Origin of the sequence: Agromyces sp. NPDC127015 (genome assembly GCF_042725165.1) — a bacterium.
Taxonomy (GTDB): domain Bacteria; phylum Actinomycetota; class Actinomycetes; order Actinomycetales; family Microbacteriaceae; genus Agromyces; species Agromyces chromiiresistens.
Genome location: NZ_JBHXDI010000003.1, coordinates 134097 through 359529, shown reverse-complemented (window position 1 = coordinate 359529; position 225433 = coordinate 134097). Strand labels below are relative to the sequence as shown.

At 71.7% G+C, this 225433-nt stretch carries 203 protein-coding genes and 4 tRNA genes (2 of these 207 only partly in view); 90 read left to right on the top strand and 117 right to left on the bottom strand.

The window, feature by feature from the left end:
• Window positions 1-89: the 3' end of an ATP-binding protein gene (locus ACFWGP_RS11060; RefSeq protein ID WP_376930919.1), read on the top strand. Its footprint begins 1297 nt before the window's first position; 89 of the gene's 1386 nt are visible here — the last part of the coding sequence; the start codon falls outside the window, past its left edge; its stop codon occupies window positions 87-89.
• A gap of 142 nt (window positions 90-231) precedes the next feature.
• Here ACFWGP_RS11060 and aceB read toward each other — a convergent pair whose 3' ends face one another.
• Together aceB and aceA are read right to left on the bottom strand one after the other, a co-directional pair.
• Window positions 232-1899 carry a malate synthase A gene (aceB, locus tag ACFWGP_RS11055; protein WP_231432096.1) on the bottom strand — a complete coding sequence of 556 codons (1668 nt, stop codon included), beginning with the start codon at window positions 1897-1899 and terminating at the stop codon, window positions 232-234.
• A 106-nt stretch (window positions 1900-2005) separates the two neighbouring features.
• The gene (aceA, locus tag ACFWGP_RS11050) at window positions 2006-3340 is read right to left on the bottom strand and encodes an isocitrate lyase (protein ID WP_231432097.1); all 1335 of its coding nucleotides are present in this window, start codon (window positions 3338-3340) and stop codon (window positions 2006-2008) included.
• A 244-nt stretch (window positions 3341-3584) separates the two neighbouring features.
• On the opposite strand from aceA, the gene ACFWGP_RS11045 reads away from it, so the two are divergent.
• The gene (locus ACFWGP_RS11045; RefSeq protein WP_231432098.1) at window positions 3585-3947 is read left to right on the top strand and encodes a PadR family transcriptional regulator; all 363 of its coding nucleotides are present in this window, start codon (window positions 3585-3587) and stop codon (window positions 3945-3947) included.
• A 1-nt stretch (window position 3948) separates the two neighbouring features.
• Complete coding sequence (locus ACFWGP_RS11040; protein WP_376930918.1) at window positions 3949-5388, top strand: permease prefix domain 1-containing protein; 1440 nt, start codon at window positions 3949-3951, stop codon at window positions 5386-5388.
• Between the two features lies 1 nt (window position 5389).
• Here the strand turns inward: ACFWGP_RS11040 and ACFWGP_RS11035 are convergent, their stop codons facing one another.
• Window positions 5390-6061: a response regulator transcription factor gene (locus tag ACFWGP_RS11035; protein ID WP_231432100.1), complete on the bottom strand. Its 672-nt coding sequence runs from the start codon at window positions 6059-6061 to the stop codon at window positions 5390-5392.
• Window positions 6058-7272 carry a sensor histidine kinase gene (locus tag ACFWGP_RS11030; protein WP_231432101.1) on the bottom strand — a complete coding sequence of 405 codons (1215 nt, stop codon included), beginning with the start codon at window positions 7270-7272 and terminating at the stop codon, window positions 6058-6060. Before ACFWGP_RS11030 ends, ACFWGP_RS11035 begins: the two co-directional genes overlap by 4 nt.
• A gap of 198 nt (window positions 7273-7470) precedes the next feature.
• On the opposite strand from ACFWGP_RS11030, the gene ACFWGP_RS11025 reads away from it, so the two are divergent.
• From ACFWGP_RS11025 to ACFWGP_RS11000, 6 genes are all read left to right on the top strand, one after another.
• The gene (locus ACFWGP_RS11025; protein WP_376930917.1) at window positions 7471-8142 is read left to right on the top strand and encodes a hypothetical protein; all 672 of its coding nucleotides are present in this window, start codon (window positions 7471-7473) and stop codon (window positions 8140-8142) included.
• 226 nt (window positions 8143-8368) lie between these two features.
• Window positions 8369-9535, top strand: coding sequence for an ABC transporter ATP-binding protein (locus ACFWGP_RS11020; protein ID WP_275506261.1), 1167 nt, complete (start codon window positions 8369-8371; stop codon window positions 9533-9535).
• Window positions 9536-9635: 100 nt separating this feature from the next.
• Entirely contained in the window at window positions 9636-10817 is a 1182-nt protein-coding gene (locus ACFWGP_RS11015) for a spermidine/putrescine ABC transporter substrate-binding protein (protein WP_231432104.1), read from the top strand.
• Window positions 10810-11781 carry an ABC transporter permease gene (locus ACFWGP_RS11010; protein WP_376930916.1) on the top strand — a complete coding sequence of 324 codons (972 nt, stop codon included), beginning with the start codon at window positions 10810-10812 and terminating at the stop codon, window positions 11779-11781. Before ACFWGP_RS11015 ends, ACFWGP_RS11010 begins: the two co-directional genes overlap by 8 nt.
• A complete protein-coding gene (locus tag ACFWGP_RS11005) occupies window positions 11778-12713 on the top strand; it encodes an ABC transporter permease (protein WP_376930915.1) in 936 nt (311 codons plus the stop codon). The genes ACFWGP_RS11010 and ACFWGP_RS11005 overlap by 4 nt, the downstream gene beginning before the upstream one ends.
• Window positions 12714-12820: 107 nt before the next feature.
• Window positions 12821-14476, top strand: a complete 1656-nt coding sequence (locus tag ACFWGP_RS11000; RefSeq protein ID WP_231432107.1) for an amidohydrolase — start codon at window positions 12821-12823, stop codon at window positions 14474-14476.
• 130 nt (window positions 14477-14606) lie between these two features.
• Here the strand turns inward: ACFWGP_RS11000 and ACFWGP_RS10995 are convergent, their stop codons facing one another.
• Together ACFWGP_RS10995 and ACFWGP_RS10990 are read right to left on the bottom strand one after the other, a co-directional pair.
• A complete protein-coding gene (locus tag ACFWGP_RS10995) occupies window positions 14607-15068 on the bottom strand; it encodes a hypothetical protein (RefSeq protein WP_231432108.1) in 462 nt (153 codons plus the stop codon).
• The gene (locus ACFWGP_RS10990) at window positions 15065-16198 is read right to left on the bottom strand and encodes a helix-turn-helix transcriptional regulator (RefSeq protein ID WP_376930914.1); all 1134 of its coding nucleotides are present in this window, start codon (window positions 16196-16198) and stop codon (window positions 15065-15067) included. The genes ACFWGP_RS10995 and ACFWGP_RS10990 overlap by 4 nt, the downstream gene beginning before the upstream one ends.
• 102 nt (window positions 16199-16300) lie before the next feature.
• Here ACFWGP_RS10990 and ACFWGP_RS10985 point away from each other — a divergent pair, with 102 nt between their 5' ends.
• Complete coding sequence (locus ACFWGP_RS10985; RefSeq protein ID WP_231432110.1) at window positions 16301-16735, top strand: VOC family protein; 435 nt, start codon at window positions 16301-16303, stop codon at window positions 16733-16735.
• A gap of 62 nt (window positions 16736-16797) precedes the next feature.
• Here ACFWGP_RS10985 and ACFWGP_RS10980 read toward each other — a convergent pair whose 3' ends face one another.
• Window positions 16798-17670, bottom strand: a complete 873-nt coding sequence (locus tag ACFWGP_RS10980) for an NAD-dependent epimerase/dehydratase family protein (RefSeq protein ID WP_231432111.1) — start codon at window positions 17668-17670, stop codon at window positions 16798-16800.
• Window positions 17671-17748: 78 nt separating this feature from the next.
• On the opposite strand from ACFWGP_RS10980, the gene ACFWGP_RS10975 reads away from it, so the two are divergent.
• The 3 genes from ACFWGP_RS10975 (at window position 17749) to ACFWGP_RS10965 (ending at window position 20414) form a co-directional block, all read left to right on the top strand.
• On the top strand, window positions 17749-18129 hold the full coding sequence (locus ACFWGP_RS10975) for a helix-turn-helix domain-containing protein (RefSeq protein WP_231432112.1): 381 nt from the start codon (window positions 17749-17751) through the stop codon (window positions 18127-18129).
• A gap of 65 nt (window positions 18130-18194) precedes the next feature.
• A complete protein-coding gene (locus tag ACFWGP_RS10970) occupies window positions 18195-18779 on the top strand; it encodes a cysteine hydrolase family protein (RefSeq protein WP_231432113.1) in 585 nt (194 codons plus the stop codon).
• 126 nt (window positions 18780-18905) lie between these two features.
• Complete coding sequence (locus ACFWGP_RS10965; RefSeq protein ID WP_231432114.1) at window positions 18906-20414, top strand: XRE family transcriptional regulator; 1509 nt, start codon at window positions 18906-18908, stop codon at window positions 20412-20414.
• Window positions 20415-20490: 76 nt separating this feature from the next.
• Here ACFWGP_RS10965 and ACFWGP_RS10960 read toward each other — a convergent pair whose 3' ends face one another.
• From ACFWGP_RS10960 to ACFWGP_RS10940, 5 genes are all read right to left on the bottom strand, one after another.
• On the bottom strand, window positions 20491-20895 hold the full coding sequence (locus ACFWGP_RS10960) for a hypothetical protein (protein WP_231432115.1): 405 nt from the start codon (window positions 20893-20895) through the stop codon (window positions 20491-20493).
• Window positions 20896-21037: 142 nt separating this feature from the next.
• The gene (locus ACFWGP_RS10955; RefSeq protein ID WP_231432116.1) at window positions 21038-21715 is read right to left on the bottom strand and encodes a GAP family protein; all 678 of its coding nucleotides are present in this window, start codon (window positions 21713-21715) and stop codon (window positions 21038-21040) included.
• A gap of 47 nt (window positions 21716-21762) precedes the next feature.
• Window positions 21763-24117 (bottom strand): arylsulfatase, encoded by a 2355-nt coding sequence (locus tag ACFWGP_RS10950; protein WP_231432117.1) that lies wholly within the window; start codon window positions 24115-24117, stop codon window positions 21763-21765.
• Window positions 24118-24141: 24 nt separating this feature from the next.
• Window positions 24142-24438, bottom strand: coding sequence for an SHOCT domain-containing protein (locus ACFWGP_RS10945; RefSeq protein ID WP_231432118.1), 297 nt, complete (start codon window positions 24436-24438; stop codon window positions 24142-24144).
• Window positions 24439-24496: 58 nt separating this feature from the next.
• Entirely contained in the window at window positions 24497-24919 is a 423-nt protein-coding gene (locus tag ACFWGP_RS10940; RefSeq protein ID WP_231432119.1) for a DUF6325 family protein, read from the bottom strand.
• Between the two features lie 211 nt (window positions 24920-25130).
• On the opposite strand from ACFWGP_RS10940, the gene ACFWGP_RS10935 reads away from it, so the two are divergent.
• The gene (locus ACFWGP_RS10935) at window positions 25131-25460 is read left to right on the top strand and encodes a hypothetical protein (protein ID WP_231432120.1); all 330 of its coding nucleotides are present in this window, start codon (window positions 25131-25133) and stop codon (window positions 25458-25460) included.
• Between the two features lie 22 nt (window positions 25461-25482).
• Here the strand turns inward: ACFWGP_RS10935 and ACFWGP_RS10930 are convergent, their stop codons facing one another.
• Complete coding sequence (locus ACFWGP_RS10930; protein WP_275506257.1) at window positions 25483-27624, bottom strand: AAA family ATPase; 2142 nt, start codon at window positions 27622-27624, stop codon at window positions 25483-25485.
• Window positions 27625-27987: 363 nt separating this feature from the next.
• Between ACFWGP_RS10930 and ACFWGP_RS10925 the strand changes: the two genes are divergently transcribed.
• From ACFWGP_RS10925 to ACFWGP_RS10915, 3 genes are read left to right on the top strand one after another with little or no spacing between them, the layout of a single operon-like run.
• Window positions 27988-29439: an FAD-binding oxidoreductase gene (locus tag ACFWGP_RS10925; protein ID WP_275506256.1), complete on the top strand. Its 1452-nt coding sequence runs from the start codon at window positions 27988-27990 to the stop codon at window positions 29437-29439.
• A complete protein-coding gene (locus ACFWGP_RS10920) occupies window positions 29436-29825 on the top strand; it encodes a cupin domain-containing protein (RefSeq protein ID WP_376930913.1) in 390 nt (129 codons plus the stop codon). Before ACFWGP_RS10925 ends, ACFWGP_RS10920 begins: the two co-directional genes overlap by 4 nt.
• Window positions 29826-29869: 44 nt before the next feature.
• The gene (locus ACFWGP_RS10915) at window positions 29870-31246 is read left to right on the top strand and encodes an NAD-dependent succinate-semialdehyde dehydrogenase (RefSeq protein WP_376930912.1); all 1377 of its coding nucleotides are present in this window, start codon (window positions 29870-29872) and stop codon (window positions 31244-31246) included.
• Between the two features lie 33 nt (window positions 31247-31279).
• Here the strand turns inward: ACFWGP_RS10915 and ACFWGP_RS10910 are convergent, their stop codons facing one another.
• The 5 genes from ACFWGP_RS10910 to ACFWGP_RS10890 form a co-directional block, all read right to left on the bottom strand.
• Complete coding sequence (locus ACFWGP_RS10910) at window positions 31280-32128, bottom strand: hypothetical protein (RefSeq protein ID WP_231432125.1); 849 nt, start codon at window positions 32126-32128, stop codon at window positions 31280-31282.
• 11 nt (window positions 32129-32139) lie between these two features.
• Window positions 32140-32796, bottom strand: coding sequence for a hypothetical protein (locus tag ACFWGP_RS10905; RefSeq protein WP_231432126.1), 657 nt, complete (start codon window positions 32794-32796; stop codon window positions 32140-32142).
• Window positions 32797-32898: 102 nt separating this feature from the next.
• Window positions 32899-33633 (bottom strand): helix-turn-helix domain-containing protein, encoded by a 735-nt coding sequence (locus tag ACFWGP_RS10900; protein ID WP_231432127.1) that lies wholly within the window; start codon window positions 33631-33633, stop codon window positions 32899-32901.
• Window positions 33634-33643: 10 nt separating this feature from the next.
• Window positions 33644-34105, bottom strand: a complete 462-nt coding sequence (locus ACFWGP_RS10895; RefSeq protein ID WP_231432128.1) for a VOC family protein — start codon at window positions 34103-34105, stop codon at window positions 33644-33646.
• Window positions 34106-34208: 103 nt separating this feature from the next.
• Entirely contained in the window at window positions 34209-35789 is a 1581-nt protein-coding gene (locus ACFWGP_RS10890) for a PucR family transcriptional regulator (RefSeq protein WP_376930911.1), read from the bottom strand.
• A gap of 166 nt (window positions 35790-35955) precedes the next feature.
• Between ACFWGP_RS10890 and ACFWGP_RS10885 the strand changes: the two genes are divergently transcribed.
• From ACFWGP_RS10885 to ACFWGP_RS10875, 3 genes are all read left to right on the top strand, one after another.
• Window positions 35956-37506 carry a CoA-acylating methylmalonate-semialdehyde dehydrogenase gene (locus tag ACFWGP_RS10885; RefSeq protein WP_231432130.1) on the top strand — a complete coding sequence of 517 codons (1551 nt, stop codon included), beginning with the start codon at window positions 35956-35958 and terminating at the stop codon, window positions 37504-37506.
• A gap of 32 nt (window positions 37507-37538) precedes the next feature.
• Entirely contained in the window at window positions 37539-38948 is a 1410-nt protein-coding gene (locus ACFWGP_RS10880; protein ID WP_376930910.1) for an aspartate aminotransferase family protein, read from the top strand.
• Window positions 38949-39193: 245 nt separating this feature from the next.
• Window positions 39194-40768 carry an FAD-dependent oxidoreductase gene (locus tag ACFWGP_RS10875; RefSeq protein ID WP_376930909.1) on the top strand — a complete coding sequence of 525 codons (1575 nt, stop codon included), beginning with the start codon at window positions 39194-39196 and terminating at the stop codon, window positions 40766-40768.
• Here the strand turns inward: ACFWGP_RS10875 and ACFWGP_RS10870 are convergent.
• From ACFWGP_RS10870 to ACFWGP_RS10840, 7 genes are all read right to left on the bottom strand, one after another.
• Entirely contained in the window at window positions 40650-41414 is a 765-nt protein-coding gene (locus tag ACFWGP_RS10870) for a Pr6Pr family membrane protein (protein WP_376930908.1), read from the bottom strand. The two genes, ACFWGP_RS10875 and ACFWGP_RS10870, sit on opposite strands and share 119 nt — an antisense overlap.
• 43 nt (window positions 41415-41457) lie before the next feature.
• Window positions 41458-42258, bottom strand: coding sequence for an amino acid ABC transporter ATP-binding protein (locus tag ACFWGP_RS10865; RefSeq protein WP_275506252.1), 801 nt, complete (start codon window positions 42256-42258; stop codon window positions 41458-41460).
• Window positions 42245-42907, bottom strand: coding sequence for an amino acid ABC transporter permease (locus ACFWGP_RS10860; RefSeq protein WP_231432133.1), 663 nt, complete (start codon window positions 42905-42907; stop codon window positions 42245-42247). Before ACFWGP_RS10860 ends, ACFWGP_RS10865 begins: the two co-directional genes overlap by 14 nt.
• Window positions 42908-43009: 102 nt before the next feature.
• Window positions 43010-43831 (bottom strand): amino acid ABC transporter substrate-binding protein, encoded by an 822-nt coding sequence (locus tag ACFWGP_RS10855; RefSeq protein ID WP_376930907.1) that lies wholly within the window; start codon window positions 43829-43831, stop codon window positions 43010-43012.
• 224 nt (window positions 43832-44055) lie between these two features.
• Window positions 44056-45594 carry an aldehyde dehydrogenase (NADP(+)) gene (locus ACFWGP_RS10850; protein ID WP_376930906.1) on the bottom strand — a complete coding sequence of 513 codons (1539 nt, stop codon included), beginning with the start codon at window positions 45592-45594 and terminating at the stop codon, window positions 44056-44058.
• Between the two features lie 9 nt (window positions 45595-45603).
• Window positions 45604-46800: an acyl-CoA dehydrogenase family protein gene (locus ACFWGP_RS10845; RefSeq protein ID WP_231432136.1), complete on the bottom strand. Its 1197-nt coding sequence runs from the start codon at window positions 46798-46800 to the stop codon at window positions 45604-45606.
• A gap of 52 nt (window positions 46801-46852) precedes the next feature.
• Entirely contained in the window at window positions 46853-48019 is a 1167-nt protein-coding gene (locus tag ACFWGP_RS10840; RefSeq protein ID WP_376930905.1) for a CaiB/BaiF CoA transferase family protein, read from the bottom strand.
• 117 nt (window positions 48020-48136) lie between these two features.
• On the opposite strand from ACFWGP_RS10840, the gene ACFWGP_RS10835 reads away from it, so the two are divergent.
• Window positions 48137-48898, top strand: coding sequence for a FadR/GntR family transcriptional regulator (locus tag ACFWGP_RS10835; protein WP_231432138.1), 762 nt, complete (start codon window positions 48137-48139; stop codon window positions 48896-48898).
• The gene (locus tag ACFWGP_RS10830; protein WP_376930904.1) at window positions 48888-49718 is read left to right on the top strand and encodes a cache domain-containing protein; all 831 of its coding nucleotides are present in this window, start codon (window positions 48888-48890) and stop codon (window positions 49716-49718) included. Before ACFWGP_RS10835 ends, ACFWGP_RS10830 begins: the two co-directional genes overlap by 11 nt.
• Window positions 49719-49723: 5 nt before the next feature.
• Here ACFWGP_RS10830 and ACFWGP_RS10825 read toward each other — a convergent pair whose 3' ends face one another.
• Both ACFWGP_RS10825 and ACFWGP_RS10820 read right to left on the bottom strand, forming a co-directional pair.
• The gene (locus ACFWGP_RS10825) at window positions 49724-50836 is read right to left on the bottom strand and encodes a sensor histidine kinase (protein WP_376930903.1); all 1113 of its coding nucleotides are present in this window, start codon (window positions 50834-50836) and stop codon (window positions 49724-49726) included.
• A complete protein-coding gene (locus ACFWGP_RS10820; protein WP_231432141.1) occupies window positions 50833-51543 on the bottom strand; it encodes a response regulator transcription factor in 711 nt (236 codons plus the stop codon). Before ACFWGP_RS10820 ends, ACFWGP_RS10825 begins: the two co-directional genes overlap by 4 nt.
• 86 nt (window positions 51544-51629) lie before the next feature.
• Between ACFWGP_RS10820 and ACFWGP_RS10815 the strand changes: the two genes are divergently transcribed.
• From ACFWGP_RS10815 to ACFWGP_RS10805, 3 genes are all read left to right on the top strand, one after another.
• On the top strand, window positions 51630-52277 hold the full coding sequence (locus ACFWGP_RS10815; protein ID WP_376930902.1) for a M15 family metallopeptidase: 648 nt from the start codon (window positions 51630-51632) through the stop codon (window positions 52275-52277).
• Between the two features lie 165 nt (window positions 52278-52442).
• On the top strand, window positions 52443-53807 hold the full coding sequence (locus ACFWGP_RS10810; protein ID WP_231432143.1) for an NAD-dependent succinate-semialdehyde dehydrogenase: 1365 nt from the start codon (window positions 52443-52445) through the stop codon (window positions 53805-53807).
• A gap of 139 nt (window positions 53808-53946) precedes the next feature.
• Window positions 53947-54738: a tyrosine-protein phosphatase gene (locus ACFWGP_RS10805; RefSeq protein WP_376930901.1), complete on the top strand. Its 792-nt coding sequence runs from the start codon at window positions 53947-53949 to the stop codon at window positions 54736-54738.
• Between the two features lie 97 nt (window positions 54739-54835).
• Here the strand turns inward: ACFWGP_RS10805 and ACFWGP_RS10800 are convergent, their stop codons facing one another.
• Window positions 54836-55207, bottom strand: coding sequence for an iron chaperone (locus tag ACFWGP_RS10800; RefSeq protein ID WP_231432145.1), 372 nt, complete (start codon window positions 55205-55207; stop codon window positions 54836-54838).
• Between the two features lie 148 nt (window positions 55208-55355).
• On the opposite strand from ACFWGP_RS10800, the gene ACFWGP_RS10795 reads away from it, so the two are divergent.
• From ACFWGP_RS10795 to ACFWGP_RS10785, 3 genes are all read left to right on the top strand, one after another.
• Window positions 55356-56885 carry an APC family permease gene (locus ACFWGP_RS10795; protein WP_376930900.1) on the top strand — a complete coding sequence of 510 codons (1530 nt, stop codon included), beginning with the start codon at window positions 55356-55358 and terminating at the stop codon, window positions 56883-56885.
• A 120-nt stretch (window positions 56886-57005) separates the two neighbouring features.
• Window positions 57006-57278, top strand: a complete 273-nt coding sequence (locus tag ACFWGP_RS10790; protein ID WP_376930899.1) for an acylphosphatase — start codon at window positions 57006-57008, stop codon at window positions 57276-57278.
• A 198-nt stretch (window positions 57279-57476) separates the two neighbouring features.
• On the top strand, window positions 57477-57836 hold the full coding sequence (locus ACFWGP_RS10785) for an SPW repeat protein (RefSeq protein WP_231432149.1): 360 nt from the start codon (window positions 57477-57479) through the stop codon (window positions 57834-57836).
• 102 nt (window positions 57837-57938) lie between these two features.
• Here ACFWGP_RS10785 and rplA read toward each other — a convergent pair whose 3' ends face one another.
• The 5 genes from rplA to ACFWGP_RS10760 all read right to left on the bottom strand — a co-directional run bounded on the left by rplA (window position 57939) and on the right by ACFWGP_RS10760 (window position 60733).
• On the bottom strand, window positions 57939-58628 hold the full coding sequence (rplA, locus tag ACFWGP_RS10780) for a 50S ribosomal protein L1 (protein WP_231432150.1): 690 nt from the start codon (window positions 58626-58628) through the stop codon (window positions 57939-57941).
• 147 nt (window positions 58629-58775) lie between these two features.
• On the bottom strand, window positions 58776-59204 hold the full coding sequence (rplK, locus tag ACFWGP_RS10775; RefSeq protein ID WP_149160049.1) for a 50S ribosomal protein L11: 429 nt from the start codon (window positions 59202-59204) through the stop codon (window positions 58776-58778).
• 152 nt (window positions 59205-59356) lie between these two features.
• Entirely contained in the window at window positions 59357-60283 is a 927-nt protein-coding gene (gene nusG / locus ACFWGP_RS10770) for a transcription termination/antitermination protein NusG (RefSeq protein ID WP_231432152.1), read from the bottom strand.
• Between the two features lie 61 nt (window positions 60284-60344).
• The gene (gene secE / locus ACFWGP_RS10765) at window positions 60345-60620 is read right to left on the bottom strand and encodes a preprotein translocase subunit SecE (RefSeq protein WP_231432154.1); all 276 of its coding nucleotides are present in this window, start codon (window positions 60618-60620) and stop codon (window positions 60345-60347) included.
• Window positions 60621-60660: 40 nt separating this feature from the next.
• Window positions 60661-60733: transfer RNA gene (locus ACFWGP_RS10760), tRNA-Trp, on the bottom strand.
• 182 nt (window positions 60734-60915) lie between these two features.
• Between ACFWGP_RS10760 and dgt the strand changes: the two genes are divergently transcribed.
• The 4 genes from dgt to ACFWGP_RS10740 all read left to right on the top strand — a co-directional run bounded on the left by dgt (window position 60916) and on the right by ACFWGP_RS10740 (window position 66970).
• Window positions 60916-62433 (top strand): dGTP triphosphohydrolase, encoded by a 1518-nt coding sequence (gene dgt, locus ACFWGP_RS10755; RefSeq protein WP_231432155.1) that lies wholly within the window; start codon window positions 60916-60918, stop codon window positions 62431-62433.
• A 146-nt stretch (window positions 62434-62579) separates the two neighbouring features.
• Window positions 62580-64835 (top strand): esterase-like activity of phytase family protein, encoded by a 2256-nt coding sequence (locus ACFWGP_RS10750; RefSeq protein WP_376930898.1) that lies wholly within the window; start codon window positions 62580-62582, stop codon window positions 64833-64835.
• A gap of 141 nt (window positions 64836-64976) precedes the next feature.
• Window positions 64977-66203: a pyridoxal phosphate-dependent aminotransferase gene (locus ACFWGP_RS10745; protein ID WP_376930897.1), complete on the top strand. Its 1227-nt coding sequence runs from the start codon at window positions 64977-64979 to the stop codon at window positions 66201-66203.
• 5 nt (window positions 66204-66208) lie between these two features.
• On the top strand, window positions 66209-66970 hold the full coding sequence (locus tag ACFWGP_RS10740) for a hypothetical protein (protein ID WP_376930896.1): 762 nt from the start codon (window positions 66209-66211) through the stop codon (window positions 66968-66970).
• Here ACFWGP_RS10740 and ACFWGP_RS10735 read toward each other — a convergent pair.
• Window positions 66931-67161 (bottom strand): hypothetical protein, encoded by a 231-nt coding sequence (locus tag ACFWGP_RS10735; RefSeq protein WP_275506245.1) that lies wholly within the window; start codon window positions 67159-67161, stop codon window positions 66931-66933. The genes ACFWGP_RS10740 and ACFWGP_RS10735 overlap by 40 nt on opposite strands.
• Before the next feature lie 90 nt (window positions 67162-67251).
• Window positions 67252-68190, bottom strand: coding sequence for a LysR family transcriptional regulator ArgP (locus tag ACFWGP_RS10730; RefSeq protein WP_376930895.1), 939 nt, complete (start codon window positions 68188-68190; stop codon window positions 67252-67254).
• A 74-nt stretch (window positions 68191-68264) separates the two neighbouring features.
• On the opposite strand from ACFWGP_RS10730, the gene lysE reads away from it, so the two are divergent.
• The 9 genes from lysE (at window position 68265) to ACFWGP_RS10685 (ending at window position 78100) form a co-directional block, all read left to right on the top strand.
• A complete protein-coding gene (lysE, locus tag ACFWGP_RS10725) occupies window positions 68265-68984 on the top strand; it encodes an L-lysine exporter (protein WP_376931051.1) in 720 nt (239 codons plus the stop codon).
• Window positions 68985-69285: 301 nt separating this feature from the next.
• Window positions 69286-70290 carry an isopenicillin N synthase family dioxygenase gene (locus tag ACFWGP_RS10720; protein ID WP_376930894.1) on the top strand — a complete coding sequence of 335 codons (1005 nt, stop codon included), beginning with the start codon at window positions 69286-69288 and terminating at the stop codon, window positions 70288-70290.
• Window positions 70291-70398: 108 nt separating this feature from the next.
• Window positions 70399-71226 carry a YciI family protein gene (locus ACFWGP_RS10715; RefSeq protein ID WP_376930893.1) on the top strand — a complete coding sequence of 276 codons (828 nt, stop codon included), beginning with the start codon at window positions 70399-70401 and terminating at the stop codon, window positions 71224-71226.
• Window positions 71223-72605 (top strand): RNA polymerase sigma factor, encoded by a 1383-nt coding sequence (locus tag ACFWGP_RS10710; RefSeq protein WP_376931050.1) that lies wholly within the window; start codon window positions 71223-71225, stop codon window positions 72603-72605. The genes ACFWGP_RS10715 and ACFWGP_RS10710 overlap by 4 nt, the downstream gene beginning before the upstream one ends.
• 183 nt (window positions 72606-72788) lie before the next feature.
• Window positions 72789-73736 (top strand): ABC transporter ATP-binding protein, encoded by a 948-nt coding sequence (locus ACFWGP_RS10705; protein WP_376930892.1) that lies wholly within the window; start codon window positions 72789-72791, stop codon window positions 73734-73736.
• Window positions 73733-74560, top strand: a complete 828-nt coding sequence (locus ACFWGP_RS10700) for an ABC transporter permease (protein WP_231432166.1) — start codon at window positions 73733-73735, stop codon at window positions 74558-74560. Before ACFWGP_RS10705 ends, ACFWGP_RS10700 begins: the two co-directional genes overlap by 4 nt.
• A gap of 49 nt (window positions 74561-74609) precedes the next feature.
• Complete coding sequence (locus ACFWGP_RS10695; protein ID WP_376930891.1) at window positions 74610-75794, top strand: sensor histidine kinase; 1185 nt, start codon at window positions 74610-74612, stop codon at window positions 75792-75794.
• Window positions 75791-76435, top strand: coding sequence for a response regulator transcription factor (locus ACFWGP_RS10690; protein ID WP_231432168.1), 645 nt, complete (start codon window positions 75791-75793; stop codon window positions 76433-76435). The genes ACFWGP_RS10695 and ACFWGP_RS10690 overlap by 4 nt, the downstream gene beginning before the upstream one ends.
• Before the next feature lie 66 nt (window positions 76436-76501).
• Complete coding sequence (locus ACFWGP_RS10685) at window positions 76502-78100, top strand: phosphatase PAP2 family protein (protein ID WP_376930890.1); 1599 nt, start codon at window positions 76502-76504, stop codon at window positions 78098-78100.
• A gap of 28 nt (window positions 78101-78128) precedes the next feature.
• Here the strand turns inward: ACFWGP_RS10685 and ACFWGP_RS10680 are convergent, their stop codons facing one another.
• Both ACFWGP_RS10680 and ACFWGP_RS10675 read right to left on the bottom strand, forming a co-directional pair.
• The gene (locus ACFWGP_RS10680) at window positions 78129-78797 is read right to left on the bottom strand and encodes a response regulator transcription factor (protein ID WP_231432171.1); all 669 of its coding nucleotides are present in this window, start codon (window positions 78795-78797) and stop codon (window positions 78129-78131) included.
• The gene (locus ACFWGP_RS10675) at window positions 78790-79989 is read right to left on the bottom strand and encodes a PspC domain-containing protein (protein ID WP_376930889.1); all 1200 of its coding nucleotides are present in this window, start codon (window positions 79987-79989) and stop codon (window positions 78790-78792) included. The genes ACFWGP_RS10680 and ACFWGP_RS10675 overlap by 8 nt, the downstream gene beginning before the upstream one ends.
• Window positions 79990-80192: 203 nt before the next feature.
• Between ACFWGP_RS10675 and ACFWGP_RS10670 the strand changes: the two genes are divergently transcribed.
• Together ACFWGP_RS10670 and ACFWGP_RS10665 are read left to right on the top strand one after the other, a co-directional pair.
• Window positions 80193-81872: a PspC domain-containing protein gene (locus ACFWGP_RS10670; RefSeq protein ID WP_376930888.1), complete on the top strand. Its 1680-nt coding sequence runs from the start codon at window positions 80193-80195 to the stop codon at window positions 81870-81872.
• Entirely contained in the window at window positions 81869-82345 is a 477-nt protein-coding gene (locus tag ACFWGP_RS10665) for a hypothetical protein (RefSeq protein ID WP_231432174.1), read from the top strand. Before ACFWGP_RS10670 ends, ACFWGP_RS10665 begins: the two co-directional genes overlap by 4 nt.
• 30 nt (window positions 82346-82375) lie before the next feature.
• Here the strand turns inward: ACFWGP_RS10665 and ACFWGP_RS10660 are convergent, their stop codons facing one another.
• The 5 genes from ACFWGP_RS10660 to ACFWGP_RS10640 all read right to left on the bottom strand — a co-directional run bounded on the left by ACFWGP_RS10660 (window position 82376) and on the right by ACFWGP_RS10640 (window position 85730).
• On the bottom strand, window positions 82376-82744 hold the full coding sequence (locus tag ACFWGP_RS10660) for a hypothetical protein (RefSeq protein ID WP_231432175.1): 369 nt from the start codon (window positions 82742-82744) through the stop codon (window positions 82376-82378).
• A 209-nt stretch (window positions 82745-82953) separates the two neighbouring features.
• Window positions 82954-84201, bottom strand: a complete 1248-nt coding sequence (locus tag ACFWGP_RS10655) for a UDP-N-acetylmuramate dehydrogenase (RefSeq protein ID WP_376930887.1) — start codon at window positions 84199-84201, stop codon at window positions 82954-82956.
• A gap of 1 nt (window position 84202) precedes the next feature.
• A complete protein-coding gene (locus tag ACFWGP_RS10650) occupies window positions 84203-84628 on the bottom strand; it encodes a MaoC family dehydratase (protein ID WP_376930886.1) in 426 nt (141 codons plus the stop codon).
• The gene (locus tag ACFWGP_RS10645; RefSeq protein WP_231432178.1) at window positions 84628-85074 is read right to left on the bottom strand and encodes a MaoC family dehydratase N-terminal domain-containing protein; all 447 of its coding nucleotides are present in this window, start codon (window positions 85072-85074) and stop codon (window positions 84628-84630) included. The genes ACFWGP_RS10650 and ACFWGP_RS10645 overlap by 1 nt, the downstream gene beginning before the upstream one ends.
• Window positions 85075-85115: 41 nt before the next feature.
• Window positions 85116-85730, bottom strand: a complete 615-nt coding sequence (locus tag ACFWGP_RS10640; protein ID WP_231432179.1) for a TetR/AcrR family transcriptional regulator — start codon at window positions 85728-85730, stop codon at window positions 85116-85118.
• A 195-nt stretch (window positions 85731-85925) separates the two neighbouring features.
• Here ACFWGP_RS10640 and ACFWGP_RS10635 point away from each other — a divergent pair, with 195 nt between their 5' ends.
• Both ACFWGP_RS10635 and ACFWGP_RS10630 read left to right on the top strand, forming a co-directional pair.
• On the top strand, window positions 85926-87221 hold the full coding sequence (locus tag ACFWGP_RS10635) for an MFS transporter (RefSeq protein WP_376930885.1): 1296 nt from the start codon (window positions 85926-85928) through the stop codon (window positions 87219-87221).
• Complete coding sequence (locus ACFWGP_RS10630) at window positions 87218-88855, top strand: amidohydrolase (protein ID WP_376930884.1); 1638 nt, start codon at window positions 87218-87220, stop codon at window positions 88853-88855. The genes ACFWGP_RS10635 and ACFWGP_RS10630 overlap by 4 nt, the downstream gene beginning before the upstream one ends.
• An 85-nt stretch (window positions 88856-88940) precedes the next feature.
• On the opposite strand, the gene ACFWGP_RS10625 is transcribed toward ACFWGP_RS10630, so the two are convergent.
• From ACFWGP_RS10625 to ACFWGP_RS10570, 12 genes are all read right to left on the bottom strand, one after another.
• On the bottom strand, window positions 88941-90461 hold the full coding sequence (locus ACFWGP_RS10625; RefSeq protein ID WP_275506783.1) for an APC family permease: 1521 nt from the start codon (window positions 90459-90461) through the stop codon (window positions 88941-88943).
• A gap of 127 nt (window positions 90462-90588) precedes the next feature.
• Complete coding sequence (locus ACFWGP_RS10620; protein ID WP_231428667.1) at window positions 90589-91464, bottom strand: universal stress protein; 876 nt, start codon at window positions 91462-91464, stop codon at window positions 90589-90591.
• 69 nt (window positions 91465-91533) lie between these two features.
• Window positions 91534-92895: an NAD(P)/FAD-dependent oxidoreductase gene (locus tag ACFWGP_RS10615; protein WP_231428668.1), complete on the bottom strand. Its 1362-nt coding sequence runs from the start codon at window positions 92893-92895 to the stop codon at window positions 91534-91536.
• 188 nt (window positions 92896-93083) lie between these two features.
• The gene (locus tag ACFWGP_RS10610; RefSeq protein WP_231428669.1) at window positions 93084-94553 is read right to left on the bottom strand and encodes an NAD-dependent succinate-semialdehyde dehydrogenase; all 1470 of its coding nucleotides are present in this window, start codon (window positions 94551-94553) and stop codon (window positions 93084-93086) included.
• A gap of 47 nt (window positions 94554-94600) precedes the next feature.
• A complete protein-coding gene (locus ACFWGP_RS10605) occupies window positions 94601-95902 on the bottom strand; it encodes a Glu/Leu/Phe/Val dehydrogenase (protein ID WP_275506231.1) in 1302 nt (433 codons plus the stop codon).
• Window positions 95899-97257 carry a 4-aminobutyrate--2-oxoglutarate transaminase gene (gene gabT, locus ACFWGP_RS10600; protein WP_231428671.1) on the bottom strand — a complete coding sequence of 453 codons (1359 nt, stop codon included), beginning with the start codon at window positions 97255-97257 and terminating at the stop codon, window positions 95899-95901. Before gabT ends, ACFWGP_RS10605 begins: the two co-directional genes overlap by 4 nt.
• Window positions 97258-97570: 313 nt before the next feature.
• Complete coding sequence (locus ACFWGP_RS10595) at window positions 97571-99469, bottom strand: ABC transporter permease (protein WP_376930883.1); 1899 nt, start codon at window positions 99467-99469, stop codon at window positions 97571-97573.
• Between the two features lie 4 nt (window positions 99470-99473).
• Window positions 99474-100640: a hypothetical protein gene (locus ACFWGP_RS10590; protein ID WP_376930882.1), complete on the bottom strand. Its 1167-nt coding sequence runs from the start codon at window positions 100638-100640 to the stop codon at window positions 99474-99476.
• A 58-nt stretch (window positions 100641-100698) separates the two neighbouring features.
• Window positions 100699-101841, bottom strand: coding sequence for an ABC transporter ATP-binding protein (locus ACFWGP_RS10585; protein WP_231428674.1), 1143 nt, complete (start codon window positions 101839-101841; stop codon window positions 100699-100701).
• A 76-nt stretch (window positions 101842-101917) separates the two neighbouring features.
• A complete protein-coding gene (locus tag ACFWGP_RS10580; RefSeq protein WP_376930881.1) occupies window positions 101918-103465 on the bottom strand; it encodes a DHA2 family efflux MFS transporter permease subunit in 1548 nt (515 codons plus the stop codon).
• Between the two features lie 50 nt (window positions 103466-103515).
• Window positions 103516-105141, bottom strand: a complete 1626-nt coding sequence (locus ACFWGP_RS10575) for an LVIVD repeat-containing protein (protein WP_231428676.1) — start codon at window positions 105139-105141, stop codon at window positions 103516-103518.
• 140 nt (window positions 105142-105281) lie between these two features.
• A complete protein-coding gene (locus ACFWGP_RS10570; RefSeq protein ID WP_275506225.1) occupies window positions 105282-106232 on the bottom strand; it encodes a LysR substrate-binding domain-containing protein in 951 nt (316 codons plus the stop codon).
• Window positions 106233-106315: 83 nt separating this feature from the next.
• Here ACFWGP_RS10570 and ACFWGP_RS10565 point away from each other — a divergent pair, with 83 nt between their 5' ends.
• The 11 genes from ACFWGP_RS10565 (at window position 106316) to ACFWGP_RS10515 (ending at window position 121289) form a co-directional block, all read left to right on the top strand.
• Window positions 106316-107824, top strand: coding sequence for a 2-hydroxymuconic semialdehyde dehydrogenase (locus ACFWGP_RS10565; protein WP_376930880.1), 1509 nt, complete (start codon window positions 106316-106318; stop codon window positions 107822-107824).
• Entirely contained in the window at window positions 107821-108711 is an 891-nt protein-coding gene (locus ACFWGP_RS10560) for a 2-keto-4-pentenoate hydratase (protein WP_376930879.1), read from the top strand. Before ACFWGP_RS10565 ends, ACFWGP_RS10560 begins: the two co-directional genes overlap by 4 nt.
• Complete coding sequence (locus ACFWGP_RS10555) at window positions 108708-109664, top strand: acetaldehyde dehydrogenase (acetylating) (protein WP_376930878.1); 957 nt, start codon at window positions 108708-108710, stop codon at window positions 109662-109664. Before ACFWGP_RS10560 ends, ACFWGP_RS10555 begins: the two co-directional genes overlap by 4 nt.
• Window positions 109661-110728 carry a 4-hydroxy-2-oxovalerate aldolase gene (dmpG, locus tag ACFWGP_RS10550; RefSeq protein ID WP_376930877.1) on the top strand — a complete coding sequence of 356 codons (1068 nt, stop codon included), beginning with the start codon at window positions 109661-109663 and terminating at the stop codon, window positions 110726-110728. Before ACFWGP_RS10555 ends, dmpG begins: the two co-directional genes overlap by 4 nt.
• A complete protein-coding gene (locus tag ACFWGP_RS10545) occupies window positions 110725-111516 on the top strand; it encodes a 2-keto-4-pentenoate hydratase (RefSeq protein WP_376930876.1) in 792 nt (263 codons plus the stop codon). The genes dmpG and ACFWGP_RS10545 overlap by 4 nt, the downstream gene beginning before the upstream one ends.
• The gene (locus tag ACFWGP_RS10540) at window positions 111513-111977 is read left to right on the top strand and encodes a RidA family protein (protein WP_376930875.1); all 465 of its coding nucleotides are present in this window, start codon (window positions 111513-111515) and stop codon (window positions 111975-111977) included. Before ACFWGP_RS10545 ends, ACFWGP_RS10540 begins: the two co-directional genes overlap by 4 nt.
• Window positions 111974-112498 (top strand): 3-hydroxyanthranilate 3,4-dioxygenase, encoded by a 525-nt coding sequence (locus ACFWGP_RS10535; RefSeq protein WP_231428683.1) that lies wholly within the window; start codon window positions 111974-111976, stop codon window positions 112496-112498. Before ACFWGP_RS10540 ends, ACFWGP_RS10535 begins: the two co-directional genes overlap by 4 nt.
• Window positions 112499-112503: 5 nt before the next feature.
• Window positions 112504-113496 (top strand): amidohydrolase family protein, encoded by a 993-nt coding sequence (locus tag ACFWGP_RS10530; RefSeq protein WP_376930874.1) that lies wholly within the window; start codon window positions 112504-112506, stop codon window positions 113494-113496.
• A 55-nt stretch (window positions 113497-113551) separates the two neighbouring features.
• Window positions 113552-114865: a kynureninase gene (gene kynU / locus ACFWGP_RS10525; protein ID WP_376930873.1), complete on the top strand. Its 1314-nt coding sequence runs from the start codon at window positions 113552-113554 to the stop codon at window positions 114863-114865.
• 233 nt (window positions 114866-115098) lie between these two features.
• The gene (locus ACFWGP_RS10520) at window positions 115099-116658 is read left to right on the top strand and encodes a PucR family transcriptional regulator ligand-binding domain-containing protein (RefSeq protein ID WP_231428686.1); all 1560 of its coding nucleotides are present in this window, start codon (window positions 115099-115101) and stop codon (window positions 116656-116658) included.
• A 290-nt stretch (window positions 116659-116948) separates the two neighbouring features.
• Window positions 116949-121289 (top strand): alpha-L-fucosidase, encoded by a 4341-nt coding sequence (locus ACFWGP_RS10515; RefSeq protein WP_376930872.1) that lies wholly within the window; start codon window positions 116949-116951, stop codon window positions 121287-121289.
• A gap of 60 nt (window positions 121290-121349) precedes the next feature.
• Here the strand turns inward: ACFWGP_RS10515 and ACFWGP_RS10510 are convergent, their stop codons facing one another.
• Entirely contained in the window at window positions 121350-122759 is a 1410-nt protein-coding gene (locus tag ACFWGP_RS10510) for a GH1 family beta-glucosidase (RefSeq protein ID WP_376930871.1), read from the bottom strand.
• Window positions 122760-122904: 145 nt separating this feature from the next.
• Here ACFWGP_RS10510 and ACFWGP_RS10505 point away from each other — a divergent pair, with 145 nt between their 5' ends.
• The gene (locus tag ACFWGP_RS10505; RefSeq protein ID WP_231428691.1) at window positions 122905-123093 is read left to right on the top strand and encodes a DUF1918 domain-containing protein; all 189 of its coding nucleotides are present in this window, start codon (window positions 122905-122907) and stop codon (window positions 123091-123093) included.
• An 81-nt stretch (window positions 123094-123174) separates the two neighbouring features.
• Window positions 123175-123936: an SGNH/GDSL hydrolase family protein gene (locus tag ACFWGP_RS10500; RefSeq protein ID WP_376930870.1), complete on the top strand. Its 762-nt coding sequence runs from the start codon at window positions 123175-123177 to the stop codon at window positions 123934-123936.
• 52 nt (window positions 123937-123988) lie between these two features.
• On the opposite strand, the gene ACFWGP_RS10495 is transcribed toward ACFWGP_RS10500, so the two are convergent.
• Window positions 123989-124180, bottom strand: coding sequence for a DUF2795 domain-containing protein (locus ACFWGP_RS10495; RefSeq protein ID WP_231428693.1), 192 nt, complete (start codon window positions 124178-124180; stop codon window positions 123989-123991).
• A gap of 82 nt (window positions 124181-124262) precedes the next feature.
• The gene (locus ACFWGP_RS10490; RefSeq protein ID WP_231428694.1) at window positions 124263-124691 is read right to left on the bottom strand and encodes an Hsp20/alpha crystallin family protein; all 429 of its coding nucleotides are present in this window, start codon (window positions 124689-124691) and stop codon (window positions 124263-124265) included.
• Between the two features lie 154 nt (window positions 124692-124845).
• Here ACFWGP_RS10490 and ACFWGP_RS10485 point away from each other — a divergent pair, with 154 nt between their 5' ends.
• Entirely contained in the window at window positions 124846-125034 is a 189-nt protein-coding gene (locus ACFWGP_RS10485; protein WP_231428695.1) for a hypothetical protein, read from the top strand.
• Window positions 125035-125112: 78 nt separating this feature from the next.
• Entirely contained in the window at window positions 125113-125400 is a 288-nt protein-coding gene (locus ACFWGP_RS10480) for a MerR family transcriptional regulator (protein WP_231428696.1), read from the top strand.
• A gap of 112 nt (window positions 125401-125512) precedes the next feature.
• On the opposite strand, the gene ACFWGP_RS10475 is transcribed toward ACFWGP_RS10480, so the two are convergent.
• The 18 genes from ACFWGP_RS10475 to ACFWGP_RS10390 all read right to left on the bottom strand — a co-directional run bounded on the left by ACFWGP_RS10475 (window position 125513) and on the right by ACFWGP_RS10390 (window position 144039).
• Entirely contained in the window at window positions 125513-126007 is a 495-nt protein-coding gene (locus ACFWGP_RS10475; protein WP_376930869.1) for an FBP domain-containing protein, read from the bottom strand.
• Window positions 126008-126050: 43 nt separating this feature from the next.
• Window positions 126051-126860, bottom strand: a complete 810-nt coding sequence (locus tag ACFWGP_RS10470; RefSeq protein ID WP_376930868.1) for a hypothetical protein — start codon at window positions 126858-126860, stop codon at window positions 126051-126053.
• Between the two features lie 67 nt (window positions 126861-126927).
• Entirely contained in the window at window positions 126928-128295 is a 1368-nt protein-coding gene (locus ACFWGP_RS10465) for an aminotransferase class V-fold PLP-dependent enzyme (protein WP_376930867.1), read from the bottom strand.
• A gap of 107 nt (window positions 128296-128402) precedes the next feature.
• On the bottom strand, window positions 128403-129038 hold the full coding sequence (locus ACFWGP_RS10460) for an alkylhydroperoxidase domain protein (RefSeq protein WP_376930866.1): 636 nt from the start codon (window positions 129036-129038) through the stop codon (window positions 128403-128405).
• Window positions 129035-129634 (bottom strand): CMD domain protein, encoded by a 600-nt coding sequence (locus ACFWGP_RS10455; RefSeq protein ID WP_231428701.1) that lies wholly within the window; start codon window positions 129632-129634, stop codon window positions 129035-129037. The genes ACFWGP_RS10460 and ACFWGP_RS10455 overlap by 4 nt, the downstream gene beginning before the upstream one ends.
• 192 nt (window positions 129635-129826) lie before the next feature.
• Window positions 129827-130840 (bottom strand): putative FMN-dependent luciferase-like monooxygenase, encoded by a 1014-nt coding sequence (locus ACFWGP_RS10450; protein WP_376930865.1) that lies wholly within the window; start codon window positions 130838-130840, stop codon window positions 129827-129829.
• Complete coding sequence (locus tag ACFWGP_RS10445) at window positions 130837-132549, bottom strand: dipeptide ABC transporter ATP-binding protein (RefSeq protein ID WP_376930864.1); 1713 nt, start codon at window positions 132547-132549, stop codon at window positions 130837-130839. The genes ACFWGP_RS10450 and ACFWGP_RS10445 overlap by 4 nt, the downstream gene beginning before the upstream one ends.
• Window positions 132546-133523 (bottom strand): ABC transporter permease, encoded by a 978-nt coding sequence (locus ACFWGP_RS10440; protein ID WP_376931049.1) that lies wholly within the window; start codon window positions 133521-133523, stop codon window positions 132546-132548. Before ACFWGP_RS10440 ends, ACFWGP_RS10445 begins: the two co-directional genes overlap by 4 nt.
• An 8-nt stretch (window positions 133524-133531) precedes the next feature.
• Window positions 133532-134470 (bottom strand): ABC transporter permease, encoded by a 939-nt coding sequence (locus ACFWGP_RS10435; protein ID WP_231428705.1) that lies wholly within the window; start codon window positions 134468-134470, stop codon window positions 133532-133534.
• 136 nt (window positions 134471-134606) lie between these two features.
• Window positions 134607-136241: a TIGR04028 family ABC transporter substrate-binding protein gene (locus ACFWGP_RS10430; protein WP_376930863.1), complete on the bottom strand. Its 1635-nt coding sequence runs from the start codon at window positions 136239-136241 to the stop codon at window positions 134607-134609.
• Between the two features lie 69 nt (window positions 136242-136310).
• Window positions 136311-137765, bottom strand: a complete 1455-nt coding sequence (locus ACFWGP_RS10425; protein ID WP_231428707.1) for an NtaA/DmoA family FMN-dependent monooxygenase — start codon at window positions 137763-137765, stop codon at window positions 136311-136313.
• Window positions 137766-137941: 176 nt separating this feature from the next.
• Entirely contained in the window at window positions 137942-139030 is a 1089-nt protein-coding gene (locus ACFWGP_RS10420; RefSeq protein ID WP_231428708.1) for an acyl-CoA desaturase, read from the bottom strand.
• Between the two features lie 47 nt (window positions 139031-139077).
• A complete protein-coding gene (locus ACFWGP_RS10415) occupies window positions 139078-139536 on the bottom strand; it encodes a hypothetical protein (RefSeq protein WP_231428709.1) in 459 nt (152 codons plus the stop codon).
• A complete protein-coding gene (locus ACFWGP_RS10410) occupies window positions 139533-139721 on the bottom strand; it encodes a hypothetical protein (protein ID WP_231428710.1) in 189 nt (62 codons plus the stop codon). The genes ACFWGP_RS10415 and ACFWGP_RS10410 overlap by 4 nt, the downstream gene beginning before the upstream one ends.
• Before the next feature lie 53 nt (window positions 139722-139774).
• Window positions 139775-140368, bottom strand: coding sequence for an FMN reductase (gene msuE / locus ACFWGP_RS10405; protein ID WP_275506211.1), 594 nt, complete (start codon window positions 140366-140368; stop codon window positions 139775-139777).
• 270 nt (window positions 140369-140638) lie between these two features.
• Window positions 140639-142564, bottom strand: coding sequence for a DEAD/DEAH box helicase (locus ACFWGP_RS10400; RefSeq protein WP_376930862.1), 1926 nt, complete (start codon window positions 142562-142564; stop codon window positions 140639-140641).
• 125 nt (window positions 142565-142689) lie between these two features.
• Complete coding sequence (locus tag ACFWGP_RS10395; protein WP_376930861.1) at window positions 142690-143373, bottom strand: hypothetical protein; 684 nt, start codon at window positions 143371-143373, stop codon at window positions 142690-142692.
• Between the two features lie 264 nt (window positions 143374-143637).
• Window positions 143638-144039 (bottom strand): hypothetical protein, encoded by a 402-nt coding sequence (locus ACFWGP_RS10390; protein ID WP_231428714.1) that lies wholly within the window; start codon window positions 144037-144039, stop codon window positions 143638-143640.
• Window positions 144040-144141: 102 nt separating this feature from the next.
• Here ACFWGP_RS10390 and ACFWGP_RS10385 point away from each other — a divergent pair, with 102 nt between their 5' ends.
• From ACFWGP_RS10385 to ACFWGP_RS10370, 4 genes are all read left to right on the top strand, one after another.
• Window positions 144142-145503, top strand: coding sequence for an MFS transporter (locus ACFWGP_RS10385; protein WP_376930860.1), 1362 nt, complete (start codon window positions 144142-144144; stop codon window positions 145501-145503).
• Window positions 145500-147398, top strand: a complete 1899-nt coding sequence (locus ACFWGP_RS10380; protein ID WP_376930859.1) for a glycoside hydrolase family 2 protein — start codon at window positions 145500-145502, stop codon at window positions 147396-147398. Before ACFWGP_RS10385 ends, ACFWGP_RS10380 begins: the two co-directional genes overlap by 4 nt.
• 124 nt (window positions 147399-147522) lie before the next feature.
• Complete coding sequence (locus ACFWGP_RS10375) at window positions 147523-148557, top strand: DUF2804 domain-containing protein (RefSeq protein ID WP_376930858.1); 1035 nt, start codon at window positions 147523-147525, stop codon at window positions 148555-148557.
• Complete coding sequence (locus ACFWGP_RS10370; RefSeq protein WP_231428718.1) at window positions 148554-149639, top strand: LacI family DNA-binding transcriptional regulator; 1086 nt, start codon at window positions 148554-148556, stop codon at window positions 149637-149639. The genes ACFWGP_RS10375 and ACFWGP_RS10370 overlap by 4 nt, the downstream gene beginning before the upstream one ends.
• 88 nt (window positions 149640-149727) lie before the next feature.
• Here the strand turns inward: ACFWGP_RS10370 and ACFWGP_RS10365 are convergent, their stop codons facing one another.
• Window positions 149728-150735 carry a LacI family DNA-binding transcriptional regulator gene (locus ACFWGP_RS10365; RefSeq protein WP_231428719.1) on the bottom strand — a complete coding sequence of 336 codons (1008 nt, stop codon included), beginning with the start codon at window positions 150733-150735 and terminating at the stop codon, window positions 149728-149730.
• A gap of 252 nt (window positions 150736-150987) precedes the next feature.
• Here ACFWGP_RS10365 and ACFWGP_RS10360 point away from each other — a divergent pair, with 252 nt between their 5' ends.
• From ACFWGP_RS10360 to ACFWGP_RS10325, 8 genes are all read left to right on the top strand, one after another.
• Window positions 150988-152517, top strand: a complete 1530-nt coding sequence (locus ACFWGP_RS10360; protein ID WP_231432183.1) for a sugar ABC transporter ATP-binding protein — start codon at window positions 150988-150990, stop codon at window positions 152515-152517.
• Window positions 152514-153536: an ABC transporter permease gene (locus ACFWGP_RS10355; RefSeq protein ID WP_231428720.1), complete on the top strand. Its 1023-nt coding sequence runs from the start codon at window positions 152514-152516 to the stop codon at window positions 153534-153536. Before ACFWGP_RS10360 ends, ACFWGP_RS10355 begins: the two co-directional genes overlap by 4 nt.
• Complete coding sequence (locus ACFWGP_RS10350; RefSeq protein ID WP_231428721.1) at window positions 153533-154591, top strand: ABC transporter permease; 1059 nt, start codon at window positions 153533-153535, stop codon at window positions 154589-154591. Before ACFWGP_RS10355 ends, ACFWGP_RS10350 begins: the two co-directional genes overlap by 4 nt.
• 64 nt (window positions 154592-154655) lie before the next feature.
• A complete protein-coding gene (gene rhaS, locus ACFWGP_RS10345) occupies window positions 154656-155696 on the top strand; it encodes a rhamnose ABC transporter substrate-binding protein (protein ID WP_376930857.1) in 1041 nt (346 codons plus the stop codon).
• Between the two features lie 102 nt (window positions 155697-155798).
• The gene (locus tag ACFWGP_RS10340) at window positions 155799-156197 is read left to right on the top strand and encodes an L-rhamnose mutarotase (protein ID WP_231428723.1); all 399 of its coding nucleotides are present in this window, start codon (window positions 155799-155801) and stop codon (window positions 156195-156197) included.
• 40 nt (window positions 156198-156237) lie between these two features.
• Entirely contained in the window at window positions 156238-157404 is a 1167-nt protein-coding gene (rhaI, locus tag ACFWGP_RS10335) for an L-rhamnose isomerase (protein WP_376930856.1), read from the top strand.
• A gap of 99 nt (window positions 157405-157503) precedes the next feature.
• Window positions 157504-159540, top strand: coding sequence for a bifunctional aldolase/short-chain dehydrogenase (locus tag ACFWGP_RS10330; RefSeq protein ID WP_376930855.1), 2037 nt, complete (start codon window positions 157504-157506; stop codon window positions 159538-159540).
• A 16-nt stretch (window positions 159541-159556) separates the two neighbouring features.
• Window positions 159557-161002 (top strand): rhamnulokinase family protein, encoded by a 1446-nt coding sequence (locus ACFWGP_RS10325; RefSeq protein WP_376930854.1) that lies wholly within the window; start codon window positions 159557-159559, stop codon window positions 161000-161002.
• Between the two features lie 39 nt (window positions 161003-161041).
• Here ACFWGP_RS10325 and ACFWGP_RS10320 read toward each other — a convergent pair whose 3' ends face one another.
• From ACFWGP_RS10320 to ACFWGP_RS10310, 3 genes are read right to left on the bottom strand one after another with little or no spacing between them, the layout of a single operon-like run.
• A complete protein-coding gene (locus tag ACFWGP_RS10320; RefSeq protein ID WP_376930853.1) occupies window positions 161042-162187 on the bottom strand; it encodes a P1 family peptidase in 1146 nt (381 codons plus the stop codon).
• A complete protein-coding gene (locus tag ACFWGP_RS10315; RefSeq protein ID WP_231428728.1) occupies window positions 162184-162864 on the bottom strand; it encodes a TetR/AcrR family transcriptional regulator in 681 nt (226 codons plus the stop codon). The genes ACFWGP_RS10320 and ACFWGP_RS10315 overlap by 4 nt, the downstream gene beginning before the upstream one ends.
• Complete coding sequence (locus ACFWGP_RS10310; protein WP_231428729.1) at window positions 162864-164366, bottom strand: APC family permease; 1503 nt, start codon at window positions 164364-164366, stop codon at window positions 162864-162866. The genes ACFWGP_RS10315 and ACFWGP_RS10310 overlap by 1 nt, the downstream gene beginning before the upstream one ends.
• A 281-nt stretch (window positions 164367-164647) precedes the next feature.
• On the opposite strand from ACFWGP_RS10310, the gene ACFWGP_RS10305 reads away from it, so the two are divergent.
• Complete coding sequence (locus ACFWGP_RS10305) at window positions 164648-166159, top strand: APC family permease (protein ID WP_275506200.1); 1512 nt, start codon at window positions 164648-164650, stop codon at window positions 166157-166159.
• The gene (locus ACFWGP_RS10300; protein ID WP_374201053.1) at window positions 166156-168159 is read left to right on the top strand and encodes a primary-amine oxidase; all 2004 of its coding nucleotides are present in this window, start codon (window positions 166156-166158) and stop codon (window positions 168157-168159) included. The genes ACFWGP_RS10305 and ACFWGP_RS10300 overlap by 4 nt, the downstream gene beginning before the upstream one ends.
• Window positions 168160-168613: 454 nt before the next feature.
• On the opposite strand, the gene ACFWGP_RS10295 is transcribed toward ACFWGP_RS10300, so the two are convergent.
• Entirely contained in the window at window positions 168614-169537 is a 924-nt protein-coding gene (locus tag ACFWGP_RS10295; protein WP_376930852.1) for a LysR substrate-binding domain-containing protein, read from the bottom strand.
• Between the two features lie 118 nt (window positions 169538-169655).
• On the opposite strand from ACFWGP_RS10295, the gene ACFWGP_RS10290 reads away from it, so the two are divergent.
• From ACFWGP_RS10290 to ACFWGP_RS10260, 7 genes are read left to right on the top strand one after another with little or no spacing between them, the layout of a single operon-like run.
• Window positions 169656-170984: a flavin-containing monooxygenase gene (locus tag ACFWGP_RS10290; protein WP_376930851.1), complete on the top strand. Its 1329-nt coding sequence runs from the start codon at window positions 169656-169658 to the stop codon at window positions 170982-170984.
• On the top strand, window positions 170981-171415 hold the full coding sequence (locus ACFWGP_RS10285) for a RidA family protein (RefSeq protein ID WP_376930850.1): 435 nt from the start codon (window positions 170981-170983) through the stop codon (window positions 171413-171415). Before ACFWGP_RS10290 ends, ACFWGP_RS10285 begins: the two co-directional genes overlap by 4 nt.
• Window positions 171412-172095 (top strand): DUF1028 domain-containing protein, encoded by a 684-nt coding sequence (locus tag ACFWGP_RS10280; RefSeq protein ID WP_231428735.1) that lies wholly within the window; start codon window positions 171412-171414, stop codon window positions 172093-172095. Before ACFWGP_RS10285 ends, ACFWGP_RS10280 begins: the two co-directional genes overlap by 4 nt.
• Window positions 172088-173299: a M20 family metallopeptidase gene (locus ACFWGP_RS10275; protein ID WP_376930849.1), complete on the top strand. Its 1212-nt coding sequence runs from the start codon at window positions 172088-172090 to the stop codon at window positions 173297-173299. The genes ACFWGP_RS10280 and ACFWGP_RS10275 overlap by 8 nt, the downstream gene beginning before the upstream one ends.
• On the top strand, window positions 173296-174777 hold the full coding sequence (locus ACFWGP_RS10270; protein ID WP_376930848.1) for an aldehyde dehydrogenase family protein: 1482 nt from the start codon (window positions 173296-173298) through the stop codon (window positions 174775-174777). The genes ACFWGP_RS10275 and ACFWGP_RS10270 overlap by 4 nt, the downstream gene beginning before the upstream one ends.
• Window positions 174777-174908: a hypothetical protein gene (locus ACFWGP_RS10265; RefSeq protein ID WP_376930847.1), complete on the top strand. Its 132-nt coding sequence runs from the start codon at window positions 174777-174779 to the stop codon at window positions 174906-174908. The genes ACFWGP_RS10270 and ACFWGP_RS10265 overlap by 1 nt, the downstream gene beginning before the upstream one ends.
• Window positions 174909-174915: 7 nt before the next feature.
• Window positions 174916-175464: a hypothetical protein gene (locus ACFWGP_RS10260; RefSeq protein ID WP_376930846.1), complete on the top strand. Its 549-nt coding sequence runs from the start codon at window positions 174916-174918 to the stop codon at window positions 175462-175464.
• Between the two features lie 95 nt (window positions 175465-175559).
• On the opposite strand, the gene ACFWGP_RS10255 is transcribed toward ACFWGP_RS10260, so the two are convergent.
• The 5 genes from ACFWGP_RS10255 to ACFWGP_RS10235 all read right to left on the bottom strand — a co-directional run bounded on the left by ACFWGP_RS10255 (window position 175560) and on the right by ACFWGP_RS10235 (window position 180137).
• On the bottom strand, window positions 175560-176603 hold the full coding sequence (locus ACFWGP_RS10255) for an aldo/keto reductase (protein ID WP_376930845.1): 1044 nt from the start codon (window positions 176601-176603) through the stop codon (window positions 175560-175562).
• A 55-nt stretch (window positions 176604-176658) separates the two neighbouring features.
• Window positions 176659-177027: a putative quinol monooxygenase gene (locus ACFWGP_RS10250; protein WP_376930844.1), complete on the bottom strand. Its 369-nt coding sequence runs from the start codon at window positions 177025-177027 to the stop codon at window positions 176659-176661.
• On the bottom strand, window positions 177024-177818 hold the full coding sequence (locus tag ACFWGP_RS10245; protein WP_231428740.1) for an ATP-binding cassette domain-containing protein: 795 nt from the start codon (window positions 177816-177818) through the stop codon (window positions 177024-177026). The genes ACFWGP_RS10250 and ACFWGP_RS10245 overlap by 4 nt, the downstream gene beginning before the upstream one ends.
• Complete coding sequence (locus ACFWGP_RS10240) at window positions 177815-178891, bottom strand: ABC transporter permease (RefSeq protein WP_231428741.1); 1077 nt, start codon at window positions 178889-178891, stop codon at window positions 177815-177817. The genes ACFWGP_RS10245 and ACFWGP_RS10240 overlap by 4 nt, the downstream gene beginning before the upstream one ends.
• A 151-nt stretch (window positions 178892-179042) precedes the next feature.
• Window positions 179043-180137 carry a substrate-binding domain-containing protein gene (locus ACFWGP_RS10235; RefSeq protein WP_231428742.1) on the bottom strand — a complete coding sequence of 365 codons (1095 nt, stop codon included), beginning with the start codon at window positions 180135-180137 and terminating at the stop codon, window positions 179043-179045.
• A gap of 174 nt (window positions 180138-180311) precedes the next feature.
• Here ACFWGP_RS10235 and ACFWGP_RS10230 point away from each other — a divergent pair, with 174 nt between their 5' ends.
• The 4 genes from ACFWGP_RS10230 (at window position 180312) to ACFWGP_RS10215 (ending at window position 186024) form a co-directional block, all read left to right on the top strand.
• A complete protein-coding gene (locus tag ACFWGP_RS10230; protein ID WP_376930843.1) occupies window positions 180312-181316 on the top strand; it encodes a LacI family DNA-binding transcriptional regulator in 1005 nt (334 codons plus the stop codon).
• Complete coding sequence (locus ACFWGP_RS10225; RefSeq protein WP_231428744.1) at window positions 181313-182293, top strand: PfkB family carbohydrate kinase; 981 nt, start codon at window positions 181313-181315, stop codon at window positions 182291-182293. Before ACFWGP_RS10230 ends, ACFWGP_RS10225 begins: the two co-directional genes overlap by 4 nt.
• A gap of 238 nt (window positions 182294-182531) precedes the next feature.
• Entirely contained in the window at window positions 182532-185399 is a 2868-nt protein-coding gene (locus tag ACFWGP_RS10220; RefSeq protein ID WP_376931048.1) for a GH32 C-terminal domain-containing protein, read from the top strand.
• Window positions 185400-185592: 193 nt separating this feature from the next.
• Window positions 185593-186024, top strand: coding sequence for a DUF1761 domain-containing protein (locus ACFWGP_RS10215; protein WP_231428745.1), 432 nt, complete (start codon window positions 185593-185595; stop codon window positions 186022-186024).
• An 83-nt stretch (window positions 186025-186107) separates the two neighbouring features.
• Here the strand turns inward: ACFWGP_RS10215 and ACFWGP_RS10210 are convergent, their stop codons facing one another.
• The 10 genes from ACFWGP_RS10210 to ACFWGP_RS10165 form a co-directional block, all read right to left on the bottom strand.
• Window positions 186108-186341, bottom strand: coding sequence for a hypothetical protein (locus ACFWGP_RS10210; protein WP_275506191.1), 234 nt, complete (start codon window positions 186339-186341; stop codon window positions 186108-186110).
• 551 nt (window positions 186342-186892) lie between these two features.
• Complete coding sequence (locus tag ACFWGP_RS10205; protein WP_376930842.1) at window positions 186893-187522, bottom strand: HAD-IA family hydrolase; 630 nt, start codon at window positions 187520-187522, stop codon at window positions 186893-186895.
• Window positions 187519-188664: a glycerate kinase gene (locus ACFWGP_RS10200; protein WP_376930841.1), complete on the bottom strand. Its 1146-nt coding sequence runs from the start codon at window positions 188662-188664 to the stop codon at window positions 187519-187521. The genes ACFWGP_RS10205 and ACFWGP_RS10200 overlap by 4 nt, the downstream gene beginning before the upstream one ends.
• A gap of 63 nt (window positions 188665-188727) precedes the next feature.
• Window positions 188728-189810 (bottom strand): tartrate dehydrogenase, encoded by a 1083-nt coding sequence (locus ACFWGP_RS10195; protein WP_275506188.1) that lies wholly within the window; start codon window positions 189808-189810, stop codon window positions 188728-188730.
• 54 nt (window positions 189811-189864) lie between these two features.
• Window positions 189865-190851 (bottom strand): ABC transporter ATP-binding protein, encoded by a 987-nt coding sequence (locus ACFWGP_RS10190; protein ID WP_275506187.1) that lies wholly within the window; start codon window positions 190849-190851, stop codon window positions 189865-189867.
• Window positions 190848-191846, bottom strand: a complete 999-nt coding sequence (locus ACFWGP_RS10185; protein ID WP_275506186.1) for an ABC transporter ATP-binding protein — start codon at window positions 191844-191846, stop codon at window positions 190848-190850. Before ACFWGP_RS10185 ends, ACFWGP_RS10190 begins: the two co-directional genes overlap by 4 nt.
• Window positions 191843-192745, bottom strand: a complete 903-nt coding sequence (locus ACFWGP_RS10180; RefSeq protein WP_275506185.1) for an ABC transporter permease — start codon at window positions 192743-192745, stop codon at window positions 191843-191845. Before ACFWGP_RS10180 ends, ACFWGP_RS10185 begins: the two co-directional genes overlap by 4 nt.
• Complete coding sequence (locus ACFWGP_RS10175) at window positions 192742-193710, bottom strand: ABC transporter permease (RefSeq protein ID WP_275506184.1); 969 nt, start codon at window positions 193708-193710, stop codon at window positions 192742-192744. The genes ACFWGP_RS10180 and ACFWGP_RS10175 overlap by 4 nt, the downstream gene beginning before the upstream one ends.
• Before the next feature lie 33 nt (window positions 193711-193743).
• Window positions 193744-195444: an ABC transporter substrate-binding protein gene (locus tag ACFWGP_RS10170; protein WP_376930840.1), complete on the bottom strand. Its 1701-nt coding sequence runs from the start codon at window positions 195442-195444 to the stop codon at window positions 193744-193746.
• Between the two features lie 126 nt (window positions 195445-195570).
• Entirely contained in the window at window positions 195571-197439 is a 1869-nt protein-coding gene (locus ACFWGP_RS10165) for a prolyl oligopeptidase family serine peptidase (protein ID WP_376930839.1), read from the bottom strand.
• Between the two features lie 274 nt (window positions 197440-197713).
• Here ACFWGP_RS10165 and ACFWGP_RS10160 point away from each other — a divergent pair, with 274 nt between their 5' ends.
• The gene (locus ACFWGP_RS10160) at window positions 197714-198349 is read left to right on the top strand and encodes a TetR/AcrR family transcriptional regulator (RefSeq protein WP_275506181.1); all 636 of its coding nucleotides are present in this window, start codon (window positions 197714-197716) and stop codon (window positions 198347-198349) included.
• Here the strand turns inward: ACFWGP_RS10160 and ACFWGP_RS10155 are convergent.
• The 9 genes from ACFWGP_RS10155 to ACFWGP_RS10115 form a co-directional block, all read right to left on the bottom strand.
• Window positions 198337-199317 (bottom strand): M20 family metallopeptidase, encoded by a 981-nt coding sequence (locus ACFWGP_RS10155; RefSeq protein ID WP_376930838.1) that lies wholly within the window; start codon window positions 199315-199317, stop codon window positions 198337-198339. The two genes, ACFWGP_RS10160 and ACFWGP_RS10155, sit on opposite strands and share 13 nt — an antisense overlap.
• Window positions 199318-199436: 119 nt before the next feature.
• Complete coding sequence (locus tag ACFWGP_RS10150; protein WP_376930837.1) at window positions 199437-200318, bottom strand: alpha/beta fold hydrolase; 882 nt, start codon at window positions 200316-200318, stop codon at window positions 199437-199439.
• 132 nt (window positions 200319-200450) lie between these two features.
• Window positions 200451-200903: an HAD hydrolase family protein gene (locus tag ACFWGP_RS10145; RefSeq protein ID WP_376930836.1), complete on the bottom strand. Its 453-nt coding sequence runs from the start codon at window positions 200901-200903 to the stop codon at window positions 200451-200453.
• An 87-nt stretch (window positions 200904-200990) separates the two neighbouring features.
• Window positions 200991-201067: transfer RNA gene (locus tag ACFWGP_RS10140), tRNA-Met, on the bottom strand.
• 44 nt (window positions 201068-201111) lie between these two features.
• Window positions 201112-201183 (bottom strand) — tRNA-Thr (locus tag ACFWGP_RS10135).
• Between the two features lie 129 nt (window positions 201184-201312).
• Window positions 201313-203220 (bottom strand): alpha-amylase family glycosyl hydrolase, encoded by a 1908-nt coding sequence (locus ACFWGP_RS10130; protein WP_376930835.1) that lies wholly within the window; start codon window positions 203218-203220, stop codon window positions 201313-201315.
• 160 nt (window positions 203221-203380) lie between these two features.
• Entirely contained in the window at window positions 203381-204313 is a 933-nt protein-coding gene (locus tag ACFWGP_RS10125; RefSeq protein ID WP_374201154.1) for a sugar ABC transporter permease, read from the bottom strand.
• 92 nt (window positions 204314-204405) lie between these two features.
• A complete protein-coding gene (locus ACFWGP_RS10120; protein ID WP_376930834.1) occupies window positions 204406-206025 on the bottom strand; it encodes an ABC transporter permease subunit in 1620 nt (539 codons plus the stop codon).
• Window positions 206026-206167: 142 nt separating this feature from the next.
• Window positions 206168-207403, bottom strand: coding sequence for a maltose ABC transporter substrate-binding protein (locus ACFWGP_RS10115; protein ID WP_231428774.1), 1236 nt, complete (start codon window positions 207401-207403; stop codon window positions 206168-206170).
• 240 nt (window positions 207404-207643) lie between these two features.
• On the opposite strand from ACFWGP_RS10115, the gene ACFWGP_RS10110 reads away from it, so the two are divergent.
• The gene (locus tag ACFWGP_RS10110) at window positions 207644-209449 is read left to right on the top strand and encodes a glycoside hydrolase family 13 protein (RefSeq protein WP_376930833.1); all 1806 of its coding nucleotides are present in this window, start codon (window positions 207644-207646) and stop codon (window positions 209447-209449) included.
• Window positions 209450-209671: 222 nt separating this feature from the next.
• Here the strand turns inward: ACFWGP_RS10110 and ACFWGP_RS10105 are convergent, their stop codons facing one another.
• From ACFWGP_RS10105 to ACFWGP_RS10090, 4 genes are all read right to left on the bottom strand, one after another.
• Complete coding sequence (locus ACFWGP_RS10105) at window positions 209672-210535, bottom strand: endonuclease domain-containing protein (RefSeq protein WP_376930832.1); 864 nt, start codon at window positions 210533-210535, stop codon at window positions 209672-209674.
• Between the two features lie 430 nt (window positions 210536-210965).
• Complete coding sequence (locus ACFWGP_RS10100) at window positions 210966-212099, bottom strand: M23 family metallopeptidase (RefSeq protein ID WP_376930831.1); 1134 nt, start codon at window positions 212097-212099, stop codon at window positions 210966-210968.
• 831 nt (window positions 212100-212930) lie between these two features.
• On the bottom strand, window positions 212931-213767 hold the full coding sequence (locus tag ACFWGP_RS10095) for an inositol monophosphatase family protein (RefSeq protein ID WP_376930830.1): 837 nt from the start codon (window positions 213765-213767) through the stop codon (window positions 212931-212933).
• 88 nt (window positions 213768-213855) lie between these two features.
• The gene (locus tag ACFWGP_RS10090; RefSeq protein ID WP_376930829.1) at window positions 213856-214329 is read right to left on the bottom strand and encodes a GNAT family N-acetyltransferase; all 474 of its coding nucleotides are present in this window, start codon (window positions 214327-214329) and stop codon (window positions 213856-213858) included.
• 35 nt (window positions 214330-214364) lie between these two features.
• Between ACFWGP_RS10090 and ACFWGP_RS10085 the strand changes: the two genes are divergently transcribed.
• A complete protein-coding gene (locus ACFWGP_RS10085; protein WP_376930828.1) occupies window positions 214365-214802 on the top strand; it encodes a VOC family protein in 438 nt (145 codons plus the stop codon).
• A 69-nt stretch (window positions 214803-214871) separates the two neighbouring features.
• Here ACFWGP_RS10085 and ACFWGP_RS10080 read toward each other — a convergent pair.
• The 4 genes from ACFWGP_RS10080 to ACFWGP_RS10065 form a co-directional block, all read right to left on the bottom strand.
• Window positions 214872-214956, bottom strand: a tRNA-Tyr gene (locus ACFWGP_RS10080).
• Window positions 214957-215100: 144 nt separating this feature from the next.
• Window positions 215101-216441: a hypothetical protein gene (locus ACFWGP_RS10075; RefSeq protein ID WP_376930827.1), complete on the bottom strand. Its 1341-nt coding sequence runs from the start codon at window positions 216439-216441 to the stop codon at window positions 215101-215103.
• Window positions 216442-216555: 114 nt separating this feature from the next.
• The gene (locus tag ACFWGP_RS10070) at window positions 216556-217332 is read right to left on the bottom strand and encodes a PH domain-containing protein (RefSeq protein WP_231428781.1); all 777 of its coding nucleotides are present in this window, start codon (window positions 217330-217332) and stop codon (window positions 216556-216558) included.
• A 12-nt stretch (window positions 217333-217344) separates the two neighbouring features.
• Window positions 217345-217509 (bottom strand): hypothetical protein, encoded by a 165-nt coding sequence (locus ACFWGP_RS10065; protein WP_231428782.1) that lies wholly within the window; start codon window positions 217507-217509, stop codon window positions 217345-217347.
• A 204-nt stretch (window positions 217510-217713) separates the two neighbouring features.
• Between ACFWGP_RS10065 and ACFWGP_RS10060 the strand changes: the two genes are divergently transcribed.
• Window positions 217714-218733 carry a LacI family DNA-binding transcriptional regulator gene (locus ACFWGP_RS10060; protein ID WP_231428783.1) on the top strand — a complete coding sequence of 340 codons (1020 nt, stop codon included), beginning with the start codon at window positions 217714-217716 and terminating at the stop codon, window positions 218731-218733.
• A 41-nt stretch (window positions 218734-218774) separates the two neighbouring features.
• On the opposite strand, the gene ACFWGP_RS10055 is transcribed toward ACFWGP_RS10060, so the two are convergent.
• Together ACFWGP_RS10055 and ACFWGP_RS10050 are read right to left on the bottom strand one after the other, a co-directional pair.
• Window positions 218775-220820, bottom strand: a complete 2046-nt coding sequence (locus ACFWGP_RS10055; RefSeq protein WP_275506163.1) for a glycoside hydrolase family protein — start codon at window positions 220818-220820, stop codon at window positions 218775-218777.
• Between the two features lie 20 nt (window positions 220821-220840).
• Window positions 220841-222472, bottom strand: coding sequence for a hypothetical protein (locus ACFWGP_RS10050; RefSeq protein ID WP_376930826.1), 1632 nt, complete (start codon window positions 222470-222472; stop codon window positions 220841-220843).
• On the opposite strand from ACFWGP_RS10050, the gene ACFWGP_RS10045 reads away from it, so the two are divergent.
• Window positions 222471-223016 (top strand): hypothetical protein, encoded by a 546-nt coding sequence (locus ACFWGP_RS10045; RefSeq protein WP_376930825.1) that lies wholly within the window; start codon window positions 222471-222473, stop codon window positions 223014-223016. The two genes, ACFWGP_RS10050 and ACFWGP_RS10045, sit on opposite strands and share 2 nt — an antisense overlap.
• A 61-nt stretch (window positions 223017-223077) precedes the next feature.
• Here the strand turns inward: ACFWGP_RS10045 and ACFWGP_RS10040 are convergent, their stop codons facing one another.
• The 3 genes in view from ACFWGP_RS10040 to ACFWGP_RS10030 are tightly spaced (each overlapping or abutting the next) and all read right to left on the bottom strand, a layout consistent with a single transcriptional unit that may run on beyond the window.
• Window positions 223078-223809 carry a hypothetical protein gene (locus tag ACFWGP_RS10040; protein ID WP_231428787.1) on the bottom strand — a complete coding sequence of 244 codons (732 nt, stop codon included), beginning with the start codon at window positions 223807-223809 and terminating at the stop codon, window positions 223078-223080.
• Window positions 223802-224062, bottom strand: a complete 261-nt coding sequence (locus ACFWGP_RS10035; RefSeq protein WP_231428788.1) for a hypothetical protein — start codon at window positions 224060-224062, stop codon at window positions 223802-223804. The genes ACFWGP_RS10040 and ACFWGP_RS10035 overlap by 8 nt, the downstream gene beginning before the upstream one ends.
• A protein-coding gene (locus tag ACFWGP_RS10030; RefSeq protein ID WP_376930824.1) for a hypothetical protein crosses the window boundary here: on the bottom strand, window positions 224062-225433 show its 3' portion. 1100 nt of this gene lie beyond the right edge of the window; only the last 1372 of its 2472 coding nucleotides appear in the window; its start codon lies off the right edge, out of view; it ends in the stop codon at window positions 224062-224064. The genes ACFWGP_RS10035 and ACFWGP_RS10030 overlap by 1 nt, the downstream gene beginning before the upstream one ends.

Below are 225433 nucleotides of genomic sequence, written 5' to 3'. Positions count from 1 at the left end.
GCGGTTTCGCCCCCGCGCCGACCCTGCTCGCGATGAACCGGCGTCTCACGCCCGAGGGCGGAAGCGACGTGGGCGTGCCCCTGCGCTGACCGCGGTCGCTCGGTGATCGGCGTCGGTCGGTCGAGCGGTCGAGCGGTCGAGCGGTCGAGTGCGGCGTCTCGAGACCACCGCGGCACAGCAGGATGCCTCGGCGGGATCGTGTCCCGCCGAGGCATCCCCTCGATCAGCCCGTCACAGGAACCGGGCGTAGGCCCCCAGCGTGAGGAACGTGGGGAACTCGGGCTCGAGCGCGACCGAGCGGAACACCTGGATGGCGTCGTCGAAGCGGTCGCCCTCGAATCGGGGCAGGCTGCGCACCGCCTCGCCCATCGCCCCGACGATGTACGTCTGGTCGATGCGGGTGCCCTCTGCGGTGACGGTGTTGTCGTGCAGCCACTGCCAGATCTGCGACCGCGAGATCTCGGCCGTCGCCGCGTCCTCCATGAGGTTCTCGATCGCCGCGGCGCCGATGCCGCGCAGCCACGACTCGATGTAGCGGATCGCGATCTGGATGTTGTCGATCACTCCCGCCTCGGTGACGGCGCCGCCCACCGACGGGATGTCGAGCAGCTGGGCACCGGTCACCTCGACGTCCTCGCGCAGGCGGTCGAGCTGGTTCGGCCGCTCGCCGAGCACCGCGTCGAACTCGGCCCGTGCCGTCGGGATGAGGTCGGGGTGCGCCACCCAGGTGCCGTCGAACCCGTCGCCGGCCTCTCGGCGCTTGTCGGCCGACACCGCGGCGAGCGCACGCTCGGTCACCTCGGGGTCTCGGCGGTTCGGGATGAACGCGCTCATGCCGCCGATGGCATACGCACCGCGCTGGTGCGCCGTCGAGACGAGCAGCTCGGTGTAGGCCCGCATGAACGGCACCGTCATCGTGATCTGCGTGCGGTCGGGGAACACCCAGCGGCGGCCCCGGCTGCGGAACGTCTTCACGATCGAGAAGATGTAGTCCCAGCGACCGGCGTTGAGGCCCGCGCAGTGGTCGCGCAGCTCGAAGAGGATCTCCTCCATCTGGAAGGCGGCCTGGATGGTCTCGATGAGCACCGTCGCCCGGACGGTGCCCTGCGGGATGCCGACGTAGTCCTGCGCGAACACGAAGATGTCGTTCCAGAGCTTCGCCTCGCGGTGCGACTCGAGCTTCGGCAGGTAGAAGTACGGACCCCGGCCGAGCTCGATGAGCCGGCGTGCGTTGTGGAAGAAGTAGAGCCCGAAGTCGACGAGCGAGCCCGAGGCGTGCATGGCGCGGCCCGAGCGGTCGTGGAACTTCAGGTGCTTCTCGGTGAGGTGCCAGCCGCGCGGGCGGAACACGATCGTCGGGGTCTCCGTGATCGGGCGCTCGAGACGGTACTGCCGGCCCTCGGGGCTCGTGAACTCGAGCCGGTCGCGCAGGGCGTCGAACAGGCTCAGCTGGCCCTCGACGACGTTGCGCCAGGTGGGGCTCGTCGCGTCCTCCTGGTCGGCGAGCCAGACCTTCGCGTCGCTGTTGAGCGCGTTGATCGCCATCTTGCGGTCGGTCGGGCCGGTGATCTCGACGCGGCGGTCCTCGAGGCCGGGGCCGGCGCCGGCGACGCGCCAGCTGCGGTCCTCGCGGATGCGGGCGGTCTCGGGCAGGAACTTCGGGTCGCGCCCGTTCGCGGCGTCGACCCGGGTCTGCAGCCGGGCGGCGAGCAGCTCGTGCCGGGTGTGCGCGAACCGGTCGTGCAGCTCGGCGATGAACTCGAGCGCCTCGGGCGTGAGGATCTCGTCGTACCGCTCGCCGAGCTGGGCGGTGATCTCGATGCGCGGGTCGACGACGGCGAAGCTGCCCGTCGCGGTGCGCGGTTCGGTCTCGGCGCGTTCGAGGGTGATGGTGCTCATGGTTTCGTCTCCTTGCGACGTGCCGGTCGAGGAGCGCGGAGCGGGTGTCGAGACCGGTGTGGTGGTCTCGATACGGCGCTTCGCGCCTCCTCGACCGACGGATGCGTCAGTGGTTGAACTGGTCTTCCTCGGTCGATCCGACGAGGGCGAGCGTGGCGCTCTGCGGGTTCAGCGCGGTGGCGATCTGGTCGAAGTAGCCGGTGCCGACCTCGCGCTGGTGGCGCGTGGCGGTGTAGCCGGCGGCCTCCGAGGCGAATTCCGCCTCCTGGAGCTCGACGTAGGCCGACATGTGACGCTCGTTGTAGTCCTTGGCGAGCGTGAACATGGAGTGGTTGAGGGCGTGGAAGCCCGCGAGGGTGATGAACTGGAACGCGTAGCCCATCGACGCGAGCTCCCGCTGGAACTTGGCGATCTGGTCGTCGTCGAGGTGGCGCTTCCAGTTGAACGACGGCGAGCAGTTGTACGAGAGGCGCTTGCCGGGGAACTTCGCGTGCACGGCCTCGGCGAACCGGCGGGCGAGCTCGAGGTCGGGCTCGGCCGACTCGACCCAGAGCAGGTCGGCGTACTCGGCGTAGGCGAGGCCGCGGGCGATGACCGGCTCGATGCCGTTCTGCACCTCGTAGAAGCCCTCGGCGGTGCGCTCGCCCGTCACGAACGGGCGGTCGCGCTCGTCGTGGTCGCTCGTCAGCAGCGTCGCGGCGAGCGCGTCGGTACGGGCGATGATGATCGACGGCACGCCCGCGACGTCGGCCGCGAGGCGGGCCGCGTTGATCGTGCGGATGTGCTGCGAGGTGGGGATGAGCACCTTGCCGCCCATGTGCCCGCACTTCTTCTCGCTCGCGAGCTGGTCCTCCCAGTGCACGCCCGCGGCTCCGGCCTCGATCATCTGGTGCATGAGCTCGTAGGCGTTGAGCGGTCCGCCGAAGCCCGCCTCGGCGTCGGCGACGATCGGCGCCATCCAGTCGGCGATGCCCGTGGCCGAGGCATCCGTCTCGATCTGGCCGGCCCGGAGGAGCGCGTTGTTGATGCGGCGCACGACGGCCGGCACCGAGTTCGCGGGGTAGAGCGACTGGTCGGGGTAGGTCTGGCCCGAGAGGTTCGCGTCGGCGGCGACCTGCCAGCCGCTCAGGTAGATCGCCTTGAGGCCCGCGCGAACCTGCTGCACGGCCTGGTTGCCGGTGAGGGCGCCGAGCGCGGCCGACCACTCGGGGTCCTCCATGCGCTCGAACGCGTTCCCGGTGTTCTTCTGGATGTTCTCCCAGAGCTTCTCGGCGCCGCGCTTGGCGAGCGTGCGCTCCTCCCGCACGGGGCCGCGGAGCGCGATGACGTCTTCGGCGGTGTAGTCGCGCTTGACGCCCTCCCAGCGCGGGTCGGCGTCCCACTCGAGCTGCAGCTCGGCAGCGGTCTGGGTCTGGTCGCCGGGGCGGGTGGGGGTGCTCATCGTCGTGCTCCTTCGGTCGTGCGAGGTCGTGATGCGGGATGCCTCGTGGCGGGGCGTCCGCTCGTCGTGAAACCCATGCTGCGCCCGCCGGGACGGGCCGCATCGACGATCCGGGGGGTGAACTTCTGCGGTATTTCTGCGGCACGGAAGAAGCGCCACCGGTTGGCCGCCGCTCGCCTCCACCGGCGCCGTCGTGGTACCTTGCAGTTCTAGGTATCTAGCAGCTCAAGGTATGGAGACGGTCATGCGCATCGGCAAAGACCTGGTCGCGGCGGCCGCGACGCCCGTCGTGCTCGGCATCCTCGCCGAGGGAGAGTCGTACGGGTACGCGATCCTGCAGCGGATCACCGCCCTGTCGGGCGGTGAGCTCGAGTGGAGCGACGGCATGCTCTACCCTCTCCTGCACCGGCTCGAGCGACTCGGGCACGTGCACTCCGAGTGGCGTCAGAGCGACTCGGGCCGGCCGCGCAAGCACTACCGCCTGAGCGAGCAGGGTGAGGCGGTGCTCGCCGAGCAGCGCCGGCAGTGGTCGGTCGTCGGCGACGTGCTGAGCAAGGTGTGGCCCGACGACCGCCCCCGGCTGCGCCTCGCGCTCGGGGAGGTCTGACGTGCCGATCGACGCGCCCCACGACCTGCCGACCGACCTCGACGCGCTCGTCGCCTCGTGGCGGCGATGGATGCAGCGGCACGATGCGATGAGCGCGACCGACCTCGCCGAGCTCGAGAGCCACCTCTACGACACCGTCGACCACTTCGTCGCCGCCGGGCTCACCCCCGACGAGGCGTTCCTGGTCGCGGTGAAGCGCCTCGGCGCGACCGACGATCTCTCCCGCGAGTACGCACGAGAGCACTCCGAGCGGCTCTGGAAGCAGCTCGTGCTGACGGGCGACGGCGGCACCGACGCCGTCGATGAGGAGGACGCCGCCCGTCCCCTCCCGTTCCACCGCCGGGCGAACGGGCTCGCCGTCGCGCTGGCACTCGGCGCCGGCGCCGGCCTCGCCGTGAAGGCCGTGGACCTCGCGACCGACGACCCCGCCCAGGTCGTGCTGAACAGTGCCGTGATCGTGCTGCCGTTCCTCGCGCTCTGGTTCGCGTGGCGCCGCCGGCCCTCCCTCGGGGTGCTCGCGACCGTGGGCGCCGTCTTCCTCGTCACCGGGCTCGCGCTCAACCTCTACCCGTTCACGGTTCCCGACACGGCCACCGCCGGATCCGAGGTCGCCGGGATCACCGCGGCGACGGAGATCATCGCGATGATCGGCTCGTTCGTCGTGCTCTGGCTCGCGGTCGGCATCGCCTACGCCGGCAGCGGCTGGCGCGACGAGCGCACCCGCATGGACGTCGTGCGCTTCAGCGGCGAGTGGTTCGTCTACTACCTGCTCATCGCCCTCGGCGGTGGCGCGCTCTCGGCGCTGACGGTCGCGGTGTTCGCCTCGATCGGCGTCGACGTGATGCAATTCGTGGGCGAGTGGGTGCTGCCGCTCGGCGCGGCGGGAGCGGTGCTCGTCGCGGCGTGGCTCGTCGGGGCGAAGCAGCGCGTGATCGAGAACATCGCCCCCGTGCTCACGAAGGTCTTCACACCCCTGTTCACCCTCTTGCTGCTCGCGCTCGTCGTCGCGGCGCTCGTGCAGTGGAACCTCGTCGACGCGAGCCGCGACCTGCTCATCGCCTTCGACGCCGTGCTCGTCGTGGTGGTCGGCCTCCTCGTCTACTCGATCTCGGCGCGCGACCCGCTGCTGCCGCCCGGGTGGTTCGACCGACTGCAGGCCCTGATGCTCGCGAGCGCCCTCGTGCTCGACGTGGTCGTCCTCATCGCGATGCTCGGGCGCACCGGCGAGTTCGGCTTCAGCGCGAACAAGACCGCGTCGCTCGGCCTCAACCTCATCCTGCTCGTCAACCTCGCCTGGGCGATGCGCCTGCAGGTCGGCTTCCTGCGGCGTCGCACGGGCTTCGGCGCGCTCGAGCGCTGGCAGACCGCGATGCTCCCGGTGTACTTCGCGTGGGCCGCGATCCTCGTCGTGGTCTTCCCGCCGCTGTTCGGCTTCGCCTGAGCTATCCGCCTGCCGCGTGTTCGCCGGGTCGCACGAGCCCCGACTCGTAGGCGGCGACGACGGCCTGCACCCGGTCGCGCACACCGAGCTTCACGAACAGGCGGGTGATGTGCGCCTTGACCGTGGCCTCGCTGAGGAAGAGCTCAGCGCCGATCTCGTGGTTCGAGAGCCCGCGCGCGATGAGCGACCACACCTCGCGCTCGCGTGGGGTGAGGTCGACGGATGCCGTCGCGCGCGCGTCGGGCGGCGGCGCCGCGAGGTAGCGCTCGATCAGCCGCCGGGTGAGCGAGGGCGCCAGCAGCGACTCGCCCCCGGCGATCGTGCGCACGGCGTCGACGAGCCGGTCGGGCGGTGCGTCCTTCAGCAGGAATCCCGAGGCGCCGGCCTGCAGTGCGCGGTACACGTACTCGTCGAGGTCGAAGGTCGTGAGCACGAGCACCCGCGGCGCTCCCGGCGCCCCGGCGATCCGACGCGTGGCCTCGATGCCGTCGAGGCCGGGCATGCGGATGTCCATGAGCACGACGTCGGGGCGGAGCCGGCGCACGAGCTCCACGGCCTCGATGCCGTCGCCCGCCTCGCCGACCACCTCGAGATCGGCCGCCTCGAGCAGACCGACGATGCCCGAGCGTACGAGCGCGTGGTCGTCGACGACGAGGAGCCGGGGGCCGCTCACGCGTGCGATCCGATCGGCAGGGGGCCGAGCGGAAGGCTCGCGGCGACGCGCCAGCCCGCCCCGGATGGGCCCGCCTCCAGCGACCCGCCGTACACCCGCACGCGCTCGCCCATGCCCGGCAGTCCACGCCCGCTGCCGGGGGCACCGGGGCGGACGACCGTCGGCGCCCCGTTCACGACCGCCACCACGACCGCCCGCTCGTCGCGCGAGACCCGCACCTCGACGGGCGCTCCAGCGGCGTGGGTGCGGACGTTGGTGAGCGACTCCTGGACGATGCGGTGCACCGCGAGGGCGTGGCCGTCGGGGATGTCGCGCGCCGGCTCGTCGACCTGGAGGCGGCACTCGTGCCCGGCGGCCTCGGTCTCCGCGATGAGCTCGGGCAGGCCCGAGAGACCCGGCTGCGGCGCGTAGACCGCCCCGTCCTCGCGGAGCACGCCGAGGAGGTGCCGCATCTCGTCGAGGGCCGACTGCGCGGTGCCTCGCGTGAGGGTGAGATGGCGTCGCGCACGGTCGAGGTCCTTGTCGAGGAACTGCTCGGCGGCCCCGGCCTGCAACGCGACGATCGAGAGCGCGTGCGCGACGATGTCGTGGAGCTCTCGTGCGATGCGCACGCGCTCGGCGGCGACCGCGTCGGCGGCCAGGCGATCGGAGCTGTCGCGCGTGCGTTGCAGGGTGAGCGCGCGATGGCGGACCACGCGACCCGCCGTCCAGGTCGCGCCGACGAAGAACACCAGGAAGACGGTGCCGGCCGTCTCGATGCCGGGCGAGCCGAAGTAGCCGAGGACGTGGGCGCCGAGCATCGCCGCGATCGGCACGAGGCCGAGCAGCGCGGCCCGCCACCACGCCGCGATGCGCTCGGCGACCGTGAAGGTGGCGACGAGCAGGCTCGGGAACGGGTTGAAGGTCGCGTCCGGCCCGCTCGTCGCGGCGTGCAGCAGCAGCGCGCAGGCGACCGCGAGCATCACGAGCGCCGGAAACCGGCGCCGCACCACGAGCGGCAGCGAGACGGCGAGCGCGAAGCCGAGCTGGGCGACGACGTTCGCCGAGGGAACGAGCAGCGCCTCCAGCACCGCCCAGAGCGCGATACCGCCCGCGAGCGCGAGGTCGAACGGCGTGGTCCACGCGCGCCAGCCGCGGGCGCCGGGCGCGATCGGGCGGAGCACCTCGTGCTCGTCTCGCGCGCGCTCGCTCGTGGGGTGCCGGCTCGTCACGCTCCGATGCTAGGCCGAGGAACGGCACCCACGACAGCGACGAAGGTCGGCATTCGGCCCCGATCCGAGTCGTATCCGGGGCCGCCCGCGAGTCGAGCCGCCCGTCGACCCTCGGACGATGCCGGCGCCTGCTGGCCGTCCGTAGCGTCGCATCGCCGGCCGATCGTGCCGGCCTCGAACTCGAACGGAAGGCCGACCATGGCATCCCTCACCGAATCCGGATCAGCGCCCGACCGGGAGCTCCGCCCATCGCCGCGTCCCACGGCCGGCACGCGGCCCGCCGGCGCCGCCTACCCCCGGCCCGGCCGCGTCGGCCACCGCCTCGCGGGCGCCGCGGCCCTCACCGCCGGAGCCCTGTCGATCGTGATCGGCACGTTGCAGATCCTCTTCCCGCAGGACGAGGATCCGACGATCGATCCGCGGACCCGGGTCATCCTCGCGATGTTCACGGTCAGCCTCTGGGCGCTCGCGGTGCTCTTCCTCGGACTGGCCCGGTACGCCGGATCGAGCTGGGGCGCGATCGTCGCCGCCGTCGGCACGGTCCTGCTCACCGTCGGCACCATCACGAGCGCCGTGAACGGCGTCGACCTCGAGTTCTTCCCGATCGTGGCGATGGCGGCCAATGCGCTGTGGCTCATCGGCTCGATCGCACTGTGCGTCTCGCTCGTACGCGCACGCCGGGTCGGCCTCTGGCTCGCGATCGCCCTGCCCTTCGTCCAGGTGCCGCTGCTCTTCCTCTCGCAGCTCGGCGGCGGCACGGTCGCGGGCGCCTACCTCGTGGCGGTGGGCTGCGTGCTCCTCGCGGGCCGCGTCCAGCAGCGTGCGCGCCGGCGCGAGCTCGAGGAACGCAGCGCGACGCCCGGCGCCTGAACCGACGGCCCGGGCGGCACGGTGCGCGGATCACCGCGAGCACCGACGCCGCCCGGGCATTCCGCACCACAGACCGTCCGGGCGCCGACCGGACGGTCTGTCCGATGCCGGTCGCGGGTTCGTCTGGTTCGTCCAGTTCGGGCGTCGCGCGTTTGCGTCCGGTCGGGTGCGCGGATTGAATGGCGACGAACGCGACGAGGCGTCCGAGTGAAAGAGGTGCCGCACCGTGACCAGCGCAGCCACGATCGAGTCCAAGCCGACCACTTCCACGACCGGCGAGGCGCCCGGCACGGTCGTCGTCGATGCCGTCACGAAGCGCTACGGCAACGCGACCGCGGTCGACGGCATGTCGCTCACGATCGAACCGGGCGAGTTCATCTCGCTGCTCGGCCCCTCGGGCTGCGGCAAGACCACGACGCTGCGCATGATCGCCGGGTTCGAGCAGCCCGACGCCGGCGACATCCGCGTCTCGGGCCGTTCGGTGCTCGGCGTGCCGCCCTACCGCCGCGACGTGAACACGGTGTTCCAGGCCTACGCGCTCTTCCCGCACATGTCGGTCGCGGAGAACGTCGCCTACGGCCTGCAGCAGCGCCGCACGCCGAGGTCGGAGGTGCGCGACCGCGTGGTCGAGGCGCTCGACCTCGTGCAGATGCGCCGATTCGCCGACCGCAAGCCGACCCAGCTCTCGGGCGGACAGCAGCAGCGCATCGCGCTCGCGCGCGCACTCGTGAACCGTCCGTCGGTGCTGCTCCTCGACGAGCCGCTCGGTGCGCTCGACCGTCAGCTGCGCGAAGAGATGCAGCTCGAACTGAAGCTCCTGCAGTCGCGCCTCGGCATCACGTTCGTGTTCGTCACCCACGACCAGGGCGAGGCCCTCTCGATGAGCGACCGCATCGCGATCATGCGCGACGGCCGCATCGAGCAGCTCGCCGACGCCGACACCGTCTACGCGCGGCCCGCTTCGGCCTACGTCGCGGCGTTCGTCGGCCAGCAGAACTTCTTCCGCGGCGAGGTCGCCGAGGGCGGCGCGGCCGTCGCATCGACCCACGCGCTCGTGCGCGGTACGGCGTCCGAGCTCGCGGGGCTCGCGAACGGCCAGGCCGCGGTGCGGCCCGAGTTCGTCGAGATCGCCGCGGCCCGGTCGGATGCCTCGGCCGAGGTCAACCTCGCGCGCGGCACGCTGCTCGGGGTCTCGCACCTCGGCGAGACCATGCAGTACCTCGTGCGGCTCGGCGACGACCAGAGCCTCATCGTGCGCCGCCCCACCCCCGAGGCGCCGAACCTCACCGTCGGCGACCCCGTCGAGTGCTCGTGGCGCGCCGAGAGCGTGCTGCTGTTCCCCGCCGACGATGCGGCGAGCGCGGGCGGCTACGTCGCCCCGCCGACGGCCTGAGCCGGCCCGCAGCGCCGGCCACGGGGCATCCCGTCGCCGTGCGCACGTCTGCGACCTCCACCCCTGAACCGCGATCCCTTCCCATCACCAGGAGACTCCGATGACCGATTCCCTCCCCACCGTCCGCATCCTCGCTCACGAGAGCGCCGCGAAGGTCATCGGCCGCGAGCTCAACCGCCGCCGGTTCCTGAGCTTCGCCGCGGCCGCCGGCGCGACCGGCTTCCTCGCCGCGTGCTCGACGGGCGGCACCCAGGCCGCCCCCGTCGCGACCGGCGGCCCGCTCGAGTCGAAGCTCTCGATGTACACGTGGGGCGACTACGACGCGCCCGACGTGCTCGAGGCGTTCACCTCGGAGCTCGGACCGAAGATCACGCTGAGCTCGTTCAACTCGAACGAGGAGATGATCTCGAAGCTCGTCGCCGCGAAGGGCACGAGCGGCTTCGACATCGTCGTGCCGACCGGCACGTTCATCCCGCAGATGGTCGAGAACGGCCTGCTGCAGAAGCTCAACCACGACCTCATCCCGAACCTCGAGCACATGGACGCCGCCTTCGTCGGCCGCGCATGGGACCCCGAGAACGACTACTCGATCTGCAAGGCGTGGGGCACGACCGGCTTCGTCTACGACAAGACCGTCATCACGCGCGAGCTCAAGGACTGGAACGACTTCCTCGACGCCGCGCAGAACGAGGCGAGCGGCAAGACGTCGCTCCTCGACGACCCCGCCGAGCTCACCGGCCTCTACTTCTGGGCGAACGGCGTCGACTGGAACACGACCGACCCCGCCGAGCTCGACGCCGCCGAGGACTACCTCGTCAACACCCTCGCCCCGCACGTGTCGGCCTTCGACTCCTACCCGGGCGGTGCGGCCATCCCGCAGGCGACGCACGCACTGCTGCAGGCGTGGAACGGCGACGCCCGCATCGGCATCCTCGAGTCGGGCGACCCCGACCGCTGGCAGTGGGTGCTCGGTTCGCCCGACACCGAGATCTGGATGGACAACTGGGCGATCCCGACCGGTGCGCCGAACCCCGAGGCCGCGCACGCGTTCATCAACTACGTGCTCGACCCCGAGAACTCGCTCGCCGAGCTCGACTACATCGGCTACCACACGGGCGTCGCCGGCATCGAGGAGGCGGCGCAGGCCGCTGAGCTGCCGATGCTCGACCTCGTGTTCTTCACGCCCGAACAGATCGAGACCATGAACGAGGGCGCGGTCACCGAGGCGCAGGCCCGCATCGTCGAGATCTGGAACGCGACGAAGGCGGCGGCGGGTGAGTAAGAGGTCCGGCGCCGCCCTCGCGATCCCCGCGTGGGCGTGGCTGCTGATCTTCTTCGTCGCGCCCGTCGCGATGGTGATCTGGTTCAGCTTCGGCTACAAGCCGGGCATCTTCGGCACGCACGCGAACGACGTGCTGTCGTTCGACCGCTACGCCGAGGCGATGTCGCCGACCTTCTTCGCGACGTTCCAGAACACACTGTGGGTCGGCATCGGGGGCACGCTGCTGTGCCTCGTGGTCGGCCTGCCGGTCGCGTACTGGATGGCGGTCAAGGCGTCGCCCGCCCGGCGGGGCCTCCTCGTCGCGCTCGTGATGGTGCCGTTCTGGACCAACTTCCTCGTGCGCACGATCGGCTGGCAGGTCATCCTCGCACCCGAGGGGTGGCTGTCGACGACGCTGCAGCAGGTCGGGCTCATCGGCGGCCCGCTCGACATCCTGTACACCCGCGGGGCCGTGCTGCTCGGCGTGGTCTACAACTACCTGCCGCTCATGATCCTGCCGCTGTTCGTCGCGTTCGACCGGGTCGGCCCACCGCTGCGCGAGGCCTCGAAGGACCTCGGCGCCGGCAAGTGGACGACGTTCTTCCGCGTGACCCTGCCGCTCGCCCGGCCGGGCGTCGTCGCGGGCGTGCTGCTCGTGTTCATCCCGCTCATGGGCGACTACATCACCGCGACCGTGCTCGGCGGTGCGAAGGGCAACATGGTGGGCCAGCTCGTGGCGAGCCAGTTCCAGACCGCGCAGAACTGGGCGCTCGGCTCGGCGATGGCGGTGCTCCTGATCATCGTGATCATGCTGACCGTCGCCGTCGGCGCGCTCGTCGTGTGGCTCGTGACGCTGCCGTTCCGCTCGCGCAACCGGCTCGTGATCGGCGACGCGGCGCACGCCGCACCGGCTCGCCCGGTGACGACGGCGATCGCGGCGATCCGCTCCCGGCCCGCGCCGGCCGACGAGGAGGTCTCCGCATGACCGTCCAGCAGTCCCAGCCGCAGCAGCAGGCCCCGGCGCCGGAGCAGTCGAAAGGCCCGGGCATGACCCCGGCCGCGGTGCGGCAGCACCGGCGACGCCGCCCGTGGTCCGACATCGTCCTCAACGTGTGGGGCGTCGCGGTCTTCGCGTTCCTGTTCGCGCCGATCGTCGTCATCATCCTGTCGTCGTTCAACGTCGGCCGCCTCCTCGTGTCATGGCAGGCCTTCGGCTTCGACTCCTTCCTCGCGATCGCCTCGAAGCCCGCGATCCGCGACGCCGTCTGGATCTCGGTGCAGACGGGCTTCATCGCGGCGATCGTGGCGACGCTGCTCGGCACGCTCGCCGGCATCGCGATGGCGAGGCATCCCGGCAAGTGGGTCTGGTGGTTCCTCGGGTTGCTGCTGCTCGTCTCGGTGACCCCCGAGATCGTCGACGCCGTCGCCCTGCTGCCGTGGATGGTGTTCCTCGGCCAGGATCTCGGCCTCGCGATCTTCAACGACGGCATCGTGCGCCTCGTGGTCGGCCATTCGCTGTTCTCGGTCGCGGTCGTGTCGTACCTCGTCCGGGCCCGCCTCGTCGGCCAGGACGCGCAGCTCGAGGAGGCCTCCGCCGACCTCTACGCGAAGCCGTTCAACACGTTCCGCCGCGTGACGCTGCCCCTCGCCATGCCCGCCGTGCTGGCCGGCTTCCTGCTGTCGTTCACGTTGAGCCTCGACAACACGGTCATCGCCGCGTTCGTGCAGGTGTCGGGCACGACGCCGTGGCCCGTCTACGTGCTGAGCGCGCTGCGCAGCGGCCTGCGGCCCGAGATCGCCGCGGTGTCGACGATCATGCTCGTGCTCACGCTCATCGCGCTCGGTCTCGTGGCGTACGTGCTGCGCCGGGCCGGCGACTCGGCCGCCGACATCGCACGCACCATGAGCGGCGGCTGATCCGCCGCACCGCACCGACGAGGGAGCGCGACGAGACCATCGCGGCTCGTCGCGCTCCCTCGTCGTCCGCCCCGATCACCCCACCGCCGCCACGAAAGGACTCGCCCATGCCCCACGCCGACCTCGTCTTCACCGGCGGCCCCGTCTTCACCGCGAACACGGTGCGTTCGCGCGCCACGGCCGTCGCCGTGCGGGCCGGCCGCATCGTCGCCGTCGGCACCGATCACGACGTGCGCGACCTCGTCGGCCCGGGCACCGAGGTCGTCGACCTCGGCGGGCGCCTGCTCGTGCCCGGCTTCCAGGACGCGCACGTGCACCCCGTGTGGGGCGGCCTCGACATGCTGCGCTGCGACCTGCGCGACGGCGAGAGCGAGGCCGACTACCTCGAGACGATCGCGGCGTACGCCGCGTCGCACCCGGATGCCTCGTGGGTGCAGGGCGGCGGATGGTCGATGTCGGCCTTCCCGGGCGGGACGCCGACCGCCGCGGCCCTCGACCGGGTGCTGCCCGACCGTCCGGCGTTCCTGCCCAACCGCGACGGCCACGGCGCCTGGGTGAACTCGGCGGCCCTGCGTCTAGCCGGCATCGACCGGGGCACGCCCGACCCCGCCGACGGCCGCATCGAGCGCGACGCCGCCGGCGAGCCGACCGGGACGCTGCACGAGGGCGCGATGGACCTCGTTCGCCGCCACCTCCCCGAGACCACGCCGGCCGAGCTCGTCGACGCCGTGCTCGAGGGGCAGCGCTACCTGCACTCGTTCGGCGTCACGGCCTGGCAGGACGCGATCGTCGGCGACTACGGGGTCGGCGACGACCCCGGGCTCGCCTACCTCGCCGCGGCCGCCGCGGGCACCCTCACCGGCCGCGTCGTCGGCGCCCTCTGGTGGGACCGCACGCGCGGCCTCGAGCAGATCGACTCGCTCGTCGAGCGCCGCGAGCGCTACCGGGGCGGGCGCTTCGCCGCGACGAGCATCAAGGTCATGCAGGACGGCGTCGCCGAGAACTTCACGGCCTCGATGCTCGAGCCGTACTGCGACGGCCACGGCCACGCGACCGACAACTCGGGCATCTCGTTCGTGCCGCCCGAGATCCTGAACGAGGCGGCCCCGCGGCTCGACGCCCTCGGCTTCCAGCTGCACTTCCACGCGATCGGCGACCGCGCGGTGCGCGAGTGCCTCGACGCCGTCGAGCACGCGATCGCGCGCAACGGCCGCAGCGACCACCGCCACCACATCGCGCACCTGCAGGTCGTGCACCCCGACGACGTGTCGCGATTCCGCGAGCTCGGCGTGGTCGCGAACATGCAGTCGCTGTGGGCGGCGCTCGAGCCGCAGATGGTCGATCTGACGCTGCCGTTCCTCGGCTCGCCGCGCGACGCGTGGCAGTACCCGTTCGGCGACCTGCTGCGCGCGGGCGCCGTGCTCGCGGCAGGCAGCGACTGGTCGGTCTCGACGCCGAACCCGCTCGCCGCGATCCACGTCGCGGTGAACCGGGTGTCGGCGCCGGGCGAGGAGGAGGGCGAGTACCCGCCGTTCCTCCCCGAGCAGGCGATCGACCTCGCGACCTCGCTCACCGCGTACACGGCGGGGTCGGCGTACGTGAACCACCTCGACGAGACCGGCACGATCGAGGTCGGCAAGCTCGCCGACCTCGCCCTGCTCGACCGAGACCCCTTCGCCGGGCCCGCCGACGCGATCGGCGCGACGCGCGTGCTGCAGACCTTCGTCGAGGGCGAGCGCGTCTACGCGGCAGGCGACGCCTGATCGGGATGCCGCGGGCGTGCGCTTCGTCGTCGTGGCATCGCCCGACGACAGGGGCCCGGCACGAGGCATCCCTGAGATGCGGGAAGCGGGGGCGCACCCGAAGGTGCGCCCCCGCTCCGCAATCCGTGCGTTACGCGCAGATCGTGGTGAGCTCCGTGATGCTCGTGGTGAGCGACTCGAGGTGGTCGCTCATCGCCGAGATGTCGGCGTTCGCCGGGTCGGCGAGCATGCCGTCGACGTACTCGACGTACTCGTTCATGGCGGTCGCGGCACCGTCGAGCGCGGGCTTGACGTCGGCGTTCGAGACCTGGTCGGCCGCGTCACCCACCTTGGCCTGGGCACCCTTGAACGCCTCGAGCGCGGCGGTCGGGTCGCTCGCGTCGACCGACGAGAGCGACTGCAGGTCGGTGAGGGTGCCCTCGACGATCTCGCACGCCTCCTCCTTGCTCTGGTCAGCGGCGGGTGCAGCCTCGGCGCTGTCGGCCTTCGAGTCGGACTTCGCGTCGTCGGCGGAGCCGGTGGCGGCACAACCCGTGAAGAGCAGCGCGAGCAGCGCGAACGAGGCGGCGGCGAGCGGACGTGATGCAGTCATCTGTGTGATTCCCCTGGATTTTCGGTACCGAGTCGTTCCCGGTCCCCCGCTCCATCCAAGCAGGAGGCACCGACAGCGCGAAATGGGGACCCGTCCCCATCGCCGGCCGACCGCCGTCGAGCGCCGCCGGGTCGGGGGTACCGCGCGGTGAGGGCGACGCCGACCTGGGCGAGTCGTCCACGGAGTCCGACGGGTGCGACGACCTCGATCTCCGCAGCCCAGCCCGCGAGTCGTCGAACGAGGACCGTCTCGCTCTGGGCGACGACGCGCACCCGCACCCGCCCGTCGCGCACGTCGCCGGGGCCGTCGACGTCGTCGTGGACCTCCTCGTCGACGAGGCCCCCGACCCAGCCGCGGAACTCGTCGGCCGCGGCCGGGTCGACGAGCACGACGGCCTCGACGCGGCGGCGAGCGCGCTGCGCGGCGGCGCGCAGGTCGGCCCAGGCGACATCGAGGTCGAAGTCCGCGGGCGGCTCGAACCGCTCGGCGAGCGCCTCGACGTCGGCCATGCGATCGACGCGGTAGCTCCGTTGATCGGCGACGTCGGGCGCCACGTCCGCCGAGTCGTGCGGCACCCGGTCGGCGATCAGGTACCACGTGCCGCGCGTGTCGATGAGACCGAGCGGGCGCACGGTGCGCGACGCCGGCTCGCCGCCCCAGCGCGTGTAGGTGAAGCGCACGACACGTCGCTCGACCACCGCCGCCTGCAGCACCTCGACCCGGTGCGACGGCCGGGTCGCCGGCGCGTCCCACCCGCCGGAGTCGACGACGATCGACTCGGCGGCGGCCTCGGCCTCGGCGCGGAACGTCGCGGGCAGGGCCCGCAGCACCTTGCGCAGGGCCGAGCGCGCCTCCTCGCTCTCACCGGCGCGAGGTCCGAACAGGAGGAACAGCGCTCGCGCCTCGGCCGCCGTGAAGCCGCTGAGGTCGGTGCGGCCCTCGCCGAGGAGCTGCCAGCCGCCGCCCCGGCCCGGCTGCGGGTAGACGGGGATCCCGGCCGCCGACAGCGCCTCGAGGTCGCGGCGGGCCGTGGCGACCGAGATCTCGAGCTCCTCGGCGAGCTGCCTCGCGGTGACCCTGCCTCGCGCCTGCATGACGAGGAGGGTCGCGACGAGTCGGTCTGCACGCATGTTCCGATTCTCGTCGCAAAAGTAGTCAAGAGGTGAGCACTTCTGCGTTCGATCATGGATTCATCAGGGCGACGACCGGTCGCCGAGGACGAGGAGAATCCCATGCTGCGAGGCATCGCCACCATCAACTGCTACGTCGACGACCCCGCCGCGGCCGCGGCCTGGTACACCGAGGTGCTCGGCATCGAGCCGTACTTCAGCCGTCCCGGCCCCGACGGGAGCCCGGCCTACGTCGAGTTCCGCATCGGCGACCACCAGCAGGAACTCGGGTTCATCGACCGGCGGTTCGCGCCGGCGGGGCTCGGCGCCGGCACCGGCGGCGCGCTCGTGCACTGGCACGTCGACGACCTGGAGCGGGCGGTCGCGCGGCTCGTCGAGCTCGGCGCGACGCCCCTCATGCCGATCACGGAGCACGGCCCCGGTTTCGTCACGGCCTCGGTCGTCGACCCGTTCGGCAACGTCCTCGGCGTGATGACCAACGTGCACTACCTCGACATGCTCGGCGGGCCGGCGCCCGTGCTCGCGCGCGAGGGCTGAGCCGGCCGGAGCCGCAGGCGGGTGATCGGCCGCCCGGGTCCCCGACCCGGGCGGCCCGTCCGTCAGGCGACGGATGCCTCGTCGGCGACGATCTCGTCGATCACGCTCGTGCGCTCCGGAACCCAGCCGAGTGCGCGGGCCTTCGCGCCGAATGCACGCTGGTCGAGGAGCAGCGCATCGGCGAACGCCTCGCCGAGCCGCGAGCGCGAGCGCCCGGCGCCCTCAGCGACGACGCCCGTGGCACCGCCCCGACCGACGACCGCCTCGGCGACCTCGCGCACGGTCGTCGGCGATCCGTCGCTGCCGACGACCCGGCCGAGCCCTGACTCGTGCTCGACCGCGAGCCGGTACAGGCGCGCGAGGTCGTCGACGTGCACCCACGTCCAGTGCTGGTCCCCGTCGCCGATGAGCTCGAGGCGGCCGGCGGCGTCGCGCGGCGCCTCCACGACCAGCCCGGAGAGCCCGCGACCGCGCCCGTAGACGACGCCCGGTGCGATGACCGTCACCGCATCGGATGCCGCGAGCAGCCGCTCCTCGATCGGCACCCGCCACGCGACCAGTTCCGGCGGGTTGGGCACGGCGTCGTCGTCGAGGTCGTCGCCCGCGCCGTACGCCCAGATGCCGCCGGTGTGCACGTACCGGCGGCCGGTGCCCGCGAAGGCGTCGAGCACCGCCTCCGCGATCGCCCTGTCGAACGCGGCCGCATCGGCGGCGGGCGCCGCGGTGTGGATCGCCGCGTCGACGCCGTCGAGCCGACGCGCGAGCCACGAGGCATCCGTCAGTTCGCCGATCGCCGCGGTCGCACCGCGCACGGTGACGTCGTCGGCCGCGCGCTCGCTGCGCACGGCCGCGACGACGTCGTGTCCCGCGCCGACGAGTTCGTCGAGCACGGCCGATCCGATGTATCCGGTCGCCCCGGTCAGTAGAATCCTCATGCCCGAGACGCTACGGACGCGTCGCCGGTTACTTCAACGGAAGTTCCCTCGGGGGAACCGCACCTGCACGGGGGTCCGATGTCCGAGCCGAACGCCATCACCGCAGAGCCGTGGAGCGTGCTCGCGCCCGACTGCCCGAGCCGGGTCATCTTCGGGCGCATCGGCGAGCGCTGGACCATGTTCGTCATCCTCGCGCTCTCGCGCGCCGGCACCCTGCGATTCACCGAGCTGCGCGCCCGCGTCGGCGAGGTCACGCCGAAGGTGCTCACCGAGACGCTCCGGGCGCTCGAGGGCGACGGGCTCGTCGAGCGCCGCGCCTTCGCCGACTCGCCGCCCCGCGTCGAGTACTCGCTCACCCCGCTCGGCGAGTCGCTGCTCGAGCCGATCGGCGCGTTGCGCGACTGGGCCGAGCGGCACGTGCCCGAGGTGCTCGCGTCGCGCGAGCGCGCGCTCGGCTGACGCACGCCGCGCACACGCGAGCACCGCGTGTCGAGAGCACCCACCCGTCGCGCTACGGTGGGCGGGTGACCCGCGTGCTGCTCATCATCGACATCCAGCAGGACTACTTCCCGGGCGGGCGGCACCCGCTCGTCGACCCCGATGCCGCGGCCGCCGCAGCGGCGCGCCTGCTCGCCGCGTGGCGCGAGCGCGGCGAGCCGGTCGTGCACGTGCAGCACGTCTGGGACGCGCCCGACGCCGCGTTCTTCCAGCCGGGCACGCCGGGCGTCGAGATCCATCCGGTCGTCGCACCGCGCGCGGACGAAGCCCTCGTCACGAAGTCGAATCCGAACGCCTTCCTCGAGACCGACCTCGCCGAGCGCCTCGACGAGCTGGCCCGCAGCGCCGCGACGCCGGGCGACCCGATCAGCCCGGTCGACCTCGTCGTCGCGGGCATGATGTCGAGCATGTGCGTCGACGCGACCGTGCGCGCCGCCGCCGACCGCGGTCATGCCGTCGCCGTCGCGCACGACGCGTGCGCCGCACCCGACCTCGAGTTCGACGGCGTCGTCGTCCCGGGTGCCCAGGTGCACGCGGCGTTCATGGCGGCGCTCGCCGACGGCTACGCCGCGGTCGACCTCGCCGACGAGATCATCGCGCGCATAGCGTAGTTTCGAGGTTATTCCGGCGCGCGACATCCAAATTGAGCCCGAAGCGGGGCTGAAGTCCCGAATCTCGCAGAACTTCGCAATTTCTTCCGTTTGCGGGAACGCCGCGCGCGTGTGACCATCGATGGCATGATCACCGCCGATCGCGCGCACCTCGCCCCCGTCGAACCGGCGGGCGCGCCCGCCGCCGCGCCCGAAGGGGCCGGTGAGCTCGACGCCCTCACGCTCGGCCGCCGCATCCGTGAGCGCCGGGTCGCACGAGGGATGACGCTCGGCGAACTGGCCCGCGCGATCGACCGGGCGCCCAGCCAGGTGTCGGCGATCGAGAACGGCAAGCGCGAGCCGCGACTGTCGATGCTGCGCACGATCGCCCTCGCGCTCGGCACGAGCGTCGACGAGCTGCTGCGCACCGATGCGCCGAGCGAGCGGGCCGCCCTCGAGATCGCCGTCGAACGCGCCCAGCGGGGCCCGGTCTTCTCGGCGCTCGGACTCGACCCGTTCCGCGTGGCGAAGTCGATGAGCGACCAGACCCTGCAGACGATCCTCGCGCTGCACAACGAGATCGACCGCCTGCACCGCGAGCGCGCCGCGACCCCCGAGGAGGCGCGCCGGGCGAACGCCGAGCTGCGCGCCGAGATGCGCGCCCGCGACAACTTCTACCCCGAGCTCGAGCAGAAGGCGGCCGAGCTGCTCGAGGCCGTCGGCCACACCGGGGGCCCGGTCTCGCACCAGCTCGTCGCCGACATGGCGACCCACCTCGGCTACTCGCTGCACTACGTCGGCGACCTGCCGCACTCCACCCGCTCGGTGACCGACAAGCGCAACGGCCGCATCTACCTGCCGACCCAGCAGTCGCCGTCGCGCGACTCCCGCTCCCCCATCCTGCAGGCGCTCGCGAGCCACCTGCTGGGTCACGAGGAGCCTGCGAGCTACGGCGACTTCCTGCGCCAGCGCATCGAGACCAACTACCTGACCGCAGCGATCCTGCTGCCCGAGCAGGCCGCGGTGCGCTACCTCACCGAGGCGAAGAACCTGCGGCGCATCTCGATGGAGGAGCTGCGCGACCACTTCGCGGTCTCGTACGAGACGGCGTCGCACCGGTTCACGAACCTCGCGACGGCCCGCCTCGACATCCCCGTGCACTTCATGAAGGTGCACGAGTCGGGCACGATCATCAAGGCGTACGAGAACGACCGGGTGCGGTTCCCCTCCGACGCGCTCGGCGCCGTCGAGGGCACCACCGTCTGCCGCAACTGGACCGCTCGCACGGTCTTCGACGTCGACGACCGCTTCAGCCCCTGGTACCAGTACACCGACACGCCGTCGGGCACGTTCTGGTGCACGTCGCGCATCGAGAAGGCCAAGGAGGGCGAGTACTCGGTCTCGGTCGGCGTGCCGTTCGAGCACGTCAAGTGGTTCCGCGGCCGGGAGACACCGCATCGTGCGGTTTCTCGCTGCCCCGATCCGTCGTGCTGCCAGGCTCCCGCGGGCCTCGCCGAGAAGTGGGCGGATGCCTCGTGGCCGGCCGCGCGCACTCCGACATCGCTGCTCGCGGCGCTGCCGACGGGCACGTTCCCCGGCGTCGACCAGACCGAGGTGTACGAGTTCCTCGAGCAGCACGCACCGGCGCTCGGCTGACGGCCGAACGACGAAGGAGCGCACCGGGGCCCTCACGGGGTCCCGATGCGCTCCTCCGGCCGGCGCCGGCGTCGACTCAGCGCGCGGCGGCCTTCAGCTCGCGTCCGTGCACCGTCAGCGCGTAGATCACGAGGATGTCGAGCACGATCAGGATGATCGACAGCCAGGGCTGCGCGGGAATCAGGAAGAGCTGCCCGATCGCGTTGACGATCGCGAGGATGATCGCGATGACCCGTGCCCAGGTGGCGCCTCCGAAGAGCGCGAGCGACGTGATGATCAGGAAGGCGCCGATGATCAGGTGCCACCAGCCCCACCCGGCGACGTTCATCATGAACAGGTTCTCGCTCGTGAGGAAGTAGGCGCTGTCGGGGCCGATGATGGCCATGAGTCCGTAGATCGCGTCGAAGATACCCGCGATCAGCAGCACGATCGCAGCGAAGTATCCCCAGCCGACCCAGCCGGTGGTTTCGGTGTCGCTCATTTCGGTTCCTCCCTGTGGGGTTGGACGGGCGCCCGGGAGTGAACCCGCGCGTCGCCTCGGTTGCCGTCACGGTACCGAGCCGCGACCCGCACAGGCATCACTCAGGTTGCGTGATTCGCAGCCCCGGCGAGGTCTCGCGGGGTCAGAGCCGCCCGATGCCCGAGACGATGACGAACACGCCGATCACGACGAGGATCAGGCCCGTGATCGACCGGCTGTTCCGCGACATCCAGTCGCGCATGCTCGTGAGGCGGGGGGCGGTGCGCCGGGGCGCGACCTTCGCCGAGACGATGGGCACGGCGACGGTCGAGGCCCCGATGACGACGAAGCACGCGATCACCACGACCGACTCCACGGCCGTGAGCCCGGCGCCGCGGATGGAGAGCGCCGCCGCGACGACGAGCAGCAGGCTCTTCGGCCGGATGTTGAGCACCGCGCCGAGCGTGAACGCCTCGCCCGGGCCGAGCCGGCTGATGCGCCCGAGCCACTTCGGCGGCTGGTCGGCGGGCGTGCGCGGAGCGCGCAATCGTCCCACGATGGCGACGACGATGATGAGCGCGCCGACGATGATCTCGGCGATGCCGACGGCCTGCTCGGGCTCGCGCTGCGACCCCTGGCGCGGCAGCACCTGCGCGAGCGCCGTGCACCCGATGACGAGCGCGGTCATGCCGACGAGCCATCCCGCGAGGAACGGCCCGGCGACCCGGTCGCCGTTCGGCGACAGCAGGATGGAGAGCGTGACGAGGATCGGCACGGAGCTCGCCGCGACCGCGACCGCGATCGGCACGACATGCGCGAATGCCTGAAGCGTTCCGCTCATGCCGCGCCGATCGCGGACTCGTCAGTTCTCTGCGTGTTCAGTGGGACTCAAGCCTTCGCCGGCAGGTGGTACGCGACATGGACGCTGTCGATCGTACCGTCGAAGGCGAAGGGCATCTTGTCGAAGTACGCCCGCGAGACGGGTCCGCCGTACGCGCGGCCGATGTCGAGGCAGTCGTTCGCCGAGAACAGCAGCGGCGCGCTGACGGGCACCGTGCCCGAGCCGACCTCGGCGCCGTTCACCTTCAGCGAGACCGAGAGCGGTCCGCCGGGCCGGGGCTCGAGGTAGTCGGTCACGATCTCGATCGTCGCCTCGCCCGCCGCGAGCGGCTCGGCCGAGGCGATGATCGTGCGCTGCACCAGGAACAGGTTGTACTCGTAGTGCAGCACGCCGTCGACGAGGTAGGCCGTGAGCCCGCCGCCGGCGCCGCCGAGCTTGTAGAGCACGCCGTTCGCCTGCTCGGGCAGGTCGACCTGCATCGAGACCGTGTTCGGCTTGTTGCCGAGCGCCGGCGCGCAGAACTCGGGGATGCGGACGGTATCGCCCGACAGCTCCCACTCGGTGTAGGCCGGGCCGAGCCGGAACTCGGGGTGGTAGACCGGCACCCAGAGCCCGCCGCCGACCGGCAGCACCTCGTTCTTGGCCGCCTCGATCGCGAACAGCTCCTTCAACTGCGCGAGCTTCTCGGGATGCTCCGCGGCGAGGTCGCGCGCCTGGCTCCAGTCCTCGTCGAGGTGGTAGAGCTCCCACTTGTCGGCGTCGGGAGTCCAGGTCGCGATGCCGGGAGGCGCCCCGGGCACCCACGGCAGGCGCGGCCCCGTCGCAGACGCGATCCACCCGTCTGAGTAGATCGATCGGCTCGCCATGATCTCGAAGTACTGCACCCGGTGCCGTCCGTCGGCCGACGGGTCGTCGATCGCGTACGCGAAGCTCGTGCCGTCGATCGGGTCCTGCGGGATGCCGTTCACCATGTCGGGGTGCGAGATGCCGAGGATCTCGTAGATCGTCGGCACGACGTCGATGACGTGGTGGAACTGGGTGCGCGGCTCGGGGTCGTGCGCGATCCGGCCGGGCCACTGCACGAACATCGGGTTGCGGGTGCCGCCGAGGTGCGAGGCCATGAGCTTCATGCCCTGGTACGGCGTCGACCCCGCCCACGCCCACGCCGCGTGGTACTGGTTGTCGGTCGCAGGGGTGCCGAGCGCGTCGAGCCCGCCGAGCTCCTCGAGCGCGGCGATGTGCTGGTCGATCGTCGTGGGGATCATGTTCTGCGCCAGCAGCTCGCTGATCGTGCCGTTCTGGCCCTCGCCCGACGACCCGTTGTCGCCCCAGATGTAGACGATGATCGTGTTGTCGAGGTAGCCGAGGCGCTCGATCTCGTCGATGAGGCGGCCGGCCTGCACGTCGGCGTGCTCGCCGAAGCCGGCGCACACCTCCATCAGGCGCGCCTGGAACGGCTTCTGGTGATCGGGGATGTCGTCCCAGCCCTGCAGGCTCTCGGGTCGCGGGGTGAGCTCGGCCGAGTCGGGGATCCAGCCGGACTCCTTGGCCCCGGCGAACGCCGTCTCGCGGTAGGCGTCCCAGCCGTCGTCGAACTTGCCCTTGTACTTGTCGGCCCACTCCTTCATGATGTGGTGCGGCCCGTGGATGGCGCCCGTCGCCCAGTACATGTAGAAGGGCTTGTCGGGCGCGTTCGCCTTGTGGTCGCGCAGCCAGTGCATCGCGTCGTCGGCGAGGTCCTCACTCAGGTGGTAGCCCTCTTCGGGCGACTTGGGCGGCAGCACGCCGGTCGTGTTGCGCACGAGGTTCGGTTCGTACTGGGATGCCTCCCCCGCGAGGAACCCGTAGAAGTACTCGAACCCGTAGCCGGTGGGCCAGCGGTCGTACGGACCGGCCGACGTGGTCTCTTCAGCCGGCGTGTTGTGCCACTTGCCCCAAGCGCCGGTCGAGTACCCGTAGTTGCGGAGGACCTCCGCCATCGTCGCACTCGACTTCGGGATGTGGCCCGAGTAGCCGTCCCAGTCGTTCGCGAGCTCGGCGATCTGACCGCTGCCGACCCGGTGGTGGTTGCGGCCCGTGAGCAACGACGCACGGGTGGGCGAGCACATCGCCGTCGTGTGGAACCGGTTGAACCCGATGCCGCCGGAGCGGATGCGGTCGAGGGTCGGCGTCTCGACGACGCCGCCGAGCGGCTTGGGCAGCGCGGGCCCCGCGTCGTCGATGAGCACGACGAGGACGTTGGGCGCCTGCTCGCCGAGATGGCGCTCGGCGGGCAGCGGCGCGTACGTCGATTCGCCGAGCGTGCGTCCGGCGATGCTGCCGGACGCCTTCGGGGCGAAGGGCAGCGTGCGAGCCGGTGGGAGCTGTGCCCCGATCACGGAACGAGATGCGGTATCGGTCATTTCAGCTTTCCTGTCTCTTCGTTCTCAGCCGAGCAGCTTGGCCTTGGCGGCCTCGAACTCGGCGTCGCTCAGCACGCCCTGCTCCTTGAGCGTCGCGAGCTGCTGCAGTTCGGCGACGACGTCGGTGCCGCCGGCCGCCGGTGCCGCGGCAGGTGCCGGGGCGGGCGGAGGCGGAGGCGGCGCCTGGTACATCGCGGCCTGCTGCTGCATCTCGTACTGCTGGGCCTCGTACTTCTCGTCGGCCTTGCGCTGCTGGTGCCGCATGACCCCGCCGCTCACGGCGGTCGCCGTTCCGGCGACGACCGCGGTGCGCGCGGCCATTCCGATCAGACCCGGTCGACCGAACCTTCTCAACAGTGGCATCGTCGTTTCTCCCCCTCTAGAGCGCGTCGCGCGCTTCCGCGACCACGGCATTGACCACCGGTGCGGGGATCCGCACCGAATCGACGACGACACCACCGGCCGCGAGCAACCTGCTCGCGAGGTGCCTCGCCCAGACCAGTTCGACGACGAGCAGGAGCGCCGATGCGCCGACCGGAAGGCGGCCGCCGAGCTCGTTCACGTCGTCTTCGCCGACGAGGCCCTCGCCGGCCAGTTCGATCTCGCCGAACTCGATGCCCGTCTCGTCGAGCTCGAGGAACTCGATGCCGTCGGCCGTGCGCGCGACGTGCACGAGGTCGAGGAGCCGCACGGTACCGGCCTCGACGAGGTCGAGCACCGCCTCCACGACGCCCGCATCCGGCGCATCGCCGTCATATGCGGCGAGCACCAGCTCGACCGGTCCGAATTCGAGATCTTCCATGGATCGCGCCCCCTCGGCAGTTCGGCTCGGAGCGCTTCGCTCCGGCGGTCGGGCACGCGGAACCGCACCCGCTCCCATCGTGCTGACGCCACCCATCACCTGCATCACGCAGATCGTGTGATGACCACCCGCCGACGCGATCGCGTGATCTGCGTGATGCGGGCGGAGCCGAATCGCGGTGTGATCGAAGGCATCGATTGGAGCACCCGCCATGGACCACATCGAAGCGCTGCGCCGACTCGCCATCGCCGACGAGCGGCTCTCGAGCGAGGTCTTCGGCGAGCCCGACACCAGCTCGCTCACGGCGAAGTCGCTCGCGCTCTCGCGCCTCGGTGCCCTGGCGGGCGTGGGGGGCACCGACGCCTCGTTCGCCGCAGTGGCCGACGCGGCCGTCCGGGCGGGAGCTTCGACGGCCGAGCTCGTGCACGTGGTCGTCGGCGTGGTCCCGATCGTCGGGGCGCCGCGAGCGGTCGCCGCCGCGCAGCACCTGGCGGTCGCGCTCGGGCTCGACCTCGAGACGTTCATCACGGGTGACGCGTGATCGTCGACCGCCGTCCCAACGCTCAACCGAGGAGGCCGAGTTCGCCGGCACGCTCGACGGCGGCGCCGCGCGTGGTGACCTGCAGCTTGCGGTAGATCGAGCCGACCTGCGAGCTCACCGTGTTGCGCGAGACGAACAGCCGCTCGCCGATCTCGGCGATCGTGAGGTGCGTCTGCAGGTAGGGCAGCAGTCGCAGCTCGGCCGGCGTGAGCGGCGAGCTGCCGAGCACCTCGCGCGAATGCTCGAGCGAGGAGCGGAGCTCGTCGACGGCGTCGACCAGGGTGCCGAGGTCGGGTCTCGCGCGCAGCAGTTCGTCGATCTCGTGCAGCAGGTGGGCGGCCGTCGGGTTCCGGCCCAGGGCGGCGAATGACCGGGCGAGCTCGAGCCGCACCTTGACGGCGAACACCGGCATGACATGCGTGCAGAGCCCGCGATCTCGCATTGCGCTCACGAGCAGGCGCTCGGCGGTCGCGAGGTCGCGCCGGCGGATCGCGATGCGGGCGCTGACCGCGAGCGCGAGCATCGTCGTCGCGTAGCCGTGCATGTTGCTGGACTCGATGACGTTCATCGCCCGGTCGGCATGGCCTGCGGCCTCATCGATCGCACCCCGATCGAACGCCATGACGGCGAGCTCGGCTTCGCTCAGCAGGATCGTGTCGGCGTTGCCGAACAGTTCCGCCTGAGCCGTCGCCTGCTCGAAGGCGCGCTTCGCCCCGCCGTCATCGCCGGCGAGCTGCTTCGTCCAGCCGAACAGGTGCAGCGCCTGGTCGCGCCACAGGCTCGACGGCGACTCGGCGCCGAGCGCGTAGGCGGCGTCGTCGGTGGCCGAGGCGAGTCCCTCGCGCCACATGATGACCCGCACCATCGCCCGCGCCGAGTGGTATTGCGGAAGCCCGAACTCGGGCGGAGCGTCGTACTCGATCGCGTCGAACATGCGCGCCCATCGATCGGCCTCGGCCGCCTGCCCCGCGAGGATGGCTCGGAGCCCTGCGTGCACGACGAGGGGAGGGAACGAGGCGATCGCCTCGTCGCCGAGCTCCTGCATCCAGCGCGTCAGGGCGGCGAGCTCGCCGGCCTGGTAGGCCGTGAGCCCGCGCTCGGCGACGAGCCGCACCGACTGCGCGCGGTCACCGGCAGCGAGCAGGTGCTCGATGGCGAGGTGCACGTGATCGTGCTCCTCGCACCAGCGCGCGGCCCGACGATGCAGCTCGGTGTCGGCGCCGGGCTCGACTCGGTCGAGTTCCGCGAGCAGGAACTCCCGGAAGAGCTGGTGATAGCGGTACTCGCCGCGGCGGCGGTCGATCGGCACGAGGAAGAGTCCGCGTCGTTCGAGATCCCGTAGTCGCGCACGCGAGTCGTGGCGTTCGAGCACCGCGTCGCAGCATCCGGCCGAGAGGTGCTCGAGCAGGGCGGTGCGCCGCAGGAAGGACTGGTCGTCTGGCTCGAGCCCGGCGTAGCAGGCGCGGTACAGGTAGTCGGCGACGAAACGGTCGTCGCCGCCGACGTCGACCGGGTCGCCGCCGTCGCGGGCGACCAGCGCGGCGAGCGTGATGCCCGTCGGCCAGCCCTCGGTGTGCTCGACGAGCCGTCGGAGCTCGGCGTCGTCGGTGCCGGCGTCGAGCAGCTCGAAGACCTGGCGGGCGTCGTCGACGTCGAGCCGCAGGTGGTCGGCGCCGATCTCGACGATGTCACCGCCGAGCCGGAGCCGCGAGAGGAACGGCGGAACGCGCCGGCTCGCCATCACGACCTGGGACCCCTCGGGCACGCGCGCGAGCGCGACCTCGAGCACGTCCTGGCAGTCCGGCGAGTCGGCCTCGTGCACGTCGTCCAGCACGAGGACGAACGGAACGCCGAGCCGCTCGATCGCCGAGGCGAGGAGCGGGGCCGCCCGGCCCAGCACTCCGGGACCGGTCATCGGCAGGGCGGCGACGCCCGCGATCCGCTCGTCGCCCGGCAGCGCATGGTCGAACGCCTCCGCCAGCACGTTGACGAGTGCCGCCGGGTCGTCGTCGAAACGGTCGAGCGAGACCCAGACGAGCAGGCGCTCGTCGAGCTCGGCCCACTCGCGCAACATCGTCGACTTCCCGTACCCCGCCGGGGCCACGAGGCTCACGAGCGCGGCCCGCGAGGTTCGCGCGCGCTCGATCAGTCGTCGACGGCTCACGGTGGCGCCGCGCGCTCTGGGCGGCGCGAACTTCCGCTCGTGCCCGTCTGGCACGGACAGCCCGTCGATCGTCGTGATCGGGTCTGCACCCGATCCCGACGACGCGTCCCCCCGCACGGCCGTCATACCGTCCATATGGTGGAGTTTATTCACGGATGAGGGATCCTCCGGCACGACATCTCGCACCAATCCGGGCCATGCCCCACGAACGGGGGGTACGTTCCAGGAGTGCGTTGCGACAGCGGCTGCAGCCGATCGGACAAGTCGTTCGGTCGCGAGCCCAGATCGCGACACCCGCCGCTGGCGACCTCGACCCGCCGCCGTCAGGATGGATGGCAACCAATCGCATCGGAGTGATACCCCGTGGGCACCACCGTCTTCGAACGACGCACCCCCCGTCCATCCGTCATCGAGCACTCGCTCGCCACCACCGATCACGCGGTGTTCTGGCGCGACGACCTGCCCGCAACCCTCACGCCGAACCGGCCGAAGCTCGCCGGCACGAAGGTCGCCGAGCTCGTCGTCGTCGGCGGCGGGTACACCGGCCTCTGGACGGCGCTGCTCGCGAAGGAGCGCAACCCCGACGCGCGCGTCGTGCTCGTCGAGGCGAAGCGCATCGGCTGGGCGGCCTCCGGCCGCAACGGCGGCTTCTGCGAGGCGAGCCTCACGCACGGCGACGAGAACGGCAAGGCCCGCTGGCCGAAGGAGATGGACCTGCTCCACCGCCTCGGCATGGAGAACCTCGACGCCATCGAGGCGAGCGAGGCGAAGTACGGCATGGACTTCCAGTTCGAGCGCACCGGGCAGCTCGCCCCCGCGATCGAGGAGCACCAGGTCGAGTGGCTGCGCGAGTGGGCCGACGAGGCGGCGTCGAACGGCGAGGCCGACGACGTCGTGTTCCTCGACGAGGCCGCGGTCCGGGCATCCGTGGATTCGCCGACCTTTCTCGCCGGGGTCTGGGAGAAGCGCACCAACGCCATGGTGCACCCGGCGCGCCTCGCGGCCGAGCTCGCCCGTGCGGCCGAGGAACGCGGCGTCGAGATCTTCGAGGGCTCGCCCGTGCGCAGGCTCGAGACTCCCGGGTCGACGGGCGCGGTGAGCATCGTCACCGATGGCGGCCGCGTCGACGCGAAGCACGCGGTGCTCGCCACGAACGTCTTCCCGTCGCTCCTGAAGCGCAACCGGCTCATGACGGTGCCGGTGTACGACTACGTGCTCATGACCGAGCCGCTGTCGGCCGAGCAGCTCGCCTCGATCGGCTGGAACGACCGCCAGGGCATCGGCGACATGGCGAACCAGTTCCACTACTACCGCCTCTCGAAGGACAACCGGATCCTGTTCGGCGGCTACGACGCGATCTACCACTACGGCCGCAAGGTGCGCGAGCAGTACGAGAACCGCCCCGAGACCTGGCAGAAGCTCGCGAGCCACTTCTTCACGACGTTCCCGCAGCTCGAGGGGCTGCGGTTCAGCCACCAGTGGGCCGGTGCGATCGACACCTCGACGCAGTTCACGGCGTTCTTCGGCACGGCGCGCGACGGCCGCGTCGCCTACGCGCAGGGCTTCACGGGCCTCGGCGTCGGATCGACGCGGTTCGCCGGCGAGGTCATGCTCGACCTGCTCGAGGGGCGCGAGAACGAGCGCACCTCGCTCGAGATGGTGCGCAAGCGCCCCCTGCCCTTCCCGCCCGAGCCCGCGGCGGCGATGGGCATCAATGCCACGCGCTGGTCGCTCGACCGAGCCGACCACAACCGCGGCAAGCGCAACGTGCTGCTGAAGACGCTCGATGCGCTCGGCCTGGGGTTCGACTCGTGACCGCCGACGGGCAGGGCGACGTGCTGCGGCTTCTCGCCGGTGCGGTGACGGATGCCGCGGGGCTGGCGCTCGAGCACGAGGCGGTGCCGGCCGACCAGGTCGTCGCGGGCAGCCCGACGACGGCGTACCTCGCCCTCGACGAGTCGGAGGCCGGCGAGATCGGCGTCTGGGAGATGTCGGTCGGCGCGATGCGCGACGTCGAGGTCGACGAGGTGTTCGTCGTGCTCGCGGGCGCCGCGACGGTCGAGTTCGAGCACGTGCCGTCGACGGGCCGCCCCGGCGACCCGATCGTGCTGGCGCCGGGAGCCGTCGTGCGACTCGAGGCCGGCATGAAGACCATCTGGACGGTCCGCGAACCGCTCCGCAAGGTGTTCATCTCGCGCTGAGGCGCGTTCTACGTTTCAGGATTCAGGTTTCAGGAGGAGCAGACATGGCCAAGTACCGGGTGCAGAACCCCGCGACGGGGGAGATCGTCGAGACGTTCGAGTCGGCGACCGACGCCGAGATCGAGCAGACGCTCGCGGCGGCCGAGGCCGCCTACCGCGAGTGGCGCGAACGCAGCGTGCAGGAGCGCGCCGCCGTGGTCAAGCGCGTCGCCGAACTCTTCGACGAGCGTCGAGACGAGCTCGCCCGCCTCATCGCCGTCGAGATGGGCAAGTCGATCGCGGAGTCGCTCGACGAGGTCGAGTTCGCCCGCTCGATCATCGAGTACTACGCGGTGTACGGCCCGAGCCTCATCACCGACCACGAGATCCCGTCGACCATCCCCGGCAAGGCCGTCATCGAGCAGCTGCCCGTCGGCGCCCTGCTCGGCGTCATGCCGTGGAACTTCCCCTATTACCAGGTCGCCCGCTTCGCGGCGCCGAACCTCGTGCTCGGCAACACGATCATCCTGAAGCACGCCGACATCTGCGCGCGCTCGGCCCTGACCGTCCAGGAGATCATGGAGGAGGCCGGCGTTCCGGTCGGCGGCTACCAGAACGTGTTCGCCTCGCACGACCAGATCGCGACCATGATCGCCGACCCGCGCGTGCAGGGCGTCTCGCTCACGGGCTCCGAGCGCGCCGGCGCCATCATCGGCGAGCAGGCGGGCCGCCACCTCAAGAAGGCCGTGCTCGAGCTCGGCGGCATCGACCCGATGGTCGTGCTCGACGCCGACGACGTGGCCTCCGTGGCGAAGGCGGCTTGGGACTTCCGCGTCTACAACGGCGGCCAGGTCTGCAACTCGAACAAGCGCATGATCGTCATGGACGACATCTACGACGAGTTCGTCGCCGAGCTGACGAAGCTCGCGACGGGCCTCGAGCCGGGCGACCAGCTCGACCTCGGCGAGGGCCAGTACGCCCCGCTGTCGACGCGCACCGCCGCCGAGACGGTGCACGCGCAGGTGCAGAAGGCGATCGCCGAGGGTGCGAAGCTCCAGGCGGGCGGCGTCCTCGCCGACGGCCCCGGGGCGTATTACTCCCCCGCCGTGCTCACCGACGTTCCGCGCGACTCGGAGTCGTACCGCGAGGAGATCTTCGGACCGGTCGCGACGGTCTACCGGGTGCACAGCGACGAGGAGGCCCTCGAACTCGCCAACGACTGCGCGCTCGGCCTCGGCGGCTCGGTCTTCTCGACCGACGAGGCACGTGCCGCCCGCGTCGCCTCGCGTCTCGAGGTCGGCATGACGCACGTCAACACGATCGCCGCCGAGGCCGCCGAGCTGCCGTTCGGCGGGGTCAAGCGATCGGGCTTCGGCCGCGAGATGGGCCCCATCGGCATCGGCGAGTTCTCGAACAAGCGGCTCTCGTTCGTCGCGAAGTAGCCCGCCCGAGCGGGCCGGGTCCGGCGATGTCGTCTAGCCCCAGAGCGGCACGTCGCCGGGCCCGGCCCGCTCGATCTCGACCTCGATGCCGGATGCGGCTGCGAGCTGCTCGGCGAGCGCCGTCGCCGAGTCGAGGTCTGTGACCGTCACGAGGAGGCTGACCTCTCCCTCCCTGATCCGGCCCGCCTCGACCGGATACGAGGCCCGCACCTCGTCGAAGACGTCGAACTCGGCCTCGAGGGAGACGCCGGGGTCGGCGACGGCCTCGAACCGCGTCGGCATCCCGTATCGCCCCTGCATCAGGACCTGGTCATAGCCGTCGGCCGGTTCACCCTCGACGGGCACGAACGCGCCGACCTCCGCAGTTGAACGGACCTCGAGCGAGTCATGGGCCGCGAGCGCCTGGGAACGGCGTGCCGCCGGCTCGAGCCCGTCGGCGTCGACGGCCGACATCAACACCTCCGACGCGCTCAGCACGCCTTCGACGCCGCTCTCCCACATCGGACCCGCGATGGCGAGCCGCGTGTCGTTCAGGGCGCGATCGTCGGTGATCTCCACCGTGAAGCTCTCGTACTCGATCGCACCCTTCCACGACACGGCGCCGCCGCCGTCGTGCGCCATGAACGCACCGAGCTCGTGACCGAGCTCGACGGCGCGCTCGGGCGACGCTGCGTCGTCGACGCGGAGCACGACGTTCGCGGACCCCATGAACGGCAGGTTGTTCGAACCGCTGACTGCGACCTCGTCGACGTCGGCGACGCCGCTGAAGCGCTCGGACGCCCGCGAGGTCGCGGCGCCGCCCGCGTTGATCGCGCAGCCCGAGCAGGCGGCGAGCACGGCAGCGACCGCGAGCGCCGCGAGGACTCCTCTGGCTCGGCTCATGGTCGGCACGTTCAACCGCAGAACTCCTTCGGAATGCCGGCGCGGTCCTGGACCCCGATCATCACGACGACATCGTTCTCGACGAGGAAGTTGAGGTACCCGCTCGCCTCGTCGCCGGCGGCGTAACCGTACGACTCGGCACCCGTCTGGTTCGACGGCGCGAGGTCGGGGTAGGCGGCTGCGAGCTCGTCCATGGTCGACCCGAGCGCTACACCGGTCTCGGTCTTCGGCGACGCGGGCACCACTCCCTCGGCGTCGGCGCGGCCGTTGGCCCACACCCCGCCGATCGCGTCAGCGCCCTCGGGGTGGGTCAACAGCATCGAGGCCGAACCCTCCGTCGAGAGCTGCACGATCCCGGGGCAGTACTCCTCTGACTCGAAGGCCGTGAGCTCGGCGATGGCCGCCTCGGCCGAGGCTCCTCGCTGGATCGGCCCGATGCCGCTCGTCGTGATCGTCCAGGTCGACACATCAGCCGGATCGACGGCGACCGGCGCGACCGTCGGTGTGGCCGTCGGTGTCTCGACGGGTGTCGGCGCGGCCGTGACCGCGGCCGTCGGCTCGGGCTCGGTCGCGTCGCCCGACGTCGCGCACCCGACGAGCACGAGCGCTGTGCCCGCTGCGAGAACCGCTCCGGCCCACGATCCGACGAAAGATACGTTGCGAGGCATGGATCTCCTTCATGCACGTGGCCCCCGGCCGTGTCCGATCAACTACCGGCCCGCTCCCGTCCGCAGGAAGGAGTTCTCCGTATCGCTTGGATAACGCCCGCCTCACGCGACCGCCGCGTCGGCCGCCCCCTGCGGCGGCCCCGCCGGCTCGATGCGGAACGTCTCGCTGAACCGCGCGAGCAGCTCGGCGTCACCTGCGAACGACTTCGACACGGATGCCTCGCCCGCCAGCAGTGCTCGCAGCCGGCCTGGTGCGAGCTCGAGTTCGAGCACGGCCTGCGGCACGGGCTCGAACGCCGATCGCCGGGGTTGCGGCAGGGCGCCGGGGCCGACGGGCGCGACGTCGAGCGTGCTGCCCACGACGATCGCCGACACCGAGACGACCACCGCGTCGGGAGCACTCTCGTCGGCCAGGTGCAGCACGTATTCCGTGGGCGGCATCGACGCCGCGGCATCCGGCCGGAATGCCGATCGCAGCGCGAAGGCGACGGAGTCGGCGCTCACCGTCTCGCCGTCTCCGGGGTCGCCGAGCACCGCCCAGCCCCAGCGTTCGAGCGCGGCGACGACGGGCGCGAGCTCACGCCCGAGGGGCGTGAGCTCGTAGCCGCCGCGCACCATCGGAACGCGCCGGATCACCCCCGACTCCCCGAGCTCGCGCAGCCGGTCGCTCAGGATGTTCGTCGGGATGCGCGGCAGCGACGCCTTGAGGTCGCTGTACCGCCGCGCGCCCCCGAGCAGGTCGCGGACGATGAGCAGCGCCCACCGTTCGCCGACCCGCTCGAGGGCCCGTGCCACGCCGCTGTACTGGCCGTAGCCGCGCGCGGCGCGCGTCGCCATGCGGGACGCCTCAGGCCGAGGCCGCGCCGCCGGCCGACGCCTGCTGCGCCAGGTACGCGTCGGGGCCCTGCTCGACGGCCGCCTGCTCCATGAAGAGGAACCCGAGGATGTTGCCGTCGGGGTCTTCGAGGTCGCGCGAGTACATGAACCCGTAGTCCTGCGCCTCGCGCGGCTCCGACCCGCCCGCTGCGAGGCCCTTGGCGAGCACCGCGTCGACTTCGTCGCGCGAGTCGCGGGTGAACGAGATGCTCGTCTGCGCCTGCGTCTTCGGGTCGATGATCTGCTTGTCGGTGAAGGTGCCGAGGTACTCGCGGGTGAGCACCATGAAGTAGATGTTCTCGTCGAGCACGACGCACGCGGCGTTCTCGTCGGTGAAGAGCGGGTTGATGCTGAAGCCGAGGGCCTCGTAGAACGCCTTCGAGCGGTCGAGGTCGGTCGTCGGCAGGTTCACGAAGATGCTGGTCGTGGTCATGATCTCCTCCATCGGGATCGTCGTTCGTTCGTGGGTTGCGAGACTCAGCTTGCTCTTAACAAGTTCACTTGTCAATAGCAAGTGAACACCGGTTCGCCGGTGCTCAGCGCGTCCCGCTGCGGCGCACGAGCAGGGCGAGATGCAGGGCCGTCAGCGTCTCGCCGTCGTCGAGGTCGACGTCGAGCAGGTCGCCGATGAGCGCGAGCCGCTGGTAGAAGACCGACCGCGACAGGTGCGAGGCCGACGCCGCCGCCGTGCGGTTGCCCGGGTGCGCGAGCGTCGCGCCCAGCACGTCGAGCAGGTCGCCGCCGCGGGCGAGGTCGTACTCGATGAGCGGGGCGAGCATCTGCTCGCTGTGCCGCTGCAACCGATGGTCGTCGCGCAGCGACGTCACGAGCCGCACGAGCGGACGGTTCTCGGCACGCCGCAGCACCGGCCCGCGACTCGGCCGGGCGCCCGGCGCCCGCGCCAGGTCGAGCGCCTCCTGCACCGAGCCCAGCAGGCCGTCGAGCCCGGTCGAGCGCGATCCGATGGCGATCACCATGCGTTCTGCGGATGCCTCGGAGCCGACGATCGCGCGCGCGAACCCGCGTGCCGCCTCGTCGTCGAGCACCGCCCGCTGGGGCAGGGAGACGAGCACGATCGTCGCGGGTGCAGCGCCGGTGGCCGTGCCGGCGAGCGCCCGCCCGCCGAGTTCGCGCGCCGCGGCGTCGACCGCGCGCGCCTCGATCGGGGCGCCGGTCGCGACGAGCCCGTAGAGTGCCGCCTGCTCGACGGGGAAGCCCGCCGCGACGAGCCGGCCGGCCGCGGCCGGCAATCCGGCGAACCGGCCGTCGAGCAGCGCGTCGATGAGCCGTTGACGCCCCGCTCGCACCCACTCGTCGACCTCGATGCCGTCGGCGAGGCGACCGAGCGCGAGCGCGATCGCCCCCTGCTCGAGCACGCCCGTACGGCCGGCCGGATGCGGCGGGCCCGGCAGCGCGATGAGCCGCCCCCACCTGATGCCGCGCGCCTCGACCGGCACGATGAGCAGGGCGTCGTCGTCGTGGGCGTGCCGCGAACGGGTCTCCCAGTTCGCGAAGAGCTCGGCTTCGTCGCCGCCCGGCACCTCGGCGGCCACGACCTCGTGCGCAAGGTTCTCGAGCACGACGGGGGCGCCGAGGGTCTGCGCGAGCTGCTGCACGATGTAGTCGGCGGGCGAACCGCGAAGGCTCAGCGCCGTGAATCGCTCGCGCACCTCGTCGCGCGCGCGGAGTGCGGCGGTCTGCTCGGAGATGATGCGGCTGTGCACCGCCTCGGTGAGGGCGACGAACTTGACTTCGCGATGCAGCGCGACGAGCGCGAGGCCGTGCTCCTGCGCCGTCTCGACGACGACGGCCGGCACGTACCGGTAGTGCGCGCCCAGCTCGAGCACGAGGCCCGAGAGTCCCGCGTCGACGAGCCCGCGCACGAAGGCCGAGAGCTCGTCGGGCTCGGTGGGCCACCCGGAGCCCGTCGACAGGAGCAGCTCGCCGCCGTCGAGGAGTCGCGCCACTCCGGCGCTGTCGGAGACGTGCGCCCAGCGCACGGGGGCCTCGAGGGCCTCGCCGCCGACCAGCACCTCGGGCACCCCGTCGGCGAACGCCTGGAGCCCGACGATCTCGCGAACGGTCGGCATCGCCGCCCCGTCGCCGACCGCCGGCATCACCGGGTTCTGACCCGTCGGACGATCCGTTCGGATCGCCTCATCTTCGCGACGAACTGCCATCGCTCCGCTCACTTCGCCTCTGCAACACTTGGAAACAGAAGCTTAGCCGAGCATCGGGCATTCTGTCCGACCCGGCCCCGCACGACCAGCTGAAGGAGCTGCGATGAGCATCACGGAGACGGCCTCGTCACCCACCACGACCCCCGAATCGCGCGTGATCGGACACTGGATCGACGGCGCGCTGCGCACCTCGACCTCGGGCCGCACCGCACCGGTGTACAACCCCGCCACGGGTGCCGTGCAGGCCGAGGTCGCCCTCGCCGACCAGGCCGAGATCGACGCGGCGATCGCGTCGGCCGTCGCCGGCTTCAAGGTCTGGTCGGAGTACTCGATCGCGAAGCGCCAGGCGGTGCTGTTCTCGTTCCGCGAGCTGCTCAACTCGCGCAAGGGCGAACTGGCCGCCATCATCACCGCCGAGCACGGCAAGGTCCTCTCCGACGCCGCGGGCGAGATCGCCCGTGGGCAGGAGGTGGTCGAGCTCGCGACCGGCTTCCCGAACCTCATCAAGGGCGCGTTCAGCGAGAACGCCTCGACCGGCATCGACGTGTACTCGATCAAGCAGCCGCTCGGCGTGGTCGGCATCATCAGCCCCTTCAACTTCCCGGCCATGGTGCCGATGTGGTTCTTCCCCATCGCGATCGCCGCGGGCAACGCCGTCGTGCTGAAGCCCTCCGAGAAGGACCCGTCGGCTGCGCTCTGGCTCGCCGAGCTGTGGAAGGAGGCCGGCCTGCCCGACGGCGTGTTCACCGTGCTGCAGGGCGACAAGGAGGCCGTCGACGGCCTGCTCACCTCCCCCGACGTGCAGTCGATCTCGTTCGTCGGGTCGACGCCGATCGCGCAGTACATCTACGAGACGGCCTCGAAGCACGGCAAGCGCGTGCAGGCGCTCGGCGGGGCGAAGAACCACATGCTCGTGCTGCCCGACGCCGACCTCGACCTCGCCGCCGACATGGCGATCAACGCGGGCTACGGCGCCGCGGGCGAGCGCTGCATGGCGATCTCGGTCGTGCTGGCCGTCGAGCCGGTCGCCGACGAGCTCATCGAGAAGATCACCGAGCGCATCGGCAAGCTGAAGATCGGCAACGGCGCGGGCGTCGACGGCGTCGAGCCCGACATGGGCCCGCTCATCACCGACGTGCACCGCGACAAGGTGTCGTCGTACGTCGACATCGCCGAGGCCGACGGTGCCGCGGTCGTCGTCGACGGCCGCGGATTCACCGTCGACGGCCACGAGGACGGCTTCTTCTTCGGCCCCACCCTGCTCGACCGCGTGCCGACCACGTCGCGCGCCTACACCGAGGAGATCTTCGGCCCGGTCCTGTCGATCGTGCGCGTCGAGACCTTCCAGGAGGGCGTCGACCTCATCAACTCGGGCCAGTTCGGCAACGGCACCGCGATCTTCACCAACGACGGCGGTGCGGCCCGTCGCTTCCAGAACGAGATCGAGGTCGGCATGATCGGCATCAACGTGCCGATCCCCGTGCCCGTCGCCTACCACTCGTTCGGCGGCTGGAAGCAGTCGCTCTTCGGCGACTCGAAGGCGTACGGCGCGCACGGCTTCGACTTCTTCACCCGCGAGAAGGCCATCACGAGCCGCTGGCTCGACCCGGCCACCCACGGCGGCATCAACCTGGGCTTCCCCCAGAACCACTGAGTCCCGGCGAACGACTGAACGAGGCATCCGAAATGACCGACACCCTCACCGACGGGCCCGCCTACACCGACCGCCAGGGGTCCGTGCACCAGCTCCCCGACCCCGCCGCCGACGCGCAGGTGCGCGCCGACGACCGGGCCCACGTGTTCCACTCGTGGAGCGCGCAGGCCCTCATCGACCCGCTGCCCGTCGCGGGCGGCGCCGGCGCCACCTTCTGGGACTATCAGGGCGACGAGTACCTCGACTTCTCGTCGCAGCTCGTGAACCTGAACCTCGGCCACCAGCACCCCGACCTCGTGACGGCGATCCAGCAGCAGGCGGCCCGCCTCGCGACGATCCAGCCGTCGATGGCGTCCGACGTGCGCGGCGAACTCGCGCGCCGCATCGCCGAGGTCGCCCCCGGCGACCTCGACAAGGTGTTCTTCACGAACGGCGGCGCCGACGCGAACGAGTACGCGGTGCGTCTCGCACGCGGCGTCACCGGTCGTCGCAAGGTGCTGTCGATGTACCGCAGCTACCACGGCGGCACCGCGACCGCGATCTCGCTCACGGGCGACCCGCGCCGCTGGGCGAACGAGCCGAGCGACGGCAGCGTCGCGCACTTCTTCGGCCCGTACGAGTACCGCTCGTCGTGGGGCGCGACGACCCCCGCCGAAGAGGCGCAGCGTGCGCTCGCGCACCTCGAGCAGGTCATCGTGCTCGAGGGCGCGTCGACGATCGCCGCGATCATCATGGAGACGATCGTCGGCACCAACGGCGTGCTCGTGCCGCCGCCCGGCTACCTCGAGGGCGTGCGCGCACTGTGCGACAAGTACGGCATCGTGTACATCGCCGACGAGGTCATGGTCGGCTTCGGCCGCGTCGGCGAGTGGTTCGCCGTGAACCACTTCGGCGTCACTCCCGACCTCATCACCTTCGCGAAGGGCGTGAACTCGGGCTACGTGCCGCTCGGCGGCGTCGTGATCTCGCAGAAGATCGCCGCGCACTTCGACACGGTCGCGTTCCAGGGCGGGCTCACGTACTCGGGCCACCCGCTCGCGTGCGCCCCGGGCGTCGCGACGTTCGAGGTGTTCGAGCGCGACGGCATCCTCGAGCGCGTGCGCGACCTCGGCGAGCGCGTCGTCGGCCCGCGCCTGCGCGAGATCGCCGCGAAGCACCCGTCGGTCGGCGAGGTGCGCGGCCTGGGCCTCTTCTGGGCGATCGAGCTCGTGAAGGATGCCTCGACCCGCGAACCGCTCGTGCCGTTCAACGCGGCCGGGGCCGACGCGGCGCCCATGGGCGCCGTCGCAGCCGCGTGCAAGCAGGCCGGACTGTGGCCGTTCATCCACTTCAACCGCATGCACGTCGCACCGCCGCTCGTGATCAGCGAGGAGGAGCTGGTGCGCGGCCTCGACATCATCGACGAGGCGCTCACCGTCGCCGACGGCTACGTCACCGCGTGACCGAACCCGGTCGGTCGAGGAGCGAAGCGCATCGAGACCACCGCCCCGGATCGCCCGCATCTGCATGGATGCGGGCGATCCGTCGTTCTGCGGAAAGTTGCAGGACCATTCGGCCGGCACCGCCCACGAGCGGGGTGGTCGTCTCCTGATCCTGTGATCCTGCAGCTTTCGGCGAGCACGTCTCCGCACGCGTCCTCCTTCGTCGGGCGCTCCTCGATGAGCCGACACCCGGATAGCCTGAGAGCATGCGTGAGCGAGGCGGCGGGGGCGGCGTGAGCCGGCGCGGGTTCCTCGCCGCGGCGCTTTCCGGCACCGCCGCCGTCGTGCTCGCGAGCTGCACCGGGCCCGAGCCGAAGCCCTCCCCCACTCCCACTCCCACTCCGACGCCGACGACGCCCGCCCCGACCGCGACGCCCGGCGGCGTGCCGCTGCCGACGGCGATGCGCCGCTCGCGCTGGGCGGCCGACCCGTTCGCCCGCGGAGCATTCGGCTTCCGCGCCGTCGACACCACGCCCGAACTGCGCGAGGCGCTCGCCGAACCCGTCGGCGACCGGCTCTGGTTCGCCGGTGAGGCCTGTTCGCCCGATGCCCCCGGCACCCTGCACGGCGCACTGCGCTCGGGCGTGGATGCGGCAGCCTCCCTCATGGCCGTGTCCGAGCCCGGCGAACGCGTCGCCGTGATCGGCGCCGGCCTCGCCGGTCTCGCCGCCGCCCGCGAACTCGATCGCGGCGGTTTCGAGGTCATCGTGGTCGAGGCGCGCACGCGGATCGGCGGACGCATCGAGACCGTCGGCGACGACGCCTTCGGGCGGCCGGTCGAGCTCGGCCCGCTCTTCGTCGGCGACAACGCCGCGCTCGCGCGGCTCCTCGACGAGGCATCCGTCACGACCGTGCCGTTCACCGCACGCACCGAGACGCGCTCGCTCGACGGGCGCACCGTCGCGGTGCCCGCGACCGGCCCCGACGCGGTGGCCGCCGCGCACGCGTGGGCGGCTGAGCAGCCCGACGACGTCTCGCTCGCCGCCGCGCTCATGGGCGCCGGCGAACTCCCGCCGAAGGACGGCGACACCGACGGCGTCGACGCCGGCGAGTGGCTCAGCCACACGGTGCGCACCGGCGTCGAACCCTTCACCGGGGCCGGCTCGACGGTGGTCTCCGCGAACACCGATTTCGCCGCGCTCGCCGAGACCCCGCGCAGGCTCATCACCGGGCGGCTCTCCGACGTCGCCGACCTGCTCGCCGAGGGCCTCGACATCGCCGTCGGCAGCGCGGTCACCCGCCTCGCCGCGACCGATCGCCGCGTCTCGCTGCGGCTCGACTCGGGCGAGTCGGTGTCGGCCGACCGGGCCGTCGTCGCCGTGCCGCTCGGCGTGCTGCAGTCCGACGCGTTCGCGTTCGACCCGCCGCTGCCCGCGGGGCACCGCCGCGCGCTCGACGAGCTCCGCACGGGCGCGGTCGACCTCGTCTGGCTGCGCTTCGACGAGGCGTTCTGGCGACCCGAGCAGCCCGGATCGGGCGAGACGACGGGCGACGCCTCCGCCTCGGCGCCCGACCTCTACACCGTCGTCGGCGTCGGCACCCAGGTCTCCGCCTGGATCGACCTCGGTGCCGCGAACGGCTATCCGAAGCCCGACCCTGCCGAGGTCGACGGCGGCGAGGCGACCAGCCTCTTCGGCGGCGGCCCGCCCGTGCTCGTCGGCATCATCGCTGCGGCGCAGGCTCGCCTGCTCGACGACCTCGACGACCAGGCGTTCCAGTCCGCGGTGCTCGACGACCTCGCTCCCTTCGCGACCGCCCCGCCCGCTGCAGCCACCGGTTGACCGCGACGAGCCCCGCCGTGAGCGTCACGAAGATCACGAGCACGAGGGCGCAGTAGAGCGCGACCCCGACCGGTCCGCCGACCTGCGCCTCATCGAGGAAGAAGTACGGGTACCAGCCGACGTCGGCGCCGCGGGCGAGCGCGTAGACGAGCCACGCCGACGGATACACCAGCACCCACCCCACCGTCGACCACGGCACGGGCGGGTTGACCGCGATGATGCTGTCGGCCGTCCAAGCGATCACGGCGAGGGCGGGCACGACGAAGTGCAGCAGCGTGTCGGACCAGGGCACGTCGACCCGGTAGTCGTGCGTCGACGCCTGCGTCACGATGAGCGCGAACACGATGCCCGAGACGAGCACGTACACCGTCACCATCGTGCGGACGATGCCGAGCCACGGCGGGTCGCGCGGCGCGAGCAGGGCGAACGCCCCGGCCACGCCGAGCGTCGCGACCGCCGCGAACGCCGACTGCACGGTGAAGTAGCTGAAGAAGTTCGCCGTCGCGAAGAAGCGGAAGCCCAGCACGTACTGGAAGTTGCCGATGAGCGCGATCACCTCGAGCGCCGCGATGAGCAGCCGGAAGACGCCGAGCGCGCGACGCGCGCGCACCACCCCCGGTCCGTTCGGGGCGGGCGAGCCGGGCATGCCTCCACGCTAGCCCGCCGTCGCCCGACCGGCCGACGCCGGCTCAGTCGAGCGGCCGCAGGATGCGCTCGAGGAACCGCTTGGTGCGCGGCTCGCGCGGGTTCGAGAACAGCTCCTTCGGGGCGCCGCGCTCGACGACGACGCCGCCGTCCATGAACATGACCTCGTCGGCGGCATGCCGGGCGAAGCCGAGCTCGTGCGTGACGACGACCATCGTCCAGCCCTCGTCGGCGAGCTCCTTGATGACCTGCAGCACCTCGCCCACGAGTTCGGGGTCGAGCGCGCTCGTCGGCTCGTCGAAGAGCAGCAGCTGCGGCTTCAGCGCGAGCGCGCGCACGATGCCGACCCGCTGCTGCTGCCCGCCCGACAGCTCGAACGGGTAGGCGTCGCGCTTCTCGGCGAGGCCGACGCGTTCGAGCAGTGCGGATGCCTCGGCCACCGCCTGCTCGCGCGGCACCTTCTGCACGCGCAGGGGCCCCTCGATGACGTTCTGCAGCACCGTCATGTGCGGGAACAGGTTGTGCTGCTGGAACACCATGGCCGAGCGGTCGCGCAGCGCGTACCGCTCGGACTTCGAGATCGGCTTCGAGAAGTCGAGCGAGGGTCCGCCGGCGATCGACACGGTACCGCCGTCGGGCGTCTCGAGGCCGTTGAGCGAGCGCAGCACGGTCGTCTTGCCCGAGCCGCTCGGGCCGATGAGCACCACGACCTCGCCGCGGCGCACCTCGAGGTCGATCGAGCGCAGCACCTCGTTGTCGCCGAACGACTTGCGGATGCCTCGGGCCTCGAGCAGCACGCTGTCGTCGGGCGTCTCGACGGGGGCGAGCGGGTCAGTGGGCGACATAGCGGTCCAGCCTCTTCTCGACGAGGTTCTGCGCGCCCGAGAGCACGAAGCAGAAGATCCAGTAGATGAGCGCCGCCTCCATGTAGATGAGGAGGAACTTCTGGCTGAACGCCGCGATCTCCTGGGCGACCCGGAACATCTCGGTCACGAGGATGGTCGAGGCGAGCGACGTGTCCTTCACGAGCGAGATGAAGGTGTTCGAGAGCGGCGGCACCGAGACGCGCGCCGCCTGCGGCAGGATGAGCCGCCGGAGCGTCGTGCCGGGCGACATGCCGATCGTGTACCCGGCCTCCCACTGCCCCTTCGGCACCGAGAGGATCGCCGCCCGGATCACCTCGGCAGCGTACCCGCCGACGTTGAGCGAGAACGCGATGATCGCGCTCGGCCACGGGTCGATCGTGATGCCGACCGACGGCATGCCGTAGAAGATCACGAAGAGCTGCACGAGCAGCGGAGTGCCGCGGATCGCCGAGATGTAGAACCGTGCGATGCCGTTCAGCACCCGGTTCTTCGAGATGCGCATGAGCGCCATGCCGAGCGCGATCACGAGACCGAGCGCGAACGACGCCAGCGCGAGTGGGATGGTGCCGGTCAGCCCTCCGAGCAGGAGTGGCCAGAACGAGTCGAGTACGAGCTGCCAGTCGGGCATCGCTTCACCGCCTTCGAAGTACGGCGGATGCCGCGTCACCCCATGATTCCACTCGGGAACCGGGGGCGGAACGCGACATCCGCCGGATCGTGCAGAGCGTCGTTACTGCGAGACGTCCTCGCCGAAGTACTTCTCGCCGAGCTCGGCGAGCACGCCCTCCTCGCGGAGCTCCGCGAGGGCGCCGTCGACGGCCTTCACGAGGGCGGTCTTGTCCTTGGTGAACGCCAGCGCGCTCTCGCTCGGGTCGGTCTCGGCCGCGACGGCGAGCTTCGCGTCGGGGGTCTGCTTGACGTAGTCGAGGTAGGTGAGCTTGTCGTTCACGGTCGCGTCGACGCGGCCCTGCTGGAGGAGGGCGACGGCCTGCGCCCAGCCCTCGACGGCCTCGACGTTCGCGCCCGCGTCGACCGCGAGCTGGTAGAAGTTGCTCGTGAGCGACTGGGCGGTCGTCTTGCCCTTCAGGTCGTCGAAGCTCGTGATCGACGTGTCGCCCTCGTTCACGACGACGACGCTCGGCGAGACGGTGTACGGCGTCGAGAAGAGGTAGCTCTCCTCGCGCTCGGGGTTGATCGAGACCTGGTTCGCGATCACGTCGAAGCGGCCCGCGTCGAGGCCCGCGAAGATCGCGTCCCACTGGGTCTCCTGGAACTCGACCTTCAGGCCGAGCTTGTCGGCGACGGCCTCGGCCACCTCGACGTCGTAGCCGACGAGGTCGCCGGCACCGCCCTCGTGGTAGGTGAACGGCTTGTACGTGCCCTCGGTCGCGACCGTGAGCGTGCCCGGGGTCACGAGCCCGTACTCGTCGCCCTTGCCCGAGGCGTCGTCGCTCGACGCCGGGGCACCGCTCGAGCACGCTGCGAGCGCGACGACGGCGAGGGATGCGGCCGCGAGGCCGAGCAGGGTGCGGGCGCGAGGGGCGCGTGACATGTGGTGCTCCGTTCGTGGGGAGGGGTGCGACCGCGAGTCTGCGGCGTCGATGCGGTCGAGTCCATCACGACACCGACCGCAAGGTGAAACGGCGTTACCCCACGTTGCATTCCCACCCGGCGTCGGGCGAGCAGCGTGGGACGAAGGCGGGCGCCACTCGGGACCACGCGCCCGGTGGTCTCCATGCGATCCTTCGTCGCTGGGTTCGATCGGGCGCTGCGCGCCTACTCGACCCGGCGCTCGACCGACGAGCTCGGAACGACGAGCGCACCGTCCTCGCGGCGCGGCACGCCGAGCGGGTTGCCGTCGACGAGCTCGGGCGGCAGCACCGATGCCGGGGCGTCCTGCCAGGTCGCGGGCGTCAGCCAGCGGCGGATCGCGGTCGCCCCGACCGACGTGTGCACCGACGCGGTCGTCGCGGGCCAGCCGCCGCCGTGGTGCTGACCCCACGCGATCGCGACGCCAGTCGGCCAGCCGTTGAAGACGAGCCGGCCTGCGACGCGCACGAGGCGGTCGGCGAGCGCGGCGACGTCTTCGCCGGGCGCGTGCTGGATCGACGCGGTGAGCGAGCCCTCGAGCACGTCGATCGCCGCGGCGAGCTGCTCGTCGGACGCGTAGCGCACGAGCACCGTGAGCGGCCCGAAGCACTCCTCGAGGAACGTCTCGTGCGCGGCGACGAACGCACCCGCCGTGGTCGCGACGACGACCGGCGCCGCGACATCGGCGGCACGCTCCCCCGCGAAGACGAGCTCGGCGTCGTCGCGCTCCGCGAGCGCGCCCGAGCCCCGGTCGAACGCGGCGGCGATGCCGTCGGTGAGCAGGCGCTGCGGAGCGGCCGCGCCGAGCGCGTCGACGAGCGCCGCCTCGAACCCGGCGCCCTCGGGCACGAACACGAGGCCGGGCTTGGTGCAGTACTGCCCGCCGTCTCGCGTGAACGAACCCGCGAGGCCCGCCGCGACGCCCGCGACCTCGGCAGGCGTCGCAACCGCGGCGCGCGTCACGACGACGGGGTTGATCGAGCCGAGCTCGCCGTAGAACGGGATGGGCGCGGGCCGACCGTTCGCGAGATCGAACAGCGCCCGACCGCCGCGCGTCGAGCCGGTGAAGCCGACCGCGGTCACCCGCGGGTGGGCGACGAGCTCGGTGCCCTGCTCCATGCCCTCGACGAGCTGCAGCGCGCCGACGGGCCCGCCCGCCGACGAGAGCGCCGAACGCGCGATCTCGGTGATCCGGCGCGAGAGCCGCGGGTGCCCGGGGTGCGCCTTCACGACGACGGGGCAGCCGGCCGCGAGCGCCGAGGCGGTGTCGCCGCCGAGCACCGAGAACGCGAACGGGAAGTTCGACGCCGCGAACACGGCGACGACGCCGAGCGGCCGCAGCATGCGCCGAAGCTCGGGCCGCGGCGGCACGAGCGACGGGTCGGGCGAATCGATCGTCGCCTCGAGGTACGACCCCTCGTCGACGACGTCGGCGAAGAAGCGCAGCTGCGTCGCCGTGCGGGTGACCTCGCCGTTCAGGCGCGCCGCCGAGAGGTGGGTCTCCTCCGCGGCGAGCGCGACGAGCTCGTCGCGGTGCGCCTCGACGCCGTCGGCGACCGCGCGCAGCCAGCGGCCTCGATCGGCGCGGGTCGCGACATCCAGCCCGGATGACGCGGCGAGCGTCACCGCCAGCTCGACCTCGTTCGCCGCCGTCAGTCCGACCCGGTCGTCGCCGAGCGCCCGCTCGCCGCGCGGCGCGATGCCCGACGCATCCGTGTTCGTCATCGCCGGCCCCTAGAACGCGTTGAGGCCCGTGAGGGCGCGACCGAGGATCAGCTGGTGGATCTCGTCGGTGCCCTCGTAGGTGCGCACGGACTCGAGGTTGGCCGCGTGCCGCATGACCGGGAACGCGTTCGTGATGCCGTCGCCGCCGAGGATCGTGCGCGCCTGATGGGCGATCTCGAGCGCCTCGCGCACGCTGTTGAGCTTGCCGACCGAGATCTGCGCCGGCGTCAGCGTGCCGGCCTCCTTGAGGCGGCCGAGGTGCAGGGCGAGCAGCGTGCCCTTCTCGACCTCGAGGAACATGTCGGCGAGCTTCGCCTGCGTGAGCTGGTTGGCGCCGATCGGCTTGCCGAACACCTCGCGCGTGATCGACCGGTCGAGGGCGACCTCGAGACACGAGCGCGCGGCGCCCATCGCACCCCAGACGATGCCGTAGCGGGCCTCGTTGAGGCAGCCGAACGGGCCCGACAGCCCGGCCGCGCCCGGCAGGATCGCGTCGGCCGGCAGGCGTACGCCGTCGAGATCGATGTCGCACTGCACGCTCGCACGCATCGACAGCTTGCCGTCGATCGCAGTGGCGGTGAAGCCGGCGGTCGAGGTCGGCACGATGAACCCGCGAACCGCGCGCGCGCCCTCGCCGTACTCGCCCGACGGGTCCTCGACGCGCGCCCACACGACGGCGACGTCGGCGAGCGCGGCGAGGCCGATCCAGCGCTTGGCGCCGTCGATGACCCACTCGTCGCCCTCGCGGCGGGCGACCGTCGACATCGCGGCGGGGTCGCTGCCGCCCTGCGGCTCGGTGAGCGCGAAGCATCCCACGAGCTCGCCGGCGGCCATGCCGGGCAGCCACTGCTGCTTCTGCTCCTCCGAGCCGTACTTGTAGATGGCGCTCATCGCGAGCGAGCCCTGCACCGACACGAAGGTGCGCCAGCCCGAGTCGGCGGCCTCGAGCTCGAGGCAGACCAGGCCGTACGCGACGGCGCCGGCCCCGGCGCATCCGTAGCCCTTCAGGTGCATGCCGAGGAAGCCGGCCGCGCCGAGCTCGGGGATGAGCTCCTTGCGGAAGTGCTTGTTCTCGAAGTCCTCCTCGATGATCGGCAGGATGCGCTCCTGCGCGAACCCGCGGGCCTTCTGCTGCCAGCCGCGCTCCTCTTCCGTGAGCAGCGCGTCGAAGTCGAAGACCTGGTCGATGCGGGGTGCGGTCGTCATGGGGGTTCCTCTCGGTGGGTCGCGGTGGTCGGGCAGCGCTCGCGCGCTGGGGCTATTCGGCGGGCCCGCGCCAGTCGGCACCGGAGTGCTCGTCGAGCGCGGGCGGCGGGGTCAGGTAGCGGGGGGATGACTCGGCGAGCCCGATCGGGTTCGCCACGGTGCGGCTGTGCCCGAGCTCGACGACGGGGTCGAGGCCGAGCGCGTCGGCGAAGGCGATCGCCTCGGCGACGTCGTTGACGAGCCCGGCGGGCACTCCGGCGGCGCTGAACGCCTCGACCCAGTGCGCGGCCGGCGCGGTCGCGAGGGCCGCCTCGAGCTCGGCGCGCAGGTGGTCGCGGTGGGCGACGCGCGCCTCGTTGGTCGCGTACCGCACGTCGGCGGCGAGCGACGCCGCCTGCGGGGATGCCTCGGCGAGCAGCCGTACGAGCGCGCCGAACTGCTTGTCGTTGCCGACGGCGATGACGAGGTCGCGATCGGCCGCCGGGAAGACGGCGTACGGCGCGATCGACGGATGCGCGTTGCCGAGCCGGCGCGGTGCCCGCCCGGTCGCGAGCGTCGAGCCCGCCTGGTTCGTGAGCGCGGACAGCAGGCTCTGCAGCAGGTTCACCTCGACGAGCTGGCCTCGGCCGGTGCGGTCGCGCTCGCGCAGCGCGAGCAGGATGCCGGCGAGCGCGTTCTGCGCGCACAGCACGTCGACGAGCGCGACACCGGCCTTCGCGGGCTCGCCGTCGGGCTCCCCCGTGATCGACATGAGGCCGCCGACTGCCTGCACGAGCAGGTCGTAGCCGGCGAGCGCCGCCCCCTCGCCCGCGCCGAAGCCGGTGATCGAGCAATAGACGACGCGGGGGTTCAGGGCGCGCACCTCGTCGTAGGAGAGCCCGAACCGCGCCATCACGCCGGGCCGGAAGTTCTCGATCACCACGTCGGCCGATGCCGCGAGCCGGCGCGCCTCCGAGGCATCCGCCTCATTCGTGAGGTCGAGCGCGACCGAGCGCTTGTTGCGATTGACGCTGCCGAAGTACGTGGCCATGCCGCTCGCGTCGACGGGCGGCCTCCAGTGCCGGGTGTCGTCGCCGGCCGGCGGTTCGATCTTCACGACGTCGGCGCCGAAGTCGGCGAGCATCATGGTCGCGTACGGGCCGGCGAGCACGCGGGAGAAGTCCGCGACGCGCAGCCCGTCGAGCACGCCTCGGGTCGTCGCCTCGGGTCGCTCGCTCATGATCCATCCGCCTTCGCATGTGCCCGGCCGGTCGGCCGCACGTTCATTCATCCTATAGTGAATCTTTTTTGCGCGCGCCGCCACTCGGCCGCCGCACCCTCGACTATCGTGAACCCCATGGAATCGAGGGTGGGCCCGGGCGCACGCGAAGCCGTGTTCGCCCAGCTCGCCGATGCGGGTCGTGCCGAGCAGGTCGCGCAGCGCCTCACCGACGGCATCGTGCTCGGAGTGCTCGACCCCGGTGAGCGCCTGCCGAGCGAGCCCGAGCTCGCCCGCCGCTTCGGCGTCGCCCTCATCACCGTGCGCGAGGGCCTCGGCATCCTCCGCGAGGCCGGGCTCGTCGAGACCCGCCGCGGCCGCGACGGCGGCAGCTTCGTCGTGCACGACGACGCCGAGCACCGCACGATCATCACCGCACGCCTGCGCGCGCTCGCGCAGGTCGAGCTCAGCGACATGACCGTGTACTTCGGCGCGATCCTCGCGGGCGTCGCCGAGCGGGCGGCCGAACGCGCCTCCGACGCCGACGCCGAGCGCCTCGCCGGCTGGCTCGACGCGGCCGACTTCGGGGCGGCCGCGTCGGCCCGCACCAATCAGGGCGGGTTCTTCCTCGAGCTCGCCGTGCTCAGCCAGTCGGCGCGGCTCGTGCGCGAGCAGATCCGCCTGCAGGCAGAGTTCGGCCCCCTGCTGCTGCTCGGTCTCGACGACGACCGGGAGCGCGTGGACGCCTCGGCGGCGAACCGCCGCATCGTCCGCGCGGTCGCCGCCCACCGGCCCGCGAAGGCGCGCGAGGCGGCCGGCGCCCTGGTCGGCTCGCTCGCGACCCACCTGCTGCAGGCGAAGGCCCGCGTCGAACGAGGAGGTGCCCTCGATGAGCGCTGACCACGACCGCTCGCCGAGCCCGTCGAGGCGCGGCGCCCGCGAGGCCGCCGACGCCGTCGCCCGGCTCTTCGACGGCGCCTTCACCCTGCTCGCCGAGTGGCGCTCGCCCATCGAGCAGGCGATCGCGCCCGGCATCCGCGCCGTCGCCGACCGCACCGCGCTGGAAGCCGAGCGCGCCGGCCGGCCGGGCGAGCGGCCCGCCGCCGACGCCGCCGTCGGCGAGGTGCGCCCCGCCGAGCTCGACCAGGTCGTGGCCGGACTCGTGCTGCCGCGCCTGACCGAGCCCGAGGCCCTCCTCGTCGGCGCCGGGTTCATCGCCGACGGCGAGATCGTGCGCGGGCGCGACGTGCACTTCGCGTGGTGGCTCGGGCCGCTCGACGACAACCCAGTGCTCGGCTCGACCGACGCCCCCACCCGCCTCGACCTGTCGACGCGCGGGTACACCGAGTACCTCCGCGACTTCCGCGCGCTCGAGTGGTACCGCATCCCGGCGACGACGCGGCACGCGCACGTGACCGGCCCCTACGTCGACCACCTGTGCACGTGCGACTACATCCTCACGCTCACGATGCCCGTGCACGCCCCCGACGGCGAGCGCATGGTCGGCGTCGTCGGCGCCGACATCTCGGTCCGCCGCCTCGAGCAGGAGCTGCTCCCCCGCTTCCTCGCGGTCGACGCCCCGCTCGCCCTCGTGAACGCCGACGGTCGCGTCGTGCTGTCGACCGACCCCGCACTGCAGGTCGGTCAGCTCGCGGATGCCTCCGCCGCGGCATCCCTCGAATGCCCGGGCACCCCGTTCCGGGTGCTCGTCGGCGACTAGCCCCGTCAGGCGCCCGATCGCGAGCCGTCGCCGACGGCGCCGTCGGGCGCGGCCGGCAGGCGCACGACGACCCGCAGGCCTCCGCCGGGTCGCGCCTCGATCGCGAGCGCTCCGTCGTGCGCCTGCACGATGCTCTTGACGATCGCGAGCCCCAGCCCGACGCCGGCGTGGTCGTCGCGGATGCGCTCGGTGCCGCGCTGGAACGGCTCGGTGAGGGTCGCCACCGACTGCGGGCTCAGGTGCGGGCCGGTGTTCTCGACCGTGAGCGCGACCGAGTCGGTCGCGGCGGCCGTGTCGATCCGCACGGTGCCGCCCTCGGGGACGTTGTGGACGATCCCGTTGTGCACGAGGTTCGTCGTCAGCTGCAAGAGGAGCGCCGGCGACCCGAGCGTCGGTGCGACGTCGCCCGCGGCCTCGATGCCGACGCCGCGCGCCTCGGCGATCGGGAGGAGCGTCTCGACGGCCTCCTCGGCGAGCAGCGACAGGTCGACCCGCTCGCGGCTGAACGAGCGGCGGTCGGCGCGGGTGAGCAGCAGCAGCGCCTCGGTGAGGTCGATCGCGCGGGCGTTCACGATGCGGAGGCGTTCGAGCAGCACGTCTCGGTCGGCCGCCGGATCGTCGGCGACGTCGAGCAGGGTCTGCGTGATCGCGAGCGGCGTGCGCAGCTCGTGCGAGGCGTTCGCGGCGAAGCGCTGCTGCTCGGCGACGTGCGCCTCGAGCCGGGCGAGCATGTCGTCGAAGCTGTCGGCGAGCTCGCGGAACTCGTCGCGGCGGCCCTCCATCTCGATGCGGTGGCCGAGCGCCCCGGTCGCGGTCTTGCGGGTCGCCCTCGTGATGCGCGTCAGCGGCGCGAGCATGCGGCCGGCGAGCACCCAGCCGCCGAGCAGCCCGAACACGAGCAGGAAGAGCAGTGCCCAGCTGACCGCGGGTGCGAACGCGCGCACGAGGTCGTCGCGACCCGGCATGAACCCCTCGCGCGTCGCGACCGCGTCGGCGGGCACGTACCGCAGCAGGTAGGCCCACACCACCGCGAGCAGCAGGGCACCGGCGACCATGAGGAAGCCCGCGTAGCTGAGGGCGAGCTTGAGCCGGACGCTCATGCCCGGTGCGCGCGTCACGATCGCCGCTCCCCCGCCCCGGTCCCGCCGGTATCGTCCGCACCGCCGCCGACGTCGATGCGGTAGCCGACGCCCGGCACCGTCGCGATGACCCACGGTTCGCCGAGCCGCTTGCGCAGCGCCGAGACGGTGATGCGCACGGCGTTCGTGAAGGGGTCGGCGTTCTCGTCCCACGCCCGCTCGAGCAGCGCCTCGGCACTGACGACGCCGCCCTCCGCGGCGACGAGCACCTCGAGCACCGCGAACTGCTTCCTCGTGAGTGCCACGTACCGTCCGTCGCGGTAGACCTCCCGGCGGAAGGGGTCGACGCGCAGGCCGGCGATCTCGCGCACCGGCGGCCTGGCGTGCGCGCGCCGCCGGTCGAGCGCCCGCAGCCTGAGCACGAGCTCCTTCAGCTCGAAGGGCTTCGTGAGGTAGTCGTCGGCGCCGAGCTCGAAGCCGGTGGCCTTGTCGTCGATGCGGTCGGCCGCGGTGAGCATCAGGATCGGCATGCCGCTGCCCGAGGCGACGATGCTCCGGGCGATCTCATCGCCCGAGGGCCCGGGAACGTCGCGGTCGAGCACGGCGATGTCGTAGGCGTTGACGCTCAGCAGCTCGAGCGCGGTGTCGCCGTCGCCCGCGAGGTCGGCGGCGATCGCCTCGCGGCGGAGCCCGTCGCGGATGGCCTCGGCCATGAAGGGCTCATCTTCGACGACCAGTACCCGCATGCCCCCATGCTAGGAGCGAGCGCATATCGCCGGCGTATCGGATTCCGCAGACGCTCTCGCAACACCGCGCCGCCTTGACTGGCCGCATGCACTCCCAGCGATCAGCTTCAGCGCGTCGGCGCCGCGTCCGGCGGGCCCGACGTGCCTTCGCGGCGCTCGTCGTCGCCCTCGCAGTCGTCGCCGCCGCAATGGCCGGCAGCCTCGTCATGCAGTCGATCTCCTCATCGGCCCAGCCCGTCGGCGGCGGGCACGACGCGGCATCCACGGGCGACGGCGGCGACGCGACGGGCGAAGCCGCCGGCGACCTCCCCGACGGCGCCACGCCCTTCGACGAGTACCCGGCGATCACCCGCCTCGACCCGGCGCTCCTCGACGCCCTGCGCCGGGCCGCGACGGATGCCGCGGCCGAGGGCATCGAGTTCCGCGTCAACAGCGGCTGGCGCTCACCGGCGCATCAGGACCGCCTGCTCGACGAGGCCGTCGCCGAGTACGGCTCGGAGACGGAGGCGGCGCGCTGGGTCGCGCCGCCCGAGAAGTCCGCCCACGTGTCGGGCGACGCCGTCGACCTCGGCGACTACGACGCCGTCGACTGGCTCGCCGAGCGCGGGGAGGCCTACGGACTGTGCCAGGTGTACGACAACGAGGCCTGGCATTTCGAGCTGTTCGCCGATGCGCCGGACGTCGGCTGCCCCGCCAAGTACTTCGACCCGACCGAGGATCCGCGCATGCAGTGAGCGCGAGGCTGGGCATCCCCTGCGACCGGGTCGAGAAGAATCATCCGTTGTTATATCTTTGACGACGAGCGTCTGCACCGCGGCATGCGCCCAGCCTTCGACAGGCCAGGACCCTCCGACAAGCTCAGGGAACATCCCGCGGTGCACCCGAGAAGGAGAAACCCCATGCCCTATGCCGTGACCAATCCCGCCACCGGCGAGGTCGTCAAGAGCTTCGACACCATCACCGACGACGGTCTGCAGGCCGCGATCGCCTCGGCCGCCGAGGCGCACCGCACCTGGTCGAAGAACTCGACGGTCGCCGAGCGCGCCGCCCTCATCCGCCGCGTCGCCGAACTGCACAACGAGCGCGCGCAGGAGCTCGCCGAGATCATCGTCCGCGAGATGGGCAAGCCCATCGAGCAGGCCGTCGGCGAGGTCGAGTTCGCCGCCGCGATCTACGAGTACTACGCCGACAACGCCGAGTCGCTGCTCGCCGACGAGAAGATCGACCTGCTCGCGGGCGAGGGCTCGGCCCTCATCCGCCGCTCGTCGCTCGGCGTGCTGCTCGGCATCATGCCGTGGAACTTCCCGTACTACCAGGTCGCCCGGTTCGCCGGCCCGAACCTCATCATCGGCAACACGATCCTGCTGAAGCACGCCGAGCAGTGCCCCGAGTCGGCCGCCGCGATGGAGCAGATCTTCCTCGACGCCGGCTTCCCCGAGGGCGCCTACGTCAACATCTACGCGTCGCACGCGCAGATCGAGACCGTCATCGCCGACCCGCGCGTGCAGGGCGTCTCGCTCACCGGCTCCGAGCGCGCCGGTGCGATCGTCGCCGAGATCGCCGGTCGCCACCTCAAGAAGGTCGTGCTCGAGCTCGGTGGTTCCGACCCCTTCATCCTGCTCTCGACCGACGACCTCGACGCGACCGTCGACGCCGCCGTGCTCGCCCGCGTCGACAACAACGGCCAGGCCTGCAACGCGGCCAAGCGCTTCATCGTCGTGGAGGACCTCTACGAGCCGTTCCTCGAGAAGTTCACCGCCAAGATGAACGAGGTCGAGGAGGGCGACCCCTCGAAGGAGGGCACCGCCCTCGGCCCGCTCTCGTCGGCCAAGGCCGCCGAGGGGCTCGCCGAGCAGGTCTCGCGCGCCGTCGCTCAGGGTGCGACCCTGCACTCGGGCGGCACCAAGAACGGCAACTACTACTCGGCGACGATCCTCACCGACGTCAAGCCGGGCTCCGACGCCTTCCACGAGGAGTTCTTCGGCCCGGTCGCGCAGGTCTTCAAGGTCGCCGACGAGAACGCCGCCGTCGAGCTCGCGAACAACACCCCGTTCGGCCTCGGCTCGTACGTGTTCACGACCGACCAGGACCAGGCGCTCCGCGTCGCCGACAAGATCGAAGCCGGCATGGTCTTCGTCAACCTCGTCGCGGCCGACGGCGCCGAGCTCCCCTTCGGCGGCGTGAAGCGCTCGGGTTCGGGCCGCGAGCTCGGCCGCTTCGGCGCCGACGAGTTCGTCAACAAGAAGATGATCCGCATCGGCTGATCACCCGATTCGCATGAAATCCGGATGCCTCGGGGCCACGTGCCCCGAGGCATCCGTCGTCTCCCGCCCGGGTGTCGCTAGGATGCCGAACGGCGGTCGCCTTTCGCGTCGCCGCAACGCTGCACGAACTGGGGGAACTGTGAGCATCGACGGCCTGGTCAACTTCCGCGACACGGGCGGCATGCCGCTGCAGGGCGGCGGCACGACGCGAAGCGGCGTGCTCTTCCGCTCCGCCGCACTCTCCGCGCTGAGCGCGCAGGGGCTCGACGAGCTCGCGGCGACGCAAGTCGGCGTGATCGTCGACTTCCGCACGCCCGCCGAGCGCGAGTCCGCACCCGACCTCGTGCCCGACTCGCGCCCGTTCTCGGTCGTCGACCTCTCGATCCTCGAGGGCGCCGTCGCCGATTCGATGCAGCAGCTCATGAAGGGCGGGGCCCCGTCGGCCGCCGAGACGACGGCCGCCATTCCGTCGCTCGGCGACCTGTACATCGGCATGCTGCAGCACGGCGGCGCGGCGTTCGCGCGCGTCGCCCGGCTCATCGCGGCGTCGAACGACGCCGCACCCACGGGCGTGCTCGTGCACTGCACCGCCGGCAAGGACCGCACCGGCGTCGCGACGGCGCTCATGCTCGACGCCGTCGGGGTGGAGCGCGACGCGGTCGTCGCCGACTACGCGGCATCGCAGGCCAACCTGTCGGGCGCGTGGGCCGACGGCATGCTGCACATGGTGGCCTCGTTCGGCATTCCGCTGACCCCCGAGCTCGAGACGCTCGTCACCGGCACCCCGCCCGAGGCCATCGAGGCCACCCTCGGCTGGATCGACCGCGAGCACGGCGGCGCAGCCGGATATCTCGGCGCCGCGGGCCTCGCCGACGACGAACTCGGCGCGCTGCGCGCCCGCCTCACCGCGGAGGTCGCCGAGGCCGCGTAGACGAGGTCGACCGACCCCGCGGAGACGGGGTCGACCGACCCCGCAGAGACGGGGTCGACCGACGGATGCCCGGGCGAGCGCCCGGGCATCCGTCGTCTCAGCGCCGCTTCTTGTCGAGCTGCGCGTCGATCTGCGCGATGCGCTCGCCCAGGATCCGGCGCAGCAGGTCGTCGGGCACGGGATGCTGCGCCGTGAACTGGAGCGCACCCGGCGACCAGTTCAGTCCGGCGGCGTCGAGTTCGGTCGCGAGGCCCGGCAGGATCTGCCCGCTGAACGGGTAGAGGCCCAGGTGCTTCTTGGCCTCGAGCGCCGCGACGAGCGCCTTGCCGCGGTGCAGCAGGGCCGGCATGCCGTAGCTCTCACCCTCGGTCGCGTCGGGCGAGAGCCCACGCGCGACGGCGATCACGTGCTCGAGCGCAACGCGGTTCTCACCGTCGATCGCGGCCAGGTAGTCGGTGACGGTTCCCATGTCGGCATCCTGCCACGGCGCCCCGCCGGAGGCATCCCGATTAATCATCTAGTGCTATAGCTTTACTGCCGCAGGTATGGCTAAGCTGTCCCGGTACCGTGCGCCCGAGGGGGGCGGGCGCGAGATCAGCGTCGATCGAAAGGGCGACATGTCGCAAGAAACCACCCCGCCGAACCACCTCGGCGACGACGAGCACCTCGGGGTCCTCGGCTACGAGGGCTCCTTCAACCGCTCGATGAGCCTCTGGGCGAACTTCGCGCTCGGCTTCACCTATCTCTCTCCCCTCGTGGGCGTGTACTCGCTGTTCGCGCTCGCCCTCTCGGTCGGCGGTCCGCCCTCGATCTGGTGGATCGTCATCGTCGGCGCCGGGCAGCTGCTCGTGTCGCTCGTGTTCGGCGAGGTCGTCTCGCAGTACCCGATCCACGGCGGCATCTACCCGTGGGCCCGGCGGCTCTGGGGTCGTCGCTACGCCTGGATGGCCGCATGGGTCTACATCTGGGCCATGATCGTCACGATCACCGCGGTGTCGGAGTACGGCTCGGGCTTCCTCGCGAGCCTGCTCGGCATCGAGATCACGCCGATGTCGACGCTGCTGCTCACGCTCGGCCTGCTCGTGCTCGCCCTGGTCTTCAACTTCTCGGGCACGAAGACCCTCGCCCGGGTCGCGCAGATCGGCCTCGCCGCCGAGCTCGTCGGCGTCATCGGCGTGGGCCTGTACCTCCTGATCTTCCAGCGCAAGCAGGAGTTCAGCGTGTTCTTCGACACGATGGGCGTCGAGGGCGACGGCAGCTACGCGGCGGCGTTCCTCGGCGCCGCGCTCGCGGGCCTCTTCCTCTTCTACGGATTCGAGGCCTGCGGCGATGTCGCCGAAGAGGTCGCGAACCCGGCCCGCCGCATCCCCAAGGCGATGATCATGACGATCCTCGTCGGCGGCGTCTCGGCGCTCTTCTCCTTCGGCGGTTACGTGCTCGCCGCGCCCGACCTCGCGTCGATCGTCGCGGGCGACGACATGGACCCGATCCCGGGCATCCTCGAGGCGACCCTCGGCCCCGTCGGTGCGAAGGTCTTCCTCGTGGTCGCGGTCACTGCGTTCATCAGCTGCGTGCTGAGCCTGCAGGCCGCCGCGAGCCGTCTGCTCTACTCGTTCGCCCGTGACGGCATGATCCCGGGCCACCGCTGGCTCTCGAAGGTCTCGCCCCGCAGCAAGGTGCCGACGAACGCCCTCATCGTCGCGTGCACGATCCCGGTCATCCTCGCGGTGCTCATCTACTTCGAGGCGACACTGCTCACCGCCGTGACCTCGTTCGCGGTGCTCGGCATCTACGTCGCGTTCCAGATGGTCGTGCTCGCGGCCCTGCGCCAGCGACTCAAGGGGTGGAAGCCGGCCGGCCCGTTCTCGCTCGGCGGACTCGGCCTGATCGTGAACATCGTCGCCCTCGCCTACGGTGTCTTCGCGATGATCCTGCTCGCGACGCCGGGAACGAGCGGCACGTTCTTCACCGACTGGATCCTGCTCATCGGCCTCGGCGTCGTCGTCGTGAGCGGCCTGCTGTATCTCTTCATCGCCCGCCCCGACCGCAAGTCCGACGCCCCGGCGGGCGATGCGATCGCGGTCGCCGACGAGATCCGCGCCCGCACCGGCGCCGTCGCCGCGGTGAACGCCCCGACGGCGGGCTGACCTCCGCCCGCTCCTCCACTCCGGGGGTGCATCTCCGCCGTGCCCAGGCCGTTCGAGGGCTCGAATCAGCGGGAAGCACCCCCGGAGTGCGTTCGCTCACCGCGCGTGTATGGTGAGCGGGTGATCCGTCGGCACGTCATCGTGAGCGGCGCCGTGCAGGGCGTCGGCTACCGCTACCTCGCACGCAAGCACGCCGAGCGCCTCGCGATCACCGGCTGGGTCCGCAACCTGCCCGACGGCACCGTCGAGGCCGAGGTGCAGGGGCCGTCGCGCGCGGTCCGCGAGATGATCCGGCGGCTCGAGCAGGGCCCGCCCGGCTCGCAGGTGACCGGCGTCGCGGTCGACGAACTCGAGCCCCGCGACGACGACGAGGGCTTCCTCATCGTGCGGTGACCCACGATCGAGCGGGCCGAGCCCGCTCGTCGAGGGCCCGACGCCGAGCCGGGGTGTCCTGCTCGCGGCCGGCGCCGCGCACGAGGAATCCCGGGGCGTCTCGACTCCGCTCGAGACATATTGACCGGACGATCGGTCGGGAATACCGTTGAATCGACCCCCTGATCGGGAGCCACCACCTTGAGGAGGCTGGTTTCTATGAAGAAGTGGACTCGCTGGGAGGACTGGGTCGCGATCGCCGCGGGTGCAGCCGCGATGATCTCGACGCTGTTCGTTCCCCCGATGGGCGCCTCGGTCGCCCTGATGCTCGTGCTGGGCGCCCTGCTGGTCGTCTCCGGAGTCGTGAACCTCGCCGCACCCGGCCTCGTCGCGATGGAGTACATCCAGGCGGCACTCGGCGCGCTGCTCCTCATCTCGCCGTGGATGGGCGGCTACGCCGACCCCATGACGTTCGGGGCCGCCTGGATGTCGTGGATCTGCGGTGCGGTCGCGCTCGTCGCCGCCGTGCTCGCCATCCGGCCCAGCATGCAGGCGCACCACGACGCGCTCCCGCACTGACCCGACCGCTCCCGAGAGGGAACGACGAAGGCCCCGCCGGCGAACCGGCGGGGCCTTCGTGGATCTCGAGACGCGCCGTGCGCTCCTCGATCACCGAGTGGGTCAGATGGCGTTGACGTCCAGCGGGATGCCGGGGCCGAACGTGGTCGACACGGCGCCCTTCTGGATGTAGCGGCCCTTCGAGCTCGACGGCTTGAGACGCATGACCTCTTCGAGGGCGGCCTTGAGGTTGTCGTCGAGCTGCTCGGCCGAGAACGACGACTTGCCGACGACGAAGTGCACGTTGGCGTGCTTGTCGACGCGGAACTCGATCTTGCCGCCCTTGATGTCGGAGACGGCCTGGCCGACGTTCGGGGTGACCGTGCCGGTCTTCGGGTTCGGCATCAGGCCGCGCGGGCCGAGCACCTTGCCGAGACGGCCGACCTGGCCCATGAGCTCGGGGGTCGAGACGGCCGAGTCGAACGCGGTGTAGCCCGCGGCGACCTTCTCGATGAGCTCGGCGCCGCCGACCTCGTCGGCGCCGGCCGCGATGGCGGCCTCGGCCGCGGGGCCCGTCGCGAAGACGATGACGCGGGCGGTCTTACCGGTGCCGTGCGGGAGGATGACGGTGCCGCGCACCATCTGGTCGGCCTTGCGGGGGTCGACGCCGAGCTTCAGCGCGACCTCGACGGTCGAGTCGAACTTCGCCGAGCCGGTCTGCTTCGCGAGCGCAACCGCGTCGGTCGGGGTGTAGTACTTGCCGGCCTCGATCTTCTCGGCCGCGGCCCGGTAGGCCTTGGACTTCTGTGCCATGTTGGTTCTCCTTGCGAGAGTGTGGTCATCGCGCCTGGCGGGCGCTGCCACGAATGAGAGTTCTGAAGACGGATGCCTCGGCCGAGGCATCCTGCCCCGGTGGTCGAGTCGCGCGAAGCGCGGAACGAGACCCCGGGACGACCGGCCTTATTCGACCGTGATGCCCATCGAGCGAGCGGTGCCCGCGATGATCTTCGACGCGGCGTCGAGGTCGTTCGCGTTGAGGTCGACCATCTTCTGCTCGGCGATCGCGCGGACCTGGTCCTGCGTGAGCTTGCCGACCTTGGTCGTGTGCGGGACGCCCGAGCCCTTGGCGACGCCGGCGGCCTTCTTGATGAGCTCGGCGGCGGGCGGGGTCTTCAGGACGAAGGTGAAGGAGCGGTCCTCGTAGACCGTGATCTCGACGGGGATCACGTTGCCGCGCTGCGACTCGGTCGCCGCGTTGTAGGCCTTGCAGAACTCCATGATGTTCACGCCGTGCTGACCCAGCGCCGGACCGATGGGCGGTGCGGGGTTGGCGGCGCCGGCGTTGATCTGAAGCTTGATCAGACCAGTGACCTTCTTCTTCGGTGCCATGATTTCTCTCTTTCTGTTCGAACGCCCTGGCGGGCACTCTCCCGTCGCTCCGGCGGTTCCGGAGGGCGGTGGTTCGTGCGGGTTCGGCGGGGCCGAACGCAGCACAACCCTCCGAGTATACCGGAGGGTCGGCTGTGGAGCTTCTGGGGATCTTAGAGCTTGGTGACCTGGTCGAAGCTGAGCTCGACGGGGGTCTCGCGCTCGAAGAGCGAGACGAGCACGGTGAGCTTGCCGCTCTCGGGCTTGATCTCGCTGATCGTGCCGGGCAGGCCCGCGAACGAGCCGTCCTTGATGGTGATCGTCTCGCCGATCTCGAAGTCGACCTCGGCGGGGATCTGACGGGCTGCGCCGGACGCGGCACCGGCCTTCGCACCCTTGGCGGGCGCGACGTCCTTGGGCTCGACGAGGCTCTTCAGCATGCCGAAGGCCTCTTCGAAGCGCAGCGGGGTCGGGTTGTGCGCGTTGCCCACGAAGCCCGTGACGCCCGGAGTGTGGCGGATGACCGACCAGCTCTCCTCGTTCAGCTCCATGCGGACGAGCACGTAGCTCGGGATGCGCACGCGGGTGACCATCTTGCGCTGGCCGTTCTTGATCTCGACCACGTCTTCCATCGGCACTTCGACCTGGTAGATGTAGTCGGCCATCGCCATCGACTCGCGGCGCTGCTCGATGTTCGCCTTCACGCGGCGCTCGAAGCCCGCGTACGAGTGGATGACGTACCACTTGCCCGGGAGGAAGCGCAGCTCGTTGCGGAACTCCTCGTACGGGTCGAACTCGCTGTCGGCCTCTTCTTCGACCGCCTCGAGTGCGGCCTCGGCCTCTTCGGGCGAGTCGATGTCGAGGGCGTCGTCGACGACGGCGTCGGCCTCGGGGTCGCCCGCCTCGGCGATCGCGTCGAGGACCGCCTCGAGGTCGATGTCGTTGCCCTCGTCGTCGACGAGGTGCACGGCACGGTGCTCGGCCGGCTCCGAGGACTGCTCCTCGTGCTCGTTGACGCTGCCCGTCTGCGCCTCGTCGTCTTCAGCCGACTGCTCGGCAGCCGTAGCCCAGTCGACGTCGTCGCGCTCAGTCCTTGACACTTCTCGATCCTTCTCTTCGTGCGCCCCCGGCGCCCAGCGGGTCGTGCGGCCGAAGGCCCGATCAGACCCCGGTCGTTCCGAAGACGTACAGCACCAGCCATCCGAACAGCTGGTCGAGGCCCCAGACGAGCGCCATCATGATGATGACGAACACGAGCACCACGACCGTGAAGCTGACAAGCTCCCTCCGCGTGGGGGTGACGACCTTCTTCAGCTCAGCGATGACCTGCCGGATGAACAGGGCGATGCGCGAAAAGGGGTTCCGACGCGCTGCGCGATCGCGCTTCGCGTTGGCGACGACGTCCTCACTGGGTTCGTCGATAACTTTTCGTGCCACCTCGTACACCTTTCGTGGGCCGGCAATCACTGCCGGCTCGCAGGGCGGACAGGACTCGAACCTGCAACCTGCGGTTTTGGAGACCGCTGCTCTACCAATTGAGCCACCGCCCTAGGGCCCCGCTTGCACGGGACGCCTCGGAATCGCCAGCCCGGCTCCGCTTCACACGACCGCAACGAAACTCGATTCGATCGAGTCGCGATTTCGGGCGCAGTGAATCTTTGCCGAGGCGAGCAACCTCCATCAGTGTAGGCGACGCGAGCGCCTCGCGCGAACCGACGCCTACATTGGGACCATGAGCCCCGACCGCGCCGCCCGCCGCACCCCCGAGCCGAGCTCGAGCGTCGAGGTCGTCGGCGAGCACTCGCAGTTCCGTCTCGACCTCGAGCGCATCCGGTTCTCCCCCTACTTCTCGCGGCTGTCGGCGGTCACGCAGGTCATCGCGCAACCGGGCGCCGGCCCCCTCATCCACAACCGGCTCACCCACTCCATCAAGGTCACCGCGGTCGCACGCGCGATCGCGGTCGGCTTCGCGGACGCCTCGTCGCCGGCGCACGCGCTCGCGACGGAGCACGGCTGCGACGCTGTCGTCGTCCAGGCGGCGGCGAGCGCGCACGACCTCGGGCACCCGCCGTTCGGGCACCTCGGCGAGCGCGTGCTCGACCGCCTCGCCCGCGAGACGCTCGACCTCCCCGACGGATTCGAGGGCAACGCGCAGAGCTACCGCATCATCGCCACCCTCGACGTGTGCGCGGCCGCGCCGCACGGCCTCAACCTCACGTCGGCGGTGCGGGCGGCCGTCGCGAAGTACCCGTGGACCCGGTTCGCCTCGCCGGCGCCGTTCGCCGACGGCGGGCTGCCGCGCGGTTGGCGCCGGAGCGGGGAGAGCGTCGAGGCGGCGAAGTTCTCGGCGTACGACCTCGACGCGGCCGACCTCGCCGAGGCGCGCAGGGGCCTCGCGCCGATGGTGCAGTCGCTCGAGTGCTCGATCATGGACACCGCCGACGACATCGCCTACTCGATCCACGACGTCGACGACTTCTACCGCGCCGGCCTGCTCAGCCAGGGCGCGGTCGCCCGCGAGTTCCGCGGGTGGATGGAGGACTCGAGCGCCCTGCGCGAGCTCGACGACGAGGCCCTCCTGCAGCGCAGCGCGCCGGCGGGCGCCGCCCTCGAGGCGCTGCGGCGCAAGCTGCGTCGCTCCGACGCGTGGATCGCCGACGACGACGCGTTCGCGGCCGCGGTCGACGTCGTCGCCGACGACCTCGTCGACGGCCTGCTCGCGACGCCCTTCGACGGCTCGATCGCCTCGGAACGCGCGCTGTCGTCGTTCACGAACCGCTGGATCGGTCACCTCCAGACCTCGGTCGTGCCCGCACCCGACGGCGTCGCCCGCACGGGCCTCGTGACGCTCGACCGGGGCGCCTGGCACGAGGTCGAGATCCTGAAGTTCGTGCACCGGCACTTCATCCTCGACCGCGCCGACATCGCCATGTACCAGCGGGGCCTCAGCCGCGTGCTCACGCGTGCCGTGAAGGGGCTGACCGCCTGGGCGACCGACGAGTACGACCGGCACCGGGTGCCCCAGCGGCTGCGCGAGCTCATCGAGATCGCGACCGACGGCTACGCGCAACTGCGCCGCACGCGCCCCGAGGGAGTGCCGGTGCCCGAGTCGGCCGACCTGCTGCGGCTCGGCGTCGGCCGCGGTGTCGTCGACTACGTCGCGTCGCTCTCCGACGACCAGGCGCTCGCCGTCTCCGAGGCGATCGACGGGCGACCCGACCGGCTCTGGGACATCGGCCAGAACCTCTAGCCCGAGATCTCCGCCACCGCCCGAGCCACGGACGCGAGGCCGCGGCACGGGGCATCCATTCACACGAGGCATCCGTTCACCGGGTCGTCGCCGAACGGTCGCCTGGCCGACACGGGGTCGCAGACCGGGGCCGGTTGGCTCGCGGCATGAGCCGAAACCTCACGCGACGCGCCCTGCCGCGCGCCATCGCCGTCACCGCCGCGACCGCCACGGCGGCCGCCCTGCTGCTCGCCGCACCGGCCGCCCAGGCCGTCGGCAACGGGCAGACCACCCCGACCTCGCCCATGCAGTCGTTCGAGCCCACGCTCGTCGCCCGGGCCACCCTGTCGGCCGACTTCCTCGCCGAAGGTCCTGCCTCGGGCGCGCTCGCCTCCGCCGCGAACGGCCGTCAGGGCCCGTGGGACGGCCAGGTCATCCCCGGATTCTCCGCCGTGATCGAGAACGGCGACGGCACGTTCTGGGCCCAGCCCGACAACGGGTTCGGCTCGAAGGGCAACTCCGCCGACTTCCTGCTGCGCAACTACCTCGTGCGACCGGCCTGGCAGACCGCCGAGGGCGGCGACGGCGCGCTCGAGGTGGAGCGCTTCATCTCGTACAACGACCGCAACGGCGTGCTCGACTTCCCGATCGTCAACGGCGACACCGACGAGCGGCTGCTCACGGGGGCCGACTTCGACATCGAGTCGGTCGTGCGCGCGAAGGACGGCAGCTTCTGGGTCGGCGAGGAGTTCGGGCCCTTCCTGCTGCACTTCGACGCCGAGGGCACCCTCCTCGAGAAGCCCTTCTCGCTCGACGGCGCGAAGTCGCCGCAGAACCCGTACCTCGCCGCAGGAGAGACGCCGCGGGTGCGCGCGAGCCGCGGCTTCGAGGCGCTCGCGGGCTCGGTGAACGGGCGCTACCTCTACCCGATCGTCGAGGGCTCGTACGCCGACGACGCCGACCTGCGCCGGCGCGAGGTGCACGAGTTCGACACCAAGCGCGGCGCCTACACCGGGCGCACGTGGAACTACCAGACCGACCAGGAGGCGAACGTCGTCGGCGACGCGTTCACGGTCAAGAACGGCGTGCTGCTCGTCGTCGAGCGCGACGACTTCGAGGGCGAGCAGTCGGTCACGAAGCGCGTCTACCAGGTCGACCTGAAGCGCGCCGACGCCGAGGGCCACCTCGAGAAGACGCTCGTGCTCGACGCCCTCCGCATCGCGAACCCCGACGGCATCGGCGCCGGCGACGGCTACGGCACGGGCGAGGTGTTCTCGCTGCCCGTGCAGTCGTTCGAGACGATCGTGCAGCTGAAGGACGGACGCCTGCTCATCGGCAACGACAACAACTACCCCGGCAACGACGCCCGCGTGCCGGGCACGCCCGACGACACCGAGTTCGCCGTGATCGACCTCGGCCGCACGAAGATCGAGCCCGAGCAGGTGACCGTCATCGGCCACCGGGGCGCGAGCGGCTACCGCCCCGAGCACACGCTCGCCTCGTACGAGCAGGCGATCGTGCAGTGCGCCGACTACATCGAGCCCGACGTGGTCTCGACGAAGGACGGCGTGCTCGTCGCCCGCCACGAGAACGAGATCAGCGGCACCACGAACGTCGCCGCCCGCCCGGAGTTCGCGGGCCGGAAGGCCACGAAGACCATCGACGGCGCGAAGGTCACCGGCTGGTTCACCGAGGACTTCACGCTCGGGGAGCTTCGCACCCTGCGGGCGAAGGAGCGGCTGCCGCAGACCCGCCCCGCCAACACCGCGTTCGACGGGCTGTACCAGGTGCCGACCCTCGACGAGGTCATCGACCTCGCCCGCCACTCGATCAGCTGCGACGGCCGGCAGGTCGGCGTCTACCCCGAGACGAAGCACCCGACCTACTTCGACTCGATCGGCCTCTCGCTCGAGGAGCCCCTCGTCGCCGCCCTGCAGGCGAACGGCGTCGACGACGCCGACGCACCCGTGATCGTGCAGAGCTTCGAGGTCTCGAACCTGCAGGAGCTCGACGGCATGACCGAGGTTGCCCTCGCCCAGCTCGTGAGCGCCTCGGGCCGCCCGTACGACTTCACGGCCGCGGGCGACCCGCGCACGTACGCCGACCTCGTCACGCCCGCCGGGCTCGTGGAGATCGCCGGCTACGCCGACGGCGTCGGCCTCGAGAAGTCGGTCATGATCCCGCGCACGGCGGCGGGCACGCTCGGTGCGCCGAAGCCGGTCATCGCCGATGCCCACGCGGCCGGGCTCGCGGTGCACGGCTGGACCTTCCGCCTCGAGAACCAGTTCCTCCCGGCGGAGTTCCGCTCGTCGGCCGACCCGATCGCGCCGGGCGACCTCGCGGGCGAGATCGCGGTGTTCGTCGGTGCCGGCATGGACGGCATCTTCAGCGACCAGCCCGACATCGCCGCCACCGTCGGCTGACGTCGAGGAGCACGGGCGGATGCCTCGGCGCGGCGCCGAGGCATCCGCTCGCCCGTGCCCGGGCAGACCGTCCGGAGGGCCGGACGACACCGATCGAAACGCCCCTCACGGCCTCGCGGCCACGCGATTAGACTCACCCCTGTGACCGAGAAGCCGCGCCTGTCCGCCCGTATCGCCGCCATCGCCGAGTCCGCGACCCTGAAGGTCGATGCGAAGGCGAAGGCGCTCCAGGCCGAGGGCCGCCCGGTCATCTCGTACGCCGCCGGCGAGCCCGACTTCGCGACCCCCGAGCACATCGTCGAGGCCGCCCTCGCGGCCACGCGCGACCCCAAGAACTACCGCTACACGCCTGCCGCGGGACTGCCCGACCTGCGCGAGGCGATCGCGGCGAAGACCGCGCGCGACTCGGGCCTCGAGGCATCCGCATCGCAGGTGGTCGTGACCAACGGCGGCAAGCAGGCCGTCTACCAGGCCTTCCAGGTGCTGCTCGACGAGGGCGACGAGGTGCTCGTGCCCACCCCGTACTGGACCACCTACCCCGAGGCGATCAAGCTCGCGGGCGGCCGCCAGGTCGACGTGTTCGCGGGCAGCGACCAGGGCTACCTCGTCACGGTCGAGCAGCTCGAGGCCGCGCGCACCGAGCGTACGAAGGTGCTGCTGTTCGTCTCGCCGTCGAACCCGACCGGCGCGGTGTACGCGCCCGAGCAGGTGAAGGCGATCGGCGAGTGGGCGCTCGAGCACGGCATCTGGGTCATCGCCGACGAGATCTACCAGAACCTGACCTACGGCTCGCTCGACTCCGAGGTCGGCAGCCCCGCCCCGCGCGCCGTCTCGATCGTCGAGGCCGTGCCGGGGCTCGCGAACCAGGCGATCCTCGTCAACGGCGTCGCCAAGACCTACGCCATGACGGGGTGGCGCCTCGGCTGGATGGTCGGCCCCGCCGACGTGATCAAGGGCGCCGCGAACCTCCAGTCGCACCTCTCGTCGAACGTCTCGAACATCTCGCAGCGCGCCGCGATCGCTGCCCTCACCGGCCCGCAGGAGCCGGTGGAGGAGATGCGCCGCGCCTTCGACCGCCGACGCCGCCTGATCGTCGCCGAGCTCTCGAAGATCGACGGCATGACGGTGCCGGTGCCCGAGGGCGCGTTCTACGTCTACCCCGACGTGACCGGCCTCCTCGGCCGCGAGTGGGGCGGCGTCACGCCGACCTCGTCGCTGGAGCTCGCCGACCTCATCCTCGACCAGGCCGAGGTCGCCGCCGTTCCCGGCGAGGCGTTCGGGCCGTCCGGGTTCCTCCGCTTCAGCTACGCGCTCGGTGACGAGCCGCTGCTCGAGGGCGTGCAGCGCCTGCAGCGACTGTTCGGCTAGGCGGGATGCCTCGCGGCGACGCCCGGCTCGCACGCCTCGCAGCACGCAACAACGCGGAGTGGTGCCGAGCGGTCGCCGCGAGCCACGGGATCGCATCGGGCTTCGCCCTCGGCGGCGCCCTGTGGGTGGCTGAGGCGCCGACGCCGCTCGGCTATCCCGAGGCGGTGACCGTCGAACCCGGGCTCGACACGGCGACCGTGCTCGCGATGCTCGCGCCCGACGCGACGAGCCTGAAGGACTCGTTCGCCGACCTCGATCCGGGCGCCGCCGGCTGGGCGCCGCTGTTCGACGCGACCTGGATCGTCGCCGACGCGCACGACTCGTCGTCGAACGGCACCGATCCCGGCGACCCCGCACTCGTCACGGTGACGACGGCCGCCGGGCTGGCGCGGTGGGCGGGCGCCCACGGCCTCCCCGACGCGTTCGCCGAGCCGTTGCTCGGGGCAGCCGAGGTGGTGGTGCTCGGGTCGGCCGGGCCCGGGTCGAGTCGGGCGTCGGTGCAGGCCGCGGTCACCGCGGGCGGCGTGCTCAACCGCACGGGCGAGGTCGTCGGGCTCTCGAACGCCTTCGGCGGTGGCCAGGGACTGTACCGTGCGTTCCGACGCGAGGCCGGAGGACGGTGGCCGGGGCTGCCGGTCGTCGGCTACGAGTCGGATGGCGCCCTCGACGATGCGCTCGATGCGGGCTTCCGGCGCGTCGGCCCGCTGCGCGTCTGGGCGCGCCCGGCTCAACCCGGCCCGAGCACGACGTCGACGTTGCGCAGGTAGATGGCCCGCTCGAGGCCCACGACTCCCGCGGGGCCGGCGACACCGGCATGCAGGCCCGGCGGCTCCCGCCCGATCGGAGCCGCACCCGACGCTCCGGCCTGCACGCCGGCGAGCATGCCGACGCCGTAGGCGGCTGCGATCGCGGCGAGGGTCGCCGCTGCCACCAGGGCGGCGACCTCCCAGGTCTTCATGGGCCCCTCCCAGCCCCCGGTCGCACGCGACGCTAGCGGAGCCGCCGCCCCGGCCGCATGCGTGCCAGCACTGGAGAACGCCCGGGCGGCTCAGCCGAGCGCACGCCGCGCCTCGACGGCGAGCGCGTCGGCGACGGCGTCGAGCAGGGGCGAACTGAGGTTCCACTGCTGCCAGTGCAGCGGCACGTCGACGGGCGCCCCGCCGAGTCGCACGAGCTCGCCGCGGTCGAGTTCGGCGGCCGACTGGAACTCGGGCAGCATGCCCCAGCCGAGCCCGAGCTTCACGGCGTTCGCGAAGTCGTTCGAGGCCGGAACGTAGTGGCGCGGGGCGCGCTCGGGGTCGAGGCCGGCCGCGCGCAGCGCGTCGTGCTGCAGGTGGTCGCGCCGGTCGAAGTCGACGAGTGGCGCACGGGCGATCCAGTCGGGCAGGGCGGATGCCTCGTGGCGGGCTCGGTCGCTCCAGCGGCCGACGAACCCCGGCGTGGCCACGGCCTCGTATCGCATGACGCCGAGCGGGCGCACGAGGCATCCCGCCACCGGGGTGGCCTGCGAGGTCACCGCCCCCATGACGGTGCCGGACTCGAGCAGCCCGGCGGTGAAGTCCTGGTCGTCGCGGTGCAGGTCGAAGACCACGGGATGCGTCTCGGCGACGCGCGCGAGCGCGGGCAGGAACCACGTGGCGAGCGAGTCGGCGTTGACCGCGAGCGGGATCGGAACGGGACGGAACGCCGTCGCGCCCGTCTCCCCGTCGGCCGTGGCGACGTCATCGGCGTCGAGCCCGAACTCGGCGAGCGCGTCGTGCTCGAGCAGGGCGAGCTGGCGCGCGAGCCGCACGACGGCCGCCCCGGCATCGGTCGCACGGGCCGGCTTCGAGCGCACGACGAGCACGCGACCGAGCTGCTGCTCGAGCGTCTTCACGCGCTGCGACACGGCCGAGGGCGTGAGCCGCAGCCGACGGGCGGCCGCGTCGAAGGTGCCCTCGTCGATCACGGCGGCGAGGGTGCGGGCGAGGTCGAGTGGAATGTGCATCTGAAGCGATGCTAATGGTTCTGAAGGATCTTGAGCTGGAATACAGCCTGACGCCGACGTACCGTCGAACGGTGATCGCCTCCTCAGTGCTCGCGGGCCTCGGCCTCGGCCTCTCGCTCATCGTCGCCATCGGCGCGCAGAACGTGTTCGTGCTGCGCCAGGGCATCCGGCGCGAGCACGTGTTCGCCGTCGCCGCGATCTGCGCCGTGAGCGACCTCGTGCTCATCGTCGTCGGGGTCTCCGGCATCGGCCTCGTCATCGGCCAGGTGCCGTGGCTCATCGACGTGGTCCGGTGGGCGGGCGCGGCATTCCTCGTCGGCTACGGCGTGCTCGCCGCCCGCCGCGCGCTGCGCCCGACGGGCGAGGTGCTCGTCACGGGCGACGGCGGCGACTCGGCGGCGGACGTGCCGGGGCCGTCGGCGGACGGTGTGGGGACGCCCTCCGCCGACGGCCGCGGTGCGCCCGTCGCCGTCGAAGCACGACCGGCGATCGCCACGCGCGCCACCCTCGCGAGCGCCGTGCTCACGTGCCTGGCCCTCACCTGGCTCAATCCGCACGTGTACCTCGACACCGTCTTCCTGCTGGGATCGGTGGCGAACAGCCACGGCCCCGAGGGCCGCTGGTGGTTCGCGCTGGGCGCCGGCGCGGCATCCCTCATCTGGTTCTTCGCCCTCGCCTACGGGGCGCGCCTGCTGGGCCGCGTGCTCTCGACCCCGCGCGCCTGGCGGGTGCTCGACGGCGTCATCGCCGTCGTCATGCTCGCCATCGCGGCCTCGCTCGTGCTGCCCCACTGATGGGGAATAGCCGGTCGCCGGCGACCGTGCTACCGTTTCGGACATCGTGAGCACCTTCACCTGTCGCTGCTGTCGCCGCTAGGCGGTCGTCTCCCCGACGACCCCAGGGCGCGATTCCCCGCGCCGCCGACCGCAGCCCCGTGCTCACGCCGCATCCGACGCGTCCGCGTCAGCTCCGCGGCATCCGCCTCGAACCGATCTCGAATCGATCTCGAACACCGGATGCCACGCAGCCGACGTCAACGGATGCCGGGGCCGCCGCGTCGTCGGCGCACCACCCGGCACTCGAAAGGACCATCCCATGTCCGGCATCCCCGTTCTCGACCTCTCACTGCTCAACGGCACGACCGAGCAGCAGGCGCAGTTCCGCGACGACCTCCGCTGCGCGACGCACGAGGTCGGCTTCTTCTCGCTCATCGGCCACGGCGTGCCGACCGAGCTCGTCGATCGCGCGTATGCGGCGGCGCGGGCGTTCTTCGCCCTGCCCGAGTCGCACAAGCTCGCGATCGAGAACGTCACGAGCCCGCACTTCCGCGGGTACACCCGCATGGGCGGCGAGCGCACGCTCGGTCGCGTCGACATCCGCGAGCAGATCGACCTCGGCGCCGAGCGCCCGGCCGTGACCATGACGGCCGACACCCCGGACTACTGGATCCTCGAGGGGCCGAACCTGTGGCCCGAGGCGCTGCCCGAGTTCCGCGCGGTCGCCGAGGAGTGGATCGCCCGGCTCGACGAGGTCGGCACACGCCTCCTTCGCAGCTGGGCCGAGGCGCTCGGGGCCGCGCCCGACACCTTCGACGCCGCCTTCGAGCGCCCGTCGCCGTACCTCAAGGTCGTGCGCTACCCCGGCGTCTCGGCCGAGCAGCCCGCGCAGGGCGTCGGCGCCCACAAGGACCTGGGCGTGCTCACCCTGCTCTCGGTCGAGGACGGCAAGGCCGGCCTGCAGGTCGAGAAGGACGGCGAGTGGATCGACGTCGTCGCCCCGTCGGGCGCGTTCATCGTGAACATCGGCGAACTGCTCGAGATCGCGACCGACGGCTACCTCAAGGCGACGAAGCACCGAGTGGTCTCCCCCGCACCCGGCACCGAGCGCATCTCGATCCCGTACTTCCACGGGCCGGCACTCGACGCCGTGATCCCGACGATCGAGCTCGCACCCGAGCTCGCCGCCGAGGCGCCCGGCATCACCAGGGACCCCGCGAACCCGCTGCACGCCGTGTTCGGCGAGAACTGGCTGAAGAGCCGGCTCCGCGCCCACCCGAACGTGGTCGAGGCGCAGTACCCGAGGCTGCTCGTCGGCGCCTGACCGAGGGGCGGGTGCGCATCGAGCACGCCCGAGTCGGCGTGACCTGTCGAAAACGGTTGTCGCCGTTCGTCGTACCTGCGTAGCGTGACCGAGAGAGAGGATTCCGCCATGGAATACGCGCTGTTCTACGCCGCGGGCGCCGATGCGCTGCCCTACGTCGCCGCCGACGACAACATCGGCGAGTGGGTCGACGACGTCGTCGCACGCGGCATCGCCGAGTTCGGCATGCGGCTGCGGCCCGATGTGGATGCCACGACCGTGCGCGTCCGGAAGGGCGAGCTGCTCGTGAGCGACGGGCCGTTCACCGAGTCGAAGGAGTCGGTGGGCGGCTTCGACATCATCGACGCCCGCGACCTCGACGAGGCGATCGAGGTCGCGTCGCGGCATCCGGTCGCCGCGTTCGGCCGGGTCGAGGTGCGGCCCTTCAGGCACTGGTCCGACGCCGAGCCGGGCGGGCGGATCGTGCCGGCGGGCCTCCACGAGCGCGCCGCCGAAGCTCGGCAGTACGTGCTCTTCGTGATCGCCGACCCCGACGGCGAGCGGCTCGACGACGGCGCCGACCCCGCGGCGTGGGTCTCGGAGATGGACGGCCGCGGCGTGCGGCTCTTCGGCGAGGCGCTGCGCGGACCCGAGGACGCGACCTTCGTGCGCCGCCGCGACGGCGAGGTGCTCGTCGCCGACGGGCCCTTCGCCGAGGCGAAGGAGTGGCTCGCGGGCTTCGACCTGCTCGAGGTGCGGGATCTCGCCGAGGCGATCGAGGTCGCCTCGAAGCACCCGATGGCTCGCGGCGGCACGCTCGAGCTCCGCCCGATCTGGCCGTTCGACCCGCACGAGGACCACGCCGCCCGCGACGAGCGGGAGGCGGCCGAGTTCGGGGTGCGGCTCGAGCCGCACGCCGCCGACGTCGTCGGCGCGATCGCGGGGGCGAGGACCTGACGGAGCCCGGCACCGCGCGCGAGGCGGCTGCGCCCGACCACGGCGGGGCCGCCTCGGGTGGCGCGCCGGGCGACGGCCCGGACGAGGTCGGCCGCGCCCTGCGCGAGGCGTTCGAGGCCGAGTGGGCCCGCGTCGTCGCGACGCTCATCAGGGTGACCGGCGACTGGGACGTCGCCGAGGAGGCCGCAGCCGCGGCGTTCGAACGGGCGACCACGACGTGGCCGCGCGACGGGGTGCCGCGGAATCCCGGCGCGTGGCTCACGACGCCCGCCCGCCGCCTCGCACTCGACCGGCTGCGCCGGCGGGGCGTCGAGACCGAGAAGGTGAGGGAGTGGCTCATGGACGCCGACGCCGACGGCCGCACCGCCGGACCCACCGATCCGGCCGAGCTCGTCGCGCAGGGCGAGGACCCGGCGTGGGACGACCGGCTCCGACTCGTCTTCACGTGCGCGCACCCCGCGCTGCCCCTCGAGGCGCGCGTCGCGCTCACGCTGCGCACCGTGGGCGGGCTCGAGACGCGCGAGATCGCACGGGCGTTCCTCGTGCCCGAGTCGACGATGTCGCAGCGCATCGTTCGGGCGAAGCAGAAGATCCGCAACGCGGGCATCCCGTACCGGGTGCCGCCGGCCGACGCGCTGCCCGAGCGACTCGGCGGGGTGCTCGCCGTGATCTACCTCATCGCGAACGAGGGCTACCTCGCGTCGTCGGGCGAACGGCTGCAACGGCTCGACCTCGCGGCCGAGGCGATCAGGCTCGCGCGGCTCGTCGTGTCGCTCATGCCTCGAGCCGACGAGGCGCGCGCGCTCCTCGCGCTGCTCCTCCTGCAGCACGCGCGGGCGGCGACGCGCGTCGACGCGGCGGGCGACCTCGTACCGCTCGCCGAGCAGGACCGGTCGCGGTGGGACGCGCGGGAGATCGCCGAGGGGCTCGCGCTGCTGGGCGTGCCGGGCGCGCCCGGGGCGACCGTCGGCCGTCGCGCGGCCGATGCCCCGCGCGCGCCTGCCGGCGCCTATCGCCTCCAGGCCGAGATCCAGGCCGTGCACGCCGGGGCGACGACCGCCGACGCCACCGACTGGCGCGCGATCGTCGCCCGCTACGACGCGCTCGCGGCGCTCACCGACTCGCCCTTCGTGCGGCTCAACCGGGCGATCGCACTCGGCGAGGCGATCGGTCCCGACGCCGGACTCGCCGAGCTCGCCGGCCTCGAGGCCGAGGGACGCCTCTCGGGCTACCACCTGCTGCCCGGCGCGCAGGCCGAGTTCCTGCGCCGCGAGGGGCGCGCGGCCGAGGCATCCGGCCGCTATCGCGCGGCGATCGCCCTCGCGCCGACGGCCCCCGAGGTGCGGTTCCTCGAGCGCCGTCTCGCCGAGCTCGCCTGAGCGCGGGCGGCGCCGCACCCGATCCGGCGGAACCGGGTTCGACCACGCGAACCACGAGCGGATCTGGTGCTGGCGGCGCAACCTGGTTCGGGCGTCGCCGCGCCGGCATCAACCGATCGGTGGATGCCGCAATCGAACGGCCGGACGCTGCCGCCCGCTCCCGATCCGGGCCACGCTCGAAGCATGGTGAACACACGAACGGATGCCTCGAGCGGAGGCACCCCGGACATCGCGGTACGGGTGCGCGGCCTGCGGAAGCAGTACGGCGACCGGGCCGCCGTCGACGGCATCGACCTCGACATCGGCCACGGCGAGACCTTCGCACTGCTCGGCCCGAACGGGGCGGGCAAGTCGACCACGGTCGAGATCCTCGAGGGGTACCGCTCGCGCACGGCGGGCGAGGTGTCGGTGCTCGGCGTCGATCCGGCCCGCGGCGGCCTCGACTGGAAGGCGCGGCTCGGCATCGTGCTGCAGTCGAGCGGCGAGACCGGCCAGTACACCGTGCGCGAACAGCTGCGTCAGTTCGCCGGGTACTACCCGAACCCGCGCGACGTCGACGAGGTGATCGCGGCGGTCGGGCTCGAGGCCCAGGCCGGCACGCGCCTGCAGAAGCTCTCGGGCGGCCAGCGCAGGCGGGTCGACGTGGCGCTCGGCATCGTCGGCCGCCCCGAGCTGCTCTTCCTCGACGAACCGACGACGGGCTTCGATCCGGCGGCGAGGCGCGAGTTCTGGGGGCTCGTCCGCGGGCTCAAGGCCGAGGGCACGACGATCGTGCTCACGACGCACTACCTCGACGAGGCGGCGCAGCTCGGCGACCGGGCCGGGGTCATCATCGGCGGCCGGCTCGTCGACGTCGCCCCCATCGACGTGCTCGGCGGCGAGGCCGCCCGGGTGCCGATCGTGCGGTGGCGCGACGCCCGGGGGCTCGTCCGGGAGACGCGCACCGACGCGCCGGCCCGGCTCGTGGCCTCCCTCGTCGCAGAACTCGGCGGCGAGCCCAGGGAGCTCGAGGTCATCCGCCCGAGCCTGGAGGACATCTACCTCGACCTCGTCGGCGACGCCGACGCGGCCGACGCCGACGGCGCGGCCGGCCCGGCGACCGAGACCGCGCCCGAGGAGGCACTGGCATGACCACCGTCACCACCCGCCCGATCGGCATCGCCCGCGTCGGCGGCTCGCGCGTCGCGTACGAGACGCGGGGCTACTTCCGCTCGCTCGACACGGTGTTCTTCACGTTCCTGTTCCCGCTCATCATGCTCGGCATCTTCACGACGGCGTTCAGCGCGTCGGGCGACGTCGGGCCCGTGGGCTCGCAGATCAGCGTCGGCGCGTTCTACCTGCCCGGCATGCTCGCCGCGGGCCTGCTGCTGTCGGGCCTGCAGAACCTCGCCGTCGACATCGCGACCGAGAAGGGCGACGGCACGCTCAAGCGGCTGGGCGGCACCCCGCTGTCGCCCGTCTCGTACTTCCTCGGCAAGATCGGGCAGGTGTTCGTCACGGGCGCGCTGCAGGCCGGGCTCATGCTCGTCGCCGCGGCGACCGTGTTCGGCATCGCCCTGCCGACCGACCCCGCGCAGTGGTTCACGTTCGCGTGGGTGTTCGTGCTCGGCCTCACGGCCTCGGCGCTGCTCGGCATCGCCCTGTCGTCGGTGCCGCGCAGCGGCCGGTCGGCGACGGCCGTCGTCATCCCGATCGTGCTCGTGCTGCAGTTCATCTCGGGCGTCTACCTCTCGTTCAACCAGCTGCCCGAGTGGATGCAGAACGTCGCGAGCCTCTTCCCGCTGAAGTGGATGGCGCAGGGCATGCGCGCCGCGTTCCTGCCCGAGGAGTTCGCCGCGCTCGAGCAGCACGGCGCCTGGGACCTCGGCTGGGTCGCGGTGGCGCTCGGCATCTGGCTCGTGGTCGGGCTCGTGCTCAGCCGGCTGACGTTCCGCTGGATCCGCCGCGATGCGTGACGTCGCAGCGTACGCGTCGCCCACGACCGGTGCGTGAGAGCATGGCGGCATGCTGAACCGCCGGTGGTGGGATGCCGCGGCGATCGCGGTCGCGGTCGTCACCGTGCTGTTCGGCCTGACCGATCCGCCGTACGGCCCGCCCGACTACGGGGCGTGGGCGGTCGCGGGGGTCTTCCTCGTCGTCTACTTCGCCTACCTGCGCGGCCGCCTCGACCACGAGGATCCGACGCAGCACGTCGTCATCACGATCGTGCTCTCGGCCGTCGTCGGCGTCGGCGTCGCGTTCGACCCGGGCGCCTCGATCCTGCAGGCCTTCGCGTACCCGTTCCTCTGGGTCACCGCACCGTCGACCCGGCGCGCGATCGTCGCCAACGTCGGGCTCGCCATCGCACTGCTCGTCGGCTACGTCGTGCACTTCGGGTGGGGCGGGGTCGTCGCGGGCGTCGCAGTCGCCGGGCTCTCGCTCGGGTTCAGCCTCGCGCTCGGGCTCTGGATCACCCACATCGCCGCGATCGGCGAGGAGCGGGCCCGGCTGCTCGTGGAGCTGCAGTCGGCGCAGGGCCAGCTCGCCGCGCTGCACCGCGACGCCGGCGTCAACGACGAACGCGCCCGGCTCGCCCGCGAGATCCACGACACGATCGCGCAGAGCCTCACCGGGCTCGTCATGGTCGCGCAGCGCGCGGGCAACCGGCTCGACGGGTCGGACGACGCATCGCAGGGCACCGCCGCCGCCCGCGCCGACATCGAGCTCATCGAGCAGATGGCGCGCGAGGCCCTCACCGAGGCGCGAGGGCTCGTCGCGACGCTCGCACCGGTCTCGGCCGACGGCGGCCTCACCGCCGCCCTCGGCCGGCTCGGCGCCGCGTTCGAACGCGAGACGGGCGTGCGGGTCGCCGTCGACGCGGATGCCTCAGGGCTCGACCGCGAACTCGAGGTCGTGCTGCTGCGGAGCGCCCAGGAGGGGCTCGCCAACGTGCGCAAGCACGCCGGTGCGAGCCGGGTGGCGATCACGGTCGCCGACCGCGGAGCGCACGAGGTCGTGCTGACCGTGCGCGACGACGGGGCGGGACCGTCGCCCGCCGCCCCGGGCGCGTCGTCGCCGGCCCCGGCCGGCTTCGGGCTCGCGGGCCTGCGCGACCGGGCGGCGCTCGTCGGCGGCACCCTGGAGTTCGGCCCCGCGAACGGCGGCGGCTCGCTGCTGCGCGTCACGGTGCCCAGGAAGGAGACCGCATGAACCCGATCCGCGTCGTCGTCGCCGACGACCACCCCATCGTGCGCGCCGGCATCGTCGGGCTCCTCGACACGGCGGCGGGCATCGAAGTCGTCGGCGAGGCGGCGAACGGCGCCGAGGCGATCGAGCTGGCCCGGTCGCGGCATCCCGATCTCGTGCTCATGGACCTGCGCATGCCGGGCATCGACGGCGCGGCCGCGACGGCCGAGATCGTCGCGACGGTGCCGGGCACGCGCGTGCTCGTGCTGACGACGTACGAGACCGACGAGCACATCCTCGCCGCGATCGAGGCGGGCGCCGGCGGTTACCTGCTGAAGGCTGCGCCGCAGGACGAGATCGTGGCCGGCATCACGGCGGTCGCAGGCGGCGAGACCGTGCTCGCCCCGTCGATCGCTGCGAAGCTCGTGTCGCGGGTGCGGGCCGAGGCCGCGGCGTCGGCCGCCCCGCCGTCGCCCGCGCCGTCGCCGCGCGAACTGGAGGTGCTGCGGCTCGTCGCGGCGGGCCGGTCGAATCCCGAGATCGCCGCAGAGCTCTTCATCGGCGAGGCGACCGTGAAGACCCACCTGCTGCACGTGTTCGAGAAGCTCGAGGTCAACGACCGCACGCGCGCGGTCACGCGCGCGATGGAGCTCGGGCTGCTGTAGCGAACCCGCCCGCACGACGATTCGCAACCGGTCGACGGTACGGCCGCCCGCGCCTACGATGACGGCGTGGGAGTTCGCGACGTGCGGGTCGCCGTGCAGCGCACGAGGATTCTGCCCGCCTGGGTGCGGCGAGCGGATGCTTCGGCGACGCGTCGCGTGAACGCCCGCCGCACTCACCCGCTCGTCGACCGCTTCTGGTCGCGCGTCTCCGGCTTCGCCGACCGCGGCGTGCTGTGGTGGACGATCGCCGGCGTGCTGGCCGTGACCGGGCGACGGCGGATCGCCGCGCGCGGGCTCGGATCACTGCTCGTCGCGAGCGCGCTCACGAACGTGATCGCGAAACGCGTGTTCGGCGGCGACCGGCCGCTGCTCGCGGACGTGCCGATCGCCCGGCGACTGCCGAAGCCGCCGATCACCCCCTCGTTCCCGTCGGGGCATTCGGCGAGCGCCGCGGCGTTCGTCACCGGCGTCGCGATCGAGTCGCCCCGACTCGGCGCCGCGCTGGCTCCGGCCGCCCTCGGCGTCGGCTACTCGCGTCTCCACACCGGGGCGCACTGGCTCTCCGACGTCGTCGGCGGGCTCGCCCTCGGTGCCGCCGTCGGCGGGCTCGGCGCGGTCGTCGTGCACCCGCATCGCCGGGCGGCAGGCGAGTCGACCGCCGCGAGCGGCACCGACCGCCGTCTTCCCGCGTCTCCCGACGGCGAGGGCGTCTTCATCGTGGTCAACCGGTCGTCGGGGACGAGCGTGCTCCGGAGCGATCCCGTGCGCGTGCTCGAGCGCCGGCTGCCGCGCGCCGAGCTGCACGTGCTCGAGGACGCCGCCGGCGACGATCCCGGCGCCGCCGCCCGCAGGGCACTCGCCCGCGCCGAGCCGCCGCGAATCCTCGGCGTCTGCGGCGGCGACGGCTCGGTCGCGGCGGTGGCCCACGAGGCGCGGGCCGCGGGCGTGCCGCTCCTCGTCGTGCCGGGCGGCACCTTCAACCACTTCGCGCGGGCCGCCGGCGCCGCCACGGTCGACCTCGCCGTCGACGGCCTGCAGCGCGGCGAAGGGGTGCGCGCCGATGTCGCCGAGCTCAGCTTCGCGGGCGGCCCGCCGATCACGGTGCTGAACACCGCGTCGGTCGGGCTCTACCCGGACTTCGTCGCCGAGCGCGAGCGCCGCGAGCACCGGTTCGGCAAGTGGCTCGCCGCGGTCATCGCGGCGAACCGGGTGCTGCGCCGTTCCGCCCCCGTGAACGTCGTCGTCGGCGCCCGTCGCGCCCGCGTCTGGAGCCTCTACATCGGCGTCGGGCCGAACGACCCGGGCATACCCGCGCCGATGCGCCGGAGCAGGCTCGACGGCGGCGTGCTCGACGTGCGCGTCCTGCACGCGGGCTCGCGGTTCCGTGCAGCGGGCACGCTCGCCTTCGGCCGGCGCACGAGCGCGGTGCTCCGGCGAATGCGGCTGCTGCCGAAGCGCTTCGAGTCGTACACGACCGAGTCGATCGACGTGCTCGTGCGGCCCCGCCACGGACAGCCGCCGGGCTTCGCGCACGACGGGGAGGTCGCGATCGAGGCGACTGCCGACGCATCCGCCCGCACCGCCGCGCCAGGCTACCGCACGACGGTACGGATCGTCCCGGAGGCGCTCGACGTCTACCGCCCCGGCCGCGCGCACGAGAGCTGACGCCGGCTGCTCGGCGCAGGCGGCGGCCTCAGAGCAGGCGGCGGGCGTTCGCCCAGGCGGTGAGCTCGTGCCGGCTCGAGAGCTGCAGCTTGCGCAGCACGGCCGAGACGTGGGTCTCGACGGTCTTCGTCGAGATGTAGAGCTCGGCCGCCACCTCCTTGTAGGCGTAGCCGCGGGCGATGAGGCGCATGACCTCCTGCTCGCGCGCCGACAGCCGGTCGAGCTCGTCGCTCGCCTGCGCCGTCTCGCCGACGGCTGCGCCGAAGGCGTCGAGCACGAACCCCGCGAGCTTCGGCGAGAACACGGCATCGCCGCTCGCGACGGCGTGCACGGCACGGCTCACGTCGGCGCCCGACGAGCCCTTCGTGATGTAGCCCCGCGCGCCCGCGCGGATCACGCCGACCACGTCCTCGGCCTTGTCGGAGACCGAGAGCGCGAGGAACCGCGTGCCCGGCACCGCGGGCGCCGACCGCCGGATCACCTCGGCACCGCCGGTGGACCCCGCCGGCACGGCGGTTCCGGGTAGGTGAACGTCGAGGAGCACCACCTCGGGCGCGGCATCCGTGACGATCGCGACGGCGCTCTCGACGTCGTGGGCCTCGCCCACGACCTCGACGCTGTCGTCGAGGTCGGCCTTCAGGCCCGACCTGAAGATCGAGTGGTCGTCGACCACGACGACCCGCACCCGTTCAGCCATGCAGCGCCTCCGCTCCGTTGCGCTCGCCCGGGAAGCCGCGTTCGCCGGGGAACCGCAGTCGCACCTCGGTGCCGACGCCGCCCGCACCCGGGACGACCGTCGCCGAGCCGCCCGCCCGGCGCATGCGCCCGATGATCGACTGCCGCACGCCGAGCCGGTCGTCCGGCACCTCGGCGAGCGCGAACCCCGGTCCGCGGTCGCGAACGAACACCTCGACGGCCGCGGGCGTCGACTCGACGTAGACCGAGATCTCGCCGCCGGCGTGCCGGGCAGCGTTGAGCATCGCCTCGCGCGCGGCCGCGGCGAGCTCGCCGCTCGCCCGCTCGCGCTGCTCGCCGACCACCACGACGTCGACGGTCACGGGGAAGTCGATCTCGAGGTCGGCGGCGAACCCGCGCAGGTCGGTGCCGAGGTCGCTGTCGGCCGGCGCGTCGCCGGCGAACAGCCAGTCGCGCAGCTCCCGCTCCTGCGCACGGGCGATTCGGGCGACCTCGCTCGTCGCGCCGGCCCGGTTCTGGATGAGTGCGAGGGTCTGCAGCACCGAGTCGTGGAGGTGCGCGGCGATCTCGCTGCGCTGCTCCTCGCGGATGCGCTTGGTGCGCTCGTCGGTGAGCTCGCGCCACTTGGCGATGAGCGTCGGCACGTAGACGAGCAGGATGCCGAGCACGGCGGCGAGCGCCGCGACGAAGACGGCGACGGTGCTCATGCGTCCGTTCGCCTCGGGGTTCACCACGAAGACCAGCTCGAGCGCGGTCGCGGCGAGCACGACCGTGGCGATGCTGCGGATGACGAGTTCGTGGCGGGGGCCGCGTGCCGGGTCGGGACGATCGATGAGGGTTGCCCACGCCGACGCCGCGACCGCGAGCCCGATGCCGACGTAGGTGGCGGCGTACCACTGCCACCAGCTCGCCGCCGCGGTGAAGTACCACTGGCCGCTCTGCGTCCAGACCGCGACGAGCACCACCGTCGACGCGACCACGAGCAGCCATGCGACGGGCGCGCGGCGGGTCGGCCGGGCGTCGCCCTCGTCCCACGGGGTCAGCGCCCACAGCCAGAGGTAGAGCAGCAGCCCCGCGCCCCATGCGAAGCTCGTCACGACGAACGCGGCGCGCACGAGGGCCACGGGCCAGCCGAGGTGCGCCGCGAGCCCCGCCGCGACCCCGGTCGCCGCGCAGGCGCGCGGGCGGGTCATCCGGGGCGTCTCCATGCCAGCCATCAAACCAGACGAGGATGCCTCGGCCACGGGCCGAGGGACCGGCTCAGGGTCGAATCAGGGATCCACCCCATGGCGGGCGCCCCCGGCCGACTGCCAGCATCGAAGCCATGGAGACGAATCAGACCGCCCCTGAGGCGGACTCGGAGACATCCGGGTCCGGCCCAGTGCCGGAGGACGCGATGGGCCCGGAGAACGCTGCGGGGGCGGCGGACTCGACGGGTCGGAGCGCGGCCGCCGGCCCGCACGCCGACGGGGCGGTCGGTTCGGCTCCTGACCCTTCGAGAGATGCGCACGGCGGCGACCCCGCCGATCGGGCTGCGGGGCCGGGCTTCTACGCCTGGCTCCGCCGGCTCGGCGTGCCGCGTCGGGCCGGATGGCTCGGCGGCGTGTGCGCCGGCGTCGGCGCGAGGCTCGGCATCGACCCGATCGTCGTTCGCGGCATCGTGGTCGTGATCGCCGTGCTCGGCGCCCCGTTCGTGCTCGTCTACGCCGTCGCGTGGCTGCTGCTGCCCGACACCGAGGGCGAGATCCACTTCGAGCGGCTCACCCGCGGAATCGTCGACCCCGCCGTCGTGGGCATCGCGGTGATGGGCGTCATCGGCTTCATCCCGCTCGTGCAGGGCGGATGGCTCGGCTGGCGCTGGTGGCCCGAGTGGCCGGCGTACTCGTGGGCCGGCATCGACCTCGGCGGAGTGTTCCGCACGATCTGGGGCCTCATGATCGCAGCTGCGATCGTCGTCCTCGTCATCTGGCTCGTTCGCCGGGCCTCCCAGAACGCCCCGGCCGGCGGCGCGTCGCGCGAGGCTTCCGCGCCCGTCGCCGGCCCGGGGTATCCATCACCCGAACCGGACGGCGCGGCGAGTGCCGCGGGGTCCGCCGGCGCGACCGGCGCGACCGGCGCCGCCGCGTTCACCGCCCTGGCTTCGACCCCGGTGTCCCCGGCTCCGGCTTCCGCCACGGCATCCCCGGCGCCCGCCGGTGAACCGCCGGTGCCCGCCGAGGGCGCCGACGCGGCGACGATCGCCGAGTGGCGCGCCCAGCATGAGGCGTGGCGCGAGTCGCACGCCGAATGGAAGGCCGGCCAGGCGGAGGCCCAGCGCGCCGCGCGCCAGCAGGCCGCCGAGGAGACGCGGGCGCGGGCGCTCGAGTTCCAGGCCGCCGCGGCGGCGGCACGTGAGGCACGGCGTGCGGCGCGCCCGCGGGCGAGCGCGGCGTTCGTGTTCACGATGCTCGGCCTCGCGCTCGTCGCCGGCGCGGGCGCCGCGATCTGGGCGCTCGGCGTTCCAGATGCGGCGCAGTACGCCGTCGCGATCGCCTTCGCCACGGCGACCCTCGTGCTCTCGGCGGCCATGATCGTGGCCGCCCTCTGGCGGCGACGCAGCGGCGCGCTCGCGACGCTCGCCTCGGTGAGCGTCGTCGCGATGCTGATCGCCACCAGCTCATCGGCGATGGCCCCGTTCGGCACGCTGCTCGCCCCCAGCGCGAGCGTGTCGCTCGGATACCCGCAGCAGCTCGTGCAGCCGGTCGGCGACGCGTGGATCTCGATCGGTGCGTACGACGGCTATCCGGACGAGGCCCAGACCGTCACCTTGACCCAGGTCCTCGGGAACGCCTATGTGACGATCGACCCGCACACGTCGATCGTGCTCGACGCGACCGACGCCGGCGACGTCACCGTCTTCACCTACGATGCCGACGGCTACGGGAGCGCCGAGGAGCTCACCGACTCCGACTCGCGGGTCTACACGATCACCTCCGAGGGGATCACCCGATCGGAGAGCGATGACGCCGATGCGCGCCTCGTGCTGCGGCAGACCTCCGGCTACGTGGAGGTCAACGTCTGGGAGGGACAGGAATGACCGGGAACGACGAGAACGTCGGCGCGCTGCCCGAGCGTGCCGGTGCGCCCGCCATCGACACCGAGGTCGTCGAGGCCGAGCTGCTCGACACCGAGGTGGCCCGGAGGGAGCCGGCCACCGGCCTCGAGCCGCCCGCACCCACCGAGGTGCTCACCCCGATCGCCGGGCCGGGCGACGACGACCGGCCCGCCGCCGCTCCGACGGCGCCGGCGGCCGCCGCGACCGCACCGCGTCCGACCATCCGCTGGGGCGCACTCGTCTGGGCGTTGATCTTCGGCTCCGTCGCCGGGCTCACCCTCTGGGTGCTCTCGAATCTGCAGCACCGCGACGACGCGCTCGCCTGGCTCGAGTCGATCCCGCTCGGGCTGCTGCCGCTCTACGGCCTGCTCGTGGTCGGCGTCATCGTCGCGCTCTTCGGAGGGGTCGGGCTCATCCGGCGCGGCGAGCGCAGGCGCCGAGCCGCCCGCGGGTGACGCGCCGAGGCATCCGCCCGTTCCGCCCCCTCACCAGGCGGGCAGCTCGCGATCGCCGAGCGGCGTGAGCTCGGGCGGCATCGGCCACCCGAGCTCGAACCGCATGAGCGGCACGTCGATCGCGCCGAAGTCGTCCTTCTTCACGACGATGCGGTCGGCGCTCACCTCGGTGATGCGCACCCGCAGCTCGGTGCCGTCGCCGAGCAGCAGCACGTACGGGTCGGCGAGATAGGCCAGACCGCGCGCTTCGAGCTGCTCCTCGCCCGTGAGCCAGTCGACCGAGTCGCCGAGCTCGCGGCCGAGCAGGTCGACCGGCACGAAGCCCTCGCCCTCGGGGCGCAGCCAGCCGACGAGCTCGCCGTCGGGGCGGCGGTGTTCGATGAGGTCGGGGCGGTTCACCCGTCCGACCCTAGCGCGGCGAGCTGTCACCGGCCCAGTACGATCCGGCGCGCGGAATGTAGGAAGTTCCTCCGCTTGCACGGCGCGTCGCGGAGCGGTCGGCGGCGTGTCGGGCGATTCTTCCTACATTGCGTGAACGTCGCCGAACGCGCACAGCCGGCTGCTCGACCACGCGGCGGACTCCGGGTTCGTCGATGCCCGCAACCCGGCTACAGCTCGACGCCGACGAGCACCGGCTCGGGGTGCAGCACGATGCCGAACTCGGCCTGCACCCGCTGCTGCACGAAGCGCGCGAGCTGCACGAGCTCCTCGGCGCTCGCTCCCCCGCGGTTCGTGAGCGCGAGCGTGTGCTTCGACGAGATCGCCGCGCGCGAGCCCGGCAGCGCGAAGCCTCGCCGGATGCCCGCCTGCTCGATCAGCCACGCCGCCGAGAGCTTCACGAGCGGGCCCGGCACCGAGGCCTCCGCCGGGTTCTCGACCTCGGATGCCTCGAGCGAGGCCTGCAGCTCGAGGAACGCGTCGAGCGGGGTGCCCGAGGCGAGCGTCGACAGCGGCGTCACCTCGTCGGGCTCGTCGGGCTCGACGTACCAGCGCGGGGCGGCGGCGGGCATCGTGCGTGCCACCCGCTCGGTCACGATCGGGTTGGTGAAGAACGAGCCCGCGCTCACCGAGTCGGCGTCGTCGGGGTCGAGCACCATGCCCTTCGACGCGCGCAGCGCGAGCACCGTCTCGCGCACTCGCGCGATCGGCACGCGGTCGCCGAGCTGCACGCCGAGCGCGCCGGCGAGCTGGGCGTATGCGATGGGCTGCCCGATCGACTCGCCGAGCACCGCGTGCTCGGCCGACGTGTCGTGCAGGTCGAGCTCGACCGAGACGACGATGCCGCGAAGGCCCTGCTTCAGCACGGAGGTGCGGTAGCCGAGCTCGAGCTCGTCGGCCGCCATGCGGCGCGGGGCGTCGGCGCCCTCGTCGAGGAACTCGATCGCGACGAGCACGGCCTCGAGCTCCTGGCCGTAGGCGCCGATGTTCTGCACGGGCGCCGCCCCGACCGAGCCGGGGATGCCGGACAGCGCCTCGATGCCCGAGTAGCCCTGCTCGACCGTCCACGCGACGAGGTCGTCCCACGTCTCGCCGGCCTGCACGCGCAGGCGCACCGATCCCTCGGCGGGCGGGTGGTCTATATACGCCCCTTCGTCGCTCCTCGACCCGAGCCTCGACCGACCGGTCGGCAGCACCTCGATGCCGCGCGTCGCGACGCGGATGACCGTGCCCTCGAACCCGCCGTCGCCGACGAGCAGGTTCGATCCGCCGCCGAGCGCGAGCCACGGGTCATCCGACTGCCAGGCTTCGCGCGCGAGGTCGACGAGGTCGCGCTGGGTCGTCGCGGTGACGAGGCGGGCGATCGGCCCGCCGACCTGCAGGGTCGTGAGCTCGGAGAAGCGGGGGGCGTCGGTCATGTCAGCCGAGCGCGACGCGGACCTGGGCCTTGCCGAGCACCGTCGCGCCGTCGTACGTCACGGTGAGATCGATGCGAGCAGCGGATGCCTCGGCGTCGAGCTGCCCGACCTTCGCGACCACCGACACGGCGGCGCCGTGATCGGGGTCGACGACGACGGGGCGCGTGAAGCGCACCTGGTAGTCGACGACGCGGGCGGGGTCGCCGACCCAGTCGACGACCGGCTGCACGGCGAGGCCCATGGTCAGCATGCCGTGCGCGAGCACGCCCGGCAGGCCGACCGACGCGGCGACGTCGTCGCGGTAGTGGATCGGGTTGAAGTCGCCCGAGGCGCCGGCGTAGCGCACGAGCGAGTCGCGCGTGAGGTCGAAGGTCCGCTCGGCGACGACGTCGCCGACGGCGAGGGACGCGAGGTCGGGGGTCGGCATCAGTCTTCTCCTCGGATGACGAGCGTCGAGATCGCGGTGACGACGTGCGCGCCGCCTTCGTCGGTGATGACCGACTCGGCCGTGACCATCGAGTGGGCGCCGAGCGTCTTCACGCTCGAGACGGTGAGGGTCGCGGTGAGCAGGTCGCCCGCGACGATGGCGCGGGTCGACGTGAAGCGCTGGTCGCCGTGCACGACCCGCGAGAAGTCGATGCCCGCGTCGGGGTCGGCGAGCAGCTGGGCGAGGGTGTGCTCCTGCACGACGACGGCGAAGGTCGGCGGGGCGACCACGTCGGCGTGGCCCGCGGCGCGCGCAGCCTCGGGGTCGAGGTTGATCGGGTTCGTCGCGAACACGGCGCGGGCGAACTCGCGCACCTTCTCACGACCGACGAGGTACGGCTCGGTGGGCGGGAAGACCCGCCCCTGCAGCTCGGGGTTCACAGACACCCCGTCAGTCTATTCGGCGTGCGCGGTCGGGCTCGGCGGCGTCAGTCGTCGCGCAGGCGGGCCAGCCGCAGGCGCAGGGCGTCGAGCAGGAGCTCGAGGCCGAGCTCGAAGACCCGGTCGGAGCGCGCGTCGCCGCGTTCGGCCGAGGCGATGAGTCGGCCGAGGCTCTTCGTCGGCACGCCGGGCTGCCAGATGTCGTCGGGCGAGGCGTAGTCGAGCCCGAAGCCGAGGGCGAACGAGTCGAGCACGGCGACGACCGGCAGCACCTCGTCGTCGGGGAATCCGCCCTCGACGAGCGCCGTCGCGAGCGAGTCGTAGCCCGCGATGACGGTGTCGTCGGTGATCGTCTTGCCGACGAGCAGCGGCACGATCGCCGGGTGCTCGGCGTAGAGCCGTCGCATGCGCTGCATCGTGGCGACGACGACCTCGTCCCAGGTGCCGCCCGGCGTCTCGAGCAGGTAGCGGCGGCCGAGCCGACCGCGCATGAGCTCGATGATGCCGTCGCGCCCGTCGACGTGGTTGTACAGCGACGACGGCGTCACCCCGAGGCTGCGGGCGAGCGCGTTGACCCCGAACGGGGCGCCCGAGTCGACGAGGTCGATCGCCGCATCGGCGATGCGGTCGGCCGACAGGAGCGGCACCTTGGGCCTCGCCATGCGCTCCTCCTCGGGTCGGTCGTCCGTGATCGGACGTCATCGGGCAATCAGGTCAGCCTACGCGGATGCCTCGGGCCGAGGGTTGCGGATCGGGCCGCCCCGTGCATAATAAACGAACACCATTCATTTAAGCGGCTGCCCCCGGCCGCGTCATCCCGGCACGCCGAAGTGCCCCGACCCCCCACCGGAGCCCCGATGTCGCACTCCGACCTCAGCGCACGCGTTCCGCTGCGCCCGCCCACCGCGACCGCGACCTTCGCGATCGCCATCGCCGGCTACCTCGGCGTCAACCTCTCGCCCTACATGATCACGGCGCTGCAGTCCGCGCTCGACGCCGACGTGCTCACCGCGAGCTGGATCGTCACGGGCGCCCTGCTGGCGACCGCGATCGTCGGCCTCGCTGCGGCGCCGCTCTGCGCCGGACCGCGCCGGCTGCTCGTCGCCCGCGCCGGGCTCGTGCTGGGCGTCGTCGGCTTCGGTGCAGCGGCGCTCGTGCCCGAGCCCGGCGTCGTCGTCGGCGGACTGCTCGTCGGCGGCGCCGGCGCCGGCGGCGCGGTCGCCGCGGCGGGCGCGGCCGTCGCGGCCTTCCGCAACCCCGACCGGGTCGCGGGCTTCAACGGCCTCGCGAACCGCGGCGTCATCACGATCGTGCTCCTCGTCCTCCCGCTCGTCGGGCTCGCCCCGATCGACGTGTTCGGCGCGCTCGCGCTCTTCAGCCTCGCCGCACTCGCGGTGAGCGGCTGGCTGCCCGCCGCGCCCGTGCACGCGCCGCAGGCCGGCGCCGCGGTCGCCGAGGCGGTGCCCGTCGAGGTGCCGCCGACCGGCGTCGTGCGCGCCCTGCCCGAGCGGAGCCCCGCGACGACGCGCCTCGTCACGATCGCCGGGTTCGTGCTGCTCGTGACGTTCGCGCTCTGGGCGGCGAGCGAGGACTCGCTCTGGGCGATGGCCGGCGTCATGGGCGCCGAGCAGGCCGGGCTCACCGACGCCGGTCTCGGCCTCGCACTCAGCGGCGCGACCGCGGGCGGGCTCGTCGGGTCGGTGATGCTCATGATCGTCGGCGACCGCTTCGGACGCGCGCTCCCGCTCGGCATCCTGCTCGCACTCGGTGGCATCCTGAAGATCGTGGAGGGCTTCACGACCGACGAGACGAGCTTCATCGTCGTGTTCATCGCCTGGAACACGGTCTACGCCCTCGCCTTCATGTACTTCGTCTCGACCTCGGCCGCGCTCGACGCCGACGGCCGGTGGTCGGGACCCCTGCTCGCCGTCTACCTCGTCGGCTCGAGCCTGACCCCGGTCATCGGGGCCGCGCTCGTCGAGGCGCTCGGCTACCAGGGCTTCGTCGTCGCACTCGGCGTCGCGAGCTTCGTGCTCGCGGTTCCGGCGGTCGCCGTCGCCCGCCTGTCCACCCGCCTCCAGCGCGCAGAGGCCGGCCCGCCGGCCGGCGCGTCGCCCGAGGCATCCGCCCAGACCCAGGAGGTCACCGCGTGAGTCGCACGCTCGTCACCAATGCCCGCATCTTCACCGCGAACCGCCCCGGCGACGGGGCCGAGTGGGCCGAGGCGCTCGTCGTCGACGGCGAGTCGCTCGCCTTCGTCGGGGATGCCGCCGCAGCGGCCTCGGCGGCGGGCCCCGACGCCGAGGTGCAGGATCTCGGCGGCCGGCTCGTCGTGCCCGGCTTCCTCGACGTGCACACCCACCTCCACATGCTCGGCGACGCCCTCGGCCGAGTGCAGCTGCGCGACGCCCGCGACCTCGGCGAGATCCAGGCGCGGCTGCGCGCTGCACGGGATTCCGTGCCCGACGCCCCTCGCCTGCTCGGCGTCTCGTGGCTGTTCGACTCGGTACCGGGCGGCTCGCCCACCCGGCAGATGATCGACGAGGTCGTCGCCGACGTGCCCGTCTACCTCGACGCGAACGACCTGCACTCGACCTGGGTCAACTCGGCCGCCCTCGCCGAGCTCGGCATCACGCGGAACACGCCCGATCCGCTCGGCGGCCGCATCGGCCGCGACGCCGACGGCGAGCCCGACGGCATGCTGTACGAGACCGCCTCGCAGTACTACGTCTGGGCCCACCTCGCCGAGGTCGCCACCGACGCCGACCGCGACGACGCCGTCGAGCGCGCGCTCGACGCCTACCTCGCGACGGGCGTCACCGGAGCGGCCGACATGGCGTTCGGGGAGCGCGAGCTCGCGTCGTTCGAACGCGTCGTCGCCCGCCGCGGCGGGCTGCCGTTCCACCTCGTCGGGTACTGGCTCATCGACAACACGGGCGACGACGCCGAGAACCTCGCGCAGGTCGCCCGCGCCGTCGAGCTCGCGCAGGGCGGCGGCACCCCGTGGCTCCGCATCGCCGGCATCAAGCTCATCACCGACGGCGTGATCGACGCCTGCACGGCCGCCATGCAGTCGCCGTACGCCGACGGATCGAACGCCGACCCGATCTGGCCCTACGAGCAGATGGCCCCCGTGGTCGCCGCGGCCGACGCCGCGGGCCTGCAGGTCGCACTGCACGCCATCGGGGATGCCGCGAGCTCGTCGGCGCTCGACGCGATCGAGCACGCGATCGAGGTCAACGGCGACCGGCCCGGCGACCGCCCGCGCCGGCACCGCGTCGAGCACCTCGAGTACGCGGCGCCCGGCACGGCCGAGCGGATGGCGCGGCTCGGCGTCACCGCATCGATGCAGCCCGTGCACTGCGACCCGTCGATCATGGACAACTGGATGGCCCGCCTCGGCGACGACCGCGTCGACCGCGGCTTCGCGTGGCCCGAGTACCGCGACGCGGGCGCCCTGCTCGCGTTCTCGACCGACGCGCCGACCGCGCCGCACCTCGCGCTGCCGAACCTCTACATCGCGACGACCCGCAAGTCGGCGCTCGACCCGTCGCTGCCCGCGTACGCGCCCGAGTGCGCCCTGCCGCTCGCCGAGGCCCTCGGCCACGCGACGCGCGACGCCGCCGCGTCGATCCGCGAGGAGGACGAACGCGGCCGGCTCGCCGCAGGGCTCGCCGCCGACTTCGCCGTGCTCGACCTCGACCCGTTCGAGGCCGGCGCGCCCGCGCTGCTCGACGCCCGAGTCATCCGCACCGTCGTCGCCGGCCGCACCGCCTACGAGGCGTAGGGCGAACAGAACGAGGCCGCACCCTGGTGTCGCAGGGTGCGGCCTCGTCGTGCGCTCGGAGGAACCGGCTCGAGGGCGAGTCGAGTCAGTCCTCCGCGACCGCGCGCGAGAGCGTCTCGCCGCGGAAGTAGGCCGGGCGCTTCCAGCGCTGCCAGAACATGACGACGACGCCCGACAGCAGGATCACCATGCCGAGCACGAACACGAGGCCGAGGCCGAAGATGTTCGAGCCCGAGCCGTAGGCCGGGTCCATGCTGTCGATGAGCGTCGTGAAGAAGAGCACCGCGAGGATCGTGCCGCCGACGAGCGGGGCGATCAGCCGGAAGAACACGTTGCGCGCACTCGCGAAGAGCGTCCTGCGGAAGAACCACACGCACGCGAACGCCGTGATGCCGTAGTAGAAGCAGATCATCATGCCGAGCGTCTGGATCGTGTCCCACAGCACCTCGTCGCTGACGAACCGCATGATCGTGTAGAACACCGCCGCGACGATCGCCGCGACCACGGTCGCGTAGCCGGGTGTGAAGAAGCGGGGGCTGACGGTCGCGAACTTCTGCGGCAGTGCGCCGTAGTGGCCCATCGCGAGCAGCGTGCGCGCGGGCGAAACGAAGGTCGACTGCAGCGAGGCCGCCGAGCTCGACAGCACGGCGATCGACATGAAGATCGCGAGCGGGCCGAGGACGGGCCCCGCGAGGTAGAAGAACGCGTTCTCCTGGATCTCCTCGTTGCCGAGGCCGACGCCCGAGGTGCCGACACCGGCGAACGCGAGCGCGCCCATCGCCACGAAGAGGTAGATCGCCACGACGATCGAGACCGTGAGGGTCGCCGCCTTGCCCGGCGTCGTTCGCGAGCCCTTCGTCTCCTCGTTCATCGTGAGCGTGACATCCCAGCCCCAGAACACGAACAGCGAGACCGAGAGGCCCGCGACGACGGCCGAGAACGACCCGACCTCGAACGGGTTGAACCAGCTGAGCTCGACCGGGGTCGCATCGAACGCGGTGCCGTTCGCGACATGCCAGAACGCGGCGACGCCGAAGGCGATCATCACGAGCAGCTGGAAGCCGACGAGCCAGTACTGCACCTTCTGCGTCGTCTGCATGTCGCGGTACGAGATGAGCGTGGCGCCGAGGATGAACACGAGGCAGGTCGCGACGTTGACGAACGGGTTGCCGACGAGGTCGGCGACCGCCGCGGCGTCCCCGCCGAAGAAGCCGACCACCTGCGAGACCGCGAGGTAGAAGAACTCGACCGCGATGCCCGCGAGGTTCGAGAGCACCACCACCGTCGCGGCGATGAGGCCCCAGCCGCCCATCCAGCCGAGCCACGGCCCGAAGGCCCGGGTCGCCCAGGTGAACGAGGTGCCCGAGTCGGGCATCGCGCTGTTGAGCTCCCGGTAGCCGAACGCGACGAGCAGCATCGGGATGAACCCGAGCAGGAAGATCGCGGGCAGCTGCGTGCCGACCTCGGCGACGGTCGGACCGAGCGCGCCGGTCAGCGTGTACGCCGGGGCGATGCACGAGATGCCGATGACGATCGCGCCGATGAGGCCCACCGAGCCGGCCGACAGGCCCTTCTTCGTGAGGCCCGGGTCGGTGCCGTCGACCATCGCGCTCGCGGTCGTGAGCGGCGCGTGCGGTTCGGTGTGGTGCTCGTGCGGGTGGGTGCTCGCGTGTGCGGGCGTGGCCGCCTGCGCTGCACGCTCGTGCTGTTGGTGTTGCGACATACGGGGTCTCTCAGTCGGTGGGGCGCGGCACGACGATCATCGGCACCGGCAGTTCGCGGAGCATCTTCGAGCCGGTCGACCCGAGGAAGAGGCGGCTCGGGGTCGCGAGCCGGCTCGATCCGACGAGCACGATCTCGCCGGCGTGCCACTCGAGCGCGCGCACCGACTCCTCGATGCTCGAGCCCGTCGCGGTCGAGACGGTCGCGTCGACGCCGGCGGGCAGCGCCCGCTTCGCGGCGAGCAGCACCTCCTCGGCGTGGGCGGTCGACGTGAGGTCGGCGAGCTCCTCGTCCATGCCCGAGGGCAGGTCGATCGGCACGAGCGACACGAGGCGCAGCGGCGCGTGCGCGGCACGGCCCAGGCGAACGGATGCCTCGAGCACGGCGCTCGCCCCGGCGCGCAGACCGATCGCGGCGGTGATGCGGGTGATGCCCTGGGCGGTCGCGACCTCGCGCGAGCCCGAGGGTGCGAGCGCGACGGGCACGTCCGACGAGTGCAGCAGGGCGCTCGCGACCGAGCCGATGCGCGAGCGGCCGAGGAGGCCCCCGCGCGCGGCCCCGACGACGATGAGCGCCGCGCCGAACTCGTGCGCCGCGGCGAGCAGGCCCTCGGCGAACGAGTCCGCGTAGCGGATGTGCAGCGACTGGGCGATGTCGTCGCCGAGCCGCGCACTCGCCTCGGCGAGCCAGCCCTGCGACCGCTCCTTGACGTGGCGCTCGTACCCGGGGTCGCGGGGCACGACGCCGCCGCGGGCCTCGATCGGTAGCACCATGACGACCTCGAGGAACGCCTCGGTCGCCGCGGCGATGCGTGCGCCGAGCGCGAGCGCGTCGGCGCCCGAGTCGTCGGCCGTGTAGCCGACGACGATGCGCAGGGATTCGGTCATGCGGGTCTCCGCTTCAGTGTTGCTGCACTCCGGGGCCTCGCGGCCCCGGAGCACGGGACGGCTCGGCGCTCAGGCCGCGAGGATCTGCTCGGCGACGAGGCGGCCCATGCGGATCGCGCCGTCGACGTGCTGGTAGCCCTTGCCGGCCAGGTCGGAGCACGCGAAGTGGATCGGCCCGACGTTCTTGCGGAGGTCGGCGCCGTAGCGGGCGAGACCGCCCATGTCGAAGCTCGCCGCGTAGGCGCCGCGGGTCCACTCCTCGCTGCCCCAGTCGCTCTCGTAGTAGACGACGGGGTTCAGGGCCTCTGGGCCGTAGTAGTGCGACAGCGACTCGAGGATCGCGGCCTTGCGCTCGTCGGCGCCGAGCTTGAACACGGCGTCGGCCTCCTCGTCGGAGACGAAGCCGACGAGCGTGCCGCGGGGGTCGCCGTGGTTCGTGTTGTCGTACGCCTCGTGGCACAGCTCGTAGGGGCTGAACGCGGTGCCCGACAGGCCCTGCTCGCGCCAGAACGGGCGGTCGTAGACGGCGTGCACCTTGATGACGAAGCCCATCGAGATGTGCTGGTGCAGCTGGTGCTGGCGACGGGGCAGCGGCGGCTCGTACGAGATGCGGCTGTAGAGGATCGGCGGCACGGCGAGGATGACGCGCTTCGCGTGCACCTCGAGCGAGTCGGTCACGGCGACGACGCCCTGGTCGGGGTGCTCGGGGTTCCAGCGCAGCGTGCGCACGGCCTGGTTCAGGCGAACCCGGTCGCCGAGCTTCGCGGCGAGGCCGATCGGCACCTGCTGCAGGCCGCCCACGACGCGCTGGTCGAGGATGAAGTCGGCGTCGACGAGGTGCGAGAACGAGCCGGCCGAGGCGGCCATGAGGAGGGCCTGGAGCGCGGAGAACGCGTGCGCGGGCTTCGTGAGCATCGCACCGGCGATGAACATGCCGATGTTGAGCTTCGCCTCCTCGTCGTCGGTCTGGGTGCCGAGCCACTCGGCGAACGAGACCTCGTCGAGCTCCTTGGCGCGCGGGTGCGCCCACGGGGCGTCGGGGTCGATCTCGGCGACGAGCTCGTCGAGCTTCTCGATGAGGCCGACGATCTCGCCCTCGGTCTTCGCCGGCACGGGGAAGATCTCGCCCTCGAAGAGGCGGCGCTCGCCGTCCTCCGCGATGTAGACGTTCTCACCCTCGCGGTAGCGCGAGTAGGTCTCGAGGCCGAGCTCCTCGATCGTCTCGATCAGGGCGTCCTGGTCGGGCGAGACCCACTGGCCGCCGATCTCGAGCATGGCGCCGTCGATGTCGTCGGTCCAGAGGCGGCCGCCGATGCGATCGCGGGCCTCGAGCACGACGACCGACTCGCCGGCGTCCTTGAGCCTGTTCGCGGCGGTGAGGCCGGCCGCGCCGGCGCCCACGATGACCACGTCGGTATCGATGCGTTCCATGATGCTTCTTTCTTGCTCGCGCGAGACTCGCGCTGTGATCGCTGTTCAGAAGGAGGTGCGGGCACGCAGGGCGGAGACGCCCGTTTCCGGGCGCGGCTACGCCCACCTTCCCACACACGTCGCTGAAAAGTGAGGAAAATACGAAGGCGGATGCCGCAGCGCGAGGCCGCGGCATCCGCCCGCGTCGCTCAGCCCACCGGGATGAGCGTGTACTTCGTGTCGAGGTACTCGTGGATGCCCTCGAGGCCGCCCTCGCGGCCGATGCCCGACTGCTTGATGCCGCCGAAGGGGGCGGCCGCGTTCGACACGAGGCCCGTGTTGAGGCCCATCATGCCGGTCGCCAGGCGGTCGATCATGCGGTGGCCGCGTGCGAGGTCCTGCGTGAACACGTAGGAGACGAGGCCGTACTCGGTGTTGTTGGCGAGGTGCACCGCCTCGTCCTCGGTCGAGAACGTCGTGATGCCGAGCACCGGCCCGAAGATCTCCTCGCGCAGCAGTCGCGCGTCGGCCGACACGTCGCCGAGCACGGTGGGCGCGTAGAACGAGCCCGCACCGTCGATGACGGTGCCGCCGGTGAGGACCTTCGCGCCCTTGCCGACCGCGTCCTGGACGAGCTCGTCGGTCGAGGCGACCGCCTTGTCGTCGATGAGCGGGCCGATGCCCACGCCGTCCTCGGTGCCGCGGCCGACCTTGAAGGCGGCCACGCGCTCGGCGACGCGCTTCGAGAACTCGGCGGCGACCGACTCGTGCACGATGAAGCGGTTCGCCGCGGTGCAGGCCTGGCCGATGTTGCGGAACTTCGCGAGCATCGCGCCGTCGACCGCCTTGTCGAGGTCGGCGTCCTCGAAGACGACGAACGGCGCGTTGCCGCCGAGCTCCATCGAGGTGCGGAGGATGCCCTGGGCGGCCTCCTTCATGAGGCTGCGGCCGACCTCGGTCGACCCCGTGAAGGAGAGCTTGCGCAGGCGCGGGTCGGCGATGATCGGGCCCGAGACCTTCGACGAGGTCGACGTCGCGATGACGTTGACGACGCCGGCCGGCAGGCCGACCTCTTCGAGCAGTTGCACGAACGCGATGGTCGTGAGCGGCGTGAGTGCCGGGGGCTTGATCACGACGGTGCAGCCGGCCGCGAGCGCGGGCGCGATCTTGCGGGTCGCCATCGCGAGCGGGAAGTTCCACGGCGTGATGAAGAACGACGGTCCGACCGGGCGCTGCGAGACGATCATGCGACCGGTGCCCTCGGGGTTCAGGCCGTAGCGGCCCGAGATGCGCACGGCCTCCTCGCTGAACCAGCGGAGGAACTCGCCGCCGTAGGCGACCTCGCCGCGCGCCTCGGCGAGCGGCTTGCCCATCTCGAGCGTCATGAGGAGCGCGAACTCCTCCTTGCGCTCCTGGAGCAGGTCGAAGGCGCGGCGCAGCAGTTCGCCGCGCTCGCGGGGGGCGGTCGCCGCCCACGCGTCCTGCGCGGCGACGGCCGCGTCGAGGGCCTTCTTGCCGTCGGCGACCGAGGCGTCGGCGATCTCCTTGATGGTCTCACCGGTGGCCGGGTCGGCGACCGCGAGGGTCTTGCCGCCCTCGGCCTCGACCCACTGGCCGCCGATGAAGAGCCGGGCCTCGACCTTGTCGAGCACCGAGGCTTCGAGCGTTGCGTTCGTCATGTGTGTGCTTTCCGTTCGATGATTGCGTGGCGTGGGCGACGCATCGATCAGGGGTAGAGGCCGCGCAGCTTGTGCGCTTCGGCGACGCGCTCGACCGCGAGGGCGGTGGCGGCGGTGCGAAGCGACAGGCCCCGCGAGGTCGCGTAGCCGAGCACGTGCTGCCACGCGCTGAGCATCCGCTCCTCCAGTCTGGCCTCGACCTCGTCGACGCGCCACCAGTACGCCTGGTTGGCCTGCACCCACTCGAAGTACGAGACGATGACACCGCCCGCGTTCGCGAGGATGTCGGGGACGACGAGGATGCCGCGCTCGCGCATGATGCGGTCGGCCGCCGGGGTGGTGGGGCCGTTGGCGCCCTCGACGATGACCTTCGCCCGGACGTCGGCGGCGTTGTTCTCGTGCAGCACGCCCTCGACCGCGGCGGGCACGAGCAGGTCGACCTCGAGCTGCAGCAGCGCCGAGCCGTCGAGCTCCTCTGCGCCGGCGAAGCCGACGACCGCACCGGTCTCGCGCACGTGGGCGCTGAGCGCCTCGATGTCGAGGCCGGCCGCGTTGAAGACCGCGCCGTACTGGTCGCTCACGGCCTGCACCTTGACGCCCGCCTCGGCGAGGAAGCGCGCCGCGTCGGCGCCGACCTTGCCGAAGCCCTGCACGGCGCCGGTCGCCTGCGACGGCGTGATGCCGGCGTGACGGAGGGCGGCGAGCGCGATGTGCGTGACACCACGGCTGGTCGCGCTCGCACGCCCCTGGGAACCGCCGAGCGCGATGGGCTTGCCGGTCACGATGCCGGGCACCGTGTAGCCGCTGTTCACGGAGTAGGTGTCCATGATCCAGGCCATCGTCTGCTCGTCGGTTCCGATGTCGGGCGCGGGGATGTCGCGCTCCGGGCCGATGATCGGCAGGATCTCGCTCGTGTAGCGACGGGTCACGCGCTCGAGCTCGGCCTTGGAGTGCTCGCGGGGGTCGATCGCGATGCCGCCCTTCGCGCCGCCGTACGGCACGTCGAGCAGGGCGCACTTCCAGGTCATCCACATGGCGAGCGCGCGCACCTCGTCGATGTCGACGTTCGGCGCGTAGCGCAGGCCGCCCTTGGCGGGGCCGCGGCTGAAGTTGTGCTGCACGCGGTAGCCCGTGAAGAGCACGGTCTCGCCCGAGTCGCGGCGCAGCGGCACGCTCACCGTGAGCTCGCGACGCGGGGTCGCGAGCATCTGGTGGGTGCCTTCCGAGAACCCGAGCAGCGCGATGGCCTCGGCCAGCTGCGAGCGCGCGTCGGTGAGGGGCGTCGCGATGGGGGCGGATGCCTCGTGCGAGACGGGGTGGGCGACGGCGCTGTCGATCAAGGTGCTCATGCCTGCTTGAGCCCCTCGGCCACGACGCCCAGGCCCTCGACGAGCAGCTCGTCGGAGATGGTGAGCGGCGGCAGGAAGCGGATCACGTTGCCGTAGGTGCCGCACGTGAGCAGGATGACGCCCTGCTCGTGCGCGAACTTCGCGACCTTGTTCGTGAGCGCGGCGTCGGGGGCGCCGGTGGCGGGGTCGACGAGCTCGATCGCGACCATCGCGCCGCGGCCGCGGACGTCGCCGATGCGCGGGTCGGCCGTGCGCAGCGCGTTGAGGCGGCCGATGAGCACCGAGCCGATCTCCTTCGCGCGCTCGACGAGACCGTCCTGCTCGTAGGTCTCGATCGTCGCGAGTGCGGCGGCGCAGGCGATGGGCGAGCCGGCGTAGGTGCCGCCGAGGCCGCCCGCCATGGCAGAGTCCATGATCTCGGCGCGGCCGGTGACGGCCGAGAGCGGCAGGCCGCCCGCGATGCCCTTGGCGGTGACGATGACGTCGGGCACGATGCCCTCGTGCTCGCTCGCGAACCAGGCGCCGGTGCGGGCGAAGCCCGTCTGCACCTCGTCGGCGATGAAGACGACGTCGTTCGCCGTCGCCCACTCGACGAGCGCGGGGAGGAACCCGGCGGCGGGCACGATGAAGCCGCCCTCGCCCTGGATGGGCTCGATGATGATCGCGGCGAGGTTCTCGGCGCCGATCTGCTTCTCGATCATGGTGATCGCGCGGGCCGCGGCCTCTCGGCCGTCGAGGCCGCCGTCGCGGAAGGGGTAGCTGAGCGGGGCGCGGTACACCTCGGGGGCGAACGGGCCGAAGCCGTTCTTGTACGGGATGTTCTTCGCGGTGAGCCCCATGGTGAGGTTCGTGCGGCCGTGGTAGGCGTGGTCGAAGGCGACGACGGCCTGCTTCTTCGTGTAGTGGCGCGCGATCTTGATCGCGTTCTCGACGGCCTCGGCGCCCGAGTTGAAGAGGGCCGAGCGCTTCTCGTGGTCGCCGGGGGTGAGCTCGTTGAGCTTCTCGGCGACGGCGACGTAGCCCTCGTACGGCGAGACGGTGAAGCAGGTGTGCGTGAAGGCGCCCAGCTGCGCGCTCACGGCCTCGACGACGCGGGGGGCCGAGTTGCCGACGCCGGTCACGGCGATGCCCGAGCCGAGGTCGATGAGCGAGTTGCCGTCGGCGTCGACGACGACGCCGCCGCCCGCGGCGACGACCGAGATCGGCAGGGTGTGGCCCACGCCCGCGGCGACGGCCGCGGCCTTGCGGTTCATCAGCTCCTGCGAGCGGGGTCCGGGGATGGCGGTGACGAGGCGGCGCTCCTGGGTGAGGGCGGGGCCTCCGGTCGTGGTGGCCGGGGTGTCGACGAGGGTCATGTCTGCTCCGATGCAAGTGACGACGGTGGCGTGATGCGTCGATGCTAGGTCGAGAGCCGTGGATGCCTCAGGGCCGCGGTGTACGGTCAGGGGCACCTTCTTCGCCACGACGTACAAGTGAGCGACCTCACGCAGAGGCATCCGCCTGAATCCGGAATGCAGGAACTTCCGGGCGCCGTGCGGCGCGCCGAGCCCCGACACGCCGCCGCGCCCCCGAAAGCTCCTGCACACTCGTCCGGGGCCTCGCCGAACGTGCCCTCGCAGCCCGTTGACGGGCGGGGAGGGCACTCTCGACTGGGCGGCGAACGCCTCGCTACTCGGCGACGGAGGCGAGCTCGCGCTGCTCCTCGAGCCCCTGCGCGGCGACCGCGCGGGTCGCGGGCGCCGGCGGGTCGTTCGGCACCGCCGCGGTGGCGCGCGTGCCGAGGCCGGGGATCGTCAGGCGACGCCGGGCGCGCCCGATCGCCCGCAGCGACACCGCCCACTGCAGTCCGTAGCCGATCGCGAACACGAGCAGCGTGAAGATGAGCGCCATCGCCGCGCCCTGGTCGGGTTGGTAGAGCTGCGCCGACCGCGGGCTGATCATGGCGTACATGTAGACCGAGAGCGGACGCGACTCGGGCGTCGCGAGGAACGCCGGCAGCGTGAACTCGTTGGTGCCGAGGATGAACATCTGGATCCACACCGCGAAGACCGTCGGCAGCAGCAGCGGCACGACCACCCGGCGGAAGCCCTCGAGCGGGCTCGCGCCGCTCACGAGCGCGGCCTCCTCGAGCTCCTTGCGGATCTGCAGGGTCGCGCTGTAGCCCGAGCGGTACGCGATCGAGACCCGGTACGAATAGGCGATCACGAGCGCCACGATGGTGCCGGCCAGCGGGATCACCGGGTTGATCACGAGGAAGGTGAGGAACATCGCAAAGCCCGCGATGACCGCCGGGATCGCGACCGACGACGAGGCGAAGAGGTCCATGCCCTTCGACCAGCCGGTGCGACGGCCCCGCGCGATGCCGTAGGCGAGCACGGTCGCGGCGACGCACGCGATCGTGGCGCTCGCGCCCGCGATGAGGAGCGTGCGGCCGAGCGACGCCCAGAACTCGGGGTCGGCGAGCACCTCGCCGAAGGCGCCCCACTGCGTCTGCGACGCGAGCGCCTCGAACGAGAACGCGATCGGGTACGGCGTGATCGCCGACCAGAGCAGCGCGAACATCGGCAGGATCGCGGTGAGCAGCACGAAGACGAAGACGGCGACGAGCACCGGGACCTTCCACGCGCCGAGCTTCATGATCGTCGGCCGGAAGCCCTTGCCCGAGATCGAGGCGCGCCGTTCGGCACTGCGGGTGGCGCGGAGGTAGATCACGAAGGCGATCGTCGTGAGGACGAGGAACACGCAGCCCCATGCCGCGGCGAGTCCGTACTGCGGCAGCTCGCCGGCACCCGCGCTGATGAGGTTCCAGAGCTTGAGGGCGAAGATGTTCTTGCCCGCCTCCTGGCCGAACAGCAGCGGGATCTCGAGGCTGCCGAGGCCGAGGATTCCGGTCAGCACCGCGACGCCGAGCAGGCCCGGCCAGAGCATCGGCAGGGTGACGCGCCTGAGGGTCTGGCCCCACGACGCTCCCGAGACCCGCGCCGACTCCTCGAGCGAGCCGTCCATCGACGTGAGGATCGGCACGATCATGAGGAACGGGAACGTCACGTTCGTGAGCGACTGCACGACGGTCATCGTCGCGAACGAGTACGGGTCGATGACGAGGTCGCCCGGCAGCAGCCGCAGCAGCTGGTTCAGCACGCCCGACTCGGGCGAGAGCATCAGCTGGTACGCCTGCGCCTTCACGATGGGCGGGATGATGAACGGCACGACGACGAGCACCGAGATCACCCGCCGGAACGGCACGTCCGTGCGCACCGTCACCCAGGCGAGGCCGAAGGCCAGCAGCAGCGAGATGATCGTCGAGCCGCCGACGAAGACGGCGGTCGAGCCGAGCACGGCCCAGAAGTCCTCGCGCAGCTCCCACAGGGTGACGAAGTTGTCGGCCGACCACTTCGCCGTCGACACGCCGAACGGCAGGAACGGACCGCGGAACGCCGTGATCACCTGCACGGCCAGCGGGATCGCGAGGAGGAGGAAGATCACCGCTCCCGCGATGACCGTCGCGATCTTCATTCCGGTCGGCCGGGTGCGCCCGACCTCCGTGGTCCGTCCTGCCGTCGACATGTCCTTACCCGTTCAGTGCCGCGTCGGCGGCGTTGATCATCGCGATCCACTCGTCGCGGTTGTCGGGCGACTCGATGTTCGTCGTGCCGTCGAGTCCCTCGAGCAGTGCGTCGGCGTTCGTCTTCATGAGGCCGGTCGCCTCGTCGAAGACCGTCGACGGCAGGCCCGCGTAGGGCACCTGCGTCGTCGAGAACTGCTCGTCGGTCATGCGCAGGTGCAGCCAGTCGGGGTTGTACGCGTTCCAGAGCACCCAGAGCATCGCACCGGCCTGGTTCTTCGCGTCGACGTTCACGCCCGAGAACTGCGCGAAGACGGGTCCGTCCTCGTAGGGCTGCACCGTGAGGCTCGGGTTCGGGTTGAAGAGGGTCTGACCGAGCGCGATCGGCACGTCGCCGTTCGAGAGCGGCGAGTCCTGGTCTTCGAGCACCTGCAGGGTGCCCGACGACTTCAGCTCGTCGATGAGGTCGACCATCGCGTCTTCGCCGTCGGCCATGCCGACGCCCGAGAACACGTTCGCGTTGTAGCTCGCGACCGAGACCTTGCCCTCGTACTCCGGGGCGAGCAGGCCCTCGAGCGTGGGCGGCGCCTCGACCTTGTCGATGTTGACCTGCATGAGCGAGCCGTTGATGCTGTCGGGCAGCATGCCGGTCGAGCCGAGCGTCAGGAACTCCTCGGGCACGCCGAACTTCGTCCAGTCCACGTCGGCCCAGTAGCCTTCGTCGGTCATCGCGGCCGACGAGACGATCGACCCCGAGATGACGTCGGTGTTGCGCGCGCCGGTGGCCTTCGCCGAGATGATCGCCGACGACAGGTTGTAGGTGAGGCCCTGCGTCTCGATCGTGAGGTCGGGGTACTTCTTGTTGAACTCCGCGATGACCTCGGGCGAGAGCTCGTACCAGTCCCAGATGACGAGGCGACCCCCGTCGGTCTCCTTCGCCTGCTCGTAGAGCGCGTCCATCTGCTCGTCGATCGCGGGCCAGATGTCGTCGTAGAAGTTCTCGCAGCGGGTGACGGGGCCGACCTCGACCGACTCGCACGCGCCGGCCTTCGCGGCGTCGCCGGAGGGCTCGATGGCCTGGGGGGTCGACGACGGCGTGCTGCACGAGCTGAGCAGCAGCATGCCGGTCGCGGCGAGGGCGATGAGTCCGCCTCGTGCTGTGGGTGTTCTCATGATCCGGATGTCCTCTCTGACGTGGATCTCGGTGGGTGGGGTGAATCGGGTGGAACTCCTAGTCGGCGAGCACGCGGCACGCCGGGGGCGCGAGCTCGATGAACACCGAGCTCCCGTTCGCGGGCGAGTCGAGGGGCGCGCCGCGCGCGACGAGCGTGCCGGCGACGGCCCGCCCGTCGAGCACCTCGACTTCGACCTCGACGATCTCGCCGAGGAACTCGACGCGCACGACCCTGGCGGGCAGCACGTTCGGCCGGTCGGGCGCGGTCTCGTGCCAGCGCACGCTCTCGGGCCGGAAGGTGACGGTGACCTCGCTGCCCGTGCCGAGCTCGGCCGGGCAGGGGGTCACGAGCTTCGTGCCGAACGCCGAGACGATCGCGTCGCCGTTCGCGTCGCGCCCCTGCACGACCGCAGGGATCATGTTGACCCGTCCCACGAAGTCGGCGACGAAGCGGTCGGCCGGCTGGTAGTAGAGCTCGCGCGGCGTCGCCTCCTGCACGATGCGGCCCCCGTTCATGACCGCGACCCGGTCCGACATCGACAGCGCCTCCGACTGGTCGTGCGTGACGTAGAGCGCGGTGATGCCGAGCTGCTGCTGCAGCCGGCGCAGCTCGTTGCGCATGGTGTCGCGGAGCTTCGCGTCGAGGTTCGAGAGCGGCTCGTCGAGCAGCAGCAGCTTGGGCCGGTGGGCGAGCGCGCGGGCGAGCGCGAGGCGCTGCTGCTGCCCGCCCGAGAGGGCGGTCGCGGGCCGGTGCGCGTAGCCGTCGAGCTGCACGAGCTCGAGCGCCTCCATCGCGCGCTTCCTCGCCTCCTGCTTCGGCAGCCGGCTGCCCGACACCTGCAGCGGGAACACCGCGTTGGCGAAGACGCTCATGTGCGGCCAGATCGCGTAGTTCTGGAAGACCATGCCGACGTCGCGCTTGTCGGGCGAGACGTGCGACGACGCGGTCGAGAGCACCCTGCCGTCGAGCGAGATGGTTCCGCCGTTGCTCGTCTCGAGCCCGGCGACGCACCGCAGCGTGGTCGTCTTGCCGCAGCCCGAGGGGCCGAGCAGCGACGTGAACGTGCCGGGCTCGATCGTGAAGGTCACGCCCTTGACGACGGGCACGTCGGCACCGTCGAGCGAGTAGTGCTTCTCGAGGCCGTCGACGATCAGGCGTCCGCCTCCGTCTGCTGCGGTCGTGGGGTGCGGCGTCGTCACTGACGGCCTCCTTCGGTTTCGTATTCAGGATCCAGAAGAACGGTGCGGATGCCTCGGCGAGGCGTTGCGACGGCCATCAGTGCTCGGCGCCCGAGGTCGAGACGGCGGTGCTGCCGGATGTCGCGGCCGTCGTGGTCGCCGATGTCGCCGACTGCGACGCCGACGTTCGCTCGCCCCATCCGACGGTGACCTTCGGCTTCGCGAAGAACGCCACGACCCCGGCGCACACCACGAACCCGGCGACCGCGAGCAGCAGCGACTGCGACATCGCGGCCGAGAACCCGCCCGCGAGCCCGGCCGGCAGCGCTCCCCCGCCCGCCCGGGCCGCCTCGGCGTCGAAGCCCGGCAGCTGCGCCGCGAGCGTGAGGCTCATGAGCGCGGCGATCGCGGCCGAGCCGAGCACCGACCCGACCTGGCGGGTCATCGTGTACACGCCGGACCCGGCACCCGCCTGGTCGCGCGGCAGGTTGCGGGTCGCCGTCGACGCGAGCGGGGCGAAGACCCCCGAGATGCCGAGCCCGAGCACGGCCGACGGCAGGAGCAGCAGCCAGAGCGAGACATCCGGGCCCATGAGGGCGCTGTACCAGGACAGCGCGAGCGCCGACGTCGAGAGCCCGGCGAGCGACACCCACTTCGGGTCCACCCGATCGCTGAGCCGGCCGACGAGCGGCGCGAGCACGCCCGAGATCACGGCCATCGGGATGAGCATGAGCGCCGCCTGCGTCGGCGTGAGCCCGCGCGCCACCTGGAAGTAGAACGCGAGCGGCAGCGGCATGGCCGTCATCGCGAGCCCGACGAGCGAGATCGCGACGTTCGAGAGCGAGAAGTTGCGGTCGCGGAAGAGCCCGAGCGGCAGCAGCGGCTCGGCCCGGTTGAACGCCTGCCAGACCACGAACCCGGCGAGCACCACGACGCCGGCGACGATCATGCCCCACACGGTGACCGGGCCCGCGATCGTGCCCCAGTCGTACGTCTGCCCCTCCTGGATGCCGAAGACGACGAGGAACATGCCGACGGCGCTCAGCACGACGCCCAGCCAGTCGAAGCGGTGCGCCCGCGTCTCGAGGTCGGGCACGAGTCGCCACGCGGCGACGAAGGCGACGATGCCGACCGGCACGTTGACGAAGAACACCCACTGCCAGCCGAGGGAGTCGACGAGCACGCCGCCGAGGACCGGGCCGACGAGCGTCGCGACCCCCGCGACCGAGCCCCAGAGGCCCATCGCCGCGCCGCGCTGCCGGGGCGGGAAGACGCGCGTGATCACGGCCATCGTCTGCGGGGTCATGAGGGCGGCGCCGAATCCCTGCAGGGCGCGCGCCGCGATCAGCAGCGCGATCTCGCCCGAGAGCCCGCACCACAGCGAGGCGAGCGTGAACACGACCAGCCCCACGAGGTAGACCCGCTTGGGGCCGAACCGGTCGCCGAGGCGGCCCGTGATCAGCAGCGGAACGGCGTAGGCGAGCAGGTACGCGCTCGTCACCCAGATCACCGAGGTCAGGTCGGCGTCGAGGTCCTCGAGGATCGCCGGGTTCGCGATCGACACGATCGTCGTGTCGACGAGGATCATGAAGAACCCGATGACGAGCGCCCACAGGGCGGGCCACGGCCTGGCGGTCTGGTTCATGGTCGGCTTTCGCACGGGTCGGCTCTCACAGGGGGATGTCTCTGAGCCGACTAGCTCGCGGCGGCGGCGCCCGCGTCGGGCAGGCCGGTGACGGGCTCGCCCAGCAGGGGCGTCGACACGGCGTAGATGCCGTGGTTCGCGAAGAGCCAGATCAGGTTGCGGTCCCACTCGACGAAGATGCCGTGCACCGGCGCTGCGAGGTCGTCGTCGTCCTTGAGGCCCATCGGCGGCACGAAGTAGGCGCCGACCTTCGGGTCCTCGGGGTCGCGGACGTCGAAGATCTGCAGCCCCGCCGCGTAGAACGCGTAGGGGATCACGCCGCCGTGCGGGGTGCCGGTGTTCGTGAAGTAGCCCGAGCGCTTCGGCCCGAACGACCCTCGGCGCTGCGCCCAGTCGGTGAAGGCGGCCTCGGCCGGCGGAAGCGGCCGGGGCAGGGTGCGCACGACCCGCGGGTTGGTCGGGTCGCTGACGTCGACCTGGTAGATCTCCTTCGCCGGCTCGTAGCAGTCGGTGTTCATCGGGTAGCCCGAGACGTAGACGTAGCCGGTCTCCTCGACCTGCGTCGTGTCGACGTTGTCGCCCTCCGTGCCGGCGACGCTCGTGGGCAGCTCGCACCATCCGACGTGGTGGATGTTCGCCGGGTCCGAGACGTCGAGCACGAAGAAGCCCTGGCCGCCCTGGGCGGCGTAGCCGTACTTCCAGCCCGACTCGACCGAGCGCGGCATGAACACGCCCATGCGCGAGCCGAACCAGCTCGTCTTGTTGTTCCACCGGTCGTTGCCGGCGAGGACCTCGGAGTCGTCCTCCTCACCCGCGCGGGTGCCGGGCACCCACCACTGCGAGAGCAGCTCGGGGTTCGCCGGGTCGGAGACGTCGTAGGCGGCGTGGCCGGCGGCCCACAGCGTCGTCCTGTACGGCTGGTTCGTGAAGGTGTTGTCGGGGGCCGTCGCGACGAAGAGGTACTTGTCGCCGTAGTAGACGGGCAGGTCGAGTACGCCGTTGCCCTCCTGGATCTCGTCCGGCCCGTGGTTCGGGTCCGTCGAGATCTCGGTGAGCAGCGTCCAGTCGCGCGGGCTCGGCCCGTTCATCTCCCAGGTGCGGAAGCCGCGCAGGCCCTCCCACTCCAGCAGCTGCCCCTCGACGGTGTCGTCGGTCCACTTGTTGGCGACGCGCCCCTTGAGGAAGTAGCGCGGGGTCTCGCTGGCCTGGATGGCAATGTGCTTGCCGAGCTGCTCGTTCCACTGCACGGTGGTCGCGCCGAACTGCGGGCGGGGGTCGGTCCAGCCCCACTGCTCCTCGTCGACGATCTTCAGGTCGCGCGGGTCAGTGATGTCGTAGAGCTTCCAGTGGTTGCCGCCGCCGTAGTGCAGCATGTACCGGGTGCCGTCGACGTCGTAGATGCATTGCCACGAGTGGCTCGTGTTGACGACGATCGGGTAGAACGCCTCGGCCTGCGCGTTGAGGGCGTAGGTCTCGGGGTCGCGGTAGTCGAGCTGGCCGGGCCAGTCGACGAACACGTCGCGCGGGACCGAGGGGGTCGAGGCCGGCGGCAGGAAGGTGCCGTCGGGCTGCATGCCCCAGCTCGCGGGGTCGGGGTCCGCCGGCTCGCCGGCCACCCGCTCGAAGTCCTCGGGGCGGTACTTCTTCGCGTCGGGAACGTAGGGAGAGCCGGCCATGTCGCCTCCATTGGCAGCAGGTGAGTGGGATCGTGACGACGCGGGGGCGCCGTAGATTCAGCGTCATCCGATCCAGCGATGCTGTCCAATATCAATACGGCTCGGAGCCATGACCAATCGGGCATATCGCCCAGCGTTCATCAACCCGCGGAGTGCGCGTGCTCGCGCTCGAACTCGGCGAGCCGGGCACCCTCCTCCCGCAGGTGGGCGAGCAGCGCCGCCGCGGCGGCCGACGGCGCGCGGTCCTTCGGCATCGTGACCCCGACGGACCGCCGGATCGAGCTCAGCGCCGTCGGCAGGAGGCGCAGCTCCTTGTCGTCGACCGCGATGAACATCGGCAGCGCCGCGATGACGTCGGTCGTCACGAGCAGGTTCCGCAGCGTCAGCATCGAGGTGCACTCGACGCGGTCGGCGGGCAGCGGCAGCCCCTCGTGGAAGAACACGGCCTCGAGCTCGGCGCGCAGCGCCGTCTGGGCGACGGGGAAGATCCACGGGTACGCGACGAGGTCGGCGAGCGCGGTCGAACGATGGTGCACGGGATGCCCCGCCCTCGCGACGAGCCGGATCGGCTCCTGGTGCAGCCGCTCCTGCTCGAGCCTGACCGGCACGCTCGACGAGAGCCGGCCGACGGTGAGGTCGAGGTCGCCCGCGAGCAGCAGCTGCTGCAGGGTGTCGGGCGTGCCCTCGCGCACGACGACGGTGAGTCGCGGGTGCTCCCGCTTGAGCCCGGCGATCGCCCTCGGCAGCAGCAGGTTCGAGCCCGCGAGGTGCGTGCCGACCGTCACGGTGCCGAGCTGGCCCGACTGCAGCAGCCGCACCTCCTCGCCCGCGACGCGGAGCTCGGCGAGCACCGACCTGGCGCGCTCGATGAACGGACGGCCGTACTCGGTCGGCGTCACACCCCGCGGCAACCGCTCGAACAACGGCACCCCGAGGATCTCCTCGGCCTCGCGGAGCCCGCGGGTCACGACGGGCTGGGTGATGTGCAGCGCCTCGGCGGCGCGCACGAGCGTGCCCTCGTCGGCGATGGTGGTGACGAGCACGAGATGCCGGATCTTGAGCCGGCCGTCCAGGAGTCGATCGGTGGCCATGCCGCAGGACTATAGCCGAAAGGGCATGGCAGTGCAGCAAGAGAGTATTTGTCGGCATCCCTCCGCCTTCCTAGCCTGAAGCCATGCCAACGCAGACGACGACGTCGGCGGTGACGGCGACCGCCGCCCCGCCCGCCCCGAACCGGCTCCGCAACTTCATCGGGGGCGAACCCGTCGACGGCGTGCGCGGCTTCGACAAGACGAACCCGGTCGACGGCTCGCTCGTCGCGATCGTGCACGAGGCGGGCGCCGACGAGGTCGACCGTGCGGTCGCCGCGGCGAGGGCCGCGCTCGAGGGTCCGTGGGGACGCATGACGGTCGCCGACCGCACCCGCCTGCTGCGCCGGGTCGCCGACGTCATCGACCGCCGGGCCGACGAGCTCGTCGCGGCCGAGGTCGGCGACACCGGCAAGCCCGAGACCCTCGCCCGCGACCTCGACGTCGCCCGGGCGTCGGCGAACTTCCGCGCCGCGGCCGACACGGTCTCGTCGGCCGGCCTCGACTCGTACCTCACCGAGATGCCCGACGGGCGCCGCGCGCTGAACTACGCCGTGCGCAAGCCGCTCGGCGTCGTCGCGGTGATCGTGCCGTGGAACCTGCCGCTGCTGCTGCTGACGTGGAAGCTCGCCCCCGCCCTCGCCGCGGGCAACACCGTCGTCGTGAAGCCCTCCGAGGAGACGCCCTCGTCGGCCACGCTCCTCGCCGAGATCCTCGTGGAGGCGGGCGTGCCCGCCGGCGTCGTGAACGTCGTGCACGGATTCGGCACCCGCTCGGCGGGCGAACTGCTGACGAGGCATCCCGGCATCGACGGGGTCACGTTCACGGGCGAGTCGTCGACCGGGTCGGCGATCATGCGAGCGGTCGCCCCGCGGGTGCGGCCGGTCTCGTTCGAGCTCGGCGGCAAGAACGCCGCCGTCGTCTTCGCCGACGCCGACCTCGATGCCGCGATCGCCGGACTCGCCCGCTCGACCTACCTCAACACGGGCCAGGTCTGCCTCTGCACCGAGCGCATCTACGTCGAGCGCTCGATCTTCGCCGACGTCGCGGCCGGGCTCGCCGAGCAGGCGTCGCGCCTGCGGCTCGGTCGCCCCGAGGACCCGGCGACGACGACCGGCCCGCTCATCTCGCAGGCGCACCGAGACAAGGTGCTCGGCTACTTCGAGCTCGCCCGCGAGGAGGGCGCGACGGTGCTCGCGGGCGGCGGCGTGCCGACCCTCGGCGACGGCCTCGACGGCGGCTCGTGGATCGAGCCGACCCTGTGGACAGGGCTCGACAACTCGCACCGCACGATGCGCGAGGAGGTCTTCGGACCGGTCACCGCGCTCGTGCCCTTCGACACCGAGGAGGAGGCGATCGCGCTCGCGAACGACACCGACTACGGGCTCGCGGCCGTCACCTGGACGAGCGACCTCACCCGCGGCCACCGCGTCGCGCAGCGCATGCGCGTCGGCATGTCGTGGGTGAACACCTGGTACCTGCGCGACCTGCGCAGCCCCTTCGGCGGCGTCGGGCTCTCGGGCGTCGGCCGCGAGGGCGGCCGCCACTCGCTCGAGTTCTACACCGAGCCGACGAACGTGTGCGTGCAGCTGTGAGCGGGCAGGCGACGCCGGCCTGGCCTGGCGAGCACGAGGTGACGGATGCCTCGGGCGCGACGAGCTCGACGATCGGGGCCTCGAACGCGGATGCCTCGTGGCGCGACGCCGACGAACGGCTGCGCGCCGCCGCCCGCACCGGCGTGGCGTGCGCCCCCGTGCGCGAGCTCATCGGCGAGACCGACGAGCGCGCGGCCTACGCCGTGCAGTCGCTCGGCGTCGAGCGGCGCCTCGCCGAGGGCCGCCGCATCGTCGGCCGCAAGATCGGGCTCACCTCGCCCGCCGTGCAGGCGCAGTTCGGCGTCTACACGCCCGACTACGGGGTGCTGCTCGACGACATGGTCTTCGCCGACCGCGAGCCGATCGACCTCGGCCGCTTCCTGCAGCCCCGCGCCGAGGCCGAGGTCGCGTTCGTGCTCGGCCGCGACCTCGACTCCCCCACGGCGCACGTCGCCGACGTGATCCGCGCGACCGAGTTCGTGCTGCCCGCGATCGAGATCGTCGACTCCCGCATCGCGGGCTGGGACATCCGCATCACCGACACGATCGCCGACAACGCCTCGAGCGGGGCGGTCGTGCTCGGCACCACCCCGCACCGCCTCGACGGGCTCGACATCGCGGGGGTGGGCATGCGGCTCGACCACGGCGGCGAACCCGTGTCGACCGGGTCGGGTGCCGCGTGCCTCGGCAACCCGGTGATCGCCGTCGCGTGGCTCGCCCGTGCCGTCGCGCGGCACGGCCGGCCGCTCCGTGCGGGCGAGGTCATCCTCTCGGGCGCCCTCGGCCCGATGGTCGCCGCCGCCGAGGGCGTGTTCCACGCCCGGCTCGACGGCCTCGGCGAGGTGCGGGCCGACTTCATCACGACCACGGAAGGAGCCGCGGCATGACGACCGGCGTCGCCATCATCGGATCCGGCAACATCGGCACCGACCTGCTCATCAAGGTCAAGCGCCTCTCGTCGACCCTGCGGGTCGTCGCGATGGCCGGCATCGACCCCGACTCCGACGGGCTCGCCCGCGCGCGCCGGCTGGGCGTCGCGACGACGCACGAGGGCGTCGACGGCCTCGTCGCCATGCCCGAGTTCGAGGACGTCGAGCTCGTCTTCGACGCGACGAGTGCGGGCGCGCACGCCCGGAACGACGCGCTGGTCCGCGACGCCGGCCGCGTCATGGTCGACCTCACCCCCGCCGCGATCGGCCCCTACGTCGTGCCCGTCGTGAACCTCGGCGAGCACCTCGGCGCGACGAACGTCAACATGGTGACGTGCGGCGGCCAGGCGACGGTGCCGATGGTGGCGGCGGTCTCGCGCGTCGCGCCCGTCGCCTACGCCGAGATCGTCGCCTCGATCTCATCGCGCTCGGCGGGCCCCGGCACGCGCGCGAACATCGACGAGTTCACGCAGACCACGGCACGCGCCCTCGAGGTCATCGGCGGCGCCGAGCGCGGCAAGGCGATCATCGTGCTGAACCCGGCCGAGCCGCCGCTCATCATGCGCGACACGGTCTACTGCCTCGTCGAGCACGACGACGGGGCCCCGCTCGACGAGGCCGCCGTGCGCGCCTCGGTCGACGCGATGGTCGCCGACGTGCAGGGCTACGTCGGCGGCTACCGGCTCAAGCAGCGGGTGCAGTTCGACCCGGTCGACGAGCCCTACGTGCCCGCGCTCGACCGGCCGTTCCGCGGCACGCGCGTGACCGTCCTGCTCGAGGTCGCCGGAGCCGGCCACTACCTTCCCGAGTACGCGGGCAACCTCGACATCATGACCTCGGCGGCGCTGCGCACCGCCGAGCGCCTCGTCGCCGAACGCGCGACCGCCGAACCGCAGGGAGCGAGCGCATGACCGAGATCACCCCCGACGCGACATCCCCCGACGGCCCGAAGGTCTACGTGCAGGACGTCACCCTGCGCGACGGCATGCACGCCATGGCCCACCGCTACACGCTCGACCAGGTCCGCGACATCTCACGCGCCCTCGAGGCCGCGGGCGTCGACGCGATCGAGGTCGCCCACGGCGACGGCCTCGGCGGTTCGAGCGTCGCCTACGGCCAGGGCGCGCACACCGACTGGCAGTGGATCGAGGCGGCCGCCTCGGTGCTCGAGCGTGCGAAGCTCACGACGCTGATCCTGCCCGGCATCGGCACGATCGACGACCTCGCCCGTGCCCGCGACCTCGGCGTCGCGAGCGTGCGCGTCGCCACCCACTGCACCGAGGCCGACGTCGCCGCGCAGCACATCGGCTGGGCGCGCGAGCACGGCATGGACGTCTCGGGCTTCCTCATGATGAGCCACATGAACGACCCGCGCGGCCTCGCCGAGCAGGCCCGGCTCATGGAGTCGTACGGCGCCCACTGCGTCTACGTCACCGACTCCGGCGGGCGGCTCACGATGCGGGATGTCGCCGACCGGGTCGACGCGTACCGCGAGGTGCTCGCCCCCGAGACCCAGATCGGCATCCACGCGCACGAGAACCTCTCGCTCAGCGTCGCGAACAGCGTGACCGCCGTCGAGCACGGCGCCTTCCGCGTCGACGCCTCGCTCGCGGGGCAGGGCGCGGGCGCCGGCAACTGCCCCATCGAGGCGTTCGTCGCCGTCGCCGACCTCGTCGGCTTCGAGCACGGCTGCGACCTGTTCGCCCTGCAGGATGCCGCGGAGGAACTCGTCCGTCCCCTCCAGCGCCGGCCCGTCCGGGTCGACCGCGAGACCCTCGCGCTCGGCTACGCGGGCGTGTACTCGAGCTTCCTCCTGCATGCCGAGCGGGCCGCCGAGCGGCACGGGCTCGACGCCCGCGACATCCTCGTCGAACTCGGCAGCCGCCGCATGGTCGGCGGCCAGGAGGACATGATCGTCGACGTCGCGCTCGACCTCGTCGAGGCGCGGTCCCCGGCCGCCGGAGGTGCGGCGTGACCGCCGCCTCGGCCTTCGCGGCGGCCCTCGACCGCGCCCAGCGCACCGCATCGCCGACGACCCAGCTCGCCGCCGACGCGGCGATCGGCCTCGACGCCGCCTACGCGACCCAGCACGCCCTCCTCGCCCGCCGGGTCGCCCGCGGCGAGCGCATCGCGGGCTTGAAGCTCGGCTTCACCTCGCGCGCCAAGGCGCAGCAGATGGGCGTCGACGACGTCATCATCGGCACCGTCACCGACGCCATGCGACTCGAGAACGGCGGGGTGTTCGACGTCTCGACGGCGATCCACCCCCGCATCGAACCCGAGGTCGCCTACCTGCTCGGCGACGACCTCGACGACCCCGCGCTCGCCGCGTCCGACGCGGTCGGCGCCGTCGCCGGGGTCGCGCCCGCGCTCGAGGTCATCGACTCGCGCTACCGCGACTTCACGTTCAGCCTCGACGACGTCGTGGCCGACAACGCCTCGGCCGCGGCGTTCGCGATCGGACCGTGGCGGTCGCCCGAGGCGGTCGGGCCGCTCGACAACCGGGCCGTCCGACTCGAGATCGACGGCCGGCTGTCGCAGGCCGGCTCGACCGCCGCGATCCTCGGCGACCCGGTGCGGGCGCTCGACGCCGCGCTCCGTCTCGCCCGCCGGCACGGCTTCGCGCTGCGCGCCGGCATGGTGCTGCTCGCGGGGGCGGCGACCGTCGCGGTGCCGCTGCCGGCCCGCGGCGTCGTCACGGCGCACGTCGCCGGGCTCGGCGAGGTCTCGGTGCGCGCGAACGGCGACGGGGGTGCGCGATGACCGACGCCCGAGGCCTCCTCGTCACCGGCAAGGCGACGCCGCGCGGCCGGTTCCCGCACGCCCGGGTCTCGGGCGACCTCGTGTTCGTGTCGGGCACCTCGAGCAGGCGCCCCGACAACACGATCGCGGGCGCGGAGGCCGACGAGTTCGGCGCGACGCGGCTCGACATCGCCGTGCAGACGCGCGCCGTCATCGAGAACATCCGCGAGATCCTGTCCGAGGCGGGCTGCACGCTCGACGACCTCGTGCAGGCGACGAGCTACCTCGTCGACATGAACGACTTCGCCGGCTACAACGCGGTCTGGGCCGAGTACTTCGACGAGCGCGGGCCCGCCCGCACGACCGTCGCCGTGCACCAGCTGCCGCACCCGCACCTGCGCATCGAGATCCAGGCGATCGCGCGACGCCCCGACGCATCCCACGACCCCAGCGCCACAACTCTCGAGGAGGAGAACCAATGAGCACCATCCCACCCGTCATCGATTTCGCCGCGTGGATCAAGGAGCACGAGCACCTGCTCCAGCCCCCGGTGAACAACAAGCAGGCGTTCATCCCGATGAACGACTTCATCGTGCAGGTCGTCGGCGGCCCGAACCAGCGCACCGACTTCCACTTCGACCCGTACGAGGAGTGGTTCTACCAGTACCGGGGCAACATGCACGTCAACATCCAGACCGAGGACGGCCCGCAGCGCATCGACATCCGCGAGGGCGAGATGTGGCTGCTGCCCGGCAACGTGTACCACTCGCCCCAGCGCCCCGAGGCCGGCTCGATCGGCATCGTCATCGAGCGCATCCGCGAGGAGGGCACCCTCGAGAAGTTCGCCTGGTTCTGCCCGAACTGCAACGAGAAGGTGCACGAGGTCGAGCTGCAGGTGCGCGACATCGTCGAGGACCTGCCGCCCGTCTTCCGCGAGTTCTACGAGAGCGAAGAGGGTCGGACGTGCCCGAAGTGCGGCACCGTCCACCCCGGCAAGGGCTGAACCCGTTGGGCACGATCGACGTCCACACGCACTTCGTGCCGCACGCCTGGCCCGACCTCGCCGCCGAGGTCGGGCCCGGCGTCTGGCCGACGCTGCGGGTGGACTCCGAGCGCGAGGCGATGATCATGCTCGGCTCGAGCGAGTTCCGGCGCATCGACGACCGCTGCTGGAACGCCGAGGCGCGCCTCGCCGACATGGACGCCGACGGCGTCGAACTGCAGGTCGTCTCGCCGACCCCGCTCTTCTTCTCGTACACGGCGGCGGCCGACGAGGGCGCGAAGGTCGCACGCATCTTCAACGACCTCGCGCTCGAGCTGTGCGAGCAGGCGCCCGACCGGCTCGTGCCGTTCGCACAGGTGCCGTTGCAGAGCACCGACGCCGCGTGCGCCGAGGCGTCGCGCGCGATCGCCTCGGGCCACTCCGGCGTCGAGATCGGCAACCACGTCGGCGATCGCGACCTCGACGACGAGGGCGTCGTCACCTTCCTGCAGCACTGTGCGGCCGAGGGCATCCCCGTGTTCGTGCACCCGTGGGACATGGCGAACTCGCCCCGCCTCGACCGCTGGATGGCGCGCTGGCTCGCGGGCATGCCCGCCGAGACCCACCTGTCGATCATCTCGATGATCCTCGGCGGCGTCTTCGACCGGGTGCCCGCGTCGCTCCGCATCGCGTTCGCGCACGGCGGCGGGTCGTTCGCGTTCTGGCTCGGCCGCTTCGAGAACGCCTGGCACCAGCGGCGCGATCTCATCGGCGTCAGCGAGCGGCCGCCCTCGGACTACCTCGACCGGTTCAGCGTCGACTCCGTCGTGTTCGACCCGCCTGCGCTGCGGCTGCTCGTCGACACGCTCGGCGCCGAGCAGGTCATGGTCGGCAGCGACTACCCGTACCCGCTCGGTGAACGCCCCGTCGGATCGGTCGTCGACCGCGCCGAGTTCCTCAGCCCCGCCCAGTGCGAGGCGATCCGCCGCGGAAACGCGCTGCGGTTCCTGGGGCGGTAGCGCCCCTCGGCCACCCCTTTGGCCTCGCCTCGACCCACGATCCGGAGAACCGCACATGAGCCTCGCGACATCCCCCCAGCTCACGATCGACCGCGCGACGTGCGCCGCCCTCGACGCGGCCGACCCGCTCGCCGGGTTCCGCGAGCGATTCGACCTTCCCGCGGGCGTCGTCTACCTCGACGGCAACTCGCTCGGAGCGCTGCCGAGGGCGACGCCCGCGCATGTCGAGCTGGTCATCCGCGAGGAGTGGGGCACCGGGCTGATCCGCAGCTGGAACGACGCGGGCTGGTTCGACAAGCCGCGCGCGCTGGGCGACCGCATCGCCCCGCTCATCGGTGCCGCCCAGGGCGAGGTCGTGCTCGGCGACTCCACGTCGTCGAGCCTGTTCCAGGTCGCGGTCGCGGCGACCAGGCTGCGACCCGGCCGACGGGTGATCGTGTCGGAGCGCGGCAGCTTCCCGACCGACCTGTACATCCTCGAGGGCGTCCAGGAGCTCGCGGGCGCCGACGCCGGCGGGCCGCTCGAGCGACGGCTCATCGACGACGAGGCCGACCTCGACGACGTTCTCGGCGACGACGTCGCGGTCGTCGTGCTCACTCACGTGAACTACCGCACGGGGCGCATGTACGACCTGGCCGACGTCACCCGGCGGGTGCACGAGGCCGGCGCGCTCATGGTGTGGGACCTCTGCCACTCGGTCGGCGCCGTGCCGGTCGACCTGGCCGGCGCCGGCGCCGACTTCGCGATCGGGTGCACGTACAAGTACCTCAACGGCGGACCGGGCTCGCCCTCGTTCATCTGGGTCGCGGAGCGGCACCAGGCCGAGGCGCGCCCCGCGCTCACCGGGTGGCACGGGCACGCGAGGCCGTTCGACTTCGGCCTCGACTACGCGCCGGCCGACGGGGTCGCCCGGTTCCGGGTGGGCACCCCGCAGCTGCTCTCGGTCGCGGGGCTCGAGGCGAGCCTCGACGTGTGGGCCGACGTCGATCTCGAAGCGCTGCGCGAGAAGAGCCTGCGCCTCACCGAGCTGTTCATCTCGCTCGTCGACACCCGGCTCGCGCGGTGGGACGTCGAGGTGGTCTCGCCCCGTCAGTCCGCTCGCCGCGGCAGCCAGGTCGCGCTGCGGTTCGGCGGCGACGGCATGCGCGACGGGCTGCCCGAGACGGCCGACGGCTACGCGGTCATGCAGGCGATCATCGGGCGCGGCGTCATCGGCGACTTCCGCGCGCCCGACCTCATGCGTTTCGGCTTCGCCCCGCTCTACGTCTCGCACACCGACGTCTGGGACGCGGTCGCGGTGCTCGAGGACGTGCTCGCGACCGAGACCTGGCGCGAGCCGCGCTTCGCACGCCGCGGCGCCGTCACCTGAGGGGCGCTCCGGCGCTCGGCGGCGGCGCGCCTCCCCGAACGTTGCATTCGCCGCCCGAGAACGGGCGACGAATGCACGCTCGAGTGCGGTCGCGCAACACAGCTGGATGCCTCGGCGCCGATGTGTACACTCAGGGCATGATGTTCGCCGGCGTGTACACCAGCGTCGGCCGGGCAACCCCGACGGTCGAGTAGGCCGGCCGGGGCCGAGTCGAGACACCGAGGCACCCCCGCATGAAGCCCACCGTGCAGACACTGCTCGCCCGCCCCGAGCTGGGCCTCGGCCTCCTCACGCCCATCGAGTCGCTGTCGGCCGGCGCACTCGACGCGCCCGTCGTGTGGGCGCACAGCTCCGACCTCGCCGACCCGACGCCGTTCCTCGACGCCGGGCACGTGCTGCTCACGACCGGCACCCAGTTCGCCGAGGGCGTCGTCGGCGACGATGCGGGCGAAGCCGGGTTCGCCGACGCGTACGTCGCCCGCCTGCGCGCGACCGGCATCGCGGCGCTCGGCTTCGGCACCGAGGTCATCCGCGCCGGCACGCCCGAGGCGCTCGTGGCCGCCTGCACCGCGCAGGGCCTCCCGCTCTTCGAGGTGCCGTACCGGGTGCCGTTCATCGCCATCGCCCGCACGGTCGCCGACCTCATCGCCGAAGACGCGTACGCCCGTCAGGCGTGGGCGCTCGCGGCGCAGCGCGCGATCTCGCTCGCCGCCCTCCGGCCCGACGGCCTCTCGGCCACCCTCGCCGAGCTCTCGAACCGGCTCGGCACCTGGGTCGGGCTCATCGACGCGACCGGCACGCTCGACCGCGAGGCGCCGGCCGACGGACTGCCGCAGCCCGCGCTCGGCGAGGTCGTGGGCGAGGCCCGCTCGATGATCCGGCGCGGCCAGCGCGCGAGCCGCACCCTCGTCGCCGGCGAGTCGACCGGGGCTCCGCAGCGCATGACCCTGCAGACCCTCGGCGGCGGCGGGGCCCTGCGCGGAGTGCTCGCGATCGGCGACTCCGCCGAGCTCGACGCCGCCGGCCGAGAGGTCGTGAACGCGGTGATCGCCCTCGCCGGGCTCGCGCTCGAGCAGAACCGCGACCTCGACCGCGCCCGCGGTCACCTGCGATCGGGGCTGCTCCGCGGCATCCTCGACGGCGACACGGCCCTCGCCGAGCGCGTGTCGGCCGAGATGTGGGGGCCGCTTCCCGAGGCACCCGTGCGCGTCATGGTCACGGATGCCCCGGCCCAGGTCGACCGACTGACCGAACTGCTCGAACTGCGCGTCGAGGAGCGCGGCGGGCGACTGTTCTTCGGGCGGGACGACGAACGGTTCGTGCTCATCGTCGAGGAGGGCGACGCCCCGCTGGCCGAGGAGCTCGCGACCGAGTTCGAGCTACCGGTCGGCGTCTCCGACCCGGTCGCCGACGCGGGCGTTCCGCAGGCGCACGAGCAGGCGCTGCGCGCCCTCGACCGGGCGCGCGAGAGCGGCGCCGGCGTCGTCAACTTCGACGAGATCAGCCGGCAGGGCGTGCTCGCCTTCCTCGCGCGCACCGACGCACGCGCCGTCGCGCTCGCGACGCTGGCCCCGCTCACCGAGCACGATGCCGCGAACGGCACGACGCTCGTCGAGACCACGCGGACCTGGCTCGAGCACGGCGGCCAGTTCGACGCCACCGCGCAGGAGCTCGGCGTGCACCGGCACACGGTGCGCAGCCGCATCGCCCTCGCCGAGCGGCTGCTCGGGCGCGACCTCTCGGGCTTCCACGCGCGCGCCGACCTGTGGGCGGCACTGCTCGCGGTCGAGTAGCGCGGCGCTCGGCGCGCACCCCGCTCGGGAAGTCCCCGCGGCCGGGCGGCAGGTCACCGGGCCCGGCTGCGATGCCGCTCCGGCGCCATCGCGCGCAGGCACTCCGTCCACCCCGAGCCACTGACGCATCCTGCTCGAAGAGCACTCTCCACATTCAGAAATCGTCAGGTCAACCCTTGCCGCTGACGCAGAGAATCGCTACGGTCATCCTATCTTTCCCTACGAAGGAGCCCGCAATGATGCGAATCCGGCCAGTGAAGACGCTGATTTCCACCTCAATCATCGGAGCAATGATCGGTGCGGCGGCGATCGTCGCCGCACCGGCGAATGCGGCTCCTGATGTTCGAACGATCACGCCGGCGTCGGCGGGGCCGACCGGCATCGACGCCGTCATCCCCCGCCCGACCGACTGGACCGCGGGTGACGGGACCGTCGGCCTCACCCGCGCCTCACGACTGCTCGTCGACGGGCCGTCGCGCGACCTCGCACTGCTGCCCGGGGGCGAGGCCGCCCTCCCCGGCCCGGTCGTCGAGGTCACCCAGGATCTCGCGAAGCGCGTCGCGGCCGAGCTGCGAGACCTCACGGGGCTGCCGCTCAAGACCACGGGCGAGGTCGGCAAGGCCGCCGAGGGCGACATCGTGCTGCGGCTCGTCGACGACGAGGCGCTCGGCGCCGAGGGCTATCGCTGGTCGAGCGACGGCCCGATCGTCATCGAGGCGTCGACGACGAACGGCCTCTTCTACGGCACGCGCACCCTCGTGCAGCTGCTCGAAGCCGACGACGACCACCGCGACGTGCCGCGGGCGACGGCGACCGATGTGCCGACGCAGGCCGTGCGCATGATTCAGCTCGACGCCGGCCGCAAGTACTGGTCGATGGAGTCCCTCGAGAACCTGCTGCGCCGCATGGGGCAGCTCAGGCTCAACACGCTCTTCCTCCACCTGTCCGACTCGGAGGGCTTCCGCCTGTACAGCGAGAAGTTCCCCGGGCTCGCCGACCCCGAGCACTCGTACAGCCGGGAGGACATCGACCGGCTCAAGGCGCTCGCCGCCGAGCAGCACGTGCAGCTCATGGGCGGCATCGACGTGCCCGGGCATGCGACGGTCATCAGCGACGCGTTCGACATCGGCTTCGGCTCGGGCGATGGCGCCTGCACGCAGGCGCACACCCACTCGCACCTCACCCCCGACTGGATCATCGACATGACCCGCGAGGACGCGGTCGCGAAGACCGCCGAGATCGTCGACGAGTTCTCGTCGTGGTTCGACGCCCCGCTCTTCTCGATCGGCGCCGACGAGCTGCCGGGCCAGCTCGCGAACTGCCCCCGTGTGGCGCAGGCGATCGCCGACGATCCCGAGATCGACACCCTCGGCGACCTGCTCACGAGATACATCAACACCCTCGACGCGGTCATCACCGAGAACGGGGCGCGCACCGCGATCTACAACGGCGTCGAGCACATGTCGACGCCGAAGCAGGATCTCAACGCCTCGGTGGTCGACCTCACTTGGGAGGGCACGGGCGCAGGCCCGGCCATCCCGGGGCACGACGAGATCGCGATCGGTCCCTTCTACCTGACGCCGAACAACTACCACAACCTCTACCCCGACGTCGCCTGGATGTACGACGAGTGGGCGCCGAACACGGAGGCGGACCTGCTCGGCTCGGGCATGCCGCACTGGGCCGACTACAACTTCTGGTCGGAGGACGCGTACTGGGAGCAGCTGAGCGCGCTGCCCCGGGCGGTGCTCGCCGACCGCTCGTGGAACGGCTCGGCGACGCCCGACGACCTCGCTGCGTTCACCGCGCGCTTCGACGCCCTCGCCGCTCCGGCCGGCCTCACGACGCCCGATCAGCCGAAGCGGGTCGACGACGGCGAGCCGTCGCACCGCTGGACGTTCGACGAGGCCGAGTACCCCTCGGGCTGGACCTGGGCCGGCAGCCCGGGAAACACGATCTTCGCCGAGGACGCGGCGGGCGACCTGCCGGGCTCGACCTACATCATCAACAACCCGACCCTCGTCGACGGCGGGGTGAAGGGCGAGGCGTTCCGGTTCGACCACAACCGCGACGGCGTCGGGTTCGGCGGGGTCGACGTCGCCGAGCCGTGGACGGTCTCGACGTGGGTCAGGCTCTCGTCCGACGCGGGCGAGCAGGTGCTGCTGACCTCGAAGGCGGGCGCGCTCAAGCTGCGCCAGACCGGCACCGGCAAGGTCGGTTTCACCGAGTACGGCGTCGCCGACCACTCGTTCGAGTTCACCCTTCCGGCCGGGCGGTGGGTGCAGCTGACCTGGGTCGCGACGGAGGGCGAGACGACGCTCTACGCCGACGGCGCACGCGTGGGTCGGATCGCCGCGTCGATCCCGCTGCCCCTGCGCTCGGTCGGCACCCCGTCGGCGAGCCTGCGCGGCGACCTCGACGAGCTGACCACGTGGGACGAGGCGCTCGACGGCGACCAGGTCGCCGGCTGGTTCGACGGGTACGACGTACCGGCGTGGGACTACACCGCGTCGACCGCCTCGCTCAACTCGCACGAGAGCCCCGAATGGTTCGACGACGACAAGTTCGGCATCTTCGTCCACTGGGGCCCGTACTCGGTGCCCGCCTGGGGGCCGCGGGGCTCGTACGCCGAGTGGTACTGGAACTACATGAACTCGAACGGCTCGGCGACGAACCAGTATCACCGGGCGACGTACGGCGCCGACTACCCGTACGACCGGTTCATCGACGAGTGGAAGGCCGAGGAGTTCGACCCCGAGGCCTGGGTCGACCTCTTCAAGGACGCGGGCGCGAAGTACTTCGTGCTCACCTCGAAGCACCACGACGGCACCGCCCTCTGGGACAGCGATGTGAGCGGACGCGATACGGTCGACCTCGGCCCGAAGCGCGATCTCGCCGGTGAACTGTTCTCGGCCGCCCGCGACGACGGCGAGCTCAAGGCGGGCTTCTACTACTCGCTCTACGAGTGGTACAACCCGGCCTACACGGGCAAGCCGGCCCGCAATCCGTACACCGGTGCCGAGGTGCCGTACACGGGCGCCCCGACGGGGGTGGACTACGTCGACGACTACATGCTTCCGCAGATGCGCGAGCTCATCGACAAGTACGACCCCGACATCCTGTGGTGCGACGGGCAGTGGGAGAAGCCCGCCTCGTACTGGAAGACGGCGGGCGTCATCGCCGAGTACTACAACCGGGCGAAGAACGGCGAGGAGCCGCACGAGGTCGCCGTCGCGAACCGGTGCAAGATCGACTCCGGCTCGCTCGACTCGACGGAGCTCGACTTCCAGACGCCCGAGTACACGGTCAAGCCCGACATCGACACGAACAAGTGGGAGTCGAGCCGCGGCATCGCGCACTCGTACGGCTACAACCAGAACGAGCCGATCGAGGACTACCTCACGAGCGACCAGCTGGTCGAGTCGCTCGTCGACATCGTGAGCAAGAACGGCAACCTGCTGCTCGACGTCGGCCCGAAGGCCGACGGCACCATCCCCGAGCTGCAGGCCGAGCGGCTGCGCGACATCGGCGCCTGGCTCGACGTGAACGGCGACGCGATCTACGGCACGACCTATTGGAACCGCGCGGACGAGCCGGCGTCCGACGTGCCGGTGCGGTACACGCAGCGCGACGGCTCGCTCTACGCGACCGCGCTCGACTGGCCCGGCGAGCGGCTGACCCTCGGCGGCGACCTGCCCTTCGGCGACGACACGGAGGTCGAACTGCTCGGTTCCGACGGGAAGTCGCTCGACTGGGAGCGCAACGACGCCGGCGAGATCGAGATCGAGATGCCCGAGGAGGGCGCCGAGGCCACGACCTCGACCCATGCGTTCACCTTCGAGATCTCGAACCCCGGCCTCGACAGCCTCCTGCGCACGACGGTGCGCGTGCCCGAGGCCGTGCAGCGAGGTGCGACCGTCGTGGGGTCGGCGGTGATCGCCAATCCCTCGTCGGAGCGCTCGGAGACGTCTGCGATCGAGATCACCGGGCCCGAGGGCTGGACGGTGACGGCGAGCACCGCCTCGGTGCCCGCACTCGCGCCCGGTGAGTCGTACGTCGTGCCGATCACGATCTCGGTGCCGGCCGGTGCCGAGGCCTCGAGTGGGCGGATCGTCGTCACCACGACGAGCGGTGGCGTGTCGACGTCCGCCGGCGCGACCGTGAAGATCGCGCTGCCGAACCTCGCGAAGGGCAAGCCGGCGACGCAGTCGAGCATCGCGTGGGACGGCGTGCCCGAGCGAGCGGTCGACGGCAACCGCAACGGCGCCTTCTCGGGCAACTCGGTGACGCACACCGCTGAGCCCTCGAAGGAGGCCTGGTGGCAGGTCGACGTCGGTGAACTCGCCGCACTCGACCGGGTCGAGATCTACAACCGCACGGACTGCTGCGGCGAGCGCCTCTCGAACTACTGGGTGATGACGTCGGACGAGCCGTTCACGGCGAACGCCCTCGCCGACGCGCGAGCCGAGGCCGACACGGCCACCCGAGTCGCCGAGCAGGCCGGCCGCCCGTCGGTCATCGACCTGCCCGACGGCACGACCGGCCGCTACGTGCGGATCCAGCTCGAGTCCGCCACCCTGCCGCTCTCGCTCGCCGAGGTCGAGGTGCTCGGGCTGCCGGCGGGCGGCTGATCGCCGGGCGGATCGGACCGACGAGGCCGGGGCGACGCACCGCGTCGCCCCGGCCTCGCGTCAGCCCGCCTGCGCCGCGATCAGGTCGCGGTACCAGGCGTACGAGTCCTTGCGGGTGCGATCGCCCGTCTCGAAGTCGACGTGCACGAGGCCGAACCGCTGCGTGTAGCCCTGCGCCCATTCGAAGTTGTCCATGAGCGACCACACGAAGTACCCGCGCACGTCGACGCCCTGCTCGATCGCCGCGGCGACCGCGCGCAGGTGCCCGTCGAGGTAGGCGATGCGGTCGGCGTCGTGCACCGCGAGGCCGCCGTCGCCGTCGGGGACGACCTCGTCGACGTACGAGGCGCCGTTCTCGGTGATGACCACGGGCGGCAGCACGTCGCCGTAGTCGCGGTGCAGGCCGACGAGCAGCTCGGCGAACGCCCCGGGCACGACCGGCCAGTCGAAGCCGGTCACCAGGGTGCCCTCGGGCGGCGCGGCCGGTTCGAACGGCAGCCCGGCGAGCGCGAACTCCGATCCCTCGGCGGGCGCCGCGACGTACGTCGGGTTGTACGAGTTCACGCCGTAGAAGTCGAGCGGCGCCGAGATCGCCTCGAGGTCGCCCGGCTCGACGCCCGGGAACTCCGCGAGCCCGAACGCCGAGAGGTCTGGGTAGGCGCCCGTCAGCACGGGGTCGATGAAGATGCGGTTGTAGATGAGGTCGAACGCGCCCGCGGCCATGAGATCGGCCGCCTCCTCCGACGCCGGCACGACGAGCGTGTGGTTGTTCGTGATGCCCACCTCGATCGGGCCCGAGCCCGGCCGAGCCCCCGACGCACGGATGGCGGCGACCGCGAGCCCGTGCCCGAGCAGTTGGTGATGCACGGTCGGCAGCGCGCCGAGCATGAGCGTGCGCCCCGGCGCCTGCGTTCCGAGCGCGTAGCCCTCGAGCGTCGTCATCGCCGGCTCGTTGAGCGTGATCCAGCGCCCGACCCGGTCACCGAGCCGGTCGAGCACGAGCCCGACGTAGTCCGCATACCGCGAGGCCGTGTCGCGCACCAGCCAGCCGCCCGCGTCCTCGAGCGGCTGCGGCAGGTCCCAGTGGTAGAGGGTCGCGAGCGGCGCGATGCCCGCCTCGCCGAGCGCATCGACGAACCGCTCGTAGTGGTCGAGGCCCGCGGCGTTCGCAGGCCCCGAACCGCCGGGCTGCACCCGAGGCCACGAGATCGAGAAGCGATAGTCGGTCGCGCCGAGGTCTGCGAGCAGGGCGATGTCGTCGCGGTACCGCCGATAGCTGTCGGCCGCGACGAGCGCATTCGAGCCGTCGATGACGCGGCCGGGCTCCGCGGTGAACGTGTCCCAGATGCTCGGACCGCGCCCGTCGGCGGTCGTCGACCCCTCGATCTGGAAGGCGGCGGTCGCCGCACCCCACCGGAATCCCGCCGGGAGACGCAGCGATTCCATCGCGCCCGCGCTCGAAGCATCCATCGTGAACCTCGCCGTTCGTCAGTGCCGTCCAGAACTGGGACGCTTGACCCAGTTCTGCCACCCTACCCGGCGAGCCCACGCACGGGAAGAGCCTTCCGCGCCCCCGCACCCCCGGCGTACGCTGTAACCGTCGGAAGGGGTTGCAATGCAGGCCACGGTGGGCGAACGCCTCTTCATCCACGGAAAGCAGGTCGGCCAGCCCGGCCGGCACGGCGAGATCCTCGAGGTCCGCGGCGAGGACGGCGGTCCGCCGTACCTCGTGCGCTTCGACGACGGACACGAGACGCTGCTCTACCCGGGCGCCGACTGCGAGCTCGAACCCGCCGCCGAGTGAACCTGTGCCGCGGCATTCCAGCGCCGGTCACGGTTCGGCCGACGGGATGCCTCGCGCTCGCGCCGCGCTAGCGTGGAAGGCATGTACCACTCCTATGCGGCGATCGGCGACAGCTTCACGGAGGGCGTCGGCGACGAGTTGCCCGACGGCAGCGTGCGCGGCTGGGCCGACTTCGTGGCGCTCGGCCTCGCACAGCACGCGCGCGAGCCGATCGGCTACGCGAACCTCGCGATCCGCGGGCGCAAGCTCGGCCCCATCATCGACGAGCAGCTCGGCGCCGCGATCGCGCTGAAGCCCGAGCTCCTGAGCTTCAACGGCGGCGGCAACGACATGCTGCGCCCCCGCATGGACGAGCAGGTGACGGCGACTCGCTTCCGCGACGCGATCCACCGCATTCGCGACGCCGGCATCCACGTGCTCATGCTGAGCGGGGCGAACCCGACCGAGCACCTGCCGATGGGCAGGGTCTTCGACGCCCGCGGCGCCCGGCTCACGGCCGCGCTCGTCGACCTCGGCACGCTCGAGGGCGTGACCTTCGTCGACAACTTCAACGACCGCGGGCTCCGCGACATCCGCTACTGGTCGCCCGACAAGCTGCACCTCAACGCCCTCGGCCACGCGCGCGTCGCCTCGAACGTGCTCACCGCGCTCGACGTGCCCGTGCCGCCCGAGTGGGGCGTCGAAGAGGTCGCAGCCGCCCCGCCCGGGCCGCGAAGCCGCAACACCGCCGCGTACTACCGCGAGTTCGTGCTGCCCTGGATCGGGCGCCGGCTCACCGGCCGCTCGTCGGGCGACGGCCGGGTCGCGAAACGCGCGACGCTCGAGGCGGTCGAGCCGGGCTGAGTGCGGGCGGGCGCCGGCGGCCGAGTGGGCGTCGCGTTCGGCGGCGCGCGGCTCAGGGCTCCAGCGCCTCCGAGACCGCGAGGCGATCCTCGAAGATCCGCTCACCGGTCCGCTCGAGCACTTCGACCACGTGGTCGGGGGCGCCCGACCTCCTGATGTGGTCGACCAGCACCGAGGTCGTCACCGGGAACTGCAGCCCGTCCAGATGGGACTGCACTCGCACCTCGTGCACCAGCACGCTCATCACCTCTCTCGTCGCTCAGGTTCTTCGTGGGAGGCGACGCGGGCGCTGCGGCATCGGCCGGGCGCCCGCGTCGCCGTGGGGATCAGGCGGTCACCGACTTGCGCCCGACCTCACCGGCCGACTCGATCGCGACCTTGCGCGGCTTGGCACGCTCGGCGATCGGGATGAGCACGCTGAGCACGCCGTTGTCGTAGCTGGCGCTGATGCCGTCGGGATCGACGTCGTCGCCGATCGTGAACTGCCGCATGTAGCTGCCGAACGGGCGCTCCTGCAGCATCCACCTGCTGTTCTCACCCGCGGCGGCCGACCGCTGGGCGCGGATCGTCAGCAGGTGCCCATCGACGTCGATGTCGATCGACCCGGGATCGATGCCCGGGAGATCGGCATTGAGGAGGTAGCGGTCGCCCTCTCGGAAGAGGTCGACCGGCATCATCCTCGGCTGGCGACTGGTGTCGAAGATCGTCTGGGCGATCCGGTCGAGTTGGCTGAAGGGATCGAATGACATGGCCACGGTGAACTCCTTTCGTCGATGGTGGGATCTCTCGTCTGCGCGCCCGTCGCGCGGGGGATCGCGAGCCCTCCCGCCGACGTGCGCCGGGCGTGCCGGCGGCTGCGTCGAGGTCAGCGCCCGGCCGCGAGCGGCACGAGCGGGCGGTCGGCCGGCCGTGAGCGCCGTCGTCGTCGACGACGTGCGCAGTCGCGCGACGATCGCCTCGAACTCGACGTCGACCCACGCCTGGTCGGCGAGCACCAGCTCGACGAACCCGGCCGTCGACGTCGCCGACATCTGCATCAACCCGGCCACCCCCGACCTCGACGGGCCGACCGATGGGTTACCCGTCATCGCTGATTGAGATTACCTACAGTGTTTGCAATAGATTTAATACACCAACTGCTTGACTTGTTTCAAGTCCCCGAGCAGACTTCCGAAGATGAACGATCGGGCGGGCGGCATGCCGCTGTACAGCATCGCGGTGGCGGCTCAACTCGTCGAGTTGCAGCCGGCCACCCTCCGCCTCTACGAGGAGAAGGGGCTGCTGACACCCGCCCGCACCGAGGGCGGCACCCGCCGGTACAGCGAAGACGACCTCGCGCTCGTGCGCCAGGTCGTGCGGCTCCAGGGCGACGGCATCAACCTCGCGGGCATCGGTCGCGTCCTCGCCCTCGAGCAGGAGAACGACGAGTTGCGCCGTCGGCTCGGGCGACGCCCCCGGCGCTGACGATCCCGCCCATCAGCGTGACGAGGCGACGGCGACGCCGCGCTCGATCGGGGGCATCCGTCGGTCGTGCCGATGACAATGCCCGGTGCGGATGCTGCTTCAGAAGCCGCGACTACGCCCCGAGCACGTCGGCCACGAACGCCTTGGTGCGTCGCGCGAGCCCCTCGATGCGCTCGAGCTCGTGGGCGCTCGGCAGTACCTCCGACGGCGCGGCGGGCCGGCCGAGCCGCACCGTCTCCTGGCAGGCGAGGTCGCTGCAGATGTACGTGCCGATGCTGTCGCCGCGTTCGCCCGCCTCGCCCGCGCGCCGGGCGGAGAACAGCGCGACCTGGTCGCCGGGCTGGTGGGTGTGGCAGAGGTTGCACACGGCGGCGCGGTGCCGGGAGCCGGTGCGTTCCGACGCGCGCAGCACGACGCCGGCGGGCGAACCGTCGAGCTCGGTGACGAGGTAGCCCCGCTCGGCGATGCGCGGGTCGCGCCAGGCGAACGCGTCGAGGTGCGCCCACTCGGTGACGAAGAACTTGACCGGCAGCGACAGCTGGGCGATCTCCGCCTGGCTGGCATTGCCGAGCGCGGACTTGACGTCGGACTCGACCAGTGGCTGCATCGGTCTCCCCTCGTGCGACTCCCCCAGTCTACGAACGGCGCATTCAGTCGACGAACGCCCCATCCTCGCGACCCGACGACCACTCACCGTAGGTCATCCGATCGTTCCCGGGCGGGTCGATCATCACGAGCTCCCACTCGACGCCCTCGGCGTCGGGCAGCCAGGAGACGACGATCACGTCGCGCTCACCCGATCCGCGCGGTCGGCGGGCGCCGAGCTCGGTCGCCGCGTACTGCACGACGATGCCGTGCTCGGCGAACCGCTCGCGCGAGGCGCACTCGCCGCGCTCGACGAGGTTCGTGCCGCCGATCGGAATCACCGAGAGGCAGACCTGGTCGGCGCCGTTGAGGTACACCCAGAACCCGCGGCCGAACAGCTCGTCGAGCTTGCGCACGGTGTCGGCCTGGGCGCCGAGGGCCACGACGAGGCTCTCGTCCTCCGGCTGCTGCGGCCGATCGAACACCGCGAGTCCGCGCGGCGGCGCGAGCGCCGCGTCGAGCGCGACGGCTCCGACCGCCGCGAACACGCCGAGCACTCCTGCGATCGCGAGCACGCCGGGCCACCGGCGAGGACGCAACGCCGCCGCCGCTGGCGGGTTCGGAGATTCGTCGCGCCGCGCGGCGACGGGGGCATCCGCGCCCGGCGCATCGCCGGATTCCCCGGATCCGGCATCAGGGGCGGGTGCCGCCGTGCGGGATGCCGCGGCCCGGCGCTGCTCCGACCGCCGGGCGAGTTCGGCCTCGACGCGTTCGAGCTCGATCGCGGCATCCGTCTCGTAACCGTCGGGGGTTCCGTAGACGACGCGCCGCAGCGCGTCGGCACGCGCCTCGAGTTCAGCATCGTCGCCCGTCACTGGGAGCCTCCGCTCCCGACGCTAGTCCGCGGCGATCGTCGCGGCCAGCCCCCGTTCGGCGGGCGTCTCAGGCGAAGTCGAACGCGGCCCGCGGGCGGTCGTCGACGAGCGGGTGCCAGCCCTCGGGACCGCGGTCGTACGCGTGCGCCGGTCCGCCGGCGACGAGCTTCGCGAGCGCCGCGAGGAATCGGTCGACGTCGTCGGTCGTGGAGCCCGCGCCGAGGCTCGCGCGCAAGCCGTTCGAGCGGCTGCCGACTCGGTCGAAGAAGGGGTGGGCGCAGAACCGGCCGGCGCGCACCGAGATGCCGTGCTCGGCCCCGAGCGCGGCGGCCAGCAACCCGACCGAACCCTGCTCGAGCTCGATCGTCGCGATGCCGAGGCGGTCATCCGCGTCGCTGAACCCGCGCACGACCCGGATGCCGCGCTGCGACGCGAGCCCCGCGTGCAGCCGCTCGGTCAGCGCCCGCTCGTGCGCTTCGCGGGCGGGTTCGCCGAGGTGCTCGAACTCGGTGAGCGCGCGGGCGATCGCGACGATGCCGACGACGTTCGGCGTGCCGGCCTCGTGGCGGGCGGCGCCGTGCTTCCATTCGACGCGGTCGAGGCGAACGTGCTCGACGGCGCCGCCGCCGGCGAGGTGGGCGGGCGCCGCGTCGAGCCAATCGGCGCGGCCCACGAGCGCACCGGCCCCGAACGGCGCGTAGGCCTTGTGACCCGAGAAGGCGAGGTAGTCGATGCCGGATGCCTCGAGCGAGACCCGACGGTGCGGCAGCAGTTGCGCGGCGTCGACGGCGATGCGGGCGCCGTGCGCGTGGGCGATCCGCGCGAGCCGGTCGATCGGCAGCACCTCGCCGGTGACGTTGGACGCGCCCGTGACGGTGAGGAGCGCCGCGGGACATCGGGCGAGCTCGGCGTCGAGCGCATCGATGGTCTCGGCGATCGTCGGCCGTGCGACGACGACGCGGCGGGCGCCGTCGCGCCAGGGCAGCAGGTTCGCGTGGTGCTCGAGGTCGAGCACGACGGTGTCGCCCGGCACCGCGGCCGCGAGCAGGTTGAGCGCGTCGGTCGTGTTGCGGGTGAACACGACGAGGTCGTCATCGCGGGCGCCGACGTGCCGGGCGACGGTCGCACGGGCGCCCTCGACGAGCGCCGTGGTCTGCTGCGACGGGTAGCCGGTGCCGCGGTGCACGCTCGCGTAGTACGGCAGCACCTTCGCGACCTGCTCGGCGACGACGGCGAAGGCGGGAGCCGACGCGGCCACGTCGAGGTTGACGTGGCGCACGGTGCGACCGCCGAGCACGGGCACCTCGAGACCGGCGTCGACGAGCGGGGCGAGCGGTGCGGATCCGTCGGGGAGCGAGGGCACCGCACCGGCCGTCATGCTCGCCGCCTCCGACGTGCGCGCGGGGCGGACGGCGGCCTGGTCGGTGGCGATCACGGAAGTCTCCTCGGTGCGTGGTGGGTCGAGGCTACGAGCCGCCCGTGACCGCCTCAACCCTTGCCGTCGCGCACCGTCACGCCGCGCAACATTCGGACACAATCGGCTCAGGCCGCGGGCGGGGTGGGCTCGCCGAGCGAGAGCATGAGCCGATTCGCCCAGTTGAAGAACGCCGCGGAATGGATGACGTCGGAGACGGCCTGCTCATCGAAGCCGACCTCGCGGAGCGCGTCGAGATGGCGCCGCTCGAGCCGCGGTGGCGTGGCCGCGAGCGCGACCGCGGCGTCGATGACGGCCCGCCATGCGGCATCCTGCTCGCCGTCCGTGCCCTCGTCGAGCAGCCGCTGCACGTCGTCGTGGCGCTTGGAATGGTGCGTCGCGAAGCGCGCGTGCACCGAGGCGCAGAAGATGCAGCCGTTGAACCGGCTCGTCGCGGCGGCGGCGAGCTCGCGCTCGGCGCGCGGCAGGCCGTCCTTCGCGTTGTAGAAGATGTCCTTGTCGGTGAGGGTGCGCGCCCTCAGGATGTCGGGGTCGCGCGCGAGCAGCCTGAAGTAGTCGCTCTTCGCACGGGCGCGGTCGACGAGCCCCTCGTACTGGCGTTCGGTGAGACCCGCCTCGTCGGCCGGTTCGAGCCACGGCGTCCAGCCGAGCTCGTCCTGGGTGAAGCGATCAGGGGCGGATGCCTCGGGGTGGGCGACGACCGCGTCGTCGACGGCCTGGTCGGTGATGGTCTGGTCGGTCATGCTGCGTCCTCCGTGTCGAGCAGGCGGAGCCCGGCCGCGACGCGCAACTGGAACGCGAGGAACGACACGAGCTGGGAGAGGGTGACGATGCCGTCGGTCGACCAGCCGGCCGCGGCGAGCGCGCCGAGCGCCCCGGGCGACGACTCCCGCGGGCGGAACACGAGCAGGTGCGCGTGCTCGAGCGCCGCGGTGAGCCGGGTGCCGAGCACCGTGCGGGCGGGGTCGTCGGCCGCGACCCCGAGGCGCAGGCCGTCGCGGTCCTCGGCGGTGAGCGGGCCTGCCGGGTATGCGCCGTACGGACCGGTCGTGCGCACCGAGGCGGCGAGGTCGGTCGTCGCGTCGACGAGGGCGTCGCCGCCCGCGTCGCGGGCGAGTGCGGCGTAGTGCGCGGCCGCGACCTCGTCGTCGTGCAGGATCGAGACGAACTGGGCGACCGCGGCGCGTTCGGCGAGACTCGCGTGCGTCTCGTCGATCGCGGTGAAGAGGGCGTCGTAGCTCGCCTGGGCGTTGTCGCGGGTCGCGGGGCGGTGCCGGCGCAGCGCGTCGACCGCGCTGCCGGGCGTCACCCCCGCGAGCCGGTCGATGAGGTCGGTCATGTCGGTGCCTTTCTGTCGTAGTCGTTCGTTGCCGGTCTTGGTCGGTCGTTGCCGACCTGGTCGTTCGCTGCCGACGGAAGGATCCCGCTCCTCAGCGGGTTCGGTCATGTGGTCGCCCTCTCCCGAGTGAGGCGCGGGGCCGAATGGCGAACGGCCGGCCGACCCGTTCCTCGCCCGCGCGAGTGGGTGCGTTCAACCGGCGAGGGCGTGCGAGCGTGCGCCCCAGCCGAGCGCGGGCGCGACCTCGCGGGCGATGAGCTCGATCGAGCGCAGCACGAGCTCGTGCGGTGGGTCGACCGAGTGCACCTGGAACGCGACCTCGGTCGCCTGCGCGGCGACCGTGTCGCGCGAGAGCGACTCGATCACCTCGTCGACCGTGCCGACGTGGGTGTCGTACGCGGCGATGAGGTCGTCGAGGGTGTCGCCGAGGGGCGGCTGGCCCATGCGGGTGAAGCCCACGGCGGCGCGACGCAAGCCGATCTCGGCGTGGCGCCTCGCCTCGTCGCGCGAGTCGGCGACGAAGAGCGTGCGCGACGCGAGGATGCGCGGCGGCACCCCGTGCGGCAGCGCCTCGAGGTACGCGTCGATCACGGGCTGCTGCACCTGCGAGAGGCTCGCACCCGGGGCATCCGCAGACCGGGGCTGGGTGCGGGAGAGCATGAGGCCGTGCCCCGCGCGCCCGGCTCGGGTGCCGCCGAACGCCGAGAACGTGGCCTGCCAGACCCGGCCGAGCAGGTCGCGACCCGGCGGTTGCAGACGGTTCGCGTCGTCGCCGAGCGCGCCGCCGGCGAGGGCCGCGACGAGCGCATCGATCTTCTCGCCGAAGACCCGGCCGCGATCCTCCGAGCGCTCGCCGAAGGCGAGGAACGACGCGGGCGCCGAACCCGACCCGAGCCCCAGCTCGGCGCGGCCGCCCGACAGGAGGTCGAGCACGACCGCGTCTTCGGCGACCCGCACGGGGTCTTCGAGCGGCAGCGTCACGACCCCCGTGCCGAGCCGGATGCGCGAGGTCTGCGCCGCGACGTGGGCGAGGAACACGAACGGCGACGGCAGCCCGCCCTCCGCGGCGTGGAAGTGGTGCTGCGCCACCCATGCCGAGTCGAAGCCGTGCCGCTCCGCGGCGACGACCTGCTCGGTCGCGATGCGGTAGCGCTCGGCCGCGCCGGCGTCGTCGAGGAGCCTGGTGAAGAATCCGATGCGGGTCATGCGAGCGACTTTCCGGTCGGGACGGCGGGAGGGACGGCGGGAGCGGATGGAGCGGGCGTCGCGACGGCAGCGACCGCCGCGCGTCGGGGCACCGCGTCGAGCAGCTCCCGGGTGTAGGCGTGCTGCGGCGCTCGGAAGACCTGCTCGGTGGCGCCCTGCTCGACGATGCGCCCGCGGCGCATCACCGACACCGAGTGGCTGATGCGGGCGACGACCGCGAGGTCGTGCGAGATGAAGAGGTAGCTGAGCCCGAGCTCGTCCTGCAGCTGCTCGAGCAGCTCCAGGATGCGGGCCTGCACGGTGACGTCGAGCGCCGAGACGGCCTCGTCGAGGATGACGAGTTCGGGCTCGGGCGCGAGCGCACGGGCGATCGCGACGCGCTGCCGTTGCCCGCCCGACAGCTCGGCCGGGCGACGTCCGGCGACGTCGGCCGGAAGGGCGACGCGGTCGATGAGCCGGCGCGCGGTCGCGGCGCGGGTGGCGCGATCGCCGACGCCGAAGTTGCGCAGCGGCTCCGAGATGATCTCGGCGACCGTCTGGCGCGGGTCGAGCGACGCGAACGGGTTCTGGTAGACGAGTTGCACTCGGCGGCGGAACTCCCGCTTCGCGGACCCGGCGAGCGCCGTCGCGTCGGCGCCGCCGAGCGACACCGCGCCCGCGTCGGGCGCCGCGAACCGGGCGATGATGCGGGCCGTCGTGGTCTTGCCCGAGCCGGACTCCCCCACGATCGCGTGCGTCGTGCCGCGCAGCACCTGGAACGACACGTCGTCGACGGCGCGGAACGCCGGCCGCCGGCGCCCGAGCGAGAACTCCTTCACGAGACCGGATGCCTCGAGCACAAACGGGTTCTCGGCGGCGGCGACGCCCGGGTCGCGGAGGAAGAGCGGCGGCCTCGGGTGCCGGAACGCGTGCTCGGCGAGCCCCGGCGCGTCGGCGAGCAGCCGGCGCGTGTACGACTCGCCGGGCGCATCGAGCACGGCGTCGGTCGCGCCCTGCTCGACGATGCGACCGTGCTGCATGACCACGATGCGTTCGGCGCGCTCGGCGGCGACGCCGAGGTCGTGCGTCACGAGCAGCACCGCCGTGCCGTGCTCGCGGCGCAGCTCGTCGATGAGGTCGAGGATGCGCCGCTGCACGGTCACGTCGAGCGCGCTCGTCGGCTCGTCGGCGATCACGAGCTCGGGCGAGAGCGCGACCGCGTTGGCGATGAGCACCCGCTGCCGCATGCCGCCCGACAGCTCGTGCGGGTACTGCTTCGCCCGCAGCGCCGGGTCGTCGAGGCCGACGCGTTCGAGCAGCTCGAGCACGCGCCCGCGGATGCTACGACGGTCGCCCCGCCCGTGGATGCGGAACGTCTCTGCGAGCTGCACGCCGATCGGCCGCACGGGGTTGAGCGACGAAACCGGGTCCTGCGGGATGTAGCCGATGCGCGCGCCGCGCACCGACTCGAGGCGGCGGTCGCTCCAGCCTGCGATGTCGGTACCCGACAGCCGGATCGCACCGCCGAGGGCGCGGCCTCCCTCGGGCAGCAGGCCGAGCACGGCGCTCGAGGTCGTCGTCTTGCCCGAGCCCGATTCGCCGACGAGGGCGACGACCTCGCCCGGCTGCACGTCGAACGACACGTCGTGCACGACGGGTCGCACGCCGTCGCGGGTGCGGTAGCCGACGTCGAGGTGCTCGATCGAGAGCAGCGGGGCGGTGGCGGTCATCGGGTCCTCCCGAGGGCGTGGCTGATGCGGTTGGCGCTGAGCACGACCGCGACGACGACGAGGCCGGGCAGCACGGTGAGCCACCACGAGGTCGCGACGTAGTTGCGCCCCTCCGCGATGAGCAGGCCCCACTCGGGCGTCGGCGGCGGCGCGCCGTAGCCGAGGAAGCCGAGCGTCGAGATCGCGAGGATCGCGGTGCCGAACTGCAGCGCTGCGAGGCCGACGACGGCGGTCAGCGAATTCGGCAGCACATGGCGGAAGAGCACCGCGTGCAGTCGGGCGCCCGAGCCGAACGCCGCCTCGACGTAGTCGGCCTGGCGCACTCGCACCACTTCCGAGCGCGACAGCCGGGCGAACGCGGCGACCGAGCCGACGCCGACGGCGATCGCGGCGTTCACGGTGCCGAAGCCGAGCAGGATGATGATGCTGAGCGCGAGCAGCAGCCCGGGGATCGCGAGCAGCACGTCGACGAGACGCATGACGACCGCGTCGACCGCGCCGCCGAGCGAGCCCGCGAGCACGCCGAGCAGGGTGCCGCCGACGAGGCCGACGGTGACGGCGACGAAGGCGCCCGAGAGCGAGTGCACCGCGCCGTGCACGACCCGCGTGAAGAGGTCGCGGCCGATGGCGTCGGTGCCGAACAGGTGGGCGCTGCTCGGCGCCTGCAGCTTCTCGGCGGGCACGCCCGCGAGCGGGTCCTGCCCGGTGAACAGCCACGGCACGATCGCCCACGCGATCACGACGGCGATCACGGTCCACGCCACCACGAGCCCAGGCCGGATGCCCCGGAGCCGGCGCCGCACGTCGGCCGCTCGGGGAGCGCCCGACGGAGGAGGCCCCGCTGCCGCCGGTCGAGGAGCGTCCGGCGACGGAGGCCGCGCCTCGAGAACCTCCGACCGGGGCCCGGTCGTGACGGGGCTCGACGCGCTCGCCACGCTCCCACCTCTGCCGCCGGCCTCGACCGACTCGCGCACGTCGACGCTCATGCCGCCACCGCCTTCCGCTTGAGTCGCGGATCGAGCACCGGGTACACCAGGTCGACCGCGAGGTTGACGACGACGAACACGAGGGCGGCCAGCACGACGATCGCCTGCAGCACCGCGACATCCTGATTGGCGACCGCCTGTTCGGTGAGCCGGCCGATGCCGGCGCGGCCGAACACGGTCTCGGTGACGACCGCGCCGCCGATGAGTTCGCCGATGAGCACGCCCGCGATCGTGATCGCGGGCAGGGTCGCGTTGCGGGCGACGTCGCGCCAGAGCACCCGCGCGGGGCTCGCGCCCTTCGCCCGGACGACGGCGACGAACGGCGAGAGCTGCACCTCGTCGATCGATCGGGCGAGGATCTGCGCGAGCGGCGCCGAGATCGGCACCGCGAGCGTGAGCACCGGGAGGATGAGTCCCTGCACGGGGTCGGCCCCGATCACCGGCACGAGCCGCAACTGGAACGAGAAGACCTGGATGAGCACGATGCCGAGCCAGAACACGGGCACCGAGACGAAGACGCCGGGCAACGCTCGCAGCCCCTGGCGCAGCCAGCCGAACGGGGCGAGCGTCGAGAGGAACGCGAGCGCGACCGCGAGGACCACCGCGACGACGAACCCGAGGCCCGCGAGCACGAGCGTCTCGGGCAGCGCGGTGCCGATGAGCTCGTGCACGGGCGTGCCGTACTGCACCGAGTACCCGAAGTCGCCGACGACGAACCCCGAGATCGTGTGCAGGAACTGCTGCCACGCGGGCACGTCGGCGCCGTAGCTCGCCCGGATGTCGGCGATCTGCTCGGGCGAGAGCCCGAGCTCGGGACTCTCGAACTTGATGAGGATCGCGTCGCCGGGCAGCGCCTGCAGCAGCACGAACGTCGCGGTGAACGCGATCGCGAGCACGATGAGCGCCTGTCCGGTGCGGCGTGCGAGGTAGGGCATCGTTCTCTCCTTTCGAGGGGTTGCGGTTGCGGGTCGAGGAGGAGCGGAGCGGCGTCTCGAAACCCGCGACGTGCGGGCCCGGGTTTCGAGACGGTCGCCGACGCTCCCTCCTCGACCTGCTCGACCGACCGAGCGGCTACTGCTTCTCGACCCAGGTGTCGTAGAACTGCGGACGGGCCACGGCCTCGGTCGTGAAGCCGTGCACGTACGGCGCAGCGCCGTAGACCTGCGGCTCCTCGAACAGCGGGATCACGTAGGCCTGCTCGGTCAGGTAGTCCTGCACGGCGGCCGAGGCCTCGTCGCGCTTCGCGGGGTCGGGCTCGGAGGCCACGGCCTCGAGCAGCTCGTCGAGCTTCGCGTCGTCCGACAGCAGCGTGTTGCGGTTCTGCGTGTGGTACTGGCTCTTGATCACGTCGTTGTCGGCGCGTCCGACCATCGAGTGGTAGACCGGGGTCTTCAGCGGGTCGAGGATGTCCTCGGCGTAGCTGCCCGCGTCGGCGGCCTTGACGTTGAGCTCGACGCCGATCTTCGCGAGCTGCTGGCTCACGAGCTCGAGCGTCTGCTTCGAGAGCGGCTGGGGCTTCGCCTCGTAGACGGTGAGCGAGAGCCGCTCGCCGCCCTTCTCGCGGATGCCGTCGTCGCCGATCTTCCAGCCGGCCTCGTCGAGCAGCTGCTCGGACTGCTCGGGATCGTAGGCGAGCTTCGCCGACTCGTCGGTGTACCCGGCGGCCGTCGCCGCGAGCTCGCTCGTCGCGACCGGGTAGTTCGCGGTGAAGATCGTGTCGACGACCTCTTGGGCGTCGACGCCGTGCACGAGCGCCTGGCGCACGCGCAGATCGCTCAGCAGCGGATTGGTGAACCGCAGCCCGAGCGAGTTGTTGACGCCCCGGGTGGGGGCGGCGACGATCTCGAAGCCGGCGTCGGCGACCTGCTGCTCGTCGAACGCCTGCACGTAGCGGATGACGTCGGCCTGCCCGGCGAGCAGCGAGCCGATGCGCACGCTGTCCTCGGGCGTGACGACGAGGTCGATGCCGTCGAGGTAGGCCCGGCCCTGATGCTCGAACGAGGCCGGGGCCCAGTCGTAGTCCTCACGCGCCGCGAGGTGCAGCGAGGTGCCGATCTCCTCCTCGGTGATCGTGAACGGACCCGAGCCGATGATCTCGGTCGCCGAGCCGGCGCCCCAGTCCTCGAGCTTGCGGTCGAGGGTGTCGGGCGAGACGAGGCCCGAGTTGATCGTCGAGGTCGCCTGCAGGAAGCCCGGCGCCGGCGCCGAGAACCGGAACGTCACGGTGTCGTCGTCGACGACCTCGCTCGAGGCGTAGTTGTTGATCGCCTCGGAGACGGTGAGTCCGAGCTCCTCGTCGCCGAGCCCGTACGTGTCGAAGTTCTCGGCCACCGCGGCCGCGTCGAGCGGGGTGCCGTCGGAGAAGGTCACGTCGTCGCGAAGGTCGAACGTGTACTCCGTGGCATCCGCGTTGACGGCCCAGTCGGTCGCGACCCACGGCTGGATCTCGAGCGTCTCCGGGTCCTGCCAGGTGAGGCGGGCGGTGAGGTTGTTGACGAGCCCGCCGTTCGGGTAGAAACCGGCCTGCGGCGGGTAGAGCGTCGTGTACGGCTGGTGCTCGAGGTACGTGAGCGTGCCGCCCTCGACCGGCTCGCCGGCGGCGCCGGCCGAGCCTGCGGCGCCCTGCCCGGCGCAGCCGGCGAGGAGCCCGACTGCGGCGAGCGCGGCGGCGCCGGCGGCGATGAGTCGCGTGTGCTTCGTGGACATGTGCGTGGAGTTCCTTCGGTTCGGAAGTGCGATCAGGTCACCCAGTGGTGCGGGGTGTGATCGTCGAAGCTACGGATGCCTCGCCGGCGTCTCAACCGCCCCACGACGCCCGCCGTCACCGCGGGAAACCGGCGGCAACGGGGCGTCATGCCGCGTCACGTGGACGTTGTCGGGGCGGGCCAGGCCGAGGTGCTCGCGCAGGGTCTCGCCCTCGTACTCGGTCGGGAAGACGCCCCGCCGCTGCAGCTCCGGCACGACCTCGAGGGCGAACGCGTCGAACTGCGCGGGCTGGATCGCGGAGAGCACGTTGAAGCCGTCGACGGCGCCGGCATCACCCCACGCCTCGAACTCCGTGGCGATGTCGTCGGCCGTGCCCACGATCATCGAGGCGTTCACCGAGGCGGCGACGACGAGGTGCCTGAGCGTCGGCGGGCGTTCGCCCGCGGGGCTGCGACCGGTGCGCTCGGCCACGATCTCGACGAGCTCCTGACCGGGCGCGCTGAACTCGGCCACGAGCGCCGGCGTGACCGCGCGGTCGGGCGACAGCCCCGACACGTCGACGCCGAGCAAGGTCGACAGCTGTGCGAGCGATCGGTTCGCGGGGAACGCGGGCGGCGGGCCGTCTGGCCAGTCCTCGGCGATCTGCACGAGCTCGCTCAGCTCGTCGGCGATCGCCTGGGCGTGCGCTCGCGTCTCGCCGACGATGGGCAGCACGGGCGCGATGACCTTGAGCGTGCGATCGTCGCGGCCCGACTCGAAGGCGAGCGCTCGCAGCTCCTCGCGCACCTGCACCGCGTGCTCGAGGTCGCCGACGGCGACGAGTGCGAGGTCGGCGTTCTGCGCGGCGAACAGGCGCGAGCGCGGCGAGGTGCCCGCGTGCACGATCGGCAGGTGGCCCTGCACCGGGCGGGCGACGTTGAGCGGACCCGTGACGTCGAGGTGCTGGCCGTTGAAGTCGGTGGCGTGCAGCTTCGACGGATCGATGAAGACCCCCGCCGCGGCATCCGCGACGATCGCGTCGTCCTCGAACGAGTCCCACAGCCGGCGCAGCACGTGCTCGAACTCGACCGCGCGGTCGTAGCGGGTCTCGTTCGCCGCGTGGAAGTCGCGGCCGTGGTTGCCGGCCGCGCGCGGCTCGGCTCCCGTGACGAGGTTGAGCCCGGCGCGGCCTCCGCTCAGCAGGTCGACCGAGGCGGTCGCACGGGCGAGCGTGTACGGGTCGGAGTAGCTCGTGTTCGCGGTCGCGATGAGCCCGATGCGCTCGGTGACGCCCGCGAGGTACGTGATCGCCGAGAGCGGGTCGATGCGGGCGACGAGGTAGGGGTCGCGGAACTCGAGGTCGTGCCCCGTCGCGAGCCAGTCGCCGAAGAACAGGTAGTCGAGGCGCGCCCGTTCGGCGACCTCGGCCGCGCGGCGCAGCACCGCGGCATCCCCCCTCGGATCCCGGTGCGCCCCCGGATACCGCCAGCCCGACGGGTAGGCCCCGATCGCCCGGACCATTGCGCCGATGATGAGTCGTGTCATGTGTCGACCTCCCGGGCTCCGACGCTAGGGAGGGCGGCAGCGGGCCGCGAGCCCGCCTGTCACACGGGGGAACCGGGTGTCACACGAGGTCACCCGAACGTCACATGACGACGGGCCCCGGATGGTCGAGCAGCGAGCGCAGCGAGCGCAGCGAGCGCGTCCAGGCCGCGCGCGCCTCAGATGCTCGCCCGCTGCGCCACGAGCGGGCACTCGAACGGATCGCGCTCACCGAGCCCCACCCGGTTGATGTAGTGGAAGACGATCGCGTACGACCGCCACAGCGTCGTCTGCGTGTACGGAACGTCGTGCTCGCGCAGGTAGGCGGCGATCAGCGGGGCCGCCCGTCGCAGGTGCGGGCGCGGCATCGACGGGAAGAGGTGGTGCTCGATCTGGTAGTTGAGCCCGCCCATCGCGAAGTCGAGCACCCGGTTGCCGCGGATGTTGCGACTCATGAGCGCCTGCCGGCGCAGGAAGTCGAGCTTCATGCCCTTGGGAACGAGCGGCATGCCCTTGTGGTTCGGAGCGAACGACATGCCCATGTAGAAGCCGAACAGGCCGAGCTGGATCGCGAGGAACACGGCCGCCTTGTCGGGCGAGAGCACGAGCAGGACGAGCGCGAGGTAGCCGATGATGCGCACGGCGAGGAACGCGATCTCGACGGGTCGGTGCGCGAGGTGCTCGCGGGCGAGCACCCGGTGCACGCTCGAGGCGTGCAGCGAGAGCCCCTCGAGCAGCAGGATCGGGAAGAAGAACACCCCCTGATGCGCGATGACCCAGCGGAAGAACGCCGCGCGCTCGCGGGCCGCCTGCTCGGGCGTGAACGCGACGACGGGCAGTTCGATGTCGGGGTCCGCGCCGAGCTGGTTCGGGTTCGCGTGGTGCCGCGTGTGCTTGTGCTGCCACCAGCCGTAGCTCATGCCGACGATGCCGCCGAGCACGAGGCTCGTCCAGTCGTTCCACTTGCCCGATCGGAAGATCTGGCGGTGGGCGGCGTCGTGGCCGAGGAACGCGGTCTGGGTGAACAGGAACGCGAAGACGGCGGCCGTGAACATCTGCCACCAGCTGTCGCCGATCCAGATGAAGACGGCGATCGCCGCGGCGACCGCCATCGGCACGGCGATGAGCTTCGTCCAGTAGTAGCCGTAGCGCCGGCGCATGAGCCCGGCGGACTTCACGAGCCTCGCGAGGTCGGTGAAGTCGCTGTTGGGATTGGGGCGGGCGACCGGCGCGGCCGCCTTCACCTGAGTAGCGGATGCCTCGTCCATGAGGTCTGCTCCCAGCCCGCGCCGCCCGACGGGCGGCGCGAATCAGGTCATCGGTACGTCGAGCTGTGAGGGTCGAAGCTGATGCGGTTCGCCAGCTTTACGACCGCGGCGGCGCGATCGGACTCCTCCTCGGCGAGCTTCACGCGCTCGAGATCGCGAGACTTGCGGAGCGTCGCGACCTGGGTCCCGATGTCGGCGAGGATCTCCCCGATGCGCTGCGCGAGCCCGGCCTCGAGTTCGTGCAGGTTCGTGTTACCGATGAGCAACCGGCGGTCGGCGGTCATGAGCGTGATGCCCTTGTAGCCGGCTGCAGCCAGTTGGTCGGTGACGCTCGCCGCGGCGAGCAGTTCGAGTTCGAGCGGGTCGGGACGCCTCGAGAAGACGGCGGTCACGACGTACCGTTCGGGGGCCTCGGCGGTGCCGAGCGTGGCGGGCAGTTCGCTCGCCAGGATGTGATCGAGCGCGAACGGCCCGAGCGTCGAGACATCCATGTCGGCGGTGATCATGATGCGATCACCTCGGCGGCCGGTCGCCAGTAGGCGGCCGCGCTGTCGACCCAGCGGTTCGGGTTCGAGACGTTCGCCTCGAAGTGCGACCAGAAGGCTGCGGTCCGGCGGTGTTCTGCGGCTTGCGCGGTGACTCGCATGTCGTCGGCCGGGGGCGGGCGGATTGCTCCTCGTATTGCGTTCATGATCGGACGTTACGCCTCGAACATGTGTACGTACACAGGTTCGACGCGAGGCCTCACCACGTCGCGACGTACTCCGACACCCGGTCGGGGAGCGTGCCGCGCACGACCGGCACGCCGCGCTGCACGGCCTGCGAGATGCGGTCGCGCAGCTGCGCCGACTCGAGGCGGTAGTCGACGAAGTCGACGTCGCTCGCGTACACCCCGATCGGCAGCGTGAGCGCCTGGAAGAAGGCGAACAACGGCCGGAACTGGTGTTCGATGATGAGCGCATGACGGTCGCTGCCGCCGGTCGCGGCGAGCAGCACGGGCTTGTCGATGAGCGCGTACTGCCCGACGAAGTCGAACACGTGCTTGAACAGCCCCGTGAAGCTCGCCCGGTAGACGGGGCTCGCGACGATGAGCAGGGTCGCCGACTCGATGCGCCGGATCGCCGCCTCGGCGACGGGGCTCAGCTCGTCGCGCCGCAGCGCGCCGCTGAACTCGCGCCCGATCGCGCCGAGCTCGATGAGCTCGGTCTCGACCTCGACCCCGGGTTGCGCGGCGAGGGCGACCGCGAACTCCTCGAGGATCTCGCGCACCAGCACGGTGGTCTTCGAGGGGGCGTGCAGGCTGCCCGAGACGGCGACGAGTGAGACACGGTGCGACATGCTCCCGACGCTAGGCAGCCGCCCCGGATGCCGCGACCGACCGGGTCACACGACGGAACCCGCCGTCATCCGGCGGAACGGCCGGTCACACGAGGTCATCCGCGCCTCGACGATCGACGAGACGCTCGAGTTCCTCAGTTCCTCTCGGAGGTCACCGGCTGCGGCGGGGCGCTTCGTTCGCGCGCGTCAACAGGATGAGCGGTCGGGCACCCGCCGCCACGGCGGTGCCGGAGGGCTCATCCTGTCGAACGCGAGCGGATGCCTCGTCGCTCAGTCGCGCGACGAACCGTGCCGCGGCTTCCGGGCCGGGCGGTCGTCGCCCTCGGGCGCACGCCCGCCCTCGCGGTCGCGGTCGTAGCCGCCGCGCGATCCCCGGTCGCGGTCGTACCCGCGCCCCCCGCGGTCGCGGTCGTACCCGCCGCCCGACCCGCCCCGCGACGATCCGCCGCGGTCGGGGCGCAGGTCGATGAGCTCGCCCGAGATCCGCGTGCCGGCGAGCCGGTCGAACACGTCCCGGGGCAGGTCGGCGGGCAGCTCGACGAGCGAGAAGTCGCCGCGGATCTGGATGCGACCGAAGTCCTCGCGACGGAGGCCTCCCTCGTTCGCGAGCGCGCCGACGATCTGGCGCGGCTCGACGTGCTGGCGGCGTCCGACCGAGATGCGGTAGTTCTGCAACGACGCGCCGCCGCCGCGACGACGGTCGGAGCCGTCGCGCTCGTACCGGTCGCCTCCGCGGTCACCGCGGTCGAAGCGGTCGCCGCGGTCGAAGCGGTCGCCGCGCGAGTCGCGCGACCCGCGATCCCGATCGCGGTCGAACCGCGTCGGCCGCTCGGGCTCGGGCTCGAGCAGCAGGGGCGACTCGCCCTGCGCGACCACGGCGAGCGCGGCGGCCACGTCGGTCTCGGGCACGTCGTTGTGGCGCACGTAGTGCGCGATGATGTCGCGGAATCCGGCGATGCGGTCGGTCTCGCCGAGCGCCGCCGTGATGCGGTCGTCGAAGCGCGCGAGGCGGGTGACGTTGATGTCCTCCACGGTCGGCAGCTGCATCTGGGTCAGCGGCTGCTTCGTCGTCTTCTCGATGCGGTTGAGCAGGCCACGCTCGCGCGGCGTGACGAAGCTGATCGCGTCGCCCGAGCGCCCCGCGCGACCGGTGCGGCCGATGCGGTGCACGTACGGCTCGGGGTCGGTCGGGATGTCGTAGTTGACCACGTGCGAGATGCGCTCGACGTCGAGGCCTCGCGCCGCGACATCCGTCGCCACCAGGATGTCGAGCTTTCCGCTCTTCAACTGGTCGACGGTGCGCTCGCGCTGGGCCTGCGCGACGTCGCCGTTGATGGCGGCGGCCGAGTAGCCGCGGGCACGCAGCTTCTCGGCGACCTCCTCGGTGGCGTTCTTCGTGCGGACGAAGATGATCATGCCTTCGAAGTTCTCGACCTCGAGGATGCGGGTGAGCGCGTCGATCTTCTGCGCGTGCGCGACGAGCAGGTAGCGCTGGGCGATGTTCGCCGACGTCTGCGTCTTCGTCTTGACGGTGATCTCTTCGGGGTCGTGCAGGTACTGCTTCGACATGCGGCGGATCGCAGCCGGCATGGTCGCCGAGAACAGCGCGACCTGCTTGTCGTCGGGGGTGTCGGCGAGGATCGTCTCGACGTCTTCGGCGAAGCCCATCTTGAGCATCTCGTCGGCCTCGTCGAGCACGAGGTACTTGAGCTCCGAGAGGTCGAGGGTGCCCTTGTCGAGGTGGTCCATGATGCGTCCGGGCGTGCCGACGACGATGTGCACGCCGCGGCGCAGCGCCGAGAGCTGCACGCCGTAGCCCTGGCCGCCGTAGACGGGCAGGATGTGCACGCCGCGCAGGTGCGCCGCGTACTTCTCGAACGCCTCGCAGACCTGCAGGGCGAGCTCGCGCGTCGGCGCGAGCACGAGCGCCTGCGGCGTCTTCTGGTCGACGTCGAGCCGGTCGAGGACGGGCAGCGCGAAGGCCGCCGTCTTGCCGGTGCCGGTCTGCGCGAGGCCCACGACATCGCGCCCGGCGAGCAGCGTCGGAATCGTCGCCGCCTGGATCGCCGAGGGCGTCTCGTACCCGACGTCGTCGAGTGCGCGGAGCACGGCGTCGCCGAGCCCGAGGTCCGCGAAGGTGGTCGTGGCGGGCTCCTCCGGAGCCGCGGCCTCGACGGGGGCGTCGCCTGTAGTCACCCTTCAGGGTACCGCCCGCCCCCTGCGCGATACCTGAGTCGGGCTCGGGATGCCTCACGGCCGACGCCGCGCGGATCGAGACCCGCCCGGTGGTCGAGCAGCGCGACGCGTAGCGAGACCCCGCCTCAGCCCTTCGGCTTCTTCGGGCCCTGGCCTCGACCCGGGTGGTCGTCTTCGGGCTCGGGGGTCGGTTCGGGCGTGGGCTCGGCCGTCTCGGGCGCAGGCTCGGGCTCGACGGTCGGCTCGGTGCCGGGATCGTCGGCGGCACCATCGTCGGGCTCGGTCGTCGGCATCTCGTCGGCGGGCGGGGTCGCGCTCGGCAGGATCGGCGGGTACGCGCGCGTCGGCGTCGTCGTGCCCGGCGTCGGACGCGGCGACTCGACGGCGGGGCCGGCCTCGTCGACCTGCCCGGCGGTCGACCCGATGACGGCGACGGCGCCGCCGAGCATGGCCACGGCGACGAGTCCTGCGCCGGCGATGACGACCGCCGGACGGTGCCCGCGCGCCCAGAGCACGGCCGGGGCGAGCGCACGACCGACGGGTGCGAGGCGGGAACGAGCCCACGTGACCGCTCGGCCGAGCTGCGGGACTCGGCCGGGCAGGGCGCCGGACCAGGCGGCGATCGAGGCGGCTCGTGCGACGACCCAGGCGGCGATCACCGTCAACGGCGCGAGCAGCACGGCACCGCGCGCGGGCTTCGGCGCGGCTCGTCGGCCACGCGGACGCCGCAGCGGCTCGTCGTCGTGGGGGTACTCGTCGGTCACGATGCCTCGGGAGGTGCTCGGGTCGGTCGCCGTCGGGTCGATCACCGGGCTCCGCGATGCGGGATCGGGAGCGCGACCCGCGAACGGGGGACGTTCCCATCGAGGATAGGCGGTGACCGCCGCCGCCGCATCCCGAGCAGGCGTGGATGACCGAGCCGAATGTCGGAAGAACCGGCCGACACGCCGAGCCGATGCCGGCGACACGCCGCACAGGCACCCGAAGTTCCTCCAGAAGCGCGCGGTGCGCAGGCGCACAGGGTCGAGCGAGGCTCGGCGAGGCTCGGCGAGGCCGCGGGAATGCGACCCGACTCAGGCGCCGACGATGAGTCCGTAGATGAGCGATCCGAACTGCTGGATGAGCGCCATCGCGCCGATCGTCGCGCCGATCGCGCCGTACACGCGCGTGGCGCCGCCCCGCACGAAGGCGACGACGCCCACCGAGATCGCGGCGAGCGCGAGCACGACCATGACGGCCGCCGACACGAGCGAGACCGTCGAGTACGCGGCGAAGTCGGCCGAGCGGATGATCGAAGCGGTCACGAAGATCATGACGAAGTCGAGCACGACGATGAAGACGCCGAACACGAGCGCCACGACGCCGACGGGTTCGCTCCGTCGCGAGTCGGCCGGCGGCTTGCGCTGAGCGGGCGCGTGGCCGGCGGAACCGTAGCCGGGCGCGGGCGTACCGGGAGCTGGTTCGGGGCTGGTCATGCCGCCACCCTATCGGCCGGCGCGCGACTGCGGCAGCGGCGCGGCGCACCTGCTACTGTGCATCGTGGTTTCAACGTTGAAACCCTGACCCGACCGAGGACGATGACGACTCGAACCGACACCCCCACGGCACGCACCGCACGCGCCTCCCATCCGCTCGGCGCCCGCACCTGGGCCGCCGTCATCCTCGTGGGTCTCGTCGGCCAGCTCGCGTGGGTGATCGAGAACATGTACCTCAACGTGTTCGTCTACGACACGATCTCGACCGACCCCGCCGTGCTCGCCGTGATGGTGGCGGCGAGCGCCGTCGCCGCCACGGTCGCGACCCTCGTGGTCGGCGCATGGTCCGACCGGCTCGGTCGCCGCCGGGAACTCATCGCGGCCGGGTACGTCGCCTGGGGCGCCGTCACCGCCGCCTTCGGCCTCGTCGGCGCACCGGATGCCGCGGCCGAGGCCGCACCGGCGGTGATCGCCGCCGTCGTGGCCATCGTCGCGCTCGACTGCATCATGAGCTTCATCGGCTCGGGTGCGAACGACGCGGCCTTCGCCGCGTGGGTGACCGACTCGACGGTGCCGGCGAACCGCGGCCGGGTCGACGGCTGGCTCGCGACGATGCCGCTCGTCGCGATGCTGATCGTGTTCGGCCTGCTCGATCCGATGACGCAGGCCGGGCAATGGCCCGCCTTCTTCGCGATCGTCGGGGGCGCGACCGCGGCGACCGGCGCGGCGGCGTGGTTCCTCGTGCGCGACCGGGGCGTCGCGCCGCGGCCGTCCGGGGTCTGGCGATCGGTCGTCGACGGGCTTCGCCCCTCGACCGTGCGCCGCGAGCCGGCGCTGTTCATCACCCTGGCGATCTGGTGCGTCATCGGCGTGAGCTCGCAGGTGTTCATCCCCTTCGTGCTCATCTACCTGCGCTACTCGCTGCAGCTCGACGACTCGGCGATCGTGCTGGGCGTCGTGCTCATCCTCGCGTCGGCGCTGAGCGTGGTCGGCGGTCGCATCATGGACCGGGTCGGCAAGGAGCACTACCTGCTGCCCGCGGTCGCCGTGTTCGCGGTCGGGCTCGTCGCGATGTCGTTCGCCCGCGACTTCACCTGGGTCGTCGTCGCGGCGACGCTCATGATGGCCGGCATGATGAGCTCGATCGCGGCGGTCTCGGCCATGACGCGCGACTGCACCCCCGCCGACCGCGCGGGTGGCGTGCAGGGTGCTCGCATGATCATGGCCGTGATGCTGCCGATGGTGATCGGCCCGGCGATCGGGGCTGCGATCATCTCGGGAACGGCCCACACGTACGTCGAGCTCGGCCGGGAGCAACCCGTGCCCGGACCCGAGATCTTCCCGGTCGCGGCGGCCGTGCTGCTCGCCGTGCCCGTGCTCGCGGTGCTGCGGCGGCGGATGCTGCGGCGGTCGGGTTCCGGGACGAGCGCTCCGCTCCCTCCCGCTCCGGAGGACGCCGGATGAGTCGCCGCACGCCCTGGGCCGACGCGATCGATCCCGCCGCGGTCCTCCCCGAGTACCCCCGCCCGCAGCTCGCGCGCGACAGCCACCTCAGCCTCAACGGCTGGTGGGAGCACGCCTTCACGGTCGACGATCGCCGACCGCCGGCGTGGGCCGGAGCCATCCTCGTGCCCTTCTCCCCCGAGGCCGAGCTCTCGGGCGTCGGCCGGCAGCTGCAGCCCGGGGAGCACCTCTGGTACCGCCGCACGGTGCGCCTGCCCGAGGGGTTCCTCGTCGACCGCGTCGTCCTGCACTTCGGAGCGGTCGACCAGCGCTGCCGCGTCTTCGTCGACGACGTGCTCGTCGGTGCGCACGCGGGCGGTTACCTTCCGTTCTCGCTCGACGTCACCGACGCACTCGCCGACGGCGAGGAGCACGAGCTCGTGGTCGACGTGGTCGACCCGAGCGACACGTCGTACCACTCGCGCGGCAAGCAGTCGCTGAAGCGCGGCGGCATCTGGTACACGGCGCAGTCGGGCATCTGGCAGAGCGTCTGGATCGAGTCGGTGCCGGCGCTGCACGTCGCGGGCCTCGACCTGCGCCCGAGGCTCGACGACGAGACGGTCGAGGTCGTCGTCGAGGCATCCACCCCGCACGAACCGCCGACGGGCGGCGCGACCGAAACGGCGACCGGCCCGGCCGGGCCGCCCGTCGCGACGGTCGTGCTGCTCGCCGACGGCCTCGAGGTCGCGCGCGCCGAGGGCGCGGCCGGCGCGACCCTCACCCTGGCGGTGCCGCAGGCGCGGCGCTGGAGCCCCGACGACCCCTACCTCTACGACGTCGAGGTACGACTCGGCGACGACCTGGTGCGGAGCTACGTCGGCATGCGCTCGGTCGGCGTCGCCCCCGATGCGTTCGGGCGGCCACGGCTCGTGCTGAACGGCGAGCCGGTGTTCCACGCGGCCGTCCTCGACCAGGGCTACTGGCCCGAGGGGCTCTACACGCCGCCCTCCGACGAGGCGATGGTGCACGACCTGACGTCGATGAAGGCGCTCGGCTTCAACGCCGTGCGCAAGCACATCAAGATCGAGCCGCTGCGGTGGTACCACCACTGCGACCGCCTCGGCCTGCTCGTCTGGCAGGACATGGTGAACGGCGGCCGGCGCTACAACCCGGCGGTGATCACGGCGCCGGTCAAGCTCCCGGTGCGGCTCGACGACCGCAGGCATCGGCGGTTCGGCCGACAGGATGCCTCGGGGCGGGCCGAGTTCACCGTCGAGCTCGAGTCGACCGTGCGACTGCTGAAGAACGCGCCGAGCGTCGTCGTGTGGGTGCCGTTCAACGAGGGCTGGGGGCAGTTCGATGCGCTCGACGCCGTGGAGCGGGTGCGTGAGATCGACCCGTCGCGGGTCGTCGATCACGCGAGCGGCTGGCACGACCAGGGGGGCGGCGACCTCCTGAGCCTGCACGTGTACTTCCGGCGGCTGAAGCCCGGACGCGACTGGGGGCGCGACGGCCGCGCGGTCGTCGTGTCGGAGTACGGCGGCTACAGCCTGCGCCTGCCCGGTCACGAGTTCTCGCCGAGGGAGTTCGGCTACCGCCGCTACCGCTCGGTCGACGCCCTGACCGACGGCTTCGTCGAGCTGCACCGGCGCGAGGTGCTGCCGGCGATCGCGGCCGGGCTCTCGGGCATCGTGTACACCCAGCTCTCCGACGTCGAAGACGAGCTCAACGGGCTGCTCACCGCCGACCGCACCGTGGTGAAGGTCGACGCCGACCGGGTGCGCGACGTGCTCGGCGAGCTGTTCGCGGAGTTCGCCGCGGCGACGACGCCGGAGCTCGCCGAACCCGCCCGCCGGGCCTCGGCACCCCGAGAACCTCAGGTGCGTCCCGCCCCGCATGAGGCAGAACCCGCATGACGACACGGCACGGCGTCGCCCCTGTGAGGCTCGCCCCACGTGGGGCGAGCCTCAGGTGAGGATTCGAGACACGCCGCCCCGCCACGCCCCCCCACCACCGCACCGAACCCGAGATCGGAACCCCATGCCCCGCACCATCGTCGAGCGCGAACTCACGACACCCGTCGCCCTCTGCGGGCCCGACGGCCGGCTGAACCGCGATGCCGTCGGCTGGACCCGCACCCCGCTGCACGACACGTCGGGCATCGACGGCCGCCGTGTCTGGGGCCGCAACAAGCGGTGGGAGTACTGGGCCGTCACGACGCCGACCCACATCATCGCCCTCACCGTCTCGTCGATCGACTACGCCGCGGTGCACGCCGTCCTCGTGCACGACCGACGCGACGGGTCGACCGTCGACCGCGCGGCGATCGCACCGCTCGGCTCGAGCGCGACGCTGCCCGCCTCGCTCGGCGGCGGGCCGGCGCGAGCGCGCACGAAGGCGATCGAGATCGACATCGAGGAGCGCGCCGACGGCTCGGGAACGCTGCTGCGCGGCTCGGCCCAGGGCGTGCGCTTCGAGATCGACGCGCACCGGCCGGCTGGGCACGAGTGCCTCGGCGTGGTCGTGCCGTGGTCCGACCGCCGGTTCCAGTACACGGTGAAGGATGTCGCGCGACCCGCGACCGGCTGGCTCGAGCTCGGCGGCGAGGGCGATCGGCCCGTCGAACGCATCGCCCTGCCCGAGGGCGAGAGCTGGGCGGTGCTCGACCACGGCCGCGGCCGCTGGCCGTACCGCATGGTCTGGAACTGGGGCGCCGCGTCCGGCGAGGTCGACGGCCGCACGATCGGCCTGCAGCTCGGCGGCAAGTGGACCGACGGCACCGGCTCGGCCGAGAACGCCGTCGTCGTCGACGGCCGTCTGCACAAGATCAGCGAGGAGCTCGACTGGGACTACGACATCCACGACTGGCTCGCGCCGTGGCATATCCGCGGCGAGCACGCCGACCTGTGGTTCGAGCCGTTCTGGGACCGGGTGAGCGCGACCGAGCTCGTCGTGTTCGGCTCGCACGGGCACCAGTGCTTCGGTCACTACTCGGGCTGGGTCGATGCGGGCGGCGAGCGCATCGCCGTCGACGGGCTGCTCGGCTGGGCCGAGGACGTACGGAACCGCTGGTGAGCGAACGCGATCCGAAGGCCGTCGGCGGCCGCCGCTCAGCGGGGCCGACCCTGAAGGATGTCGCGGCCATCGCCGGCGTCTCGTACCGCACGGTCTCCAACGTCATCAACGGCGGCGCCCCCGTGAGCGACTCGACGAAGCGACGGGTCGAGGCCGCGATCGCCGAGGTCGGCTACCGCCCGCAGCTCGCGGCGCGCCAGTTGCGGATGGGCCGCAGCAACCTGCTCACCCTCTCGGTGCCGTTCCTCTCGCTGCCGTACTTCGCGCAGCTCGCGCACGCCGTCGTGGGCGCGGCCGAGCGGGTCGGCTACGACGTCGTCGTCGACGAGACGCACGGCGATCCCGAGCGCGAGCTGCGGGCGGCGCGCGGCTTCGGCACGATGCTCACCGACGGCATCGTGCTGAGTCCGATGTCGCTGAGCGACGCGCAGCTCGAGGCCGCGCGCGGCAGTACTCCGCTCGTCGTCCTCGGCGAGCGCATCCGCGGCGCCCGCGTCGACCGGGTCGTCGTCGACAGCGTGGTCTCGTCGCGCGATGCCACCTCACACCTGATCGTGTCGGGTCGCCGTGCGCTCGGCTTCCTCGGCACGGTTCCGGATGCCTCGTCAGGAGCCGCCGCGGCCGACCTGCGGCTCGAGGGGTTCCGAGAGGCGCTTCGCACGGCCGAGCTCGAAGCCGACCCGCGGCACGTGCTCGAGGTCTCGCCGTGGGACCCGGCCTCGCCCGACGGCGACTACTCGCGGGAGGAGGGCTACGCGCGCGTGCGGGCGCTGCTCGCGGAGCCCGAGGGGCTCGCCGGCCTCGACGGGCTCGTCTGCGCGAACGACCTGCTCGCGATCGGTGCGCTGCGCGCGTTCCGCGAGGCGGAGGTCGACGTGCCGGGGCAGGTCGCCGTCGTCGGCTGGGACGACTCCCCAGAGTCGGCGTACGCCGCCCCGGCCCTGACGAGCATCGCGCCCGACCTCGCCGAGATCGCCCGCCTCGCAGTCGCCTCGGTGCTGCGCCTCGTCGACGACCCGCACGCGCCGCCCCGCGTCGAGCAGGCGCCGTACCGGCTCGTCGTGCGCGAGTCGGCGCCGTAGCCGCAGCCGGTGAAGAGCACCGACGCGCAGCTCGTCGTCGTCACGGTGCGCGAACTGCTGCCCCGGCGCGCCGCGGCGCGCCCTGCCCTCACCCGGCGGTCGAGGCCCGCACCACGAGTTCGGGCTGGAACACCACCTGCTCGGGCGTGAAGTCGTCGTCGGCGTCGGCCTCGCGCAGCAGCAGGTCGACGGCGGTGTGCCCGATGAGGGCGGCGGGCTGCCGGATCGACGAGAGCGGCACGACCGCGGCGGCCGCGAAGTCGATGTCGTCGTAGCCGATGAGCGCGATGTCGCCGGGCACCTTCGCGTCGCCGCGCATCACGAGGGCCTGCAGCACGCCCATCGCGAGCAGGTCGTTCGCGGCGAACACGGCGTCGGGCCGCTCGGCCGCGGGGCGCGCGCGCAGCACCTCGCCCGCGGCACGCCCCTGCAGCACGGTGAGGTTCTCGGTGGGCACGACCTCGAGCGAGGCATCCGGCACCTCGGCGACGGCTCGCCGGGCGCCCTCGAGGCGGTCGGCGACCTGGCGGATGCTCTCGGGTCCGCCGACGAACGCGATGCGCCGCCGGCCGAGCCCGAGCAGGTGCTCGGCGGCGAGCCGGCCACCGGCGATGTCGTCGACCGCGACCGACGAGAAGCTGCGGTCGTGGGCCTGCCGGTCGACGAGCACGACCGGGGTGCCGCGGTCGCGGAGGCGCTGCAGCCTCGGCAGGTCGTCGGCGAGCGGCGAGATGAGCACGCCGTGCACGCGCTGCTCCTCGAAGAGGTCGACGTAGACGCGTTCGCGTTCGATGTCCTCGTCGCTCGTGCCGAGCAGCACCGTCAGTCCGGCGTCGGCGGCGCGGGTCTCGGCGCCGCGGGCGACCTCCGTGAAGAACGGGTTGCGCACGTCGAGCACGACGAAGCCGATCGACCGGCTGCGTCCGGCTCGCAGCTGGCGGGCGGCGTCGTTGCGCACGAAGCCGAGCTCCTCGATCGCGGCGAGCACCCGCTCGACGGTCGCGGGGGCCACCTTGTCGGGGCGGTTGAGCACGTTCGAGACGGTGCCGACCGAGACCGACGCGGCGGCCGCGACGTCGCGAACACTGACTGCCATGGCCGTTCCTCCTCGTTTCGCACCGGCCCCGTCGGGTCGCTCGGCGTTGAACCGATTCGATCATGACATCGAATCCGGACCGTGAGCGGCGCGCGATATTGATTCGTTTCAATATCGTGACTTGACCACTCGTGCGACCTGACCTTACAGTAACCATGCATCGATTTTGAATCGATTCATAGCAGAGTCACTGCAGAGCGATCCCCCCGCTCCCACCTCGACGAGGAGGCCCCCGTGTCGGACACCCCGCGCATGACGGCGGACACCCCGCCCGCCCCCGCGGCGACCCCGCCCATGCTCGAACTCGAGAACGTCGCGAAGTCGTTCGGCGCCGTCGTCGCGCTGCGCTCCGGAAGCCTGCGGCTCGAGCGCGGCTCGATCCACGCGCTCATCGGCGAGAACGGCGCCGGCAAGTCGACGCTCGTGAAGATCGTCGCCGGGCTCTACCGCCGCGACGCCGGCGACTTCCGCCTCAACGGCGAGTCGGTCGACTTCGGCTCGACCGCCCAGTCGAAGGCCGCGGGCATCGCGGTCATCTACCAGGAGCCGACGCTCTTCCCCGACCTCACGGTCACCGAGAACGTCTTCATGGGCCGCCAGCCCGTCGGCCGGTTCGGCCGCATCGACCGCAAGGCCATGCGCGCCGAGGTCGAGCAGCTGTTCGCCCGGCTCGGCGTCGGCATCGACCCCGACCGGCCGGCCGAGGGCCTCTCGATCGCCGACCAGCAGGTCATCGAGATCGCGAAGGCGGTCTCGCTCGACGCGCGCGTGCTCATCATGGACGAGCCGACCGCCGCGCTCTCGGGCGTCGAGGTCGACCGACTCTTCCAGATCGCCCGCAGCCTGCGCGACGAGGGCCGCGCGCTCCTCTTCATCTCGCACCGCTTCGACGAGGTGTTCGCGCTCTGCGACACCGTCACGGTCATGCGCGACGGCGCCTACATCGCGACGACGCCCATCGGCGAGACCACGGTCGACGGGCTGGTCCGCCAGATGGTCGGCCGCGACGTGACCGACCTCTTCCCCAAGCTCCCGGCCGAGATCCGCGAGCCGCTGCTCGAGGTTGAGGGGCTGTCGAGCCCGTTGTTCCACGACATCTCGTTCACGGTCCGCGCGGGCGAGATCGTCGGCCTCGCCGGCCTCGTCGGCGCCGGCCGCAGCGAGGTGGCGCGCGCGGTCTTCGGCGTCGACGCCTACGACGAGGGCACGGTGCGGCTGGGCGGGCGGGCGATTCCGAAGAACCGGCCGGATGCCGCGATGCGGGCCGGTCTCGCACTCGTTCCCGAAGACCGCCGCAAGCAGGGGCTCGTGCTCGAGTCATCCGTCGCCCGCAACGTCACGCTCGCCATCCGCGAGACGATCGCGAAGGCCGGCCTCATCACCTCCGGCATGGAGAACCGTGCCGCGAAGGAGTGGGCGAGCCGGCTCGAGGTCAAGACGAACGCGCTGTCGACCGTGGCCGGCACGCTCTCGGGCGGCAACCAGCAGAAGGTCGTGCTCGGCAAGTGGCTCGCGACCGAGCCGAGGGTGCTCATCATCGACGAACCGACCCGCGGCATCGACATCGGCACGAAGTCCGAGGTGCACCGGCTGCTCTCCGAGCTCGCGGGCCGCGGCATGGGCATCCTCATGATCTCGTCCGAGCTGCCCGAGGTGCTCGGCATGGCCGACCGCGTGCTCGTCATGCGCGAGGGCCGCATCACCGCCGAGATCGACCGCGACGACGCGACGAGCGAGAACGTCATGTTCGCCGCGACCCACGCCCAGGGAGCCCACCAGTGACCGCCACCATCGAGAAGACCGCCGTCACGAAGCGGTTGCACGCCATCGGCGCCGTGCGCGAGTTCGGTATCCTGCTCGCCCTCGCGCTCGTCGTCCTCGCGGCGACGGTCGCGAATCCCAACTTCCTGTTCAGCGCCGACGGCTGGCGCGACCTGCTGCTGACCCCGTCGATCCTCGTGCTCGTCGCGATCGGCCAGGCGATCGTCATCATCACCCGCAACGTCGACCTCTCGGTCGGCTCGATCCTCGGCCTCTCCGCCTACCTCACGGGCCGGCTCTTCATCGACCTCCAGGGCATCCCGATCGTCGCGGTCTTCGTGATCGCGGTCGTGTTCGGGGGCCTCCTCGGCCTCGTCAACGGCGCGCTCGTCGCGTTCGCGAAGGTGCCCGCCATGGTCATCACGCTGGGCACGCTCTACGCCTACCGCGGCATCAACGTGCTGTGGACGGGCAGCGACCGCATCAACGCGTCGGACCTGCCGAAGGACTTCCTCGCGCTCGGCACCGGGCAGATCCTCTGGATCCCGATCCTCACGATCATCGCCGTCGTCGTGCTCGCCGTCACCGGCTGGATCATGAAGAACACCCGCGGCGGCCGCGAGTTCTACGCGATCGGCTCCGACCCCGCCGCGGCCGAGCTCTACGGCCTGCGCGTGACCCGCCGCCTGCTCATCGCGTTCGTCGTCTCGGGCGCCCTCGCCGGTCTCGCCGGCGTGCTCTACGCCGCCCGCTACGGCACGATCAACTCGCAGGCGGGTTCGGGCTGGGAGCTCGACGCGGTCGGCGCGGCCGTCATCGGCGGCGTCGCCATCACGGGCGGCGTCGGCTCGGTGTGGGGCGCCGCGATCGGCGCCTGGCTGCTGCTCACCATCAACCGGGCCCTGCCGATCCTCGGCATCCCCGACTTCTGGCAGCGCGCCGTCGTCGGCGCGCTCATCATCGGCGCCATCGTGCTCGACCGCGTGCTCGCCGTTCGACAGAGACGCAAGCTCCTCGAGGCGAGGGAGGACGACCGATGACCGCCACGACCACCGCGGCCGCCGCGATCGCGCGCAGCTACCGCGACTACGACCGTCCCCTCTGGCAGCGCGTGCTGCTCACCCGCGAGATGGCGATCATCGCGCTCGTCGTCCTCGTCTCGGTCGTCGCCGCGGCCACCGTGCGCGGATTCGGGCAGCCGATCACCGTCACCTACCTGCTGCTCGACGTGATGCCGATCCTGCTCATCGCACTGCCGATGACGCTCGTCATGATCACGGGCGAGATCGACCTCTCGGTCGCGAGCATCGTCGGCCTCTCGAGCGTGCTCACCGGTGTGCTCACCGCGGGCGGACTGCCGTTCGAGGTCGCCGCCGTCGTCGCGCTCGTGGCCGGCGCGGTGTGCGGCGCGGTCAACGGCTTCCTCGTGACCGTCGTCGGCCTGCCGTCGCTCGCGGTCACGATCGGCACGCTCGCCCTCTTCCGCGGACTCGCCGTGGGCCTGCTCGGCACGACCGCGATCACCGACTTCCCCGACTTCTGGACCGACCTCGCGAAGGCGCGCGTCGGCGGCAGCAACGTTCCGGTCGTGCTGTTCGTGTTCCTCGTGCTGCTCGTCGTGTTCATCGTGCTGCTGCACTTCACGCCGTTCGGCCGCGGCATCTACGCGATCGGCCTGTCGAAGGCGGCGGCCCGGTTCTCGGGCGTGCACGTCGAGCGCACGAAGTTCGTGCTGTTCGTGCTCGCCGGCACGATCTCGGCGCTCGCGGGCGTCTTCTACACGCTGCGCTTCGGCAGCGCCCGCGGCGACAACGCGACGGGCCTCGAACTGCAGGTCATCGCCGCCGTCGTGCTCGGCGGGGTCTCGGTCTTCGGCGGTCGCGGCGCCATCCACGGCGTCATCGCCGGCGTGCTGCTCATCGGCGTGCTCTCGAGTGCGCTGCGGCTCGCCAACGTCACGAGCGACGTCATCAACATCATCACCGGAGCGCTGCTCGTGCTCTCGGTGGTGGCCACCAGCTTCCTGGCCTGGCTGCGCAAGCGCCGGAAGGCACCAGGGGGAACACCGCGCATCGAGGCCTCCACAGCAGGGTGACCGGGCCGCGCGAACCGTCGAGGCGATCACTCGTCGACCTCATCCGATGAAGGGAAGAACAACGATGTTTCAGAATAAGACCCGCGCCGGTGCGCTGACCGCGGTCGTCGCGGCCGCCGCACTGGTGCTCACCGGCTGCGCCGTCGACAGCGGCACCGACGGCGGCGGCTCGACCGACGGCGGCGATTCCGCGAACCTCGCGATCACGTTCCTGCCGAAGAACCTCGGCAACCCGTACTTCGACACCTCGTCGGCGGGCGCCAAGGAGGCCATCACCGAGTTCGACGGCACGTTCGCCGAGGTCGGCCCCGCCGAGGCGACGCCCGACGCGCAGGTGAGCTACATCAACACGCTCACCCAGCAGGGCGTCGGCGCGATCGCCGTGTCGGCGAACGACCCCGAGGCCATCTGCGACGCGTTGAACGAGGCCCGCGACGCCGGCATCAAGGTCGTCACCTTCGACTCCGACACGAACGCCGAGTGCCGCGACCTGTTCATCAACCAGGCCACCGCCGAGGGCATCGCCAAGGTGCAGGTCGACGAGATCACCGAGCAGATCGGCGACGAGGGCGAGATCGCGATCCTGTCGGCGTCGGCGAACGCGACGAACCAGAACGCGTGGATCGAGCTCATGAAGGAGGAGCTCGCCGCGAACCACCCGAACGTGAAGCTCGTCGACACCGTCTACGGCGACGACGACGACCAGACCTCGTTCGACAAGACCGCGGCACTGCTGCAGACGCACCCGAACCTCAAGGGCATCATCTCGCCCACGACGGTCGGCATCGCCGCGGCGGCCCGCTACCTCTCCACCTCGGAGTACAAGGGCAAGGTCGCGCTGACCGGCCTCGGCACCCCGAACCAGATGCGCGAGTACGTCGAGGACGGCACCGTCACCTCGTTCGCGCTGTGGAACCCGGCCGACCTCGGCTACCTCGCCGCGTACGCGTCGAAGGCGCTCATCGAGGGCGAGATCACGGGTGAGGAGGGCGACTCGTTCGAGGCCGGCAAGCTCGGCGACTACGAGGTCGGCGCCGACGGCGTCGTGCTGCTCGGCGACCCCTACGTGTTCGACGCCGAGAACATCGGCGACTTCGACTTCTGAGCCGTCGGAACACCGTTGAACGAGGGTGCGGGCCGTACCGGCCGGCACGGCCCGCACCCTCCCGGCACAGACCGGACCAGACCGAAGAGAGGAGCGCTCGACATGGCTTCCGAATCGCGCCCCGAGCGCATCTGCTTCCAGCTGCAGGTCGACCCCGCACGCCTCGACGAGTACCGCGAACGGCACGCCGCGGTCGACCCCGAGATGCTCCGCGCCATCGAGGCCTCGGGCCGGCGCAACTACTCGCTGTACCTGCGCGACGACGGCCTGCTCATCGGCACCTACGAGACCGATGACGACGAGGCATCCCAGGCGGCCCTCGCGGCCGACCCGCGCACCGCCGCATGGGAGGCGGAGATGGCCCCCTTCTTCGTCGCCCTCGACGGCACCCGCCCCGACCAGGGCGCCCCCCGACTCCCCGAGGTGTTCCACCTCGAAGACCAGCTCGCACGGCTCGACGCCGATACCGGCGCCGACCCCGCGAGCCCGACGACCCGCTGACGCGGCATCCGACCGCCCTTCTCACGAAAGCAGGACCACAGTGAGCATCCTCACCGACGACATCACGGGGCAGCTCGCCGCGCAGGCCATCGAGCTGCCGAGCTGGGCCTTCGGCAACTCCGGCACGCGCTTCAAGGTGTTCACGACGCCCGGCACGCCGCGCGACCCGTTCGAGAAGATCGCGGATGCCGCGCAGGTGCACCGCTACACGGCGCTCGCACCGACCGTGGCGCTGCACATCCCGTGGGACCGCGTCGACGACTACGAGGCGCTGAAGCGGCACGCCGAAGACCACGGCGTCGAACTCGGCACGATCAACTCGAACACCTTCCAGGACGACGACTACAAGTTCGGCGCCCTCACCCATGAAGACCCGGCGGTGCGCCGAAAGGCGATCGACCACCACCTCGAGTGCATCGACATCATGCACGCGACCGGCAGCCGCGACCTCAAGATCTGGCTCGCCGAGGGCTCGAACTACCCGGGCCAGGCCGACCTGCGCGGCCGGCAGGACCGCCTGCACGAGTCGCTGCAGGAGATCTACGCCCGGCTCGGCGACCAGCAGCGCCTCGTGCTCGAGTACAAGTTCTTCGAGCCCGCGTTCTACCACACCGATGTCCCCGACTGGGGCACGAGCTACGCGCAGGTCGCCGCGCTCGGCGAGCAGGCCATGGTCTGCCTCGACACCGGCCACCACGCCCCCGGCACGAACATCGAGTTCATCGTCATGCAGCTGCTGCGCCTCGGCAAGCTCGGGTCGTTCGACTTCAACTCGCGCTTCTACGCCGACGACGACCTCATCGTGGGCGCCGCCGACCCGTTCCAGCTGTTCCGCATCATCTTCGAGGTGATCCGCGGCGGCGGCTTCAACCACCCCGACGTCGCGTTCATGCTCGACCAGTGCCACAACGTCGAAGACAAGGTGCCGGGCCAGATCCGCTCGGTGCTCAACGTGCAGGAGATGACGGCGCGCGCCCTGCTCGTCGACGCCGAGGCGCTGCGCGCTGCGCAGGTCTCGGGCGACGTGCTCGAGGCCAACCGCGTCTTCATGGACGCCTTCTACACCGACGTGCGTCCCGCCCTCGCCGAGTGGCGCGAGTCGCGGGGCCTGCCCGCCGACCCCATGCGGGCGTTCGCCGAGTCGGGCTACCTGCAGCAGATCACGGCCGACCGCGTCGGCGGCGTGCAGGCCGGCTGGGGCGCGTAGGCCCGCCACGAGGCATCCGGGATGCCTCGGCAGGCCCACGAACCGACGGCGTCGCGGCCCGCCCGACCACCGAACCCCACAGATCTCGAAGGAACCACCATGACGAACCCCGCAGCGGCCGAGCTCATCGCGCGGTCGAACCGACTCGGGGCCGACCCGAAGAACACGAACTACGCCGGCGGCAACACGTCGGCGAAGGGCACCGAGACCGACCCGGTCACCGGCGAGCCCGTCGAGCTGCTGTGGGTCAAGGGCTCGGGCGGCGACCTCGGCACGCTCACCGAGCAGGGCCTCGCGGTGCTGCGCCTCGATCGGCTGCAGGCGTTGCAGGGCGTCTACCCGGGCGTCGACCGCGAGGACGAGATGGTCGCCGCGTTCGACTACTGCCTGCACGGCAAGGGCGGTGCGGCCCCCTCGATCGACACGGCGATGCACGGCCTCGTCGACGCGGCGCACGTCGACCACCTGCACCCCGACTCGGGAATCGCGATCGCGACCGCGGCCGACGGCGAGCAGCTGACCGCGACGGTCTTCGGCGACAAGGTCGTGTGGGTGCCGTGGCGACGCCCCGGGTTCCAGCTCGGCCTCGACATCGCCGCGATCAAGGCCGCGAATCCGCAGGCGGTCGGCTGCATCCTCGGCGGGCACGGCATCACGGCGTGGGGCGACACCTCCGACGAGGCCGAGGCGAACTCGCTCTGGATCATCGACACCGCCGCGGCCTACCTCGCCGAGCACGGCGACCCGCAGCCGTTCGGCGGCGTGCGCCCCGGCTTCGAGGCGCTGCCCGAGGTCGAGCGACGCGAGCGGGCGGCCGCCCTCGCGCCCACGATCCGCGGCATCGCGTCGCACGACAAGCCGATGGTGGGCCACTTCACCGATGCCGACGTCGTGCTCGACTTCCTCGCGTCGGAGAAGGCGCCCGCCCTCGCGGCGCTCGGCACGAGCTGCCCCGACCACTTCCTGCGCACGAAGGTCAAGCCGCTGCTGCTCGACCTGCCCGCGACCGCGGCGGCCGACGAGCAGATCGCCCGCCTGCACGAGCTGCACGCCGAGTACCGCGCCGACTACCAGGCGTACTACGACGCCCATGCGACGGCCGACTCCCCCGCGATCCGCGGCGCCGACCCGCTCATCGTGCTGGTGCCCGGCGTCGGCATGTTCTCGTACGGGGCGAACAAGCAGACCGCCCGCGTGGCCGGCGAGTTCTACGTCAACGCGATCAACGTGATGCGCGGGGCCGAGTCGGTGTCGACCTACTCCCCCATCTCCGACGCCGAGAAGTTCCGCATCGAGTACTGGGCGCTCGAGGAGGCCAAGCTCCAGCGCATGCCGAAGCCCAAGACCCACCAGGGCCGCATCGCGTTCGTCACGGGCGCTGCGTCGGGCATCGGCAAGGCCATCGCGACCCGGCTCGCGGCCGAAGGCGCGTGCGTCGTCGTCGCCGACCTCGACCTCGAGAAGGCGCAGGCCGCCGCCGCGGAGCTCGGCTCGGCCGACGTCGCGATCGGCGTCGCGGCGAACGTCGCCGACGCCGCCGCCGTGCAGGCCGCGCTCGACGAGGCGGTGCTCGCGTTCGGCGGCGTCGACCTCGTCGTGAACAACGCCGGCCTCTCGCTCTCCAAGCCGCTCCTCGAGACCACCGAGGCCGACTGGAACCTGCAGCACGATGTCATGGCCAAGGGCTCGTTCCTGGTCTCGAAGGCCGCGGCCCGCGTGCTCATCGACCAGAAGCTCGGCGGCGACGTCATCTACATCTCCTCGAAGAACTCCGTCTTCGCCGGCCCCAACAACATCGCCTACTCGGCGACGAAGGCCGACCAGGCGCACCAGGTGCGCCTGCTCGCGGTCGAGCTCGGCGAGCACGGCGTGCGCGTCAACGGCATCAACCCCGACGGCGTCGTGCGCGGTTCCGGCATCTTCGCCTCGGGCTGGGGCGCGAACCGCGCCGCGACCTACGGGGTCGAGGAGGAGGACCTCGGCCAGTTCTACGCGAACCGCACCATCCTCAAGCGCGAGGTCGTGCCCGAGAACGTCGCCGACGCCGTCTACGTGCTCACCGGCCCCGAGCTGAGTCGCACCACCGGGCTCCACATCCCCGTCGACTCCGGCGTCGCCGCCGCGTTCCTGCGATGACCGGCGGAGCACGGCGATGACGACCCCGGGCTCGGTCGCCGCGGTCGACCTGGGCGCGACGAGCGGTCGGGTCGTGGTCGGCCACGTCGACCAGTCGACCGGGCGGCTCGACCTCGAGCAGGTCGCCCGCTTCCCGAACGGCCCCGTGCGCCTCGCCTCGGGCCTGCACTGGGATGTCACGGGGCTCTACCGCGACCTGACGCACGGCCTCGCCGAGGCGTTCCGCCTCGAGCCCGGCATCTCGTCGATCGGCGTCGACTCGTGGGCGGTCGACTACGGCCTGCTGCGCGGCGACCGGATGCTCGGCGAGCCGTTCCACTACCGCGACGAACGCAACGAGCCGGCCGTCGCCGCCGTGCACGCGGCGGTGCCGCCCGCGGAGCTCTACCGGCGCAACGGCCTGCAGTTCCTGCCGTTCAACACCCTCTACCAGCTCGCCGCCGAACGCGAGTCCGGATGCCTCGGGCTCGCCGACACGCTCCTGCTGGTCCCCGATCTCATCGGCTTCCAGCTCACCGGCGCGAAGGTCGCCGAGCGCACGAACGCCTCGACCACGGGGCTCGTCGGACTCGCGACCGGCGAATGGGACACCGAGCTCCTCGAGCGGCTCGGGCTCGAGGCATCCCTGCTGCCCCCGCTCGTGCCGCCGGGCACGGTCGTCGGGCCGCTGCGCCCGGCCGTCGCGACCGAGCTCGGAGCGCCCGACGGGCTCGACGTCGTCGCGGTCGGTTCGCACGACACGGCCTCGGCCGTGGTCGCCGTGCCGATGCGGGCCGAATCGGCCGCGTACATCTCGTGCGGCACCTGGGGGCTCGTCGGCGTCGAGCTCGAGGCACCGGTCACGAGCGATGCGGCCCGGGCCGCGAACTTCACGAACGAGGGCGGCGTCGACGGGCGGGTGCGGTTCCTGCACAACGTCATGGGCCTGTGGCTGCTCAGCGAGTCGGTGCGCTGGTGGGAGCGCGACGGCTCGCGCATCGTGCTCCCGGAGCTCCTGGATGCCGCGGCCGCCGTCGATCGCCCGGTGGCGCTGTTCGACGCGAACGACCCCCGCTTCCTGGCGCCCGGCGACCTGCCCGGTCGCATCGCCCGGTGGTGCGCCGAGTACGGCGTCGCCGCCCCGCAGACCCGCGCCGAGTTCGCCCGGTCGATCATCGAGAGCCTCGCCCAGGCCTTCGCCGACGCGGTGCGCGAGGCGTCGATCCTGTCGGGCGTCGTCGTGTCGACGATCCACGTCGTCGGCGGCGGCGCGCTCAACGAGCTGCTCTGCCGGCGGACCGCCGACCGTGCCGGCATTCCCGTGCTCGCGGGCCCCGTCGAGGCGACGGCCATCGGCAACGTGCTCGTGCAGGCGCGGGCCCAGGGGTTCGCCTCCGGCGACCTCGAGTCGCTGCGCGCGCTCGTCGCGCGCGCGTTCGAGCCCGTGCGGTACGAGCCGCGGGCGAGCCGGCACGGCGGCTGAGTTCGCGCGCTCCCCGGGCCGGCGCCGCCGCGCAACCCCTCAGGCCCCGCCGAACGCCGCCCTGACCTCGTCGTGAGGCAGCGCGTAGGAGACGTGCCCCTCGCGCCCGACGGTGTCGCGGGCGGCGACGAGCGCGTTGAGCACGGCCTCCTCGGTCGCCTCGACGACGGCCTCGTAGAACGGGTCGATGCTGCCCCACGCGACGTGCTCGAGCTGCTCGACCCGGACCTCGCCGTGGCCCATGCGCGACGCGAGCGCCCCCTCGTTCGCGGTCGAGAACGCGAGGAAGATGTCGCCCGAGAAGTGGCTGCCGGTCGTGCCCGTCCGGGCGAGTCCGAGCGGCACCCGGCGCGCGAGCGCACGGCACTGGTCGGGCAGCATCGGCGCGTCGGTCGCGACGACGACGATCACGCTGCCGGCGCCGGCCACGGCGCGAGCGGGCACGGACGCGCCGGCCGTGCCGGTGTCGCGCTCGAACCAGTCGGTCGACTCCAGCGGGTTCGGGGCCTTGGAGTCGCGGCCGAGCGGCCGGCCGGCGACCCGCAGCTCCCTGCGCGAGCCGAAGTTCGCCTGCAGCAGCACGCCGACGGTCCAGCTGCGCTCGCCCGACCGCACGATGCGCGATGCGGTGCCGGTGCCGCCCTTGAAGCCGTAGCAGTTCATGCCGGTGCCGCCGCCGACGCTCCCCTCCTCGATCGGGCCCGTGGCCGAGGCTTCCAGCGCCTCGATCGCATGCCCGGGGGTCACCGTGTCGGCGTTGATCGAGTTCAGGTAGCCGTCCCAGGTCTCGCCGACGACGGGCAGCATCCACTGCGCGGCGGTGACGGGGTCGTGCTCGGCCAGCCACCGGTCGATGCCCCGGTGCACGGCGCCGACGGCGTGGGAGTTGGTGATCGCGACCGGCGTCTGGAACTGACCGGCCTCCTCGATCCAGCTGCGGCCGGTCAGCTCGCCGTTGCCGTTGAGCACGGCGACGCCGGCGGCGCACGGAACCCCGGGTGCGCCCTTGCCGCGCGGCAGTATCGCGGTCACCCCGGTGCGCGCGACGACCGGGTCGTCGGCGACGATCGTCGCGTACCCGACCTCGAGGCCGGGCACGTCGGTGATCGCGTTCCAGCGCCCCGGCTCGCCGTCGAACGGGATGCCGAGGTCGCGGGCGCGGGGCGCGGAGGGCAGGTCGGTCACAGCGGATCCTTCGGTGTCTCGTCGTGGTCGGCGGCAGCCGCATCGGCGTCGCGGTCGGCATCGCCGGCTCCGCCGGCGGCATCCCCGCCGAGGTCGCAGTCGAGCGCGAGCTCCGCGTACCGCACCGTGCACTCGAGGTAGCGGCCCCGCTCCCAGTTGTCGGGGTTCAGCAGGTAGAGGTCGTAGGCGTCCTCGAGGGCGACGAGGTTCGACGCGATCATGTCGGCCGGCATCCGCGGGCGGAACGCGCCGAGCGCGACCCCGACCTCGATGTTCGTGCGGTAGAGCGCGACCTGGCGCTCGAGCAGCACCGCCATGTGCAGCCGGTACTGCGGGTGGTCGCGCAGGGTGGCGGACGCCTCGTACGTGATGCGCAGGTCGTCGCTGATGACCTCGGGGATGCCGGCCTCGATGGTCGCGCGCAGTCGCTCGACCGGATCGGTGATGCCGTCCACGAGCGCGTGACGGCGCTCGATGAACTCGTCGATCGCCCCGCGCACGGCGGTCTCGACGAGGTGGTCGAAGCTGTCGAAGTGGTAGAGCACGCTCCCCGAGCTCACCTCGGCCCGCTCGGCCACCGACCGCACGCTCGCACCGGCGATGCCGCGCTCGCTGATGACCTGGCTCGCCGCGCGGAGCAGGTCCCGCTTGCGCTGCTGCACCTTCTCTGCCGCCACTACCGGACCTCCGCGTTCTCCGGTTCGACGGTGCGCTCCGGTGCTACGACGGTAACCGACCGGGTGAGGGCGGCATAGCGCTCGGGCGAGCGGCGCTTCATGACGAGGCCGACCACGATGCCGATGACGAAGACGGCCGGCACGCACCCGATGAGCGCCCAGTTCACGACGGGGTCGGTGAAGCCCGAGACGAGGTCGAAGTTGGTGATGATCACGACGAACGCGACGAGCAGGCCGACGGCGCCGAGCACGGGCGCCACGAGCACCCGCCACACCCCGTGGCCGCGGCGGTCCTTCCAGAAGAAGCCGATCACCGAGACGGCGGCGACGCCTTGGGCGAAGATGAGGCCCGCGACGCCGATGGCGTAGGTCCACAGGCCGAGCCCGAGGAAGGGATCGGCGCCCGAGAGGGCGCCCACGAGCACCGCGATGAGGCAGATCGCCGTGAGCGTGATGCTCGCGACGTGCGGCGACTGCATGCGCGGGTGGGTGCGGGCGAGCGGGGTGGGCAGGAGGCGCTCGCGCCCGAGCGAGAACAGGTACCGCGAGCAGGCGTTGTGGAAGGCGAGCGTGCATGCGAAGAAGCTCGTGACGATCAGCACCTCGAGCACGACGCCGGCCCACGCGCCGAGCGCGTTCTCACCGGCGATGAACTGCATCTCCTCGAAGTTCTCGGAGTTCGCGAGCGCGATGACGCCGTCGGCGCCGAAGGCGACCGTGAGCGCCCAGAACGTGAACGCGTAGAAGATGCCGAGGAACGCGATCGCGATGTACGTCGCCCGCGGCACGGTGCGGTCGGGGTCCTTCGCCTCCTCCGCGTAGATGACGGTGCCCTCGAAGCCGAGGAACGCGCCGAACCCGAAGACGAACAGCGCGCTCGCGCCGGCCGCGAAGAACACGTTCTGGGGGTCGAACGAGGCCGCCGTCGCCTCGCCGATCGTGCCGCCGTTCTGCACGATGATCGCGACCGCGATGACGAGCAGGATCGCGATCTCGGCGCTCAGCAGCACGGCGAGCACCTTGGCGCCGACGTCGATGCGGCGGTAGCCGAGGTAGCCGATCACGAGCACCGAGACGACCGACCAGACGCCCCACGGCAGGTCGAACCCGAAGAGGTTCGCGAAGGTGAGGTTCGCGTAGAAGCCGAGCAGTGCGTAGAAGCAGATGCAGAGGAACGCGTAGGCGACGATCGTCGTGAAGGCGACGCCGATGCCCACGGGCTTGCCGAGGCCGGCGGCCGCGTACGCGTAGAACGCGCCCGTGTTGCGCACGAACCGCGACATCGCGGTGAACCCGATCGCGAACAGGATCAGCACGACCCCGCTCGCGAGCATCGCGCCGGGCGCGCCGACACCGCCGACGAGGAACGCCAGCGGCGCCGAGCTGACCGCGACGGTGAGCGGCGCGGCGGCCGACACGACGAAGAAGACGATGTCGAAGGTGCCGAGCCTGCCCTTGGCGAGGCCGGCGTTCTCGGATGTCTCGGTGGGTGCGTTCGTCATCGGGGGACCTTCCATGGCACGACGTTGTGGTGTGAAAACTGAACAACCGTATCGTTTTCGGTTCCGCTGTCAAGCGATGATTGCATTTGATGCCCCGCATGAAGCTATACGATCGTGCAAAGCGCCTGGCATCAATTGAACTGATCTGGTGGAGCGAAGACATGTATTGGCGCGATCGACACGGCTGCGCTTGACTCGTCACGCGGTCAGCCCCATCGGTGCAACGGAGCATCGGTCGGCCCGCGATCCCCCAGGCCATGAGACGGACAGAGGAGTCCTCGATGAGCGCACAGCTTGAGACCTCGAACCTCAGGACCCAGCACTTCCGCAAGACGCTGGGCCGCGCCGACATCGTGCTGATGTCGATCAGCGCGATCATCGCGATCGACACGATCGCCCTGATCGCGGGCGCCGGTGCCGAGGCGTTCACCTGGACGCTCGTGATCGGCATCACGTTCCTGTTCCCGTACGCGCTCGTGATCGCCGAGCTCGGCAGCGCGTTCCACGAGGAGGGCGGCCCGTTCGTCTGGGTGCGCCTCGCCTTCGGCAAGCTCACCGCGGCCGTGGCGACGATGTTCTACTGGATCACCAACCCGCTCTGGATGGGCGGCTCGCTCGTCTTCATCTCGGCCGCGACGTGGGACGCCTACATCTCGCCGCTGCCGCCGGGCAGCGTCGGCGACTACGTGTTCAAGATCGCGTTCATCTGGCTCGCGATCGCCACCGCGGTGATCGGGCTCCAGTACGGCAAGCACATCCTCGCCGCCGGCGCGATCGTCAAGGTGGGCCTGCTCGCGATCTTCGTCATCACGGTCGTGCTCTACGGCCTGCGCTACGGCATCAACGGCTTCGCCGCCGGCGACTTCTCGCCGACGACGGCGGGATTCCTCGCGGTGACGCCCGTCATCCTCTTCGCCGTCGTGGGCTTCGAGGCCCCCAACGGCGCGGCCGAGGAGATGCGCAACCCGCAGCGCGACGTCCCGCGGGCGATCGCGGCCTCGGGCACCATCTCGATGCTCTGCTACCTCGTGCCGATCTTCGCGCTGCTCGCGGTCGTGCCGGCCGACAGGATCGAGGGCGCCGGCGGCTTCCTCGAGGCGCTCCGCGAGGTGTTCAAGGTCTACGGCGGCGCCTCGGAGCCCATCATGATGGTCGCCGGCCTCCTGTTCGTGTTCATCGCGTTCACGCAGGCCAGCGCCTGGATGATCGCCTCCGACCGGGTGCAGGCGGCGGCCGGTGCCGACGGCGCCTTCTTCCGCTACTTCGGCAAGTTCTCCGAGCGCCTCGGCACCCCGGTGCGCATGAACCTGCTGAGCGGCATCGTCGCCACCGTCTTCTGCCTCGCGGCGACCGTGCTGCTCGAGGGCAGCGCCGCGACGATCTTCACGATCGTGCTCATCGTCGCGATCTCGACGCTGCTGCTCTCGTATCTCGTCATCTTCCCGACGATCATCGTGCTGCGGCGCAAGTACGCCGACGTCGAGCGCCCCTTCCGGGTGCCCGGGGGCAAGGCCGGCCTGTGGGTGTCGTTCGCCCTCATCTACGCATGGGTGCTGCTGGGTTCGTGGGTCGCCGTCTTCCCGGGTACGCTCGAACCCCTGTTCGGACTCGAGTACGACTTCATCGACGTCTGGGGCGTCGACCAGCTGGTCTTCGAGACCTTCACGATCGGCACCCTCGTCGTCATCGCACTGCTCGCGGTCGTCGGCTACTTCTGGCAGCGCAGCCGCGACCGGGCGACCGACCTCGACGTGATCGACGAACTCGACGTCCTCGAGGGGACCGCCTCATGAACCCGACCGCACTCATCCACGCAGAGACGGAGAGCCCAGTGACCGACCTCGCCACCCCGACCATCCGGCGGGTGCACCCGCTCGATCCGCTCGGCGCCGACGAGATCGTCGCCGCGCGCGACCTGCTCGTCGCCGAGGGCCGGCTCCGTGACACGGTCCGCGTCGCCTACCTCTCGCTCAAGGAACCCGCGAAGCGCGCCGTCGCGGCCGGGCTCGAGCCCGGTGGTACCGTCCCGCACCGCGAGGCCCGCGCCATCCTGCTCGACACCGCGACGGGCGAGACCACCGACCTCGTGCTCGACCTCACCGCCGGCGCGATCACGGCCTCGGTCGCGGTCGACCCGGCCGTCGCCGGCCAGGCGCCGGTGCTGCTCGAGGAGTTCGACGCGATCGAGGAGATCCTGGCCGCCGACGAGGGCTGGATCGCCGCCCTCGCCTCACGCGGGCTCACCCCCGACCGGGTGCGGGTCGCTCCCCTCTCGGCGGGCATCTTCGACTACCCCGGCGAGGAGGGCAAGCGCCTGCTGCGAGGGCTCGCATTCGTCGAGCGCGAGCCGGGCGACTACGCCTGGGGCCACCCGGTCGACCAGCTCGTCGCCTTCGTCGACATGATCGAGCGCCGCGTCGTGCGCATCATCGACGACGGGCCGGCCGAGATCCCGCTCGACAACGGCAACTTCGAGGACCCCGAGCTCACGGGACCGCTGCGCACCGACCTCAAGCCGCTCGTCATCAGTCAGCCCGAGGGGCCGAGCTTCTCGCTCGACGGCAACGTGCTGAGCTGGCAGAAGTGGGACCTGCACGTCGGCTTCGACGCGCGCGAGGGCCTCGTGCTCAGCCGCATCGGCTTCGACGACCGCGGTCGCCGGCGCTCGATCATCGACCGCGCCTCGATCGCCGAGATGGTCGTGCCCTACGGCGACCCGGCGCCCTACCGCTCGTGGCAGAACTACTTCGACACTGGCGAGTACCTCGTCGGCCGCGACGCGAACTCGCTCGAGCTCGGCTGCGACTGCCTCGGCGAGATCACGTACCTGACGCCGGTCGTCGCCGACGACTTCGGCAACCCGCGCGAGATCCCGCAGGCGATCTGCATCCACGAGGAGGACTTCGGCCTGCTGTGGAAGCACACCGACGGCTGGGCCGGGCACAAGTCGACGAGGCGCCAGCGCCGGCTCGTCGTGAGCTTCTTCACCACCGTCGGCAACTACGACTACGGCTTCTACTGGTACTTCTACCTCGACGGCACCATCGAGTTCGAGGCCAAGGCGACGGGCATCGTCTTCACCGCGCGGTATCCCGGCAAGGGCTACCCCTACGCGTCGGAGATCGCGCCCGGGCTGGCCGCGCCGTACCACCAGCACCTGTTCTGCGCCCGGCTCGACATGGCCGTCGACGGCGACGCCAACGCCGTGCACGAGCTCGACCTGCAGCGCGTGCCGAAGGGCGAGGGCAACCCGCACGGCAACGCCTTCACCCGCTCGCGGCGCGTGCTCGCGAGCGAGTCGGAGGGGCGGCGCAGGGCCGACGGCTCGGTCGGCCGGGTCTGGGAGATCGTCAACACCGAGAAGACGAACGTCGTCGGCGAGCCCGTCGCGTACACGCTCTTCCCCGAGGGGCAGCCGACGCTCGCCGCGGCCGACGACTCGTCGATCAGCCGCCGCGCGGCGTTCGCGACCGAGCACCTGTGGGTCACGCGCTTCGCCGAGGACGAGCGCTACCCCGCGGGCGACTTCGTGAACCAGAGCATCGGCTCGCCGGGCCTGCCCGAGTACGTCGCGGCCGACCGCGACCTCGACGGGCACGACCTGGTCGTCTGGCACAGCTTCGGCCTGACCCACTACCCGCGGGTCGAGGACTGGCCGATCATGCCGGTCGACTACACGGGCTTCACGCTGAAGCCGACGGGCTTCTTCGACCAGAACCCGGCGCTCGACGTGCCGCCGTCGCAGCCGGCCACGGGCCACTGCGGCGCCGACGGCGACGCCTGTCACTGCTGACGCCTGACGGCCGACGGCCGACGGCTGACGGCTGACGGCTGACGGCTGCGATCGGCGGGTCGGCGGGGTGTGCACTCCCCTGCCGGCCGCCGCGCCGTCGCGTGAAAACAGGAGAATCCGACACGCACCCCCCGCATACGGGCCTACCCGCCGAAATATCCTGCTCAAGACCACGGATGCTGTCGCCCCAGCCGCGCCCGGCCGGCCCATAAACGGGCCTGCCTGTCGAAATATCCTGCACAAGGCCCGGATGCCGCCACGCGCGCCCGCCGCCGACCCCACCCGGCACCTGCCCACGCTGCGCACAGCAGGAATATCCGACACGCACCCCCGCATACGGGCCCGCCGGTCGAAATATCCTGCACAAGGCCCGGATGCATATCCTGCACAAGGCCCGGATGCCGCCACGCGCGCCCGGCGGCGGGCACGCGTGCACCCGTCACCCGCCCGGCTCCTACCCCCGCGGCGCCCCGAACAGCTCGCGCGCGAGGGTCGCGACGACCCGCGCCCGCGCCGTCGGCCGCACCCCGGCGACGCGCACGAGGCACACGTCGAGCGGCGCCACGTCGTCGGCGATCGCCACGGCCCGGAGTTCGCCGCCGTCGTAGGTCTGGGGCGATCGCGGCACCTGGTTGAGGATCGAGTAGCCCTGTCCGCGCGCCACGAGCGAACGCACGGTCTCGTAGCTGCGCGAGCTGTAGCGGATCTGCGGCTCGACACCCGCCGCGGCGAGCATGCCGAGGAAGTACTCCCGCGAGTGCGGCATGTCGAGCAGTACGAGGTCCTGCCCGGCGAGCGCCGAGAGCTCGATGCGCTCGCTCGCCGCGAGCGGGTGGTCGGCCGGCATGATCACGTGGGGCGGCGCCGAGAAGAGGTGGTCGAACGACAGGTCGTGGAGCTGCCCGAAGTCGTAGGCGATGGCCGCCTCGACCGAGCCGTTGAGCAGCATCGCGACGGTGCCGTCGGCGTCGGCCTCGAAGACCTCGATGCGCAGGCGGGGGTGCTCCGCCTCGACGCGCGAGATGAGCGTCGGCAGCACGAACGGCGCGAGCGTCACGAAGCACGCGAGCCGCAGGGTGCCGCGCACGTCGTGGTGATGGCCGCGCACGGCGTCGGCCATCTCGTCGACCTGGGCGAGCAGCGAGTGCGCGTCGCGCAGCAGCTGCTCGCCGGCTTCGGTGAGCGCGAGGCCCTTGCTGCGCTGCCGCACGAACAACTGCACGCCGAGGGTGCGTTCGAGCTGCGCGATCGCGGTCGAGACGGCCGACTGGGCGACATGCAGGTCGACGGATGCCTCGGTCATCGACCGCTTGGTCGCGGCCGCGACGAAGTACCGCAGCTGCACCAGGGTCAGGTCCGATCGGCCGAGTCGTGCCATGCGACGAGTGTATCAATCGATCTGATGCACTGCCTCAGCATTGTCTGGTTTACAGATGCAATGGCGTTTCCTAGCCTGATTCCACCGGTGAAGACGCCGGTCGGAATGGAGTTTCGGCATGTCGAGTCACGAGGTCGACGTGGTCGTCGTCGGCGCAGGCCAAGCGGGCATCGCGATGAGCGAGCACCTGAGCGCACGCGGCGTCACGCACGTCGTGCTGGAGCGCGACCGGATCGCCGAACGGTGGCGCACCGGGCGCTGGGACTCGCTCGTCGCGAACGGTCCCGCCTGGCACGACCGGTTCCCCGGCCTCGAGTTCGCCGGCCTCTCCCCCGACGCGTTCGCGTCGAAGGACCGGGTCGCCGAGTACTTCGTGGAGTACGCGCAGTTCATCGCCGCCCCGGTGCGCACCGGTGTCGAGGTCGTCTCGGTGCGTCGGCGCGACGGCGAGCCCGGCTTCGACGTCGACACCACCGACGGCTCGTACGTCGCCCGCTTCGTCGTGGCCGCGACCGGTCCCTTCCAGAAGCCCGTCATCCCGGCGATCGTTCCGGACGGCGCGAGCGTGCACCAGCTCCACTCGAGCTCGTACCGCAACCCGCAGCAACTGCCCGACGGCGGCGTGCTCGTCATCGGGGCCGGCTCGTCGGGCGTGCAGATCGCCGACGAACTGCGCGCCGCCGGACGGCAGGTGCACCTCGCCGTCGGCCCCCACGCCCGCCCGCCCCGCGCCTACCGCGACCGCGACTTCTGCTGGTGGCTGGGGGTCCTGGGCAAGTGGGATGCCTCGGCTCCCGCCGCCGGCGCGGAGCACGTGACGATCGCCGTGAGCGGGGCGCGCGGCGGCCACACCGTCGACTTCCGCCGCCTCGCCGCCGACGGCATCACCCTCGTCGGCCGTGCGAGCGCGTACGACGACGGCGTCATGCACTTCGCCCCCGACCTCGCCGCGAACATCGAGGGCGGCGACGCCGACTACCTGGCGCTCCTCGACGAGGCCGACGCCTACGTCGAGCGCAACGGCCTCGACCTCCCCGAGGAGCCCGAGGCGCGCCGCCTCGGCCCCGACCCGGCGTGCGTCACCGACCCGGTGCTCGAGCTCGATCTCGCCGCCGCGGGCGTCACCTCGATCGTGTGGGCGACCGGGTTCGCGGCCGACTACGGCTGGCTCGAGGTCGACGCGTTCGACGAGCGCGGCCGGCCCCGCCACCAGCGCGGCGTCTCGGTCGAGCCCGGCGTGTACTTCCTCGGCCTGCCGTGGCAGTCGCGCCGCGGGTCGAGCTTCATCTGGGGCGTGTGGCACGACGCCAAGTACGTGGCCGACCAGATCGGCATCCAGCAGAGCTACCGCGCCTACGACGAGGCGGCCTCGGTGACGACCGCGGCCGCAGCCGAGGCATCCGCCCCCGACGTCGCCGCCCTCACCACGACAGGAGCCCTCCGTTGACCACGCACACTCGCATCCGGCCCTTCAACACGAAGGTCACGTACCCCGAGCAGAACCTCGACAACGACCTCTGCCAGGCCGTCGTCGCCGGCGGGGTCGTCTACCTCCGCGGCCAGATCGGGCAGGACCTCGAGACGCGCGAGTCGGTCGGCATCGGCGACGTCGAGGCGCAGGCCGAGCAGGCCATGGCCAACATCGCGATGCTCCTCGAGGAGGCCGGGTCGTCGCTCGACGACATCGTGAAGGTCGTCGTCTACCTGATCGACCCCCGCTACCGCGAGCCCGTCTACCGGGTCATGGGGCGCTGGCTGAAGGGCGTCTTCCCGGTCTCGACCGGACTCGTGGTGAGCGCGCTCGCGCGCCCCGAGTGGCTCGTCGAGATCGACGCGACCGCGGTCATCAGCGCCCGCACCGAAGGAGCCGGCGCATGACCTTCTCGATCGTCGCCCGGGATGCCTCCGGCGCCATCGGCTCCGCCATCTGCTCGTCATCGCCCGCGGTGGCCGCCCGCTGCGTGCACCTCGCCGACGGCGTCGGCGGCGTCAACTCGCAGAACGTCACCGACCCGAGGCTCGGACCTGCCGTGCTCGAGCGGCTCGCCGCGGGCGACTCGGCCGCCGAGGCGCTCGCCGCCGTCGCCGACGGCCGCGAGCACCTCGAGTTCCGCCAGCTCCTCGTCGTCGACGCCGAGGGCCGCACCGCCGTGCACTCGGGGCAGCGTGCGCTGGGCGTGTTCGCCGACGCCCAGGGCGGTGCACGGGGCGACGGCGTCGCCGCCGGCGGCAACATGCTGGCGTCGGCCGACATCCCCGCGGCGATGGTGGTGCGGTTCGAACAGACCGAGGGCGATCTCGAGATGCGCCTCCTCGCGGCGCTGCGCGCCGCGATCGACGCGGGCGGCGAGGCCGGGCCCGTGCACTCCGCCGGGCTCTCGGTCGTGCGCGGCAACGGCTGGCGGGTCACCGACCTGCGGGTCGACTGGGTCGACGACGACCCGATCGGCGAGCTCGGACGACTCGTCGAGGTCTGGCTGCCGCAGCGCGACGACTACGTCACGCGCGCGCTCGACCCGTCGGCCGCGCCGTCGTACGGGGTGCCCGGCGATGAGTGAGTCGGTCGCAGCGGCGAGCGCCGCCGCCACGATGAACGCGAGCGTCGCGATGAGGCGAGCCGCGGATGCGGCGGTCGCCGAGGCCTCCGCCTCGCTCGTCGCCCTCTCCGAGACGCTGCACGCGCACCCCGAGACGGCCTGGCAGGAGCACCGCGCTGCCGGCTGGGTCGGCGACGCGCTCGCCGCCGCGGGGTTCGACGTCACGACGGCCTACCTCGGCTACGACACCGCCCTGCTCGCCGAGGCGGGCAGCGGGCCGGTGACGATCGGCATCATGGCCGAGTACGACGCGCTGCCCGGGCTCGGGCACGCGTGCGGGCACAACCTCATCGCGGCGAGCGCGGTCGGCGCCGGGCTCGCACTCGCGCGGGTCGCCGACGAGCTGGGCATCACGGTGCGGGTCTACGGCACCCCGGCCGAAGAGGGCGGCGGCGGCAAGATCGAGCTCATCGAGGCGGGCGCGTTCGGCGACCTCGACCTCGCGATGATGGTGCACCCGGGGCCCGTCGACGTCGCCGAGGCGCGGCCGTTCGCCGTCTCGCACAGCCACGTCGCCTACGACGGCGTCTCGGCGCACGCGGCGGCCTACCCCGACGACGGCGTCAACGCGAACGACGCGTTCCTCGTCGCGCAGGTCGCGATCGGCCTGTTGCGCCAGCAGCTGCCCGCCGACACGCGGGTGCACGGCATCCAGACCCTCGGCGGCTTCGCGCCGAACGCGATCCCCGAGCGCACCGAGGGCCGCTGGTACGCGCGCGCGAGCTCGCTCGCCGAGCTCGAGGTGCTGGAGGAGCGCGTGCGCCGCTGCTTCGAGGCGGGAGCGCTCGCCTCGGGCGCGAGCCTCACGATCACGCCCGAGTCGAAGCCCTACGCCGAGTTCCGCACCGACGAGCGGGCGCTCGCGGCCTACCGGGCGAACGCGCTCGAGCGCGGCCGCGTCTTCGCCGACCCGCTCGTGGCCGGACGCATGAATCGCGCCTCGACCGACATGGGCAACGTGTCGCAGCTCGTGCCCGCGATCCACCCGTACATCGGGGTCGGCTCGCTGCCGCACACCAACCACCAGAAGGAGTTCGCGGCGGCCTGCGTCGGCGCTGCCGCCGAACGCGCCCTCACCGACGCCGCCGTCCTGATGGCCTGGACGGCGATCGACGTCGTCACCTCGGACGACCCCGCCTCGAACCCCCGGGAGCACGCATCATGACCACCATCGACTGGGCGGCGCGCAGCCGCGAACTCGCGATCGACGGCCGCGCGGTCATCGACGGCCGGCGGGTGGATGCCTCGGAGGGCGCCACGATCCCGGTGATCAGCCCGGGCTCGCTCACCCACCTCGCAGACCTCGCCGCGGGCACCGAGCGCGATGTCGACCTCGCCGCCGACCGTGCCAGGCAGGCGTTCGACGACGGCCGCTGGAGCCGCCTCGACGCGGCCGAGCGCGGGCGCGTGCTGGTGCGCCTCGCCGACCTCATGATGGAGCACCTCGACGAGCTCGCCCTGCTCGAGACGCTCGACTCGGGCAAGCCGATCGCGCAGACCCGCGTCGTCGACGTACCGGGCGCCGCCGCGACGTTCCGCTGGTACGGCGAGCTCGCCGACAAGCGGTTCGACGAGATCCCGTCGACCCCGCCCGGCTCGACGGCACTCGTGCGCCGGGTTCCGCTCGGCGTCGTCGGTGCGATCGTGCCGTGGAACTACCCGCTCGAGATCGCCGCGTGGAAGCTCGCGCCGGCCCTCGCGTCGGGCAACAGCGTGGTGCTGAAGCCCGCGACCGAGACCTCCCTGACCGCGCTGCGGCTCGCCGACCTCGCGCTCGAGGCGGGCATCCCCGCGGGCGTGCTCAACGTCGTCCCGGGTCGCGGCTCGACCGTCGGCGGGCGCATCGCGCGCCATCCCGGTATCGACGTGCTCGCGTTCACGGGATCGACCGCCGTCGCCAAGCAGCTCATGGTCGATGCCGGCACCTCGAACATGAAGCGCGTCGCGCTCGAGGCGGGCGGCAAGAGCTCGAACCTCGTCTTCGCCGACGCCGACCTCGGACTCGCCGCCGCGAAGGCGGCCTTCGGTGCGTTCTACAACCAGGGACAGGTGTGCTCGGCGAACTCGCGCATCCTCGTCGAGCGGAGCGCCCACGACGAGTTCGTGCAGCTCCTGGCCGAGGCATCCCGTGCGTACGAGCCGAGCGACCCGCTCGCGGGCGCCGACGGCAACGGCAGCCTCATCAGCCGGGCGCACGCCGACGACGTCGGCGCGGCGATCGCGCTCGCGGCCGGCGACGGCACGCTCGTCAGCGGCGGTGAGCGCGTGACGATCACCGGCTCCGACGCCTACCTGCGGCCTGCGATCGTGACCGGCCTCGCCGCCGACCACGACCTGCATCGCGTCGAGGTGTTCGGCCCGCTCGTGGCGGTGCTGCCGTTCGACGGCGAGGACGAGGCCGTGCGGCTCGCGAACGCCACCGACTACGGGCTCGCCGCCTCGCTGTGGACGACCGACCTCGCCCGCGCGCACCGCCTCTCGGAGCGGCTCGTCGCCGGCACCGTCTCGGTCAACACCGTCGACGCGCTCGGGCTGACGACGCCGTTCGGCGGCTTCCGGCAGTCGGGCTTCGGCCGCGACCTGTCGCGCCACGCCCTCGACAACTACACCGACTGGAAGACGACGTGGTTCCAGTGGGCGTGATGCGGGTCGCCGCCGTCGTCGGGCGTCGTGCAGGGATCGGCAAGCTCCGGGCGGCGACGGGCAAGACCCCGGCCGACCCCGGTGGGAGGCTGGCACTCATCCAGCCGGGCACCGAGCCCTCGACGACGTGAGCCACCCATGACGACCATCACCGCCACCGCCGACCGGCGCGGCGCGGCCACGCGCGCGCACGGGTCGTCGCGGCCGCCGCGCCGCGCGTCGGCGGCGGTGGCCGTGCGCGCCGCGATGGCCGCGGTCGCCGCGCTCTGCGTCGGCCTGCACGTGTGGCTCGCCGTCGGCGCCCCCGACTGGCGCTCGCTCGCCATGCTCGCGCTCGCGGCGGCGTGCGCCGCCTGCATGCTGCACCGCGGAGGCACGGCGCTGCCCTCGACGGGCGAGTGGAGCCTGATGGCGGTGGCCGCGCTCGCGATGCTCGTCGTCCACCTCACGGGCGTGGGAGGCGCGGGCGGGCACCATGCGGCGGCCCTCGTCGGCGGCTCCGGCGATGCGGATGCCCCGATCGGCGGTGCGACGGCGGCGGTGCATGCCCTCGCGCCCACGCTCGCGGCGATCGAACTCGGCGTTGCGATGCTCGCCCTCGTGGTCGGCGGAGTACGGCGGCGATCCGAGCGCGGGTGCGTGACGACCGTCGTCCGTTCGGGCGATGCCGGTTCCGCCTCACGATGAGGCGGAACCGGCACAGCTGAATTCCGCCGAAGCGTCGAGAGCCGTGGTCCCTCGCACGCCGAGCCGTCGATGGGCGCGGCGAGGAACGATCGGCTTCAGTCCGCGAGCGGGCCGCCCGACGGCGCCGCGAACTCCTCGAGCGCGGCGAGCACGTCGGCCGAGAGCTCGGCCCTGCTGGCGGTGACCGCCTCGTCGATCTGCCCCGGGCGCGACGCGCCGATGATGGCGGTGGTCACGGCGGGGTTGCGCAGCACCCAGGCGACCGCGAGCTGCGGGATCGACAGGCCGGCCTGCTTCGCGACGCCGTCGATGCCGCGGATGCGGCGCAGGTAGTCGTCGGTGATGGCCGACCCGTCGAGGAACCGGCTGTTCGCCGCCCGCGAATCGGCGGGGATGCCGCCGTCGAGGTACTTCGCGGTCAGCAGTCCCTGCGCGAGGGGCGAGAACACGGCGCTGCCGACCCGGAGCTCGGTCAGCAGCGGGAAGAGCTCGGCCTCGGGCGTGCGATCGAACAGCGAGTACCGCGGCTGGTGGAGCAGCAGCCGCACGCCTTCTCCTGCGAGCAGCTCGTGGGCGCGGCGCGCGAGCGGTGCCGGGTAGTTCGAGATGCCGACGTAGAGCGCCTTGCCGCTGCGCACGATGTCGACGAGCGCCTGCATGGTCTCCTCGATGGGCGTCTCGGGGTCGACGCGGTGCGAGTAGAAGACGTCGACGTGGTCGGTGCGCATGCGGGCGAGGCTCTGCTCGAGCGAGCGGACGAGGTACTTGCGCGATCCGCCGTCGCCGTACGGGCCCGGCCACATGTCGTAGCCCGCCTTCGTCGTGACGAAGAGCTCGTCGCGGTAGCGGCCGAGATCGGTCTCGAGCACGCTCCCGAACGTCGACTCGGCGGCGCCGTACGGCGGCCCGTAGTTGTTCGCGAGGTCGACGTGCACGATGCCGCGATCGAACGCGTGCAGCAGGATCTGCCGCTGGCTCTCGATCGAGCGGTCGCGCCCGAAGTTCTGCCAGAGCCCGAGCGAGATGCGCGGCAGTCGCACGCCGCTCGCGCCCGCGCGCCGGAAGGGCACGTCGTCGTATCGCGTGGCCGCGGCCGCGTGCGGGGTCACGAGTCGGGGGTCGTCGGCGGGAATGGGCATGGTGCTCCTCTGCGCGGAAGGGATCCCCCCGAAACGCTACTGGAAGCGCGACCCCTCACGGGAGCGGCTGCACGAAGGTGAGTTGCGACCCGTCCTCCTCGATGAGCGGTCCCAGCGCGGTGTTGAACACGGCCCCGTACGGTGCGGCGAGGTGCGCGGCGAAGGCCGCGGCGTCGCGGTACGCCTCGGTGACGATGAAGCGGCGACCCGCCGGTGCGGGGCCGGCGACCACGGCCTCGGCCCCTGGCGCGGGCACGGGCGCGCGCACGACCCTGAGCGGGGTGAAGTCGAGGCATCCCGGTTCACGGCGCACGTCCTCGGTGAGCGCGAGGAGGAGGCGCTCGACCTCCTCCTCGCGCCCCGGCAGGGCGGTGAACTCGGCGACGAGACGCACCGGTCCGGCGGGTCGCCCGGGTCGCGTCATCCCTGCGACGCGCCCGTCATGATCGCGACCGCGTCGGTCATCGAGTGCGACTCGGGCGTGATCGTCGCGGCGCGCTTGCCGAGCCTCTGGATGTGGATGCGGTCGGCCACCTCGAACACGTGCGGCATGTTGTGCGAGATGAGGATCACGGGGATGCCCTGGTCGCGCAGCCGCTTCACGAGCTCGAGCACCTGGTTCGACTCGCGCACGCCGAGCGCGGCGGTCGGCTCGTCGAGCACGACGACCTTCGACCCGAAGGCTGCGGCGCGGGCGACCGCGACGGCCTGGCGCTGGCCGCCCGACAGGTTCTCGACCGGCACCGTGACGTCCTGCAGGGTCGAGATGCCGAGCGAGGTGAGCTGTTCGCGCGCCTGCTTGCGCATGCCCTTCTGGTCGACGACGCGGAACACCGAGCCGAGGATGCCCTTCTTGCGCACCTCGCGGCCGAGGAACAGGTTGGAGGCGACGTCGAGCGCTGGCGAGACGGCGAGGTTCTGGTACACCGTCTCGATGCCGGCCGCCCGCGCGTCCTGCGGGCGCTTGAAGTGCACCGGCTGCCCGTCGAGGAACAGCTCGCCCTCGTCGGGGACGTAGGCGCCGGTGAGGCACTTGATGAGCGTCGACTTGCCCGCGCCGTTGTCGCCGATCACGGCGAGCACCTCGCCCGGGTAGAGCTCGAGGCTGACGCCGTCGAGGCCGACGACCCGGCCGAAGGTCTTCACGAGCCGGCGTGCCTGCAGCACGGGGGTGCGGGTTTCCGTTGCGGCCCCTGCGGGCGTTGCGGTGGTCATTTGCGTACCTTCCGAATCCACTGGTCGACCGAGACGGCCACGATGATGAGCACGCCGACGGCGAACGTCTGCCAGAGCACGTCGAGCCCGGCGAGCGAGAGCCCGTTGCGGAACACGCCGACGATGAGTGCGCCGAGCAGGGTGCCCCACACGGTGCCACGGCCGCCGAAGAGGCTCGTGCCGCCGATGACGACGGCGGTGATCGAGTCGAGGTTGAGCTCGGCGCCCGCGTTCGGCGAGGCGGCGTTGGTGCGGCCGATCTGGATCCACGCGGCGAGCGCGAGGATCGCGCCGGCCGCGAGGTAGACGCTCATGAGCACGCGGCTGACGCTGATGCCGGCGAGCCGCGCGGCCTCGGGGTCGTCGCCGACCGCGTAGACGTGCCGCCCCCACGCGGTCTTCGACAGGATCAGTGCGATCGCCACGTAGAGCAGCAGCATGAGCAGCACGCCGACCGTGAAGTTGACCCCGCCGATGTCGAACGTCGAACCCGTCCAGGTGAGGAGTTCGGGCATCTCGCCGCCGCGCACCGTCGCACCGCCCGAGTAGAGCAGGGTGAGCGCGACGAAGATGCTGAGCGTGCCGAGGGTGACGATGAAGGGCGGCAGCTTGAGCCGCGTGACGAGCACGCCGTTGAGCGCGCCGGCGGCGAGCCCGACGACGAGCCCCAGCAGCAGCGCGAGCACGGCGGGGATGCCCTGGTTCACGCTCGTCTGCGCGATCACCATCGAGCTCAGCACCATGGCGGCGCCGACCGAGAGGTCGATGCCGGCGGTCAGGATGACGAGCGTCTGCGCGACGGCGAGGGTGCCGACGACGGCGACCTGCTGGGTGATGAGCGAGAGGTTCGCCGGGTTGAGGAACCGGTCGTTCAGCAGACCGAAGACGATGACCGCGATGACGAGCACGATCGCGGGGCTGATCGCCGGGTAGCGGTGCAGGACGTTGCGGATGCGGCTGAGCGGCGTTGAGCGGTCGAGGAACTCCTCGGCCAGGTCGAGCGCCGAGGTCGGCGGCCCGCTGGTGGGCTGGGCCGGCGCCGCGGGCGCCGGTTCGGTGGTGTGCTGACTCACGTTGAGACTCCGTCGTGTCGGTCGGTGCGGTGGTACGAGGGGCGGGATGCCGCGGAGCGGCGTCGCCCGGGCGGTCGGTGCGGGCCGGGGAGGGGCGGGATGCCGCAGCATCCGTCACCCGACCCGCACCGGGTTCAGGCGGCTGGTGCGATCAGCCCCAGCAGATCTCGCCGGCTTCGGCGGTGTCGATCGACTCGACGCCGTCCTGGGGGTCGTCGGTGACGAGGGCCACGCCGGTGTTGAAGAAGTCGAGGCCGTCGCTGGTCTCGGGCTTCTCGCCGGTCTTCACGAGGTCGAAGATCGCCTGCACGCCGAGGTCGGCCATCTTCACCGGGTACTGCTGGCTCGTCGCGCCGATCACGCCGTCGGCGACGTTCTCCACGCCCGCGCAGCCGCCGTCGACCGAGACGACGATGAGGTCGTCGGTCGCACCGGCCGCCTTGAACGCCTGGTACGCGCCGTACGCCGCGGGCTCGTTGATCGTGTAGACGACGTTGATGTCGGGGTTCTTCGACAGCAGCGTCTCGGCGGCGGTGCGGCCGCCGTCTTCGGCACCCTGGGATGCCTCGTTGCCGACGATCTCGTACTCGCCGCCCGAGTAGTCGCCGGTCTTCTCCTCATCGCCGTTCGTCTGGTCGTCGGCGAGGTCGATGCCCATGCCGTCGAGGAAGCCCTGGTCGCGAGCCCAGTCGACCGACACGACCTTGTCGTCGAAGAGGTCGATCATGGCGATCGTCGCCTTCTCGCCGTCGAGCTTCGCGGCGGTCCACTCGCCGATCTCCTGGCCGGCGAGGAAGTTGTCGGTCGCGAAGGTGATGTCGGCGGCCTCGGGGTCGGCGGGCGGGGTGTCGAGGGCGATGACGTAGAGGCCGGCGTCGCGGGCCTTCACGAGCGCGTCCTCGACGCCGGGGCCGTTCGGGGTGATCAGGATGCCGGCGTCGCCCTTCGAGATGGCGTTCTCGATCGCCTGGATCTGGGTGTCCTCGTCGCCGTCCTCCTTGCCCGCGGCGAGCGTGAGGTCGACGCCGAGCTTGTCGGCGGCGGTCTTCGCGCCGTCCTGCATCGCGACGAAGAACGGGTTGGTCGTCGTCTTCACGATGAGCGAGACGCCGATCTCCTCGTCGCTGCCCGACGCGCTCGAGCCGTTGCCCGACGCGCAGCCCGTGAGGGCCAAGGCGGCTGCGGCGGTGATCGAGACGCCGGCGATCAGTCGACGGCGGAGCCCGCCGGTTGCTGCGTGATTCATCGATGAATCTCCTCTGGTGTGGGGGACCCGTTGTCCTCCTGACAACGATGTCAAAGGTAGGTCTAGCCGATCACCATGTGTATAGTCAAGTCCAACGAGCACATTGGAGACCGAAACGTGACACCGTTGTCAGAGTCGGAGCCCGCAGCGGGCGGCACCCGATCGCGACCCACCATGCGACACGTCGCCGCGCTCGCGGGCGTCGGCGTGAAGACCGTCTCGCGCGTCATCAACGGCGAGCCCAACGTCTCGGCCGCAACGATCGAGAAGGTCAACGCCGCCGCCCGCAAGCTCGACTACCAGCCCGACCTGCACGCCGGCAACCTCCGTCGCGCCGATGGCCGCACCCGCACCCTCGGGCTCCTCGTCGGCAGCGTCGACAACCCCTTCGCCGGCGCCGTGCATCGCGCCGTCGAAGACGCGGCGGCCGACCGGGGCGTGGCCGTCTTCGCCTCGAGCCTCGACGACGACCCCGCCCGCGAGCAGGAGGCGGTCGCGGCGTTCCTCCGTCGCCGGGTCGACGGCCTCATCCTCACGACGGTCTCCGAGAGCCAGGCGTACCTCGCGCCCGAGCTGCGCCGCGGCACTCCCGTCGTCTTCGTCGACCGCGAGCCCGCAGGCCTCACCTCCGACTCCGTCGTCAGCGACAACGCCGACGGTGCGGCGCTCGCCACCCGCCACCTGCTCGAGCACGGCCATCGCCGCCTCGCCTACCTCGGCGACCGGGCCGGAATCCAGACCGCGCGAGAGCGCCGCCGCGGATTCCTCGAGGAGCTCGGCCGGGCCGGCGTCGCGACACGCGACATCCCCGTCGTCGAAGGCCTGCACGACGAGGTGACCGCCCGCGAGGCCACCCTCGCCCTGTTCGCGGGCGACCAGCCGCCGACCGCGATCTTCAGCTCGCAGAACCTCGTGACGATCGGCGTGATCCGGGCACTGCGCGAACTCGGTCGACACCACGACACCGCGCTCGTCGGATTCGACGACGTACCGCTCGGCGACCTGCTCGATCCCGGCATCACCGTCGTGGCGCAGCATCCGCAGGAGATCGGCCGCCTCGCCGCCGAGCGCGTCTTCGCACGCCTCGACGGCGACGAGGCGCCCGCGCTCCGCACGGTCGTGCCCACGACGCTCATCGTGCGCGGATCGGGCGAGCTGCCTCCGAAGGCCGAGCGGTGACGGGCGCGACGACGCCGGGCGGTGCGCGGCCTCGCGCCACGCGGGTGACCGTCATCGGCGACGCGCTCATCGACGAGCTGCGCGACCTGCTCGGCGCGCGGGAGTTCGTCGGCGGCGCCGCACTGAACGTCGCGGTGGGCCTGTCGCTCCTCGGCGACGACGTCACGCTCGTCGCGATGGTCGGCGACGACGAGCCGGGGCGGCGCATCCGCGCGTACCTCGCCGATTACGGCGTGCGGCTCGTCGCGACCCCGTCGCCTCTCGGCACGTCGCGCGCGATCTCCGACCGCCGTGACGGCGAGCCGCGCTACGAGTTCAACGAGGCCGCGCGGCGACGACGACTCGACTTCGACGACCGGGCGCGTTCGGCGATCGCCGGGGCCGACCTCGTCGTCGTGAGCTGCTTCCCCTTCGACGACGCGCGGCAGCTCGACGCCCTCGTCGAAGCGATCGATGAGCCCGAGCGCCGGCTCGTCGTCGACGGCAACCCGCGCGAGGGCATGCTGCGCGACCGCGCCGCGTTCCTCGCCGGGTTCGAGCGCGTCGCCGCACGTGCCCTGCTCGTGAAGGTCGGCGACGAAGACGCCGCACTGCTGCTCGGCGACGGGCTCGACGCGTTCGTCGCGCGCCTGCGCGGTGCCGCGTCCGTCGACGCCCCGGATGCCTCGCGCACCCGCCCCCTCGCCGTGCTGGCCACCGCCGGGCGCGAGGGCGCGTCGGTGCATCACGGAGGCGTGCACGTGCACGCCGGCATCGCCTCGCTGCCGGGCCCGGTGATCGACACGATGGGGGCGGGCGACGCGACCCTGTCGGCCGTCGCGCACCACATCGGCCATGGCGGGATGCCCGTCGACGAGGCATCCTGGTCGGTCGCCCTCGACGCCGCGATGACGATCGCGGCCGCGACCGTGCGCCATGAGGGCGCCCTGCTGCGGGTGCCGCACCTGGTCGGGCCGGCCGACGCGCTCGGCAGCTGACGCGCACCGCCGCGCTCGGCGTCCTGCCCGCGTGACACCCGGCGAAACGGCCCTTGCATTGTCCGGCGGACACTGCGTAGCATCGCCGGCGTCGAACCTGATAACGATGTCACCTCGGGTGACGACTTCCGCGCAATGAAGGGCGAATCGATCGATGACGACGGTATCAAGACTCCGTTTGGCCGCAGTCGCGGCCGTGACCGCGGCGGGCTGCACGCTCGCCGCAGCGGCACCGGCGATGGCCGATGACCCACCCGACCCGGCGAGCGAGCAGTACCGGCCGTACCTGCACTTCTCGCCCGAACGCAACTGGATGAACGACCCCAACGGCATGGTGTACGAGAACGGCACCTGGCACCTGTTCTTCCAGCACAACCCGAACGGCACCCGCTGGGGCAACATGAGCTGGGGCCACGCCACGAGCACCGACCTCGTGCACTGGGAGGAGCAGCCGCTCGCGATCCCCCAGACCTTCGACGAGTCGGGCACCGCGATCGAGGACATCTTCTCGGGGTCGGTCGTCGTCGACGAGGGCAACACGACGGGCTTCGGCACCGCCGACGACCCGGCCCTCGTCGCGATCTACACGAGCGCCTACACCGGCGCCCACCCGACGCACGCGGGCAAGCAGGCGCAGTCGCTCGCCTACTCGCTCGACCACGGGCAGACGTGGACGAAGTACGAGGGCAACCCGGTCTACGACCGCGACTCGGCGAACTTCCGCGACCCGAAGGTGTTCCGCTACACGAACCCCGGGACCGGCGAGTCGTACTGGGTGATGGCCGCGGTCGAGGCGACGAGCTACCAGGTGATCCTCTCGCGCAGCGACGACCTGAAGTCGTGGACCGAGCTCAGCACCTTCGGCCCGGCGAACGCGACCGGCGGCATCTGGGAGTGCCCCGACCTGTTCCCGCTCGCGGTCGACGGCGACCCGGCGAACACCAAGTGGGTGCTCGTCGTGAACCTCAACCCCGGCGCGCCGAACGGCGGCTCGGGCGGCCAGTACTTCGTCGGCGACTTCGACGGCACGACGTTCACGTCGGAGAGCACCGTGAGCGCCGACCAGTTGCCCGACGGCACCGTCTTCGCGGGTTTCGACGACGGCACGTACGACGGCTGGACGGTGAGGAACGAGCCGGGCAACTGGAAGAACGGCCCGTGGGGCGACGCACCCGCGGCCGGCAGCCTGCCCGGCCAGAACCCGGTGTCGGGCTTCATCGGCGCCGGCCTCGTCAACGGCTTCAACGACGGCGACTGGCCGGTCGGCACCATCGACTCGCCGACCTTCACCGTCGAGCACGACGTCGTCAACCTGCTCGTCGGCGGCGGCAACCACCCCCACGTCGAGGGCGCACAGCTCGGCAACGAACCGCCGGCGGGTCGTACCCTCTTCGACTTCGAGCTGCCCGACGGCACGACCCTCGCCGACAGCGGCTGGACCGTGACGGGCGACTTCGCGACCGATCCGGCACGCAACCCCTCGACCGCGGGCGGTGAGTACTCCCTCGGCCAGAAGCGCATCAACACCTGGGAGGGCGGCCCGAAGGGCGACGACAACACCGGCGACCTCACCTCGCCGGCCTTCACGATCGAGCCCGGAGAAGACCATCTGAGCTTCCTCGTCGGCGGCGGCAAGCGCACCGACGGCTCGCTCGACGTGCAGCTCCTCGTCGACGGCGAGGTCGTGCGGTCCGCAACCGGTCCCGAGGCGGGCGCCCTGAACTGGCGGAGCTGGGATGTCTCGGAGTACGCCGGCCGCGAGGCCAGGCTGCGCGTGCACGACGCCGCCACCGGCGGCTGGGGCCACCTGACCGCCGACCACTTCGTGCTGGGTGCCGAACCGGCGGTCGTGCGCTCGGATGAGACCACCGTCAACCTGATCGTCGACGGCGAAGTCGTGCGCTCGTCGACCGGCACGAACAGCGAGGGCCTCGACTGGCGCAGCTGGGACGTGTCGGAGTTCGCCGGCCGCGAGGCATCCATTCGGATCGTCGACAACAACCGGTCGGGCTGGGGTCACGTGCTCGTCGACCAGGTGATGTTCGCCGATGCCGCGGCGACGCCGCGCATCGAGGGCTACGACTGGCTCGACTGGGGGCGCGACTACTACGCCACGGTGTCGTTCAACAACGCGCCCGACGGCCGCCGCGTCATGCTCGGCTGGATGAACGACTGGGACTACGCGCAGGACATCCCGACGGGCTCGTGGCGCAGCGCCATGACGCTGCCGCGCGAGGTCGCGCTCGTCAGCACGCCGAAAGGACCGCGCCTGACGCAGCAGGTCGTGCCCGAGTTCGCCGAGCTCGAGCAGCCCGACCGCGCCTTCATCGATCCGGCGGCAGCCGCCGGCGGCCGGGCGATCGCCTCGGGAACCGAGACCCTGCCGATCTCGGGCGACCGGGTGCGCATCGACGCGGTCATCGACCCCGGTTCGGCGGATGCCGCTGGGCTGACCGTGCTCGGCGACGACGAGTCGGCGACGCGAATCGGCTACGACGCTCGGTCGGGTCGGCTCTTCGTCGACCGCCGCGACTCGGGCGTCACCGACTTCCACCCCGCCTTCGCGTCGGTCGACGACGTCGCCGCGCCGCTCGCCGACGGGCGCATCGCGCTCACCGTCTGGGTCGACCGCGCCTCGGTCGAGGTGTTCACGGCCGACGGGCGCACGACCATCACCGACCAGGTGTTCCCGAACGCCGGCGCCGACCGCATCGGGCTCTTCGCCGACGGCGGCGACGCCGCGCTCGAATCGCTCACGGTGACGCCGCTCAACGGCGCGATGTGGAAGGAGGCCGGGGCCGACGGCGCGACTTCCGCGCCCCCGAGCGCGGAGGTGACGGCGCTCACCGGCCCGCGCAAGGGACCCGACGCCGACGGCGACTACGAGATCAAGGTGAAGACCGGCAAGGGCCGGCCGACCACGGTCGTGCGGCTGCTCGAGAGCGGCCGCGTGATCGACCGGGCCTACCGCGGCGCCGATGCCGAGCGCGTCGTCGCGTTCGAGATCGAGGATGCCTCGCCGGGCGAGCACCGCTACACGGTCGAGCTCGAGAACTCGGCCGGCGTGACCGCCGGCGGCGAGGTCACGGTGCACGTCGCCGGATGAGACCGGGTGGGGCGCCCGTCGTGCTGACCGGGCGCCCCACCCTCGTCCGTCGGCGTGATGCCGCGACGGAGATGCGGAAATACCGCCCGTCGACTTCCGGCAGGAGCAGAATGCGGCATAACGGATGCGAGCCCGCATGCCGTGCCACAGCGAGGCGGTCCTCGCCGCCTCTCGCCCACGGAAGGGTGTTCTCATGGTTCCCGAGATCAACTACTGGACCGTCCTGCTCGCCACCCTCTCGAGCATGGTCATCGGTTCGATCTGGTACGCCCCGAAGGTCTTCGGCATGAAGTGGGCGAAGCTCGCCGACGTCGACATCGACCGACCGGGGGCGAGCGCCGTCGGGCCGATCGTCGTCACCGTGCTCGTGAGCTTCATCACGGCCTGGGTGCTCGCGGGCAGCACGGCGATCGCCTGGCACTTCTACGGCGGCGGATTCCTGCTGTCGGCCGTCGTGACGGCGATCGCGCTCTGGGCCGGCTTCACGGCCGCTCGCTTCATCACGCACGACGCCTTCGAGGGGCGCCCCGCCGCGCTCACCACGATGAACATCGCGCACGAACTCGTCACCGTCGTCGTGATGGCGATCATCATCGGCGTCTGGCCGCCCGCGGGCACGGTCTAGTCCCGGGCACGTTCTCTCCCCTGCATAGGGGCCGGGATGCGCGAGGGCCCTGCGACGTACGCCGGGCCTTCACGGCACTCGGGTCACAGCGAGGTCGCGACCCACCAGCCGATGATGAAGAGCCCCATCACGATGAAGAGCAGGCCGATGACCACGAACAGGGCCCGGCTCGGGGCGCGCGCCGCCGCGCGCCCCGGGCGCGACCGGCGCTCCGCCGCGATCGTCTCGGCGAGCCACCTCCGCCGGGTGACGAGCGCGATGCCGGCGACGAGGGCGAGCACCGCCCATGCGAGCGCGAAGACCAGGCCGAGTTGCACCACGTCAGCCTAGCTGTGAGCGGCGCGCTGCCGACGCACGTGGCGGTGAGGCGCAGCGGAGATGCGAAAGGCCCGGCACTTCCGAAGAAGACCGGGCCGATGGTAGCGAGGGCGGGACTCGAACCCGCGACACCACGGAGGCGACGGGGTCGTTCTCGAGATAGTCATCGCGATCCGGAAGTCTCGGATTTTCTCGGGCTGACCCGGGATTCCTTGAGAGAACGGATGCTGTGAGTGCGATGCTACACGGACGAGCTGGGAACGTTTGGGGTCTCCTCGGACCAATATCCGTTGAGTATGCGTGCGCGCATCAGATCGTCGACATGTGCGCCCGCCCAAGCGCGCCTCACATGGAATCGGCGTCGACGAATACCTGACCTCGTGCGTGGCCCCGGTGCCGCATGCGGCTTCCGGCCCCGCCCGCGGCACGCGCCGGGGCTGGGCCGTCCGCATGGGCTGAGCGATCCCCGTGAAGTGAGACGAGGCTGCTCAGGCGCCCCGAGACCTCCCCGACTCGATCGCCCGACAGCCGTCACCGCATCGTGGCGCGCCTATGCGACGCCAAGCACCTCGTTGGCCAGCGGCGCAAGCGTTCTCTGCTCGGATATCGGGGCCGGGAGGTCACCGCGATCCATGCCGATCCGGTTGTGCCACCAGACCGGCATCCCCACGCCGGCGGCACCCGCAATGTCGAATTTCGAACCCGCGACGAACAGCGTTCGCGCCGGGTCGGTGCCAAGCTCGTCCAGGGCGAGCCGGTAGGGCTCCGGCCGTGGCTTGTAGGCGCCGGCCCGTTCCGACGTCACGACGACCTGGAGCGGAGTCCTGAGGAGACGAGCCGCGCGGTGCCCGAGGTCTTCCGAACAGTTGGTGACCGCGCCCAGCCGGACGTGTTGACCGAGCCGGCCGAGGGTCTCTGGTGCATCAGGCCATGGCTGGAGTTCATCCCAGGTGTTGACGAGCATCTGAACCGCAGCCTGCCCGACGCCTTCCTGCTGCGCCGCTTCAGCGACGACGGCCTCGTACGGGCGGTACTCGCCTGCCCCGTAGGTGAGTTCCAGATAGCGTTGGCGCCATCGCGCGCCGAGCTCCGCGCTGCCCGCCGCAGCGTTCCACAGCGACCACGAGTCGAGGAGCGCGGTCAGGAGATCGAAGAGTACGGCGTCGTACCGAGGTTTCATGAGTGGATGTCCGTTCGATCGGGCGGAGCCGCGGGAGCAATCGCCACGGCGAGCTTGGCTGCGAGGCGGGACCCGCTGTCGATCAGCCATCGGCGAGGGTCGGAGATCGCCGCTCGGGTCGACCCTGCGGATTCCGTCAACGAGATGGCCAAGGCGAACCCGTCCGTCGCGGCGACGATCCTCCCGGCGACGAGTGCCGTGGGAACGTGAGCACGGCGCGCGATGCCGAGCACTTCGGAGGGCACCTTCCCTGCCAATGACTGCCCATCGAACTGGCCCTCTCCGGTGATGACGAAGTCAGCGTCGGTGACGGCTTCGGCGAGGCCGATCGCGTCGGCGACCACCGATGCTCCCAATTCCAGGCTGGCGCCCCAGACCATGAGCCCGTAGCCGGTACCGCCGGCGGCCCCAGCACCAGCGGAGTCGTGCGCGACACGGACGCCCGCTTCACCCAGAACGGAGACATAGTGGTCCAACGCTCGTTCGAGGACGTCGACTTCGTCCGCATCGGCACCCTTCTGCGGGCCGAAGACGGCGGCCGCTCCGTGCGGTCCGAGCAGCGGATTGGTGACGTCCGACAGCCCGATCACGCCCCTGCTCGGGACACGGGCAAGGCCTGCGAGATCGGTGGTTCGGAGCCTCATGAGCCCCCGACCGCCGAGACTGATCGGCTGGCCGTCGGCAGTGGTGAATCGTCCGCCGAGGGCCGAAAGCATGCCGGACCCGCCATCCGTGGATGCGCTCGAGCCGAGGGCGACGAGGACCCGGGTGACCCCCGCATCAAGCGCCGTCGAAATGACCTGACCGAGTCCGAACGTATGGGCATCGAGCGGCGAAAGCGCGTCCATCAGAGTGATGCCGGAAGCACTCGCGAGCTCCACAGCCGCGGTCCCGTCGGGGAGCATGAGCCACGGCGCGTTCATCGCCCTGCCGTCTGGGCCGAAAACTCGGGCGTGCTCCCACGAGGCGCCCGGAATGGCGGTGGCGAGCGCTGCGAGAGTCCCCTCACCGCCATCCGCCATGGGTTTGAGCACGAGCTCGTCTTCCGGGCGTCGGGTCTTCCAGCCGGCCGCGATCAGCTTCGCGGCTTCGTCCGCACCGACAGTTCCCTTGAACGAGTCGGGCGCTACCACCACCTTCATCAGGCGTGCCCGACCGGCCGCACCGGTAGGGAGTACTGACGGGGAAGGGAGAACACGTGGAACCTACCCCTCGATCGCCTCGGCGATCTCGCTGCCGAGTCGAACCGTCGTGCCCCGACCTCCGAGATCCGGGGTGAGCATCGAGTCGTCGGAGATCTCGAGCACGGCTTCGATCGCCGCGACGATAGCGTCGCCTGCTTCGGGGTGGCCGAGGTGGTCGAGCATCATGGCGCCTGCCCAGATCTGGCCGATGGGGTTCGCGATGCCACGGCCGGCGATGTCGGGTGCTGACCCGTGGACCGGCTCGAAGAGGCTCGGGAAGGTGCGCTCGGGGTTGATGTTTGCGCTCGGTGCGATGCCGATCGTTCCGGTGCAGGCCGGTCCGAGGTCGGACAGGATGTCGCCGAAGAGGTTGCTCGCCACGACGACGTCGAACCAGTCGGGATGAAGGACGAAGTTCGCCGCGAGGATGTCGATGTGGTACTGATCACGGTCGATGTCGGGGTGCTCCTCGCCGACGGCTGCGAATCGTTCGTCCCAGTAAGGCATCGAGATCGTGATCCCGTTGCTCTTGGTGGCGGAGGTGATGTGCTTCTTCGGTCGACGGTCAGCGAGGTCGTATGCGTAGCGCAGCACCCGGTCGACGCCGGTGCGAGTCATGACGGTCTGCTGCATCACGACCTCACGGTCGGTTCCGTCGAAGATTCGGCCACCGATCGCGGAGTACTCCCCCTCAGTGTTCTCGCGGACGACGACGAAGTCGATGTCGCCCGGCCCGCGACCGACGAGGGGCGACTCGATGCCGGGCATCAGCCGGCAGGGCCGCAGGCTGATGTACTGGTCGAAGGTGCGGCGGAACTGGATGAGGCTTCCCCACAGCGAGACGTGGTCCGGGACGACGTCGGGCCAGCCGACGGCACCGAAGAAGATGGCGTCGAATCCGCGCAACGTCTCGAACCAGTCGTCCGGCAGCATCTGCCCGTGCTGCTGCCAGTACGGTGCAGAGGCGAAGTCGAACCATTCGTATTCCAGCGGGATGCCGAAGCGCTTCGCGGCGGCGTCGAGGGCGCGGATCCCTTCGGGGACCACCTCGGTGCCGATGCCGTCGCCGGGGATCACGGCGATGCGGTGGGCGCGTTCAGTCATGGAGAGTTCCTGTCTTCGTCGGTGTGCGGAGCGGCTCGGTGGACGGGCGCGGACCTAGACGGCGGCCCGCTCCTCCGGGTAGTGGCAGGCGACGCGTTGTCCGTCGCCGAGCCCGGCGAGCGGCGGCTCGACGGCCGCGCAGAGCTCGGTCGCCTTCCAGCACCGGGTGCGGAAGCGGCATCCGGACGGCGGGTCGACTGGGCTCGGTACGTCGCCGCCGAGAACGATCCGCTGCCGACCGCGCTCGACCCTGGGGTCGGGGACCGGGATCGCGGACAGCAGCGCTTGGGTGTACGGATGCTTCGCGTGATCGAACAACTGATCCACCGGGGCTTCCTCGACGAGCTTGCCGAGGTACATCACGCCGACTCGGTCGCTGAGGTGCCTGACCACCGAGAGGTCGTGCGCGATGAAGAGGTAGCCCAGGCCGAGGTCTCGCTGGAGGTCGTCGAGCAGGTTCAGCACACCGGCCTGGACGCTGACGTCGAGCGCGCTCACGGGCTCATCGAGGACGATGAGCGACGGCTCGACGGCGAGGGCCCGGGCGATGCCGATGCGCTGACGCTGACCGCCCGAGAACTCGTGCGGGAATCGGCTGCCATGCCGAGGGTCGAGCCCGACCTGCTCGAGCAGTTCGTTGATCCGGGCCGCCCGGTCGGTCCGGTGCAGTCCGTGGATCTCGAGCGGCTCGCTGAGCGTCGCACGCACCGTCTTTCGGGGGTTCAGCGACGCGTAGGGGTCTTGGAAGACGAACTGGACGCGTCGCCTCAGGCTGCGAAGCGCCGAGCCTCCGATCGACGTGATGTCCTCGCCATCGAGGGCGATGGTGCCGGCGGTGGCGGTCTGCAGGCGGGCGACGGTTCGGCCGAGTGTCGACTTCCCGCAGCCGGACTCGCCGACGAGTCCGTAGGTCCTGCCGGCAGCGACCTCCAGGCTCACGTCGGAGACCGCTTGGACGATCTCGCCGCCGCGACCGAACAGCCCACCGCCGCCGACCCGGTACTCCTTGACCAGCCCGCCGACTTCGAGTGTCGCCGTCATCGTGCCTCCACCTGCCATTCGCCGACACGCACGCATGCCGCCACATGCCCGTCGCCGACCTCGACCGCCGGTGGCACCGCGACGTCGCAGCGGCCGGCGATCGCGTACCTGCAGCGGGGCGCGAATCGGCAGCCGGGCGGCCAGGCGGTCGATACGGGCGGTTGCCCGGGGATCTGGAACAGCCGCTCGTCGCGGGAACGCCGGTCGAGGCGAGGCAACGAAGCAAGGAGGCCGGCCGTGTAGGGGTGCGCGGTCTCGTAGAAGAGCGGCTCGACCGGGGCGGACTCGACGACCCCACCGGAGTACATCACGAGGACCCGGTCGGCGCTGCCCGCGACGACGCCCAGGTCGTGGGTGATGAGCATGACGGTCGTGCCGGTCCGGGCCTGCACCTCGCGCAGGACGTCGAGGATCTGCGCCTGCACGGTGACGTCGAGGGCGGTCGTCGGCTCATCGGCGATCAGCAGATCGGGCTCGTTCGCGATGCTCATGCCGATCATCACTCGTTGGCGCATGCCGCCCGAGAACTCATGCGGGTAGCGCGCCATCCGCTGGTCCGGGGAGGGGATCCCGACCAGGGTCAGCAGCTCGATCGCGCGGGCACGGCGCGCTTCCCCGCTCATGTCGGGGCGATGCACCCGGACAGCCTCGATGAGCTGGTCACCGACGGTCATCACCGGGTTCAGGGCGGTGAGCGCGTCCTGGAACACGATCGCGATCTGCCGGCCTCGCACCTCGCGAAGCTCGTCCTCGGAGAGCCCGACCAGCTCGCGACCACGGAACCGGATCGAACCGGTCACGACGGCGGCCTTCGGCAGGATCCCCATGATCGCCATCGCGGTCATCGACTTCCCGGAGCCCGACTCCCCCACGATGCCCAGCGTCTCCCCCTCGCGCAGCACGAAGGAGACGTCCTCGACCGTGCGGGCGAGACCGGAATCGGTCGGGAAGCCGATGGAGAGGTGCTCGACCTCGAGCAGGATGTCGGTACTCACAGGTGCTTCCCTTGCGGATCGAGGGCGTCGCGCAGCCCGTCGCCGATGAAGTTGACGGCGAGCACGGTGACCAGGATGAACAGCCCCGGGAAGTAGAGGAGGTACACCTGCGGCGTGCCGACGTACCCGGCGGCCTGGCTGAGCATGGAACCCCAGCTCGTCTGCGGCGACTGCACGCCGAAGCCGAGGAAGCTGAGGGTCGACTCGGCGATGATCGCGGATGCGACGGCGAGGCTCATGCCGACGGCGACCACGCCGGCGAGATTGGGAAGGAGGTGAGCGAGGATGATCCGGAGGTTCGACGCCCCGATTCCGCGGGCGGCCTCGATGAAGTCCTTCTCCCGGAGCGAGAGCACCTGCGCCCGCACCACCCTCGCGATGTACGTCCAGCCGAGTGCGGTGAGCGCGAACACGATCGTGACCGGCGAGGGACCGAGACCTTGCACGATGACCGCGAGCAGCGCGATCGCCGGGACGATGAGGAAGAGGTCGGTGATGCGCATGAGGAGCTCACCGACCCAGCCGCCGAGATAGCCGGCGACCGCGCCGAGCGTCGTGCCGACGAGCGTGGACAGCAGGGCGACGAACAGGCCGATCGCGAGGGAGATGCGTCCGGCGTAGAGGATCTCGCTCAGGAAGTCCCGTCCGAGCTCGTCGGTGCCGAGCAGGTGCTCGGCCGACGGCGCTGTCGGCCCGAGCAGCAGATCCTGTTGGCCCTGAGGGTAGGGGGCGATCCAGTCGGCGCCGAAGCACACGATCATGAGCACGAGCAGGACAATCATGCTCCCGAGCGCGAGCCGATGCTTCAGGAAGCGTTGCAGGAGCTGGCGACCTGACCCCTGTTGCACGTCCTGTTCGGCGAGGAGTTCCTCGTTCCCAGCCAATCCGGCCCCGCTCATCGCAGCCTCACTCTCGGGTCCAGTAGTGCGTAGCCGACGTCGGCCAGCAGGTTGCAGATCACGACGGCGATCGCGACGACGATCATCCACGGCAGCAGCACGAAGACGTCGCCGGCGACGAGCGAGTCGAGGAAGAGCCGCCCCATGCCCGGGATCGCGAAGATCTGTTCGGTCACGACGAGCCCGCCGATCAGCACAGCCGCGTCGAGCGCGACGACGGTCACGAAGGGGGCGAGCGAGTTGCGAACGGCGTGCCGCCAGATGATCTGTCGTCGAGGCACGCCCTTCGCGCGTGCGGTCCGCACGTAGTCGCTCGACATGGCATCGAGCATCGCTGCCCGGCCGAATCGGCTCCAGGTCGCGACCAGGGCGATCATGAGCGCCGCGACGGGGAGCACCAGGTGCCTGACGTAGTCGAGGTTGAAGCCCTCTTGCCCCGGCGAGTGCAGTCCGATGAAGTACAGCGGGGGCTCGGCGAGGCCGAACTGCTCCTTCGGCCAGACCGCGAAGGTCTGGATGAGGATGAGCCCGAACCAGAAGGCGGGCATGGCGATACCGAGGTACGCAGTGCCGGTCAGCAGGTTGTCACCGAGCGAGTAGCGCCGGACGGCGGAGTAGACGCTGACGAGGCCCGCGACGACGACCGCGACGAGCAGTCCCCAGAACGCGAGCTGGATGGTCGGCCAGAGCGCCTCGCCGATGAGCTGGAGCACTGGCGAACCGGTTCGCGAGCTCGTACCCCAGTCACCGGTGACGAAGCTCCGCAACCAGAGGAAGTACTGTTCGAGGATGGAGCGGTCGAGCCCGAGTCGCTCGATCTCGCGCGCGACCGCGGTGGGATCCTGCGCCTGCCGAAGCTTCGCGAGCGGATCGAAGGTCGAGCGAACGGCCCAGAAGAGCACGAAAGAGGCCACCAGGATCACCGGGATCGAATACAGCACTCGTCGGATGATGAAGGTGAACAACGTCGTCCTCTCCTGAGCCGTTCCGGTCCGGCGTCAGCCGGCGAGGCCCCAGGCCGCGAGGTTCCAGAACGGGCCCTCGACCGGGTTGATGCTCAGCGGACCGCCGACCTTCTGGTTCCAGAGCAGCACGTTCGGCACGGTGTCGATCGGGATCGACGGCACTTCCTCGGCGATCAGGCGGTCGGCCTCGATCGAGGCCGCGACGCGTGCGTCCTGGTCGAGCTCGTCGTCGACCTGCGCCAGCAGGCCGTCGAGCTCGGGGATGTCGGCGCGGAAGAAGTTGATCCCGGAGTAGCCGTTCGCCTCGCTCGGGATGTTCGTCGAGGTGAACGAGGCGCTGAGCGTGGGCTCCGGGAAGGTGTCCACGATCGCCCACAGGCCCGCCTGGAAGTCGCCCTCCGGTGCGATGGTGCCGAACAGGTCGGCCGGGGTGACCGACTTGATGTCCATCTCGAAACCGGCCTCCTGCAGCTGCGACTGGATGACCTGGACGGTGAGGTCGCGCCGCTTGTTGCCGGCGAGCGTCTCGAGGGTGAACGAGGCGGTCTCGCCGTCCTTCGCCCAGACGCCGTCGGCGTTCTTCTCCCACCCGTCGTCGGTCATGATCTCGTCGACCTGGTCGAGATCCTTCGTGTACTCGGCGAAGTCGTCACCGCCGAACGCGCCGACGATGGGGGTGATGAAGCTCTGCTGGGCCGAATCGATTCCGAGCTCACCGAACAGCCGCTTCACGATCGCGTCGCGGTCGAGCGAGTACGCGATCGCTGTGCGGACCGCCTTCGAGTCGAACGGAGCGACCGAGTTGTTGAACCAGAGCGCCTCGAGGTTGCCGCTGCGCGCGTCGATCGATGAGCTGATGCCGGGCAGCCCGGCCTCGATCTGCTTCAGCGCGTCGAGCTGCGCCGATGGGTACAGGGCATCGACCTGGCCGCTCTTCAACGCCTGGAACGCGGCGGCGGTGTCGGGCAGGAACATGAAGGTGACCTTGTCGAGGTGCGGCTGCTCGCCCCAGTACTCCTCGTTCGGCACGAGCGTCACGGAGGTGCCGCGGTCCCAGGACTCGATCTTCCAGGGTCCGCCGCTGAAGTCGTACCCGTCCTTCATGATCGCTGCGCGGTCCTTCCCGTCGAGGAGGTGCGAGGGAAGGACGCCGTAGACGCTGAAGAGCGAACGCCAGCCGGCGTACGAGCTGCCGAGGGTCACGATCGCGGTCTGCGGATCGGGCGTCTCGACCGACTCGATGCCGGTGTAGCCGCTCTTGTCGAAGATGTCGTCACCGTCGCGGATCTGCATGGCGGTGTAGGCGAAGTCGGCCGACGTGATGGGCGTGCCGTCCGACCACACCGCCTCGGGGTTCAAGCGGTAGGTGATGACCTGCTTGTCGCCCTGCATGACGGCTTCCGGCTCCTCGCTCATGAGGTCGGACGCGACCGGGGTCCAGACGTCGTCGACGAGGCGGGTCTCGAATGCGACGGGCATCGTCGGGACCTGCATGATGTAGCTGCCCCAGATGGAGCCCGCGCAGGTGGCGATCCAGTCGGCGCAGTCGGGCTCCTGCTCGGCACCGATGACGAGCTCGCCGCCGTCCGTGACGGTGAGGTTAGGGGTGTCGGTGGGCTCGGCGCTCGTCGCTGAGCAGGCCGAGACGGAAGCGACGGCGAGCGTCGCGATGAGCACGGCGGCGGCGCGAACCGGCCGACGCCGCTGGGACTGTGAAACCTGAGACCTCTGCATTGGGGAACTCCGTGATCGTGGGGGAAGACGTCCGGTGCCACCACCGGCGAGGGCCGGTGGGTGGTTTGACTATAGGCGCATTGCGGAAGGTTAGCAATGCCCATAGTCAACGTAAGTGACTAAGTGCTATGAACGGGGCGACGGGGCGATGTCGCGCTTGTTGCCGTCGCTCCAGCGGCGCCCCTCGAGCGCACGCAGGGCGAGCTCAAGCATGATCCGCTGCTCCGATTCGAGCAGATCGAGACCGGTCGGCTCGTGGCCGCCGTCGAAGATTCGCAGCACGACGTCGCCGCCGCGTTCGGCCAGCTCGTCGACGAACCGTTGCACGCCGACGATCGGTGTCCTGGTGTCGAGCGCGCCTTGGTTGATCCAGGCGGATCCGCGGATCCGATCGACGTAGCTCACCGCGGAGTAACGTGCGACCGCCTCCGGCGGCACCCATGTCTGCCAGACGCCGCGGACCGCAGGATTCATCGCCGCGATCGCCGCCTCCCAGTCGGCGACCGCGACGTGCGCGAACCCGCCTGCGAAGAGCTCCGGAAGCCGGCCGAGACTCAGGAGGGTCAGATGCCCGCCGAACGACGCTCCGGTGATGAAGGTGGAGTGCGGTTGGCCGAGCCCCTGGTCGCGCAGCCAGCCGACCGCAGCGGCGATGTCCTCGATCTCGCGGTCGCCGCCCGATCCCCAGAACCCCTCGCGGAACGCCTGCCCGAATGTCACCGATCCGCGATAGTTGACGGTCGCATAGGCGAAGCCGGCATCGATCCAGGCCTGTGCCGTCGGACTGTATTCGTCCAGGAAGACGAGGTTCGGCCCGCCGTGCACCTCGAGGACCGTGCCGAGCGGTTCGCGCTCCGGCGGGAGGCCGAGCCAGACCTGCACGGGTGTGCCGTCGGCACTCGCGACCATCCGCGAGGTGAACGGCACGCCGGCCGGTGTCGCCGCCGGCGGCAATCCCGCTGTCACGTCGCCGTTGGCATCGATGAGCTCAGCATGGAGGGGCAGATCCCAGGCGGACCGGAGGGCCGTCAGCTCCCCACCGGCGCGGTACCAGGACGCCCATTGAAAGGCGTGCACGTCGGCGACATCCGGGTTGGCGAAGCTCCCGCCCGTGCGGATCACCCGGTGCTCGCCCGAATGCTCGTCGATCTCGACGAGGCGCTGAATGCCGTCCTCGACATGGACGGCGAGGATGCGCCCGGTGGCCGGGTGCCAGTCGAGCGGGATGACTTCGCCGCGGAGATCCGGCACCGGGTAGTCGGTGCGCGCGCCGCTCACCGGGTCCCAGATCGCCGGACGTGCGTAGCCCGTCTGCTCCGTCGAGACGAGGAGGCGTTCGTCGCCGACCTCAGGTGAGAAGCGCACCGCCCGCACCGGGCCGGCGGGCATGTCGTTCAGCACCGCGACCGGCGCGCCGCTCGCGACCTCGAAGACGCTGACCGCGGCCCGGCGGACGCCCGGGTTGTGATCGGTGGTGTCCATCGAGGCGAGCCGGCCGTCGGCCGACGGCTGGCCGTACCAGGCCTCTGCCGAGGTGCGATGCACGACGGAGGCGTACCCCCAGGGGCGGGCGGGGATCGCCAGTAGGTGGTAGCCCGCTTCGTCCACGATCGAGGCGAGCACGAGCGAGCCGTCGGCGCTGGCCTCCAGGCCGCGGAGCACGAAGGACTCGCGACCCGGGGTGAGGTCGACTCGTTGCTCGCCGTCGAGGCTCGTCGCGACGAGCGTGCCGACTTCGGTGCCTCCGCCGTCGGCGAGGTCGACGATCCATCCGCTCCCTTCGCCCGCGATGATCGCGCCGACCGCGACCGGGAAGGGCAACTCGTCGCCGGGCGCCTCGCCCGCTCGCCAGAGCCTCGCGAACGACTCGGTTCGCTGGTCCTCGACGACGAGCGCGAGGTCGGGGTCGGACTGGGCCGGGCGGATCGCAAGGGTGTGCTGCACCGCGAATCGCGCACGCATCCGCTGGTCGAGTCGATCGATCGCTTCGGTCATCCACAAGCTCCTTCGCAAGGCGGCATCCGTAATCAGCATGAATGACTATACCGTTGACTTGCAAGCAGGTGCACCATTTTGCGTCGTCAATGTCGTTGACTACGTGGAAGACTCCCGTGTTGTACGGTGGGTGCGGATCCGCACGGGGCGGAGTCGGGCTCTTCCCCGCAACCAGTTCTGATGGAGGACACGCGTGTCAACGGCGAAACCAGTGCAGGCGGCGTCGGCGAGCACGGGCCGGAAGCGACGCGCCCGTGACTCCCTGAGCAGGGACGTGATCGTCGCAGCGGCCGAGGAGATCGCGCTGCGCGAGGGACTCGATCGGCTCACCTTCCAGGCCATCGGCGAGAAGCTCAGCGCGCACCCCACCTCCATCTACCGCCACTTCCGGGACAAGGACGAGCTGATGCTGGTCCTGATCGACACCCTGCGCGCCCGCTCGTACGCCGGGGCGATGGTCGCCACCGACGACTGGGTCGCCGACATTCGCGCGCAGGCGCACCTGATCCACGACCACTACATGCGGTATCCCGAGTTCGCCCTGCAGATGGCAACCCGGCGGCCGACGGACTTCGGCTCCATGGAATTCATGATCGGCGCGCTCCGGCGGGGTGGGTACGGCCCGGAGGAGTCCGCCCTCTACGCTCGCGCCCTGGGCCAACTGGTGCGCTCGGCGACGAGCATCCAGGCGGCGATCGAGGCGCAGCCGGCGGAGATCCGCGAGGCCGACGAGGTCACCTGGGAGATGGATTACCGGAGGCTCGAGGAATCGGACCACCCCAATATCGTCTGGGCCGGGCAGAGCCTTCCCGGCATCCGCGACCCGCGGGCGTGGGAGACCGCACTCGACCTCATGATCGAGAGCATCGTCCGTCGCGCACCAGGCGACGGCGGGGCTCAAGCGACGTGATCTGCCGCGATCGCGTCGATCGTCCCGGCGATCAGAGCGATCCGCTCGAGCATCGAGGCGAGTGAGACCCACTCGTCGATCGCGTGAGCGCCCCCGCCCTTCGGCCCGAGCCCGTCGAGGGTGGACGCGCCGGCCGCGGCCGTGAAGTTGCCATCGGATGCCCCGCCGACAGCGACGTCGCACAGTTCGGACTGCCCCAGCTTCGCGGCCACCGCGCGCGCCACGGCGAGCAGCGTGCGGGAGGCGTTCGGTTCCATCGGCGGCCGGTTGATGCCGCCGTGCAGCACGACGCTCACGTCGGGCGTGTGGGCGGGAAGCGCGAGCAGCCCCTGGTGGACGCGCTCCAGCTCGGCGATCGACCATGCGCGAACGTCGATGCGGAGTTCCGCATGGTCCGGAATGGCGTTCGTGACGGTGCCCGCCCGCGCAACGGTCGGGCTGATCGTCGTGCCGAGGCTCGCGTCGGCGAGCACCGGCAGCGCCAGCACCTGATGCGCGAGCTCGGTCAGGGCATTGCGTCCACGTTCCGGTTCGAGGCCGGCGTGCGCCGCGCGGCCGTGCACCTCGACGCGGTAGATGCTGCCACCCCTTCGCGCGGTCTTCACCGCGCCGTCCAAGCTGGGCTCGAGCACGAGAACGGCGCCACACCGCTTCGCCTCGCGTTCGATGAGCGCTCTCGACGTCAGCGATCCTGTCTCCTCGTCGCTCGTCAGGAGGATCGCGACGTCCTGAGGATCCGCGACGCGCCCGAGCGCCTCCGCCATCACGACGATGCCGGCCTTCATGTCGAAGACGCCGGGTCCGGTGATTCGATCGCCGTCCACGCCGAATGGCCGCTCCGCAGCGGTGCCACACGGCCAGACGGTGTCCACGTGTCCCAGCAACAGCACGGAGGGCGACTCCCCGCCGCGCCACGACAGATGGCGCACGCCGTCGACCTCGACCACCTCTCCCGGAGCGCCGACCACGGGGGCGATCCACGAGTCGATGAGGGCGTGGGCCGCGCCGATCGCGACGGCGTCTCCCGTCGGGGTCTCGATCGAGACGAGCGAGCGGAGCCGGTCGAGGGCACGCTCCTCCCCGGCGCTCACGCTGCTCCTTCGCTACCGAGGAACTGGTTCAGCGCCGCGGCGGTCTCGACCGGGGCTTCTTCGGCGAGATAGTGGTCGGCCGAGATCGCCCGGCCCTCGACTCGAGCGGCGAACCCTCGCCAGACCGACAGGACATCGAAGTTGCGGCCGACATAGCTCGCCTCGCCCCAGAGCGCGAGGACGGGCGCATCGACCACTCGACCATCAGCGCGGTCGAGACGGTCATGCTCGAGGTCGGTTCCGGCGGCGGCACGGTAGTCGGCGCAGGATGCGGCGACCGTGGCACTGTCGAAACAGCGTTCGTATTCGTCCATCACCTCAGCCGGGAACACCCCGGGCCGCAGCGCGCGGCCACGGAAGCGACTCTCGAGCCAGGCCCGCGGTTCCGAACCGATCAGCTTCTCAGGCAGCCCCCCGCCCTGGGTGAGGAAGAACCAATGGAAGTAGCTCGTGGCCATCGTTCGGTCGACATGCTCGAACATGTGCAGGGTCGGCACGATGTCCAGTACCGCGAGGGATGTCACCGCGTCAGGGGCGTCGAGCGCGAGCCGATGACCGACCCGTCCGCCACGGTCGTGCCCGACCACCGCGAAACGCTCGAAACCGAGCGACCGCATGAGCGCTAGCTGGTCGGCAGCCATGGCGCGCTTGTCGTAGACCTCACCGGCGGGCTTGGCCGAATCGCCGTAGCCCCGCAGGTCACTCGCGACGACCGTGAAGTGCTCGGCGAGCAAGGGAGCGACGAGACGCCACATCGAGCGCGTCTGCGGGTAGCCGTGCAGAAGCAGCACCGGTGGCCCATCGCCGCTCAGGGTCGCCCCCACGGAGACCGCGCCGTCGACTTCGACGTTCACCCGGTGACCTTCGAACCACACCATCGGCCGCTCCACTCAGCATCGTTGCTTGTCAATGACGTTGACTATAACACTGACTTCACGCCATTTCGACGGTCCATGCGGCGCCGCTGCGCACCCGACTCGGGCCGGCGGGGAGGAGCTCGCCGGGGACCGCTAGAACACCGGGCGCCGAATCCTTCCGACAATGCACTGCTGCCTTGCCACGACCGGGTGTTCTCCTCGCCGCGAACGAGCCGTGCTCGCCGTCCAGATCCGCCGGGCAGGACTACCGCAACGAGATGCGGCGCAAGTGACGGCACTAGCGCCTCGAAGGTAGGCGACCGTGTCTTCCCAGCCGGTTACGGCACGACATTCGATGCCCATGGCGAGCACGGGGTAGTCGTTGCCCTGCTCGTCGAGACGGTCGCCGACGAAGAGCATAGTGTCGAGCGGGATGCCGGCCTGCTCGGCGAGCCGCGTCATGCCGTGGGCCTTGTCGATGCCGCGGTTCGTGATGTCGGCCGAGGTCGAACCGCCCGAGCGGACCTCGAGGTCGGGCTGCCGCTGCGGCGCGGAGGGCGCCGGCAACGATGCGATCGAGGAGCGGCGGAGTTCCCGCCATCGCATCGACCTCGGCGGACGGACGCTCGACGGAAAAGCGTTGAGTCCTTGCCCTTCGATAGGACAAGAAACCCCAGATCAACCCCAGATTTCTGGTAGCGAGGGCGGGACTCGAACCCGCGACACCACGATTATGAGCCGTGTGCTCTAACCACCTGAGCTACCCCGCCGCGAGGCTTCCGGCCGAAACGCGAACGCTCGAACCGAGAACCAGAGCCCCGAGTCAGGATTGAACTGACGACCCCTTCCTTACCATGGAAGTGCTCTACCACTGAGCTATCGGGGCGTGTGCCGAGAATCGGCAACCAGACGAGGATATCACCTCTCGAGGGGTGCTTCGTACCACCGGGCGACATGACGCCGGGCATCGTCGCCGAGGCTCGGGCGCGGTGCCCGACCGCCGTCGCGCCGCGGCTCACGAGCCCGGCGCCACCACTCCCGGCAGCGCCCACACGGCGAACGACGGACCGTCGGCCGAGAGCACGACCCCGCCCTCGGATGTCTCGAGCCCCGCCATTCCGTACAGGCGAGCTGCGGCATCCGCACCGGTCACCGCGCCGGCCGCGAACGACAGCGTCGCCGCCGCGCGCGAGGCGAAGACGAGCACGGATGCCTCGGCCGATTCGCGCACGAACGCCACCGCGTCGTCGCCGACCGCGAGCCAGCGGATGCCGCCCGTCGCGAGCACCGGATGCTCGCGACGCAGTGCGATGAGCTCGCGATAGGCCGCGAGCACCGGCGCGACCTCGGGGTCGCCTTCGCTCCCCCACGGCATCGGCGTGCGCGAGGCCTCGCCGTCGACGCCGGTGAGGCCGAACTCGTCGCCCGCCCAGACCACGGGCACGCCCGGCATCGTCACCGCGAGCCCGAACGCCACCGGCGCGGTGGCGGGCCGCGCGTGCGTCGCGAAGCGCGGGGTGTCGTGCGTGTCGAGGGCGTTCATGGTGCCGAGGCGGGTGCGCCACGGATAGCCGGCGGCGAAGCGCAGGTGCGCCTCGACGAATTGGCCCCCGGTGAACGTCGGCACTCGGCCGAGCGCGAAGCCGATGCCGCCGCCGGCCGGGCTGCCCGGCTCCTGCAGCCAGCTCCAGAGGGGGCGGGTGAACGGCGCGTACGTCATCGCCCCGTGCCATGCGTCGCCCTGGAAGTCGTCGGCGCCGTCGTTCGTCGACTCGCCGATGAGCATCGTGTCGGGATCGACCTCGAGCATCGTGCGCCGGATCGCCGCGCGCACCTCGGCATTGAGGTCGACGTCGCCGAGGCGCCCGGTCATGTTCGCGACGTCGATGCGCCAGCCGTCGAGCGAGTACGGCGCCTTCAGGTACTTCGCGACGACGGAGTCGGGGCCCTCGACGAAGCGGCGACGCAGCTCGCCCGACGACCAGTCGAACTTCGGCAGGCTCGGCACCCCGAGCCACGATTCGTAGCCGTGACCGCCCTCGGCCCGGTCGTCGCGGAAGTAGTAGAACTCGCGCTCGGCCGACCCGTGGTCGGCCTGCGCCGCGCGGAACCACTCGTGCGCATCGCCGGAGTGGTTCGACGTGAGGTCGCCGATGACGCGGATGCCTCGGGCATGCGCCGCCTCGACGAGCCGCACGAGCGCGTCGTCGCCGCCGAGCAGGTCGTCGACGCGGTCGAACGTCGACGCGTCGTAGCGGTGGTTCGACCGAGCCGGGAAGACCGGCGTCAGGTACAGGAGGTTCACGCCGAGCCCGGCGAGGTGGTCGAGCTTCTCGCGCACCCCGTCGAGGTCGCCGCCGAACACCTGCTTCGACCGCCCCGGCGGAACCGGGTCGAGCGCGTCGCCCCATTCGGCGGCGATCGCCCACTCGGGCAGCTCGCCCCGCTCGCTGAGCTCGTCGAAGGGCGCCCGCTGCGATTTCGCGAACCGGTCGGGGAACACCTGGTACAGCACGCTCTCGGCGACCCAGTCGGGCGCGGCGGCATGCGCGACGAGCTTGAAGTCGTCGCGGTCGCGCGTCTCGACGCCCGACAGCCCGACCTGGTTCAGCCAGTGCTGCCGCCCGTCGTCGCCGACGAGGAGCCACCGGTAACCGTGCACCGGGTTCTCGACCTCGACCTCGGCCTCCCACCACGACCAGCCGTCGACGGTGGATGCCTCGGACACGAGCCGCGCCTCGTCGAACCGCGGCTCGCGGTTCGGGTTGGAGCGCGTGCCGACCCACGCGAGTCCGCCGATCGGCGTGCCGTCGGCGGCGACCGCGCCCTCGGGCACGCGCAGCCTGACGCGCACGGTCTCGCCGAGCGCGGGGTTCTGCGTCGAGACGTGCAGCGGCGATCCGTCGTGGTGGGGCGTCAGCATGGAGGCATCCTCTCGTAGGCCACTGTCAGAGCCGCGGAGCGCGACCCCGGCGGGGGTCGGCCGGCGCCGAGGCATCCACGATGATTCGACAGGATGAGCCGGCCGACACCGCCGTATGCGCGGGTACCGACCGGCTCATCCTGTAAGTCGTCCTCAGTCCCTACTTCACCGCGCCCGCGGTCAGCCCGCCGACGATGTACTTCTGCAGGAAGAGGAAGAGCGCCACGACCGGCAGCGCCGCCATCACTGCGCCGGCCGAGAACGCGCTCCAGTCGGCGTAGCGCGGGTTCGACACGAGCTTCGTGAGGCCCACGGCGAGCGTCTGCTTCTCGGTGTCGACGAGCAGCACGGATGCCACGACGAACTCGTTCACCGAGGCGATGAACGACAGCAGCGCGACGACCGCGAGGATGGGCGCGACGAGCCGCAGGATGATCGTGAAGAAGATGCGCGCATGGCCCGCGCCGTCGAGCTTCGCGGCCTCGTCGATCGACGCCGGCACCGTGTTGAAGAAGCCGTACATGAGGTACGTGTTCACGCCGAGCGCGCCGCCGAGGTAGACCATGATGAGGCCCACGTGCGTGTTCAGGCCGATCGCCGGGAACAGGTCGCCGATCGACGACATCAGCAGGAAGATCGCGACGACCGCGAGCAGCTGCGGGAACATCTGCACCACGACGATCGAGATGAGCCCGAACCGGCGTCCGGTGAATCGCATGCGCGAGAACGAGTACGCGGCGAGCGCCCCGAGGAACACGGTGCACACGGCCGTGATGCCCGCGATGATGAGCGTGTTGCCGAACCAGGTCGTGAACGGCACCTGCGGGTCGGTGAGGATCCGCACGTAGCTGTCGAGCCCGATCTGCGAGAACAGCGCGTTCGAGCCGGTCAGCGTGCCGTGCGGGTTGAGCGACGACGACACCACGAACATGATCGGGAACAGCGCGAACACGACCATGATGACGCCGACGACGTGCCGCCAGCCGGTCGCCCAGAACCAGCGGCTGAAGTTGAACGGCCGCTTGGGCAGCTCGACGGGCGAACCGCCGCCGGGGCCGCCGACCGACGCGTGGGCGCGGGTCGAGGCATCCATCTCCTCCATCTCGGCGACGGCGAGCCCGACGCCCGTGGGTGCGACGACGCCGGGGCCGGGAACCGACCCGGGCTTGACCTTGCGAGCGGCCATCAGTTCAGCTCCTCGAGGCTCTTGGTGCGGCGGAAGGCGATGATCGAGATCACCGCGACGACGATGAAGATGATGATCGAGTAGGCGCTCGCGAGACCGTAGTCGCGGTTCTCGCCCGTGAACGCGACCTTGTAGACCATCGTGATCAGGATGTCGGTGAAGCCGACGGGTATCGGCGCGTTCGCGTCGCGCGGCCCGCCGTCGGTCAACATGTAGATGGTGTTGAAGTTGTTGAAGTTGAACGCGAACGACGCGATCAGCAGCGGCGCGACCGACACGAGCAGCAGCGGCAGCTTGATGAGCCGGAAGATCGCCCACGGCTTCGCACCGTCGACCGTCGCGGCCTCCTGCAGCTCCTCGGGGATCGACTGCAGCGCGCCCGTGCAGACGAGGAACATGTACGGGAACCCGAGCCACAGGTTCACGATGATGATCGACACCTTCGCGAGCGTCGGGTCGGTCAGCCACGGCACATCGGCGCCGCCGAGCAGCACCTGGTTGATGAAGCCGAAGCTCTTGTTCATCATGCCCGCCCAGACGAGCGCCGAGAGGAACGACGGGATCGCGTACGGCAGGATCATGAGCACGCGGTAGCCCTTGCGCCCCCGCATGCGCATGTCGTTGAACGTGATCGCGAGGAACAGCCCGAGGAAGAACGTCGACGCGACCGAGATGAGCGCGAACGCGAAGGTCCACAGGGTGACGTAGACGAGCGGACCCGCGAGGCGGGTGTCGGTGACGGCTCGCACGAAGTTGTCGAAGCCGATCGTGATCTGCCAGCCGGGCAGCAGCTCGTCGCCGTTCTCGGCGGTGAACGCGCCGACCCCGGTGTCGCTGTAGACGGTGCCGGTCTCGAGGTCGGTCATGGTGCCGGCCTCGGCGTCGTACTCGAGGGTCGACGTGTAGAGGTATCCCTTCGAGCCGTCGGGCGTGCGGATCGCCCCGTCGTTCGGGTCCTCCGAGTACGGCACCGCGAGGGCCGTCACCTCGTCGGTGCGGGCCAGCACGTCGGCGAACTTCAACGAGGTCCAGCCCTCGGCCGAGACGGCGAGGTCGCCGTCGAATTCGGCGCCGGATGCCTCGTGCAGCGGCTCCTCGTTGGTGCCCACCAGGGCTTCGCCCTCGGGGTCGGTGACGAGCAGGCCGAGCTCGCCGGCCCGTTCGACGACCATGACGCCGTACGTGGGCGAGTCGGGCACCCGCTCGAGCGACGAGGCCATGAGCGACGAGACCGCCTGCTCCTTCGAACCGTTGTGGCCGGTGCCGTAGTTGGTGAAGGCGATGTACGCCGTGTAGCCGAGCACGAAGACCTGGAACACGACGAGGAAGATGACCCCGGGCGTCAGGTACTTCGCCGGCAGCTTCTTGCGCGAGAAGTAGATCCAGTTGACGATCACGGTGACCGCGGCGACGAGGCCGAGCACGATCCACTGCTCGTGCATGGCGAGCACGAACACGGCGTAGAGCGCGAGCGCGTCGACGATGCCGAGCCCGACGAGCTTCACGAGCAGCACCTTGATGCCGCCGGATGCCTCGTCGGCGATGTTCGCCGCACGACGCTGCTGCTTCGTTGGCTTCGGTGGGGCGTCTTCGCGGACGTCGTCGGTCGCGGTGCTCATGATTGCCTGGTCTTTCGTGTCGCGTCTGGGATGAACGGAACCGCCGGTCGAGTAGCACCCGACGAAGGAGGACGCGCATCGAGACCACGTGAGGTGGTCTCGATGCGCTCCTTCGTCGCTACTCGACCGACGGAGTCACCGATCAGCCGGCGTCGATCGCCGCCTGCACGTCGGAGGCGAGCTTCTGCCACGTCGCGACCGGGTCGGCCCCGTTGATGATGGCGGCCTCGGCGATGCCCCAGTACTGCCACACCTGGCCCATGGCCGGGATGGCCGGCATCGGCACGGCGTCGGCGCCGACGGTCGCGAAGCCCGCGACGATCGGGTCGCTCGAGGCGGTCTCGGCGGCGGCGGTGAGCGCGGGCAGGACGTTGCCGGCCTTGAACAGCTCGAGCTGCACGTCCTCGGTACCGATGTAGTTCACGAGGAAGTCGTTCGCGGCGACCTTGTTCTTCGACTCGGCCGAGACGAAGAAGCCCTTGACGCCGGCGAACGGCTGGGCGACCTCGCTGGTCGGGCTGGGGATCGGGTCGATCGCGACGTTGATGCCGGCGTCGACGGCCGCGCCGACGTTCCACGGGCCGGTCAGCCAGAAGGCCGCCTTGCCGGTCGTGAACGCGTCCTTCGCGATGTCGCCGTCGATGTCGGTGTTGAACGCGCCGGTGCCGTTCTTGCCCTGCGAGCCGAGCCAGGTGGCGAACTGCTCGCCGCCCGAGTTGCCCAGCTGCAGGTCGTCGGGGTTGTAGCCCTCGGCGTCGCTGCCGAACACGGGGGCGCCGAACGCGGTCTGGAAGGGGTAGAGGTGGTACGGGTTGCCCTCGGCGCCCTGCTCGACGACGAACGGCTGGGTGAGGCCGGCGGCCTTGCCCTTCGCGAGCATGTCGTCGAAGCTCGAGGCGGGCTCGGGCACGAGGTCGGCGTTGCGCAGCATCGCGAGGTTCTCGACGGCGTAGGGCAGCATGTAGACGGTGCCCTCGTAGGTCGAGGCGTCGATCGCCACCTGGAGGTAGTCGGCTGCCGAGTCGCCGAGCTCGAGCGGCGCCACGACGCCGTTCGTCGAGAGCTCGCCGAGCCAGTCGTGTGCGCCCATGACGACGTCGGGGCCCTTGCCGGTCGGAACCTGCTGGATGAAGTCGCTCTTGATGTCGGCGTTGTCCTTGCCGACGAGCTTGACCTCGATGCCGGTCTTGTCCTGGTACGCCTCGGCCGCGCCCTTCAGCGCGTCCACGCGCTCGGCGTCGACCCAGACCGTCAGCGAACCGCTCGCGCTCGACTTGTCGTCCGAACCGCTGCCGCTGCCCGCGCAACCGGCGAGTCCGAGAGCGGCGACGGCTGCGATCGCACCGGCCGCAAGCAGGCTCTTCCTGTTCACCCTCATTGGTGTGTCCTTCTCAGTGTGCGTGAGATCGGCGCCTTCGCCGGTGGCTCTGATGCCGACCGCGCCCGAAAGGCCGTTCTGCAATTGATGCTCGCGATTGCAAGCGATTACAGATATACCTTGCGTTGCGCGCATTACAAAACCGGGATGCCGCGATCGATACCAGTTCGTGATGGTTGTGCGACTCGTGTGAACTGCAAGCGTTTCCATCCGGTATGGAGATGTCGTACAGTTTCGGACATGACTTCCGAATGGTGGCGCACTGCCGCGATCTACCAGATCTACCCCCGCTCCTTCGCCGACGCGAACGGCGACGGCATGGGCGACCTGGCCGGCATCACCTCGCGCCTGGGCGCGCTCGAAGAGCTCGGCATCGACGCCATCTGGCTCTCGCCCTTCTACACCTCGCCCCAGAAGGACGCCGGCTACGACGTCGCCGACTACTGCGACGTCGACCCGCGCTTCGGCACCCTCGCCGACTTCGACGCCATGGTCGAAGCGGCGCACGCGCGAGGCATCCGCGTCATCGTCGACCTCGTGCCGAACCACTCGAGCGACCGCCACGAGTGGTTCCAGGCCGCCCTCGCCGCACCGGCCGGCAGCGCCGAGCGTGCGCGCTACCTGTTCCGCGACGGCCGCGGCCCCGGTGGCGACGAGCCGCCGAACAACTGGGAGTCGGTCTTCGGCGGCCCCGCGTGGACCCGCGTCAGCGAGGCCGATGGCACCCCCGGCCAGTGGTATCTGCACATCTTCGACTCGTCGCAGCCCGACTTCGACTGGACCAACGAAGAGGTGCGCGAGGAGTTCCGGCGCATCCTGCGGTTCTGGCTCGACCGGGGCGTCGACGGCTTCCGGGTCGACGTCGCCCACGGCATGGTCAAGGCCGACGGCCTGCCCGACTACACCCCGCCCGCCGACGGCGGCAGCATGGGCGGCGCGGGTGGCGTCGCGGCCGACGCCCCTGCGGGCGCGGTCGCCATGGCGGCGGCCGATGCGGGCGCGGCGGGGCTGCACGACGTCGGCACGGCGCACGGCGCCGGCGCCGAGGCATCCGTCGGCGTGCCCCTCGAGCCCGAGATCTCGACCGAAGCCGACGACCTCGCCCCGTACTGGGCACAGGAGGGCGTGCACGAGATCTTCCGCGACTGGCGCACGCTGCTCGACGAGTACCCGGGCGAGCGCATCCTCGCGGCCGAGGCGTGGGTCGACCCGCTCGCGAAGCTCGCGAACTGGGTGCGGCCCGACGAGATGCACCAGTCGTTCAACTTCGCCTACCTCGAGACGCCGTGGCAGGCCGATGCGCTGCGCCGCGTGATCGACGACTCGCTCACCGCGTTCGGCAGCGTCGGCGCCCCCTCGACGTGGGTGCTCTCGAACCACGACGTCGTGCGCCACGCGACGCGCCTCTCGGTCACCGAGCCGAACCCGCAGGGCCACGGCCTCGGGCCGCGCTCGCGCGGCATCCCCGCCTACGCCGACGGCCTGCGCCGCGCCCGGGCCGCGACCGCGCTCATGCTCGCGCTGCCCGGCTCGGCCTACCTCTACCAGGGCGAGGAGCTCGGCCTGCCCGAGGTCATCGACCTGCCCGACGACGCCCGGCAGGACCCGACGTGGTTCCGCACCGACCACGAGCGGTACGGCCGCGACGGATGCCGCGTTCCCCTGCCGTGGTCGTCTTCGGCACCGTCGTACGGCTTCGGGCCGACGGATGCCTCGTGGCTGCCGCAGCCCGCCCAATGGGCCGCGCTCGCGCGCGACGTGCAGCAGGGCGACCCCGACTCGACGCTCTCGCTCTACCGTTCGCTGCTCGCGCTGCGTCGGGAGCACGGGCTCGCGGCCGGGTCGCTCGAGTGGGTCTCGGCCGAGGGCGGCGCTGGTGCCGGTGCCGGTGTGCTCTCGTTCCGCAACGGCGACGTCGTCGTGGTCGCGAACACGGGCACGTCGCCTGTGACGCTGCCCGCGGGCGACGTGCTCGTCGCGAGCGGACCCATCGACGAGGCATCCCGCCTGTTGCCGCCCGACACGACGGTCTGGCTGCGCGCGTAGCGGGCCGCGCCGGGCGGGCGTTCGCGGCACAGTTGCAGGATCAGCCGACCGGCACACCCGAATACGGGCCTCCTGGCCGGCTCATCCTGTGACCGGTAACCGGCCCAAGACTCGCCTTCGAGTGAGGGCACTCGGCGAGGCATCCCGGCCGAGCTGCAGGATCAGCCGACCGGCACACCCGCATGCCGGGCTGCCGACGGGAGAGTCCTGCAACTTCGAACTTCAGCGACCTGCGAACTGCGCGGCGGGCGCGGCGTCGTCGTACCGGTCCAGCCGGCGCAGCGCAACGTCGAGACCGACGGACGGCGCGCTCCGCACGCCCCAGCGGTGCTCGCCGCGTGCGATGAGGGCGAGGATGCCGCGGCTCGTGACCTCCCATTCGTCGACGACCATGCTGTAGCTCAACCGAAGCACGACGTACCCGCGCATCGCCAGCTCGAAGTCACGTCGCCGATCGTTCTCGAACTCCTCGCGGCCGGAGTGATGCCGCGACCCGTCGACCTCGATGACGAGCCGATCGCCGACGAGGAGGTCGACTCGCCCGACGCGCGCAATCGACACCTGCGTGCGATGCGCGATGTTGCGCGCCCGCAGCAACAGTCGCACCTTCGTCTCGGTGCCCGACTCCGACCCGTCGGAACAGCGATCCAGGATGCGACGACGAGACGGGCCCGCCACCGCACGGATCTCTGCGAGCGCCACCTCGCCTCGCGCGAGCGCCGAGTCGACCGTGGCGATCACCGATGCGGTCGGTGTGCAATGCAGCATCTCGGCCAGCGCCACTGCCAGCGGATCACGCCCGCTTCGGATGGGCGGATCGGAGCGGTAGTGCACACAGACGTCGTCACGAGCCGCGTCGAGCGGAGCGGGAGGATTCGCTCGTGCCGTGGCGTTCGCCGCAGGGTCGTGCGGCGCGCCGGTGGCCGACGTCGGCGACTTCAGCCGTGAGGCCGAACGATGCACGCGCACGTGCAGCACGTCGTCGGTGCCGACCTCCCAGAGCCCATGGATCTTCGCGACGGACGCGGCGGTCGCCGCGCCGCCGACGCGAACCGCCCGGACGACATCGGTCGGGGCATCCGGCACTGCATACCATCGCTGCCTGACGCGGAACACTGCCCCGTCGGCGACCGCGTCGCTCAGCTGGTCACGTCGGATGCCGGCTGCATCGAGCTCTCGCACCGGGACTGCGCCACCGCTCCGCCGTATCCAGCCGGCCACCGTTCGAGAATCGTTCCGCATCCGTCGAGTCTGCGGGCACGATGACGGGCTCGAGCGGGCGCATCCGAAACTGTGGACAACCCGGGCCGATCGAAGTTGCAGGACGATGCGGCCGACCCCGCCTGCAGAGTCGCTGCCGACCGGCTCATCCTGCAACGGCTACCGGCTGGCAGCGCCCTGTCCACCAAGTTGCAGGACATCGCGGCCGGCACAGCGTGCACAGCCTCAACCGACCGGCTCGTCCTGCAACTGCGCTCACGCAGCCGGCCCCAAGCCGGCCGAGCCTCGCCGCGACTCAGTTCGTGTTCGCGTACAGCCACTCGAGCGGGTCGACCCACTCGCCGTCCATGCCGCCGATGCGGATCTCGAAGTGCAGGTGCGGACCGGTCGACATGCCGGTGTTGCCGGTCTGCCCGATGACCTGGCCGACCTCGACGGTGTCGCCCTCTTCGACGAGGCGCGAGCCCGAGATCATGTGCGCGTAGACGCTCGTGACGGTCTGCCCGTCGATCTGGTGGTCGATCATGACGACCGTGCCGAGCGATCCGCCCTCGTCGGTCGAGTTGACGACGACGCCGTCGGCGATCGACTGGATCTCGGCGCCGTAGCCGGGGTTGAAGTCCTGCCCGTGGTGGTCGCTCGAGCAGCCGGCGCAGTCGCGGTAGCCGAAGCGGTCGCCGATGTGCACGCCGATCGCGAAGGGCCACTGGATCGTGCCCGCCGGGTTGTTCGTGAAGGTCGCCTCGGGGCGGATACCGGCAGCCTCGGCGTACTCCTCGATCGTCTGCGTCTTGTAGCCCTCGCTGTCGACGCCCTCGGCGACCACGCCGTCGGCGATCTCGACGCGCTGTCCGTCGATCGTCGTCGAGTTGGTGCTCTCGAGCGCCATCGCCTGCACCTCGGCAGGCGTCATGAGCGACATCGCCGGAACCGAGGTGGTCACCGCGAGCGCCGCCGCGAAGCCCATCGCGACGACCGGTGCGAGACGACGGCCGACACGGCGCGGTGCGCGCGTCGCGGCAGGTCGCGTCGGCGCGTTGCGTTCACCGGGCGTGGATGCCGCGGGGCCGGCGCCGCTCGCGGCACCGCGCTGCGGCGCACGCTTCGAACGACGGGCGGATGCCGCGGGGTGGACGCCCTCGGGAACCGCGCCCGAGCGATCCCGGCGACGGGAGGCCGTGGCGCCCGACGTCGACGCCGCGAGCTCGGTCGCGGCGTGCGAGTCGGCGGGCAGAAGGTCTGTCCCTGCGATGAGCGCGGCGAGGTCGTCGACGGCCGAGTCGCCGCGAGCGGCAGCCGGAGCGGGCACCGCGGTGGCCGGGATGGGTGCGGCGACCGGGGTCGACACGGCCGGCACGGCGGCGGGCGTCGACGCGGCAGGCGCTGCCGCGGGAGTCGGCGCGGCGGGCGCTGCTACCGGAGCGGACATGGCAGACACTGCTACGGGAGTCGCCGCAGGCGCCGCTGGTCGCATCGGGGCTTCGGCGGAGACGACGGGGCGAGCGGGGATGACTCGAGTCGGCTGCGCTGCGGGCGCGGCTGGTGCCGGAGCGACAGCCGGAGCGGCGTTCTCGGCCGAACGCGAGGGGGCTTGGGGCTCGGGGCTCGACAAGTCGGCGAAGAGGTCGTCGAAGGCCGGACGACGCGGTGCCGCGGCGGGAACGGACAGCGAGGCATCCGCCTTCGGCACGACCGGGGCCGACGCCGGCGCAACAGGGGCCGGTGCAACAGCGGCCGAGGCGGCCGTCGCAACAGGCGCAGCCGGGAACGCAGGCGCAGGCGGGAACGCAGGCGCAGCAGCAGCAGCGGGGAACGCGGCCGGAGCGGGAGCCGCGTACGCCCCGCCCTGCGGCGCCATCGAAGCCCGGCCGGCGGGAGCCCCGGCACCGTGCTGCGAAACCGACCCGCCGGCCGGGGCCTCGTACCGATGCGCCGCAGCCGCCTCGCGCTCGCGCAGCTCACGACGGGTCAGGGGTCGCTCGGGCCGCACAGCAGCCTGGGTGCCTGGCGAAGATCCGTCGGGCACGAGGGGGGACTCGAGCACGTTGTGGGGGCTTTCGGCGTCGGGGACGAGCGGTTTGCAGGGGAGGTACTCATCGCGACGCGAGCGCCGAGATAACAACTCGATAAAGGGTACCCGTTATCGATCGTGAACACCATGCGAACGTTCGGTATTCGTTGTAGGCGCCTCCGCTGAACGGTCGTTTCAGCCGACCGGCGCCGGCGACGAAACCGGGAGCCCGCAAGGCCGGGCGTACCCTCACCCGCGCTCGCCCGCTGCCGCGATCGCGGCCGACAGCTCCTCGAACAGCCCGGGCGCGGCGGCGACGACGAGTTCGTCGCTCTCGCTTCCGCCCCGCGGACCTCCGACGAGCGCCCCCGCCTCGCGCGCGATGAGGGCGCCGGCCGCATGGTCCCACGGGTTGAGCCCGCGCTCGTAGAACGCGTCGAGGCGGCCCGCGGCGAGCGCGCAGAGGTCGACCGCGGCCGACCCCGCCCGCCGGATGTCGCGCACCTGCGGCAGCACGCCGAGCAGCACCTCGGCCTGCTCGCGACGCCGCTCGGCCGAGTACCCGAACCCGGTGCCCACGAGGGCCCGCCCGAGCGGTACCCCTTCGTTGACGTGCAGCGCGCGGTCGCCGAGCCGCGCTCCCCCGCCGGCGAACGCCTCGAACACCTCGCCGGTCGACGGGTTGACGACGACGCCGGCGAGCGCGCGCCAGCTCGACGGCTCGGGCGGGCCGGCCACGACCGCGACGCTCACCGCCCACCCGGGCAGGCCGTAGAGGAAGTTGACGGTGCCATCGATCGGGTCGACGACCCAAGTGAGCCCGCTCGTGCCGATGAGCATGCTGCCTTCTTCGCCGAGGACGCCGTCGTCGGGCCGCGCCGCCGCGATACGAGACCGGATGAGCGCCTCGGTCTCGCGGTCGGTCGCCGTCACCACGTCGGTCGGCGTCGACTTCGTCGCCGCGACCTCGACGCCGGTGCGCCGGGCGGCGGCCGCGAACTCCGCGGCCTGTACGGCGATATCGCGCACGAGCGCGAGCAGCGCCGGCAGTTCGGTCGGGTCGACGGATGCCTCGCGCTCGGTCATGCCTCCCACGCTAGCCCCGCCCGCCATCGAGCACAGCGGCCGCGGCCGCGCGGCGGCCGACGGAGCAGCCGGGTGGGTGCGACCGAGTTCAGCCCGCCGCCCCCGCCTTTCGCAGGTGGACGAGTTCCACCCCGGGACGCAGCGCTTGGCGCCGGAACTCGCGGTACCCCTCGCGCTCGTACAGCCGGATGTTCGCCGCGCTCAGGTGCCCCGTGAACAGTTCGAACGACTCGGCGCCGCTCGCCGCCTCGGCCGCGCGCAGCAGCGTCGTGCCGAGACCGCGCCCCTGCTGGTCTGGCGCGACGACGAGCCGCCCGATGTGCGCGGTCGGCCCCTCGACCGTCCAGCGCACGGCCGCGACGAGCCGTCGGTCGAGGGTGACCCCCAGCGCGGGATGCCGCAACTCGCGCCGCACCTCGTCGAGCGTCTGCGTCAGCGCGGGCAGGAACGCGTCGAGGTACAGCTGCGCCTCCGACACGTAGGCTGCGCGCTGCAGCGTGAGGAGCTCACCGGCATGGGCTTCGGTGAGGGGATGCGGTTCGACGGGATCCAGCGTGCGCACGTTCGCGATCCTATTGCCGCGCGTAGGCTCGGGTCATGGCGGTGCAGCGAATGGACCACGTCAGTGTCATCGTCGACGACCTCGAGGCCGCGACGGCGTTCTTCGGCGAGCTCGGCCTCGAACGCGAGGGCGGCGCAGCCGTCGAGGGCGACTGGGTCGACCGGGTCAACGGCATCGACGACGTGCGCGTCGACATCGTGATGATGGTCGCGCCCGACGGCGGCCGGCTCGAACTCACCCGGTTCCGCTCCCCCGAGGTGCTCACGCCCGAGCCGTCGAACGCGACGCCGAACCTGCTCGGACTGCGCAGCGTCATGTTCGAGGTCGACGACATCGATGACACCGTCGACCGCCTGCGCGCGCACGGCGGCGAGCTCGTCGGCGAGATCGCCGAGTACGAGCGGTACTACCGCCTCTGCTACCTGCGCGGCCCGGCCGGCGTCATCGTCTCGCTCGCCGAATCGCTCGGCTGACGCGGCGCCGGCCCGCCCCCTTCGCGTGCCCGGATACGCGAAAACCCCGGTGGAAACCGGGGTTCTTGCTGGTGGCGAGTGAGGGATTCGAACCCCCGAATGCAATGCAGTCTGATTTACAGTCAGATCCCTTTGGCCGCTTGGGTAACTCGCCATCGCACCCGACCACGTTCTGCACACAACCGGGGGCCTGACAAGGATACCCGTCAGGGCCCGCTCGCGGAAATCGAAGCCCGACCGGCCCGAAGAGCGCCGGAAGCCGGCCGGCGCACGACCGTGCAGCACGGCTCGGCGGGACCTACTTCGTGTCGGCCTCACCGTTCGCCGGGGCGTCGCCGGAGGGCTTCGCCGGCGCCGTGCGGCGACGGCGGGAGATGAGCAGCGCGATGGCGCCCGCGGCGATCACGGCCGCGGCGATCGCGATGAACGGTGCGACGTTCGCCCCCGACTCGGCGAGCTCGCCCGCGACCGCGGCGGGCGAGGCGGCCGGCGACGGCGAGGCGGGCGGCGAGGCGGGCGGCGAGGCCGGCGGGGTCGACGGCGGGGTGACGACGACCGGCTCGACGACGATCGGCGGCGCGACCACCTCGGCCTCGGTGCCGTCGACGGTCACCGGCGCGGGCGGGGTGAACCCCGCCGGCGGCACGACGATGATGGTGTAGCTGTCGTCCTGCGGCAGGTCGACCGTGTACGTGCCGTCGTCCTCGACGGGCACCTGCAGCTCTTCACCGGTGACGTCGAGCACGGGTTCGCCGGAGGCATCCTCGATCTCGACGACGGTGCCGGCGGGCGGCGGTGCGCCGTCCTCGAGCTCGACGGTGCCGGTGATGGTCGTCTTCGCCGCGGCGGCGGCGATCCAGAGCTGGTACGAGGGCGAGCCGTTGACCGCGCCGTAGAGCAGCTCGACGCGACGCACCGACGAGTCTGGACGGAAGCCGAGGTACGCGCCCGACGTGTCGTCGAAGTTGCCGACGACCGTCCCGGGCACGAAGGCGATGCCGTAGTCGTCGATGTTCGCCGACTCGTCCCAACGGGGAATGTCGGTGAACGGGCCGGGCCCGGCGCAGGTGCTCGGCTTCGGCGACCCGGCGGCGCAGTAGTTGCCGGGCGTCATCGCGCCGAGCGCCGAGACCGGCAGCGGCGCTCCGGTGTCGTCGAACGCGGTCACGAACACCCAGTCGGCGTCGACGTCGCCGAGCACGAAGCCCCAGTCGTCGCCACGGTCGGCGCCGAGGTCGACGACAGTGCGCGACGGCGGCGGGTTGCCGACCGACGGCGGGGTGGGCGCGAGCGCCCCCGACTTCGGACGGATCGTGAGGTAGGGCTGCAGTCGGCTCGACCCGTACTCGGTGCCGAAGTCGGTCGACGCGTTGAGGAACGCGCTCGCCCCCGACGCCTCGGCCAGTGAGATGCTGTCGCTCGTGAGCGTGATCGGCCCGCCGAACCCCGTCGATGCGGGCAGCGTGCCTGTCGCCGTGAAGGCGTTGGCCGAGCCGCCGACGGTCCAGTCGGCATAGGCACCGATCTCGGTCGCCGGGTCGACCGCCGCAGCCGGCGCAGCCGCGCCCGCCGCAACGCCCGCCAATGTCAGTGCGATGACCCCGACCGCCCCTGCGAGCGATGTCCCCCGATTCGCCATGCCCGCCATGCTCGCACACGCGCGCGGGCGACGCCAGCGCATCGCGGCCTGCGCCGGCATCGTTCAGACGGTGGATGCCTCGTGGCCGACGCCCCGCCGCGCCCCCGATGCCGCTCAGTTCGAGGGCCGCCACCACGGCGCCTCTGCCGTGTCGCCCTGGTCGCGGCGGGTGCCGTCGGCGCGGATGGGCGCCGTGCCGCTCGCGTCGCCGCCACCGCTCGGCGCGGTCGACAACCAGCCCCGGTGCTCGCCGTTCACGACGGGCACGGGCTGTGTGCGCGCCTCGCCGTCGTCGAACGGGCGCGGTTCGCGTTCGTCGACGCGGCCCTGCTCGCCGGAATCGCCCTGCTGCGGCATCCCCGTCATGAGCGCCGACGCCGCGCCGCCGCGCCCGCCGCCCCGGAGGCCGGCCCGCTGGATGACGCGCTGGATCGTGAGCCCGCGCTGGTCCGGCGATCCGACGAAGCGGATCTCGCGCAGCCCCTGGTCCTGCGCGGCCGACTCGAAGATGAAGTGGCCGTAGTTGAGCACGCGACCGATGATCGGCTTGTGCACCGAGATGTCGAGGATTCGGGTGAGCGGCATCGTCGCGATGCGCTGCGAGAGGATGCCGTGCACCCGGAACACGCGCATGTTCGTCACCACGAAGCGGTCCATGCGGCGGCCGAGGATGCGCCGGCCGCCGTCGAGCACGAGGAAGAGCGCTCCGAAGATCGGGATGAAGTACGCCGGCGAGGGCAGCACCGTGAGCAGCAGCAGCACGGGGATCGCCGCCGCCACCTCGAGCGCGGCCGCGACGTTCGCCGCCCAGTGCTTGGTGACCTCGTCGACGATCACCTCGCCCTCATCGGCGATGAGGTGCCGCTCGACGTGCGGATCGAAGAAGCCCATGCGCGCTCCGTGCTAGGAGACGAGCGACATGAAGAACGTGCCGATCGAGCCGACGGCGTTGAACACGGCGTCGACGGCGCCCTGCACCGCGGTGGCCGCGTCCTCGGGGCGCGTGATCAGGTAGAACGCGGCGAAGACCACGACGAGGCCGAGGAGTATGCGCTTGACCAACTTCATGGTTTCTGCGTTTCCCTTCATGTTCGTGCGATGGCATGCCGCCACCCCACGAGCCAGCCCTGACCCGGCATTCTTACCGCATGGATGCCTCGGGCCGGGGGCGGCGCGCCGCACGGCGCCCGGGTCGGGGCCGGTCGCCGACCTCCCTCGCCCGATAGGATTTCTCATGACGACGGGCTCGGCGGGGCCGGAGAATGAGGGGCCATGGCCGGCATCGAAGAGGTCGCGAAGCTCGCGGGAGTGTCGACCGCGACCGTGTCGCGCGCGCTCAGCGGCCGCGGCCACGTGTCGGCCGCGTCGAAGGCGAAGGTGCTCGACGCCGCCGCGCGGCTCGGCTACGTCGTGTCGTCGAACGCCTCGTCGCTCGCGTCGGGCCGGACGCGCAACATCGGCGTCGTCATCCCGTTCTTGAACCGCTGGTTCTTCTCGTCGGTGCTCGAGGGCGCGCAGCAGGCGCTGCTGCGGCACGGCTACGACCTCACGCTCTACAACCTCTCGGGCGACGGGCAGGAGCGCGCGAGCGTGTTCGAGCACTTCCTGCTGCGACAGCGGGTCGACGCGGTCATCGCGGTGTCGCTCGAGCTCACCGAGCCCGAAGTGGCCCGGCTGCACGAGCTCGGCAAGCCGCTCGTCGGCGTCGGCGGGCCGATCCCCGGCGTGCGCACGCTCACGATCGACGACGTCGCGGTCGCCCGCCTCGCGACCGAGCACCTCATCGGCCTCGGCCACCGGCGCATCGCGCACATCGGCGGCGACCTCGAGTTCGACGTCGACTTCCACCTGCCGACGAACCGGCGCCTCGGCTACGAGGGGGCGCTGCGCGACGCGGGCGTCGAGCCCGACGGGCGCCTGTTCGCGCCGGCCGACTTCACCATTCGCGGCGGGTACCACGCGACGAAGCAGTTGCTCGGCGCCCCGCACGACCGGCCGACCGCGATCTTCGCGGCCTCCGACGAGATGGCGATCGGCTCGATCCTCGCCGCGCGCGACCTCGGCCTCGTCGTGCCGCGCGACGTGTCGGTCGTCGGCATCGACGACCACGACCTCGCCGACTTCTTCGGGCTGACGACGGTCGCGCAGTTCCCCCGGCTGCAGGGCGAGCAGGCCGCCGAGATCCTCATGGACGAGCTCGAGCCCGCGACCGGCGACGCCCCCGCACCGGCGGCGACGCCGCTGCCGTACGAGCTGCGCGTGCGCTCGTCGACGGCGCGGCCGCCCGAGTAGCGTTCCGCCGGGCCTCGGTCACTCGACCGCGTCGCCCCCGCTCATGACGGCACGTGCGCACGGAGGTAGGCGGCCTGGTCGTCGGGGATCGTGGGAACCGGGACCGTCACGTCGGAGCCGCGCCACGCCGACGGGTTGACGCTGAGCGCCGAGTCGATGAGCGAGCGCGAGACGACCTCGTGGCGCGTGAAGCGGATACCGCCGAATGCGTTGAGCTCGAAGTCGCCGACGAACTCCCAGTCGCCGTTGCCGACCGGGTCGAACGCCCCCTCGTAGTGGTAGCTCAGCGGCCACGATCGAGGGTCGGTGCCGGTCGGGATCCGGTTCACGGCCGTGATGACCATGCTCGCCGAGGAGTGCGACCAGTCGCTCGTCTCCGACAGGTCGCGCGAGACGATCGGCGTCGACATCTCGCCGTAGTCGTTGCCCTCCCACGAGACGGTGAGCGTGGCGTGGGCGGTGCCGACCCTGATCTGCGGGAACCGGAACAGCTCGCGCGTGAACGCGTGCTTCGGTCGCATCGCGCCCGGCATCTGCAGCCGCGCCTCGGGGGTCAGCAGCCGCTGCTGCTTGTCGTAGCTCACCGAGAGCGTGCCGCCGGGGAACGCGTTGACCTGGGTCTGCACGATCGACGCCGCGGCGAGGCCCACCTGGATCGCCTCGGCGGCGGTCAGCAGCGCGGCCGGGTTCTGCTGGTAGGCGTACTCGCGCACCTCGCGCGAGGCCGGCACCGCGAGGGCGACCGCCCCCGTGAACAGCTCGGACTCGGCGCGCCGGCGCTCGGCGAGCGCCGCGCTGTCGACGACGCCCTGGGGGCTGCGCACCCGCACCCACTTGGCGATCTCGACGGGCACCTCGTCGAGACGCCCGTCCTCCAGCAGGCGCAGCACCGCCGAACGGCTGAAGGCGTGCGAGCCGATGCCGCACGCGAAGCTCACGATGGCGTCGACCTGGTGCTGTGCGAGAGGGTGCGCGATCTTCAGCGAGATGAAGTCCTCGGCCGAGGCGATCCGCCGGGCCAGTTCCGCATCGCCTGCGTCGCCGGGCGGCAGCAACGGGCGCTCCCAGCGGGTGACGAACGCCCGGCCGGCCGGCGACACCGCGCGGGCGACCGACAGCGACCCCGACCATCGGCTCCCGGCTCGGGCGGCGGGCCGGCGGCGGTCGCCGGTCGGCGCCGACAGCACCGTGGTCATGAGCATCGACTGAGCCGAAGCCGTCGGCGCGGGAAGCGTGTCGGTCGAGACGGTCAGCGCGCCGGCGCCGACGACCTCGGGTCGGCTGTCGCGAACGAAGTCCCACTCGGCGAAGTCGACCTGGCCGGCCAGCAGCGACGCCGGGAACGGCAGGGCGGCGATCAGGCCGCGCACGATGCCGTTCATGCTGGCGATCGCGCTGCGATAGGCGCCGGTCGCGGCGGCCTCGAAGGTGGCGCCGCCCTTCCACGCCGTCCAGAAGAAGTGCGTCGTCGGCTCGGGCAGGTAGTTGTTCGCGTGCGTGCCGACGCTCGTGCGGGCGCCGACGTGCAGCCAGGCGCCGTTGAGGCTCGAGCCGACGCAGTTCATCATGTAGACGCTGCGCAGGTTGAGCGGTCCGCCGAACTCGGTGCGCAACGAGCGGACCCGATCGGCGTCGACGCGGCCCTCCGCATCGATGTAGCGGCCCTCGTTGCCGTGCGTCAGGATCAGCAGGTCGACGACGCGGCCCGCTCGCGTGGCGTCGAAGAGCGTCGATCGGAGCTCGGCGAACGTCGCCGTGGAGTCGCGCAGCACCGTGACCTCGCCGTAGACGTCGGGCTTGGCCGCGCCGAACTGCTGCACGGCGAGTTCGGCCGACTCGATCAGGGTGTCGGTGGCGCGGCGCAGGCCGTCTTCGACGGCGGCGACGAGCCGGGCCCGCATCGCATCGGAGAGCACGGTGTCGGCGCCGGGCACGGCGCGGATCACGCGGTCGACCAGGTCGGGGATGCCGAGGTCGATGCCGCCGTTCTCGATGAGCACGACGAGCTGGCGGTCGGCGGCGCTCTGGGCGCGCGCCCAGCCGACACCGGGACGCCGTCCCGGTGCGGCGGCGAATGCGGTTGGCATGATCGTTCCTTCCGGCTGCGTCAGGCTCGGCGCAGGTGGCCGCCGCCGACGAGTTCGGCGATGAGCTGGTCGAGTTGCGCGGTGATGAGGTCGGCGGCCGCGTTGCTGAGCACGGTCGAGCCCGGCGTCGTGTACGTCTGCAACGCCGTGCGCAGGACGGTGAGCCCGGCCGAGGTCGGTTCGGGCGTGAAGCGCCAGACCCGGTCGACGAGCGCGCCGAGGTCGGCTCCGGAGGCGAGGATCGCGGGATCGCGCAGGTCGGCGACCGACTGCGCGACGGCCTGCTTCATCACCGCGAGCGTCGACGACTCGAGCGCCTCGTCGCCGTGCAGGCGCCACGGGACCGCCCCGGCGTTGTTGCCGACCATCACACCGGTGCTGTTGAGATGGTCGTGCAGTGCCTTGACCGCGACGTTGGCGATCTTCTCCGGTTCCTGCTCGGCGGCGCGCTGCAGCAGCGTCGCGAACCGCGACGCGCTGTTGATGTTGGCGTGCCAGCCGACACCGCCGATGCCGATGGTCGGGTCGGCCTGCTCGAGCTCGCTGAACCGGCGGGCGACCTCGCCGCTGAATGCGCGGTTCGCGACACGGGTGAAGAACGCCTGCCCGGCGGCGTTGAGGCTGCTGCCGTGGTAGAACTCGCGCCGGAACGCGTCGATCACGACCTCCTTGTTGACGAGGTGACCCGATGCGAACGCGTCGGTCAGGAAGTGGTCGGCGAACGCGTTGACGATGAGGGCGCTCTCGAGGGTCGGCGTACCGCTCGGGTTCGCGAGATGCAGCCGCTGCGACTCACGCAGGGCCTGCTGGTGCAGTTCGGCGTAGCGCGCCCGGTTGTCGCCGTGCGCCTGCGGGAAGCTCACCTCGATGACCGAGGGCGGCGCGAAGTGCGTGTAGTTCGTCGCCGCGAGGCGCAGGTAGCGCCCGCCCGTCGCCGTCGACCAGTCGGTCTCGGTCACTGGGTCGTTCCCGGTGCTCGTGCGGTAGTGCGCCGCGCTGCGTCGGATGTGGCCGCGCAGCGCGGTGAGCTCGCGCTCGGAGGCGCCGAGCAGGTCGGCGGGGTTCTCGAAGAAGTCGGGCATCGCGACGAGGTCGCCGTACGTGAAGTCGACGTTCGCGATGCGCAGCGGCACCGTGCCGACGTCGTCGCCGGAGCGCACGTGCTCCCCCGTGTCGAAGAACGGCCGGCTGAGGTCGGGGCCGGCGAGGCGGCCGACGTCGCCGAGCCGCACCGACGCGCCGCGATCGGTGGCCGCGCCGAGCGCGCCCCACACCGGGGTCGCCTGCGCCGGCGCTGCGGGAGCGGCCGCGCGCGTGTCGTCGATCGCGGAGAGGTCCTCGATGAACTCGCGCTGTCCGGCATGCACGGGCCCGGCCGCGGCCTGCGCGCGTCGTGCGGCGGCGGTGCCGGGCGCGGGCGCACCACGTCGCGACGCCTCCTCGTCGAAGCGGTCGAACCGGCGCTGCAGCTCGACGCTGCCGAGGTCGAAGCTGTTCGCGTAGGCCATGCTCTCGGCGATGCGGTCGAAGATCGCCTGCTCGTTCTTGGCCGGGTCGACGGGCGGCGGGGGCGGGGGCGGCGAGCCGTCGCGGTCGCGCATGCCGCCCATCGACGGGTCGAACACCTTGCGGCCGGTGAGGATGGCCTGCATGTCGGCCGCGAGGTCGTCTTCGGCGACGCTCGGCTTCGAGGGCGCGAACGCGGGTTCGGGTGACGACACCTCCGGCAGCGCCGGCGGTGCCGGGAGCAGCTCGGCGGCCGTCGGCGCGGGTGCGGGCGCCGACGGGGCGGCGGCGGGCGACGGCGCGACCGACGGCGACGCCCCGCCCGGCGCCGGCGTCTCCACCGACGGCGGAGCGGCGGGCGCAGAGGGCGACGTCGGCGTCGCCGAAGACGGAGTCGGCACGGTCGCCGCGGCGTACGGGTCGGGTGCGACCGGCGCCTCGGGGGTGCGGACGGTGTCGGCGGGTGCGGGCGGCGTCGACGCCGAGGCATCCGGGGTCGCTGGTGCCGCAGCCGGGGCGCCCGGCGCCGCGGGTGGCGTGGCGAGCGGTGCCGGCACGGGCTCTCCGCGCTCGACGACGTACTCCTCGAAGGGCTGCCCGCCCTGTTCCATCACCTCGGTGCCGGGGTCGACGGAGAGCGTCACGGCCCGGCTCCGCCGCGCCGGTGCCGGCGGTCGCCCGCTCGCGTAGCTCGAACGCAACAGCCGCGCGAAGTCGGCGTCCCTGCTCTGCGGTCTCGAATACATGACCCTCACGCCCTCACGTTGACTCGGACGACGGCGAACTGGTCGAACGTCACGACCACCTCGTTGTCGGCGGTGAGCGGATGCTCCTCGTCGAGGAGCAGGCTCAGGTGCGCCGGCCCCCGCGACAGCACCTCGACGAGCTCGCCGTTCAGCACGGCGACCGGCTCGAACGAGGCGTCGACGGCCAGGTTGCGCCCCTCGAGCAGGAGCACCGGTCCGCCCTCGGACTGCGACAGGCTGACCCCGTCGATCGACGGCGCCGACTTGCTGCGCCGAGACTGCTGGATCTTGCGCGCGATCTGGCTGTAGTCGATCTCGGAGTCGGTGACCGCGCCCAGGTCGACCTTGCGCGCCTCGAGCTCCTTGAGGTCGTCGAGCGAGTTGACGCCGATGCGGCGCAGCTTGGTGCGCGTCTGCTCGTCGACCTCGAGCGGGTCGATCGCGTCGACCGGCGCGGTGCCGCGCGCCTTCGTGCTGGCCCGCACCTGCTGGTCGGTGATCGAGTTCAGCTGGATCGTGAGCTTCGACGCGCCCTCCTCGCCGGGCTGCGCGGTGACGAACCGTACGGAGCCGTCGGCGTAGCTCGGGAAGGCGTTCACGTCGAGCGCCACCTCCTTCACCGAGTAGCTCAGGGGCTTGTTGATCGCCTTCACGGCGAGCGTCTCGCGGGTCTTGTCGAGCTCGACGACGAGCGAGTCCACGAAGTCCTCGAGGCGCCACGGCGAGTTCTCAGCCATCGTCCGGCTCCTGCTCGACGACGATGCGGATGGCGTGGAACACCGGGAGGTCGGCGGTCGCGACGTGGTAAAGCGGGGGCACCATGCCGATCTCGATCGAGGAGCCGCGCACCGTGAGGTCGAGCTCGATCGGCGTCTCGACCTCGCAGCCGACGATGGTCGTGCGCACTCCCGCCTCGCGGTCGTCGATCGGCGGCGCGAGCGGCAGCAGCCCGGGCAGCATCTCGTGCAGCGGCACGAACGCCTCGTCCATCATGCGCTCCCGTCGATCACGGCCGACGCGGGCTCGAGCCCGGCCTTCGTCTCGAACACGACCTCGTACCCGTCGAAGGCGTAGCCCGACGCGGTGGGCTCGGCCGATTCCTCGTCGACGGACGCGGCGAGGCCGAGCAGCCGGACGGCCTCGATCACCGGGAACCGCACCTCCTCGTCGGCGGTCGCGAGCACCTGCCCGTAGGGGTCGACCTCGGTCGCCGAGGCGAGGGTGAAGCTCCGCAGCCCGAGCACCGGCACGGCCCACAGCACGCCGCGGGTGTTGCGGCGGCCCTCGAACCGCACGTTCGCGACCGCGTCGCCGCCCTGCGCCGCGAGCCAGGCCGGCGCGGCGAACGCCGCCACGACCTCTGGGGCGAGCGGTTGCCCGCCGTCCCAGAGCGGGAGCAGCGCGTTGAGCTCGTGCACGCTGACCTCGAGGCCGGCCTTGAACCGCCCGGCGGTGAGCCGGCGAACCCCCTCGCCCTGCGGCCTCAGCTCGGAGCGGGTCTGCATGAGCCCGTTGCCCCGGTCGGCGGCGGTGAGGACGACGGAGTACCGGGTCGCGGCGTCGAACCCCCACAGGGGCAGCTCGCCGTCGTCGGCGTCGGTGCTCGCCCATACGCGGTTCCAGAACGACCGGAACCTGGCCATGTCGGTGAGCTCCCTCGGCTCACCCGCGACGCCGCCGCGCGCCCGCACGCTGCGCACGGCCCCGAGCACGATGCGCGTCGCGCTCGACGCCTGGTAGACGCTGCTCCGGCCCGGCCAGCGGAGCGACGCGGTGACCTCGAGGTCGACCTCGTGCGGCAACGCGGCGAGCTCGGCAGGGGTCAGGGCCACGCTGATCGGCGTGCCCGGCGCGAGGCCGGTGAGCCGCTGCGTCCGCTCGACGAGCCTCGTGCTCCCGCCCGGCTCGCCGATCGCGACGTCGAGCACGGCTCGCGGCAGCGGCGTCGCCGGGCCGTCGGTGCCGACGTCGAGTCGGAACCGCAGCGTGACCGCCTGCCCGGCGGCGAACACGGGGCGCGGGCCGCCGAGCCGCGGCAGCGGCGGGGCGAGCACCGGCGCGAGCACGGCCCGGCTCGCGGTGGCGGTGGTCGCCGCCGTGGTCGTGCGCGTGCCGTCGAGGCTCGAGGTGCCGCTCACCGCGCCCGGCGCGGGACCCGTTGAAGCCGCGGGGGGCGCGGCGGCGCTTGCGGCAGGTGCGGCCGCGGCCGCCGGGGTGCCGCTCGGCGCGGCGACCGCCGGGGCGGCACCGAGCAGGCGGCGGAGCTCTTCGATCGCGTCGACCGACTCGCCGCCCGGGCTCCCCGCGGCGCCGGTCGCGGCGCCGTCGCCGCCCGGCGCGGCGCCGGTCGCTCCCCCACCG

Excerpts from the sequence above, each read along its gene's own strand:
- ACFWGP_RS10795 (WP_376930900.1), top strand. The coding sequence starts at position 55,356 with ATGTCGCAAGAAACCACCCCGCCGAACCACCTCGGCGACGACGAGCAC.
- ACFWGP_RS10205 (WP_376930842.1), bottom strand. The coding sequence starts at position 187,522 with ATGAAACCTCGGTACGACGCCGTACTCTTCGATCTCCTGACCGCGCTC.
- ACFWGP_RS10430 (WP_376930863.1), bottom strand. The coding sequence starts at position 136,241 with ATGTCCACGAAGCACACGCGACTCATCGCCGCCGGCGCCGCCGCGCTC.
- ACFWGP_RS10460 (WP_376930866.1), bottom strand. The coding sequence starts at position 129,038 with ATGACCGACCAGACCATCACCGACCAGGCCGTCGACGACGCGGTCGTC.
- ACFWGP_RS10515 (WP_376930872.1), top strand. The coding sequence starts at position 116,949 with ATGATCGGTGCGGCGGCGATCGTCGCCGCACCGGCGAATGCGGCTCCT.
- ACFWGP_RS10475 (WP_376930869.1), bottom strand. The coding sequence starts at position 126,007 with ATGCAGCCACTGGTCGAGTCCGACGTCAAGTCCGCGCTCGGCAATGCC.
- ACFWGP_RS10060 (WP_231428783.1), top strand. The coding sequence starts at position 217,714 with ATGGCCGGCATCGAAGAGGTCGCGAAGCTCGCGGGAGTGTCGACCGCG.
- ACFWGP_RS11025 (WP_376930917.1), top strand. The coding sequence starts at position 7,471 with ATGGCATCCCTCACCGAATCCGGATCAGCGCCCGACCGGGAGCTCCGC.
- ACFWGP_RS10500 (WP_376930870.1), top strand. The coding sequence starts at position 123,175 with ATGTACCACTCCTATGCGGCGATCGGCGACAGCTTCACGGAGGGCGTC.
- ACFWGP_RS10820 (WP_231432141.1), bottom strand. The coding sequence starts at position 51,543 with ATGCGGGTACTGGTCGTCGAAGATGAGCCCTTCATGGCCGAGGCCATC.
- ACFWGP_RS10360 (WP_231432183.1), top strand. The coding sequence starts at position 150,988 with ATGACGGCGGACACCCCGCCCGCCCCCGCGGCGACCCCGCCCATGCTC.
- ACFWGP_RS10075 (WP_376930827.1), bottom strand. The coding sequence starts at position 216,441 with ATGGCGAATCGGGGGACATCGCTCGCAGGGGCGGTCGGGGTCATCGCA.
- ACFWGP_RS10595 (WP_376930883.1), bottom strand. The coding sequence starts at position 99,469 with ATGTCGACGGCAGGACGGACCACGGAGGTCGGGCGCACCCGGCCGACC.
- ACFWGP_RS10895 (WP_231432128.1), bottom strand. The coding sequence starts at position 34,105 with ATGACCACGACCAGCATCTTCGTGAACCTGCCGACGACCGACCTCGAC.
- ACFWGP_RS10480 (WP_231428696.1), top strand. The coding sequence starts at position 125,113 with ATGAACGATCGGGCGGGCGGCATGCCGCTGTACAGCATCGCGGTGGCG.
- ACFWGP_RS10590 (WP_376930882.1), bottom strand. The coding sequence starts at position 100,640 with ATGAGAACACCCACAGCACGAGGCGGACTCATCGCCCTCGCCGCGACC.
- ACFWGP_RS10510 (WP_376930871.1), bottom strand. The coding sequence starts at position 122,759 with ATGGATGCTTCGAGCGCGGGCGCGATGGAATCGCTGCGTCTCCCGGCG.
- ACFWGP_RS10435 (WP_231428705.1), bottom strand. The coding sequence starts at position 134,470 with ATGCCCTACCTCGCACGCCGCACCGGACAGGCGCTCATCGTGCTCGCG.
- ACFWGP_RS10095 (WP_376930830.1), bottom strand. The coding sequence starts at position 213,767 with ATGACCGAGCGCGAGGCATCCGTCGACCCGACCGAACTGCCGGCGCTG.
- ACFWGP_RS10445 (WP_376930864.1), bottom strand. The coding sequence starts at position 132,549 with ATGACCGCCACCGCCCCGCTGCTCTCGATCGAGCACCTCGACGTCGGC.
- ACFWGP_RS10945 (WP_231432118.1), bottom strand. The coding sequence starts at position 24,438 with ATGGCCGCGCGCACCGCGGTCGTCGCCGGAACGGCGACCGCCGTGAGC.
- ACFWGP_RS10100 (WP_376930831.1), bottom strand. The coding sequence starts at position 212,099 with ATGTCCGCTCCGGTAGCAGCGCCCGCCGCGCCGACTCCCGCGGCAGCG.
- ACFWGP_RS10540 (WP_376930875.1), top strand. The coding sequence starts at position 111,513 with ATGACCGACGCCCGAGGCCTCCTCGTCACCGGCAAGGCGACGCCGCGC.
- ACFWGP_RS10375 (WP_376930858.1), top strand. The coding sequence starts at position 147,523 with ATGCCCCGCACCATCGTCGAGCGCGAACTCACGACACCCGTCGCCCTC.
- ACFWGP_RS10040 (WP_231428787.1), bottom strand. The coding sequence starts at position 223,809 with ATGGCTGAGAACTCGCCGTGGCGCCTCGAGGACTTCGTGGACTCGCTC.
- ACFWGP_RS10735 (WP_275506245.1), bottom strand. The coding sequence starts at position 67,161 with ATGAAGACCTGGGAGGTCGCCGCCCTGGTGGCAGCGGCGACCCTCGCC.
- ACFWGP_RS10885 (WP_231432130.1), top strand. The coding sequence starts at position 35,956 with ATGAGCATCACGGAGACGGCCTCGTCACCCACCACGACCCCCGAATCG.
- ACFWGP_RS10635 (WP_376930885.1), top strand. The coding sequence starts at position 85,926 with ATGTCGCACTCCGACCTCAGCGCACGCGTTCCGCTGCGCCCGCCCACC.
- ACFWGP_RS10195 (WP_275506188.1), bottom strand. The coding sequence starts at position 189,810 with ATGACTGAACGCGCCCACCGCATCGCCGTGATCCCCGGCGACGGCATC.
- ACFWGP_RS10555 (WP_376930878.1), top strand. The coding sequence starts at position 108,708 with ATGACGACCGGCGTCGCCATCATCGGATCCGGCAACATCGGCACCGAC.
- ACFWGP_RS11015 (WP_231432104.1), top strand. The coding sequence starts at position 9,636 with ATGACCGATTCCCTCCCCACCGTCCGCATCCTCGCTCACGAGAGCGCC.
- ACFWGP_RS10390 (WP_231428714.1), bottom strand. The coding sequence starts at position 144,039 with ATGACCAGCCCCGAACCAGCTCCCGGTACGCCCGCGCCCGGCTACGGT.
- ACFWGP_RS10085 (WP_376930828.1), top strand. The coding sequence starts at position 214,365 with ATGGCGGTGCAGCGAATGGACCACGTCAGTGTCATCGTCGACGACCTC.
- ACFWGP_RS10535 (WP_231428683.1), top strand. The coding sequence starts at position 111,974 with ATGAGCACCATCCCACCCGTCATCGATTTCGCCGCGTGGATCAAGGAG.
- ACFWGP_RS10055 (WP_275506163.1), bottom strand. The coding sequence starts at position 220,820 with ATGCCAACCGCATTCGCCGCCGCACCGGGACGGCGTCCCGGTGTCGGC.
- ACFWGP_RS10455 (WP_231428701.1), bottom strand. The coding sequence starts at position 129,634 with ATGACCGACCTCATCGACCGGCTCGCGGGGGTGACGCCCGGCAGCGCG.
- ACFWGP_RS10975 (WP_231432112.1), top strand. The coding sequence starts at position 17,749 with ATGTCCGAGCCGAACGCCATCACCGCAGAGCCGTGGAGCGTGCTCGCG.
- ACFWGP_RS10330 (WP_376930855.1), top strand. The coding sequence starts at position 157,504 with ATGACGAACCCCGCAGCGGCCGAGCTCATCGCGCGGTCGAACCGACTC.
- ACFWGP_RS10130 (WP_376930835.1), bottom strand. The coding sequence starts at position 203,220 with ATGCTGACGCCCCACCACGACGGATCGCCGCTGCACGTCTCGACGCAG.
- ACFWGP_RS10835 (WP_231432138.1), top strand. The coding sequence starts at position 48,137 with ATGGAATCGAGGGTGGGCCCGGGCGCACGCGAAGCCGTGTTCGCCCAG.
- ACFWGP_RS10280 (WP_231428735.1), top strand. The coding sequence starts at position 171,412 with ATGACCTTCTCGATCGTCGCCCGGGATGCCTCCGGCGCCATCGGCTCC.
- ACFWGP_RS10910 (WP_231432125.1), bottom strand. The coding sequence starts at position 32,128 with ATGAGCCGAGCCAGAGGAGTCCTCGCGGCGCTCGCGGTCGCTGCCGTG.
- ACFWGP_RS10270 (WP_376930848.1), top strand. The coding sequence starts at position 173,296 with ATGACCACCATCGACTGGGCGGCGCGCAGCCGCGAACTCGCGATCGAC.
- ACFWGP_RS10955 (WP_231432116.1), bottom strand. The coding sequence starts at position 21,715 with ATGAGCGGAACGCTTCAGGCATTCGCGCATGTCGTGCCGATCGCGGTC.
- ACFWGP_RS11045 (WP_231432098.1), top strand. The coding sequence starts at position 3,585 with ATGCGCATCGGCAAAGACCTGGTCGCGGCGGCCGCGACGCCCGTCGTG.
- ACFWGP_RS10815 (WP_376930902.1), top strand. The coding sequence starts at position 51,630 with ATGCACTCCCAGCGATCAGCTTCAGCGCGTCGGCGCCGCGTCCGGCGG.
- ACFWGP_RS10265 (WP_376930847.1), top strand. The coding sequence starts at position 174,777 with ATGCGGGTCGCCGCCGTCGTCGGGCGTCGTGCAGGGATCGGCAAGCTC.
- aceA (WP_231432097.1), bottom strand. The coding sequence starts at position 3,340 with ATGAGCACCCCCACCCGCCCCGGCGACCAGACCCAGACCGCTGCCGAG.
- kynU (WP_376930873.1), top strand. The coding sequence starts at position 113,552 with ATGAGCCTCGCGACATCCCCCCAGCTCACGATCGACCGCGCGACGTGC.
- ACFWGP_RS10180 (WP_275506185.1), bottom strand. The coding sequence starts at position 192,745 with ATGAGCGGGGCCGGATTGGCTGGGAACGAGGAACTCCTCGCCGAACAG.
- ACFWGP_RS10890 (WP_376930911.1), bottom strand. The coding sequence starts at position 35,789 with ATGCCGGCGGTCGGCGACGGGGCGGCGATGCCGACCGTTCGCGAGATC.
- ACFWGP_RS10960 (WP_231432115.1), bottom strand. The coding sequence starts at position 20,895 with ATGAGCGACACCGAAACCACCGGCTGGGTCGGCTGGGGATACTTCGCT.
- ACFWGP_RS10580 (WP_376930881.1), bottom strand. The coding sequence starts at position 103,465 with ATGAACCAGACCGCCAGGCCGTGGCCCGCCCTGTGGGCGCTCGTCATC.
- ACFWGP_RS10800 (WP_231432145.1), bottom strand. The coding sequence starts at position 55,207 with ATGGGAACCGTCACCGACTACCTGGCCGCGATCGACGGTGAGAACCGC.
- ACFWGP_RS10655 (WP_376930887.1), bottom strand. The coding sequence starts at position 84,201 with ATGACCGACGCCCCCCGCTTCTCCGAGCTCACGACCCTGCAGGTCGGC.
- ACFWGP_RS10705 (WP_376930892.1), top strand. The coding sequence starts at position 72,789 with ATGGTGAACACACGAACGGATGCCTCGAGCGGAGGCACCCCGGACATC.
- ACFWGP_RS10860 (WP_231432133.1), bottom strand. The coding sequence starts at position 42,907 with ATGCCCGACTGGCAGCTCGTACTCGACTCGTTCTGGCCACTCCTGCTC.
- ACFWGP_RS10845 (WP_231432136.1), bottom strand. The coding sequence starts at position 46,800 with ATGACGACCGCACCCCGCATCGACCAGGTCTTCGACTTCGACGCGCTG.
- ACFWGP_RS10650 (WP_376930886.1), bottom strand. The coding sequence starts at position 84,628 with ATGCCGACCCCCGACCTCGCGTCCCTCGCCGTCGGCGACGTCGTCGCC.
- ACFWGP_RS10565 (WP_376930880.1), top strand. The coding sequence starts at position 106,316 with ATGCCAACGCAGACGACGACGTCGGCGGTGACGGCGACCGCCGCCCCG.
- ACFWGP_RS10935 (WP_231432120.1), top strand. The coding sequence starts at position 25,131 with ATGGACCACATCGAAGCGCTGCGCCGACTCGCCATCGCCGACGAGCGG.
- ACFWGP_RS10145 (WP_376930836.1), bottom strand. The coding sequence starts at position 200,903 with ATGCGATGGCGGGAACTCCGCCGCTCCTCGATCGCATCGTTGCCGGCG.
- ACFWGP_RS10605 (WP_275506231.1), bottom strand. The coding sequence starts at position 95,902 with ATGAGCACCTTGATCGACAGCGCCGTCGCCCACCCCGTCTCGCACGAG.
- ACFWGP_RS10385 (WP_376930860.1), top strand. The coding sequence starts at position 144,142 with ATGACGACTCGAACCGACACCCCCACGGCACGCACCGCACGCGCCTCC.
- ACFWGP_RS10850 (WP_376930906.1), bottom strand. The coding sequence starts at position 45,594 with ATGACGAACACGGATGCGTCGGGCATCGCGCCGCGCGGCGAGCGGGCG.
- ACFWGP_RS10035 (WP_231428788.1), bottom strand. The coding sequence starts at position 224,062 with ATGGACGAGGCGTTCGTGCCGCTGCACGAGATGCTGCCCGGGCTGCTG.
- ACFWGP_RS10190 (WP_275506187.1), bottom strand. The coding sequence starts at position 190,851 with ATGACGGCGACACTCGAAGTCGGCGGGCTGGTCAAGGAGTACCGGGTC.
- aceB (WP_231432096.1), bottom strand. The coding sequence starts at position 1,899 with ATGAGCACCATCACCCTCGAACGCGCCGAGACCGAACCGCGCACCGCG.
- ACFWGP_RS10900 (WP_231432127.1), bottom strand. The coding sequence starts at position 33,633 with ATGGCGACGCGCGCCGCGCGCGGCTACGGCCAGTACAGCGGCGTGGCA.
- ACFWGP_RS10905 (WP_231432126.1), bottom strand. The coding sequence starts at position 32,796 with ATGCCTCGCAACGTATCTTTCGTCGGATCGTGGGCCGGAGCGGTTCTC.
- ACFWGP_RS10690 (WP_231432168.1), top strand. The coding sequence starts at position 75,791 with ATGAACCCGATCCGCGTCGTCGTCGCCGACGACCACCCCATCGTGCGC.
- ACFWGP_RS10450 (WP_376930865.1), bottom strand. The coding sequence starts at position 130,840 with ATGACCCGCATCGGATTCTTCACCAGGCTCCTCGACGACGCCGGCGCG.
- ACFWGP_RS10915 (WP_376930912.1), top strand. The coding sequence starts at position 29,870 with ATGGCCAAGTACCGGGTGCAGAACCCCGCGACGGGGGAGATCGTCGAG.
- ACFWGP_RS10425 (WP_231428707.1), bottom strand. The coding sequence starts at position 137,765 with ATGACACGACTCATCATCGGCGCAATGGTCCGGGCGATCGGGGCCTAC.
- ACFWGP_RS10125 (WP_374201154.1), bottom strand. The coding sequence starts at position 204,313 with ATGGATGCCTCGACCCGCGCCCACGCGTCGGTCGGCGGCCCCGGCGGC.
- rhaS (WP_376930857.1), top strand. The coding sequence starts at position 154,656 with ATGTTTCAGAATAAGACCCGCGCCGGTGCGCTGACCGCGGTCGTCGCG.
- ACFWGP_RS10640 (WP_231432179.1), bottom strand. The coding sequence starts at position 85,730 with ATGGCGAGGCCCAAGGTGCCGCTCCTGTCGGCCGACCGCATCGCCGAT.
- ACFWGP_RS10950 (WP_231432117.1), bottom strand. The coding sequence starts at position 24,117 with ATGACCGATACCGCATCTCGTTCCGTGATCGGGGCACAGCTCCCACCG.
- dmpG (WP_376930877.1), top strand. The coding sequence starts at position 109,661 with ATGACCGAGATCACCCCCGACGCGACATCCCCCGACGGCCCGAAGGTC.
- rplK (WP_149160049.1), bottom strand. The coding sequence starts at position 59,204 with ATGGCACCGAAGAAGAAGGTCACTGGTCTGATCAAGCTTCAGATCAAC.
- ACFWGP_RS10750 (WP_376930898.1), top strand. The coding sequence starts at position 62,580 with ATGAGCCGAAACCTCACGCGACGCGCCCTGCCGCGCGCCATCGCCGTC.
- ACFWGP_RS10410 (WP_231428710.1), bottom strand. The coding sequence starts at position 139,721 with ATGAACGCAATACGAGGAGCAATCCGCCCGCCCCCGGCCGACGACATG.
- ACFWGP_RS10070 (WP_231428781.1), bottom strand. The coding sequence starts at position 217,332 with ATGGGCTTCTTCGATCCGCACGTCGAGCGGCACCTCATCGCCGATGAG.
- ACFWGP_RS10250 (WP_376930844.1), bottom strand. The coding sequence starts at position 177,027 with ATGACGCGACCCGGGCGACCCGCCGGACCGGTGCGTCTCGTCGCCGAG.
- ACFWGP_RS10940 (WP_231432119.1), bottom strand. The coding sequence starts at position 24,919 with ATGGAAGATCTCGAATTCGGACCGGTCGAGCTGGTGCTCGCCGCATAT.
- ACFWGP_RS10880 (WP_376930910.1), top strand. The coding sequence starts at position 37,539 with ATGACCGACACCCTCACCGACGGGCCCGCCTACACCGACCGCCAGGGG.
- ACFWGP_RS10295 (WP_376930852.1), bottom strand. The coding sequence starts at position 169,537 with ATGGCACGACTCGGCCGATCGGACCTGACCCTGGTGCAGCTGCGGTAC.
- ACFWGP_RS10260 (WP_376930846.1), top strand. The coding sequence starts at position 174,916 with ATGACGACCATCACCGCCACCGCCGACCGGCGCGGCGCGGCCACGCGC.
- ACFWGP_RS10520 (WP_231428686.1), top strand. The coding sequence starts at position 115,099 with ATGAAGCCCACCGTGCAGACACTGCTCGCCCGCCCCGAGCTGGGCCTC.
- ACFWGP_RS10875 (WP_376930909.1), top strand. The coding sequence starts at position 39,194 with ATGCGTGAGCGAGGCGGCGGGGGCGGCGTGAGCCGGCGCGGGTTCCTC.
- ACFWGP_RS10675 (WP_376930889.1), bottom strand. The coding sequence starts at position 79,989 with ATGACCCGCCCGCGCGCCTGCGCGGCGACCGGGGTCGCGGCGGGGCTC.
- ACFWGP_RS10230 (WP_376930843.1), top strand. The coding sequence starts at position 180,312 with ATGCGACACGTCGCCGCGCTCGCGGGCGTCGGCGTGAAGACCGTCTCG.
- ACFWGP_RS10855 (WP_376930907.1), bottom strand. The coding sequence starts at position 43,831 with ATGTCACGCGCCCCTCGCGCCCGCACCCTGCTCGGCCTCGCGGCCGCA.
- ACFWGP_RS10700 (WP_231432166.1), top strand. The coding sequence starts at position 73,733 with ATGACCACCGTCACCACCCGCCCGATCGGCATCGCCCGCGTCGGCGGC.
- ACFWGP_RS10730 (WP_376930895.1), bottom strand. The coding sequence starts at position 68,190 with ATGCACATTCCACTCGACCTCGCCCGCACCCTCGCCGCCGTGATCGAC.
- ACFWGP_RS11000 (WP_231432107.1), top strand. The coding sequence starts at position 12,821 with ATGCCCCACGCCGACCTCGTCTTCACCGGCGGCCCCGTCTTCACCGCG.
- msuE (WP_275506211.1), bottom strand. The coding sequence starts at position 140,368 with ATGTCGCACCGTGTCTCACTCGTCGCCGTCTCGGGCAGCCTGCACGCC.
- ACFWGP_RS10120 (WP_376930834.1), bottom strand. The coding sequence starts at position 206,025 with ATGAGCACCGCGACCGACGACGTCCGCGAAGACGCCCCACCGAAGCCA.
- ACFWGP_RS10255 (WP_376930845.1), bottom strand. The coding sequence starts at position 176,603 with ATGCCCATTCCCGCCGACGACCCCCGACTCGTGACCCCGCACGCGGCC.
- ACFWGP_RS10810 (WP_231432143.1), top strand. The coding sequence starts at position 52,443 with ATGCCCTATGCCGTGACCAATCCCGCCACCGGCGAGGTCGTCAAGAGC.
- ACFWGP_RS10715 (WP_376930893.1), top strand. The coding sequence starts at position 70,399 with ATGGAATACGCGCTGTTCTACGCCGCGGGCGCCGATGCGCTGCCCTAC.
- ACFWGP_RS10340 (WP_231428723.1), top strand. The coding sequence starts at position 155,799 with ATGGCTTCCGAATCGCGCCCCGAGCGCATCTGCTTCCAGCTGCAGGTC.
- ACFWGP_RS10220 (WP_376931048.1), top strand. The coding sequence starts at position 182,532 with ATGGCCGATGACCCACCCGACCCGGCGAGCGAGCAGTACCGGCCGTAC.
- ACFWGP_RS10870 (WP_376930908.1), bottom strand. The coding sequence starts at position 41,414 with ATGCCCGGCTCGCCCGCCCCGAACGGACCGGGGGTGGTGCGCGCGCGT.
- ACFWGP_RS10720 (WP_376930894.1), top strand. The coding sequence starts at position 69,286 with ATGTCCGGCATCCCCGTTCTCGACCTCTCACTGCTCAACGGCACGACC.
- ACFWGP_RS10620 (WP_231428667.1), bottom strand. The coding sequence starts at position 91,464 with ATGACCGAATCCCTGCGCATCGTCGTCGGCTACACGGCCGACGACTCG.
- ACFWGP_RS10990 (WP_376930914.1), bottom strand. The coding sequence starts at position 16,198 with ATGCGTGCAGACCGACTCGTCGCGACCCTCCTCGTCATGCAGGCGCGA.
- ACFWGP_RS10350 (WP_231428721.1), top strand. The coding sequence starts at position 153,533 with ATGACCGCCACGACCACCGCGGCCGCCGCGATCGCGCGCAGCTACCGC.
- ACFWGP_RS10310 (WP_231428729.1), bottom strand. The coding sequence starts at position 164,366 with ATGACGAACGCACCCACCGAGACATCCGAGAACGCCGGCCTCGCCAAG.
- ACFWGP_RS10785 (WP_231432149.1), top strand. The coding sequence starts at position 57,477 with ATGAAGAAGTGGACTCGCTGGGAGGACTGGGTCGCGATCGCCGCGGGT.
- rplA (WP_231432150.1), bottom strand. The coding sequence starts at position 58,628 with ATGGCACAGAAGTCCAAGGCCTACCGGGCCGCGGCCGAGAAGATCGAG.
- ACFWGP_RS11005 (WP_376930915.1), top strand. The coding sequence starts at position 11,778 with ATGACCGTCCAGCAGTCCCAGCCGCAGCAGCAGGCCCCGGCGCCGGAG.
- ACFWGP_RS10420 (WP_231428708.1), bottom strand. The coding sequence starts at position 139,030 with ATGGACGAGGCATCCGCTACTCAGGTGAAGGCGGCCGCGCCGGTCGCC.
- ACFWGP_RS10680 (WP_231432171.1), bottom strand. The coding sequence starts at position 78,797 with ATGGCTGAACGGGTGCGGGTCGTCGTGGTCGACGACCACTCGATCTTC.
- ACFWGP_RS10610 (WP_231428669.1), bottom strand. The coding sequence starts at position 94,553 with ATGACGAACGCAACGCTCGAAGCCTCGGTGCTCGACAAGGTCGAGGCC.
- ACFWGP_RS10150 (WP_376930837.1), bottom strand. The coding sequence starts at position 200,318 with ATGGTGTGGTTCGAAGGTCACCGGGTGAACGTCGAAGTCGACGGCGCG.
- ACFWGP_RS10985 (WP_231432110.1), top strand. The coding sequence starts at position 16,301 with ATGCTGCGAGGCATCGCCACCATCAACTGCTACGTCGACGACCCCGCC.
- ACFWGP_RS10665 (WP_231432174.1), top strand. The coding sequence starts at position 81,869 with ATGACCGGGAACGACGAGAACGTCGGCGCGCTGCCCGAGCGTGCCGGT.
- gabT (WP_231428671.1), bottom strand. The coding sequence starts at position 97,257 with ATGACCCTCGTCGACACCCCGGCCACCACGACCGGAGGCCCCGCCCTC.
- ACFWGP_RS10115 (WP_231428774.1), bottom strand. The coding sequence starts at position 207,403 with ATGAGGGTGAACAGGAAGAGCCTGCTTGCGGCCGGTGCGATCGCAGCC.
- ACFWGP_RS10045 (WP_376930825.1), top strand. The coding sequence starts at position 222,471 with ATGTCGGCCGCGAGGTCGTCTTCGGCGACGCTCGGCTTCGAGGGCGCG.
- ACFWGP_RS10065 (WP_231428782.1), bottom strand. The coding sequence starts at position 217,509 with ATGAAGTTGGTCAAGCGCATACTCCTCGGCCTCGTCGTGGTCTTCGCC.
- ACFWGP_RS10830 (WP_376930904.1), top strand. The coding sequence starts at position 48,888 with ATGAGCGCTGACCACGACCGCTCGCCGAGCCCGTCGAGGCGCGGCGCC.
- ACFWGP_RS10325 (WP_376930854.1), top strand. The coding sequence starts at position 159,557 with ATGACGACCCCGGGCTCGGTCGCCGCGGTCGACCTGGGCGCGACGAGC.
- ACFWGP_RS10995 (WP_231432108.1), bottom strand. The coding sequence starts at position 15,068 with ATGACTGCATCACGTCCGCTCGCCGCCGCCTCGTTCGCGCTGCTCGCG.
- ACFWGP_RS10865 (WP_275506252.1), bottom strand. The coding sequence starts at position 42,258 with ATGTCGCCCACTGACCCGCTCGCCCCCGTCGAGACGCCCGACGACAGC.
- ACFWGP_RS10415 (WP_231428709.1), bottom strand. The coding sequence starts at position 139,536 with ATGATCACCGCCGACATGGATGTCTCGACGCTCGGGCCGTTCGCGCTC.
- ACFWGP_RS10840 (WP_376930905.1), bottom strand. The coding sequence starts at position 48,019 with ATGAGCGAGCGACCCGAGGCGACGACCCGAGGCGTGCTCGACGGGCTG.
- ACFWGP_RS10380 (WP_376930859.1), top strand. The coding sequence starts at position 145,500 with ATGAGTCGCCGCACGCCCTGGGCCGACGCGATCGATCCCGCCGCGGTC.
- ACFWGP_RS10670 (WP_376930888.1), top strand. The coding sequence starts at position 80,193 with ATGGGCCCGGAGAACGCTGCGGGGGCGGCGGACTCGACGGGTCGGAGC.
- ACFWGP_RS10275 (WP_376930849.1), top strand. The coding sequence starts at position 172,088 with ATGAGTGAGTCGGTCGCAGCGGCGAGCGCCGCCGCCACGATGAACGCG.
- ACFWGP_RS10235 (WP_231428742.1), bottom strand. The coding sequence starts at position 180,137 with ATGAATCACGCAGCAACCGGCGGGCTCCGCCGTCGACTGATCGCCGGC.
- ACFWGP_RS10575 (WP_231428676.1), bottom strand. The coding sequence starts at position 105,141 with ATGGCCGGCTCTCCCTACGTTCCCGACGCGAAGAAGTACCGCCCCGAG.
- ACFWGP_RS10305 (WP_275506200.1), top strand. The coding sequence starts at position 164,648 with ATGAGCGCACAGCTTGAGACCTCGAACCTCAGGACCCAGCACTTCCGC.
- ACFWGP_RS10050 (WP_376930826.1), bottom strand. The coding sequence starts at position 222,472 with ATGCAGGCCATCCTCACCGGCCGCAAGGTGTTCGACCCGTCGATGGGC.
- ACFWGP_RS10200 (WP_376930841.1), bottom strand. The coding sequence starts at position 188,664 with ATGAAGGTGGTGGTAGCGCCCGACTCGTTCAAGGGAACTGTCGGTGCG.
- ACFWGP_RS10695 (WP_376930891.1), top strand. The coding sequence starts at position 74,610 with ATGCTGAACCGCCGGTGGTGGGATGCCGCGGCGATCGCGGTCGCGGTC.
- ACFWGP_RS10290 (WP_376930851.1), top strand. The coding sequence starts at position 169,656 with ATGTCGAGTCACGAGGTCGACGTGGTCGTCGTCGGCGCAGGCCAAGCG.
- ACFWGP_RS10570 (WP_275506225.1), bottom strand. The coding sequence starts at position 106,232 with ATGGCCACCGATCGACTCCTGGACGGCCGGCTCAAGATCCGGCATCTC.
- ACFWGP_RS10965 (WP_231432114.1), top strand. The coding sequence starts at position 18,906 with ATGATCACCGCCGATCGCGCGCACCTCGCCCCCGTCGAACCGGCGGGC.
- ACFWGP_RS10170 (WP_376930840.1), bottom strand. The coding sequence starts at position 195,444 with ATGCAGAGGTCTCAGGTTTCACAGTCCCAGCGGCGTCGGCCGGTTCGC.
- ACFWGP_RS10110 (WP_376930833.1), top strand. The coding sequence starts at position 207,644 with ATGACTTCCGAATGGTGGCGCACTGCCGCGATCTACCAGATCTACCCC.
- ACFWGP_RS10740 (WP_376930896.1), top strand. The coding sequence starts at position 66,209 with ATGCCTCGCGGCGACGCCCGGCTCGCACGCCTCGCAGCACGCAACAAC.
- ACFWGP_RS10365 (WP_231428719.1), bottom strand. The coding sequence starts at position 150,735 with ATGGCAGTCAGTGTTCGCGACGTCGCGGCCGCCGCGTCGGTCTCGGTC.
- ACFWGP_RS10215 (WP_231428745.1), top strand. The coding sequence starts at position 185,593 with ATGGTTCCCGAGATCAACTACTGGACCGTCCTGCTCGCCACCCTCTCG.
- ACFWGP_RS10245 (WP_231428740.1), bottom strand. The coding sequence starts at position 177,818 with ATGACCACCGCAACGCCCGCAGGGGCCGCAACGGAAACCCGCACCCCC.
- ACFWGP_RS10625 (WP_275506783.1), bottom strand. The coding sequence starts at position 90,461 with ATGGTCGACGGCACCGACCCGGGCCTCACGAAGAAGGGCCTGTCGGCC.
- ACFWGP_RS10505 (WP_231428691.1), top strand. The coding sequence starts at position 122,905 with ATGCAGGCCACGGTGGGCGAACGCCTCTTCATCCACGGAAAGCAGGTC.
- ACFWGP_RS10495 (WP_231428693.1), bottom strand. The coding sequence starts at position 124,180 with ATGAGCGTGCTGGTGCACGAGGTGCGAGTGCAGTCCCATCTGGACGGG.
- dgt (WP_231432155.1), top strand. The coding sequence starts at position 60,916 with ATGAGCCCCGACCGCGCCGCCCGCCGCACCCCCGAGCCGAGCTCGAGC.
- ACFWGP_RS10615 (WP_231428668.1), bottom strand. The coding sequence starts at position 92,895 with ATGGAACGCATCGATACCGACGTGGTCATCGTGGGCGCCGGCGCGGCC.
- ACFWGP_RS10980 (WP_231432111.1), bottom strand. The coding sequence starts at position 17,670 with ATGAGGATTCTACTGACCGGGGCGACCGGATACATCGGATCGGCCGTG.
- ACFWGP_RS10300 (WP_374201053.1), top strand. The coding sequence starts at position 166,156 with ATGAACCCGACCGCACTCATCCACGCAGAGACGGAGAGCCCAGTGACC.
- ACFWGP_RS10165 (WP_376930839.1), bottom strand. The coding sequence starts at position 197,439 with ATGACCGAAGCGATCGATCGACTCGACCAGCGGATGCGTGCGCGATTC.